Source organism: Rufibacter aurantiacus, assembly GCF_017916345.1.
GTDB classification, from domain to species: Bacteria; Bacteroidota; Bacteroidia; order Cytophagales; family Hymenobacteraceae; genus Nibribacter; species Nibribacter roseolus.
This window is the reverse complement of sequence record NZ_JAFMSV010000002.1, coordinates 173,015-403,700: the sequence shown is the minus strand read 5'-3', so window position 1 is coordinate 403,700 and position 230,686 is coordinate 173,015. Positions and strand designations below refer to the sequence as shown.

The 230,686-nt window shown below is 50.0% G+C and carries 185 protein-coding genes, 1 tRNA gene, 1 pseudogene and 2 riboswitches (2 of these 189 cut by a window edge); of the genes and pseudogenes, 102 read left to right on the top strand and 85 right to left on the bottom strand.

Translation table 11 applies throughout. The features are described 5' to 3' along the window. On the top strand, positions 1-179 hold the 3' end of the coding sequence (locus tag J3P34_RS07120; protein ID WP_246853585.1) for a ZIP family metal transporter. The gene continues 577 nt to the left of window position 1, outside the view; only the last 179 of its 756 coding nucleotides appear in the window; its start codon lies beyond the left edge, outside the window; the stop codon is at positions 177-179. A gap of 115 nt (positions 180-294) precedes the next feature. On the opposite strand, the gene J3P34_RS07115 is transcribed toward J3P34_RS07120, so the two are convergent. Continuing rightward, complete coding sequence (locus J3P34_RS07115) at positions 295-753, bottom strand: peptidylprolyl isomerase (RefSeq protein WP_210487450.1); 459 nt, start codon at positions 751-753, stop codon at positions 295-297. 247 nt (positions 754-1,000) lie between these two features. On the opposite strand from J3P34_RS07115, the gene J3P34_RS07110 reads away from it, so the two are divergent. Continuing rightward, entirely contained in the window at positions 1,001-1,570 is a 570-nt protein-coding gene (locus J3P34_RS07110; protein WP_210487448.1) for an NUDIX hydrolase, read from the top strand. Between the two features lie 96 nt (positions 1,571-1,666). Here J3P34_RS07110 and rsgA read toward each other — a convergent pair whose 3' ends face one another. The 4 genes from rsgA to J3P34_RS07090 form a co-directional block, all read right to left on the bottom strand. Then, on the bottom strand, positions 1,667-2,590 hold the full coding sequence (rsgA, locus tag J3P34_RS07105; protein ID WP_210487446.1) for a ribosome small subunit-dependent GTPase A: 924 nt from the start codon (positions 2,588-2,590) through the stop codon (positions 1,667-1,669). Further along, a complete protein-coding gene (locus J3P34_RS07100) occupies positions 2,587-3,843 on the bottom strand; it encodes a 3-deoxy-D-manno-octulosonic acid transferase (protein ID WP_210487444.1) in 1,257 nt (418 codons plus the stop codon). The genes rsgA and J3P34_RS07100 overlap by 4 nt, the downstream gene beginning before the upstream one ends. 320 nt (positions 3,844-4,163) lie before the next feature. Beyond that, the gene (locus tag J3P34_RS07095; RefSeq protein ID WP_210487441.1) at positions 4,164-4,796 is read right to left on the bottom strand and encodes a peroxiredoxin; all 633 of its coding nucleotides are present in this window, start codon (positions 4,794-4,796) and stop codon (positions 4,164-4,166) included. A 288-nt stretch (positions 4,797-5,084) separates the two neighbouring features. Next, positions 5,085-6,362, bottom strand: a complete 1,278-nt coding sequence (locus J3P34_RS07090) for an aspartate kinase (protein WP_210487439.1) — start codon at positions 6,360-6,362, stop codon at positions 5,085-5,087. 123 nt (positions 6,363-6,485) lie between these two features. Between J3P34_RS07090 and fbp the strand changes: the two genes are divergently transcribed. Continuing rightward, entirely contained in the window at positions 6,486-7,523 is a 1,038-nt protein-coding gene (gene fbp / locus J3P34_RS07085) for a class 1 fructose-bisphosphatase (protein WP_210463755.1), read from the top strand. A 98-nt stretch (positions 7,524-7,621) separates the two neighbouring features. Here the strand turns inward: fbp and J3P34_RS07080 are convergent, their stop codons facing one another. Genes J3P34_RS07080 through yihA form a run of 3 tightly spaced genes read right to left on the bottom strand, consistent with a single transcriptional unit; the run spans position 7,622 to position 9,132 of the window. Next, positions 7,622-8,083: a DUF5606 family protein gene (locus J3P34_RS07080; RefSeq protein ID WP_210487437.1), complete on the bottom strand. Its 462-nt coding sequence runs from the start codon at positions 8,081-8,083 to the stop codon at positions 7,622-7,624. 26 nt (positions 8,084-8,109) lie between these two features. After that, entirely contained in the window at positions 8,110-8,487 is a 378-nt protein-coding gene (locus tag J3P34_RS07075) for an energy transducer TonB (protein ID WP_210487435.1), read from the bottom strand. Positions 8,488-8,517: 30 nt separating this feature from the next. Further along, positions 8,518-9,132 (bottom strand): ribosome biogenesis GTP-binding protein YihA/YsxC, encoded by a 615-nt coding sequence (gene yihA / locus J3P34_RS07070; protein WP_210463758.1) that lies wholly within the window; start codon positions 9,130-9,132, stop codon positions 8,518-8,520. A 385-nt stretch (positions 9,133-9,517) separates the two neighbouring features. Here yihA and J3P34_RS07065 point away from each other — a divergent pair, with 385 nt between their 5' ends. The 5 genes from J3P34_RS07065 to J3P34_RS07045 all read left to right on the top strand — a co-directional run bounded on the left by J3P34_RS07065 (position 9,518) and on the right by J3P34_RS07045 (position 14,338). Continuing rightward, entirely contained in the window at positions 9,518-11,458 is a 1,941-nt protein-coding gene (locus J3P34_RS07065; RefSeq protein ID WP_210487433.1) for an OmpA family protein, read from the top strand. Between the two features lie 160 nt (positions 11,459-11,618). Then, positions 11,619-12,341, top strand: a complete 723-nt coding sequence (gene ubiE, locus J3P34_RS07060) for a bifunctional demethylmenaquinone methyltransferase/2-methoxy-6-polyprenyl-1,4-benzoquinol methylase UbiE (protein WP_210487431.1) — start codon at positions 11,619-11,621, stop codon at positions 12,339-12,341. A 44-nt stretch (positions 12,342-12,385) separates the two neighbouring features. Beyond that, entirely contained in the window at positions 12,386-13,045 is a 660-nt protein-coding gene (gene porT, locus J3P34_RS07055; protein WP_210487429.1) for a type IX secretion/gliding motility protein PorT/SprT, read from the top strand. Positions 13,046-13,052: 7 nt separating this feature from the next. Continuing rightward, positions 13,053-13,805: an SDR family NAD(P)-dependent oxidoreductase gene (locus J3P34_RS07050; protein WP_210487427.1), complete on the top strand. Its 753-nt coding sequence runs from the start codon at positions 13,053-13,055 to the stop codon at positions 13,803-13,805. A gap of 140 nt (positions 13,806-13,945) precedes the next feature. After that, a complete protein-coding gene (locus tag J3P34_RS07045) occupies positions 13,946-14,338 on the top strand; it encodes a VOC family protein (protein WP_210487425.1) in 393 nt (130 codons plus the stop codon). Positions 14,339-14,399: 61 nt separating this feature from the next. Here the strand turns inward: J3P34_RS07045 and J3P34_RS07040 are convergent, their stop codons facing one another. After that, positions 14,400-15,056: an alpha/beta hydrolase gene (locus J3P34_RS07040; RefSeq protein WP_210487422.1), complete on the bottom strand. Its 657-nt coding sequence runs from the start codon at positions 15,054-15,056 to the stop codon at positions 14,400-14,402. Between the two features lies 1 nt (position 15,057). Beyond that, positions 15,058-15,543, bottom strand: coding sequence for a cytidine deaminase (locus J3P34_RS07035; RefSeq protein WP_210487420.1), 486 nt, complete (start codon positions 15,541-15,543; stop codon positions 15,058-15,060). Between the two features lie 124 nt (positions 15,544-15,667). Here J3P34_RS07035 and J3P34_RS07030 point away from each other — a divergent pair, with 124 nt between their 5' ends. Further along, positions 15,668-16,999 carry a saccharopine dehydrogenase family protein gene (locus tag J3P34_RS07030; protein ID WP_210487418.1) on the top strand — a complete coding sequence of 444 codons (1,332 nt, stop codon included), beginning with the start codon at positions 15,668-15,670 and terminating at the stop codon, positions 16,997-16,999. Between the two features lie 74 nt (positions 17,000-17,073). On the opposite strand, the gene J3P34_RS07025 is transcribed toward J3P34_RS07030, so the two are convergent. From J3P34_RS07025 to J3P34_RS07000, 6 genes are all read right to left on the bottom strand, one after another. Continuing rightward, entirely contained in the window at positions 17,074-17,787 is a 714-nt protein-coding gene (locus J3P34_RS07025) for a tRNA1(Val) (adenine(37)-N6)-methyltransferase (RefSeq protein ID WP_345890339.1), read from the bottom strand. Positions 17,788-17,901: 114 nt separating this feature from the next. Next, on the bottom strand, positions 17,902-18,363 hold the full coding sequence (rnhA, locus tag J3P34_RS07020; protein WP_210487416.1) for a ribonuclease HI: 462 nt from the start codon (positions 18,361-18,363) through the stop codon (positions 17,902-17,904). 240 nt (positions 18,364-18,603) lie between these two features. Continuing rightward, positions 18,604-19,428, bottom strand: coding sequence for a carboxypeptidase-like regulatory domain-containing protein (locus J3P34_RS07015; RefSeq protein ID WP_210487414.1), 825 nt, complete (start codon positions 19,426-19,428; stop codon positions 18,604-18,606). Between the two features lie 146 nt (positions 19,429-19,574). Then, entirely contained in the window at positions 19,575-20,147 is a 573-nt protein-coding gene (locus tag J3P34_RS07010) for a MarC family protein (RefSeq protein ID WP_210463768.1), read from the bottom strand. Between the two features lie 41 nt (positions 20,148-20,188). Next, positions 20,189-21,298, bottom strand: a complete 1,110-nt coding sequence (locus tag J3P34_RS07005; protein WP_246853584.1) for an aminotransferase class V-fold PLP-dependent enzyme — start codon at positions 21,296-21,298, stop codon at positions 20,189-20,191. A 122-nt stretch (positions 21,299-21,420) separates the two neighbouring features. Next, entirely contained in the window at positions 21,421-21,879 is a 459-nt protein-coding gene (locus J3P34_RS07000; RefSeq protein ID WP_210487412.1) for a type II 3-dehydroquinate dehydratase, read from the bottom strand. A gap of 143 nt (positions 21,880-22,022) precedes the next feature. On the opposite strand from J3P34_RS07000, the gene xerD reads away from it, so the two are divergent. Together xerD and J3P34_RS06990 are read left to right on the top strand one after the other, a co-directional pair. Further along, entirely contained in the window at positions 22,023-22,922 is a 900-nt protein-coding gene (gene xerD / locus J3P34_RS06995; protein WP_210487410.1) for a site-specific tyrosine recombinase XerD, read from the top strand. Between the two features lie 708 nt (positions 22,923-23,630). Continuing rightward, the gene (locus J3P34_RS06990) at positions 23,631-26,279 is read left to right on the top strand and encodes a DUF3857 domain-containing protein (RefSeq protein ID WP_210487408.1); all 2,649 of its coding nucleotides are present in this window, start codon (positions 23,631-23,633) and stop codon (positions 26,277-26,279) included. Positions 26,280-26,423: 144 nt separating this feature from the next. On the opposite strand, the gene J3P34_RS06985 is transcribed toward J3P34_RS06990, so the two are convergent. Genes J3P34_RS06985 through meaB form a run of 3 tightly spaced genes read right to left on the bottom strand, consistent with a single transcriptional unit; the run spans position 26,424 to position 30,292 of the window. After that, positions 26,424-28,670, bottom strand: a complete 2,247-nt coding sequence (locus tag J3P34_RS06985) for a transglutaminase domain-containing protein (protein ID WP_210487406.1) — start codon at positions 28,668-28,670, stop codon at positions 26,424-26,426. A 27-nt stretch (positions 28,671-28,697) separates the two neighbouring features. Then, positions 28,698-29,294 (bottom strand): tetratricopeptide repeat protein, encoded by a 597-nt coding sequence (locus tag J3P34_RS06980; RefSeq protein WP_210487404.1) that lies wholly within the window; start codon positions 29,292-29,294, stop codon positions 28,698-28,700. 14 nt (positions 29,295-29,308) lie between these two features. Next, a complete protein-coding gene (gene meaB / locus J3P34_RS06975) occupies positions 29,309-30,292 on the bottom strand; it encodes a methylmalonyl Co-A mutase-associated GTPase MeaB (RefSeq protein WP_210487402.1) in 984 nt (327 codons plus the stop codon). Between the two features lie 209 nt (positions 30,293-30,501). Between meaB and J3P34_RS06970 the strand changes: the two genes are divergently transcribed. Beyond that, positions 30,502-31,191 (top strand): NADPH-dependent F420 reductase, encoded by a 690-nt coding sequence (locus J3P34_RS06970; protein ID WP_210487399.1) that lies wholly within the window; start codon positions 30,502-30,504, stop codon positions 31,189-31,191. A gap of 40 nt (positions 31,192-31,231) precedes the next feature. Here J3P34_RS06970 and J3P34_RS06965 read toward each other — a convergent pair whose 3' ends face one another. After that, positions 31,232-32,398, bottom strand: coding sequence for a YncE family protein (locus J3P34_RS06965; RefSeq protein WP_210487397.1), 1,167 nt, complete (start codon positions 32,396-32,398; stop codon positions 31,232-31,234). A 280-nt stretch (positions 32,399-32,678) separates the two neighbouring features. Between J3P34_RS06965 and J3P34_RS06960 the strand changes: the two genes are divergently transcribed. Next, positions 32,679-33,110 carry an STAS/SEC14 domain-containing protein gene (locus tag J3P34_RS06960; RefSeq protein ID WP_210487395.1) on the top strand — a complete coding sequence of 144 codons (432 nt, stop codon included), beginning with the start codon at positions 32,679-32,681 and terminating at the stop codon, positions 33,108-33,110. Positions 33,111-33,218: 108 nt separating this feature from the next. Here J3P34_RS06960 and J3P34_RS06955 read toward each other — a convergent pair whose 3' ends face one another. The 4 genes from J3P34_RS06955 to J3P34_RS06940 form a co-directional block, all read right to left on the bottom strand. Continuing rightward, positions 33,219-35,789 (bottom strand): zinc-dependent metalloprotease, encoded by a 2,571-nt coding sequence (locus tag J3P34_RS06955; RefSeq protein ID WP_210487393.1) that lies wholly within the window; start codon positions 35,787-35,789, stop codon positions 33,219-33,221. A gap of 220 nt (positions 35,790-36,009) precedes the next feature. Beyond that, complete coding sequence (locus tag J3P34_RS06950; protein ID WP_210487391.1) at positions 36,010-36,687, bottom strand: hypothetical protein; 678 nt, start codon at positions 36,685-36,687, stop codon at positions 36,010-36,012. A gap of 217 nt (positions 36,688-36,904) precedes the next feature. Further along, positions 36,905-39,037 (bottom strand): methylmalonyl-CoA mutase, encoded by a 2,133-nt coding sequence (gene scpA, locus J3P34_RS06945; RefSeq protein ID WP_210487389.1) that lies wholly within the window; start codon positions 39,035-39,037, stop codon positions 36,905-36,907. A 350-nt stretch (positions 39,038-39,387) separates the two neighbouring features. Beyond that, positions 39,388-41,223 carry a methylmalonyl-CoA mutase subunit beta gene (locus tag J3P34_RS06940; RefSeq protein WP_210487387.1) on the bottom strand — a complete coding sequence of 612 codons (1,836 nt, stop codon included), beginning with the start codon at positions 41,221-41,223 and terminating at the stop codon, positions 39,388-39,390. Positions 41,224-41,564: 341 nt separating this feature from the next. Between J3P34_RS06940 and J3P34_RS06935 the strand changes: the two genes are divergently transcribed. Beyond that, entirely contained in the window at positions 41,565-42,314 is a 750-nt protein-coding gene (locus J3P34_RS06935) for a DUF72 domain-containing protein (RefSeq protein WP_210487385.1), read from the top strand. On the opposite strand, the gene J3P34_RS06930 is transcribed toward J3P34_RS06935, so the two are convergent. The 3 genes from J3P34_RS06930 to J3P34_RS06920 all read right to left on the bottom strand — a co-directional run bounded on the left by J3P34_RS06930 (position 42,311) and on the right by J3P34_RS06920 (position 44,277). Then, the gene (locus tag J3P34_RS06930; protein ID WP_345890338.1) at positions 42,311-42,700 is read right to left on the bottom strand and encodes a YkvA family protein; all 390 of its coding nucleotides are present in this window, start codon (positions 42,698-42,700) and stop codon (positions 42,311-42,313) included. The two genes, J3P34_RS06935 and J3P34_RS06930, sit on opposite strands and share 4 nt — an antisense overlap. Positions 42,701-42,834: 134 nt before the next feature. Continuing rightward, positions 42,835-43,791 carry a citrulline utilization hydrolase CtlX gene (gene ctlX / locus J3P34_RS06925; protein WP_210487381.1) on the bottom strand — a complete coding sequence of 319 codons (957 nt, stop codon included), beginning with the start codon at positions 43,789-43,791 and terminating at the stop codon, positions 42,835-42,837. 255 nt (positions 43,792-44,046) lie between these two features. Next, positions 44,047-44,277, bottom strand: coding sequence for a hypothetical protein (locus J3P34_RS06920; RefSeq protein ID WP_210463786.1), 231 nt, complete (start codon positions 44,275-44,277; stop codon positions 44,047-44,049). 618 nt (positions 44,278-44,895) lie between these two features. Between J3P34_RS06920 and J3P34_RS06915 the strand changes: the two genes are divergently transcribed. The 5 genes from J3P34_RS06915 to J3P34_RS06895 all read left to right on the top strand — a co-directional run bounded on the left by J3P34_RS06915 (position 44,896) and on the right by J3P34_RS06895 (position 50,494). Then, positions 44,896-45,666 carry a 5'-nucleotidase C-terminal domain-containing protein gene (locus J3P34_RS06915; protein ID WP_210487379.1) on the top strand — a complete coding sequence of 257 codons (771 nt, stop codon included), beginning with the start codon at positions 44,896-44,898 and terminating at the stop codon, positions 45,664-45,666. Positions 45,667-45,783: 117 nt separating this feature from the next. Beyond that, the gene (locus J3P34_RS06910; protein ID WP_210487378.1) at positions 45,784-46,719 is read left to right on the top strand and encodes a bifunctional metallophosphatase/5'-nucleotidase; all 936 of its coding nucleotides are present in this window, start codon (positions 45,784-45,786) and stop codon (positions 46,717-46,719) included. A 96-nt stretch (positions 46,720-46,815) separates the two neighbouring features. Next, the gene (gene dnaA / locus J3P34_RS06905) at positions 46,816-48,240 is read left to right on the top strand and encodes a chromosomal replication initiator protein DnaA (RefSeq protein WP_210463789.1); all 1,425 of its coding nucleotides are present in this window, start codon (positions 46,816-46,818) and stop codon (positions 48,238-48,240) included. 24 nt (positions 48,241-48,264) lie between these two features. Continuing rightward, positions 48,265-48,714, top strand: coding sequence for an RrF2 family transcriptional regulator (locus J3P34_RS06900; protein ID WP_210487376.1), 450 nt, complete (start codon positions 48,265-48,267; stop codon positions 48,712-48,714). 1,141 nt (positions 48,715-49,855) lie between these two features. Next, positions 49,856-50,494: a peroxiredoxin gene (locus J3P34_RS06895; protein ID WP_210463791.1), complete on the top strand. Its 639-nt coding sequence runs from the start codon at positions 49,856-49,858 to the stop codon at positions 50,492-50,494. Between the two features lie 129 nt (positions 50,495-50,623). On the opposite strand, the gene J3P34_RS06890 is transcribed toward J3P34_RS06895, so the two are convergent. From J3P34_RS06890 to J3P34_RS06880, 3 genes are all read right to left on the bottom strand, one after another. After that, complete coding sequence (locus J3P34_RS06890; protein WP_210487375.1) at positions 50,624-51,124, bottom strand: hypothetical protein; 501 nt, start codon at positions 51,122-51,124, stop codon at positions 50,624-50,626. A 64-nt stretch (positions 51,125-51,188) separates the two neighbouring features. After that, complete coding sequence (locus J3P34_RS06885; RefSeq protein WP_210487374.1) at positions 51,189-51,623, bottom strand: OsmC family peroxiredoxin; 435 nt, start codon at positions 51,621-51,623, stop codon at positions 51,189-51,191. Between the two features lie 329 nt (positions 51,624-51,952). Beyond that, on the bottom strand, positions 51,953-52,465 hold the full coding sequence (locus tag J3P34_RS06880) for a CHRD domain-containing protein (protein WP_210487373.1): 513 nt from the start codon (positions 52,463-52,465) through the stop codon (positions 51,953-51,955). A gap of 541 nt (positions 52,466-53,006) precedes the next feature. On the opposite strand from J3P34_RS06880, the gene J3P34_RS06875 reads away from it, so the two are divergent. From J3P34_RS06875 to J3P34_RS06840, 8 genes are all read left to right on the top strand, one after another. Beyond that, positions 53,007-54,512: a GH3 auxin-responsive promoter family protein gene (locus J3P34_RS06875; RefSeq protein ID WP_210487372.1), complete on the top strand. Its 1,506-nt coding sequence runs from the start codon at positions 53,007-53,009 to the stop codon at positions 54,510-54,512. Between the two features lie 174 nt (positions 54,513-54,686). Next, complete coding sequence (locus J3P34_RS06870; RefSeq protein ID WP_210487370.1) at positions 54,687-55,043, top strand: hypothetical protein; 357 nt, start codon at positions 54,687-54,689, stop codon at positions 55,041-55,043. 29 nt (positions 55,044-55,072) lie between these two features. Continuing rightward, the gene (locus tag J3P34_RS06865) at positions 55,073-56,317 is read left to right on the top strand and encodes a S41 family peptidase (protein WP_210487368.1); all 1,245 of its coding nucleotides are present in this window, start codon (positions 55,073-55,075) and stop codon (positions 56,315-56,317) included. Between the two features lie 70 nt (positions 56,318-56,387). Then, complete coding sequence (locus J3P34_RS06860) at positions 56,388-56,705, top strand: carboxypeptidase regulatory-like domain-containing protein (RefSeq protein ID WP_210487366.1); 318 nt, start codon at positions 56,388-56,390, stop codon at positions 56,703-56,705. A 59-nt stretch (positions 56,706-56,764) separates the two neighbouring features. Beyond that, positions 56,765-57,919, top strand: coding sequence for a 1-deoxy-D-xylulose-5-phosphate reductoisomerase (locus tag J3P34_RS06855; protein WP_210463799.1), 1,155 nt, complete (start codon positions 56,765-56,767; stop codon positions 57,917-57,919). A gap of 81 nt (positions 57,920-58,000) precedes the next feature. Continuing rightward, on the top strand, positions 58,001-59,314 hold the full coding sequence (gene rseP / locus J3P34_RS06850) for an RIP metalloprotease RseP (protein WP_210487364.1): 1,314 nt from the start codon (positions 58,001-58,003) through the stop codon (positions 59,312-59,314). 97 nt (positions 59,315-59,411) lie between these two features. Then, complete coding sequence (locus tag J3P34_RS06845) at positions 59,412-59,921, top strand: DUF6702 family protein (protein ID WP_210487363.1); 510 nt, start codon at positions 59,412-59,414, stop codon at positions 59,919-59,921. 293 nt (positions 59,922-60,214) lie between these two features. Continuing rightward, the gene (locus J3P34_RS06840; RefSeq protein ID WP_210487361.1) at positions 60,215-61,045 is read left to right on the top strand and encodes a hypothetical protein; all 831 of its coding nucleotides are present in this window, start codon (positions 60,215-60,217) and stop codon (positions 61,043-61,045) included. Between the two features lie 914 nt (positions 61,046-61,959). Here J3P34_RS06840 and J3P34_RS06835 read toward each other — a convergent pair. After that, positions 61,960-63,948 (bottom strand): OmpA family protein, encoded by a 1,989-nt coding sequence (locus J3P34_RS06835; protein ID WP_210487359.1) that lies wholly within the window; start codon positions 63,946-63,948, stop codon positions 61,960-61,962. Positions 63,949-64,143: 195 nt separating this feature from the next. Between J3P34_RS06835 and lon the strand changes: the two genes are divergently transcribed. The 6 genes from lon (at position 64,144) to J3P34_RS06805 (ending at position 72,266) form a co-directional block, all read left to right on the top strand. After that, on the top strand, positions 64,144-66,642 hold the full coding sequence (gene lon / locus J3P34_RS06830) for an endopeptidase La (protein WP_210487358.1): 2,499 nt from the start codon (positions 64,144-64,146) through the stop codon (positions 66,640-66,642). Between the two features lie 24 nt (positions 66,643-66,666). Beyond that, complete coding sequence (gene porQ / locus J3P34_RS06825) at positions 66,667-67,713, top strand: type IX secretion system protein PorQ (RefSeq protein WP_210487356.1); 1,047 nt, start codon at positions 66,667-66,669, stop codon at positions 67,711-67,713. Positions 67,714-68,096: 383 nt separating this feature from the next. Beyond that, positions 68,097-69,500: an ATP-dependent protease ATPase subunit HslU gene (gene hslU, locus J3P34_RS06820; protein WP_210487354.1), complete on the top strand. Its 1,404-nt coding sequence runs from the start codon at positions 68,097-68,099 to the stop codon at positions 69,498-69,500. Between the two features lie 247 nt (positions 69,501-69,747). Then, on the top strand, positions 69,748-70,476 hold the full coding sequence (locus tag J3P34_RS06815; protein ID WP_210487352.1) for a hypothetical protein: 729 nt from the start codon (positions 69,748-69,750) through the stop codon (positions 70,474-70,476). A gap of 157 nt (positions 70,477-70,633) precedes the next feature. Further along, complete coding sequence (locus J3P34_RS06810; protein WP_210487350.1) at positions 70,634-71,362, top strand: SDR family NAD(P)-dependent oxidoreductase; 729 nt, start codon at positions 70,634-70,636, stop codon at positions 71,360-71,362. Between the two features lie 112 nt (positions 71,363-71,474). Further along, entirely contained in the window at positions 71,475-72,266 is a 792-nt protein-coding gene (locus J3P34_RS06805) for a S1/P1 nuclease (RefSeq protein WP_210487348.1), read from the top strand. Positions 72,267-72,363: 97 nt separating this feature from the next. On the opposite strand, the gene J3P34_RS06800 is transcribed toward J3P34_RS06805, so the two are convergent. Next, positions 72,364-73,470: a hypothetical protein gene (locus J3P34_RS06800; protein WP_210487346.1), complete on the bottom strand. Its 1,107-nt coding sequence runs from the start codon at positions 73,468-73,470 to the stop codon at positions 72,364-72,366. Between the two features lie 270 nt (positions 73,471-73,740). On the opposite strand from J3P34_RS06800, the gene J3P34_RS06795 reads away from it, so the two are divergent. After that, positions 73,741-74,220 carry a hypothetical protein gene (locus J3P34_RS06795; RefSeq protein WP_210487344.1) on the top strand — a complete coding sequence of 160 codons (480 nt, stop codon included), beginning with the start codon at positions 73,741-73,743 and terminating at the stop codon, positions 74,218-74,220. 144 nt (positions 74,221-74,364) lie between these two features. Next, positions 74,365-74,706 (top strand): hypothetical protein, encoded by a 342-nt coding sequence (locus tag J3P34_RS06790; RefSeq protein WP_210487343.1) that lies wholly within the window; start codon positions 74,365-74,367, stop codon positions 74,704-74,706. Between the two features lie 197 nt (positions 74,707-74,903). Here the strand turns inward: J3P34_RS06790 and prfB are convergent. After that, positions 74,904-75,981 (bottom strand): peptide chain release factor 2 gene (gene prfB / locus J3P34_RS06785; RefSeq protein WP_210487342.1). Its coding sequence is split into 2 segments (ribosomal slippage): positions 74,904-75,920 and positions 75,922-75,981, totalling 1,077 coding nucleotides; the frame shifts between segments, so codons are not numbered across the junction. A gap of 331 nt (positions 75,982-76,312) precedes the next feature. Between prfB and J3P34_RS06780 the strand changes: the two genes are divergently transcribed. Beyond that, positions 76,313-77,068 carry a hypothetical protein gene (locus tag J3P34_RS06780; protein WP_210487341.1) on the top strand — a complete coding sequence of 252 codons (756 nt, stop codon included), beginning with the start codon at positions 76,313-76,315 and terminating at the stop codon, positions 77,066-77,068. Positions 77,069-77,187: 119 nt separating this feature from the next. Here J3P34_RS06780 and J3P34_RS06775 read toward each other — a convergent pair whose 3' ends face one another. The 9 genes from J3P34_RS06775 to J3P34_RS06735 all read right to left on the bottom strand — a co-directional run bounded on the left by J3P34_RS06775 (position 77,188) and on the right by J3P34_RS06735 (position 88,633). Continuing rightward, positions 77,188-78,258, bottom strand: coding sequence for a branched-chain amino acid aminotransferase (locus J3P34_RS06775; protein ID WP_210487340.1), 1,071 nt, complete (start codon positions 78,256-78,258; stop codon positions 77,188-77,190). Positions 78,259-78,317: 59 nt separating this feature from the next. Beyond that, positions 78,318-78,869: a cob(I)yrinic acid a,c-diamide adenosyltransferase gene (locus J3P34_RS06770; RefSeq protein ID WP_210487339.1), complete on the bottom strand. Its 552-nt coding sequence runs from the start codon at positions 78,867-78,869 to the stop codon at positions 78,318-78,320. Then, the gene (locus tag J3P34_RS06765) at positions 78,866-79,600 is read right to left on the bottom strand and encodes an ABC transporter ATP-binding protein (RefSeq protein ID WP_246853583.1); all 735 of its coding nucleotides are present in this window, start codon (positions 79,598-79,600) and stop codon (positions 78,866-78,868) included. The genes J3P34_RS06770 and J3P34_RS06765 overlap by 4 nt, the downstream gene beginning before the upstream one ends. A gap of 10 nt (positions 79,601-79,610) precedes the next feature. Then, complete coding sequence (locus J3P34_RS06760) at positions 79,611-82,661, bottom strand: tetratricopeptide repeat protein (protein WP_210487338.1); 3,051 nt, start codon at positions 82,659-82,661, stop codon at positions 79,611-79,613. A 6-nt stretch (positions 82,662-82,667) separates the two neighbouring features. After that, entirely contained in the window at positions 82,668-82,955 is a 288-nt protein-coding gene (gatC, locus tag J3P34_RS06755; RefSeq protein ID WP_210463816.1) for an Asp-tRNA(Asn)/Glu-tRNA(Gln) amidotransferase subunit GatC, read from the bottom strand. Continuing rightward, positions 82,903-83,697, bottom strand: a complete 795-nt coding sequence (locus J3P34_RS06750) for a lysophospholipid acyltransferase family protein (protein WP_210487336.1) — start codon at positions 83,695-83,697, stop codon at positions 82,903-82,905. The genes gatC and J3P34_RS06750 overlap by 53 nt, the downstream gene beginning before the upstream one ends. Before the next feature lie 135 nt (positions 83,698-83,832). Then, complete coding sequence (locus J3P34_RS06745; RefSeq protein WP_210487334.1) at positions 83,833-84,411, bottom strand: NUDIX domain-containing protein; 579 nt, start codon at positions 84,409-84,411, stop codon at positions 83,833-83,835. 107 nt (positions 84,412-84,518) lie between these two features. Continuing rightward, complete coding sequence (bshA, locus tag J3P34_RS06740; protein WP_210487332.1) at positions 84,519-85,655, bottom strand: N-acetyl-alpha-D-glucosaminyl L-malate synthase BshA; 1,137 nt, start codon at positions 85,653-85,655, stop codon at positions 84,519-84,521. Between the two features lie 23 nt (positions 85,656-85,678). Further along, positions 85,679-88,633, bottom strand: coding sequence for a serine hydrolase domain-containing protein (locus J3P34_RS06735; RefSeq protein ID WP_246853582.1), 2,955 nt, complete (start codon positions 88,631-88,633; stop codon positions 85,679-85,681). An 812-nt stretch (positions 88,634-89,445) separates the two neighbouring features. Between J3P34_RS06735 and J3P34_RS06730 the strand changes: the two genes are divergently transcribed. Then, positions 89,446-90,393: an FtsZ/tubulin family protein gene (locus J3P34_RS06730; protein ID WP_210487330.1), complete on the top strand. Its 948-nt coding sequence runs from the start codon at positions 89,446-89,448 to the stop codon at positions 90,391-90,393. 148 nt (positions 90,394-90,541) lie between these two features. After that, the gene (locus tag J3P34_RS06725; RefSeq protein WP_210487327.1) at positions 90,542-91,165 is read left to right on the top strand and encodes an archaemetzincin; all 624 of its coding nucleotides are present in this window, start codon (positions 90,542-90,544) and stop codon (positions 91,163-91,165) included. Between the two features lie 199 nt (positions 91,166-91,364). Here the strand turns inward: J3P34_RS06725 and J3P34_RS06720 are convergent, their stop codons facing one another. After that, positions 91,365-92,876 carry an alpha/beta hydrolase family protein gene (locus J3P34_RS06720; RefSeq protein WP_210487325.1) on the bottom strand — a complete coding sequence of 504 codons (1,512 nt, stop codon included), beginning with the start codon at positions 92,874-92,876 and terminating at the stop codon, positions 91,365-91,367. A gap of 506 nt (positions 92,877-93,382) precedes the next feature. Beyond that, positions 93,383-93,478: riboswitch (SAM-I-IV-variant riboswitch) on the top strand. 566 nt (positions 93,479-94,044) lie between these two features. Here J3P34_RS06720 and J3P34_RS06715 point away from each other — a divergent pair. The 5 genes from J3P34_RS06715 to J3P34_RS06695 all read left to right on the top strand — a co-directional run bounded on the left by J3P34_RS06715 (position 94,045) and on the right by J3P34_RS06695 (position 99,189). Continuing rightward, positions 94,045-95,214 (top strand): hypothetical protein, encoded by a 1,170-nt coding sequence (locus J3P34_RS06715; RefSeq protein ID WP_210487323.1) that lies wholly within the window; start codon positions 94,045-94,047, stop codon positions 95,212-95,214. Positions 95,215-95,267: 53 nt separating this feature from the next. Beyond that, positions 95,268-95,783, top strand: coding sequence for a L,D-transpeptidase family protein (locus J3P34_RS06710; RefSeq protein WP_210487320.1), 516 nt, complete (start codon positions 95,268-95,270; stop codon positions 95,781-95,783). 3 nt (positions 95,784-95,786) lie between these two features. Beyond that, positions 95,787-96,797 (top strand): transglutaminase domain-containing protein, encoded by a 1,011-nt coding sequence (locus tag J3P34_RS06705; RefSeq protein ID WP_210487318.1) that lies wholly within the window; start codon positions 95,787-95,789, stop codon positions 96,795-96,797. Between the two features lie 630 nt (positions 96,798-97,427). Beyond that, positions 97,428-98,354 (top strand): DNA-processing protein DprA, encoded by a 927-nt coding sequence (locus J3P34_RS06700; protein ID WP_210487316.1) that lies wholly within the window; start codon positions 97,428-97,430, stop codon positions 98,352-98,354. A 313-nt stretch (positions 98,355-98,667) separates the two neighbouring features. Further along, complete coding sequence (locus J3P34_RS06695) at positions 98,668-99,189, top strand: hypothetical protein (protein ID WP_210487314.1); 522 nt, start codon at positions 98,668-98,670, stop codon at positions 99,187-99,189. 118 nt (positions 99,190-99,307) lie between these two features. On the opposite strand, the gene J3P34_RS06690 is transcribed toward J3P34_RS06695, so the two are convergent. After that, positions 99,308-99,799, bottom strand: coding sequence for a hypothetical protein (locus J3P34_RS06690; RefSeq protein WP_210487312.1), 492 nt, complete (start codon positions 99,797-99,799; stop codon positions 99,308-99,310). Between the two features lie 381 nt (positions 99,800-100,180). Next, a riboswitch (SAM-I-IV-variant riboswitch) is annotated at positions 100,181-100,276 on the top strand. 112 nt (positions 100,277-100,388) lie between these two features. Here J3P34_RS06690 and J3P34_RS06685 point away from each other — a divergent pair. The 8 genes from J3P34_RS06685 to J3P34_RS06650 all read left to right on the top strand — a co-directional run bounded on the left by J3P34_RS06685 (position 100,389) and on the right by J3P34_RS06650 (position 107,930). Beyond that, complete coding sequence (locus J3P34_RS06685) at positions 100,389-101,252, top strand: hypothetical protein (protein ID WP_210487310.1); 864 nt, start codon at positions 100,389-100,391, stop codon at positions 101,250-101,252. Between the two features lie 333 nt (positions 101,253-101,585). After that, positions 101,586-102,344, top strand: coding sequence for a hypothetical protein (locus J3P34_RS06680; RefSeq protein WP_210487308.1), 759 nt, complete (start codon positions 101,586-101,588; stop codon positions 102,342-102,344). Between the two features lie 51 nt (positions 102,345-102,395). Then, complete coding sequence (locus tag J3P34_RS06675; RefSeq protein ID WP_210487306.1) at positions 102,396-102,818, top strand: hypothetical protein; 423 nt, start codon at positions 102,396-102,398, stop codon at positions 102,816-102,818. A 436-nt stretch (positions 102,819-103,254) separates the two neighbouring features. After that, positions 103,255-104,229, top strand: a complete 975-nt coding sequence (locus J3P34_RS06670) for a hypothetical protein (protein ID WP_210487304.1) — start codon at positions 103,255-103,257, stop codon at positions 104,227-104,229. 46 nt (positions 104,230-104,275) lie between these two features. Then, positions 104,276-105,517, top strand: coding sequence for a hypothetical protein (locus J3P34_RS06665; RefSeq protein WP_210487302.1), 1,242 nt, complete (start codon positions 104,276-104,278; stop codon positions 105,515-105,517). A gap of 30 nt (positions 105,518-105,547) precedes the next feature. Further along, positions 105,548-106,510 (top strand): hypothetical protein, encoded by a 963-nt coding sequence (locus tag J3P34_RS06660; protein ID WP_210487300.1) that lies wholly within the window; start codon positions 105,548-105,550, stop codon positions 106,508-106,510. Then, positions 106,500-107,144 carry a hypothetical protein gene (locus J3P34_RS06655; RefSeq protein WP_210487298.1) on the top strand — a complete coding sequence of 215 codons (645 nt, stop codon included), beginning with the start codon at positions 106,500-106,502 and terminating at the stop codon, positions 107,142-107,144. The genes J3P34_RS06660 and J3P34_RS06655 overlap by 11 nt, the downstream gene beginning before the upstream one ends. Positions 107,145-107,306: 162 nt before the next feature. After that, entirely contained in the window at positions 107,307-107,930 is a 624-nt protein-coding gene (locus J3P34_RS06650) for a vWA domain-containing protein (protein ID WP_210487295.1), read from the top strand. Positions 107,931-108,169: 239 nt separating this feature from the next. On the opposite strand, the gene J3P34_RS06645 is transcribed toward J3P34_RS06650, so the two are convergent. The 5 genes from J3P34_RS06645 to J3P34_RS06625 all read right to left on the bottom strand — a co-directional run bounded on the left by J3P34_RS06645 (position 108,170) and on the right by J3P34_RS06625 (position 113,506). Beyond that, positions 108,170-108,814, bottom strand: coding sequence for an SUKH-4 family immunity protein (locus J3P34_RS06645; protein ID WP_210487293.1), 645 nt, complete (start codon positions 108,812-108,814; stop codon positions 108,170-108,172). A 697-nt stretch (positions 108,815-109,511) separates the two neighbouring features. Continuing rightward, entirely contained in the window at positions 109,512-110,150 is a 639-nt protein-coding gene (locus tag J3P34_RS06640) for a vWA domain-containing protein (RefSeq protein WP_210487291.1), read from the bottom strand. A 90-nt stretch (positions 110,151-110,240) separates the two neighbouring features. Further along, a complete protein-coding gene (locus tag J3P34_RS06635) occupies positions 110,241-111,509 on the bottom strand; it encodes a DUF2130 domain-containing protein (RefSeq protein ID WP_210487289.1) in 1,269 nt (422 codons plus the stop codon). Positions 111,510-111,902: 393 nt separating this feature from the next. After that, on the bottom strand, positions 111,903-112,787 hold the full coding sequence (locus tag J3P34_RS06630; RefSeq protein ID WP_210487287.1) for a hypothetical protein: 885 nt from the start codon (positions 112,785-112,787) through the stop codon (positions 111,903-111,905). Between the two features lie 113 nt (positions 112,788-112,900). Next, positions 112,901-113,506, bottom strand: a complete 606-nt coding sequence (locus tag J3P34_RS06625; RefSeq protein WP_210487285.1) for a 3'-5' exonuclease — start codon at positions 113,504-113,506, stop codon at positions 112,901-112,903. Between the two features lie 272 nt (positions 113,507-113,778). On the opposite strand from J3P34_RS06625, the gene J3P34_RS06620 reads away from it, so the two are divergent. From J3P34_RS06620 to J3P34_RS06580, 9 genes are all read left to right on the top strand, one after another. Next, positions 113,779-115,269 carry a sigma 54-interacting transcriptional regulator gene (locus J3P34_RS06620; protein ID WP_210487283.1) on the top strand — a complete coding sequence of 497 codons (1,491 nt, stop codon included), beginning with the start codon at positions 113,779-113,781 and terminating at the stop codon, positions 115,267-115,269. A gap of 134 nt (positions 115,270-115,403) precedes the next feature. Then, on the top strand, positions 115,404-116,090 hold the full coding sequence (locus J3P34_RS06615) for a hypothetical protein (protein ID WP_210487281.1): 687 nt from the start codon (positions 115,404-115,406) through the stop codon (positions 116,088-116,090). Positions 116,091-116,360: 270 nt separating this feature from the next. After that, complete coding sequence (locus tag J3P34_RS06610; RefSeq protein WP_210487278.1) at positions 116,361-119,717, top strand: ATP-dependent helicase; 3,357 nt, start codon at positions 116,361-116,363, stop codon at positions 119,715-119,717. Between the two features lie 284 nt (positions 119,718-120,001). Further along, positions 120,002-120,952: an ADP-ribosylglycohydrolase family protein gene (locus tag J3P34_RS06605; RefSeq protein ID WP_210487276.1), complete on the top strand. Its 951-nt coding sequence runs from the start codon at positions 120,002-120,004 to the stop codon at positions 120,950-120,952. Positions 120,953-121,034: 82 nt separating this feature from the next. Further along, entirely contained in the window at positions 121,035-122,873 is a 1,839-nt protein-coding gene (locus J3P34_RS06600) for a DUF2779 domain-containing protein (RefSeq protein WP_210487274.1), read from the top strand. A gap of 70 nt (positions 122,874-122,943) precedes the next feature. Beyond that, positions 122,944-124,458: an ATP-binding protein gene (locus J3P34_RS06595; protein WP_210487272.1), complete on the top strand. Its 1,515-nt coding sequence runs from the start codon at positions 122,944-122,946 to the stop codon at positions 124,456-124,458. 4 nt (positions 124,459-124,462) lie between these two features. After that, on the top strand, positions 124,463-127,510 hold the full coding sequence (locus J3P34_RS06590; protein ID WP_210487269.1) for a Z1 domain-containing protein: 3,048 nt from the start codon (positions 124,463-124,465) through the stop codon (positions 127,508-127,510). 4 nt (positions 127,511-127,514) lie between these two features. Continuing rightward, positions 127,515-128,498, top strand: a complete 984-nt coding sequence (locus tag J3P34_RS06585; protein ID WP_210487267.1) for a PD-(D/E)XK motif protein — start codon at positions 127,515-127,517, stop codon at positions 128,496-128,498. Then, the gene (locus J3P34_RS06580; protein ID WP_210487265.1) at positions 128,495-130,639 is read left to right on the top strand and encodes an AIPR family protein; all 2,145 of its coding nucleotides are present in this window, start codon (positions 128,495-128,497) and stop codon (positions 130,637-130,639) included. The genes J3P34_RS06585 and J3P34_RS06580 overlap by 4 nt, the downstream gene beginning before the upstream one ends. A 104-nt stretch (positions 130,640-130,743) precedes the next feature. Here the strand turns inward: J3P34_RS06580 and J3P34_RS06575 are convergent, their stop codons facing one another. The 8 genes from J3P34_RS06575 to J3P34_RS06540 form a co-directional block, all read right to left on the bottom strand. After that, positions 130,744-131,721, bottom strand: coding sequence for an HNH endonuclease (locus J3P34_RS06575; RefSeq protein WP_210487263.1), 978 nt, complete (start codon positions 131,719-131,721; stop codon positions 130,744-130,746). Positions 131,722-131,746: 25 nt separating this feature from the next. Beyond that, entirely contained in the window at positions 131,747-133,111 is a 1,365-nt protein-coding gene (locus J3P34_RS06570; RefSeq protein ID WP_210487261.1) for an LlaJI family restriction endonuclease, read from the bottom strand. A gap of 114 nt (positions 133,112-133,225) precedes the next feature. Then, positions 133,226-135,127, bottom strand: coding sequence for an AAA family ATPase (locus J3P34_RS06565; RefSeq protein ID WP_210487259.1), 1,902 nt, complete (start codon positions 135,125-135,127; stop codon positions 133,226-133,228). Between the two features lies 1 nt (position 135,128). After that, positions 135,129-136,364, bottom strand: a complete 1,236-nt coding sequence (locus J3P34_RS06560) for a DNA cytosine methyltransferase (RefSeq protein WP_210487257.1) — start codon at positions 136,362-136,364, stop codon at positions 135,129-135,131. A gap of 2 nt (positions 136,365-136,366) precedes the next feature. Beyond that, positions 136,367-136,690: a helix-turn-helix domain-containing protein gene (locus tag J3P34_RS06555; protein WP_210487255.1), complete on the bottom strand. Its 324-nt coding sequence runs from the start codon at positions 136,688-136,690 to the stop codon at positions 136,367-136,369. Between the two features lie 116 nt (positions 136,691-136,806). After that, on the bottom strand, positions 136,807-137,229 hold the full coding sequence (locus J3P34_RS06550; protein WP_210487253.1) for a very short patch repair endonuclease: 423 nt from the start codon (positions 137,227-137,229) through the stop codon (positions 136,807-136,809). Between the two features lie 165 nt (positions 137,230-137,394). Continuing rightward, positions 137,395-138,135: an N-formylglutamate amidohydrolase gene (locus J3P34_RS06545; protein ID WP_210487250.1), complete on the bottom strand. Its 741-nt coding sequence runs from the start codon at positions 138,133-138,135 to the stop codon at positions 137,395-137,397. A 77-nt stretch (positions 138,136-138,212) separates the two neighbouring features. Beyond that, the gene (locus J3P34_RS06540) at positions 138,213-138,728 is read right to left on the bottom strand and encodes a hypothetical protein (RefSeq protein ID WP_210487248.1); all 516 of its coding nucleotides are present in this window, start codon (positions 138,726-138,728) and stop codon (positions 138,213-138,215) included. Between the two features lie 749 nt (positions 138,729-139,477). Here J3P34_RS06540 and J3P34_RS06535 point away from each other — a divergent pair. From J3P34_RS06535 to J3P34_RS06515, 5 genes are all read left to right on the top strand, one after another. Beyond that, positions 139,478-140,092: a hypothetical protein gene (locus tag J3P34_RS06535; protein WP_210487246.1), complete on the top strand. Its 615-nt coding sequence runs from the start codon at positions 139,478-139,480 to the stop codon at positions 140,090-140,092. 53 nt (positions 140,093-140,145) lie between these two features. Further along, a complete protein-coding gene (locus tag J3P34_RS06530; protein ID WP_210487244.1) occupies positions 140,146-140,487 on the top strand; it encodes a hypothetical protein in 342 nt (113 codons plus the stop codon). 577 nt (positions 140,488-141,064) lie between these two features. Continuing rightward, positions 141,065-142,912 (top strand): DNA mismatch repair endonuclease MutL, encoded by a 1,848-nt coding sequence (gene mutL / locus J3P34_RS06525; RefSeq protein ID WP_210487242.1) that lies wholly within the window; start codon positions 141,065-141,067, stop codon positions 142,910-142,912. A gap of 208 nt (positions 142,913-143,120) precedes the next feature. Beyond that, entirely contained in the window at positions 143,121-143,900 is a 780-nt protein-coding gene (locus tag J3P34_RS06520; protein ID WP_210487240.1) for a rhomboid family intramembrane serine protease, read from the top strand. A 3-nt stretch (positions 143,901-143,903) separates the two neighbouring features. Beyond that, on the top strand, positions 143,904-144,821 hold the full coding sequence (locus J3P34_RS06515) for a rhomboid family intramembrane serine protease (protein WP_210487238.1): 918 nt from the start codon (positions 143,904-143,906) through the stop codon (positions 144,819-144,821). A 396-nt stretch (positions 144,822-145,217) separates the two neighbouring features. On the opposite strand, the gene J3P34_RS06510 is transcribed toward J3P34_RS06515, so the two are convergent. After that, a complete protein-coding gene (locus J3P34_RS06510) occupies positions 145,218-146,165 on the bottom strand; it encodes an SPFH domain-containing protein (protein WP_210463823.1) in 948 nt (315 codons plus the stop codon). A 50-nt stretch (positions 146,166-146,215) separates the two neighbouring features. After that, entirely contained in the window at positions 146,216-146,647 is a 432-nt protein-coding gene (locus tag J3P34_RS06505; protein ID WP_210487236.1) for an NfeD family protein, read from the bottom strand. A gap of 218 nt (positions 146,648-146,865) precedes the next feature. Between J3P34_RS06505 and J3P34_RS06500 the strand changes: the two genes are divergently transcribed. After that, positions 146,866-148,155, top strand: a complete 1,290-nt coding sequence (locus tag J3P34_RS06500) for a metal-dependent hydrolase family protein (RefSeq protein ID WP_210487234.1) — start codon at positions 146,866-146,868, stop codon at positions 148,153-148,155. A gap of 75 nt (positions 148,156-148,230) precedes the next feature. Further along, a complete protein-coding gene (locus J3P34_RS06495; RefSeq protein WP_210487232.1) occupies positions 148,231-148,527 on the top strand; it encodes a GIY-YIG nuclease family protein in 297 nt (98 codons plus the stop codon). A gap of 160 nt (positions 148,528-148,687) precedes the next feature. On the opposite strand, the gene mdh is transcribed toward J3P34_RS06495, so the two are convergent. Both mdh and tilS read right to left on the bottom strand, forming a co-directional pair. Further along, a complete protein-coding gene (gene mdh / locus J3P34_RS06490; RefSeq protein WP_210463826.1) occupies positions 148,688-149,626 on the bottom strand; it encodes a malate dehydrogenase in 939 nt (312 codons plus the stop codon). 248 nt (positions 149,627-149,874) lie between these two features. Continuing rightward, positions 149,875-151,203, bottom strand: a complete 1,329-nt coding sequence (gene tilS, locus J3P34_RS06485) for a tRNA lysidine(34) synthetase TilS (protein ID WP_210487230.1) — start codon at positions 151,201-151,203, stop codon at positions 149,875-149,877. Positions 151,204-151,252: 49 nt separating this feature from the next. Here tilS and J3P34_RS06480 point away from each other — a divergent pair, with 49 nt between their 5' ends. The 7 genes from J3P34_RS06480 (at position 151,253) to recN (ending at position 158,564) form a co-directional block, all read left to right on the top strand. Then, the gene (locus J3P34_RS06480) at positions 151,253-152,938 is read left to right on the top strand and encodes an OstA-like protein (RefSeq protein ID WP_210487228.1); all 1,686 of its coding nucleotides are present in this window, start codon (positions 151,253-151,255) and stop codon (positions 152,936-152,938) included. A 73-nt stretch (positions 152,939-153,011) separates the two neighbouring features. Further along, a complete protein-coding gene (locus tag J3P34_RS06475; protein WP_210487226.1) occupies positions 153,012-153,869 on the top strand; it encodes an outer membrane protein assembly factor BamD in 858 nt (285 codons plus the stop codon). Positions 153,870-153,902: 33 nt separating this feature from the next. Beyond that, positions 153,903-154,232, top strand: a complete 330-nt coding sequence (locus J3P34_RS06470; protein ID WP_210463830.1) for a DNA-directed RNA polymerase subunit omega — start codon at positions 153,903-153,905, stop codon at positions 154,230-154,232. Between the two features lie 14 nt (positions 154,233-154,246). Further along, positions 154,247-154,807, top strand: coding sequence for a flavoprotein (locus J3P34_RS22350; protein WP_210487223.1), 561 nt, complete (start codon positions 154,247-154,249; stop codon positions 154,805-154,807). Beyond that, positions 154,800-155,462 (top strand): bifunctional phosphopantothenoylcysteine decarboxylase/phosphopantothenate--cysteine ligase CoaBC, encoded by a 663-nt coding sequence (gene coaBC, locus J3P34_RS22345; protein ID WP_210463832.1) that lies wholly within the window; start codon positions 154,800-154,802, stop codon positions 155,460-155,462. The genes J3P34_RS22350 and coaBC overlap by 8 nt, the downstream gene beginning before the upstream one ends. Next, on the top strand, positions 155,444-156,352 hold the full coding sequence (gene porD, locus J3P34_RS06455; protein ID WP_210487221.1) for a type IX secretion system protein PorD: 909 nt from the start codon (positions 155,444-155,446) through the stop codon (positions 156,350-156,352). Before coaBC ends, porD begins: the two co-directional genes overlap by 19 nt. A gap of 553 nt (positions 156,353-156,905) precedes the next feature. After that, positions 156,906-158,564, top strand: coding sequence for a DNA repair protein RecN (gene recN / locus J3P34_RS06450; RefSeq protein ID WP_210487220.1), 1,659 nt, complete (start codon positions 156,906-156,908; stop codon positions 158,562-158,564). A 375-nt stretch (positions 158,565-158,939) separates the two neighbouring features. On the opposite strand, the gene J3P34_RS06445 is transcribed toward recN, so the two are convergent. The 3 genes from J3P34_RS06445 to J3P34_RS06435 all read right to left on the bottom strand — a co-directional run bounded on the left by J3P34_RS06445 (position 158,940) and on the right by J3P34_RS06435 (position 161,262). Further along, entirely contained in the window at positions 158,940-160,502 is a 1,563-nt protein-coding gene (locus J3P34_RS06445) for a M28 family peptidase (RefSeq protein ID WP_210487218.1), read from the bottom strand. Positions 160,503-160,636: 134 nt separating this feature from the next. Continuing rightward, complete coding sequence (locus J3P34_RS06440) at positions 160,637-161,008, bottom strand: cupin domain-containing protein (protein WP_210487215.1); 372 nt, start codon at positions 161,006-161,008, stop codon at positions 160,637-160,639. 5 nt (positions 161,009-161,013) lie between these two features. Then, the gene (locus tag J3P34_RS06435) at positions 161,014-161,262 is read right to left on the bottom strand and encodes a Kazal-type serine protease inhibitor domain-containing protein (RefSeq protein ID WP_210487213.1); all 249 of its coding nucleotides are present in this window, start codon (positions 161,260-161,262) and stop codon (positions 161,014-161,016) included. Between the two features lie 255 nt (positions 161,263-161,517). Between J3P34_RS06435 and J3P34_RS06430 the strand changes: the two genes are divergently transcribed. Both J3P34_RS06430 and J3P34_RS06425 read left to right on the top strand, forming a co-directional pair. Further along, positions 161,518-161,805, top strand: coding sequence for a YtxH domain-containing protein (locus J3P34_RS06430; protein ID WP_210463838.1), 288 nt, complete (start codon positions 161,518-161,520; stop codon positions 161,803-161,805). A 115-nt stretch (positions 161,806-161,920) separates the two neighbouring features. Continuing rightward, the gene (locus J3P34_RS06425; protein WP_210487211.1) at positions 161,921-162,457 is read left to right on the top strand and encodes a YtxH domain-containing protein; all 537 of its coding nucleotides are present in this window, start codon (positions 161,921-161,923) and stop codon (positions 162,455-162,457) included. Between the two features lie 778 nt (positions 162,458-163,235). Here the strand turns inward: J3P34_RS06425 and lysS are convergent. Further along, positions 163,236-164,756, bottom strand: a complete 1,521-nt coding sequence (gene lysS / locus J3P34_RS06420; RefSeq protein WP_210487209.1) for a lysine--tRNA ligase — start codon at positions 164,754-164,756, stop codon at positions 163,236-163,238. A gap of 628 nt (positions 164,757-165,384) precedes the next feature. Continuing rightward, a complete protein-coding gene (locus J3P34_RS06415; RefSeq protein WP_210487207.1) occupies positions 165,385-166,380 on the bottom strand; it encodes an aldo/keto reductase in 996 nt (331 codons plus the stop codon). Positions 166,381-166,839: 459 nt separating this feature from the next. On the opposite strand from J3P34_RS06415, the gene J3P34_RS06410 reads away from it, so the two are divergent. Then, complete coding sequence (locus J3P34_RS06410; RefSeq protein ID WP_210463842.1) at positions 166,840-167,307, top strand: hypothetical protein; 468 nt, start codon at positions 166,840-166,842, stop codon at positions 167,305-167,307. 151 nt (positions 167,308-167,458) lie between these two features. Here J3P34_RS06410 and J3P34_RS06405 read toward each other — a convergent pair whose 3' ends face one another. Beyond that, positions 167,459-168,493, bottom strand: a complete 1,035-nt coding sequence (locus tag J3P34_RS06405; protein WP_246853581.1) for a hypothetical protein — start codon at positions 168,491-168,493, stop codon at positions 167,459-167,461. Positions 168,494-169,551: 1,058 nt separating this feature from the next. Between J3P34_RS06405 and J3P34_RS06400 the strand changes: the two genes are divergently transcribed. From J3P34_RS06400 to J3P34_RS22425, 5 genes and pseudogenes are all read left to right on the top strand, one after another. Continuing rightward, the gene (locus J3P34_RS06400) at positions 169,552-172,284 is read left to right on the top strand and encodes an Ig-like domain-containing protein (protein ID WP_210487205.1); all 2,733 of its coding nucleotides are present in this window, start codon (positions 169,552-169,554) and stop codon (positions 172,282-172,284) included. A 132-nt stretch (positions 172,285-172,416) separates the two neighbouring features. Further along, the gene (gene ggt / locus J3P34_RS06395; RefSeq protein ID WP_210487203.1) at positions 172,417-174,132 is read left to right on the top strand and encodes a gamma-glutamyltransferase; all 1,716 of its coding nucleotides are present in this window, start codon (positions 172,417-172,419) and stop codon (positions 174,130-174,132) included. A gap of 479 nt (positions 174,133-174,611) precedes the next feature. Beyond that, positions 174,612-175,517, top strand: coding sequence for a PorP/SprF family type IX secretion system membrane protein (locus J3P34_RS06390; RefSeq protein WP_210487201.1), 906 nt, complete (start codon positions 174,612-174,614; stop codon positions 175,515-175,517). A gap of 133 nt (positions 175,518-175,650) precedes the next feature. Continuing rightward, complete coding sequence (locus J3P34_RS06385) at positions 175,651-176,814, top strand: trans-sulfuration enzyme family protein (RefSeq protein ID WP_210487199.1); 1,164 nt, start codon at positions 175,651-175,653, stop codon at positions 176,812-176,814. A 15-nt stretch (positions 176,815-176,829) separates the two neighbouring features. Next, positions 176,830-176,919: pseudogene (locus J3P34_RS22425) on the top strand (hypothetical protein); the annotation flags it as partial. Here the strand turns inward: J3P34_RS22425 and J3P34_RS06375 are convergent. Continuing rightward, positions 176,897-179,005, bottom strand: coding sequence for a carboxy terminal-processing peptidase (locus J3P34_RS06375; RefSeq protein ID WP_210487196.1), 2,109 nt, complete (start codon positions 179,003-179,005; stop codon positions 176,897-176,899). The pseudogene J3P34_RS22425 and the gene J3P34_RS06375 overlap by 23 nt on opposite strands. A 341-nt stretch (positions 179,006-179,346) precedes the next feature. On the opposite strand from J3P34_RS06375, the gene J3P34_RS06370 reads away from it, so the two are divergent. Beyond that, positions 179,347-180,189 carry an energy transducer TonB gene (locus J3P34_RS06370; protein ID WP_210487194.1) on the top strand — a complete coding sequence of 281 codons (843 nt, stop codon included), beginning with the start codon at positions 179,347-179,349 and terminating at the stop codon, positions 180,187-180,189. A 167-nt stretch (positions 180,190-180,356) separates the two neighbouring features. Here the strand turns inward: J3P34_RS06370 and J3P34_RS06365 are convergent, their stop codons facing one another. The 3 genes from J3P34_RS06365 to J3P34_RS06355 all read right to left on the bottom strand — a co-directional run bounded on the left by J3P34_RS06365 (position 180,357) and on the right by J3P34_RS06355 (position 182,852). Further along, positions 180,357-180,899 (bottom strand): hypothetical protein, encoded by a 543-nt coding sequence (locus J3P34_RS06365; RefSeq protein ID WP_210463849.1) that lies wholly within the window; start codon positions 180,897-180,899, stop codon positions 180,357-180,359. A gap of 210 nt (positions 180,900-181,109) precedes the next feature. Beyond that, positions 181,110-182,222, bottom strand: a complete 1,113-nt coding sequence (locus J3P34_RS06360) for a S1 family peptidase (protein WP_210463850.1) — start codon at positions 182,220-182,222, stop codon at positions 181,110-181,112. A 48-nt stretch (positions 182,223-182,270) separates the two neighbouring features. Next, positions 182,271-182,852, bottom strand: coding sequence for an RNA polymerase sigma factor (locus tag J3P34_RS06355; protein ID WP_210487192.1), 582 nt, complete (start codon positions 182,850-182,852; stop codon positions 182,271-182,273). A 139-nt stretch (positions 182,853-182,991) separates the two neighbouring features. On the opposite strand from J3P34_RS06355, the gene J3P34_RS06350 reads away from it, so the two are divergent. Next, complete coding sequence (locus J3P34_RS06350) at positions 182,992-183,228, top strand: hypothetical protein (RefSeq protein ID WP_210487190.1); 237 nt, start codon at positions 182,992-182,994, stop codon at positions 183,226-183,228. Positions 183,229-183,382: 154 nt separating this feature from the next. Here J3P34_RS06350 and J3P34_RS06345 read toward each other — a convergent pair whose 3' ends face one another. Then, positions 183,383-184,567 (bottom strand): proline dehydrogenase family protein, encoded by a 1,185-nt coding sequence (locus J3P34_RS06345; protein WP_210487188.1) that lies wholly within the window; start codon positions 184,565-184,567, stop codon positions 183,383-183,385. 118 nt (positions 184,568-184,685) lie between these two features. Between J3P34_RS06345 and J3P34_RS06340 the strand changes: the two genes are divergently transcribed. From J3P34_RS06340 to J3P34_RS06325, 4 genes are all read left to right on the top strand, one after another. Next, positions 184,686-185,780 carry a bifunctional 3-deoxy-7-phosphoheptulonate synthase/chorismate mutase type II gene (locus J3P34_RS06340; protein ID WP_210487186.1) on the top strand — a complete coding sequence of 365 codons (1,095 nt, stop codon included), beginning with the start codon at positions 184,686-184,688 and terminating at the stop codon, positions 185,778-185,780. Positions 185,781-185,941: 161 nt separating this feature from the next. Further along, a complete protein-coding gene (aroB, locus tag J3P34_RS06335; RefSeq protein WP_210487184.1) occupies positions 185,942-186,982 on the top strand; it encodes a 3-dehydroquinate synthase in 1,041 nt (346 codons plus the stop codon). Next, on the top strand, positions 186,979-188,220 hold the full coding sequence (locus J3P34_RS06330; protein ID WP_210487182.1) for a 3-phosphoshikimate 1-carboxyvinyltransferase: 1,242 nt from the start codon (positions 186,979-186,981) through the stop codon (positions 188,218-188,220). Before aroB ends, J3P34_RS06330 begins: the two co-directional genes overlap by 4 nt. A gap of 348 nt (positions 188,221-188,568) precedes the next feature. Next, entirely contained in the window at positions 188,569-189,126 is a 558-nt protein-coding gene (locus J3P34_RS06325) for a DUF4142 domain-containing protein (protein ID WP_210487180.1), read from the top strand. A 90-nt stretch (positions 189,127-189,216) separates the two neighbouring features. Here the strand turns inward: J3P34_RS06325 and J3P34_RS06320 are convergent, their stop codons facing one another. The 6 genes from J3P34_RS06320 to J3P34_RS06295 all read right to left on the bottom strand — a co-directional run bounded on the left by J3P34_RS06320 (position 189,217) and on the right by J3P34_RS06295 (position 197,268). Further along, positions 189,217-189,987 carry an ABC transporter substrate-binding protein gene (locus J3P34_RS06320; RefSeq protein ID WP_210487178.1) on the bottom strand — a complete coding sequence of 257 codons (771 nt, stop codon included), beginning with the start codon at positions 189,985-189,987 and terminating at the stop codon, positions 189,217-189,219. Positions 189,988-190,177: 190 nt separating this feature from the next. Continuing rightward, positions 190,178-190,750, bottom strand: coding sequence for a GNAT family N-acetyltransferase (locus tag J3P34_RS06315; RefSeq protein WP_210487176.1), 573 nt, complete (start codon positions 190,748-190,750; stop codon positions 190,178-190,180). Between the two features lie 219 nt (positions 190,751-190,969). Continuing rightward, the gene (locus tag J3P34_RS06310) at positions 190,970-192,040 is read right to left on the bottom strand and encodes a M42 family metallopeptidase (protein ID WP_210487174.1); all 1,071 of its coding nucleotides are present in this window, start codon (positions 192,038-192,040) and stop codon (positions 190,970-190,972) included. Between the two features lie 206 nt (positions 192,041-192,246). After that, positions 192,247-193,809, bottom strand: coding sequence for an acyl-CoA carboxylase subunit beta (locus J3P34_RS06305; RefSeq protein ID WP_210463861.1), 1,563 nt, complete (start codon positions 193,807-193,809; stop codon positions 192,247-192,249). A gap of 146 nt (positions 193,810-193,955) precedes the next feature. Next, on the bottom strand, positions 193,956-196,553 hold the full coding sequence (locus J3P34_RS06300) for an ATP-dependent Clp protease ATP-binding subunit (protein ID WP_246853579.1): 2,598 nt from the start codon (positions 196,551-196,553) through the stop codon (positions 193,956-193,958). Positions 196,554-196,650: 97 nt separating this feature from the next. Further along, complete coding sequence (locus tag J3P34_RS06295; protein ID WP_210487172.1) at positions 196,651-197,268, bottom strand: WbqC family protein; 618 nt, start codon at positions 197,266-197,268, stop codon at positions 196,651-196,653. 509 nt (positions 197,269-197,777) lie between these two features. Here J3P34_RS06295 and J3P34_RS06290 point away from each other — a divergent pair. Continuing rightward, positions 197,778-198,791 (top strand): LLM class flavin-dependent oxidoreductase, encoded by a 1,014-nt coding sequence (locus tag J3P34_RS06290; protein WP_210487169.1) that lies wholly within the window; start codon positions 197,778-197,780, stop codon positions 198,789-198,791. A gap of 195 nt (positions 198,792-198,986) precedes the next feature. After that, positions 198,987-199,922, top strand: a complete 936-nt coding sequence (locus tag J3P34_RS06285) for a lysophospholipid acyltransferase family protein (protein ID WP_246853578.1) — start codon at positions 198,987-198,989, stop codon at positions 199,920-199,922. A 161-nt stretch (positions 199,923-200,083) separates the two neighbouring features. Here J3P34_RS06285 and J3P34_RS06280 read toward each other — a convergent pair whose 3' ends face one another. Together J3P34_RS06280 and J3P34_RS06275 are read right to left on the bottom strand one after the other, a co-directional pair. Beyond that, positions 200,084-201,523: a SusD/RagB family nutrient-binding outer membrane lipoprotein gene (locus J3P34_RS06280; protein WP_210487167.1), complete on the bottom strand. Its 1,440-nt coding sequence runs from the start codon at positions 201,521-201,523 to the stop codon at positions 200,084-200,086. A gap of 11 nt (positions 201,524-201,534) precedes the next feature. Next, positions 201,535-204,750 (bottom strand): SusC/RagA family TonB-linked outer membrane protein, encoded by a 3,216-nt coding sequence (locus J3P34_RS06275; protein ID WP_210487165.1) that lies wholly within the window; start codon positions 204,748-204,750, stop codon positions 201,535-201,537. 1,015 nt (positions 204,751-205,765) lie between these two features. On the opposite strand from J3P34_RS06275, the gene J3P34_RS06270 reads away from it, so the two are divergent. The 4 genes from J3P34_RS06270 to J3P34_RS06255 all read left to right on the top strand — a co-directional run bounded on the left by J3P34_RS06270 (position 205,766) and on the right by J3P34_RS06255 (position 212,155). Continuing rightward, complete coding sequence (locus J3P34_RS06270; RefSeq protein WP_210487163.1) at positions 205,766-208,945, top strand: SusC/RagA family TonB-linked outer membrane protein; 3,180 nt, start codon at positions 205,766-205,768, stop codon at positions 208,943-208,945. Positions 208,946-208,963: 18 nt separating this feature from the next. Further along, positions 208,964-210,490: a SusD/RagB family nutrient-binding outer membrane lipoprotein gene (locus J3P34_RS06265; protein ID WP_210487161.1), complete on the top strand. Its 1,527-nt coding sequence runs from the start codon at positions 208,964-208,966 to the stop codon at positions 210,488-210,490. Positions 210,491-210,517: 27 nt separating this feature from the next. Continuing rightward, positions 210,518-211,111, top strand: coding sequence for a hypothetical protein (locus J3P34_RS06260; RefSeq protein ID WP_210487159.1), 594 nt, complete (start codon positions 210,518-210,520; stop codon positions 211,109-211,111). Positions 211,112-211,225: 114 nt separating this feature from the next. Then, entirely contained in the window at positions 211,226-212,155 is a 930-nt protein-coding gene (locus J3P34_RS06255) for a M28 family peptidase (protein WP_210487158.1), read from the top strand. A gap of 241 nt (positions 212,156-212,396) precedes the next feature. On the opposite strand, the gene J3P34_RS06250 is transcribed toward J3P34_RS06255, so the two are convergent. After that, positions 212,397-213,026 (bottom strand): L-threonylcarbamoyladenylate synthase, encoded by a 630-nt coding sequence (locus J3P34_RS06250; protein WP_210487156.1) that lies wholly within the window; start codon positions 213,024-213,026, stop codon positions 212,397-212,399. A 311-nt stretch (positions 213,027-213,337) separates the two neighbouring features. On the opposite strand from J3P34_RS06250, the gene mltG reads away from it, so the two are divergent. From mltG to J3P34_RS06225, 5 genes are all read left to right on the top strand, one after another. Continuing rightward, positions 213,338-214,426 carry an endolytic transglycosylase MltG gene (gene mltG, locus J3P34_RS06245; protein ID WP_210463872.1) on the top strand — a complete coding sequence of 363 codons (1,089 nt, stop codon included), beginning with the start codon at positions 213,338-213,340 and terminating at the stop codon, positions 214,424-214,426. A 73-nt stretch (positions 214,427-214,499) separates the two neighbouring features. Beyond that, the gene (locus J3P34_RS06240) at positions 214,500-215,147 is read left to right on the top strand and encodes a DUF6624 domain-containing protein (RefSeq protein WP_210487153.1); all 648 of its coding nucleotides are present in this window, start codon (positions 214,500-214,502) and stop codon (positions 215,145-215,147) included. 120 nt (positions 215,148-215,267) lie between these two features. Then, positions 215,268-215,681: an acyl-CoA thioesterase gene (locus J3P34_RS06235; protein WP_210463874.1), complete on the top strand. Its 414-nt coding sequence runs from the start codon at positions 215,268-215,270 to the stop codon at positions 215,679-215,681. Further along, positions 215,678-216,607 carry a YihY/virulence factor BrkB family protein gene (locus J3P34_RS06230; RefSeq protein WP_210487151.1) on the top strand — a complete coding sequence of 310 codons (930 nt, stop codon included), beginning with the start codon at positions 215,678-215,680 and terminating at the stop codon, positions 216,605-216,607. Before J3P34_RS06235 ends, J3P34_RS06230 begins: the two co-directional genes overlap by 4 nt. 219 nt (positions 216,608-216,826) lie before the next feature. Then, positions 216,827-216,911, top strand: a tRNA-Ser gene (locus J3P34_RS06225). 1,017 nt (positions 216,912-217,928) lie between these two features. On the opposite strand, the gene J3P34_RS06220 is transcribed toward J3P34_RS06225, so the two are convergent. Continuing rightward, positions 217,929-218,363, bottom strand: coding sequence for a response regulator (locus J3P34_RS06220; protein WP_210487149.1), 435 nt, complete (start codon positions 218,361-218,363; stop codon positions 217,929-217,931). Between the two features lie 483 nt (positions 218,364-218,846). On the opposite strand from J3P34_RS06220, the gene J3P34_RS06215 reads away from it, so the two are divergent. From J3P34_RS06215 to J3P34_RS06205, 3 genes are all read left to right on the top strand, one after another. Further along, on the top strand, positions 218,847-220,916 hold the full coding sequence (locus J3P34_RS06215; protein ID WP_210487147.1) for a CehA/McbA family metallohydrolase domain-containing protein: 2,070 nt from the start codon (positions 218,847-218,849) through the stop codon (positions 220,914-220,916). A 420-nt stretch (positions 220,917-221,336) separates the two neighbouring features. Beyond that, entirely contained in the window at positions 221,337-222,341 is a 1,005-nt protein-coding gene (locus J3P34_RS06210; protein WP_210487146.1) for a right-handed parallel beta-helix repeat-containing protein, read from the top strand. Between the two features lie 9 nt (positions 222,342-222,350). Further along, entirely contained in the window at positions 222,351-225,563 is a 3,213-nt protein-coding gene (locus J3P34_RS06205) for a T9SS type A sorting domain-containing protein (protein ID WP_210487144.1), read from the top strand. Between the two features lie 1,883 nt (positions 225,564-227,446). Here J3P34_RS06205 and J3P34_RS06200 read toward each other — a convergent pair. The 3 genes from J3P34_RS06200 to J3P34_RS06190 all read right to left on the bottom strand — a co-directional run. Then, positions 227,447-228,103, bottom strand: a complete 657-nt coding sequence (locus tag J3P34_RS06200; protein ID WP_210487142.1) for a hypothetical protein — start codon at positions 228,101-228,103, stop codon at positions 227,447-227,449. A 635-nt stretch (positions 228,104-228,738) separates the two neighbouring features. After that, the gene (locus J3P34_RS06195) at positions 228,739-229,677 is read right to left on the bottom strand and encodes a bifunctional helix-turn-helix transcriptional regulator/GNAT family N-acetyltransferase (protein WP_210487140.1); all 939 of its coding nucleotides are present in this window, start codon (positions 229,675-229,677) and stop codon (positions 228,739-228,741) included. Positions 229,678-230,397: 720 nt separating this feature from the next. Further along, positions 230,398-230,686: the 3' portion of a hypothetical protein gene (locus J3P34_RS06190; RefSeq protein ID WP_210487138.1), read on the bottom strand. It continues 227 nt past the right edge of the window; 289 of the gene's 516 nt are visible here — the last part of the coding sequence; its start codon lies beyond the right edge, outside the window; it ends in the stop codon at positions 230,398-230,400.

Below are 230,686 nucleotides of genomic sequence, written 5' to 3'. Positions count from 1 at the left end.
TCAGCGACCTTTCGCCTAATGTCATTGCGGCTACTACGGCGCTAGCCGCTGGTGCCATCCTGGCCATGATCACTGATACCATGATTCCCGAGGCCTTTGAGGTCACTCATGATTTCACCGGCATCATCACTGTGCTGGGTTTCCTCACCGCCTTCGTGCTCAGCCATTTGGGCGGGTAAAAAAAAGAACTCCGTTTTGCAGCTGTTTTCAAAAAAGCAGCCGCAAAACGGAGTTGAAAGGATTCATTGTTTATTGCTCATCGTTTTAACAGTTAACAATCAGCAATTAACAATATTAAGCCTCGCTTACTACGATTTTCTCGATTCTGTCGCCTTGGCGAATGTCATCAATCACGTCCAATCCTTCCACCACTTTCCCGAAGCAGGTGTGGTTGCGGTCCAGGTGGGCGGTGTTGTTGCGGCTGTGGCAGATGAAGAACTGAGATCCGCCGGTGTTGCGGCCTGCGTGTGCCATAGACAACACACCACGGTCGTGGTACTGGTTGCCGCCGGATAATTCGCAGTCAATCTTGTAACCTGGTCCGCCGGTGCCGGGCATGCCTTTGGCGCCCTCGCGGGAGTTAGGGCAGCCGCCCTGGATCACGAAATCAGGCAGTACACGGTGAAAGGTAAGACCATTATAGAAACCTTCTTTGGCCAGTTTGGTGAAGTTCTCAACGGTTTTAGGGGCATCCTGCTCGTAGAACTCTACTTTCATGACACCTTTAGCGGTATGGATTTCTGCGGTTTTCATAGAAATAAATGTGCTTTTAAAATGAACCACGGGCCGCCTGACAGAAAACGCCTGCCGCCCGTCCTGCAAAGATACGTAAATTTCGTGGCCTTTGGCCGATGAGCAAGACCGCTCCTGCTGTTTACGTTTTTTGGCCTTTCCTGCAAAACCAAGCCTATAACTACGGGACCGCCAAGGTAAATGGAAGCAATAAAGGGTCTTTGGTAAAAATAGCTTGCTACCTGAAAACTCTCAAGATTACAACCCCATGGAATACCTCGCCATCTACGACCAGTTGAACCAGCCTTTGCACCAGAACCTGCCTCGGTGGGAGGTTCACGTTTTGGGGCACTGGCATCGCACGTCCCAGATCTATGTGCTGCACCCACAGAAAGGCTACCTCTGTCATCGGCGTAGCGCTGGCAAGGACTTGTTTCCCTCGCTGTGGGACGTGAGCATTGGCGGGCACCTGAGCCCCGGGGAAACCTATGAAAGCTGTGCTTTGCGGGAGCTGTCTGAGGAACTTGGTATTTCTGTGCATCCCGATGAACTGGAACTGGTCACCGTAACCTCGGTAGACGGGCAAGACGAGAAGGCAAAACTGCTGGACCGCGAGCATGTGGGTATTTTCCTCTACAAAACCAATCTGCCAGAGGCCAGTTTTAAGGTACAGCAGGAAGAGATCCCGGAAATTGAATACCTGGCCTTGCCGCAACTACGGGCAGACCTACAGAGCGCTGCACCCACCCGTGCCTACATTCCCATGCAAGAACATTTCCTGGAGATCCTGGATTTACTGGAGCAGCACCAGAAACGCAATTCAGATGGGTTGAATTAGCCGTCCTTTTTAGGGCTACTTTTCAAAAATCAGCACCTAAATGCTAATTTGGTAAACCAGACTCAGAACTCAAGACTCAGGACTCAGAACTCCCTTTTACCGGTGTGAGTCCTCGTCCTGCAGCAGGCTCAGGTAGCTTTCGTAGCGAGGAATCGCGATTTTGCCTTTTTTTACGGCTTCCTGTACGGCGCAGCCCGGCTCGTTCACGTGGACGCAGTTATTGTATTTGCATTTGTTCAGGCGCTCGCGCATCTCGGGGAAGTAGTGGGCAATCTCCTCGCGCTTCATCTCCACCACGCCCAGTTCCTTTATGCCAGGAGTGTCAATAAGGTAAGTGCCAGGCTCCACCTCAAACATCTCCGCAAAGGTGGTGGTGTGCACACCTTTGTCTGAGAACGCCGAGATTTCCGAGGTCTTGATGTCCAGATCGGGGACCAGGGCGTTCACCAAGGTGCTTTTGCCCACGCCCGAGTGGCCGGTGAAAAGAGAGACCTTATCTGCCAACAACTCCTGCACCTGGGCCAAGCCCTGGCCGGTATGCGCTGAGAGCGGATAGCATGGATAGCCAATCTGGCTGTAGAGCTGCATCACCTGGTTCATGTACTCCAGGGCCTCAGGGTCATACAGATCCAGCTTGTTGAAGAGCAGGGTGGCGGGGATGTCGTAGGCCTCAGCGGTCACCAAAAAGCGGTCAATAAACCCGAAGGAGGTACGCGGCGAGACCAGCGTGACCACCAGAAATGCCTGGTCCAGGTTAGAGGCCACAATGTGCGCGTGGTGCGCCTTGTGCGTTGATTTCCGGATGATGTAGTTGCGACGGGGCGCAATCTCGGTGATCACGCCCTGCTGGTCGCCGCCCTCGGGTTCCATCGTCACCTCATCGCCCACGGCAATGGGGTTGCTTACCTTCAATCCTTTGTTCTTGAACTTTCCGCGCAGGCGGCATTTGAACAGCTGCCCACTTGCGTGGTCCCGAACCAAATACCACGACCCCGTTGATTTTACTACTGTGCCTATCATACCTGGCGCGAAGGTAACCAATATTCCAACGATGTTAAGATACGGTCTGTGGCGCCAGCCTGTTTTTGCAGATAAGCCTGGGTAGATGCGCTGATCTTTTGGAGGGCCAACGGATTGTCGTGCACCGCCAGAAACTTCTTGCTCAGGTCCTGGGTAGATTTCACGCAGAAAGCCACGCCGGCATCTACCAGATCCTTCGCCTCCTGGAACTTGGCGTATTTGGGCCCGAAGAAGATAGGTGGCCCGAAAGCGGCCGGCTCTAACGTATTATGCAAGCCTTTCCCGAACGCGCCGCCCACGTAGGCGTAATCGGCGTACTGGTAGAGGCTGGAGAGCATCCCAATGTTGTCAATGAGCAGAATGCGGTACGTGTCCACCGTGGAGACATCGGCCTGGGAATACCTGATGGCCTTGCCCGGGAACTGCGCCTCAATCTCTCCTAATTCTTTGTCTTTGATTTCGTGGGGCGCCAGAATGAACTTCACGGCAGGCAACTGTTCCTGCATGAAGGGGAGGAGCACCTCCAGATCCTGGGGCCAACTGCTGCCAATCACCATCACAGGAGCGGTGTCTTTGAAGGCCTCGGCTATTGGGATAGGGGCAGCGTTCTTGGCCGTTTGCAGCACCCGGTCTACGCGCGTGTCGCCGGCGGTGCTTACCCGGGTGAAATCTATGCTGGCCAGCAGTTGCGCCGATTCCTGGTTCTGGGTGTAGATGTGCGTGAATCGCTCAAGGATGCGCCGGTAGAAGCTGCCTTTCTTCTGGAAGTAAATCTGGTTAGGCCGGAAAATAGCCGATACCGAGAACAGCGGGATGTGGCGTTTCCGGAGCGCCTTGGTGTAATGGTGCCAAAACTCATATTTGACAAATACCGCCAGGGTGGGCTTCACCAGAGAAACAAACTGGTGCGCGTTGTCCGGCGTGTCCAGGGGGAGATAGAAGATGAAATCGGCACCGGCATAATTTTTTCTTACTTCATAGCCCGAAGGGGAGAAGAAAGTAAGCACGATCTTATAATCTGGGAAGCGCTGTTTAAACGCTTCTATGAGTGGCCGGCCTTGCTCAAACTCGCCCAGGCTGGCGCAGTGGAACCAGGCAACGGGCGCGGTATTGTGGTGCAGTTTGCGCTCTATCTCGGAAAAGATATCCTTCCGGCCGTTTACCCACAGGGCCGCTTTGGGCAGAAAAGGCGCCGCCAACCGTACTCCTAACCCATAGGCCCGCACACCAACATCATAAAGAATCTTAGACATTACTTAACGGGTTTTTATTAAGTATGAAAAGGGGAAACCACAGCCAATTGCTTTTGAAGAAATAGCCTGTAAAGTAAAGATACACTGTAATTTCCAGCCAGCGGTAATATAAACAGGAAAATAAGCAATTGCATTTAGGATAGTTTCTGAAAATCTGTCTATAAAGCTGGCTGGTTTTTAGGCCGTTTTTCCGAAATCAGCCCCTAAATGGAAGCCGCTTTTCAAAGCGCAATTCATGGTGATTGTTAGCCAGTTAGCGCAATAAAAAAGCTCCCGTTTGTCGCGGGAGCTTTTTTTGTGATGGGTTGCTAATCAGTGGATTATGCGTTGGTGGTAAGGTAGTTGGCAACTCCCTCGCGGGTGGCTCGCATGCCTTCTTGGCCTTCTTCCCAGTTTGCAGGGCAAACTTCGCCTTTTTCCTCAAAGTACTGCAGAGCGTCTACCATTCTAAGTGCCTCGTCAATGCTACGGCCCAGCGGCATGTCATTCACCACTTGGTGACGCACGACACCTTGCTTGTCGATCAGGAACAGACCGCGGTAAGCTACTGGCTCGCCTACGAAGATCAGTTCGCCTTCCTCGTTGTAGTCATAGTGACCGGCCAAAACATCAAAGTTAGAGGAGATGGTTTTGGTGGCATCGGCTACCAGCGGGTAAGTAACGCCTTCAATACCGCCTCTTTCGCGTGGGGTGTTCAACCAAGCCCAGTGCGACTGGTGCGTGTCTGTAGAGCAACCTACAACGGCCACGCCTTTACGGGTGAATTCCTCTAAACGGTCCTGAAACGCGATGATTTCTGTAGGGCATACAAAGGTAAAGTCCATTGGATAGAAGTAGAACACAACGTGCTGCTTTCCAATGTATTGGTCAAGTGAGAAATCCTCTTCAAACTCTAAATCTACTACCGCTGTAGCTTTAAAAGACGGTGCTTTTTTACCTACTAATACTGCCATTGTTAAATAAATTAATTTAAAAGATGCTGATTGAAAATTGCCCCGAGTTTCTGTTTGAAGCCCTTGTGCAATTGTGGCGCAAAGGTAAGGTTCAGCCTTTTACCCTGCAAAAAAGATGGGAAATGAGTCTGTAAACTATTCTGTGTGCGTGGTTACCTTTTGTAAACCTGTATGGTAATGCTTCGTCTAAATACAAAGTTGATTTAGAGCTAATTACAGGAAAATAGCCTTTAAATAGCCCGGAGAAAAAGTTGAATGTTAGATAGGATCAAGGGTTAAAAGATCATCTTAATGCGGGAAATTATCTGTGGGGCGGCAGATGAACTGAAAGGTAAGGCGGCTGCGCTGCTCCAGCAGGATCTCTTTGCCTTGGGTTAGTTTCTCCAGGCTGGCCTGGTCATAGTTCTTGATGGTGTACAGGTGCAGCGGTTGGTTGTAGTGGATGAGGAATTCCTGGGCCAGTTCTTCTTTGAGGGCCTCTACGCGGGCATCATCGGCGTCTACGCAGGTAGAAAAAGAAATGGCCGAGTTCTGCATGAGGTTGATCTTGACCCGGTGTTTGCTCAAACCCTGGAAAATAGAGCTGAGGTGAGACTCAGAGATGAACCCGAAATCCTTCGTGTGGAAAGAAAGGAGGCACTGGTTCTGCTTCAGGATAAAAGAAGGCGCGATGCGGGCGTGCTGGCAGTTCCAGATAACGGTGCCGGGCGCCTCTGGGTGCAGAAAGGATTTCACGTGCAGCGGAATGCAGCGCTGGGCCAGCGGCTGTACCGTTTTGGGGTGGATGACCGAGGCTCCGTAATAAGCCATTTCAATGGCCTCCTGGTAGGCAATCTCTTCGTACCGCACCGTGTCCCTGAACAACTTGGGATCAGCGTTGAGCAAGCCGGGCACGTCTTTCCAGATGGTGAGTGCCGCCGCCTGCAGGCAGTACGCAAAAATGGCCGCGCTGAAATCCGAGCCCTCGCGGCCCAGGGTGGTGGTGGCGCCATCGGGGGTGCGGCCGATGAATCCTTGGGTGATGATGGGCTGCTTCTCTAATACCGCCGGAAGGTCTTGCTGGATCTGCCGCTCGGTCCATTCCCAGTCCAGCCGTCCCTCGCGCCAGGTGTCATCAGTACGCAGGTAATCACGGCAGTCCACCCATTGGTTCTGGAAACCTTGGCTGCAGAGAAAATGGTGCAGAATCAGGCTGGAGAGCAGTTCTCCCACGCTGATGATCTGGTCATACTGGCGGTCAAAGTCATGGGGCTGAACCGCTTTAAGTGTTTCCTCTAAATAAGTGAATTGTTGTTGCAGGGCATTGTAGACCGGGTGTTTCGCATCCTGGAAGAGTTCCTGCACAATCTCCTGGTGGTATTGCCGGGTTTCCTGCAGCGCCTCTGCGTAATCATGCCCCTGGTAAGTCAAATTAAAGACTTTCTCCAGGGCGTTAGTGGTCTTTCCCATGGCAGAAACCACTACCACTACTTTCTGCGGGGTAGGTAGCAGGGATAGGATATGAAGTACGTTTCTGAAAGCGGCCGCATTCTTTACGGAGGCTCCACCAAATTTATAAACTATCATTTAATTCTGCTTATTTTAAGAAAGTGTTAAATGTCGAGTTTTGTTTATTGGTTTAATTGTTATTTTTGTAAAAGAATAGCAAAGCTATTCTCTGTCTAATCCTCCACTTATCTACCTTATCCTATGACACTGAAAGAAAACCTGGCCCTGCCGGTTGGCACCACCCTTGATAGGTTCATCATGCGGAAACAAGAAGATTTTCCGTATGCCACCGGTGAATTATCTCAGCTGCTCCGTGACATTGCCCTGGCGGCAAAAATAGTAAACCGCGCCATTAACCATGCGGGCCTGACTGATATAGGAGGTGCCTACGGTAAACAGAACGTGCAGGGCGAGGACCAGCAGAAGCTGGATGTAGTGGCCAACATCCGCTTCATACGCGCTTTACGCAACGGGGGCGAGGTGTGTGCCATCATTTCTGAGGAAGAGGAAGATGTGATCCATACTGGCAATAACAAGGGTAAATACATTGTGGCCATTGACCCGCTGGATGGTTCTTCCAACATAGACGTGAACGTGTCCATAGGCACTATCTTCTCTATTTACCGCCGTATTTCTGAAATAGGCACGGAAGCCACCATGGAAGATTTCTTCCAGAAAGGTACTGAGCAGGTAGCTGCTGGTTACGTGATCTATGGTTCTAGCACCATGCTGGTGTATACTACTGGCTGTGGTGTGAACGGTTTTACCTATGAGACTTCCCTGGGCGAGTTCTTCCTCTCGCATCCCAACATCACCACGCCACAGAACGGCAACATTTACTCGGTAAACGAAGGCGGGTTCAACCACTTCCCTGAGAGCATCAAGCATTACGTGGAGCTTTGCCGTGTGCGTAACTACGCCGCCCGCTACATTGGCTCCCTGGTGGCAGATTTCCACCGCAACCTGCTAAAGGGCGGCATCTACATGTACCCAAATACCCTGAAATCGCCGGGCGGAAAATTAAGGCTGTTGTATGAGTGCAACGCACTGGCGTTTCTGGTAGAGCAGGCCGGCGGCAAAGCCTCAGACGGACGGCACCGCATCTTGGAACTGCAGCCTTCTGAACTGCACCAGCGCTGCACCTTCTACATCGGGTCCAAAGAAATGGTAGACGAGGTGGAGAACCTGCTGGTGGCCCGGGAAAGACCGGTAAGGGCTTCCATGCTCATGGATAACTAATTCCTGCTCTAAACAAACACCAACATCCTTATAAACACCGCGGCCCCTGCCAATTGGCAGGGGCCGCGGTGTTTATTGCTCATTCCGTTCAGGACAGATTATTCAGCAGAAGCAGAGGCATCTCCCTCAGCTTCCTGAGCCGGGGCGGCGGTTTCTTCAGCAGTTTCTGTGTAAGGAACAAACTGATTCACGATCTGGTACCATTGGGCTAGTTTCTTCATGTCTGAGGCATACACGCGGTCCTGGTCATAGTCCGGTAGCACTGATTCCAGGAAGGAAGACAGTTCCTGGGTGCTGGACTTGGAGGTTACCGGGATGTCAGATCCGTACTGTTTTCTGATTCTGTCAAAGATCTCGGCCAGAGGAACAGTATGCTCCTCGTCATTGGTGTACATGGAGATTTCCTGCAGAATAGATACGCGGTTACGGGCCTGCGCTACGCTACGGGCAGGTTTTTCGGAGAGGCTTTCTACAATAATTCCGTTGCGAGTAGGCGCTACAATCTTGTAAAGGCCTGGCATGCCGGAAATAGAAGCGATCTCTTTCAGGTCAAATGGCATAGGATAGTTTGGTTATGTTGAATTAATTATAATTTGAAGCTTACGGGCACGCTGTATTGCTGGCTGTAACCCGGCGCTTTGAATTTGAGGAGCTTTACCACCCGCAGGGCTTCCTGGCCGGTGCCGCCGCCAATCTCCTTAAGAATTTTGGCATTGGTGATGGCCCCATCCTCAGTGAGGGTGAAACCAATGATGCACTGACCCTGCATGCGGTTACGCTTGGCCAGGGCAGGGTACTGGATGCTGCGCTGCAACTGCGCCACTAAAGAGTCTTGTCCGCCGGCATAATGCTCGGCCACGGGCAGTTTACCAACCTGGGCAGCGGCGGGTTTGGTTGTCTGGGCAAAAGCACCCGTGGAGAAAAAAGCCAGAAGGGCTCCTGCTAAAATGTGTTTTAATTTCATGATGAGTAGGTTTTATGCTTTTACAGACCCCTATGCCTTACGCTCTTCCTGGTAACGCTGGTTCACGTCACTGATGAACTGAAGAATCTCTTCCCGACCCTCTTTGGTGGTGGAGGAACTCTTCATGTACATAGGCAGCTCTTCCCAGGTTTCCTTCAGCGTCTTCATATAGAGCGCTATGTTCATATCAGTTTTCGTGCCAGACTGTTTGTCTGTTTTCGTGAAGATAAGCACAAAAGGCACGCCCATAGTTCCCAGCAACTCCATGAATTCAAGGTCTGGTTTCTGAGGGGGCAGGCGGGAATCTATGAGCACGAACACGCAGGCCAAATTGGGCCGGTTCTTCATGTAATACAGGATCATCTTGCGCCAGGCCTCCCTGGAATCTTTGCTCACTTTGGCCCAGCCGTACCCCGGTAAGTCCACCAGATACCAGTTGTCATTGATGAGGAAGTGGTTGATCAACTGGGTCTTGCCCGGGAAAGAGGAAGTCTTGGCTAATTTGAGCCGATTGGTAAGCATGTTGATGAGCGATGACTTGCCCACATTTGACCGCCCAATAAACGCATATTCCGGCAGGTCTGTCTGCGGACACAAATCAGCACGGGTGTTGCTGGTAATGAACTTTGCATCTTTAATGACCATAATTATTCCCTACGTTTATTGATAAAACGCAAAGGTACCAAATAAACCGCTAACCCCTTCATATTCTATTGGCAGACGGTTTTTGCTTACAGAATCTTGCAGAAATAGTAACCATTTAACCCAAATCTAAGTATCGTAGGGCGAATAAGCGTAATAGATATGATTATGAGATAAGATAGTTTTTCTATATTGCGGCACTTTACTAATAAAAGCCTTAAAATAATTTAGAAAAGCAGATTAATTATCTTAAAATTTTTAAATATTATTGTGGTTCTCTTTATTGCTGACAATAACGTTTAAGAAGCCAGAATAACCCTCTGATTTTCTTATCCTATTTTACTTTCTGCGCCTTATTTAGAAGATACTATACCTTAACCTTTACACTATGAATCACTTAGACAAGCGGTTGTTTAGAACATCTTTATTTTTTCTGACACTGTTTCTCATGGCTTCCACGGCCATGGCCCAGAGTACCCGTAAGCTGATCAGGAGCGGAGATAAATTTTTTAACCAGGCAAATTTCCGGGCAGCATTACCTTTCTATGAGCGGGCGTTGGAGCGTGATCCAAATAATGCAAAGGCCCTTTACCGGGCAGGTATCAGCTACATCGCTTTTGATAAAGAGAAAGCCAGTGAGTATGTCTACAAGGCTTACAAGATGAAACCCAAAGTGGGCGAAGATGTACTTTATTGGTTAGGCCGCGTAGACCTGGTGAACTATGAGTTTGACAACGCCATCAAAAATGCCCAGGCCTACCAGGCTACCTTGGGCAAGCGCGATGACGAAGGCAGAGAGCAGGCGGCTTTGCTTTTGCAACATGCCCGTAACGCCAAGAAAGAGGTGGCCAACCCTAAGGACATCTTCGTGAAGAACTTGGGGCCAACCGTGAACACCCCCTACTCTGAGCACAGCCCCGTTATCTCTTCTGATGACAACTACCTACTGTTCACTTCCCGCAGCGCGGGGGTAACCGGCGGTAAGGAAGCCGAGGACGGTGAGTACTTTGAGGACATCTTTGAAACCCGTCGTTTAGGTGTTGATCAGTGGGAGACCCCTAAATCTTTGAGCGGACGTTTGAACGGTACCGGGCACGATGCCTCTATCCAGTTATTCGACAACGACTCTAAATTGCTGATGTACCGTCAGGACGAAGGTGGTGATATTTTCATGAGCAGCCGTGACGGTGGTGACTGGGGACAGCCGCAGAAACTGAACAAGAACATCAACTCCAAAGGCTTTGAGTCTGATGCCTTCATCTCCAGAGATGGCTCTACCCTTTATTTCTCTACAAGCCAGTTCTCTCAGAACGGTGACCTGGACATCTACTACGCCAAGCGCCAGCCTAACGGCGAGTGGGGTACCCCTAAGAACTTCGGTAACGGTGTGAACACACCTTATGATGAGGATAGCCCTTACTTCACACCAGATGGTCTGACCATGTATTTCAGCTCACGCGGACACTCTACCATGGGTGGATACGATATCTTCACCATGTCCTTTGACACCGTAGCCCGCCGTTGGAACAGACCAGTGAACATGGGTTATCCTGTGAACACACCAGATGATGATACTTACTACCGCCTGAGCCCAGATGGTTCTTACGCCTACCTTTCTTCTTACCGCATGGGTGGTTACGGCGAGAAAGACATCTACACCATCAACTACATCCGCAACGCCAATGTACGTGGCCATGTGTACAGCCTGCGTGACTCAACTATCATCCCAGGGGTAGAACTGGTGTTCTCTGGTAAAGCCGCTAACAACACGCCAGTTGAGGCCCGCGATGTGACCAAGCCAGACTCAGGAACTTACCAGGTGTCTGTGCTTTCTGCCCGCCCTTACCAGGTGACTTTGTCAAAAGACGGCAAAACCATCGCTACTGAGCAATATGAAGTACCAATGTCTCTGAGCGATACCACCACGTTTGAGAAAGATTTCTACATCGCGTTTGAAGACACCAGCGGTGTTGGTGCCGGTGCTTACGCCTTCAAGCGTATCTACTATGACACTGACAAATACAACCTGCGTCCTGAGTCTATCTCTGAGCTGGACAACATTGTGCGGGTAATGAAAGCCAACCCAACCCTGCGTCTGTCTATTGACGGCCACACTGACTCCCGTGCCTCAGACGACTACAACGTGACTTTGGGTGAGAACCGCGCCATGGCTGCTTACAACTACCTGTTACAACAAGGTATTCCTAGCAACCGCATGATCACTGTTTCTTACGGTGAGCGTCGTCCGGCTGCGCCGAACACCTCTCCTGAGAACATGCAGTTGAACCGTCGCACAGAATTCAACGTGATCAAAAACCTGGAACAATAAGAGATCCCGCATTAGCGTTCCTTTTGAGAAAATAGCTTAGAAACAGAGCCCCGGTCAAATGGCCGGGGCTCTTGTTATTTATGGGAGGCCACTTTACAACATAATGCAGGAAATGTAGTTAATGGGTAGTAGCTTTGCCGCTCCTAAACTAAATTAGTACATGTCAGTAGTTCCGTACAAAGACCAGGAAGATGGTAAGAAAAAGCAGGTGGCCCAGATGTTCAACAGCATTGCCAAACGCTATGATTTCCTTAACCATTTCCTTAGCGCAGGAGTAGACATTTACTGGCGCAAACGGGCGGTAAAACTGCTGGAGCCGCTAAAGCCTCAGAATGTATTGGACATTGCCACCGGCACCGGGGATTTCGCGCTGGAGACCCTGCGGCTTAAACCCAAGCAGATCGTGGGGATTGATATCTCTGAGGGCATGCTGCAGGTAGGCCGGGAGAAGATAAGCAAGCGTGGCCTGAGCCACCTGGTGCAACTGCAGTTAGGCGACTCTGAGAACATCCAGTTCCCGGATAACCACTTTGACGCCATCACGGTGGCCTTTGGGGTGCGCAACTTTGAGAACCTGGAGAAAGGCTTGGCTGAGATGTTTCGCGTACTGAAACCCGGCGGCATGGCGGTGATCCTAGAGTTCTCCAAGCCGCAGGCGTTCCCCATGAAACAAGGATATAATTTTTACTTCAAACATATTTTACCCGTTTTCGGAAAACTGATCTCGAAAGACAATGCCGCTTACACCTACCTGCCAAAATCTGTGCAGGCGTTCCCAGACGGCAATGATTTCCTGTCTATTTTCCAGAGAATCGGCTTTAAAAACACAAAATGGCATTCACTTACCTTCGGCATCAGCTCCATTTACACCGGCACAAAATAGTCTTATTCTTACTGCTCGCTCTGCTTGGCTTCGGCCAGAAAGCCATGGCGCAGGGAAAACTCCAGGGCGAGAACCTGCCTGGTTATGAGTTCAAAAGACTGCGCTGGGGTTTCTCTTTGGGCGTGAACGGATCCTGGTACCAACTGGAGCATTCGCAGTACTACGTAGACCAGATCAAGGCCGGAAACGACTACTCGGTGAATGACAAGACTGGGATCGGGTTCAACGTGAACTTCATCACTTCTTACCGCCTGAACCAGGATTTCGTGCTGCGCGCGCAACCGGGCGTGGGCTATCACAGCCGGGCCATTGAATACAAGAACGTGCCCGCCGATGAAAACACCCAGGGCGGAAACATCACGCAGCAGATCAACACGTTTGCCGGCGAGCTTCCGCTGCTGGTGAAGTATGAGGCCAAGCGACGCAGAAACACCCAGATGTATTTCATTGGGGGGGTGAAACCGTCTTTGGTGGTGGGCGGCCAGAAGAAGGGCAACCCCGAGGTGCTGCAGGTGAAGAGCTTTGACGTAGCCATTGAGTATGGCGTGGGGCTGGATATGTTCTATCCGTTCTTCAAGTTCGCGCCGGAGATCAGATATTCGCGGGGCATTTCCAACATCCACCAGCCTTTCCCCACGGTGTTCAACAACAGCATCCAGCAGCTGAACACCAATACCATTACGCTTTACCTCAATTTTGAATAAGTCTCTTATGACGCAGAAGATTGCATTGGTGACCGGAGCCTCTTCGGGTATTGGCCGCGCCACCGCTATTTCCCTGGCGCAGCATGGTTTTAAAATAATCGCCACGGGTCGCCGCACCGAAAGGCTGCAGGAACTGGTGCAGCAGTTTGGCCCTGAGAATATCTACCCGCTGGCGTTTGATGTGCGCGACAGGGAAGCCGTAAGCGCCGCCATTTCAAGTCTGCCTGCCGAGTGGCGCACCATTGACGTGCTCATCAACAACGCAGGCAACGCGCACGGACTGGCCTCGTTCCAGAACGGCGACCTGGACGATTGGGATGCCATGCTGGACATCAACGTGAAAGGTTTGCTGTACGTAACCAAAGAGGTGCTGCCAGTCATGGTGGAGCGGAAATCAGGGCATATCATCAACATCGGGTCTATTGCCGGAAAAGAAGTATACGCCAACGGAAACGTGTACTGCGCGAGTAAATTCGCGGTAGATGCTCTATCCAAAGCCATGCGCATTGACCTGGTGCACGAAGGTGTGAAGGTGTCTGAGGTGAATCCCGGTGCCGTGGAAACCGAGTTCTCTGAGGTGCGCTTCAAAGGCGACAAAGAACGGGCAGCCAGCGTCTACAAAGGATATGAAGCCCTTACTGCCGAAGATCTGGCCGACCTGATTCTGTTCATGGTAACGCGTCCCAGACATGTGAACTTAGCCGAGGTAATGATTCTACCCGCCGCCCAGGCTTCGGCTACCATCATCAATAAGCAATAGATTTCCTACAAAGATAAGACGAGGCCCACCGGTTCTGTAACCAGTGGGCCTTATTGTTTTAGGGCTGTTTTCTGCAAAGCAGGCCCTAAACGGGTATCTATCTTCGGGGTAAATCCGTTGCAGGAGAAACGCCGCTGCCCATGAAATTCACCCAGATAAAAGAGACCTGCCTCTACGTCCAGGATCTGGATCGCACCACCGCTTTTTACACCGAGGTTTTGGACTTACCCGTCATCGGGCAAGTGCCCGGGCGGCATGTGTTTTTCAGGGTGGGGAGTTCGGTGCTGCTATGTTTCAATGCCCAGAAGACGCGGGGCAGCAAAGACCTGCCGCCGCATTTTGGCGAGGGACAACTGCACCTGGCCTTTGAGTGCGAGGCTGCGGAATATGTTGCCTGGAAAGAGAAGCTGCAGGGAGCAAACATCACCATTGAGCACGAGCAGACCTGGCCCCACGACCGCAAGTCCTGCTACTTCCGGGACCCCGACCAGCACCTGCTGGAGATTGTGGTGCCAGGCATCTGGGAGAGGTAAAGTAGAATGGTATTAAGGCTGTTTTTTAAAAAACGGCTTCTAAACAGAGCAGCGGAAATGCTTACTCTTTCCTCCGGTTTTTCAAGGCCAGGAGCACCTCCTGGTTAAGTTCATGCTTGCCTTCAAAGGTGATGATGTCTGGGTGCAGCCCTGCCTCCCGAACCCGTTTGAGTTGGTTCTGAACCTTGTCTTCAGCTACGAAATGATCCTGCAGGCCGTACACATAGGTGAGGTCCGTTTCTTTTAGGGGATGGCTACCGGAAGCCAGTTCCATGTCCTCGGGAAAAACGCCGGCCCAGAGCACCAGTTGACTGATGGGCCATTGCGCCTGGCTCAGCCAGCGGCAGACCGTGGCGGCGCCCTGCGAGAAACCCAGCACGTGCAGTTCGGCCTCCGGAGCTTCGCGCAGCGCCATTTCGCGCACCAAGTTCAGGTAGGTTACATAATCCGTGATCTCGTGCAGGCGTTCCTCTTTCGTCATCCAGGTGGCACCCACACGGCCCGAGAAGCCCTCCAGGTAAAACCGGGAAAGTCCTTCCGGGGCAATCACTACGGTCTGCTCGTCAATTAGGGCCTCAAAATGCCTGATGAAGTAGCGCGCCAGTTGTCCGTAGCCGTGCAGCACGATCCAGAGATGTTTGGTCTCAGGAGACAGGGTGCCCAGTTGTTGCAGGTGCGCCGTGCGGGGAACTTCAATGGTCCGGTGAAGGGCCGCCAACTTACAGTTGATCTTTCGTGAACATGAAGGGCAAGAGATCCTCCACCGATTTCAGGCGGATGACTTTGCCGTCCTCACCTTGCATGATGAGGCGGATGGGCGCATTCTGGCGGTTCTGGTACTCGGCCATGACCTGGCGGCAGGCGCCGCAGGAGCAGGCTTTCAGGAAATGGGACTCATTCCGCCGCCGAACCGTCACAGCCATCATCTCAATGGTTTTATCCGGGTAATTGGAGCCAACGCCAAACAACAGGGTGCGCTCGGCGCAGAGACCCGAGGGGTAGGCGGCGTTTTCCTGGTTCGTGCCCTGGTGCAGACTTCCGTCTGAAAGAAGCAAAGCGGCTCCTACCAAATAGTTGGAATAGGGGGCGTAAGCGTTGTCGGTGGCTTTTTGGGCGAGGAGAAGGACCTTCCGTTCCTGAGGGGTTAATTCTTCAAGTGAAGACACTACCTCATAGGTAATGTTGAGTTGTACTTGTTCTATCATAGGGTGCGGTTTCCGCACGAGCACGTACGGGAGTCAAAGTTAATAAGTTGGCCCGAAAAACCAAGAAGTGGTTGCCTGTGACGGAGAAAATGCCCATTTTAAGGCCTGCATCCTGCACCGCACTATGAATAAGATCCTGCTCCTGGGCGCTGGCCGCTCCGCTACCGTACTCATCCAGTACCTGTTGTCCAACGCCCAAGCCTTCGGCTGGCAGGTCTCTATTGGCGATGTTTCCATAAGCCATTTAGGGCCTATTTTGCAGGAATACCCCCAAACAAGAGCGTTTCCCTTTAACGTGCAGGACGAGGCGCAGCGGGAGGCAGAGATCGGCGCCGCCGATGTGGTCATCTCCATGCTGCCGGCCCTGTTTCATCCTTTAGTTGCGGAAACGTGTTTAACCTTGGGCAAGCACCTGGTCACCGCCTCGTACGTACCGCCGCAGATCAAAGCGCTACACGAGGAGGCCCAAGCTAAAGGACTGACCTTTCTCATGGAATGCGGTCTGGACCCGGGCATAGATCATATGTCGGCGATGCGTATCATTCACCAGATCCAGGCGGAAGGAGGGAACATCACCTCGTTCAAATCCTTTACGGGCGGTCTTATGGCCCCGGAATCAGACAATAATCCCTGGCACTACAAATTCACCTGGAACCCGCGCAACGTGATCCTGGCGGGGCAGGGAACGGCCAAATACATAGAGAACGGCACCTACAAATACATCCCGTACCCGCAGCTTTTCCGGCGCACCCAGACCTTCACGGTAGACGGCTACGGCTCCTTTGACGGCTATGCCAACCGCGACTCTTTGAGTTACCGTGAGCCCTATGGTTTGCAGCAAATCCCTACTATGCTACGGGGCACGCTTCGGCGGCCGGGTTATTGCCAGGCCTGGCAGGTGCTGGTACAACTGGGCCTCACCGATGATTCCTATTCCCTGGAAGATTCCGCTCATATGACGTATCGCCAGTTAGTGGAAAGTTGCCTGCCCGAAGCCGCCCAGGAAAAATCCCTGAAGGAGCGCGTAGCGGCCTATGTAGGCCTTTCCCCGGAGGCGGAGGAACTGCGCCTGGTGGAGTGGACCGGTTTGTTTGACGAGGTTCCTATTGGGTTGGAGCATGCCACCCCAGCCCAGGCCCTGGAGAAACTGCTGACAGAGAAATGGAAGCTGAGCCCCGGCGACAAAGACATGATTGTGATGCTACACCAGTTTGAGTACGAACTAAGCGGCCAGCGCAAGAAACTGACTTCCTCCCTGGTAGTGCTTGGGGATGATGAGGTACACACCGCTATGGCCAAAACGGTGGGGCTGCCAGTGGGCATCGCGGTAAAGCTTTTGCTGCAAGGCAAACTTCAGACCAAAGGAGTGGTGGTGCCCCTGCAAGCTGATCTTTACGAACCCATTCTGGAGGAACTGGAGCAGTACGGCATCCGCTTCCAGGAGCAGGAAGGATAACCGTTTCAAGGCCGGTTTCCGGAAAACAGGCTACAAACGGGAAACTGCCTGCAGCCAAGGCTAACAGAGAAAAATCAGAAAATCAAGTAATAATCCTTTAACAGCTCCCGGAAAGGAGCGGTGTAGGAATGGTCTTTCTCCCGTACCGCCAGCACCTGTTCTGCCGGTGCACTTGGTTGGCGGGAATACGTGTGGATAGCGCGCAGCAGTTTCCCGTGGGGTGTGGCCTCTAACCATAAAATGCTGTTGGTGAAGAAACCGCTTTGGTGCGCCTCGCGCTCAAATACCCTGGCCTCATGCGGCGGTAACAGAATGTGCAGTTTTCCCTCTGGAGTCAAAAAATGCTGGGCGAAGGAAACAATCTCTGCGAAGGAAAGCGTCTCGGTGTGTTTGGCCTGGTTCTTTACGGCATCCGATGACTTGAGCGAAGCCTTGAAAAAAGGCGGATTGCTGATGATGGCATCAAAAGGCACAGGTTGGGTAGCTTCAAATTCCTGCAAACCCATGGGAAACAACCGCACCCGGTCGGCCCAAGGACTGCCCGAGATGTTTTCCTGCGCCTGTCTGGCCGCCGCCGCCTCAAGCTCCACCGCTTCAATCTGCGCCTCAGGAGCTCGCTGCGCCACCATCAGACTCAGCAAACCCGTTCCGGCCCCAATATCAAGAATCCGTTTCGCACCCGTCACATCCGCCCAAGCACCCAACACGCAGGAATCGGTGCACACTTTCATCGCGCACTGGTCCTGCCTGATTAAAAACTGCTTAAACCGGAAATAGTCGTTGGCCACTTTGCAGATGTGAAGATTTGTAGATTTGGAAATTTGGAGATGAGGAGATTTGAAGATGAAGTTGGTTTGCTAGTGCATTTCAACTGCACATTTTCACATCTCCACATCTTCAAATCATCCAGCTGTTGGATTGGCCTCGAAGCCTTTGTCCGGGGGGAGGTTGGGTTGGAGGGCGGCGGCTACGGCTAGTTCGTCGCAGCGCTCGTTCTCAGCGTGGCCGGCGTGGCCGCGGACCCAGACAAAACGCACCTGGTGCTTGCGGTAAATTTTGAGGAAACGCTGCCACAGATCGGGGTTGGCTTTGCCGGTGAAGCCTTTCTTCTCCCAGCCGAAGACCCATTTCTTCTCCACCGCATCCACCACGTATTTTGAGTCTGAGTAAATGGTGACCGGGATGCCGGGTTTGGTGATGGACTCCAGGGCCACAATAACGGCCAGTAGCTCCATGCGGTTGTTGGTGGTCTTCCGGAAGCCTTCGCTGAGTTCCTTCACGTGGGGGCCGTACCTGAGAATAACGCCATAGCCGCCAGGGCCAGGATTGCCCCGCGAGGCGCCATCGGTAAATACTTCTATCAAAACGTATGCGGTTAGTCTGCCGCAAAAATACCCATCCCGGCGCAAGCGTCGGCCACATAAGGCCAGAATATTTTCCAATGGTACATCAGGAGCCCCAGGCCAATCACCCGTTCTACGCCTGTTTTTCTAAAACCGGCCATAAAACAGCAGGGCAGGAGTAGCGCCAGATGAGTTGAATGGATTAAGCTTCCTTACTCTCCTTAAAGCACTCATTCATTTTCTCAATCATTCAATCAATCATTACTTTGCGTAGCTGATGGTGGCGTTGAAGCCTACGCCGCCCAAGACCATTTTCTCCCAGGCGCCTTGGCTTGTTTCGCGGGTGTAGCTGGGTTTGTTGAAGAGGCCGGCACTAAACCACAGACCGCCGCCACCCAGATGACGCACCAGTTCCAATGAGAGCAGCACATCTGAGTCAAGGTAGATGTTGCGGTCGCGGAGGTCCAGCGTGATGCCGTCTCCCAGATCCTTCTGGGCTACGTTGAGGTAGATTTGTTCTCTGAGCAGGTTTTCCTCCGGTCCGTTTTTGCCCATCCGGTAGACATTGATTCTCAGGAAAAGGGTATCATATTCGTTGCTGGCGATGTTGAAAGTCACCTTCTCAAGGAACGATGGCTTTTTGATGTCCAGCACAGTGCCTATCTCGGTGCCCAAGCGGTTGCTCTTGAACCCGGCGGTGGTGCTTTTGGAGTTGGTGGTGTTGCCCACCACTTTGGTCACGTACTTGCGCGGCTTTACCACCACTTCCTTAAGGGCCACGGCCTTTTCCCGTAAACTGATGGTCGCGCTTTGCTGCCCGTATTTCTGCTTGAAGTCACTTACTTTCCAGCTTTGGGTCGCGTACCCGATGGCGGATATCTGCAGGGTCTCATTGTCCAGAGCATCAGGAAGAGAAAGCGCGAAAATGCCTTCGGCAGTGGAAACCGTGCCCACGTTCTGGCCCACCACGCCAATATTGACGTACTCCAGCGGCCGCGATTGGGCGTCTACGATCTTGCCCTGGATGCGCTGTGCCTGGGCCAGGATAGAAATCAGGAAGAAGAGGAGAGTGAAGGAAGTTTTCATACGGTGGCTGTTTTCTCTGTAGATGCAGACGCGCCACGGCAGGTTGCTTGGGTTTTTAGAAAATGCTTTCCTTCAACTGAATAGACAATAAAAAAAGCAGCCTTCTGTTTTAGGGCTGCTTTTGTAAAATCGGGCTTAAAACAAAATCAGATGCTCACGTGCGTCTTGAACAGCTTGATGGCGATGGCCAGCAGAATCACGCCGAATACTTTGCGGAGAACCTCGGTGCCGTTCTGGCCCAGTTTGCGCTCCAGCCAGTTAGAGCTCTTGAGCACGATGTACACAAACAACAGGTTGAGCAGGATACCCACCAGCACGTTAGGCAATGCATAGGCCGCGCGCAAAGAAAGCAGCGTAGTCATGGTGCCCGCGCCTACAATGAGTGGGAAAGCCAGCGGCACAATGGAACCGGTCTTTACCTCGGGGTTGGAGTGAAACAGGTGAATGCCCAGCACCATTTCCATCCCCATTAAAAAGATGATGATGGCTCCGGCCAGCGCAAAGGAAGCGAAATCAATCCCAAAGAGCCTTAAAATCCCATCGCCCAGGAACAGGAACACAATCATGAGGGCACCCGCCACCAGCGTGGCTTTCTCAGATTGGATAATGCCCTCGCGCTGCCGCAACTGGATGATGATGGGAATAGAACCCAAAATGTCAATGATGGCGAACAGGATCAGGCTAACGGAAACAATCTCTTTGAAACTGAAATGGGGCATGGCAATGGTCTGCGGCGGTTTAGGGGTTTGCCGCCGCAATATTAGTGATAATGGTTGGAAATGAAATTGCGCAGCACGTCATAGTCTGAGTCTGCGATGGCGGGGAAGTTGGCGATCCTGAACGTGTTCTTGGCCCAGGGGCCGTAGCCGTTGCCCAGCGTGATGCCCTGCGTGGCGGCAATCCGTTTGGCTTCGGCAATCCAGCGGTCAGGGCCTTTCACGGCTACTACTGTGAGCGAGCGCACCTCGGGGTTTTCCACCAACAGCTGCATCTCAGTGAGTTCCTCAAAGAACGTGTACAGGTCCTGCGCCCGCTGCGCCAGGTGCTGGTCAATGTTTTTGATGAGCGGGCGGTGCTCCATCACCCTTTTGAGCAGGTACAGGTTGAGCACGTTGGGCGTGTAGGCGGTCTGGTAATTGAGCATTTTCTCGTGCAGGAACACCAAACTGTTGTAGTGCCGGCGGTCGTTGAGGCCTTTGGCCCGCTGAATGGTGCGCGGCGAGCACACCAGCACGCCCATGCCGGCCGGCAATCCAAAACATTTCTGCACCGAGGCAAACCAGATATCGGCGCGAATGAACTTGAGGTTGGCGCCGGCCATGCTGGAGGTGGCGTCCACGGCCAGCAGCGGGTCTTTGAACTGGTTCTGCAGTTTCAGGAGCGTGTTCATGCTCACGTGCGTACCGTTGGAGGTCTCGGTCTGGGTCACGCAGATCAGATCAGTGTCATCCTCCACCGGGATATTGGGCACGTCCAGCACCTCCTCCAGCCCGAAGGCCTGTCCGTAGCAATCGGGGCGCAGGCGCTTGGCGTACTGGTACCACTTCTCCCCGAAGGCCCCGTTGTAGAGGTGGAGGCTTTTGTGCGGCGTCAGGCTCTGGGCCAGGATCTCCCAGCACTCGGTGGCCGACGAGGTGAAGAAAATGTAGTAGTCCTGGGGTATGTTCAGGCGGTTGCGCACCAAGCCCACTAGGTCACGCATCATCTGCACAAAACGCTCTCCGCGGTGCGGAATACTCAGGATCCCTTCATCATACGCCATGGTCAGGTAATCCCGAACCTCGGGATAGACTTGGGAGGGACCCGGATAGAAGTTAAGCATGGGCAGCGGCAGTGGTTGGTGGTGGAACGATGCGTGAAAATTGGGCAAAAGGTACTGGACAGCGGATTGCGGAAAAGCTGTTTCGGGGCTGTTTTTAAGAAAATGGGCTTAAAACGAAACCTTGGCAGACCTGCCGCTGAAATGACCTACACGTGAAAAACGTACGCTGGTTACGCTTTGGTGTATGTAAATCCTACCTTGTTGGGCTTCTGTCGCTCAAAGTACTGCAAGGCAAGTCGATAGCTCTCCAATCCGAAGCCGGAGATGCTGCCCACGCACCGGCCACCGATATAGGTCACGTGGCGGGTGGCCTCGCGGGCATATACGTTGGAGATGTGTACCTCAATCACGGGCGTCTCAATGGCCGCGATGGCGTCTGCCAAAGCCAGGCTGGAATGCGTGTAGGCCCCGGCGTTGAACACGATGCCCTGGTACTCGAACCCCACTTCGTGCAGTTTGTCAATGAGGGTGCCTTCTGTGTTGGACTGGAAGTACACCAGTTCCAAATCTGGGAAACCAGGAATAAGGTCTTTCTCCAGGTAATCATCAAAAGAGCGGGAACCATAGATAGACTTTTCGCGGCGGCCTAATAGGTTCAGGTTAGGTCCATTCAAAATAAGTATTTTCATAGTAGTAAGGTTTGCGTGGGGCCAAAAAAGCGGGCCCAGGGTCATGTCCAAATGTACGGAATAACTACCTTTGGGCGGCTATTTCCTATAAACCATTTGGTTATAATTTGGATTTAGCTATATTTAGCTTTTACCTCCCCCAAATGAATTGGTCAGTTAGTCTTACCCAATTTCAAGGATATCTCCAGCTAGAGAAATCCTTGTCAGGCCACTCTGTAGAAGCTTACCTACGTGATGTGCGCAAACTGGTGCAGTTTTTAGAAACAACCCAGCAAAATATAGGGCCTCTGGATGTACAGGCCACGCACCTGCAGGCTTTCCTGGAATGGATCAATACCCTGGGTATGACATCGCATTCGCAGGCGCGCACCATCTCCGGCATCAGGTCTTTCTATAAGTTCCTGATCATGGAAGACCTGCTGGATGCAGACCCCACCGAGACCATTGAAGCCCCTAAACTGCAACGCAAACTCCCCGACGTCTTGAGTTACGACGAGATCGTTTCCCTTTTCGAGGCCATTGACGTGAGTACCCCCGAGGGCACCCGCAACAAAGCCATGCTGGAGACCCTCTACAGTTCCGGACTGCGCGTGACCGAGTTAATTGAACTCAAAATCAGTAACCTCTATGAGGATTTGGGTTTTCTGCGCATTACCGGTAAAGGCAACAAAGAGCGGTTGGTGCCCATCGGGCGGGATGCCCTCAAATATATCAGGCTCTACCTGGACGGCGTGCGCCGGCACCTGCCCATCAAGAAAGGCCAGGAGGATTTTGTGTTCCTTAACCGCCGGGGCGCCAGTCTGAGCCGGGTCATGGTGTTCACCATCATCAAAGACCTGGCCGCCAAGGTAGGGCTGGAGAAGAACATCTCGCCGCACACCTTCCGCCACTCATTCGCCACGCACCTCATTGAAGGCGGCGCTGATCTTCGGGCCGTGCAGGAGATGCTGGGCCACGAGTCTATCACCACCACCGAGATCTACACCCACCTGGACCGTGACTACCTCAAGCAGATCATCCAGGAGTTTCACCCCAGAAGTTGATTGTTGATTGTTCATTGTCTGGGTTTAAGGTGTCTGAATTCTGCAGTGGTTATTTTCGGTAAAGGCAAACCAATACCAGGAGATTTTCTTTGCAGGATTTTTAATTTGATTTCCCAAAAACAGGTCTAAAACAGAAAAGCCAAGTTATTTACCTTCTTTTCTGGTCTGATGCAGTTTTACTTCCGTGATTATAATGTTATCCCAGTGGAAAACGCAGATTATCCCCACAAGGGGAGAGTTGCATTAGGCAGGCGTAGTTGGAGGTACTGAAAACATCTTTTTTGCAGCGGCCGGCACAAGGGCAACCACAAGGGATTGCCCCTACCTAATCACAGTAGAATCCCCCATTTATTTGATGGGCGTTTCTCAAGGGAGGTCTCGCAAACAGGAACGGTGTAGATTTTCATCATCGCCATTTATAGCCTGATTCCCCAAAACACTCTCAATACAGAAAGCTCGAAGCTGCTCAGTTTCGAGCTCTCTGTTTTGAGGGGCAACCATTATCTTATCCGAAGGTGATTTCTAAACAAGAATTGAAAATTGAAGAATGTTCTGGTTTAAACTTGAGTATTCTATACCAATAAAAATTATTCAATAAGCATCCACCTTCTTTAAATACTCCTGAAGAAATTGTATTTTTAATCTTTATTATATTCTCAGGTCTCCAATTCAAATATTCTCTATTACATATTTTTACTAAATCTTAACATGAAGCGCTGGTTGTGTGGGGTATTCTTATGCCTTTATTTCTCGTTTAATCTCTATGCGGCGGGTAAGCCCGTAGCCACCGGGGCAGAACCTGGCTGGACAGTAAAAACCCAATATCGTGATAAAGCTGTTCCAGCCCAGAACGAAGGCTCTGACGGATACCTTTTCATTTTGAAGGATGAGCAGGTGCACGTGGGGGATCAGACCAGTTTTTACCATTATGCCCGCAAAATAACCACCAAGGCAGGGGTGCAGTACGGGTCAGAGATTTCCGTGTCCTATGATCCTGATTACCAGAAACTGGTTTTTCATAAAGTAAACATTCACCGCAACGGCCAAACCCTCAACCGCCTCAAACCCGCTGACTTTAAGGTAGTGCAGCAGGAAAGTGAACGGGAACGGTTCATTTACAATAATAACAGAACGGCCATTATCACCTTGGCAGATGTGCGGGTAGGAGATGTGATTGACTATTCTTTCTCAGTGATCGGGTTCAACCCCATCCAACCCAAGTACGCCGAGTTCTTCAGGTTAAGTACACCAGAGGCATTAGACCAATTATTGGTGCGGGTGCTGGTACCTGCCAACAGGCCGCTGCAGCACAAAGTGTACAATAACAAACAGCAGATGCAAGTGAAACAGCTGGGCAACCTGCTGGAATACACCTGGAAAGCAGACCAGATACCGGCCCATGCCGCAGAAGACAACACCCCTGGTTGGTACGCGGCCTATGCGTACGCCTGGCTTTCTGAATTCACCTCCTGGGCGCAGGTAAACGATTGGGCTCTCACGTTGTACATCAAACCGGTAGGCAAAAGCCAGAAACTAGCCCAGAAAATTGAGGAGATAAAGCAAGCCGATGGCTCTGAGGAAGGACGTCTTTTGGCCGCTCTCAGATTTGTACAGAACGAGGTACGCTACCTGGGGAACGAAGGTGGCATCTACGGCTATCAACCCAATGATCCGGCCAAAGTGTTTGAGCAGCGCTACGGTGATTGTAAAGACAAGGCCTGGCTTCTCTGTTATATGCTGAACCAAATGGATATCAAAGCTTACCCGGTTTTGGTCAACACCAGTATGCAGAAGCATGTGATGCAGGAACTGCCCAGCCCATACTCTTTTGACCACTGCGTGGTGAAGGTGGATCTGCTGGCGAAAACCCTTTGGTACGATGCCACCATTTCTCATCAGGAAGGGGCTTATGACAAAATCTACTTCCCTAGGTATGAGGCAGGGCTGGTGATTAAACCGGGCACCAAAGGCTTCACTACCATTCCTGTCTCCTCCGCTGGCACTATCAAAGTAATGGAAGATTTTACTTTAGGAGGCGCCAAAGCGAAGGTGTTTTTCAACGTTGAAACCAATTACACCGGGTATGAAGCTGATTATATACGGGCCCACTATGCCTCAAACAGCCATCAGGAGATAGAGAAAGGATACCTAAACTTCTATGCCAGCATTTTCCCCGGTATAGCTACGGAACGGGAGTTGTTATCCAATGACCAGACCACAGCCAACCGGTTTACCACCTATGAGTCTTACGCCATCTCAGATTTCTGGGAGGAGTCATCAGAAAAAGACGATAAAGTCTTAACCGCCAGCTTCTACCCGGTATCGTTGTATTCAAAATTGGAGCTACCCTCTACCAGGTTAAGGACCAGCCCGCTGGCTTTGGAGTATCCCTATGACTATGAGCACACCATTAAGATAAACGTGCCCACCCCCTGGAGTGTAAGGGAAGATGAGGCGGAGGTAAAGGACAAATCGTTCTACTACAAGCGGACCACCAGTTATGATGCGGCCAAGCAAGTCATCACGTTGCACTATACCTTCAGGAACCTGCGCGACCATGTGCCGGCCAATGAGGTGAAAGCCTATTTTACGGCTATCAAGAAGATAAAGAACGAGATGGGGTTTGAACTCACCAACTCCGTGACCCAAGATGGGAGAGAAACCAACGAAGGCACCAATTGGCTGTCTATTGGCTTGGTGATAGTTTGCCTGATTCTGGGCGGATACGGCGGCTACCGTTTATATCAGTATGATCCCGCTCCTGCCAACCCGCTTCCTGGAAAGCCGCTGGAGATTGGCGGATGGGTTGGTTTTGTAGCCTTTGGGGTAGCCACAACGCCCATCAGGTTAATCGTTACCATTGCAAGAGGGGAGTGGATTTCCTTCGAACTATGGACCAAACTAAGTGATGCCTCCTCAAGCTTCTATAATCCAGTAGGCAAATGGGCCTTGGTCTTAACCATTGTGTATAACGTGACCCTGTTCTGTTTCTCCATCTTGATTGCCACGCTCTATTTCAAAAAACGAAGCAGCCTGCCCCGTCTCATCACCATCTTCTATGCCATATCCGTGGCCGGGGTAGTTGTTGATACCTTGGGCGCCGCTGCCATGGGGATAGATGCGACTAGCGGCTACTCTGCCATCTTCAGTTCCTTTATTGTCGCCGCCATTTGGATCCCTTATTTCAACCTTTCCAAAAGGGTGCGCAAAACATTTGTGAACAGATTGAACCCGGTAGCTGTAGAAACGGCGGAGACTGAAGAGGAGAACCTGATGTCTTGGTTTGACGAGGACCCCGATAAAAAAGAGAAGGTAGTGCAGGATCCGGTAGGGCAGGAAGAAGCGGTCAAATTGTAGGCTATTGTGACTTGGTTTTTACCAGGCCAATGGACAACGAACAGGCGCAAATCATTTTCGACCTGATTTTCCAAAAACACCCCTTAAACAGAAAAGCCCGGAGCTTCGCAGCTTCGGGCTTTTCTGTTTAAGTTAAGCAACCGTTTACTTCAGCGCCAGTTGGCGGGCATCGGCGGCGATGACTTTCTTGTAGAAGGCCTGGAACTCGGCCATTTGCTGAGGCTGGATGATGTCTTTGGTGAATCTGAGCTCGCGGGTAAACACCAGCTGGTTATTCACCTTTTTGTAGGTGAGTGAGTACTCTGCCACCGGGCAGGTCAGTTTCACAGATTGTGGTACCTCCGCGAGGACTTTCTTGGCGGGCAGTGACATGGTGATGGTTTCCCGGTCATGGTCGGCGTAGAGGAGTTGAGTCAGGTCCAGCGGGGTGGTGCGGGTCTCGTTGAAGGTGAAATCGCGGGCGGTGGCTTTGCTCGTCCAAGGCAGGGAGAACAGCGACATGCCGCCAATCTGGGTCACCACATCGTTGGCCTGGTAGGCCAGACGGCAGCGCACCGTGTCCTGCGGACCTTCCAATCCCTTGAAAGAAAGCTCGGTGAGTTTCACGCTGGCCATGGAGGCGTTGATGGCCTGCTGCACAATGCGCTCGCGCTCCTGCTGGCCGGCATCGCGGTAGCGTTGCTTGGCCTCGGCGGCCATGGCTCCGGTTTTGTAGTTTTCCTCCACCACAGACAGGTCATTGTCTACTAACTGCACTTTCACCTTGCGGTCAATGATGTTCTGGGTGCGGACTTTGGGGTTCAGGTGTGAGAGGCTGCGGTTGGCCTGGCTCTGCTCATCATCGATCTCCAGAATGCCGGACTGCAGCATGCCTTGGTACAGACTCCCGAAGGGCAGGTAGTTAGACGTCAGCTCCACGTACATTTCTTTCTCCGGCAGGTTGATCTTGGCGATGCAGTGGTTGAAATCGATGGAAGGCAGCACCAGGTCATCGTAGCCGTTGTCGCGGGTGTTCACCAGCACCAGTTGGGCCGGCACGCCTACCTCGCGGCACATGGCCACAAACAGCGTGGACACGTCTTTACAGTCGCCTATTTTGGTGCTGAGCACATCAGACGGTTTTTGCGGCACCAGGCCGCTCTGGCGGAACGGGATAGAGCTGTAGGTGATGTTGCTGGTGATGTACTCGTAAATGGCCTGGGCTTTCTGCACCGGCGTGAGGTTCTGCTTACCCGCGAAAACCTCTTCCACGGCCTGTTTCACCTCGTAATCGGGGCGGGCTTTGGCGGCGGCCAGATCGGCGTACCAGTTGGAGATGAACTTCCAGTCGGGGAACGAGGAGATGTACAGGGTCTGGCTCACGTCTGCGAGCACCGGCATCTTGTCCTCGGGCTGCATGCCCGGCTGGTCTTTCTGTTCCCACACGTAGAGCTTGAACTCATCGGCGGACTGTACTTTGGGCTCCAGGGCTTTTTGCGTCACCTTGTACTGGAACTTGGTCTCGGGGTCTACCAGCAGGCTGTAGCGGGTGGTCTGGTAAGGCAGGTAGTGGGTGAAGAAATGGCGGTCCCAGAAGTGCGAGGCCAGTTTGCCCAGCAGGTGGTTTTCCAGTTTGTAGGTGATGTGGATGGCGTCGCCGGGCTCCAGGTTGGTGAACACCAGCTGACCATTGTTGCTCTCGGCGGGCACCTTGTTGCCGTTCTGTTTCACCACTTCGGCCTTCTCCAGGAGCTGGCGCTGCATGTTGTGGTAGTCAATGCCGTATTCTTTCCAGAACTCCACACCCTGCTGATTGAAAGTCTTTACCACAATGGTGCGTTTTTCCTCAGAGGCGCCGCCTTTGTAGACCACTTTCTGCACCTCGTCCAGCAACACCAGGCTGCTGTGCTCAGGGTAAGCGGCGGCGGCCGGGGCTTTCTTGATCAGGGCGTACACATCGGTCTGCGGGAAGTAGCTGAACACTTCTTTCTTGTTCTCCAGCTGGCGCAGTTCTTTGAGGCTGGTGTAGTCCGTGGGGTCCAGTTGGATGGCTTTGCGATAGGCGGCCAGTGCTTCTTCTTTTTTATCCTGAGCCTTGAGCGTTTTGGCCAGGTCGGCCCAGTACTGCCCAATGTACGGCGAGAGCTGCAGCGTTTTGCGGTAGGCTTCCTCGGCCAGTTTGTGGTTCTGGGCCTGGGCGTAGATGTTGCCCAGCGTGTGCTGGATGCCCACGGCCACCGGCTCCTCCTGCAGGTACTGCTGGTAGAGCTTGATGCCGTTATTCATGTCGCCTTTGTCAAAGTACACCGAGGCTAGTCGCTGCGAGACGGCGTAGGAACGGTTCTCCTTCAGGAATTTCTTCAGGACATTGGCTGCACCCGCCTGATTTTTGTTCACGTTCTTCTCAATCATGTACTTGAGCTCAATGAACGCCGGGTTCTATGGGTAATTGGTGTAGCCGCGCTCGGCCAGTTTGATTACCTCGTTGAACTGCTCTTTCTTAGACAGGACCTTGATGCGCTTGGTCAGGATAGACTCATCGAAGCCTTGCTGCTGCTCCATCTGGTCCAGCAGGGCCAGGGCTTGGGTGTAGTTCTCCTTCTCCAGTTCATCATCGAAGCGCAGGTCCAGGGAGAACGGCAGGTTGGGGTCGTGCTCTTTGAGCCATTCCAAAGCCGTGGTGAGGGAGGTTCTGTTTTCCTCGCGCTGGTAAGCCTCCAGTTGGCGCATCACGATGAAGCTGCTGTTGGGCACCAGTTTCTGGGCCTGGCGGTAAACCCGGCGGGCATCGGAGGTTTTGTCATTGCGCAGATAGGTATGGGCCAGCATAAGCTTGGGCAGTACCTGGTTGGGGTTGTCCTGGGTTTGTTTCTGGAAGAATTCCTCCACGGCCAGCGTGATAGGAGTAGGTGTGGCGCTGGTGTCTTTGGTATAAGCCTGGAAAGCGGCGGTGGAGGTGAGGCCCTGCACTGGGTTTCCTTTCTCATCGGTGAGGCGCACCATGAAGTTGGAGCGGCCGGCGTAGCTTTCGCCCACCTGCACCAGAAGGGTTACGGCAACAGCCGGAACAACTCTGCAGCCGCGGCAAAGGGCGATTTCTGTCCCTGCGTCACCCGCCCCGAGACTGCTTCCCACTGCGCCTTCACCGCCGGATGCTGGTAGAACCGTTCCTCCAACTGCTGCCGGATGCTGTGCCGCAACCAGTGCAAATTCTGCTCTTGTCGCCGATGCTGGAAATAGCCGTTTCCCTGCGTGAGCTGCACGTACTCCGTCACCGATTCCCAGATAGGCGCCAGGCCGCTTTTCTCAAACGCCGAGCAGACCGTTACCCGGGGGCTCCACTTGGACGCACCCAACGGAAACAGATGCAACGCGCCCTGGTACTCGGCCTGGGCACTGGTGGCAGCGGAGAGGTTGGCACCATCGGCTTTGGTGATAGCGATGGCATCGGCCATTTCCATGATGCCTTTCTTGATGCCCTGCAGTTCATCCCCGGCGCCGGCCAGCATCAAAAGCAGGAAGAAATCCACCATCTCGTGCACCGCCGTCTCCGACTGGCCTACGCCCACCGTTTCCACGAAGATTACGTCGAAGCCCGCCGCCTCGCACAGCAAAATGCTCTCGCGGGTGCTGCGCGCCACTCCGCCCAATGTTTTGCCGGCCGGTGAAGGCCGGATGTACGCCTTGGGATTAGCCGAGAGCGTTTCCATGCGGGTTTTATCGCCCAGGATGCTGCCGCCCGTGCGTTGACTCGTTGGGTCAATGGCCAGCACCGCCAGCTTTTTGCCGTGCTGCTCCAGCAGGTAATTCCCGAAAGCCTCAATAAAGGTGCTCTTGCCCACGCCCGGCACGCCCGTAATGCCCACCCGCACTGATTTCCCTGCGTGCGGCAACACTTTCTCCATGACCTCATGGGCCAGGGCTTGGTCAGAAGGCAGGGTACTTTCCACTAAGGTTATGGCGCGGCTCAGGAGCACCCGGTTCCCGGACAGAACTCCGGCGGCATACTCGTCTGGGGAAAATCTTTTAGGCACTCGTTTAGGGGCTGTTTTCAGAAAAGTACGCGAAAAATACGAAAAGGGCAGCTAAGAATATTTGGACGCCCTGGTAAGGAGGGTTTACGGGAGCTGGAGTGGAAAAGGCTTTGGCCTGGGAACAGGTGGGTATACTTTAAGGAACCCATCCCCGGATAGGGGTAAGGCAATAGTAGGCTGTATTAATTACAAATAAACTATTCATAGAAATGAAAGTAGCTATTATTGGAACCGGGCGCATGGGCAAGGGCCTGCTCAAGACTTTTTACCAGGCCTACGGCCAAAATGTATTGTTTACGGGCCGAGACGTAGCGCACGCCCAAAGGACCATAGAAGACCTTGGCCTTTCTATACAGGCCGTGACCCTGGAAGAGGCACTACAAGCTGATGTCATCATTCCCACCTTATGGTTCAGCGACCTTTTGCCTTGGGCGCAGGAACATAAAGAGGCCTTGAAAGGGAAAATAGTCATTGACATCTCCAACCCCTTCAATGAGAATTTCGATGATTTCACCACAGCCTATGACACTTCCGCGGCCGAGGAACTGCAGAAAGTCATTCCCGCCAGCCAGGTGGTTACTGCCTTTAAGAATACGTACTGGGTGGTATTTGATGCCCCGGTGCTGCAAGGTCTGAAAAGCGATGTGTACGTAGCCTCTAACAGTGACCAGACCAGAGAAACCGTGATGCGGTTACTGAAGCCGATGCCCTTCAGGATTCTGGATGCTGGTTTATTGAAAAACAGCCGCACCATTGAACGCATGACACTACTTTCCTCAGAACTGGCCAGGAAAGCGGGTAGTCACCCCAGAATCTCCTTTAACCTGTGGGGACTGGAGCATGAAGGCTTGCCCAAAGAAAAGCAAGACAAAGCCGCTGCCCTGAACCCGGTCTCATAACTTAGGAACCTAACCCGCAAAGGAAAAGCGAAGGCTAACCTTACTTGGTTGGCAGCACGGCACTGGTGGAGGGGGCCAGGTTCTGGAAATAGAAGGCTGGGAAATTAGGTAGGCCCAGCGCGCTTTTCTGATCACCAAGTTTGATGCCGGCGTCTTTGTAGTCGCAGGCCTCGCCCAGGGCGTTGGGGTTCCGGATCACGCCCAGCCAGGTGCTGTTGTTGCGGGCCACGTAGATGCGGCCATCCGGACCGAGTTGCAGGGCGCCGATTTTACGGCTCATGCTTTTGGCCACTTGTTTGCCCGAGTGGATGATGGCGTCATTGGTGCCGGCTGCCAGATCGAACTGGAAGATGCGGGCCTCGCCGCCGGCAATGCCGTTTTTACCGCCGTAGAGTTTGGTGCCATCGGGGGAGAATTCCACGCCGTAGGCTTCGTCAAATTTGCCTAAATCCACGGCCAGGGCCAGTTTGCCGTTCTCGTTGTTGAAATCAAAGACCTCAATTTTGTTCACCGCGGCCCAGGTAGCCACCGCCAGTTTATTGCCGGCCGGCGAGGCTTTCATGTACCCGATGGTGGCGCCGTTGTCACCGGAGTGGATGCTGCCCAGGTGGCTCTCCACGGGTTTGAAGGTGATGCCATCGGCGGTGACCAGGTAGGCGTAGAAGGCCGAGCTGTTCCAGCGGTGCGTGATGATCCAGAAGTCGCGGCCGTTGCGGTGTTTCACAGCGGTAAGTTTCTCGGTGACGGGGGCGAAGACCAGGTTGTTTTTGGAGACTACTTCACCCAGGCCGCCGTTGCGGCTCAGGTCAATGAGGTGGTACTGCAGGCCGTGGCTCTGGCCCTGGAAATCGGTGGTGAAAAGGTAGTAGAGGTGGGAGGTGCCGGGTTTGGGCACAATCACCGAGGACTGCGTGGAAGACTCGTGGCCTTTGAGCGAATCGCCGTTGGCCATGATCTGCTTGTTGCGGTTCCAGACCTGCATGCCGTTGGTGTAGAACAAAAGGTTGCCCAACGCATCGGAGAGTACGGCGCAGCCTTCCTCACTGAACATCTTGCCGTCTTTGAGCGGCTGCGGATTGGCGGGGTCTGCGAAAGACAGGCCGGCATTGTGCCCGAAATACCAGGTGGTTACTTCTTTCTGGGCCTGCGCTGCCAGGGAAAGAAACCAGAAAGGAACCAGGAGCAAAAGTCTATTGATATTCTTCATCTTCACGTAAGCAACGCTGTTTCAACAGCAGAATTCAAAGATTAGGCCAGAGTCTAAATAACGCCCCCGCCGGAATTCTATTGGGGATAAACGAAGCTTTTTAAGGGAAATCCCTCTTAGGGGACGTAACAAACTGGCGCCTAGGTTTCTTCTTGGTGGTTTTTCCCTCAAAATCAGACGCACCGGAGAACCTAATCAGGCAAAATGTTGTAGCTTGCCTAAGAATAGGAACAAAGAACCAAGGAAAAATTATTCTGCTATTCATCCCATGCCGTCCTCTATGAAGCAAGAAGTAAGAAATTCATTGGGTAAGCTCTTTCTTACCACCCAATATGAGCTGGCGCACCACTGGGTCTATAACAACTGGATCGGGTACCAATCCTTTGACAGCATTGTGCAGGGCGCCAATGTCTGCCTGGGGCTTATTGCTGCTTCGGGGAGTGCCTGTCTTCTCAACGATAACCGGGAGGTGCTGGGTCCCTGGAACCATGCGGTGGAGTGGATTGCGTCTGACTGGACACCTCGTGCCGTGGCCAATGGGCTGCAGTACTTTGCCCACGTGGTCAGCGACGACTCCCTGGCCAAAGTCTCCAGCGAGGAAATGCACCAGAAAGTGGAAGGGTTTGAGATGCGGATGTTCTCAGACATAGAAGAGGCCAAAAGCTGGCTCAATGCTAAGAAAAAGCTGGTGCCCAGCCAGGCCGGAAAGTAAAGCGATTTGGGGCTGTTTTCTGAAAAGAAGCCCTGAAATGAAAATACAAGGCATAAAAAAAGCGGCTCCGTTTAGGAGCCGCTTTTTCTGTTTAAGGCCAAAAGAAGCTTAGCTTCTTGGGTTCAGGGCTTCGTTGATGCGGTCAGAAAGATCCAGCAAGTGGTAGTTGCTCAATGAATCTGCCTGGTTAGCCGCCGATGCTTTGATCAGGTTGTTAATGTTGCGCAATTCGGCTTTGGCCACGGAAACCACATCGCTGGTGCGGGCATCCATGGTTGGGGCAGCGTTACCGCCTCTGCCGCCTTGGGCTGCCTGAGCACCCGCTGCAGCCGGAGCCGGTTTCACCAGGTCAATCAGTTCCTGCACGTACATCTTCTGCAGGTTACGGCGGTACACGTCAATGGCCTGCTTGTTTTTCACTTCTCTGAAGATAGAGCCGTTCATGTCATTGAAGAAGTCGGTTACCTTGTAGGCCTTGTCACCGTCCATGGCTTCTGCCGCGATGAGCTTGGTTAGCGTGTTGTTGCTGATGAGGCGGTTCAACACGGCCTGCTGGCTGCGCGAAACCACTACCATTGGGTTAGTGCCGGTGTTGTTGAGCACGTTTGGCGCCAGTAACCAGGTAGGGGTAGAGAACAATTGCTTGTCCAGGAACGTCATGGCTTCTTTCTGGGTGGCAGCCGGAGTGCGCTCATAGATCACGCCTTCCTGCTCTACCGTTTTGGGGTTCTCATAGATACCACCTACGTTCTTGGCTACGTGGCCCATGTACCGGTTGAACTGGGTCGTCAACTGACCGTACATTATTTCCAGGTTCTCATAACCTTCGTTTTCTTCTTTGGTCCACTCCGGGAGTTTGGCCAGGATACGCTGCAGGTTTTTGATGCCGTACTCAGAAGCTTTCATGGCGTTATCACCCAAGTCTTCGTTCTGAGAGTGTGGGTCATCTGGGTTGATCTCCGTCCCGAACCAGTTGCGGCGGTTCTTCAGTTTCTCCATGGTCATTTTGTTGAGCATAGGAATCTCGGCCGTTGCGTTTTTGGCGTTAGGCAGAACCCGGTAACCCCACTCAATCGCCCACAGGTCATAGTCGCCAATTCTTGGGTAAATGCCTTTGGAGGTGATGTTGTCTTCTGGCTGGGCCACGTAGTTGAAACGGGCATAGTCCATGATAGACGGGGTGTGGCCGTTCTGCTCCACCCATTTCTTGTTGCGCAGGTTCTCTACCGGCACCGTTGAGCTGGAGCCGTAGTTGTGGCGCAGACCAAGCGTGTGGCCTACTTCGTGCGATGACACAAAGCGGATTAGATCACCCATGAGCTCGTCTGAGAACTCCATTTTGCGGGCGCGTGGGTCAATGGCGGCCGTCTGGATGAAATACCAGTCGTGCACCAGTTTCATCACGTTGTGGTACCAGTTGATGTGGCTTTCCATGATCTCGCCACTGCGTGGGTCAGAGATGCTTGGACCACTGGCGTTGGAAATCTCAGAAGGCTTGTACACGATAGCCGAGTGACGGGCATCGTCCAGGCTCCAGTTCGGGTTTTCTTTCGCAGAAGGCGCTTCTTTGCCTATGATGGCGTTTTTGAAACCGGCTTTCTCAAACGCTTTCTGCCAGTCGTTCACGCCGGCGATCAGGTAAGGCACCCATTTCTTCGGCGTAGCCGGGTCAATGTAGAACACGATGGGCTCTTTAGGCTCCACCAGCTCGCCGCGCTTGTATTTGGCCATGTCTTTTTCCTTCGGCTCCAGTCTCCAGCGTTTCACCATCTGGATTTCTTTCACGCCCTGCGGATTGGCATCGAAGTCTGTGTAGCCTACGGTAAAGAAACCAACGCGCGGGTCAAAGTAACGCGGCTGCATGGGTTTCTTAGGCAATACCACCATTGAGGTATTCACCTCAATGGTAGAAGAACCGTTCAAGTTGGAGTTAGCGGCACCTGCGCCGGCCGGAGCCGCCCCGAAACCGGTGGTAGGAGGGGTGAGCACGTACGTTTTCACGGAAGTTACTTCCACGTTCTGCGGGAAGCTGCGCACGTTCTGGATATAGCTGCGGTCTGGGATGAAGTTACCCAACCGGATGCGGGTTTTAGCCGCCGCGTTGCTGAACGAGAAAATCTCGTTCTCGCCTTTGATATAGTCAGTGACATCTATCACGCTGCCTTTGTTGCCGGGGCTGTACGCAGCCACGTTGAAAGCAGCCACAATGGCCTGCACGTTGGAGCGCTGCACGCTCTGGTACATAGACTTGGTGCTGTCTGGGCTGTAGGTGGCGTAAGAGATTTTGCGCATGAAGATGCGGTCATCTGGACCTTTCTCAAACATGATCACCGAGGACCCAATCTGGTCACCGGCGTACCCTGAGGCGGCGCGTACTTCGGCACCGGCTTTGGAGATACGGTTCACCACCAGAATCTCACGGCCCAGCACGGAGTCTGCCAGCTCAAAGAAGTACTTGTCTTCTACTTTGTGGGTCTTGAAAAAACCAGACTTGGATTGGGCTTTGTCGGTGATGACATCGGCGTAAGCCTTGGGTTTGGCTTTCTGGTTTGCAGTGCCTGCCATACCGGCGGCCCCGGCTACCCGACGCGTAGAATCGGCGGGCTGGGTCCGACCCTGGGCCATGGCTACCCCGGCGAAGGAGGAAACCAGCCCCAGCGTCAATAAGAATTTCTTCATACTAGGTTTGCTTGTAAGTTGTGTAAAGGGTTGTGTTTGGTGTGGAACTCACGCAGCCTTAGACAAAGCTTACAATCAGAAGGTTTAATGCCGGAAAGAAGAAAAGTAGAAAAATCTGAAGAAGTGGGTTTAGGGGCCATTTTTAGAAAACAAGGCCTAAAACAGGACTATTTAAGCAGGTGAAATCTGCACCCTCAGGGCCTTGATGAAGGGGCAAGGCTTATACTGCTTGTATCTGATAGGTGATCTCTGCATACTTATTGCCCTGGGTAATGAGCCCTTCGGTCACGCCCAGTGCATCAAAGGTGTTGTCAAAGGAACCCTGTACCAGGAACAGCTGATCATCTTTGTTCGCTTTCAATAACTTGGCCGTCAACGCCAGGACGAAATCTGTGGCTCCGGAAATCAATGCAATCTGTGGCGCTCCCAGGGTGGTGATACCGGCAATGGCGTTTTTGAAGTTTTGGAACTGCTGGTTTTCCTGTACTTCCGCTATCACCGTTCCCATGTCTCTGGCGCCACCGTCAAACTCCATCACCATGAGGCGGTAGTCTAAAAAGCGGGGGATTTTGCCAGGAGTGTTTCGGTAGCAGGTCAGGCCCTTGGGCCCCAGATCCAGGTGCGATTTATTTTTTACATTTTCAAAGACCATGGTCTGCAACTGCAAAGGCTCTGCAGAGGCATCATCTGCGATGACCGTAACCACGTAAATCTCACCCCGGCCAATCTCCCTTTTCCGCTTGATGTACACATCCTTGAGCTGGAAACGGATATCAGTGGTGGCAGGAGGGAGGCCCGTTACGCCAATGAGGCTTTCTTCCGTGGCTTCCTGGCTGAATACCATGTCCCTAATGCGTTTAGAAGGACTGACAATTACATCTGGGGTAAAGGCTTCCATTAGAGTATAGATTTTGTTTATAGCTTATTTTATGAAAACTGCCCTGAAAACGCACCCTCTTTCAGGCAAGACGGCTCCTAAGGATATACTGTCATTGTTTGCGCTGGGAATAGCATCTGGTTTATGAAATGTAATGAAAAAGGGGATGGCAATAAATACCATCCCCTAGAATTTTTAACTGATTGGTTAGGCCTCATCAAGGCAATTGCTGCAACGCTTACCCCTTCATCAACTTCTCCAGAATCTCCTGCGCAGCCACGCTGATCACGGTGCCAGGCCCGAAAACCCCAGATACCCCGGTATCATACAGGAACTGGTAATCCTGCGCCGGAATCACGCCTCCGGCGATGACCATGATGTCCTCGCGTCCTAGTTTCTTCAGTTCTGATATCAAAGCCGGAATCAAGGTTTTGTGTCCGGCAGCGAGGCTGCTCACGCCCACCACGTGCACGTCGTTTTCGGCGGCTTGGAGGGCTACCTCTTCTGGGGTTTGGAACAGCGGACCCAAGTCCACGTCAAAGCCTAAATCTGCGAAGGAGGTGGCGATGACTTTGGAGCCGCGGTCATGGCCGTCCTGGCCCATTTTGGCCACCATGATTCTAGGTCGACGCCCTTCCTGTTCCGCAAATTGGTCGGCGAGGGCCTGGGCCTTGCCGAAGTTCTCGTCGTCTGAAATCTCTGAACTGTACACGCCGGATATGGATCTGATGGTGGCCCGGTGACGGCCGAATACTTTTTCTAAGGCATACGAAATCTCGCCCAGGCTGCAACGCACGCGAGCGGCGTCTATGGCTAACTCCAGCAGGTTGCCATCGCCGGTCTCGGCGGCTTGGGTAAGCGCATCCATGGCGGAGAACACGGCGGCCTCATCACGGTTCTCGCGGAGCTGGGCAAGACGGGCCAACTGGGCTTCGCGCACGGCGGTGTTGTCAATATCCAGAATCTCCAGGTGCTCCTCGGTCTCGGGACGGAACTTGTTCACGCCCACAATCACGTCTTTACCAGCATCAATGCGCGCCTGCCTCCTGGCCGCGGCTTCCTCGATGCGCATTTTGGGCAGACCGGTTTCAATGGCCTTCGCCATGCCGCCCAGGCGCTCTACCTCCTGAATCAAATCCCAGGCGCGGTGCGCGAGTTGGTGCGTGAGGGCCTCCACGTAATAAGAGCCGCCCCAGGGGTCCACGGTTTTGGTGATGTGCGTTTCCTGCTGCAGGTAAATCTGGGTGTTCCGGGCAATGCGCGCCGAGAAATCGGTGGGCAAGGCGATGGCTTCGTCCAGGGCGTTGGTGTGCAAACTTTGGGTACCGCCCAGGGCGGCTGCCAAAGCCTCCACGGTAGTGCGGGCTACGTTGTTGAACGGGTCCTGCTCGGTCAGGCTCCAGCCACTAGTCTGGCAGTGCGTGCGTAGGGCCAGGGATTTGTCGCTTTTGGGGTTGAACTGCTTGATGAGTTTGGCCCACAGCATACGGGCGGCGCGCATCTTGGCAATCTCCATGAAGTGGTTCATGCCAATGGCCCAGAAAAACGACAACCGTGGCGCGAAGGTGTCAATGTCCATGCCTGCGGCCAAACCGGTGCGAACGTATTCCAGGCCATCCGCCAGGGTGTAGGCCAGCTCCAGATCGGCGGTAGCCCCTGCTTCCTGCATGTGGTAACCCGAGATAGAGATGGAGTTGAACTTGGGCATGTGGCGGGAGGTGTAGGCGAAGATATCGGCAATGATCTTCATGCTGGGCTCCGGCGGATAGATGTAGGTGTTGCGCACCATGAACTCCTTGAGGATGTCGTTCTGGATGGTGCCGCTCAGCTGCTCCGGCTTCACGCCCTGTTCCTCGGCAGCCACAATGTAGAAGGCAAGGATGGGTAGCACGGCCCCATTCATGGTCATAGAAACGCTCATCTGGTCCAGCGGAATCTGATCGAACAGAATCTTCATGTCCAGAATGGAGTCGATGGCCACTCCGGCCTTGCCCACGTCGCCCACCACCCGCGGGTGGTCAGAGTCATAACCCCGGTGCGTAGCCAAGTCAAAGGCCACCGAGAGCCCTTTCTGCCCGGCAGCCAGGTTGCGGCGGTAGAAGGCATTGGATTCCTCGGCGGTGCTGAAGCCCGCGTACTGCCGGATGGTCCACGGGTTTTTGACGTACATGGTGCTGTACGGCCCGCGCAGAAACGGTGGCAGACCCGCGGCGAAATCCAGGTGCTCAAAGGCGGCCGTGTCTTCTTTGGTATAGAAGTTCTGCAGCGGCAGGCGCTCAGCGGTTTTCCAGGTCTTGGGCTGCGCTTTGGGCTCGTTTCCTAAAGTAGAGCCCTGAAACGTAAATGGTATCTTGGTGAAATCTGGTTTCATGTGTTTGTATCATGTAGCAGGTATCTAGATGCCTGCATGAATTATCATTGGTACAGTTCCGGCTGTTTCCCGCTTTGGCCGCCCTTATTTGTCCTCTTGAAAGGATCTTGTGGGCGAACTGAAATTCAGGCAACTAAGTGCAAGAGTCTCCGTTTCGGGTAAATTGGCTTTGTCAATCTTACTTGCAGTTATCCAAAGCAGGGGATACTATTTCATTGCTCTTGTCTTTCCAGTTCGCCCACAAGATCCTTCCAGGAGGACAAGTAGGAGGGAGGTCTCCTCATGGAGAGGATTGTATCAAAACATTAACTCAGAACTCAAGACTCAGGACTGATGACGCGCCCCGCGCGTCAAACACCCAAGCGCTCCTGAATGCGGGTAATAATTTCCTTCGTATCACAGCCCCTGAAGAGGAAATCATCAAAGCCATTGGCCTGGAGCTCTTCTTTCAACTGCATGGGGTCATCAGCTAGGATCAAGGCCGGGCCCTGACGGTGTTGCGCGCGCATGCCTTTGGCGAAGGCCTCCGCGAACTCATTGAACTGGCGTTCCGGTGCGGCCATGACAATGACCTGTACATCCAGATCCTTTACTTTGGCCAAAGCAGTGGGAACATCCTCAAACTTGAGTACCTGGGTGGTGAAACCCGAGCAGGTAAAGAACTCCCGGGCGAAGGTGGCATGGATGTGTTCCTGTATGGCCGTGCCCATGTGCACCACCAGGGCGTGCGGACGCCGGTTTTTCTTCCGGAAGTGCAGCTCGGTGGCCAAACGCATGACTTCATAGGAGTACGCCCCACGGGTATTGTCAAAGTGCTTGCTCTGGATCAGCTTCTCGGGGTCATACTCATGCTGCTCCTTGGGGTTGGGGAACTTGTTCGTGCCCACAATCACCTCTTTGGCGCTGGCAATGTCTTTGAACTTCTGGCTGCTGGTTTCCTTGATCAGCTCCTGGATGAAACCGGCGTTGGAGGCCGGGATAAAACCTCCCTGGGCCTCAATCTCCTGGAACAGGGCCCAGGCTTTCAACGCTATCTGCCGGGTAAGGTACTCTATGTAATAAGAACCCGCCGCCGGGTCAATGGCCTGGTCCAGGTAAGCTTCTTCCTTGAGGATGATGGGGATGTTACGGGCGATGCGCTCACTGAACTCATTGTCTTGCCGGAAGGTGGAGTCAAAAGGCTCTACCTCTAAGGAATTTACGCCGCCAAGGATGGCGCTCATCATCTCGGTGGTGTGGCGCAGCAGGTTGGTGTGCGGGTCCAGGGTGGTTTGGTGCCAGCGCGAGGTGGAGGCATGGACGCGTAAGGCCGAGGCCGCTTCGGTGGGTACCTCGTAGGCTTCCACTACCTTGGCCCACAGCAACCGGATGGCCCTGAACTTAGCAATCTCAAAAAAGTAATTGGTGCCTGCGGTCAGGTGAAACTGCATGTTCCGGAAAACACTCTCCGCCGGCAGGCCTTGCTGGGTGAGGCCGTTGGTGTAACACACAGCAATGGCCAGAGTAATAGCCAGCTCCTGCACCAGCGTGGCCCCTTTGTTACTGAAGTGCGATCCGTTGATGGTGAGGGCGTAGAAGTTGGGCGCATCCAGGGTTTGTTCCAGCAAGTGCATGGCATGCTCCATGTCCAGCTGCTTATAGCTCTCCGAGGACAGAATAGGGGAGCATTTCAGGAAACCGTTAAGCGTGGCCAACGAGATCCTTTTGCGGTGCAAACCGGTGGTAAGGTGGTGGAGAAAATTAGCCGCCTCGGTGGAAACGGTATAGGAGACCGGCACTTTGGTCAGGTCAATCTCCTTGATGAGGTAGTCCACGTCAAAATCATAGCCGTTCTCCATGATGAAATGGATGCCATCTGCCCCGCGGGTGAGCGCCGCCGCAGCTTTGTCTATGGCTTCGCGGCCCTTGCCCGAGGAGAAGATGGGCTGCAGGTTCACCCAACTGTTCTTGTCGGTTTTGGCGGTGCGCAGGTACGGGAACTGCCCCGGAGTGGTGTTGAGGGTCCCACTCTGCGGCACGTTTGATTGGGTATAAAAAGGCGCGACGGTGATACCTTCGTAACTCTGCCAGTGCAGGTCGGCGAGGTCGGCTCCTTTCAGGTCTTGTTTTATTTTGGCAACCCATTGCTCGGCCGTAACCAGGCCAAACTCGGGGAATAATGCCTCAGATGAGGTAGGGTTTGTCATAAAGAAGGCAGGCGTATGATGTGGTAAAGATAGCTTTTTGCCTGAACTGTTCTACGGCTGCCGCCTGGTTTGCGATGAGCGTTTTACCCCTGTTTTAAGCAAAACAGGCCCTAAATGAGCCGGGTGTCTGTCAATTACCTGCATTTTCTTTTTGCTGAAGGTGAAAACAGCTTTACCTCCCTCATTTTTTAGCAGCTGGGTTTGAAATACGGGTAAACTGGCTTGGGCCTGGTTCTGTTCTTCTGCTTTAAAATTAAGAGGTTCCTGTTTGTAGGCTGATTTTCTCGAAAGAGGCTCAAAGTGGTCAGAACCTCCCGCCAGATTCTGCGTCTGTATGCAGCATGGATATTGCACAAGATCAATTATACATCGGTACCTCAGGCTGGAGTTATGCATGGCGGGGGATTTTCTACCCGGAAGACATCAAATCGGCGGAGATGCTGCCTTTTTACGCCCAGCACTTCAACTGCACCGAGGTGAACAGTAGCTTCTACCATTTCACCATGGAGAAAACCATCCTGAAGTGGCTGGAAAGCACCCCTGCCCACTTCAAGTTCGCGCCTAAACTGCACCGCTCCATCACCCATGAGAGCCGCCTGCAAAACATTGAGGACCCCTTGCGCAAGTGGATGGACCGTTTCCTGCTCATGGGCGAACGCTTAGGCCCTGTGCTGGTGCAACTACCGGGTTCTTTTCACTTTAATGAACTCATCGCGAAGCACTTTTTCACCCTGCTCCGCAACCTGTACCCCACCACTGTTTTCGCGCTTGAAGTACGGCATGCGTCCTGGCACACCGAGGAAGTCCTGGAACTGCTGGAGGAATTCAATATTTCATTAGTGGTGATCAGTGCCGGGAAGAAATGGCCAGCCTTGGCAACGGCTACCACAGATACGGTCTACATGCGTTTGCACGGCCACGAGCAACTATACCGGGGCGCCTACCCCGAGGAGGAACTGGAGCGGTTTGGCTACATGGCGCAGGATTGGCTACTAGATGAGAAAACTGTCTGGTGCTTCTTCAACAACACCATTGGGGGCAACGCCACGTCAGACGCGAAGAAACTGCAGCAGGTGATCCTGAATCTTTAGCGGTTCTGGTACCAGCGCCAGGCCCAACTTCCGGCCCACCAAAGCGCCAGCGCCCACAAAAGTATAATAACAGCGGCGGCCCATTTGCTGTGTTTGAACCGAGGTCTTCCTTCCAAGGCTATTTTCTGGCGGTATTCTTCCATTATATCGGCTGGCAGCAATTTAATGGTAAGCCAGACGCCCAACGGAAGCAGCAGCAGGTCATCCACATAACCCAGAACCGGAATGAAATCAGGGATCAGGTCAACGGGGCTGAGGGCATAGGCCACGGTAAGGGCGCCCATGGCTTTAGCGGGCCAGGGCGTTCTGGCATCCTGAATGGCTAGCGCCACCGCCCAGACATCGGCCTTCAGGCGTTTCGCCCACGTTTTCAGTTTCTGCCACACTAATATTAGACGGTATTGCCCTGTAGGGATGGAAAGTGTTTTAGGCCCCATTTTCAGAAGATGGGCTGTAAACAGGATTGCTGATTGTTCATTGCTGATTGTTGTTTTTTCGATCAGCAATGAACAATCAGCAATTAAACGAAGATTTCAGCCAGCATGCAGCGGGCGCTTCCGCCGCCGTGGGCTTCAATGGTGCGCAGATCAGAGCGCACAATCTTGGTGCGCGCGTTCAGGTCTTCAAACTGGTCTTTGCGCAGGGCCTTGTAGCCTTTGTCTGACATCACCAGCACCGGTTCGCCGGCCTTGTTGCGGACCTGCAGCATGTTGCCCGCCATTTTCTTCACCTGGGCCAAAGACAGGTCGATGATCTCCTTGCCCGTGTCCACCAGAGCCTCAAGTAAAATCCCCTGTTCTTCCTCATCTTCAATGGCTTCCAGGCACACGAGCGCAAAATCGGCGCCTATGCTCATGATCACGTTGGTATGGTAGATGGGTAGGCCGTTGGCGTCCACCGCATGAAACACGATGGGGCGGAAGTCCAGCGCTTCGCAGAAAGCCTGCAGGGGCTCCATGTGGGTGCGCTCTGAGAGGCATGCGTAGGCAATTTTGTGCTGGCGGTCCAGCACCAGGCTACCGGTGCCCTCCAGGAACTTGCCTTCGTTCTCAAAATGGGTGAGGTCTATGACCTGAGTGAAGGGCAGGCCGTGCTCTTCCTTAAGTTGGGTTAGCAGATCAGGGTGGCGCTCCAGGCGCCGGGTGGGGGAGAGCATGGGATACAAAACCACTTTGCCGCCTTTGTGGAAGGAAATCCAGTTGTTGGGGAAAATGGCATCAGGGGTGGCCGGGTCTTCCACATCGTCCAGAACTACCGCGTCTATACGGGCGGCCCACAGTTTTAACAGGAACTGGTTGAACTCATCCAGGGCTTTCTGCTGCACCTGGGCGGTGGCACCCGCCGGCACCTCCTGCTGGAAAGCGTTGGTGGCTGCGGTCTCGGGGTTGGCCCCGAAATGGGCGGGGCGCACCAGCAATACCTGAGAGGCAAGCGGCACGTTGGCGTGGGACGGTAGTTTGTTTTCTGGTTGTTGCATGGCAAGGCCTGGTCTTTGGGTTCTGCAAGATACGGCAAAACGATGAACCACGCACTTTGCCCGGCAGAAGGCGGCACCTTAGGGATTGGAGTGATTGTAATTTGAAACCAACGGGTGTTTAAGGCCTGTTTTCCGGAAATCGGCCTTAAAAGAGAATCCCCGTTCCCGGGCTTTTCAGGCCTTGGAAACGGGGAAGATGGTGGGGATATGGACGCTTTGCGGTTAAACTAAGGTTACTTAAGTGCAGGGGCCTGGTTACTGCTGCCCGGCTGCCGCGGATCTGTTACGCCAGAAATACCGGAAGCAACGGCCCATGATACCTCTGAAACGCTTGGGGAAAGTGGCCCGGCACCAGCGCTTCAACTCCCGAATCTCGTGGGTGAGCAACAACCGAAGGCATTTCCTGAACTCTTTTTCAAATAACACTACATCAAAACTAACTTTCAGTAAAATGAATTTACTGTACTGCAAATAGGATGTGGTCATAGTAGTGATGGTTTTTTGATTGGGTGATGGATGGTGAAAAGTCTGAAAGCCCCAACTTTCCCTTCTACGAAAATCAAAGAAAAAGAGTAGTCCGGGGAATCAGGTAGAACCTTGTGTTTTCCTGTATTTACGTTGAAATGGGCAGGAAACGGGGGTTCCGTGCGGGTAGTGTAGTACGGGCGAGTGGAAGATCAGTTTCGCCGGGTGCCCGTGCCGTGACCAGCGGCGAAACGTATTGGGATAACGCGCCCCAAAGCGGGGAAATTGCCATGGGCGAAGGCCATTGGGGCGTATGTGCTTTGTCATCAGGCCGGTGCACAGGACATGGGTTCTGAAACAGTTGGGGCTGCCGGTTTCCGCATTCTGGAAGAAGAGTCCTGATGTTTTGGGCCATAATTGGTCTCTGCGCTTGTAAACCTATTGCATACAATTCTTAACCGAAGTGCAACAAGTATAGAAATAAACTAATTAAAAGTCAAGGGGTTAAAGGGGCAATGGCTTTGATAGGATAATGGCCTTTAAACCTGGTTTTGCCGTAAGATAGCCTTGTGAAGACCTAAACGCGGTTGGGTTTTTCAGGCCATGGCCCGTACCTTTGTTAAAATTCAGTATTAATACATGTCTTTATTTTCGGATTTCCGTACTCGTCACATTTCTCTGAGTGTGGGAGTAGCCCTGGCACTGACGGGCTGCCAGAAAGAGTTGGTTCCATCCGCCAGTCTTTCCCCCACCACCGATATCCCGGTCAATACCCAAATCACCCCAGATTCCACTGCTGAGCGCACTATCACGCCCTACCGCACACGGGTAGACCAGACCATGAACGAGGTGATTGGCCAGGCCCCCGAAGCCATTAACCGCGGTGAGATTGAGTCGCCGCTGGGCAACCTGGTCGCTGACCTGAGCCGCACCCAGGTAATGGCCGTCTACGGCAAACCCATTGACATGGGAGGCATGACCAACGGTGGCCTGCGCAACCCCATAGACCAGGGCCCCATCACCGTAGGCGACGTGTTTGAGCTTATGCCCTTTGAAAACGAAATGCTGGTTCTGACGCTCTCCGGCGCCACCGTGAAGGAGATGTTTGACTTTGCCGCGCGCACTAAGATCCTGTTCGTGGCCAATGCCACCTATACCCTGCGCAACGCCAGGGCCGAGGAAATCACCATCGGGGGCAAGCCTTTTGACATCAATAAGACCTACACCCTGGCTATCTCAGATTACCTGGCCAACGGTGGAGATAACATGGGTTTTCTAAAAAATGCCCTCAAAGTAGAAAAAACCGGTCTGCTGGCCCGTGATGCCATCATGAAAGAAATCAAGCAACGTACCGCCCAGAACAAACCGGTAACCGGCGGCAAAGACGGCCGGGTGAAAGTGGTGAACTAGATTTGAAGATTTGAAAATTTGGAGATTTGAAAATGATTCTTTCATCCCTACATCTTCAAATTCCCACTACTTCCAATCTTCAAATTTCCAAATCCCCAAATCTCCAAATTTGAAAAGATGAATCGTCGCGATTTTATAAAGAATACGGTGGCTGGAACGGCGGGTCTGGCTTTGTTGGGCTTGCCGAGCCTGGGCAATGCGGCTGCTGCCCCTATCAAACTGACCATTCTGCACACCAATGACATGCACTCCCGCATTGATCCGTTCCCCAATGACGGGCGCAAGAACGGAGGCATGGGCGGCATGGCTCGCCGGGCAACGCTGGTGAAGCAGATCAGGGCGCAGGAACCCAACGTGCTGCTGCTGGACGCCGGTGATATCTGGCAGGGAACACCTTATTTCAACTTCTTCGGGGGAGAGCTGGAGTACAAACTCATGACCCAGATGGGCTATGACGCGGCCACCCTGGGCAACCATGACTTTGACAATGGCCTGGAAGGGCTGGAGAAGCAGTTGCCGCACGCCGGTTTCCCGTTCATTATCTCTAACTATGATTTCACAGACACCATTCTTAAAGGCCGTTTCCAACCTTATAAAGTGTTTGAGAAGGAAGGCGTGCGCGTGGGCGTGTTCGGGCTGGGTATCCAGTTGGCTGGTCTGGTAGCGGATAATAACTTTGCCGGCACCAAATACCTTGACCCTGTGGCGACGGCCCAGAAAATGGTGAAAACGCTGCGCGAGCAGGAGAACGTGGATTTGGTGATCTGCCTCTCGCACCTGGGCTACACCTATGAGTACGACAAGATCAGCGACCGCAAACTGGCCCAGCAGGTGAACGGCATTGACCTCATCATTGGGGGCCACACCCACACGTTCCTGGATGAGCCCGAGAAATTCACCCACGCAGACGGGCACGTGACCCTGGTGAACCAGGTGGGTTGGTCGGGTATCAACCTGGGCCGGATAGATTTTTCTTTTGATAGAAAAAGCAGGTCAAAAACGGCTAGCACGGCTTCTGTGCTGCCTTTGAATGAGAGTGTCATAAATTCGTAATCTTCAAGTTTTTTTCTCTCAACTTTTTTTCCATTTTTGTAACCCCCTCAGAAATTCGTCACTCAATAAAACGCGGGATTGGAAGAAGCGATGTTAATGGTAAAAGACTGTACAACCGTCTGGCATAACTGTTTACAGGTTATCAAAGACAACATAGGCGAGCAGAGCTACAAGACGTGGTTCGAGCCCATCGTGCCTTTGTCTTTGGCCGGAAACGTACTCACAATACAGGTTCCCAGCCAATTCTTCTACGAGTGGCTGGAAGAGCACTATGTGGGACTGCTCAAGAAAGTGGTGTTCCAGGAACTGGGCAGCGAAGGCCGCCTGGAGTATTCTATTATAGTAGACCAGGGCAACGACCACAGCAAGCCCCAGACGGTAAATATCCCTACCAAGAAGGTGCCAGCCGCGGTTGCTAATTCCTACAGCCCTGAACGCAGCTTCCTGAAGAACCCGTTTGAGTCAAAGGCCATTGACCGGCACTTCTTCAACTCGCAGCTGAACCAGAGCTACACGTTTGAGAACTATATTGAGGGAGACTGCAACCGTCTGGCACGCTCAGCGGGCTACGCCGTGGCCAATAAGCCGGGTACCACCTCTTTCAATCCTTTGATGGTGTACGGCGGCGTAGGATTGGGTAAGACCCACCTGGTGCAGGCAATAGGTAACCACATCAAAGGCAACAACCCAGACAAATTCGTGCTGTACGTTTCGTCAGAGAAGTTCGTGAACCAGTTCATTGAGTCTTTGAAGACCAACAGCGTGCAGGACTTCGCCAATTTTTACCTATTGGTAGATATCCTCATCATTGACGATGTGCAGTTCCTGAGTGGGAAGGAGAAAACCCAGGAGATGTTCTTCCACATCTTCAACCACCTGCACCAGTCTGGCAAGCAGATTGTGATGACCTCAGACTGCCCGCCGCGGGACCTCAAAGGCTTGGAAGAGCGTCTGTTGTCCCGTTTCAAGTGGGGTTTGACCGCCGATTTGCAGAGCCCGGATTTTGAGACCCGGATGGCCATCATCCAGAAGAAGATGCAGTCTGACGGGATCCACATCCCCGATAACGTGATTGAGTACCTGGCCTACAGCGTGGATACCAACGTGCGGGAACTGGAAGGCGTGCTTATTTCGTTAATAGCACAGTCCTCCTTGAACCGCAAAGAGATTGACCTGGAATTGGCCAAAGCGGCCCTGAAACACATCATTGAAGATGTGGAGACCGAGGTGAACCTGGACTTCATCCAGAAAACCGTGGCCGAGTACTTTCAGGTAAGCCTAGACTCACTCAAAGCCAAAACCCGCAAGAAAGAGATTGTGACTGCCCGCCAAGTGGCCATGTATTTCGCGAAGGAATACACCAGCCACTCGCTCAAGTCCATCGGGTACCATTTCGGCGGCAGAGACCATTCCACGGTTATCCACTCGGTGCAGACGGTCTCTGACCTTATTGACACCGACAAAAAATTCAAGGCTTCTATCCAGGAGCTACAGAAGAAGTTCAAGGTGAAGGCGGTTTAATAACGCGTTTTCTCTTACCTACCTATGATATCAAAAAAAGCCAAGTACGCCCTCAAAGCGCTTCTTTATTTGGCCAAGCAGCATGACCGCGGTCTGGTGCTTATCTCTGAGATTGCCGCCGCCGAGCGGATCCCGCGCAAGTTCCTGGAAGCCATTCTGGTGGACCTGAAAGTGCAGCAAATCGTGCAAAGCACCCGCGGCAAAAACGGTGGTTACACGCTGGTGAAAGACCCGGCTCAACTCTCCGTAGGTAACGTCATTAGAATGGTAGATGGCCCACTGGCCCCCGTGCACTGCGTAAGCCACCTGTATTACCGCAAGTGCGAGGAGTGCGTGGATGAGGCCACCTGCGAGATTCGCCTGCTCATGAAACGCGTCCGTGATGCTACCTGCGATATTCTGGACACCACCTACCTCGCTGATTTCTCTAAAGTCACCGCATTAGTAGTGGAGGAAGAGGCCAACCAGATTTAACCAGATTTAAAGACTTTTTTATAGCTGTTTCAAGCCTGTTTTCGAAAAGCAGCCTTGAAACAGCTTTTTTGTTTTAAGTGGTTTGCTTTCCTCTCTGGTTCAAGTCTGTGACTTGGACCTACCATGGTCTGCAGTTTGCAACTGCCGTGAGGCGCTAGCCTCAAACTCGGATTTCGCTAGCGTTGTGCGGAGAGTTAGCGGCAGCGCTCTCCGCACTTCCCGGACAGCCAATCTCCTGATTGGCGAATTGGCAGAGGTTCCTGTTGGAAATATATCCCCTTGGTTGGTGTACTCACCAAAAACGGCGATATACTACCCTTCAATTCACTAAATGCAGCTACCTCCCACTTCCTTCTTGCTTGTTTCCCGCGCTTGCTCCTCCGTTTGGAGGTTTGTCACTTTTCTCCTTGATGAGAAAAGTAACCAAAAGAATCAAGAAGCCTCAAACTCGCTGATGCTCGGACAGTGAGGCTTCACTTAAGGTACCACCTGGCTAAAGCTATCTTTTGCATAGCTGACGTAGGCCATTGCCACCTGAACAGTTTATCCGTGCCGCAGGCCGGTCCTCGGCCTCACTGTAGGCCTTCGCCCCAGCCCGCCGCAGGAACTAGGTGGTTTTGATGCCTGCTCGGATTACCTGATCATGTAGAGACAAGGCATGCCTTGTCTCCGGCGGGCTCTCCGCAATAGCCAACAGCTACCGGAAATAACCGGAAGCTTAGCGAAGACCACCCACAAGAGGTGCCCCTACATTCCTTATACTTCCTCTCACAACCTCGCGTGTCGTGCCTGACGTTCGCCGTTGTTGGTGTTATCACCAACAATCACATCTGCTTCTGCCGTCTGAAAAGACCAATTTTCAGCCATCTAACAGCCACTTCCATGGCTCTAAATCACTGTTGCCACTTTTTCCGGGAATAGGGATTTACCGCTGAAAAATCGCTTTGCTTACATCCTGATTCCTTATCAACTTAATAATTTTCTTCTTCCTTAGTTGGATTTACAGTAATTGGTGTCTTAATTTGTCTACTTCTTCTATAGAGATTCTCAAGCGTAATGGCTGTTTTGCAGCGATTATGTTGAGTTCAAAATAGGAGAAGAGAGAACAGAACACCTTTTGCAAAACATAAAAGACAAGACCATGGCATTAAGATTAGGCGACATCGCTCCTGACTTTACCGCAGAAACCTCAGAAGGCACTATCAATTTCCATGAGTGGATTGGCGATGGCTGGGCTGTATTGTTTTCCCATCCGCGTGACTATACCCCTGTGTGTACCACCGAGTTGGGTGCAGTGGCCCGCATCAAAGATGAGTTTGACCGTCGCGGCGTGAAGGTTGCGGCCCTCAGCGTAGACCCCATTGACTCGCACCACGGCTGGATTCAGGATATCAACGAGACGCAGAATACCACGGTCAATTTCCCTATCATCGCAGATGCAGACCGGAAAGTGTCTGACCTGTATGACATGATTCACCCTAACGCCAGCGATACTTTCACCGTGCGTTCTGTGTTCATTATCGGGCCAGACAAGAAAGTGAAGCTGATCTTTACTTATCCGGCCTCTACGGGTCGTAACTTCGCTGAGATCCTGCGTGTGATTGACTCTCTGCAGTTGACCGCCAACCACAGCGTGGCCACCCCGGCTAACTGGGAAAACGGCCAGGACTGCGTGATTCTGCCATCAGTGAAGCAGGAGGAAGTGGAAGCCAAATTCCCGAAAGGCCACGTGGTAGTGAAGCCTTACCTGCGCCTTACTCCGCAACCTAACCTGAACTAAGCATTTCCTGCCCCTTTTCTGACCTTCAGGTTAAAAAAAGGAACCGGCATAAAACAGAAGCGGCCACTCTTTGCAGGGTGGCCGCTTCTGTTTTATGCCGGTTTCAGAAAAAAGAGCTCCTAAACGGAATTATCTTCTGGTAGGCGTGGTAGACGTATCCGTTACCGGAATGGCATGGCGGTCTGCTACTTCCAGGAGCTTGGTTTTGGCCAGCTGCTGGCCCTTGCGGGTGCTTACCAGCCTCAGGTTCACCAGGCACCGGCTGCCGTCGCGCATGGCAAAACGGGCTTGGGTGTTGTTGAGCGAGATGCCCGTCACATCCTGCAGGTGAATGGCTATCTTCTTCTTGAAGTGGCCTCGTTTCTCCACTACGTACGCTGGCGTGATCTCCAAATAAGACTGCTGGCCAAACAAAGACGTGTTCTGTGCCAGGATGAACAACAGGTAACCCAAAGCCAGAATCAGGAAGACATAGTGGATGAAATGCCGGTCGTTGGTGGAGGAATCAGGTTCCGTGAAAATCATGAACAACCCGTATGCCATCCACAGCAAAACCAAACCCAACTGCACCCCGAAGGAAATTTTGTGGTCACGTGACGGCCGCAACCCAACCCTAGCCAATGATTTCATGAATTAAAATTATTGGACAAAGATAGTGAATTTTTAATACCAGCTTTGGGGTCTGCCATCTGTACTAGGCGCCTTTCAAAGTGGCGGTGAGGTTCATTTCTGGTACCGAGGCCAAGGCTCTGGAGATGGGGCAGCCTTCTTTGGCTTTCTGCGCCAGTTCCTGCAACTCATCATTTGACAGGCCAGAGGCTTCCACCTCGGTGGTAAGGTCTATCCTGCGGATGAAAGGGCCGTTTTCCTGACCCAGAAATACCTTGGCCTGGGTTCTTACCGAGGTGGCTTTCTTGCCGGCATTTTCCAGCAGGCTGCTCAGGAACATTGAGAAACAGCCCGCGTGCGCCGCGCCCACCAGTTCCTCGGGGTTAGTGCCGGTCATATCTTCCTCAAAACGCGAACCGAAGGAATAACGCGCATCCAGGGTGCCGCTTTGGGTGGAAACAGTTCCTTTACCGTCTTTCAGGCCACCTTCCCAGACGCCTGTACCTGTATTATTTGCCATAGTTTTAAGTTTATTGTTGGTTAGATATGAGATAAGGTACTAAAAAATATCCGAATTGGTTTTCCAGGGCTTGTTCTGCTTTATCCGCAACTCGTCTTCCGGTCAGGACTAAAAGTACACGGGTGGCCTATCAAACCAAAGCCAACGGTAAAAACAGAAAGCTTTGTGCTGCTTCCGGTTTTCTTCCGCTGGCTTTGGTTTACGCTAAGTGCCTGGCTGGTTTATGATAGATTCTGTGGAAACGCGTCATAAACTAACAGCAATGTGGCTAAGGAAATAGACCATGGGCTGGGATTTCATCGGCTTTGCTGGTTTGTTTTAGCACCGTTTTACTTCACCTGCCCTCTTATTTCCCCGGCCGGGTAGGTAGGCGAATGGACGTTGGTGTAGATATTGCCCGCTTCTATGGCCGCAATCAGATCAGATAGGGTTTTCCCGGCCAAAGGTCCTTTCAGGGAAGCGCTGGTGATGATGCCCTCGGCAATGACGCCCGAAGGATTGGAGACACTGCCCACCAGATCCACCACTACCGGACCGTTTTCACCGGCTGGGGCCAGGTGCAGGTGCCCAAAAAGCACTGATTCCATGTTGGCCACAATCAACTTGTAATAGAGCTGGGTTCCGTCTTTGCTTAATCTAAGGATAATCTGTCCGGTGGCATTACTGATCACCTCCCGGGTTTCTTCTTCCGGCCGAAGATGCGCCGTGTACGTGTAAGGCGATTGCGCATCAGCGGTTTTCGCCACCGCGGCTACGTTTTGGGGTTCAACTAATTCTGTGTCGCAACTACTCAGGCAGAGCGACATCACCATGACGGGTAATGCATAGATAAAATTTTTCATATGGTTGATTTTTAAATAGTTGAATAACAGTATATATAACCTGATCTACAAAGCAAGGTTTTGTTATAAGCTATGTTATTTCTTTATATGTAGCCAAGGTGTCTAATGGCCCGTTCAGGCCAGGTTTTTACCAGGAATGGAAATAGGACAGGAGTATAAACGTTTGAGAGGCAGGTGTATGTAGCTGTATTTTTGCTCTCATGTTGAGAGTTGAATACCTGGCTTACTGAGGAGAATGCAAGGCTGGGTACCGCACTAGATGTAAAGCTGTTTTAGGGCCGGTTTTCTCAAAGCAACCCTGGAACAGAACGGTAGTCTTTCTAATAGAAAGGGTGAAGAACCGTAAGAACCTTTGTGAGAGAAGCTTCCGTTTTGAAGCCAGTTTTGGGAATAGGGGCCTTAAATGGTGGCGTACCCAGGAGGCTGAAAAGAACTTCCGGAAGATTACTATCTTTACCACCTTTCAAAGAGTAAATCCCGAAGGGTTTTCTCTCAAATGAAAGGTTTTCCCCGCTTGTTCAATCACTAGCAAAATGTCTACATGGGAGTAAAAGCGTTCTTGAGTAAACCTTTGGCGGCCTGGACCGTGGCCCGGCAGCAGAGCTGGATGGAGCATCCGGCGCAGGCGCAGCAGCAGGTTTTTACGTCTATCATCGGCAAAGCCGCTAACACCGCTTTCGGGAAAGACCATTATTTCAAGGACATCCAGACCCCGCAGGATTTTGCCCAGGCCGTACCCGCACGTGATTACGAAGGCCTGCGCCCGTACTTTGACCGCTTAAAACAGGGTGAACAGAATGTGCTCTGGCCGGGTCTGCCGCTTTATTTCGCCAAGACCTCGGGTACCACTTCGGGCACAAAATACATTCCCATTACCCAGGATTCCATCCCCAACCATATCAACGGCGCCAAGAACGCCCTGCTGAATTACATCCACGAGACCGGCCGCGCCCAGTTTCTGGACGGTAAACTCATTTTCCTGAGCGGCAGCCCGGTGCTGGAGCAGGTGGCGGGCATCAATACCGGTCGGCTTTCTGGCATTGTGAACCACCACGTGCCGGGCTACCTGCGCACAAACCAACTGCCCAGCTACGATACCAACTGCATTGAAGACTGGGAAACGAAGTTGGAGGCCATTGTGAACGAGACCATAAACCAGCGCATGACGCTCATCTCAGGCATTCCGCCGTGGGTGCAGATGTACTTTGACAAAATCATGGCCCGCACCGGCAAGCAAATCAAAGACGTATTCCCGGACTTCAACCTGTTTGTCTACGGTGGCGTCAATTTCGCGCCGTACCGGGCCAAACTGATAGAGAGCATCGGGCGCAAGGTGGATTCCATAGAGACGTTCCCGGCCTCCGAGGGCTTTATCGCTTACCAGAACATGCAGGATGATCCTGGCCTACTGCTCCTTGCTGACAGCGGCATTTTCTTTGAGTTCATCCCCTCCGAGGAGTACCACCAGCCCAACCCGCGCCGCCTCACTTTAGGCGAGGTGAAAACCGGGGTGAACTATGCGCTCATTATCAACAGCAACGCCGGGCTCTGGGGCTATTCCATAGGGGACACCGTTAAGTTCACCTCGCTGTTCCCCCACAAACTGGTGGTAAGCGGCCGATTGAAGCATTTCATCTCGGCGTTTGGCGAGCACGTGATAGGCGAAGAAGTGGAAGGCGCTTTGAATGATGCCATGCAGGAGTTCCCCGAGGTAGCCGTGACCGAGTTTACCGTGGCGCCGTACGTGAGCCAGGGCGAGGGCGCTTCTTACCATGAGTGGTTCATTGCTTATGACACGCCGCCCCATGATCCCGAGCGGTTCGCCAAAGCCCTGAACTGGCACCTGCGCCGCCGCAACAGCTACTATGACGACCTGATCTCGGGCAACATCCTGGCCAACCTCAAAGTGACGGCCCTGCCACCAGATGCTTTCCAGCAGTACATGAAACGCCAGGGCAAACTGGGTGGCCAGAACAAAGTGCCCCGCCTGAGCAATGACCGCACCTTAGCCGAGGGGCTGTTAGAAACGCTTAACCTCTCACTGTAGCCTCACATGATGAAAACGTGTTGCGGGTTGCTCTTGCTATACTGGCTGTTTGTTTCTTGTACTCAGAAACCTGCCCCAGCGGAAGAAAATAAACCCGCGCAGGCCTCCGCTCCGCTTGAACAACCTCCAGTAGAACAGCCACAGGAGCCTGCCACTTCCAGGCCAAAGGCCATTGTGCTGGATTCCTATTCTGAATTCCCGGAGGAGGTAGAGGGCTGCTCCTGTTATTTCTCCCGGAACAAGCAGGAGTTTGCCGCAGGCAAATACATTTACATGAATAATTATGCCAATCTGGCGTTTGTCTCCATTGGAGGCCAGCTGGTGAGACTTGAGTGCATAGATAAAAGTGACAGTGTCAAAACCGATGCCCCGTACCGGGACGCCAGCGTCAAATATGAACTCAGGGCCATCGTGAAGAAGTCTTCTCCCAGTGGAGAAGAAGTTTTCAAGACCGAAGGTGTGTTGTTGGTGAAAGACCTGAAAACGGGTGCTTCTTCAGAAATTCCTTTTGTGGGAGAGTGCGGATGTTAGGTAAAACTGGAGCCATTAAAGTAGGTGTCATGCTGGCTATAATCATGGTTCAGTCTGCCTTTCTGTTTGGCCAAGCCAAAAAACTCACCAAAGAGCAGTACAAGGCAGATTTCACATACTTCTGGAAAACCATTGGGGAAGACTACTGTTATTTTGATAAGAAACAGACCCATTGGCCAAAGGTGCCCGCCCTTTACCAGTCCCAGTTGGATTCCGTTACGGACAACCGGCAGTTTGTTTCCCTGCTTGAGCGGGTCTTCAATGAACTGTATGACCACCACGCTGGGCTGAACACCAACACCCCGCAATCTTCTCGCTTGGTGCCCTCCGGCACCGATGTCTGGGCCGAGTTTGTGAACGGCAAGCCGATGGTGCTGGAGGTAAGAAACGGGCTGGGTGCCGAGAAAGTAGGCCTGCGCGCCGGAATGGAGATTGTGTCTGTGAACGATGTGCCGGTACAAGCCGCTTTGAGGCCGTTTTTGGGAAAGTCGCTCAAAACCGTAGACCCGGAAGCGCAGAACTTTGCCCTCCGCCTGCTGCTGGCTGGAAACCACGTGCAGCCCCGAAAAATCACCGTGCAGGACAAAGGCAAACGCCGCACTTTCTACCCTGATGTCCCTAAAATGCTGTTGGAGGACATCCGGTACCCGGCTAATGTGGAGAGTCGGATTATCAACGGCATCGGGTATATCAAGATCAACAACTGCCTGTTTGACAATACGCTCATCCCGGCTTTCGATAGCGTGCTCAACTCTTTGGAAAGCACCAGGGCGTTGGTGTTGGACCTTCGGGAAACGCCCAGCGGCGGCAACACCACGGTGGCCCGGGCCATTCTGGGAAGGTTCATCACCAAAGACCAGTTCTATCAGAAACACGAGCTCACCGCCGAGGAGCGGCAGTACGGCGTGAAGCGCAGTTGGGTGGAAGTGGTGTCGCCCAGGGGAAAAGCCTATGAAAAACCCATGGCGGTTTTGGTGGGCCACTGGACGGGCAGCGTGGGCGAGGGCATCACCATTGCGTTTGACGGCCTGCAGCGGGCCACCACCGTGGGCACCAGAATGGCCGGACTCAACGGCGCCATCTATTCTTACCAGATGCCCAACACCAACATCGGGTTCTCTTTCCCGGTGGAGAAACTTTTCCACGTGAACGGCTCACCAAGAGAAACCTACACGCCGGCTATCCTGGTTGATTTCATCAGCGAACCGGCTGCTTCTAAAACAGATGTTGTCCTGGAGAAGGCTTTGGCTTTCTTGAATGGCAAAGGGAAATAACCCTTAATTACCTTGTAACTCTTACTACATTAGAGAGCTTGTTCGGTAAAACTACACTCCCCTATAATTCATGAAACCCCGCTATCAATTCATATTCATTACTTCTCTTCTGTTTCTTACATCTTGTGACTGTTACCAAAGGGTGCAAGGGAAAGTAGTGGACTTGAAAAGTGGCTTGCCTTTAGAGAATGTTTCTGTTTCCAATCCTGTCAAGGAGAATTCTAAAACCGAAACCGATTCACTGGGGCAATTTGAACTTGCTGGGATATCAGGTGGATTCTCTTGCCCGCCCATGAGCGTAGTGGTGGAGAAGGCGGGATTTAAAAGATTGGAGACTTCCATTCCAGCGGGAGGCTTCCAGGTGATTAAACTAGAGAAATCGGAATAGACTCCTGTTTTTAACCTAATTTTGTATAAATAGCCCTAAAACGGCGTTACAGAGATTACATGAAGAAAAGAGTAGCCATTCTTGGCTCAACGGGGTCCATCGGGACGCAGGCGCTGGAGGTAATTCAGGCCCAGGCGCAGGCGTTTGAGGTGGAAGTGCTCACAGCCCATTCCAACGTGGACCTGCTGGTGGCCCAGGCCATTGCTTTTCAGCCCAATGCGGTGGTGATTACGCAGGAGGACCTGTATGAGCAGGTGCGCGATGCGCTTGAGGCCTACCCCATAAAAGTATATGCGGGCATGAACGCGGTGAACGGCGTGGTGCAGATGGACACGGTAGACATCGTGCTCACCGCCATGGTAGGGTACGCGGGCCTGCAGCCCACCATCAAAGCCATCGAGGCAGGTAAAACCATCGCCTTAGCCAACAAAGAAACGTTGGTGGTGGCCGGGCAACTGATTACGCAGCTCGCCAGAGAGAAAGGCGTGAACATCTATCCGGTAGACTCAGAGCACAGCGCTATTTTCCAGTGCCTGGCCGGCGAGTTCCATAATCCCATTGAGAAAATCGTCTTGACTGCTTCAGGTGGACCATTCCGGGGAAGGGATCGCCAGTATCTCCAGACGGTAACCAGGGCGCAGGCTTTGAAACACCCCAACTGGGAGATGGGCGCCAAGATCACCATTGACTCGGCCTCGCTCATGAACAAAGGGTTGGAGGTGATTGAAGCCAAATGGCTGTTTGGGTTGCAGAATGATCAGATAGAAGTGGTGGTGCATCCGCAATCTATTGTGCATTCGCTCGTTCAGTTCCAGGACGGTTCGCTTAAGGCCCAGATGGGGCTGCCCGATATGAAGCTGCCCATCCAATACGCTTTGAACTATCCGCACCGCCTAAAATCCACCTTCCCGAGGTTCAATTTCCTGGATTATCCGCAACTCACCTTTGAGAAGCCCGATCTGGAGACCTTCCGCAATCTGGGGCTGGCCTTTGCCGCCATGGAACGGGGCGGTAATGCGCCTTGTATCCTCAACGCAGCCAACGAGGTAGCCGTGGCGGCCTTTTTACGCGAGGAAGTGGGCTTTTTGGAGATGTCTGACCTCATCTCTGACTGTCTCGCTAAAGTTGCTTATATTGCGGAGCCTTCTTTGGATGACTTTGTGCAAACCGACCGCGAGGCGCGCCGATTGGCTTTAAGCCTCATGCAGGCGTAATCTTTTTCCAAAACAACCGACTTACAAACTACCGGGGCAGAACTCGCTTTTGCCTCAGTATAGACCTTATAAACAGCGTAGATGGAAGCATTAGTAATGGCCGGCCAGTTAATTCTGGGCCTGACCATCTTGGTAGGAATACATGAATTGGGCCACATGCTTACGGCCAAATGGTTTGGGATGCGCGTGGAGAAATACGCCATCGGGTTCCCGCCCAAACTGGTAAGCAAACAGGTTGGCGAGACCGAGTACATGATTGGCATGATCCCGCTGGGTGGTTTCGTGAAGATCTCCGGCATGATAGATGAGTCGCTGGACACGGCTACCCTCAACCAGGAGCCGGAGCCTTGGGAATTCCGGGCCAAACCGGCCTGGCAGCGCCTCATTGTAATGATGGGTGGCATTATCTTCAACGTGATCACGGGCATTATCATCTTCGCGGCCTTGACGTACCTGTACGGTGAGAGCTACCTGCTGGCCAAGGATGCGAAATACGGCATCGTGACAAACGAAATCGGCAAGCAGATGGGCCTGCGCGACGGTGACAAGATTGTAGCCGTGAACGGCAAGCCCCTTGTGGAGTTTCAGGACGTGTATAACCCCGATGTGTTGCTTGGCCAAAACGGTTCCTATACCGTTGAGCGCAACGGTCAGCAAGTGGTGGTGCCGGTACCTTCCAACCTCATTGACAAACTAGCCGATGGTGATAAAGTAGGCTTTATTATGGCCCGCGAGCCGTTTGCAGTAGAGGCGGTGAAAGCGAAAAGCCCGGCCTCGGCGGCTGGCCTGCAACCCGGCGACCGCATCACCCAGATCCAGAACCAACCGGTGCAGTTCTTCCATGAGTTCCAGCAGAAACTGCAGACCTACAAAGGCAAACAGGTAGCCCTGCAAGTAGAGCGCGCCGGCAAGCCGATGACCCTGAAAACCACCGTAGACGAGGACGGCACCATCGGGTTCTACCCTAAATTGATGCTGCCACGCGCCACGCGCGAGTACAGCCTGATAGGTGCTATTCCGGTAGGGGCAGAGAAGGCTTTCTCGGTGATCACCACCAACATCAAAGGCTTTGCGAAGATTTTCCGGGCCGAGGTGTCGGCTTCCAAAGCTTTGAGCGGCCCTATCGGCATCGCGCAGATCTTCGGGGGCAAGTTCTCCTGGATCAATTTCTGGGCCATCACGGCCATGCTTTCCATGGTGCTGGCGTTCATGAACTTCCTGCCCATCCCGGCGCTGGACGGCGGCCACGTGATGTTTTTGACCTATGAAATCATATCGGGCCGCAAACCATCAGACAAGTTTCTGGAGAATGCCCAGAAAGTAGGCATGGTGCTGTTGCTGGGCTTGATGGGGTTTGCTATCTTTAACGACTTCTTTAAGTTGCTGTTCAAATAGTTAGCGCCCGTAACGGGGCACTGTTGATAAAAAATTGCCGGAGAAGACGCAAGATAACTGCGTCTTTCTCTGTTTACAGGGAGAGTAGAATATTCAAATGATGAAAAGAGCAGTTGGGGCCTTTTGGCTAGTAATGGTGCTGGGCTTCTGGCTTCCGCTGGCGGCCTGGGCGCATGAGTTCCACACCAGCATCACCGATGCCAAGTACAACCCCAAGAACCAGACCTACGAGCTAGCCGTGCGGCTGTACGCCGATGACGTGGAGGAGGCACTGACCCGTCGCCACAAGGCCACCGTACGGCTTGACCGCTCTGAGCGGGTAAATAAACTTCTGGCCGAGTACCTGCAAACGCACCTGGCCATCTCCACGGTGAAAGGCACCCGCGCCGCCCAGAAGTTTATTGGCGCTCAGGAAGAAGCCGATGCCATCTGGGTGTACCTGGAGATTCCGGCCGGAAAAGCGCCCACCGGACAGCTTTGGGTGCAGAACGCGCTCTTGATGGAGGTGTTCGATGACCAGACCAATATCCTGAACTTGGAAGTGGCCGGCAAGAAACGCTCAGTGCTCTGCCGGGCCGGTGAAACGCAGCAAACGGTTTCGCTTTAGTTTTCCTTTAGATTTAACTTTACCCGCAGTAGGGGTGAGGCTGAATTTTCCTATCTTTTTAAGGAGACCTGAAAAGGGGGCTTTTTGTAAAAACGCCCTTGAAATAGAAATATAAGGGGGAGCCCCAATAAATTGGAACTTGTGTAGACTGCCCGCAAGGAGACAGAAAAGAAGGTACTGGCTATGCTTCTTGCAGGGAAGATTTGGATGATGATGTTTATTTTGTCTCGCAGAGGCGGGTGGTTTAGAGGAAGAGCGAAGAGGCAGGTTAAGGAAAATTTTTAAAACACTTTATGAGAAAAAGCTTTCTACGTGTAATGGGTTTAATGGTGGGATTGGGGGCTACAAGTTGCTCTTCGGTGTACATGCCCAATGTGCCTAACACACCCATGTTAACGTCTAAAGGAGAATTAAGCACCAGCGGACACATCACCTTGAAAGGCAACGCCAGCTTTAACTCGGCCTACGCCGTCACCGACCACGTGGGCGTGCTGCTGAGCGGCGCCATGATGAACAATGACAACAAAAAGAAAGACTTCCGCCATAACCTGTTAGAGGCCGGCGGCGGTTACTTCACCACCTTCGGACCCAACCAGAACCGGGTGCTGGAGGTGTACGCTGGTGTAGGCCGCGGCAGCAGCGACCGCACCTTTAAAGACAAAACCTCCGAAGGCCTTACCACCTATGACCGCCAGGAAACTTCCTTCAACAAGGTCTTTCTGCAGGTAAACTACTCCTCCAAGAAAAAGCGCATGCTGAAACTGTTCGGGAACGAGCATTTCCTCAACTACGGCACCGCCTTGCGCCTGAGCTACCTCAACATGAGCGAGTTCATCCGCAACGACATCAAGCAGCCCACCGAAGACAACATCTTCTTTGAGCCTATCTTCTACACCCGCATGTCCCTGACGCCTTCTATCCAATTGCAGTACACCAGCGGCAGCAACTTCGGGCTCAAGAACCGTGAGTTTATGACGGCCGGTAACTCGGTCTTCAGCATTGGGTTTATTGTGAACGTAGGTGGCAAGAAACTGAAGCAGGATGCTCCAAAGCCAGAAGACAGAACTCCGGCCATTCCGCCGCTGCCTAAATGGAATAAGAAAGGCAATACAATTAAATTGTAAAGGTTAAGCTGTAAAGGTGGTATTTGCCATAAAGTGTTTCAGGGCTGTTTTCTTCAAAAGGGCCTTGAAACACTTTTTTTATGGTCGCTTTCTCAATACCTCTTTTCTGGTTCAAGTCTGTGACTTGGACCTACCATGGTCTGAAGTTTGCAACTTCAGTGAGGCGTCAGCCTCAAAGGCACTTTTGGCGGGGTTACTTCCAACTGCCTTCCTTCTAACCTTCTGGCTGCAGTCGCGGCCTGCCCACGTTTGTCACTTTTCTCCTTGATGAGAAAAGTAACCAAAAGAATCAAGAAGAAAAGAAACTCGCTGACGCTCAGACAGTCTTTTCTTCATTCTCTGTGACACCCCGCTACCGCCCATTGTTGCATGGTGAACTTGCGTCACTGCCAATTGTGTAGCCACTGCTTGCGCTCGGCGGAGGTTGGGTTACGCACGCGCCCAACCTCCGCCTCCCTGCATGTTAGCTGCCTTGCCTGAAGAGCCGCTGCAATGCCTGCATCGTCCTGGCGGACGGGGTGGAGTAATCTAACTGTTCTTACTTTACTCCAGCACTTACACTGTTCCACGCCCTTGTTGGTGTTGTCACTAACAATCAAAATTGCAGCACAACTACTGTCTAACGCACTGGGGAGTTTTCCTATTGGGAGGGTAGGGATGGGTTCACGGGCAAGCGATTAATGCCGATCCTGTCACGCATCTCACGGAAACACCTCATGCCATGCACTTTGCAGAAGGAACAAAATCAGGGCTATCTCAGATAATCCTATTTTGAGTCTGTTTTCGGTAAATCACAGCAAAACTGGACTATTCGTAGTGATGGAACTGCAAATACTGCTCTCTTAGAAGTCAAAAGCGCTAGGGGTCTGTTTTCAACAAAACAGCCCCCTAGCGCTTGATCCAATCCGGCAAGATTACCAATCTCCGTTGCCGACACCTTCTTTGGGCTTGATCAGCTTGAATTCTACCCGGCGGTTCACGGCCCGGTCTTCAATGGTGAGTTCGGGTTTGATGGGTTCCGAGCTGCCTTTGCCAACGGCGTCAATCCGGCCATTGGCCAGATTGCCTTTATTCTCCAGGTACTTCTGGATGGAGACGGCCCGCCATTGGGAGAGCTCCAGGTTGGCGTCGGGGTCGCCGCTGCTGTCGGTGTGGCCCTCTATGCTGAGGCGTACCTGCGGATGGTCTACCAGGAACAGAACGATGCGGTCCAGGGTGGGTTTCATGGCGTCCTTAATCTCGGCTTTGCCCTCGTCAAACTCCAGGTTCTTGAAGATTAATGGGATGCTGTAGTCAATGAGGCTGGTCATGATCTTCATCACGGTGTCTTCCTTCAGGTTGATTTCCTTTTCAATAGAGAAGAAATCTGAGCTTTGGATGAGCATCATGTAGCGGCTGTTGTCAATAAGGTCAAAGTCAAAGGAACCGTCCTCGCGCAGGTATTTAGAGGCTACCTCAATGCCGTTGTCCAGGTCAATGATGGAGATAATGCCGTTTAGGGGCTTGTTGGTGGTAGAATCCATCAAAACACCGGTAAGTTTGGTCACCGCCAACGGGTGCGCCTCCATGGGCAGCGGGAACGAGAACAGGTCCAGGTTCTTCAGATCGGTGGGCTCTGAGCGGGCGTAGTACAGGTTGGTGGAGTTGGCGTTGATGGTGAAGTAATACTCGCTGCCTTTGCCGTTCACAAGCGGCCCTATGTTGCGCGGCTCCTGCCAGTTGCCTTTGATCCGGTAGGCCTTGTAGATGTCAAAGTCCCCGAAATTGAGCAGTTGCCCGCGTGAGCTGAAGTATAGAACCTGGTACAGCGGGTGGAAATACGGGCTCACCTCGCTCTCGCGGGTGTTGATGATGGGGCCCAGGTTCTGCGCCGGCGCCCACTGGCCGTTCTTTTGCTTGTGGGTGAAATAGATGTCGCTCATACCAAACCCGCCCAGGCGGTCTGAAGCGAAGTATAGGGTGTCTTCCTGCGGCGAGAGAGTGGGTTGTGAGTCCCAGGCCTTGCTGTTCACGTTGCCACCCAGGTTTTTGAGTTGGCCCCAGGAACCATCGGCTAGGCGGGTTGCCGTGTACAGGTCGCAATTTCCTAACCCATCGGGGCTTTCGCAGCGAGCGAAGAAAAGGGTCTTTCCGTCGCGGCTGAGGCAGGCGGAGCCCTCGTTGTAGATGCTGTTGATGGGTTTGCCAAAAGACTCGCCCTCGTGCCAGAACCCGTTCTCGAAACGGGAGAAGTACAGGTCCTCGTCGGTCCCGGTGGCTTTTACGCCCTTGCGACGAGAGGTGTAGATGAAGAGTTCCTCGTCTGAGCGCACGGCCGGGCCGTAATCCTCGGCTTTGGAATTGATGGCATCGCCCATGTTGGTGTACACCCCGCGCGGCGGCTTGAACGTGGCCACCGATTTGCGGTACTCCACCAGTTCATAGTAATACTGCAGGGGCACGTACAGGTCCTTTTTCTTCTCCTCCAGCGAGTCATAGTACTGCTGTACTTGCCGGATGTCGGTGCGGTGGTGTTTCAGGACCAGGCGGTAATAGGCCACGGCTTTTTCGCGCTGCCCTAAACGTTCATAAAGCTGCCCCAAACGCCAGAGAAGTTTCGTATCTTTATAGAAATTGTCAATCCCGAAGTTGCCCACGTATTCTTCCAGCAAAGGCAGTACCTTGGCCCAGGCTTTTTTCTTCTCCAGTTTCTGGATGGTGGCGTACTTGGCTTTGTGGTGGTAGTAAGGAACCCGGTTGAGGTTGGGGAACTGCAGCACGATCTCCGCTTCCGGGGCTTTCTTCCGGAGAGAGTCGGTCACGGGTTTTTGCTTCAGACGGAGGGCAGGTTTGGTCTGTCCCAGAGCCGAATACCCGAGGAAAAAGGAGAGCAGGAAAATAAGTAAAGAGCCAGTACGCAACATAACAGAAGGGGCACCTGAAAAGCATTATTTCAATATGCGGTACCAAATGTAGTTCTTTCTGTGGTGAAATTATCCCTATTCTATAGAATTTCGGTGATATATTGGCACAGGACTTGACAAGTATATATCTTATAGACAAACAACAGAACCGACGGGAGGATTGCTGCCAAAATGGCATCCTCAGAGACACGACGTATGAATTATACCCAAGAGAACCTGATACAGCAACTCATGTTGTCTGATTTATCTGACGATGGAAACGGAGACATCATCTCCATCATCACCTCAGAGCTGGACGACGCCGAGGGCGCTGAAAAAAATACCCCCGAATCTTTACCGCTTCTGCCCGTTAGAAACACCGTCCTCTTCCCGGGGGTGGTGATCCCAATCACGGTGAGCCGGAAGAAATCGGTGCGCCTGGTGCGCAAAGCCTACCGCGGTGACAAAACCGTTGGTGTGGTGGCCCAGAAGAACATGTCCGCCGAGGAACCTACCCCGGATGATCTTTTCCAGGTGGGTACCATGGCCAAAATCCTGAAGATGCTGGTGCTGCCAGACGGTAATACTACCATCATCATCCAGGGCCAGAGCCGCTTCAAGATTGAGGAAGTGACCCAGGAAGAACCGTACATGGTGGCCAAGGTGTCCCATTGCCCCGAGACCTTCCCGAACCAGAAAAGCAAAGAGGTGAAAGCCTTGGTGGAGTCGTTGCAAGAAGCGGCGGGCAAGATCCTGAAACTGAATCCCGAGATTCCGCAGGAGGCCCAGGTGGCGCTGGACAACATTGACAGTCCTTCGTTTCTGACCCATTTTCTGTCTTCCAACATCAATGTGGAAGTGGCCCAGAAGCAGAAACTGCTGGAGATCAACGACGGTGTGGAACGCGGTACCACCTTGCTGCAACTCATGATGCGCGAGATCCAGATGCTGGAGATCAAGCAGGAAATCCACTCCAAAGTGCACACCGACATTGACGAGCAGCAGCGCGACTATTTCCTGCGCCAGCAGATCAAGGTGTTGCAGGATGAACTGGGCATGGACGGCCCGGAGCAGGAAGTGGAGAAAATGCGTGCCACCGCCGCTAAAAAGAAATGGCCAGAAGCCGTTGCCAAGCACTTCAGCAAGGAACTGGACAAACTGAGTCGCCTAAACCCGCAGGCCGCTGAGTACCCCATCTCTCTGAACTACTGCGAATTCCTCCTGGATTTGCCCTGGAGCGAATATACCAAAGACAACTTCAACCTGAAGCGCACTAAAAAGATTCTGGACGCCGACCATTACGGTCTGGAGAAGGTGAAGGAGCGCATTCTGGAGTATCTGGCCGTGCTCAAGCTGAAGAATGACATGAAAGCGCCTATCCTTTGCCTCTACGGACCTCCGGGTGTAGGGAAAACCTCGCTGGGCCGCTCCGTAGCAAAGGCCTTGGGCCGCAAATACGTGCGCATTGCCTTGGGCGGGGTCAGGGATGAGGCTGAGATAAGAGGGCACCGCAAAACCTACGTGGGCGCCATGCCGGGCCGTATCATTAGCCAGATCAAGAAAGTGGGTTCTTCCAACCCTGTCATGATTCTGGACGAGGTAGACAAACTGACCTCTGATTTTAGAGGCGATCCGTCCTCAGCCTTGCTGGAGGTACTGGACCCCGAGCAGAACCACACTTTCGTGGACAATTACCTGGAAGTGGAGTATGATCTTTCTAAAGTCCTGTTCATTGCCACGGCCAACTCCCTGGATACCATTCACCCGGCCCTGAGAGACCGGATGGAGATCATTGAAGTAACCGGCTACACGGTGGAGGAGAAAACGGAGATCGCAAAGCGCCACCTGATTCCCAAACAGAAGGAAGACCATGGCCTGCTACCCAAAGATGTGGCGTTCTCCACGGCAGCTATCCAGAAAGTGATAGAAGACTATTCCCGCGAGTCGGGCGTCCGGAATCTGGAGCGAAAATTGGGGGCGGTGATCCGGAACATTGCCAAGTCCAAAGCGATGGAAGAGGAATGGCCGGCGAAACTGGAGCCCAAAGACGTAGTACGCATTCTGGGTCCGGAAATCTTCGACAAGGAGCTTTACCAGGACAACGAGACCGCAGGCGTGGTAACAGGCCTGGCCTGGACCTCAGTGGGCGGAGATATCCTGTTCATTGAATCCTTGCTGAGCCGCGGTAAGGGCAAGTTGACGTTATCCGGTCAGTTGGGCGATGTGATGAAGGAATCAGCGATCACGGCGGTTTCTTACCTGCGTGCCCACGCCGACGAGCTGAACATTGACTACCGCCTCTTTGACCAGTACGACCTGCACATCCACTTCCCCGAAGGGGCCGTGCCGAAGGATGGACCTAGCGCCGGTATCGCTATATTTACGTCCATTGCCTCGGTGTTCACCCAGCGCAAGGTACGCTCGCATCTGGCCATGACCGGCGAGATCACGCTGCGCGGAAAGGTATTGCCGGTGGGCGGTATCAAGGAGAAGATTCTGGCGGCCAAGCGTGCGGGCATCAAAGACGTGATTCTGTGCTACAAGAACCGCAAGGACGTGAACGAGATTTCGGCGCACTACATTGAGGGCCTCAACATCCACTATGTAGATTATGTGGACGAGGTGCTGGAATTTGCCCTCCTGCCGGAGAAAGTGAAGAAACCGCTGGACCTGCGGGTACGCGAGGAGGCAGTGCCGGCTCCAGCCGAAAGCTGATTTTAGCCTGTTTATAGAAAAACGATGCAGAAACGCCTTTTCCTTTTGGGTCTTTTGTCTTTTGCCCTGGTGCAACTGGCCTTTGCCCAAATGGGAGGGCGTTCTGTTTTCCGTTTCCTGAATGTGCCCACGCATGCTAGGCAGGCAGCGCTAGGCGGCGTAAACGTGTCCTCTGGCCTGGAAGACGTGAATGCGGTCTCCGCGAACCCGGCACTCATGCACGGCAAAACCGACAACCACCTTGGGCTCACGTACCTGAATTACCTTTCAGATGTAAGCCAGAACAACCTCAGCTACACCTTTGAAAGCAGCCGCTGGGGCCGAAACGCCATCGGAATTCAATACCTGGACTATGGCACCTTCACCCAGACCAGCGATGCCGGGATGGAGGAGGGTACGTTCAAGGTGCGGGACTACGCGGTTTCTTTGTCGCACGCGGCCACCATTGAGCATTTCACCCTGGGTGCCACGGCCAAAGTAGCCATCTCCAGCATCGCCGGAAACCAGGCGGTAGCCACCTTGGTAGACCTGGGTGGTACGTTCAAGCACCCTGAGCGCGATTTTGTGGTAGGCCTGGCCATCCGGAACCTGGGCGTGATGCTGAAACCCTATGACAACGGCGAGCGCGAAGACATGCCGCTAGACATCCAGGTGGGTGCGAGCTATAAACCAGAGCACGCGCCTTTCCGGCTATCTATCACGGCGCACCAGTTGCAGCGCTTTGACATCGTCTACCTGGACCCCGACAAACCCGGCACCCTGGACGAAAACAACCAGGAGGTGAAGGAGAAAAAGACCTTCGGTGACAAGCTGGCCCGGCACTTTGTGGTGGGCGGCGAGTTCATCCTGGGACCCGGTTTTCAGCTGCGGGGCGGGTACAACCACCTGCGGCGGAAAGAACTGGTGGTGGAGAACGTAGGCGGCATGGCTGGATTTTCCTTCGGGGCCTCTGTCAAAGTGCATGCTTTCCGATTTGAGTACACCTACGCCAACTACCACGTGGCGGGCGCCAGCAATTACCTCACCCTCAACACAGATTTGAACCGGTTTTTGAAAAAGAAGCTGGATTAATGGGGATGTGAAGATGTGGGGATTGGGAAATTTGAAGATGCGCGGATAACACTCCCCAGCTGCCATCCTGAAAGGATCTTGTGGGCAACCTGAGAAAGCGCCTCCCAAGCGGTAGAGAACCGGAAGAGGTGTAATGCTTTTGTTTAGGGGCCGATTTCTGCAAAACAGGTCTAAAACAGGTTTGTTTTTAGTACGAGGAGGCCTTGATGCAAGATTCCAACCAACAACTTTTAACCTGAGCCGTTAAGGCAGAAAAGCGCCAGACAAGAGAAGATTTGATAAATAAACCGGTGTTTCACCGTTTTAAAGAAAAATAATTCAGTTTAAAGGAGGAGCAGCTTAGATTCAGTCAAGCACTCATTCACTCAATCACTCATTAGAAAATGTTAGACTCAACCAAGTATTTAACTCCCAGCCAGATTGTAGCCGAGTTGGATAAATATATCATTGGGCAGCATGATGCCAAACGCAATGTGGCCATTGCCCTGCGCAACCGGTGGCGCCGCATGCACGCAGATTCCGAGATGCAGAAAGAGATCGTGCCCAACAACATCCTCATGATCGGGGCCACGGGGGTGGGCAAGACTGAGATCGCGCGCCGTCTGGCCAGCATCGCGGATGCGCCTTTCACCAAAGTGGAGGCCTCTAAGTTCACTGAGGTGGGCTACGTGGGCCGTGATGTGGAAAGCATGGTACGCGACCTGGTAGAGCAGGCCGTGAACATGGTGAAGACCCGCAAAAAGGAAGACGTGAAACAGCAGGCTGCCCTGGTGGTGGAGGAAGTCATTCTGGATGCCTTGATTCCGCCCATCAACCAGCCGGGCGCGCGTGACATGGTGGGCTTTGGCGGCCACAACCATTCTTCTGATATGCCGGACAGTGATCAGGAACTGAACGAGCGCACCCGCGAGCGTTTCCGCGAGAAAATCCGGAACGGTGAACTGGAAGACCGCAAGATCGAGATTAAGATTTCGCAGCACCCATCCTCTGGGGTGGGCGTAGTGGGCCCGGGCATGGACGAGATGTCGATGATGAACATCCAAGAGATGATCGGCAACATGATGCCTAAGAAGACGAAGAAGCGGAAAGTGACCATCGCCGAGGCCCGCAAGCTGCTCTTGGAGGAAGAAGCGGCCAAGCTCATTGACATGGACGAGGTGAAGGAAGAAGCCATCTATAAAGCCGAGAACGCTGGTATCATCTTCATTGACGAGATTGACAAGGTGGCCAGCGCCAGCGGCAAAGGCGGCAGCGGTCCGGATGTGAGCCGCGAGGGTGTGCAGCGCGACCTGCTCCCCATTGTGGAAGGCAGCACCGTGAACACCAAGTACGGCGTCATCAAAACCGACCACATCCTATTCATCGCGGCCGGCGCGTTTCACGTGGCCAAACCCTCAGATCTGATTCCTGAGTTGCAGGGACGTTTCCCCATCAGGGTAGAGCTGCAGAGCCTGAGCAAAGACGATTTCTACCAGATTCTGAAGTACCCTAAAAACGCGCTCACCAAGCAGTATGAAGAACTTCTGCGCGCCGAAGGCGTGGAACTTTCCTTCACGGACGAATCCCTCCACAAGCTCGCGGAAATCTCCTTTGAGGTGAACGCCGAAGTAGAGAACATAGGAGCCCGCCGCCTGCAGACCGTCATGAGTCGCCTCTTGAACGATATCCTGTTTGACGTACCGGACACCATTCCGCCCAACGCGCACCTCATGATCACGCCGGACCTGGTAGAGGAACGCCTCCGCGACATGGTCAAAAACCGCGACCTGAGCCAGTATATTTTGTAATTAGGAATTAGGAATTAGTTTCTCCCTGAACCAACCTCCCTTTGTCATCCTGAAAGGATCTTGTGAGCGTACTAGAAAGGCATTACGTAAGAATTACTGCCCTTCTCACCATAGTCTTTCCTGGATGACTAAAACAAAAGAGCCGTTACTTTCTGTAGCGGCTCTTTTGTTTTAGATATGTTTTATGGAAAAGAGGGCAGAAACAGCATCATGGCTCTAGATAGGCAACACTATAAACATCGGCTGTATGGACCTTATTTTCAAACTGGAGATGCACTTAGTCCCAATGATGGCATTCTTACTCGTTCTTTCAGCTTGCCAGCATGAAGGCCCTCAAATGCTCCCAGTTGGGAATACGAGTGTGCTTTTTATCAACGCCAAGGATAGCCGTGATACGTCAAAATTTGTGGCTATACCTGCTGTCACCTTGCTAAAAGACACAGATACCTTGAAAACTGTTTCTCCAGAATTTCCTTCAACAGATCTTTGGCTTGGCAGATATGAGCGGGGAAGCTATAAATTGACTTACCGAAATATCTTTGGGCAGACTGTAAGCCAAAGCATTAAAGCCACGGGTGCGGCCATTGACACCATAGTTCTCTATGTAGATAAGGCAGATTTCCTTGGAGAAGCTTCCTGCCTTATAGTTGACCGACTTGGAGATGGGGAGTGCTTTACCATAAAATATTCCTCAATAGGATGCTTCCATTTAAGAGATGATTCGCTTACGTTTTCAAAAAAAGAGGGGAAACTGATTGCACGATATAAGACAAGGGAGTTATATCTGTCAAAGAAGCAGATTGAGGCAGTAAGAGAATTTGAGAAGCAAACCAAACTGATAGGAGGGGCGGGTTGTACAACCGTGGATTCTTATCAAATCTCCTATAAGAAGGAGATCAGTGAGTTTAGAGACGGGAGTTGTAAATGGCATGGGTTTAGGTTCCTGAAGAAAGAGCTGTTGGGAAATGACACCTGACCAGTATCCACTAGGCCTCTAACAACTTGGAAACTTTTTGTGAGTAGGGTGCACCTACCTTAAAGCTGGCTTTTTTTAATGGCTTTTGCGTATGCAGAAGAATTAGTGCCCTTACTGCCTATTCCTAATTCTTAATTCTAAATTCCAAATTAAAAATATGAACCACTACATCATCACCGGAGCCAGTCGCGGGTTGGGGAGAGCCCTCGCCGAGGCCTTGTTAGAAGACGAGAACAATTGCGTGGTGGGCGTTTCCCGCAACAGCACCATCAACCATCCCCGCTATCGGCACCAGCCGCTGGACTTTTCTGACATCGCCGGGGTGGAGCACAACCTGCACAAGATATTCTCGCCGTTTGACAATGCCCAGAAACTGGTGCTGGTGAATAATGCCGGGGTGATAGGGGAGATAGGCTATATAGGGCAGAGCCAGAACGAGCATTTTGAGTATGTCTTTGACGTGAACGTGATTGTGCCCGCCATGCTCATGAACATGTTCCTGCAAAGCTACCAGCACCGCCAGAACATAGATAAAATGGTGGTGAACATCAGCTCCGGGGCCGGGCAGCGGCCCATAGACGGTTGGGCTGCTTACTGTGCCTCTAAAGCTGCTTTGGACATGCTCTCCAAAACGGCGCAACTGGAGCAGGAGCAACTGGGCACAGGGGTGCGGGTCTTCTCCTTGTCCCCGGGGCTCATAGACACCGATATGCAGGAACAGATCAGGGACGCGGATACGGACCAGTTCAGCAGTGTACAGCAGTTCAGGGACTATAAGGAAACCGGAGCCCTGGTCTCGGCGGAGGTGGTGGCCCGCAAAATTATTCGGTTGATGGAAGAGCCAAGTCTGGCCCAAAACGTGGTGTGCTCAGTACGAGATTTCTAAGGGTGTTTTGGAGGGCCTTTTCCCAAATCGGCCGAGAAACGGAGAAGGGAGTGGGGCAGCCCGATTTTTTGCCCTACTTTTGCGATTCCGTTTTCAAACCATCAACCTTAGTATGAGCGTTTTCAAAAAACTGATTGTATTCTGCCTCTTTCTGTACCTGCCATTCCAGTCGATGGGATGGGGCATGATCGGGCACCGTATTGTGGGCGAGATCGCCGATCGCCACATCTCTTCCAAGGCCAAAAAGAACATCAGGAAAATACTGGGTAACGAGTCCCTGGCCATGGCCAGCAACTGGCCCGATTTCATCAAGTCAGACCCCAACTTCAACTACCTGGACACCTGGCACTACGTGAACCTGAAAGAAGGCCTGAGTTTCCAAGACGTAGAGAAGCATCTGCACGCAGATACCGCCACCGATGCCTACACCCGCCTGAATTACCTCATCTCTGAATTGAAGAAGAAAGACCTGGCCCAGGACAAAAAACAGATGAACCTGCGCCTGCTCATTCATATCATCGGCGATGTGCACCAACCCATGCACGTGGGCCGTCCGGAGGATCTGGGCGGTAACCGGGTACGCCTGGAGTGGTTTAACCAGCCCACCAACCTGCACCGCGTCTGGGATTCCCAGTTAATTGAATACCAGCAGCTGAGTTACACCGAGTACGCCACGGCCATCAACTTCGCCTCCACAAACCAGGTGAAGACCTGGCAGAAGCAGTTGGCCCCGGCCTGGTTTTTTGAGTCTTACCAGATTGCCCAGCAGCTGTACAAAGGCATCACCAAGCCCGAGGAGAAGCTGAGCTACCGCTACAATTTTGACCACGTAGACACCCTCAACCAGCAGCTCCTGAAAGGCGGCGTGCGCCTAGCCGGTGTCCTGAACGAGATCTTCGGGTAAGTAAGTCTGGGCTTTTAAAGCCTGGTTTTCTAAAAACAGCCATAAAAGAGGCGGATGCTCCAGGTAGAGTATCCGCCTTTTTCTTTTACCGGGCCGGTTACATCTTAATCTTTAGTTCGCGCAGTTCCTGGTCTATTTTCTGGTTCCATTTTTCCTGGACCGCCCGGTTAAGTCCGTGGTTTGTTTCGCCGTCGTACGCCTTCTGCAGGCGGTCCATTTCCCAGAGCGCCTCCAGGTACTGGTATCTGATAATGCTCTCATAGTCTTCCAGGTTGAGTTTCTCGGGCCGAAGCCGTTGTTTGTAGTGCTCCGTAACCAGTTTGAGGAGGTCAAAGTGGCGCTGCTCGTGGTTGAGGGTGTACTCGTTCCGGGCATCGGGCAAGACCTTGGAGAGGCTGCGCAGAATGTATGGTTTGGTGTTCACTTTGATGTGGATCACGCCATTCTCCACCGTAGACTGGATGTCGTTGGAAAGGCCGGGGAACACGGAGGCCGCGAAGTTCTGCGACAACCTGGACCCACCCTGGAAATCGCTCCACCGCAGTGGACGGTTGGGGTCATAGAACAAAGTGTCATCGTCCAGGTGCACCCGGTGGTCCTCAAAAGTGACCTTTATCTCCCGGGCCAGTTTCTCGTTGTGGGCGGCTTCCTTGTCAATCCAACCGGTAAGATAGCGCAGGGACTCAGACAGGGTTTTCCGGAGGGTAGGCTCCACCACGCTGAGGCTGTTCACCGGACGCGCGTAGCGGGCACCGCTCTTGTAGTTGAAGAGATGCAGGCGCTTGCCCTCGCGCTGTACCTCAAACGCCGCCGAAATCTGAATCTGACCTTCGGCCCTTCCGCCGGCCATAGGTTTCTCCACCACCTGGTATTCTTTCAGGCGCATAATGATAGGCCGGGCCTTGGGGTTGTGGCCGAAGCTCTCCTTTATGTATTTCTTGATGGCCATAACGCTGCCTCCCTGGAAATCCACGGGTTGCGGTACCCCGGTAGGCGTAACCGCAGAAACCAGCATGGCAACCGCCTTCGGGTTCGGGCGCTCATCCACCACCTCGGCCACGTAGAACTCCTTCGTCTGGAAAGGCAGTTGCTCAGATTTAAGCACCAGTGGTTCCTGCTTCTTTACCGGCTGACCGGCTCCACCCATCGCCAGCAGCAAGGGCAGCACCAGAACCATGGCCAGAATAGAAGCCCGATGCCGCATAGATAATATATGTATCCCTCGCTTACAAAGGGAAGCAAAATATGACAAGTTCATTACTAAAGCTTTGAAGGTCTGCTCCTTGAAAAGATAGGAGGCTCTGCTTGGTTAACATGGTGTTAAACCGATGGGTTCAATGCCATTACCGCTTCCTTTTTCGTTTATAAGAAGAGTAGAAGTGCAAACAAATGTCTTTCGTTTTAAGACCGAATTTTAAAAAAGAGGCTAGAAAGGACTTCCCAGATAAGTGCCAGACCAGGAGAGATTTTAAACTTGACAGCCTCGCCCCAAAACGATATCTTAACCAGTGAAAGTGTAGTTGGCTGGATTTTGATGAATGACGATTACTTGAAAGGAGTATCTGATATGGAAAAGAGAATCTTAGCGGTGTTAGTGTTGCTTTCAGCGGCTGGTACCACCTTTGCCCAGACACCTGCTGACAGCATTAAAACAGAAGAAAAGCTTGAGCTGAGGCCCGGCTTAAAGTTCAAGCACAAACCAGGAGACTCAACCTTCAGGTTTAAGCTTCCGGGGCAGAATGCACCAGAAATCCTGAGGGAATTTGGGGAGATAAGGGAAGAGGAGACGCCTTTCTACAGCAACATGCCCATGGCAAAATACCCCAATAAACGTAAAGACATTCCCAACCATAAGGTAGATGAATCCGCGACTAAGTACCACTTGCTTAAGAAGCGCTACAAGGTGCTACCCTTGCCCACAGAGCCAGAAGCTCCTGCCAGGGGAAGTGAGTAAGTCGCCTCTGTTGAGAAGTTGCTTGGTGAAAGGAGATTGAAAAAGGCAACACATTGGGCTCTTAGCTAAAGTTTGTCTGGTTCGCCCACAAGATCCTTCCAGGTTTACAAAAGAGGAAGTTTGGTGTAATCTGTAATTGGAAAAATGTTCAAGAAGCTATTTAGAAAGAAACAGAGAAGGCTTACCAAAACTGAATATTACAAAAAGTGGGACCTGTTTGGTCTACTAGAAGACCTCCATGCGGCTGAAGAATTGCTCGCGACAAAGATTAGTGGATGTTCGGGTAGTGTTGACTCTGTTGTGAAATTTAGAGAAGCTTTGATAGATGAAATAGATTGGTTAGAGTTCAATAATAAAACGGATTTAACCCAAATATTCGAATGGTTTTTACCAAACGGGGTATGGGATGATTTTGCAGGGCCAGAAGGACTGGAGCTCGGTAACAGAATATCGGAAAGATCAACAAGGTGGAAGCAGGGACAATAAAAAGCTTATTAACTTTTCCAGACAATATGAAAGTCCTAGAGTCAGTTGCCGGACTACCTTTGAATAGCATTGAGGGGTTGAAAAGGTCTGGGTAAAGTATAAATCTCATAATGTATAGTTCTCATAAATCAGCCCTAAAACGAGAGCGCCTTTCTGCTGTCATGCGGAAAGGCGCTCTCGTTTTATAAAGGCAGGTATTACGCCTGCATCAGGAAAGCTTTGATGTACTCGTCCAGGTCACCATCCAGCACGTTCTGCACATCGGTGCGTTCCACGCCGGTTCTGATGTCTTTGATGAGTTTGTACGGGTGCAGCACGTAGTTCCGGATCTGCGAACCGAAGTCAATGCGCTTTTTGGTGCTTTCCACCTTGTCGCGTTCCTCGTTGCGCTTGTTGATCTCAATCTGGTAGAGCTGCGATTTCAGCATCCGGATGGCGTGTTCCTTGTTCATGAGCTGCGAGCGCTCAATCTGCACCGCAATGGTGATGCCGGTAGGTTTGTGCCGAAGCCGCACCGCCGTCTCCACCTTGTTCACGTTCTGGCCACCAGCGCCACCGGCCCGGTAAGTATCCCACTCAATATCGCCGGGGTTCACGTTGATCTCAATGGTGTCATCCACCACCGGGTACACAAACACCGAGGCAAAGGACGTGTGCCGCCGTCCGCCGGAGTCAAACGGGGAAATGCGCACCAGGCGGTGCACGCCAATCTCGGCTTTCAGGTACCCGTAGGCAAAATCACCGTCAAACTGGAGTGTGGCCGATTTGATACCTGCACCCTCGCCCGGTTGGAAATCGACTTGCTTCACGGAGTAGCCTTTGCGCTCGCCCCACATGAGATACATGCGGTACAGCATCTCGGCCCAGTCTTGGCTTTCGGTACCGCCGGCACCTGAGTTCACTTCTAGCACCGCGCCCAACTGGTCTTCCTCGTTGCTGAGCATGCGCTTGAACTCCAGTCCTTCCACGGTTCCCTCCGCGGCCTTGAATTCGGCGTTAATGTCCTCTTCTGAGACATCACCTTCTTTATAGAAATCAAAGAGTACCTCTACGTCCTCCACCGCCTTGGACGTGTTCTCAAAGTCATCGGTCCAGGTCTTCAGGGTCTTGGCCTCTTTCAGAACGGTTTCGGCTTTTTTGGGATCGTCCCAGAAATCGGGGGCGGCAGATTGGGCCTCAATGGCAGTTACTTGTTCTTTCTTGGCATCGTAGTCAAAGATACCTCCTCAACGCCTCTACGCGGCCTTTCAATTCTTTTACTTGTTCTTGGGTCATAACAGAAGTGTGCTAATTGTAAACAGGGGAATTAGCCGTTTTTGCAAAGATAATAGTTATAAGCAAAGAAGCCGGAAAAGGTTATGAAACGCCATATTGGGGCCAGATAGTTTAACAGCTATTCCAGAAAAACAGCCTCAAAACAGCGGGTAATAGATTGTTCCAACCCATAGGAATGAAGTCACCTGAAAATCTGCTGCTTTGGAGCCCTTTTATAACTTATAAGGCGGCCTGTAATATTGAGGAGTCAGAGACTACTAATAGTCCAACCTATAAACGCAGAACCTGCTTAACTTTTGCCACACTTACATTCCAGAAAAATCTTAAAAACATGAGTAAACTCTACCAAGCTCTTTCCTTTTCAAGGTTTAACCAAAACGTTAGCAGATTCACTTTCCTGGCCTTGCTGTTGATTTTGCAGGCTTGCAACTATGCCAAGTCTAACCAGCAGGTGGTTACCTCAGATGATTGCGGCATGAACTGGAAGAAAATCCAGGCCGGAGACGCCGTTCCTAAAGGAATGGGCAATCCCTGCTTTATGAAGGTGGTGATCCCTAATTTCCCTATGCAAGGCGATAGCCGGTTTATCTCCAACCTGAAAGATAGGGTAAGGGCCTCCATCCATATTGACTACGACTATTCCATTACAGAGCCCCTGGCTTTCATCAAACAAGCCAAGTTTCTGGGGAAAGCCAATGCCCATGCCGATAGTGGGGAAGCGTTGGATCCGGCATCCTTTGAGGGTGCCGAGAATATGGTCATTGATAAAAGGATCAGAGATGTGAGCAAGGGTCTCTTCCTGAAGGAGGATATTGTGGAACTGGATCAGGCTGAGTTGGAAAGCCAGTTGCTGGTGGAGTCAAACAAAGTGCTGGAGCCATTGGGCGTGCACCTGAACTTCATTACCCTGACCTTTGATTTGGACGAACAGACCCGCCAAGCCATTGACATTTCCACTGCCATGAAAATCTATGAGAGCAAAGGACTGACGGATGTGGGCAAGGAGGTGATTGTGTCTCGGGCTGGGGCCACTAAAGTTACCGTTGAAAACAAACTGACCCCGCAACCTGCGGCCCAGGAAGAGTAAAAAAGGACTTTGCCTTCACCTGCAAGCTTCCTTGAAACCCTCTAAAACAGAGAAGCCGATTTTGTGCTTTTTTACCAAAAACAGCACAAAATCGGCTTTTTACTTTGAAACAATTTAGGTTACACCACGGGCACTACCCATCCATGCGGATCAGGCGCCAAGCCGTAGCGGATGTTGTCTAACTCGGTAGAAATCTTGTTGGACAGTGTACGATTGGCTACTGGTGGTAACACCATTTCCTCACCTCTGAAAGTGATGGACTTGATGTGCGCGATGGTGGCAGCCGTACCAGTCCCGAAGGCGTCTTCCAGTTTGCCGGCCTGGTAGGCGTCTACGATCTCCTGTACTTTGATGCGTCTTTCTTCTACTTCAACACCCCAGTCGCGGGCCAGTTGCAGCACGCTGTTGCGGGTGATACCGGCCAGGATAGAGGTGCTCAGGGCAGGGGTGACCAGTTTGCCGTCAATCACGAACATTACGTTCATGGTGCCGGATTCCTCAATGTAGTTGTGCTCGCGGCCATCGGTCCAGATGATCTGGTGGTAGCCTTCTTCGTGGGCCAGTTTGGCTGGCAGGAGAGAGCCGCCATAGTTACCGGCTGCCTTGGCAAACCCGAAACCGCCTTCCACGGCGCGGGTGTAATGCTCTTCAATTTTCACGCGCACTGGCTCAGCGTAGTAGCCGCTGGCAGGGCTGCAGAAAATCATGAACTTGTATTCTGTAGCGGGGCGCACACCCAACAGACCTTCTGACCCAAACATGAACGGACGGATGTACAGTGAGTAACCAGGGCGCTGCGGAACCCAATCCGCATCCAGGGCCACGAGTTGTTTCAGGCCATCCATGAAAATATCCTCCGGAATCTCCGGCATGCACAAGCGTATTGCCGATTTGTTCATCCGGGCCCAGTTATCTAACGGGCGAAACAGTACCACTTTGCCTTCCTGGGTTTTATAGGCCTTCATCCCTTCAAACATGGCCTGACCGTAGTGCAGGGCAGCCGTGGCCGGACTCAGTTCAATAGGGCCGTACGGCAGGATGCGCGGTTGTTGCCAGGCGCCGTCTTTGTAGTCTACCTCCAGCATATGGTCCGCGAAAACTTTCCCGAACTGCAGGTTTTCCAGGTCAAGATCGGCTAATTGGCTTGCCGAGGTAACCGTGGTATGGATAGAAATGGATTCTGTTTGCATAGGTTAGATGTATAGGTAATAAGTATACGCAATTCTGGTGATTCTGAATAAAAAAAGCCTCACATCCGAGGCTTCCAGGTGATTTCTTCTACGCCAAGCTCCAGGGCCATGGCACGGCTCAAAACAAAGAGAAAGTCAGAGAGCCGGTTAAGGTACTGCACTACCAGGTCATCTACGTGGGATTCTTCCTGTAGGGCAATGACCAGCCGCTCGGCGCGCCGGCAAACGGTGCGGGCTACGTGGCAGAAAGAGACCGCCTGGTGGCCTCCGGGCAGAATGAAGTTACGCAGGGGCGGCAACTGTTCGTCCAGCAAATCCATCTGTTCTTCCAGAAACTGGATATCCGTGAGGTGTAGGTCCGGGGTCTGCACCTTGCCTTCCTTCACGGGGTCGGTGGCCAAGGTAGACCCGATGGTAAACAGTCGGTCCTGGATCTCGGAGAAGATTTGCTGGCGCTTCTGGTTCACTTCCTGGTCCCGGACTACGCCCAGAAAAGAGTTCAGTTCGTCTACGGTGCCGTAGGCCTCAATGCGCAGGTGTGATTTCTTTACGCGGGTTCCGCCAATAAGGGAAGTTTCGCCTTTGTCACCGGTTTTGGTGTAGATTTTCATTCAGAGGTATTCAAAGCGGCCGCTTTAAGGGCAGGAACCGTGATGTTGAGGTTCATTTCATCAGACTCAATGAGTCCGTCGCGCAGGCGCACAATGCGGTGGGCGTAATGCGCGATGTCGTCTTCGTGGGTAACCATGATAATGGTGTTGCCCTTGGCATGCAGGGCCTCAAACAAGCCCATGATCTCGTAAGAGGTCTTGGTGTCAAGGTTACCGGTTGGCTCATCGGCCAGGATAATGCTGGGATCGTTCACTAGGGCACGGGCGATGGCCACACGCTGGCGCTGCCCCCCTGAGAGCTCGTTGGGTTTGTGTTTGGCCCGGGAGCCCAGCCCTACGCTGTCTAAGGCCGCCATGGCCCGCTCTTCACGCTCAGATTTCCCAAAACCCGCATAAACCAGCGGCAAAGCCACGTTCTCTAAAGAAGACGAGCGGGGCAGCAGGTTGAACGTCTGGAACACAAACCCGATCTCCTTGTTACGGACAGTAGCCAGTTCGTTATCTGCCATGTTGCTGACATCGTTGCCGTTGAGGATGTACGTGCCTGAAGTGGGAGTGTCCAGGCAGCCCACAATGTTCATGAGCGTGGATTTACCTGAACCCGAAGGCCCCATGAACGCCACATATTCGCCTCTTTTGATCTCGATGGAAATAGACCGCAGGGCATGAATGGTTTCATTCCCCATCTGGTACATCCTGGAGATATTCTCGGTTTTGATGATGGTGCTCATACGGCTTCGCTTATTGCCATTCTTGCTGGAGCGCGTCGCTGGCCTGCAATTGGGGCGCTATTTCTTGTCTAAAAGTAAGGTATTCCTGAGGACTTACCAAAGGTTCCAGTTGCTCCAGACCCTGCAGCGCGTAGTCGCGGAGGCCTTGGTTCAGGGCTACTTTCACGTAGGCTTTCCGCAGCGCCACCGAGGTAGGATTATACCCGATGCCCTCCAGCAGAAGGTCATAGGCCCGCATGGGTTGTTTCTGCTGCACAAAGAAATCGGCGGCAGCCAACTGCCCTGCCTCTGACCACGGGGCCCTTTGGAGTAACCCGTTGAACAGATTAGTCGCGGCCTTGGCGTTATTATTACGCTGGGCCAGCAAGGCCTGGTAATAAAGTCTGTTGCCCGCGTCCTGCGGGGTAAAAAAGAGGCTAGGCAGTTCGGTGCTAAGTTGTTCCCATTTCTGGTTTTTCCACCAAAGCTCGGCCTGCAGGGTGTTGGCTTCTGATTTCAGGCCGTTTTTGGGAAAACTGCCCGGAAAATGGATGCTCAGCAGGTTCTGGGCGGTGTTGAAATTGTTTTCCTGAAGGTATCGCGCCACCAGCGGCAATGCCGCGACGGGGGCCAAAGCCGGCGTAGTGATGCCGTTGGCCACGCTCTCTACCTGGGCCAGGGGTAAGGAAGCCGCTTTCAGTTGAAGGAACCGTACTTTCAAGGAATCCGGGGCGCTGACTGCCTGTTCTGGAGTCAACTGGGTGGCGATAGCGATCTGTGTGGCGGCGGTCCGTTGGGCTACATCCGGAAAAGGGGAGGCGCCTAAGGCTATCTCCGTGGCCTGACCGTAATTTCCTGCCAGCGCATAAGCCACCACGGCGTGCAGGTGGGCATCGCGGTAACCGGCCTGCCGGGCTTTCTGGAAATACTCGGCCGCCAAGGGGTACAGTTTGCCCTGCAGCATCCATTGGCCCAGAATGTCATAGTAGTAGCCCCCTGTGCTGCCGCTGTTCGCCGCCAGGTTCTCCAGGGTGACTTTGGCTAGGGTAGGCTGGGGTTTGGAAACGGTTCCTTGCTTAAGCAGCAACGATTTGATCAAAGTCAAGTCATCCAGGAAAGCCTGGTTTTCTTCCTGCCGCAACAGCGTGTTCAGCCGCGAGAACGTAGCCGTGCTGTCTTTGGCATTACCCGGGAGCAGCTGCCTGTTATAGAAATGGGCGAAGGTCTGGGTAGACAACGCACTATCCTGGGGCAAGGCCGGCAGGTTCTGCGGTTTGGAGCCACCCAAGGCCAGGGAAATAGCCAATCGGTTGGTGAGCAACGGGCCGTAAGTACCGCCAGCGTATTGGTTGGCGAACTCTTTGGCCTGTTGCGGAAACTTATGGCTGGCCAAAAACGCTAACTGGTTCGCCTGGATCACCTCGGGTTCCTGGCTTTGGGCCAGTGCCGCATCTAGATAAAAACCAGCTGAGTCAGCGAAGGCGGTGGTGCCGTAGAGAATTCCCAGGTTATTGAGCAGCGGCGCGTGGTCCGGGAAAGTTTTTACCGCTTCCTGCAGCACCTTGAGATGGTCAAAAAGGTCTGAGGAGGAGGTAAACAGGCTGGCCAGCCGCAGATAGCCTTCCGGGGTAGGTTTTCTTTCCAGGGCTTCCTGCAGGCGGTTCATCTCAAGGGAACGCATGCCGCCTTGGTGGTACATATCGGCTAGGGAAAAGCTGGAGCGTTGGTTGTTGCGGGATTGTACGCTGGCCTCGTTGTAGAATTGCTCCGCCAGCAACGGCGTTTCCTCAGTCTGGCGGTACACATCGCCCAGGTAATTGTAATAACCGGCCTGGTGCTGGAAATAGAGCGCGTAATTGCTGCGCAGCACCATTACCACCAACAGCACGGTTCCCATGAGGTACACGGTGAAGTAAGGCAATTGCCGCGGGTCATACACCACCTTGAAAACGCGAAGCTTCTGCTTGATCAACGGCCCGAAATTCACCAGCACGTAGATAAAGAAGGCAACGCCGTAGGCCAGGTGCGTCACAATGATGGCACTGCGATAGGCATTTACCAGCGGGTCATTGGCCAGCAGGAAAGCGTAGGCAAGATTCAAAAACGTGAGCAGCGCCAACACCAGGTACAGCGGAGCAGCCTCAGTCTCAAACCGGAAAAAGCGGGTGTAATGGAGTTGCCGTTGCTTAAGGCCCCATAATCCCACCAACGCCGAGCAAAGGAAAACCACCAAAGCATCCAATCCGGCGAAATCAAACTGGATCATTCCCGTCTGGCGCAGGTACAACAGCAGCAGGTTACCCAGGTATAGCAAGCTGATGAGCACGAATTGCACCAGCCCGAAGCGGCGCTGGGGTTGCTGCGCCTGCGTGTTGAACCACAGCAGACCGTGCAGGTTCTCATAGGCCACCAGCACCATGAACAGCACCGATGCCACAAAACTGGCCAGGGTACTGTAGTGGACCACGTGCAAAGCGGTCAGCGGAGCCGGCAAAGAAGAGAAACGGAACAGGGCCAGACTCAGCAGCAGGATGACCACGCTAAAGAACAGGAAACGGCCCAGAAAGGACACCCGTGTCCAGAACGCCTGAAACACAAAACTGCCCAGACTCAGAACGGCCAGGGCAATCAATAGCAGGATTCGGCTTGTTTCTGAGAAAACGCCCAGTAAATCAAGGTTGAACGTGGAAAGCCAGAGCATGCCCAGCGTTACGGCGGCGTAATAAGGAATGCGCTTTAGGGTGCTGGCCAGCGTCCAGAAGAAGGTAAGCGCTACAGCCAACCCAGCGAAATAAACCCAGGTGGCCCAGAGCGGAAGCTGCATATCGCCCATGGCGTAGCGCTCCGTCACCAGGTAGGCGTTCACTTCCACGCGCATGGGCGTGAGCAGGGGAGAGGAAGGGTCTAAGTGTGCCTCGGCGGGGAATAGCTCTGCTTGCTTCTCCAGCGGAAACACCAACTGCTGCCCGTTAAAGTAACCATAAATGCCTAAGCCTACCGTGCCCAGCACCAGTACGGCCAGAAGAAAATACAGAATGCGGCGGCCAGGCTCCACCTGGGGCCAGAACGAAAAAAGCTTCATTCAGGCCTACTCCAGTACTTTAGGAACCCTGAAATAATCTGAGTCCTTGCGCGGAGCCAGCTTGAGGGCATCCTCGTGGCGCACGGTGTTCTGAGCCACATCTTCCCGCATCACGTTCAGTTCCTCAGAGATATGGATCAGGGGTTCCACGTTTTTGGTGTCCAGCTGGCGCAGTTGGTCTACCCAGTCCAGGATGTTGTTCAGGTCTTTGAGCATTTCCTGCTCTTTGGTCTCGTCAAACTCAAGCCGGGCTAAGTGCGCCAGCTGGCGTAAGGTCTCTATGTTGGTGCTCATGGTTTTTCTGGTCTAAAGTCTCTTGAATGATGGAGTACGTTTGGTTTTTCAGGAACTCCAGGTTCTGCATGGTCAGCCCCTGGGTAGGGATTGGCCGGTGAATGATCATCTCCAGCGGATGGTACCGGATTATGAGTTTGCCTTTCACATCGGGCAGAAACAGGTGATTGTAAGGCATAGTGATGGGCACAATGGGCACCTGTTTCTCAATGGCCAGCTTGAACGGTCCGTCTTTGAAAGGCAACAGCTTGCGGCCCGATTCCGGCGAAATCTTTCCCTCGGGGAAAATCACGATGCTGCGGCCCGCCTCCAGACTCTGCTTGCTGGCAATGTAGGCCTTGGCGCTGCTGATGGGGCTGTCACGGTCCACCGAGATGTACAGCGCGTCATAGATCTTGCCCCACAACGGCACCTTGGTCAAAGATTTCTTCCCCACGAAGTTCAGGAAACCAGGAATGGCTGCCAAAATCATGGGGATGTCAATGTAGGAGCTGTGGTTGGGCGCGAACACATATTTCTGATTCGGGTCAAGCTGCTCCACGCCTTTCACCGTCACCGGCATCAGGTACATGCGCAGCTGGAACTTAGACCAGAGGCGATTGAGGTGGTGCGCGTGCTTGAGCCGGTTAGGCCTGGCAATCAACACTCGGAACAGGGGATACGAGGTGAGAAATGGTAATACAAACCAGGCGGTGCACCACACGGAGTAAACCTTCTTGCCGATTCCTTTTAACCTGTTCATCTTTCCCAAAATTAGTTAATTAATAAGAAAAGCACCACATGTGCCCGCGGCAAAGCCGATTTTGCCCTGTTTCCAGCAAATCGGCTTCAAAACGGCAAACGCGTTCCGCGATGACTTAGTGCCAATTGAATGAGGTTATTTGGGGCGGCGGGTCAAAAGGATTTTCTCGGCTTTGAGCAGACCGGCAATGCTGATGGCATCGGTGATCTCGCTGTCCATGGCCATGCGCACGGCCTCGTGCAACGGTAACTTCCAGATTTTCAAGTCCTCGGTTTCCTCAAACTCGGTCTCGCCGGCGGTCAGTTCCTCGGCCAGGAAAATGAAGCCTTCCTCATCGGTCACGGAGTTGGAGGTGTGGATTCGGCCGATGTTCGTCCACTCGGCGGCGGTGAAACCAGTCTCTTCCTTCAGCTCCCGCTTTGCGGATTCCAGCGGATCAATCCCAACCGGGCCGCCGCCCATGGGGATCTCCCAGGAGTACTCGTTCACCGTATAGCGGTACTGCCCCACGAGCCAGGTATTTCCCTCGTCATCAATGGGAATGATCCCAATGGCTTTGTTTTTCATGGAAACCACGCCGTAGATGCCCCGTCCCCCCCCCGGGTTGATCACCTGCTCCTCGCGCACGCTGATCCAGGGGTTCTCGTAGATAGGTTTAGAGTCTAAGGTTTTCCAGGGGTTCTCTTCTGAGTGGTGTGGTTTTTCAAAGTGCATGGTGTCTTGCGTTTAGGGCCGGGGTGTAACCGTCGTTTAGGGGCTGTTTTCGCAGAATCAGCCCCTAAACGACATTATGAATATCTTATTTAATTGGGAAAGCTGATTTAAACGTGCGTGCGCACCGCCCCGGCGGCTTGTTGGTAGACTTCCTCATACATAGGCACGATCTTGCTTATCTCAAATTCCTTAGCGCGCGCCAGGGCGTTGGCTTTGAACTTGGGCAGCTGGTCGTCTTGCAGGAGGAAGAGCGTGTTTTTGACCATGTCCTTCACGTCGCCCACGTTGCTCACGAAACCGGTCACGCCGTGCACGTTCAGCTCAGGCAGGCCTCCGGCGTTGGAAGAGATCACGGGCACCTCGCAAGCCATGGCTTCCAAAGCCGCCAACCCGAAACTCTCTTTCTCGGAGGGCATCAGGAAGACATCGGCAATGGAGAGCAATTCTTCCACGGCTTCCAGTTTGCCCAGGAAACGCACATCGGCGCAGATGCCCAGTTTGCGGCAGAGATTCTCCATTTTAGGACGCTCCGGACCATCGCCCACCAGAAGCAGCTTGGACGGAATCTGCTCGCGCACCTTAGAGAAAATCTTGATGATGTCGCCAATACGCTTCACGCCCCTAAAGTTGGAAGTATGCACCAGCAGTTTCTCGCCGAACGGTGCGATGGCTGATTTGAAGTGGTCTTTGCGCTGCTTCTGGAATCGCTCCAGGTTGATGAAGTTGGGGATGACCACGATCTCCTTGTCAATGGGGAAGTACTCGTAGGTCTCGCGCTTCAGGTCCTCGGAAACGGAGGTCACCGCGTCTGACTGGTTGATACTGAAGGTCACCACCGGCTCGTAGGAGGCGTCTTTGCCCACCAAGGTGATATCAGTGCCGTGCAGGGTGGTAATGACCGGAATGTCTATGTTCTTGGTCTTGAGGATCTGCTTGGCCATGTACGCCGCCGAGGCGTGCGGAATAGCGTAGTGCACGTGCAGCACATCCAGTTTCTCATATTGCACAATGTCTACCATCTTGCTGGCCAGGGCCAGTTCATACGGCGGATACTGGAACAGCGGGTAATTGGGGATATTTACTTCGTGGTAAAACAGGTTCTCGTTGAAGTGGTCCAGGCGGGCGGGCTGGCTGTAGGTGATAAAATGCACCTTATGCCCTTTCTGCGCCAAGGCTTTACCCAACTCTGTGGCCACCACTCCGCTACCGCCAAAAGTAGGGTAGCATACAATTCCAATCTTCATGCGCGTATGTGTTTGCCGCGAAGTTACGGTTTAGGCTCTAACGATTGATATACTACGTCATGAATCCGGGTGCGGATGTTGTATTTGAGTAGTTTATCGTTCTCAGAGTCTGGATAGACGCGGTTGGAGAGGAAAATATAGATGATGTTGTTCTCGGGGTCTACCCAGGCACCAGTGCCCGTGAAACCCGTATGCCCGAAGGTGCTCAGCGGCGCTAGGGTGGAGGTGGGGCCGTTCCCGTCTGGGTCGGCTTTGTCCCAGCCAATGCCCCGGCGGCTGTTTTTGCTGCCGTTTTCAGAAAACTCACTCACAACGGGCGTTTTGAAGTACTGCTGCCCGCCGTACTTCCCGTTCTGCAAATCCATCTGCATAAGAATGGCCAGGTCGTTGGCGTTGGAGAAAAGACCTGCGTGCCCTGCCTTACCTCCCAGCATGGCTGCATTGCCGTCATGCACCGTGCCTTGCAGCGGCACCCCCGGTTTGAACTGGGAACTGGGCGCGGTGGGCGCAATCTGCTCTTTCAGGAATTTGTTCAGTGGGTTGAAGGTAAGCGTGGCGGCGCCCAGCGGGGCATAGAAGTTCTGCTCCAGGAAATCAGGGAGGGGTTGATTCAGCAGGCGCTCGGCAATGCGTTTCATGATGTGCAGCCCCAGGTCTGAGTAGCGGTACTCAAATTTGCCGTTAGGCAGGCGCTTGCCCGCCAGTTCAGACTTTATCACCCACTTCCACACCGAGTCTTCCAGCCGTTTGTTGCTGTACATTCCGGGCACTACCAGGTTAGGGTACGCCTCAGAAGGCAGGCTGTCATAATAGATAGGGTTCAGTTTGCCGTCTTTAAGGGTTTTGGTCCAGAAGGGGATATAGGCCACCAAACCTGCCTGGTGCAGGAGCACGTCGCGCACGATGAGGTTGGCTTTGTTGGAGCCTTTCAACTCGGGGAGGTAAGTCACCAGCCTGGCATCCAGGTTCAGGCGACCCTGGTCTTTGAGGAACATTACGGCCTGCAAGGTGGCGGCCACCTTGGTGATAGAGGCCAAGTCATAAATGGTTTCCTCGGTTACCGGCTGGGTACGGTCATAGGTGTAATAGCCGTAGCCCTTGTCCATGACCACCGTCCCGTCTTTGACCACCAGCACCTGGCAACCCGGCGTAGCAGCGTACGCAATGGCCTCCAGCGCGATGTTGTCAATCTGCTTCAAGATGCTGGAATTCATGCCCACGCTTTCGGGTACCGAGTATTTCAGGCGGTTTAAAGAAGGGGTAGAGATCCCGAAGCTAGCCTTGAACTTGGGCGAAGCGGTCACTGGTAAGCGGCCGTTGGCCGGAAGCGCCCCAAAAAGCACCTGCGGGATGACTTTGCGAGTTACCTCGTTGTCTTCGTAGCCGCACACAAGCCAGTCACTGCTCTCAAAGTTCTTGAGGCTGTAAGCGTTGCCCATGACCACTACCACTACTTTCTTCGTGGGGTCGCGCTGCAGTTCTCTAATAAAGCCCAGGGCGTTGCCCGATAAATTGTAGTTGTTGCCGGGGTTGTTGTTGAGGTTGTGCAAGGAGACCACCACCACGTCGGTGCCGGCCAGATCGCGGCGGATACCCGCGTACACGCTGTCTGGCGCTGTGCGGCTGGTCACCGCGAACTTTTTGAACGAGGCGTATTTGTCCAGCGTCTGGGTGAGCACGTTGTTCATGCCCGCCCCCACCGATACCGAGGCGAACTCCGTGGTGTCCAGCACCCGGAAAGGCAGCAGGTCGTTCTTGTTGGCCACTACCGTCACTGCCTGCTCATACAACTGCTGTTGCAACACTTGGCTTACCGGGCGGCTCAAATCCTGTGAGAGGTTCTCCAGGTTCACTGGTGTGTACTGGTTCAGGCCGGCCCAGTACTTGGCGTGCAGCATCTTTCTTACCCTGATCTCAATGTCCCGCTCTGAGATGGTGCTGTCCGCGATGGCTTTTTTGATGCTGGCGAACGCTTTGGGCACGTTTTCTGAAAACAAGAGCACATCGTTGCCGGCTTTCAGAGCCAGGGCATCCACTTCGCCGGGTTCATGGTAGCGGGTCACACCTTTCATGTTCAGGGCATCGGTGAAAACCAGGCCCTCATACTGCATCTGGCCTTTCAGGAGGTCATTCACCAGGTAAGGCGACAAAGTGGCGGCCCGGTTGGCGATGGAATCCAGCTTAGGCACGTGCAAATGCGCCACCATCACGCCCATCACTCCGGCATCAAAAGAGCGCTTGAAGGGGTACAACTCCACCTCGGTGAGGCGGGCCATGTCGTGGGAGAGCACGGGCAAAGAGAAGTGCGAATCAGCATCGGTGTCGCCGTGGCCGGGGAAATGCTTGGCTACGGCAATAATGCCGTGGTCCTGCAGACCCTTGATGTAGGCGATGCTGCGGGCCGTTACCTGCTCTTTGCTCTCGCCAAAAGAACGGTTCCCAATGACCGGGTTGTTGGGGTTGCTGTTCACGTCCACTACCGGTGAGAAATTCACATGGATGCCCAAACGCTTGAGTTTCAAGGCAATCTCACGGCCCATAAGGTACACATAGCGGTCGTCCTGAAGAGCCCCCAAGGTCATCTGCTTGGCGAAATGCATGCTGCTGTCCAGGCGCATGTCCAGACCCCACTCGGCGTCGGTGGCTACCAGCAAGGGAACTTTGGCGAGGCTTTGGTAACGGTTGGTGAGTTTGGCCTGGCGTACGGGACCGCCCTGCATGAACATGACTCCGCCAATGCCATACTGGGTGATCAGGTTTTCGATTTCGCGGATGTGGCTCTGCGGTTTGTTGGAGTACGCTGCCACCATAAAGAGCTGACCAAGGCGCTGGTCAGGGGTAAGAGATTGATAGACACTGTCTACCCAATGTTGCTCTTGTTCAGAAATGTTGCCCCGGCCTTTAGGGCCGAACCCCGATAAAGCCATCCAGGCGCCCATTACTACGGTCAGTAGCCACAGGCTATATCGCTTTAGCATTTCGCAACGCGTAATTTAATTTGAATAACTGTTTCATAGGGCTAATTTCGCAGAGGAAAACTAGCCGCGGCTGAGTGGCTCTGAAGCGTTTTGGGCCGGAATTTGAAAAAACGGCATAAAACAGGATTTGTTCAGAACGACTCCTCCCCATTTAGGCTCTAACCCCGTTTCCAGTGAATCCCTGTCCTTTCAGGACTGGAAAAGAACCGGAAAAAGAGCGAAAAGCCAGAAGGTTAGGGAGGTAAGGCCGCCGTTTAAGCTGGTAATATTACTCAAAAATTTGCTTCGGTGTCTGAAAAGTTGGCGAAACCCCCTGGGTTCACCGCCGGAAAGGCAGCCCCCGAAGATGAAAATAAACACTACGCAGGGAAGTTTGTATGGCAGAAACCATTGATTTGGATGGTTGTGTTTTCCAAGTCCTGAATAAAGGTTCTCAACAATCCCAACTTCTTTTTTCCTGACAGTCTGTGGTCCTTTGCGGGTGAACTTGCGGGTGATAAAAGGCCACAAGTTGCGGGTGAAATACATGCATACCATCGCCATTTTGCTCACAATTACTTGAATCTAGCAAAGGATTACCTTTGAGTTTAGTACACACCCAGCTTTATCCAATTCCTGCAGCAGGAAGTTTGCAAGCTTGCATAAACGCAGTAGTGGTTGCCTTCATCTGTACCTTTGAGCCAAGCCTATTGTAGGATGCTTATGAGCCCTTTCTTATCTTCTCCCAAAATCAGAGACCAGAAAAGTCACTACGCCCATCACCCTTTACCGGAACGGCGGATCCGTTATGCAGAAAAAGGAGGTATAACCAAATGAGATTTTCAAAGAGGCCACTGATCAGGTTGATCGAAGTGGGAAACGCTTTTTCTAGAGGGGTTGAGAACTTTAAAGGAACGCCTTCTAAAGGCAATTGTCCTGAATCCTTCGGTTCACCTTTGGCAATTTTATCGGAAAACGGTCCATCAGGTATTCCAATGCTTCGGATTGTGCCTGATGGGGAAGGATGGGATGCTATTGACTGGAGCAGGGGATCTGTTATTAATCAGGTACTGCCGGGGGTACAGGCCTTTTTGGAACAAGGGACTGATATAGTATTCGTGGTCTTTGATCCTGAAGACAGCTATTCAGAATTGGCTGCTCCATTGATTGCCGGGAAAGCCAAAGAAATAAGGGTGCTCACCATCAGTGTCGTATTTCTGCCTTTTTCCCCGAAAGAGAATTTTGAAGGATTATCTGCGAAGGAGGTCCTGTCCGAAATTGAAAGGTGTTCTGATTCGATTTTCGTCATGTTACCTGATGCATCTTCAGGTGTTGGGGGAAATCCCCTTGCTGAAGAGGGTTTTCAGCAGGGTAGGGATGCTGTAATGTCCCTGGTGGAAGCATTCGTAAATCTCCTGGATGTGAGAACCGACCTGAATGTTGATCTGGAGGATGTGCGCTACGTGTTAGTTAATGCGGGTGTCGCCCTCTTAGGTACTTCCAAGGCTTCTGGCCCGGGACGTTCTGCCCGTGTAATAAAAGAAACCATGGAATTTGAGGGAAATCTCAGCAAAGAGTTGTTCGGCGCCCGAAGGATTTTGATATCCATAATGTCAGGTGCGGAGATAGAAGTGGAAATGGAGGAGTTGTTAGAGATAACAGATGCTATCCAGATAAAAGCAGGGGAGGAGGCGGAAGTTATCTTCGGTCACGGAACAGATCCATCCCTAGGGGATAATATCCAGGTAACATTGGTGGCCACGGGCTTTCCGGAAAGATAAGCAATAGTGTGTTTCTTTCCGGCTTATACGATTTTATCTAGATGACAAGGTTGTTTTTACTTCCTAAAGTTGGGTTACTTCTGACATCAAATGTAAGTCTAATTTCTGTGACAGCCCACCTTCGCAAAAAAAACTATAAGATTCTAAGGTGATAAAGCATTTATTACCATTGGTGTTGCTATTTGCCACCTGCCTGACCTCTTGTAAAGAGCTAGTCGTCAACGATTTACGTGATTTTTTTTATAAAAGGGAAAAGGTTCTATACCTGACCACCATGGGACCTGTCTCACAGGAAAAAGTGAAAGATGCGGCTAGGGTGATAGAGAAATTCTATGGGTTCAGGGTGAAGTTTATTGGGAGGAACAAACTGCCTGAAGAGGCATACTGTTCAGCCAGGAAAAGATACGTTGCCCTACGCGTCCTTAATCATCTTAAAGGCATGAATCCTGGTGAACTGTTTCACTGTAATTATAAGCTGTTGGCATTAACCGAGAGGGACATCGAAACAGAAGGTAGAAATGTACACTGGGGAGTGATGGGTCTGGCGTTTTTAGGGGGTGATGAAGGTATTGTATCCGGTTTTAGGATGAAAGGCAAGGAGGCCAGATTCAGAAAAGTGATCTTACATGAAGTGGGCCATATGCTGGGAATTAACCACTGTTCCTTTGGGGTGACCGCCTGTTTCATGAACGACGCGAAGGGCAAAGGGGCTATCGTTGACAGAACAAAATTTTACCTCTGCAATGGATGCAGGGATAACATGAGTTTTTAATTGTTTTAACTCCATTAAACCGATAAGGCTAGTCAATACCCGGCCGTATCCTTCCAAAGCCGAACCCCAGTTCATCAGCGTAGACAAAACTTTTGGCAGGCTACTTATCTAATAGTTCCGAAAAGACAAATGGTGGCTTTTAAACCGCTCAAGCCGTGACCACGGGTTCGGCATTGTGAAAAGTGTCTGGATAGTTTATCTAAGGTCCGGGCTTGACTTCCATAAACGTGGCCACCTGCTCAGCAAAGACATCCTCCGAGATACGGTGCCCCATTTCCTCAATACTAATCAATGACATCCCTTGTTGTTCTACCCTGCGGTTGATGTATTCCAGATTGTCTCGGTAAACAATCACGTCGTCCTTTTTGCCAAGCACGATGCAGGTTTTACTGTTTTTGAAAGAGGGAAAGATGATGCCGGACAGATCAGGCCTCGGTGTGCTGGTGACGAAAGCGGGATTAAACAGCAGAGCTGGTTTATCAAATAACCATGACAGCAAGTGACCAGTGTGCCCGCCGAAGCTTGAGCCTATGATTATGTCAGCAGATTTGGCCAGCTCTAAAAGCCGGCAAAAATATTTTTTTTCTAGGTAGGCAATGGGAGGCGAAATCACTTCTCCGTATTGCTCCAGTATTTCTCTTTTAGAAGGGATAAGTGAACCTCCATATCCATGCAGGTACAAGATCTTTGTTTTGGCGGAATCGGAGAAAACGTTCCCCTCTGCCTCCTGGTTTGTTTCGGGCAGAGACAACTCAACTAACTCTTCTTCCAGTTCTGTGTCAAGCTCTGTCCTCACCCCCGCAAATTCATATAGCTGTTTGAAATCGTTCTGGTGCAGGTGATAGAAGTATACTTCTTTAGGATAGGGAAACCTTGTTTCATTTGCCTTGAGGAAATTGATAAAGGAATTATACTGTCCACCACGCCAGGGAGTGAGGCCCAGCTTCTCTATCCTGTGAAGGGTACAATAACTTAGGATTTGCTCATTGCTGTCGGTTTTCATGAGGGGAGACGCTTTAGGGGCAACTTTCTGCAAATTCCGGGCTTCATGCGGGGAGCAGCGTACCAGAAGGGAATTCAATACATCATAGTCATCCCAAATATTCTTCCGCTGGACAGTGACCTTTCGGTTGCCGGCCAGAAAAGAAGCAGGAGAGCCCGGTTGTTTGGTTACTTGCCAGACGCAGAACCCGTTCCCGTTATGGTGGTAGTCCGAGAACACGGTTGGGTTTATATATCCCTCCGCTTTGTCGTCAAGCAATACTGCCTGATGCGGAAGATTGAACATTTTTTTCCATCGCCTGTGGCCGTAATACTTTGGACAGGAGATATGCAGGTATTTCTCCTTCAGGACAGGCAGAATGGTGCCCATGCTCCAATTTCCGTTGATGGGATAGGATCCCCCACCTTCCCACAATCCTTCGTTGATGCACACAAAAGCATCAAACCTGATGCCTGCCTCTTTAAAAACTGCTGTGGCCTGGAGTGCAGTAAGACCAATGGTGATGACGTTCTTCTTAATATTGAATGTTTTCTGGAAGCAGTAATCTACTAGAACCACATGATCGAATGGCAGTGCGAAATAGGCATCCCTGACTTCCCTTCCGGAGGCATAGTATACCAGGTTGCGGCCGCTCTGCAGGCGCTCTCTAAGCAGAAGTGTCAATGAATGTAATTCTTGCTGAGACTTTTCGATAGAGGTTCTTTGCATATAAAAGGGTTATGGGTGGAGGCAAATTAAACATTATTTATGTTAAGGTGATAAAAAGTTGCAGTAAAACCCTTTAATAATGATTTCTCCGCAAGCTTGTGGAATCAGCGTGTCTTCGCCATTAGCCTAGCTTTCCGGCGGAATTGTAGTTAAGAATAAATGAATGTTTTCTGCTTGCTTCTTTAATCTCCATTGTCGCACTATGACTTGTCTGTACTTTGTCACTTTATCAATAAGGTACTACGGGAGTTATTTGGTTAGCCTAAGCTGATGGAGGGATGTACAAAGGGGAGGCCATTCATCTTATACCACAAATCAATATAAGCAATGTATAGAACTTTCATGCCAGTACCTTATATATGATTGCCTGTTATAGATGACACAGGGAAAGACTTTTCCAAAGAATAAAAATAAAATTCCTGATATTGCTTTGATTATATATTCAAATCCTCTATATTTGCATCATAATTGAATAATATCCACTAGATGTGCGGAATTCAATTCATGCAAAGCATTAAGAGTGCCTGTAGGTACGGCAACCGGGTCTAAGCTCCATCGGTGCCAAAACAATGCGCGGCTTCTGCCGAAAAAAAAGCTTTAGTGTATCATCGCCCAAAGCTTTCCTTTTTTAGATTTCAATGACTTTTACAGTCAGGCTTGTTTGTCTTTCTGTTTAGTCTCAGGCAAACCATGTTTAATCCTAAAGCCTCCACTCCGGGCTTTAAAGGATTCAGCGGCCGTGCTCGGCACATCTATGTGCTTTTGGGGAGGTGTCTTAGAGCATCTTTGTTAAACACCTGATGTCCAACCTTGAGTGTATATTCCTAATCCTTATGCCTGTTGCACAGGAATCAGGAAGGCGCAAATGTCTTTTTTAACCTTTAAAACCATATAACTAAACTATGAAAAACGTGATTGTAGCTAATTGGATCGGAACAGGTGACATAGAGGTGTTCAGCTCTTTGAAAGGGTTTTTGGAGTATTACCCTCATTACAATGAATATACCATCACTAATTACCTCTCCAGGAAGAAGGTGCCTTATGTAACAGAAAAGTTGACCCTTACTAGGGTGTCCTTCAACAGGAGAAAAGCCCACTAGCTTTTCACCCGTTGACCTGGTACTAATGACTTCTTCTATTCTTTCAACCTGTAAAATATCCTGCTAATATGAAAATTCACCTTCTTCGTTCCAGTTCCTTTTCTAAAGAAAGCTATACAGAGGTGCTGATGCTTTTAAAGACCGTGTCCGGCGGGCCACTGAAATTCATAGCCTGCCCTGAGCTGGGCCACAGGTCATTATGGAGGAAAGAGGAGGAGTTAAGAAAGGAGTACCAGGGCAGGGTAAGTCAGTTGGCAGGTTCCTACAGCTCTGATGAAAGGGAAGAGAAGGAAAGTACGTTTATGGAATGGTCTGACCTTTTTAACCTGTGCTCTATCTATAGAGAAACTTATAAGATTCCAGAAGAGGAGTTTGTTATATTCCTTACCCCAATTCCCAATCCCAATTTTTGGTTTTGCTCCTTTGCTGATCAATCAAAAGACATTTTCATCCATACAGATGAATGGGGGGAATACCTGCCGTGTAGTTCTGTGTACCCTATAGCGTACCTGGTCATGTCCCAGGTGTTGCAGAAATTATTCTATGGGAGCGTGGGAAGGAAACTGGAACAATCCCATGAAGAGCCCAAGGGGTGTATGAATGACTTTTGCCGGGAGAAGGCACAAATTCTTTTCAAGCTGAGAACTGCCGATATCTGCCCTGATTGTATTGATGGAATGGTGGAGGTAGGTGTCCAGGGGGATATCATCAACCAGGCAATTGCTTTATTTGAGCTTGTCAGAAAGGAGATGTTATTCCGGCAGAGATTCAAACAGCTTCCCAGCCGGATGCATATATCTAAGGGGAATGTGATTCACCTGGTAGACTACCAGAATAAGGTGATAGACCTTTCCCCGCTGGAGAAAACAATTTACTTTCTGTTTCTCAGGCATCCTGAAGGAATTATTATATCCAAAAGAGGTGAGTTGAAGCCAGAGATAGAGTCTATTTATAAAAAACTGAATGTGTACAGCCCTAAAGAAAGTTCATCAGAAAACTATGAATCCCTGAAGGAGTTTACTGAAAAATTTACCGAAAGCGTGGACCTGTTGGTAATCACGAAGGAAAATTCTTTCAGTGAAAAAGTTTCCAGAATAAACAGGAAGCTTGTAGATGAACTAGGGGAAGAAACAGCCAAATATTATGCTATAGGAGGAAAGGGTACAAAGGTAAGGCATGTATTGCTTGACCGTAATCTCATCACCTGTGACAGTAATGTGTTTGATAAAGTAGGATAATCAGTTGATGTAGTGTAAAAGATAATGATGCCCTTTAATCGATCATATATTCAATGAAAAGAATTGTTCCGGTTGTTTTTGCCCTGTTTGTTTTCTTTTATGTTATAAGCAAAGGAATTGGTTCTTCAGGTTTAACAAATAGTGTTATAATACACAAATTGGTTGTCATTAAATCAGAACGGCAATTACTGGCTTATTCAGGCGGTAAGCTGGTGAAAACGTACAGAATTTCCTTAGGTAAAAAGCCTGTCGGGGATAAACAGTTTGAGGGAGATAACAAAACGCCGGAGGGTCTTTATACCATAAACGATAAGAACCCCCACAGTGGATACCACAGGAACCTGGGCGTCTCCTACCCTAATGCCTCTGACAGGCGTAAGGCCGCCCAGCTTGGCAAGCCGGTCGGAGGGAGTATCAAGATCCACGGCCTACCCAATAAAGTTCCTTTTTTGGGTAGGCTACACCTTCTCTATGACTGGACAGCCGGTTGTATGGCGGTGACGAATGAGGAAATCGAGGAATTGTATAACGCTGTTGCCATTGGCACCCCTATAGAAATAAAACCTTAACCTATGCTACCGAGAGTCATGGCTAAATCAATTCCAAAGTTGAAAGTGATCATGCTGGTGCTTGGTATGGCAGGGTATTGCCAATTTGCTACGGCGTCTGAAAGCTATTCCTTCAGAAAAGTGGAAAGGCTTTTTGTCAGGGGGCAATATGAAAAAGTACTGGAAGAGATCAGGTTGCTGGAGAAAGGAAGGTTCGGTAAAGAAGGCAGCCTGAAGTATTCCATGCGTAACGAGGTACGGTATTACCATTACAAATTATCAAGCCGGCTTCTTGCAAATAGAACAGGTTCGTTAAAGGAATCAATAGGATTGTATAGAAGATTGCTGGTGCTGGACAGCGCTAGGCAGTTTCTGGTGCAACCGCAATATCAGGAGTTCAGGGAACATATAATAGAGTCCCTGGAGAAAGCCATTGCAGGAAATCAACTAGCCTTTTCCAAGTTGCTTGTGGACGTCCTGGCACTCCAGGGTGACACGGTTCCGGCTTATTGGCGGGTATATCCAACAAAAGAGGCACTGCAGCTTGCAAATAAAGAAGCACTCAGGGAATTCATAAAGAAGTATGATTACGCAGAGGTAGACAGAGATGCGTTGCTGGTAGAAAAGCAATCCAGTATTGAAAATCAGGCTTGGGCTTTAACCAAAGAGTTAAAATATGATTTCGAGAAAGTGCGTGCCATTTATATATGGATCGTGCACAAAATCTACTATGATTATAACTACCGTATTTATGATGGCCTGACAACTTTCAAGGCGAACAAAGGGGTGTGCAGCGGTTTCAGTTACCTTTTTCAGGAAATGTGCTTAAAGGCTGGAATCAAAGCCTTTCGGGTAGTAGGGAAGGCGAATAATAGCCCCATAACAAACCATGCTTGGAATATGGTGGAGGTGGAGGGTTTCCGGTTTTTGATTGAGACTACCTGGGCATCATGTGTGAAGGAAAAAACAGATTACTACTATTTCATAAGTGAGAAAGAGCTCTCGAGAACACACAAACCAGAGAAAGTGTATTGACCTGTCCTTTTTATTGGGGGCAGATAAACGGTGGGTACAGGATTGTTTACGCCTAGTACCAGGTAAGTAAAGGTGATATGGTAAAAAGAATTCAACCCACCCGCCCACCGAACCATCTCCTGTTCATGGCATAGATAAAGCCCTGGTCAGTTACTGGAAAACCAGACGCATCTCCTAAAACTGCATCCAGGCAGCAGTAAGGGCACTGAACTGTTTTTTCACCCCTACTTCCTTCCTCTGGAAACCACCCTTCGGGGAATTCAGTGACGGAAAAGATTCTGGTGCAGCAGAAGCAGCCACAGAGACTGCTCTCCTTTACCTGCTTCAGGTTTCCGAGGCTTCTGCGATGGGCTTCCTTTAGAATTTGGTCTGTGTAGTCCGCCATATTGGTTTTTGTCCAAGGGATTGAAAATACCTATGCCTGTGGTAGGCCAACAGTTGATGTCACCAGGCAATGTCTGTGAACGCAAGATCTGGAATTATTCCGGGTTATAACGGGCTTGGCAAGCTTGCGGTAAACTGACGGCTAAGCCCGGTACTTTCGGGTAAAATGGCCTGTTTTCCTTATCATGGAAAGCCCCAAAGTGCAATATAGGAGGGAATGTCTTTTCAAACCTTAAATAAAAAAATATGATAGAACCTTCCAATTTACTGTTGCTGGAGAATATTTCCTGTATCACGTCCCGTTCTATTGAAACTGTCATCAGGTTCTTAACTGAGTATCGGAGAGGCTTTCCGAGTGCAAACAGGGGAGTGGTTAGCCTGTTTGCGGCGGCCTATAACCGGTACGGAACCTGTATGGTGCCTCCCCTGGAAGCTATATCGGTTGCGCGTAAAGTCAGTGAACGTATTATGGCCTTATCCGGGGAGAACGGAATCAGGATCATTTCCCGCTTTGACGCAGATTACCCAAAGGCGTTCCGTTTGATGGAAGACATGCCTTTGCTGGTTCATGTCAAAGGAAACCTGGAGGTGTTGAACAACCAGGCCGTCGCTATCCTGGGGAAAAAGGAACCCTCTGCTTTCACCCGGAAAGAAGGGCCGAAAGTGGCGCAGTTGGTTTCCAGGGAAGGCTTCACCATTGTCAGCGGTCTTGCGGCAGGCTGTGATTCTATTTCCCATAGGGCAGCAGTTGAAAGCCATGCTCCAACCATTGCAGTGATGGCTGGCGGCCTGCATGACATACTGCCTGGGGAAAATCAAAACCTTTCCCAAAGGATCCTGGAAGAGGGGGGATTGCTGCTGAGTGAGTATGCTTATGGAGAGAAGGCCAGAAGAGGCACCTACATTGCCAGAGGCCGCCTGCAGACAGCCTTAAGCAAAGGCGTGATTATTTTAGAGACCGACCTAAGCGGAGGCACTATGGAATCGGTACGGTATGCTGCAAAGCAGAAAAAGAAATTAGGTTGCCTTTACCCATCTTTAGTCGGAGGCGAATACAATGAACAGTTTGCAGGCAACCAATTTCTAATGAACAAAAATAAAGCAGTAAAACTAGACAGTCAGGCTGTTATGAGTTTATTTCTCAGCTCTCTGCAAAATAAAGTTAAATATTGATAGTTTGGTATAAGAAATATCTTTAGTCAATTATTGTCAATCATTTGATTTCTTCTTGAACTTGTTTAAAAGATGTTGTTCAGTTGATAGATTCCATCTTAAATTCACCCAAATGCACAACTTTGGGGATAAAAATCATGCGAAGGTGTTTGAAAGAATGGACGAATCAGTAACGTTATGGGAGCCAGTTGCGAGTTTTTTAGAAGAGGAATACTCTAAATTTAAACTTCGGAAATAATCAATCTTCAATTAAATTCAAATACATTGGGTAGATACCCTTGTAAAGCCCAGTGCCTTTTTGTTTTCATATCTTATGATGTTGAATAACCCTGAATCAGTCACCGGAAAAGAAAGGTCAAAAGTTATTGAAGAGACCTTTAAGAAACTAATCAGAGAGGATACTTACCTGCATTTGAATTTCGTGGAAGAATTCAAACAGTATAATGCTGTGGAGTTTTCACCAGAATTTAGTGATAAAAACTCCTCTCCAGCGGGGGATAAACATTCTGGTATTAAATATGCCGAAACGAGTTCTTTGGGTGGTGCCTTTGCGGAACAACAGGGAAAGGAAGGCTGGTTTTGTGGCGAAGACTTCATTGAGTTCCGTCAACCTAACTGGAAGAGTTATCTTGACTATTTGAATGAGAAGTATGGCAAAACTCAAACCTGGACTTTCTTCCCCTATCCTTGTGAAGACAGTAGAAATAGGAATTGCAGTGCACTTTATGGTCTTGTTGATATTTTTAATAAAATGAACATGGAACTTGCAATGGAAGGGTTTGAAGAAGATGATGCCGTGATTAGATGGAAGAAGAGAATTGCTCTCAGTGATTGATCAAATATTGCTGGGCTTCATCATCGACGAAGTTTTTGACTAAATGGAATAGTAAGATTTGCTACTATTAATTTATGCTAATCTTCCTATTCCATTTAAGGTGATCCAGTAATAGGCTTTAACTTATTGGATGAAGTTTGTAGTAAGCACCGTCTAAAAGTTCAAAGAACAACTCACCTTTGTGATCTTGCAGTGTGAAGTTAGTATCTGACCAGAAAGTAGAGTTTTCCTCTAAAGATTTTAGAATCTCGCCAGATCTAGTGTTATCTAATGTGCTTAAGAGTTCCTCTTTGGAAACAACTGGTAAGTAAAGCGAAGCAAACCTTGATTTCTCCTCCACTGGAAGTTCACTGAAGTTTTCGTGTAATAATTGCGGGACTAATCTAGATAGCTTCTTTATGTCCTGGTGGAATTTGGCATCTTCGATATTAAGATGAGCAAGTTTGATCTCACCAATTATTTCAACCTGACAAGTTAAGTAGTCATTTCGGTCATTGCTGCCCGAGCTGGCGCTATTTAAAGCAAGTTCAGGGGAAGGGCTGGCATAAACCGAATGCCGTCGGTTGGGAGCTTCGGTTGGGCGTAGTAGCTCCCAGATGTTGTCAATCAAATATGGCACGTTGCTCGGAACCCTACGGGTCTGCAATCCATGATATATCTTGTTTGGATCAAAATTGTGTTTTGGGATTGCTCTAAAAAGGATGTCCATGAATTCAGAAGGATAAACGAGATTGAAGAATTAGACAGGTATGGTATATTTATAATTTGTTTCAATCAGCAACATAGCTTCTTTACCTGTGAAAGCTGCGTTAACTAATGATTTAGACCGATTATTGCTGGACTTAAGAATATTTGAGATTGGTAAGTACAAATAAATACTACTTAGGGAGCTAATCTAGTAAATGTAAGTATTATTTTGATTATATATATTAATTCGCTATATTTGTATTATAATTTATGACTGTCCTGAATAAACCAGTGACAGCATTCTACAAAGCATTAAGAGTGCCTTTAGGTACGGCAACCGGGTTTAAGCTCCATCGGTGCCAAAGCAATGCGCGGCTTCTGCCGAAAAAAAGCTGTAAGCGCTACATCGCCCAAAGCTTTCCTTTTAAAAGTGCCATGGCTCATCCCGGCAGGCTTTTACAGCCTTTCAGTTTGGGTCTTAGGTCAACTATGTTTAATTTTTAAAGCAAATCATGGGCGAACTGTCTTTATTGAGTAACAACATTGAATTAATCTTACAGCATAGCGAGCAGATTAAAACCTATGCACCCTATACCTTCAGCAGACTAATCATAAAGAACCCCCGGAGGCTGGGAGGACAATGGTATGAGCAGAATATGTTCATGGGAGCCTACGTAGAGGTTTGGCATCAATATCTGCAAAAATCACCTGAGCCCGCTATCCTTCCCCTGTATATTGGATCTGGAATGTTTGGTACCATCTATAAGTTCCTGGGGCTTTCCCTGGCAGATAAAGTGCTGGTGAAAAAGGTCCCGGTTGGGAAAATGCACACCTCCTATATGCGGAATCCCATGTGGGCATTTATCCAGACTAACCCCATAAAAGGACTGGGGATCCCCTTGTCACAAGTAGTGGAAGAGATCAAGGCCGGTAAACCGGTGGAAGAAAGGGAGAGTTACCGACTACTGAATTTAAGGGAGGATTTCTACCGATCTGTAGGTGCCATCTCTGGTATCAGGAGCGAAGGGGAGCATGACCTTGCCTACAGTTTGGAGCAGGGGGTGAATTACCAGTTGATGATACAGGTACATGCTATTATACTCCTTGAACTGTCAGATAGGGAGAAAAAAGAGCTGGTGTTTGGGGGAAGTGCCGTCGAGTTGAATGATATGGTGACAGAAACCCGGAAGGACCTTGCCGCTCTTGCCATGGAAGCCGGCTTTACCCACCACAATGTGATGGACTCACGGACCAATTGGGCCAAAGTTAGGTTCACCAGACAGATTTCCTCCATTGATGAGGTTTTGGAAGGAAATACGATTTCATCAATGTGTGGCATGCTGTATGCCATGCGGAAAAGAATCCGACGATTGTAACCAAGGCAGTCAATCCTGCAAGCTTGCGGGAAATTCAAAATAAGAAGCGCACCTTATACCTTTGTATCATGCTTCAACAGCAGGTTTTGTTAACCGAGTTTATAGCTTCTAACAAGAGTTGCTTCTCAAAAGCTCTTAGTAGCTCTGCAACTTTAAGGACTATTCATAGCCAAGGCTTTTAACACTAGACTGTAAGTCTGAGGCCACCTTATTGGTGGTGATACATATATAAATATTCATATTCCTGACTTTGCATTTGCGAAATGTTTCAGTGGCTTTCAATTGGCTGCTCAGAGTCCCTATGCCTGTTTTTTTAATCTTAAAAGATATTCCATGACTAAAACCAATCTCTTCAATTTCAAAAGCACGTTTTTGAATCTTACACAGTACACAGTTCCTTATGGAGAGGAACATACCATCAAACAGTACTTACCAGAGGGCATAGAAGAAGACCTGAACGGTAATTTCTTTATCAGCATTGGAGAGTCAACAACGTTGTTTACTTCCCATTTAGATACTTGCTCTTACTATAGAGAGAAGGTAAATCATGTTATAAATGGAGACATCATTGCTACGGATGGAACAACTATCCTGGGAGGTGATAATAAGGCTGGTGTCACCATATTGCTGTACCTGATCAGTCAAAGGGTGCCAGGTACTTATTTCTTCTTTGTGGGAGAGGAGAGGGGTACAATTGGCAGCAGGGCAGCATTGCGTGGTAATGAGCTGTTCTTTTCTAAATTCCAAAGAGCAGTAGCTTTTGACAGGAAGAAGGAAGGTTCCATTATCACGCATCAAAGAGGAGAAAGATGCTGCAGTGATCAGTTCGCCAAGACATTGTCCAATCAGTTCGGACTCCAAGGAGTAGAATATACTGCAGATCCTACTGGTATATACACTGATACGGCTGTTTTTACAGATATCATTCCTGAATGCACTAATCTTTCAGCAGGAGTGTGGAATGAACACAGTACTCAGGAGTATGTAAATATCAGAGTTGTGGAACAAATAGCCAGAGCCGCCGCCCAGGTACAATGGGAAGTACTGCCTTCCGTTCGTGTCCCATTAAACGGTCAAAGGCAGGTAGCATAGGCTTTTAAGCGTCAAACAATCTAATACATTCACTTTAACTTGAATAAAACTATGAATAACCCTATTGTACCTCTTAATCTGCATGAGTCTGGCCTAATCAGAGAAATTCTGGAACAGCGTATGCCAGAATTGGATACCACGATCAATAATAGACTTTCCGCGCCAGAGGAAGCAAAGAAAGCGCTGATCTCCAAAGAAAGTATAGCTACATACCTGAACGCTCAACCAGATGAGACCGGCCGCGTGGCCCTACCCCCAGTGCTTTTCTCAGCGTTGCTTTATAATATCAGAATGGCCATATGCAAAAGAGCCGCAGCCATGGTTTCTCTTTTGAATGATGAAAGCCTTGCATCAGAATTGAAAATTCAGTTAGCACAGGACTCAGCCTTATTACTTGGCCTTATCAGAACTTTTCAGGATCCTTCCCTGCCAAGGCTAAATAGTTTAGGTACTTCTGGCATAGATAATAAATAGAAGCGAATGTTGATGATTCTCATTAATGAAGTATTGCATCGGACTGAACGCAGTACTTTTTACAAAACCTATGATACCGTTAAAGACCTGTATGGGGTACATAGCAATACTGCTGGTACGTTTCTGGAGCCCATGTTTTTACATTTATTCAAATTCGAGAAGGGGAATTTCGTGGTGGTGGACCAATTGGAGCAATACTTTGGCATAGACCTGAAAGGGAGAAGAATTGAGCTTACTAAACAGGAAGAAGATGAGTGGAGATCTTTCATCATCAAGAGCTCAGTTTGTAATTGCATAAAAACTAAAACAAAAGACACTTGCAGTTATTGTGGTGGCCATGGGAGTCTGAAAAACAGTTATGGGTTGAAATTGCTTTCCACCTTCTTTTAACATTTTACTCTTTTATATCGAGCTCATATTTAATTGTATATAGCCTATGCCTCATGCCTATCAGGTAACTTCTAACGGATACTATTTCGGGTTGCAGTACCAGGGGAAAGATGTGATTCCCTGTGTTTGCAACAAGCTTTGGCGGATCGCAAAGAATCTTGTCGCATTCCGGCAGGATAGCCTTTTTGGTATTTATTCTATGCTTGAGAACCGAATACTGTACGAACCAACCTTATGTGCAGAGGTACCCTATTTCCGGCTGATCAACAACAAGGAGGATACCTTGGTCACGAGGTCTCGTTTTATTACCTCCAATCCCGGGGTTTTCACCAAGACTAAGGAATATCTGGAAACATGCGACTTCCTGCTGTGGGAAGGGGATCGTCTATTAGTGCTTTCTCCAGAGGGGATTATTGTGATAACGCGGAACGGTGAAATAAGAAATTACAAAGGGAAGAAGAAGGAAGAGGCTGTAAACCGCCTTATGCAGCGCTGCCTTTATGAAGATGAATACTATTCTGTGCTAACAGGAAAGTTATCTGACTTTGATTATCTAACAGAGGCAGACAAGGAAATTGATGAGGAAAACTTTTTAGGTGTACTTGTCCCCCATAAGGTAGGGCCAGAAGAAGAAAATGTATCTGAAAAATCAGAATGCTCTTCAGACAATCTGGAATGGGATGAACCAAGCTATAAACACTACGACTATACAGGCATACCTCCTGTTATCAAAGGTAAGTTCATAAGACACCTTAACTGCTTTTTTGATACCGCCACTAATGAAAAATTAACCAGGTTCCTGATCTATCTAGCATGGTGCCATGCCAATGGATTTGTGAAGTATGATCAGAAAGGTAATTGTACTATTGATCCCTGGTATGCCTCGCTCCCTGACTATATCGAATCCGCCGGAACTATCGACCGCCTGTACGAAGCCCATCAGTTAAAGGGCTTGCAGAGCCTGCTTTACTTCTCACCGGTAACCGACAGCTATCTTGAGGTGCTGGCGCTTTTGAACTAGTAACCCTCTTTAATCAAGATTAATCAGAACGAACATGACTAATGGTTTGAAAACCACTACTGCCGGTGACCTGCTTATTTTACCTGGCAAAAGCAATGCAGTCATTTGCAGAGTGACGGGTGATGAGATAATAGTGCTGCAGGAGTTAGATTTTAATTTTACAAAGAATCAGCATGTATTTGGGGGAAATAGATGGATTTTGGCCTTTTGCGGGCATGAACTTGATGAGTTGGGAGAGCCAATAACAATTTTTAAGCAGATGAGGCCTCCGTTTCTGTACAGAGCCAGACTGGATGAGAAGGGCAATCTTGAGCGCTTCCCTAATATTTATTTACCCCGGCTAGAATTAAATAAGACTTTGGCTATTTCAGGAGATGTGGTGTATATGGGCGGCCATTTAAGCAGAAGTAGTCACAGCGAAAACTATGGAGGGGGAGAAATAGCTGGTTTCATGAATTTGCTGGAAGAACAGCCCAAGTGGCAGCGCTTGCCCATTCCTGTGGAAATGAATGCTGGAAAGAGCATAGATGACATACTAATCTATGATAAAAAGCTCGTGCTGGTGGACAACATACAATTCCCGAAGTACCTCTTTGAATACGATATCACGAATCCTCTGAAGCCCGGTTCTACAAAAACCATTAACCTGCCCAATAACGGGACCTATGAGCATATCTACAGGGGTTGTATCAACAAAGACTGGATGGCACTATACTCCAGTGGGGTAGGTCGAAGGGGGGTGTGTAATTATGTAACAGTACAGCGGCTACCATCCTACAAACAGGTGCTGACCGTGCATCTTTTGCATGATGTGGAGCATGACCTTGAAGGGTGGAACGAGGGAAAACCGTTTGACCTGAAGGAGGAACTGACGAAAGCTAGAAGTAAGGTAAGGATAAGTGACTTTGCTTTGGCAGGGAACGTGTTACTTGTGGCCTGCGGGCACCATGGTATCATTTCCTATTCCCTTCAGGAGTTATGGGAAGAGTACTCACCTGTTCAGCCGCAGAGATTTGATAATGCCATTAGTGAGAAGGAGGATTCACAGTCTGGGAAGCAGGACGTTTCCCCAGTATTAGAAGCTTCCGCTGAGGGGAACAGCTATTGGGAAGTTACCAGGGTTATTAAAAACCTTGCCAGGGAGGGACAAAGTGAAGGCAGATTCTTTAAGCCCGTTGGGTTTGAGACAGTTGATAGGTTGGTTCAACTTCCGGATGACCGAATCGTGGCTGTGAGCTTCGGTGAAACCGGATGCAGGCTGGATTACAAGGTGCTTTCCTTTTCCTGATTGTCCATCTTTTTCTTTCATCACCCTAAAATGAAAAACATCCAATTACTGTTTGAACACCTGTCATTCCTCCTCGATTCTTCAGAAGAAATCATTGGCCATCCACCTTACTACTACAGCAGGATACAGGGTGCTGGCATGGAAAGGGTAGTATCGAAATCCATACCGCTGGGAGCTTTGCTTGAGTTTTGGAATGAAGTGCCGGTAAATACTGCGGGTATGATTCTGCTGACAAGCGATACTTTGGGCTCTGATCCTTCTTTGGCGAAGGAAGCAAAACGCTTGGAGGAGGAAAGCGGTTTTGCGTGCAGGTACCCTGTGTCAGGGATCCCAAGACATGAGCTTGTCGGCATTCTAAATCGGTTCATGCGCCAATTTGAAGGAAAAGACCTGCCGATAGCGGTTCCATTGGAGCTGGTTCTAGAGGAACTCCAGGCTAGGAAGCCAATGGAACAACGCTATAGCTATCGCTACCTTACTATGGAATCAAAGCTGAACGACTCAATAATTTTCAGGACTGGTACGAGTGCCTTCTGTTCAAAATTGCTTCACCCTGCTGGCGGTAGAAAAAATCGCCGCCAAATACAATCAACGGTGTTCTTTTTCCTTCAGCAAGATGAGGAAATGAACCTCCAGCTTGTCATAGGGTTGCGGGTACCCACTGTGTATCCACATGGCAGGGGGCTCAGTTTCATCACGTCTGGTAGGGCAGCCAGGGTAGCCGAGAATCTGCAGAACTGCTACTCGGAGATGGAGATGCATTTACTTGAGTCAGGTTTTGAAAAACAAAAAGCCAGTGTAACCCTGGAGTCCATTGGGATTAACGGGGTATTCCGAAAAAATAGTACGGGGATATTACCAGAGGGGAAGGAAGTGGAGACTTTGGCAAGCCTGCTGGTGAAGTTGAGGCAGGTGCTGGAAAGGTGCGGTTTTTGGGAAGAGGGAAATACCTGGTTTGAGGTAGACAGGGAAACCGAAATACATGACTATTGATTTATACTGCCACTTAGTTTTGGAAAGCTCCACTATATTGACAGCCTATACTTTGAAAACCTTTTTCCTGAATTTTCTTAAAAAATTGCTGCTGGTTGTTTCTGTTTCCTTGTTTCTCCTGTTCCTGTTTGGCAAAGAGATGGGCAAAGCATTAAGCGTTCATTTCAGTGAGATGAATGATAGGCGGGAAAGAGGAAGCCTGACTTCTATGGACAAGCTCCAATGCAAAGCGTTGTACAACAGTATGATTTACCTTGGGTGGTTATTCTACCCGGAAGCAGCTGAGGTGCTTCATCATTACCTGTATGGGAAGGGGGCTGATCTGTACTTGGAGCCAAATTATATGAGAAGCTCCCCTGTTGTGCAACTCGCCTTGAGCGGCATGAAAACGGGAGATTTAAAAACAGTTGCCTTCCGGCAGAATAAAGACTGGCGCCTTTCCTATGCGGTAAATGGTTTCACTCTGAAAAAGAAGCAAAACAATGTTTTACTATCTCAAAAAATCATCTTCTCCAAAGACAGAAAGATAGTTACAGACTTGAACTTTTATTTATTCAAGGTGCGGGTTCCGGATGGTTTGATCCATGTGTTGGAACCATCTCCCTTTGTTGTGTACTGCCACTGGCAACTATAATCATATTAGGTTTGACCTTTGAAAAATCATGTTAACCCTTCGCCCCGTGTGCAGGGGCTGGGAGTCATGTATGTACTGTCCTGAGGTATGCCCCTTGTTACAGGTTTTTACTAACGTCTTCAATTTATTCAATTTTTATAAACCTCTCTAAACTAAATCTATATGCAAATACATAATTTAATTATTTTGGACGAAAGTGGTTCCATGAATTCAATCAAAAAAGAAACCATGAGCGGTTTCAATGAACTGGTGCAAACCCTGAAAGGAATGAAGGGAAGGTTTCCTGAGCAGGAGCATTTTATTTCCCTCTTTACCTTTAATGGAGAAGGTATAAAGCCCAGGTTGTATAAATTACCTGTGAAGGGACTTAAAGAAATCGATGAAAAGATTTACCGGCCCTATTCTCAAACTCCCCTGTTTGATGCGATTGGTACAAGTGTCTCAAAACTCAGGGATGACTTAGGAGATTTGGCCAATACAAATGTATTGGTCACGATTTTAACTGATGGAAGAGAGAATGCTTCACGGGAGTATACGGGAGCCCAGGTGAAGCGGCTTATAGAGGAGCAGAAGCAGAAGGGCTGGACCTTCACCTATATCGGGGCGAACCATGATGTAGAGCATGTTGCCACCTCCATTTCAATTCCCAACTCTATTGCATTCAAATCAACTCCTAAGGGTACGACTGGGGTATTTTCAAGGGAGAGAACCTCACGAATGGAGTATCTAAGGAAACTCAATAACAATGAGGACATAAGCAGCGGGTATTATGATGAGAGTGAATAAAACATCATACTAGCCTAAACTTACAAGGGCAGATTGTTCTGAAACAATCTGGCCTTGTAAGTTTAGGCTAGTAAATTTGAAATTTTAGTTACAGCGTGTCTTAAGGCGAGAGTCTTAAATTAGTAGTAGAAAGATCAAGGGACTCTTGGGCAACCTTTGTTTCTTTCCTGTTTAATTGACTTCTCTACGGATATCATTAATTGAGTTTATTACCGGGTGTCGCAAATTACGTCTCTTATCTACTCTACTGTAAATTCCCTCTCGTTATCTCGCTTCCAGATGAGAGCACTTAAAACATAGTGCCAATAATTGCACTCGGGTAACCAGGCATTGTACCCATTAGTAAACACTTTAGGATCTATTGCTTGCAGGTCTTCAATCAATGAATCAAACTGTTCATCGGAGAATTCAGTTTTTTCAAGAGAGTTTGCGTCAAAATTCTTAAGCCCTTTCTTAAACTCTTCAAATTTTATCACTGATTTGGCGAATCTCTCTAAGTTGGAATTGATGAATCCACTTGAATAACCATCATCTGCAACAAGGAAGAGTAGTTCCTGATTTTGTAGGTTCAGCACTACCGGATTAAACGATTGTGCAAAAAAGTCATTCCCTGAATCTGAATCGACTCCAATATTTGTTAAGAACCCGAATGCAAAGTATTTGTCAAATTCGGGATCATCCATTTCCTCTTCTTGGTTGAGGGTGCGCAACTCTCCTTCCTTGGGAAGGAATACCAGGTTTTCAATATCTGAAGGTAAACCAAGTTTGAAGAGGAAACCGACAGCAGCAGGGCCAAAGTTAAATTTGGAAGCCATGCCTATGTCTTTACAAATAATTTCTTTACTGATAGTTGCCCAAGCATCTAAAAATAGTTGATCTTTCATTTTTCTATATCATACCCATTCACCCATTATGAGTGGGGAAAGTTAAACTTATGGAAGGAAGCTTAAGCAGTTTGTGACTGTACTGAAGTCTACCCAGCTTTGTTTTGCTTCATTCGGGATTGAATAAGATTAAGTTAATGAATGCTAAAGTAGGAGTTTAAGCTTGAAAATGAAGAAGTGCCAAATCAATTAATTTACCATTCGAAAGGCAAACTATTTGATTTGACACATCTTTAATCTGAAAAAGTGATAAAAGAAGAGTGGCCCCTTTCTATTATAAAGGACCTAAACTGCTCATTCCGCATTTCTGGAAAAGAAACTTTGCTCTGGGAGCACTATCGCTGCAAGGCCTGCTTTGATTGAAATTAAAACCTGTTCCCAACAGTAATGATAAATCTTGCTTCTACCCGACTTCTTTAAAGAATTGGATCAAAGCTCCGGGATATTGCCCTTCCATCATCCTTTTGCTTCAAATGAATTAATTGCATTTACCTTAATGGTAAATGGTTGTCTTCCTTTGGGAGTAATTCTTGCTTCGTAAGTTTTCCTGGGTTTTCAGTTTTGTAGAAATAGGCTTTAAATTTGTTTTGGTTGAATCATTCAGAAAAGTACAGGGCAAATCGATGAAGAAGAGTTTTGAATTTATCTAACTTAATGCTGAAGTGAATTCTAGTTGGAATAAAGAGGAAATAGCCCCCTATTTACTACCCTCGTTATAGTAGTCTTGCTGCGCATCTTCATTATTATCCAATTTGTAAAGCCACGACAAGCGAGAGGATTTTTCTTTTTTGAACATTGCTTTTGTTCCCTGTTCTGAGGATTCAAAGACTAGGGTATTGGTGATAGAGATGGCGGAGGCCGTTTTCACCACATCATGGTTGGCCCCGATATAGGTGAAGGTCCAGCCCTTCTGCTTCTGCTCTTCAACAATCCTTCTTACCTGTTCGCCTGAGAATTCTTTTGATGCGTTTTCCTCCCCATCTGTGAGGATGGTAACCAGTACATGATGCTCCTTTGTTTGATCAAGTGCATACTTTAGTTTAATAACGCTTTGGCCAATGGCATCTAGCAAAGGGGTAAGAGAGTTGGGACGGTAGATTCGCTCGTCTATTTGCTCCAGATCGGCCACAGGTTGCCTGAACAGTTTTGTGTTTATGCCCAGGCCGTTAAAGGTGATAAGGGAGATAAAATGTTCCTGGTCCGGGTAGAGTTCTGTGGAACCCTTTATCGTCTGAACTAATTCATTGAAACCACTGATGGTTGCCTGTTTAATAGACTCCATTGAGCCGCTTTCATCTAATATGATCAGGTTGTGTATTTGTTTTTTATTCATCATGAGTGAGTTAAGTAGAGTATAAAGAGTTGTACTATATGTTGGAAGTTGTTACAATAAGCCAACAAAGGTTCAAGTTCAGGTGCAATCCTTTTATTCTTCTAGTGCGAAACCATGGGGAAGTGCAGCGGGTGCAGGTTTGCCCTCCAGCAGGTTAATATCGGCCACTGCTACTCCTGCGATGCCTTTCACCGAGCCATACATTCCGCAGATATTTAGCAGGGATTTGTCAAGCTGCTTTTCCCGTTCTTTCCAGAGTTTTTCCATTTGGGCCCTCTCTCTGGTGATTCCGCCTTTCAGGCTGGAGATTCCCTCGGCAACTGCCGCAAACTGGTTACTGAACTCATTGCTGGTCAGATAATCATACAGCAGCTGCATTTTAGTTCCTTTGTTTTCCTGGCTTGCCGTAGCTGCGGAGATCTTCATCAGGCAGTCCCTTAGTACATAAACCAAGGGCATCAGTTCATGATACGTGCAAACCCACACTCCTTCATATTGACCGAATCTTTGCATCCCCTTTGGGAAGACCTCTGTCACCAATACCATTATATCGGCTTTGACTGCCCGTGCATCTGCTTTCAACTTTTCAATCCAATCGGTGCCAAAGGTTTTGGTGCGTTTGCACTCGTATATGATGGTACCATAGGTTTCCCCGTATTGCCCCTTTACCGTCTGGATGGAATCGGCGCCTCTCACTCCCTTTCCAACTTCCTCTACCAGGTCAAAAGGAAACGCGGTTTGCAGACTTTCTTCCAACGCCAACTCCTGCACTTCCCCCTGGAGCTGCACGGATCCCTGCTCACTCTTGCGTTTCACCTCTTCCAGCATGCGCTTCATGTCCTCCAGTTGCTTGTCCTTCTCGCGTATTTTCATTTCGTTGCGCTCGCTCTCCGTTTTTCTTATTTTCTGTTCCAGTTCATTGCTCATAGAAGCGATGCGGCGCTCAGTTTCCAATTCCAGTTCGCGTTCCTTTTCTTCCAAGGTGCGTTGCTTCTTCAGTAACTGCAACTCATTCTGCTGCTGTTTTTTCAATTTCTGCTCCATTTCAGCTTTCTCCTCCATAAGCTGCTCTAGGGTGCCATTGAATTTGGTGCTGAGTTCTTTTTGTAGCTCATTTTCTACCTTCTTCCGTTCAAGTGCTACCTGCTGTTTAATAAGCTCGTCCTGCTGCAAGCGCATTCTGTCCAGTTGATCTTTTTCCTGCTGTAGGGCTAGGCGTTGCTGCTCTCCTTTTTGATGCAGTTGGTTTACCTGCTCAGCGAATTCAGCTTTCAGCCTTTGCTCTATTCTGAAAGCAATGGCCTCTTCGGGATGGAATTCATGCGTGCATTTTGGGCAGGAGATGGTAGTAGCGTTATTCATAGATAATAAGTGAGTTGGTGGATGACTGCAGGAAGGCAAAGGGTGTGCCATTGCCTGAGAAAGCTGGAATGATGAGTTATGCCAGGTTGCAGGTATCTTTTTTTGAAATGATCTGTCAATACTTGCTATACACGTGCAATAGGTGGTGCTGATTCTTGAAATTGATATTCAAAGGCAAGGGTAGACTCAGAAGAGAAGTCTATTACGTAAGGGATGACTGTTCACAGTAATATGTAGGTTGCGCCTAAATCAATTTCTTTGCGCAATCAGTGACAAAAGCTTAGATATTGAAGTTCTGTTCGGTAGTACAGGCGTATGTTTCTGGGCTCCTTTTTGGATAGCAGATATAATCTGAAACAATCACCGCTCCTTGCCTGAAGTATGGGTTTGTACTTACTTTAAGTCTGCAAAATATTGGGCCAGAACGGCATTAAGAAACTCTTCTTTATTTCTAAGATCTCCTTTAAAAAGACCATAGTTGTGGTGAACACCTCCGGCGCTCCACTCACCCAACATAGCCATTTCCGCCTCGTCTTTATCAAGGTTTGCCGTTTTTTCAAGTGTGAAATATCGGTAAGAATCATCCTGCTGGTGTAATGCTGCAGTCATCCAAGCTCCAGGCATCCGGATTGGATCTGGAAAACTGAAGAGCAAAATCTCAATACTTTCTCTTGTTACTCGTTCCAGTAGATAATTGCCACGTGGTGGCAAATCCTTAAGGTCTGAGGAAAGCCAGGCTTTGTTCCAACTTACTTCTAATATTTCATTGTCAGACCAATCTTCAAATGGAAGGAGATTGAGAAATTGATTTTCATACCCAATTTGAGGAACATTATTTAGTTCCTCATCTAGATCTGCTATCAAGAGAGCTAACTTTGGATCTATTTCTTCCTCATCTTCAGAAAAGATCCATTCCGAATTCTCGGATGTAGTGTGGTCATTCAAATCTGATTCTTCCCAAGGATCATTGCATTGAAGATTGTTATCTGCAAAAGGAGTCTCTGTTGATTCTAACTCGTTGCTTATTCCTCCTGGTGGGATATATTCTACTTTTGAAGAAGTAAAATATTTTTGCCCATCCTCCTTTGTAAATAAACTGTTCCAATCAATATCTTCCTCTTCAGAGGCCAAAGAGCCAGCAGTGGCAGGTGGAAGAGCTAAAGATCCAGTAGGCTTGTTTGATAATTGTAGTAGTTCTAGTAATACAACATGGGCCAAAGAATAGTAGAAGTGGTGGAGCTGTTCAGCAGCAGAGCTGGGTTCCTGGTATTGGTTCATAAAGATGGGTGAAAAGAGATGTAAAAGTGAGTAGGCTTCTTCAATGATTAAGACATACCTACTCTTCCACTAAGTATATAAAGAAAGTTAAGCTGGATACGAATTAAAGTAGTTTAGTTAACAGGCATCGCAGAAGAAGGTAGAAGGCTATTGAAAAAGCCTTTCCGCTGAAGTTCCCAAAAGCATTTGGCCGTAGCACTCACATCCACAAACCCATCATGTGCTTCCTCAAAGTATTCAGAAAAGAGCTTATAGTGAAGCTCTGAAAGCGTTGGCCATTTGTAGCCCCATTTATTTTTGATAGCGCAATAATCTGTAGTGGTTTGCATGGTGCAAATATGCTGTCGCTGAAAAAGCGGGTGATTAATGCCAGCTCTTACAAATTCAGCACCCACAATATTCTTGTCGAAGTTTATGTTGTGGGCCACTACATGGGTGCAAGTACTCAGCTCGACGGCGAACTGGGTTAAGACCTCCTGCAAGGCTGTGCCTTCTGTCAAGGCGCGCTCTGTTGTAATACGGTGGATTTTGCTGGCCTCAGCTGGGATGGTAAATCCATTAGGGCGAATTAAATAATTACCGCCTGATACTTGTTGCCCCTGTGGGGTGAAAACAAGCCAGGCCAGTTGTACCATGCGTGGCCAGTTGGCTGTGTCGGATACTGGTGCTTTCCAGTTTTTAGGTAAACCTGCAGTTTCTGTGTCGAAGAATAAAATCATGGATTAATTAGTATAAGGTTCGGCTTAATCATTAGGTAATATAATGCCAGTGATAATGTCAGTTGGAGGGTTTATTTTAATTGATTGATATTCTTTTGTTTGTATAAATAATGGTTGTGGGGTGATTCAATTGAGTGTATCAGTTATTGAAAAATGATTAAAATTTCTGATATAGTGGTTTCATAATATGCAAGGCTGTCATGCGCCTGTATTCTTTATGATTCTAATTACCTAGAAGTAAAAGGATTCTATATAAAAAATAAATATACTTTATGGCCAAACTGCTTATCTCCTGGATTGCCTATAATAATGACTTTTTGAAAACTCCGGAAGGAGCATATATAGATGTGAACAGTGATGGGCCCCATTACCAGTTTCACCAGCATTTCTTTAAAGAGGGTGGTTATGATAAACACATTTTATTGTATGCCTCACCAAAACAGGAAGGCTTTGCGGAAAGACTCGCTATTAAGCTAAGGGGAGTCTTTAAGGGCCATTCAGTAGAGCATGAACTGCTGCAAGTACAGGATATTATAAGCCTGGAAGAGGTGAAAACCAAGTCAGAAGGTTTTCTCTTAAAGCACGCACACGACCAGTTGGATATCTTCTTTTCACCGGGTACCTCTATCATGCAATTGAGCTGGTACATTTGCCATCAAACCTTAGGGTTGCAGACCAAGCTCATCCAGACCAAAGCGGCTAGATTTAGTTCTCATGGTAAGCCGGAGTTGATGGAAGTGAAGGTGCAGCATTCTGAAACGCCAGTGACCGCTATTCTGAAGGAGACCCGTCTATTTGGAGTAGGGGAAAAGGAAGCGGAGTATAAGGTGACTGATTCCATAGCCGGAGTATACAACCGCGCTTATTTAGTAGCCCAAACCGATAAAGTAACTGCTTTAATAAGAGGGGAGAGTGGTACGGGCAAAGAGCACCTTGCCCGGTACATTCATGACAACTCAGTAAGAAAAAACAACCCGTTCATTGCCGTTAACTGTGCTGCTTTAGCACAGGATTTACTGGAGTCAAGGTTATTTGGGTTCAAGAAAGGAGCCTTTACGGGAGCCAATCAGGATACGCCTGGCTTTTTCTCATTAGCCAATGGTGGTACCATCTTTCTTGATGAAATTGGAGACATTACACCGGGCATGCAACAAGCACTGCTGAGGGTGTTACAGGAGCGGGAAATACAACCAATTGGCGGCAAACCGGAAGTAGTAGACGTGCGGGTAATAGCAGCAACCAATGCTCCACTGGAAAAACTCTGCCGTGAAGCTAGCTTTCGCTGGGATTTATATTACAGATTATGTGTGGCAGAGTTAGAATTGCCCTGTTTGCTGGAAAGAGGACGCCATGAGCTCGCAATCTTGCTGGACCATTTTCTGCTAAAAAAGAAAGCCGACCTACATAAGAAAAGAATACTGCAACTGAATAAAGAAGCCCGCCAGTTTATACTGCAGTACCCTTTCCCCGGAAACATAAGAGAGCTTGAAAACCTGATAGAATCTCTATATGTTTTTTGCCCCGAGGAAGTATCTGTCCAGGACTTGCCTAGGCGTATGCGGCAGGTAGCTCCGGAACATTCTCTCCTGTTAAAAGATGTGGAGCGGGAACATATCTTGAAAGTACTGGAAATGCAACGCGGGAACCAAAGGCAAACGGCCCTTAGCCTTGGCGTAGCTCTTAATACCTTAAAAGCTAAGCTGAAAAGTTATGGGGTTCTCCAGAACCAGGAAATGGAGGAGGAAGAGGTGCAAGCCAGTTAAATGTCAGGTATTGATAGGGTGAAAAGTAGAATTGATATACGGGAACAGAGATAAGTGTTGATTAGAGCGTAGAATCCGTGTTTTTGATATTGGTATTCTTATTGGAATAGAGGAGGAGAACCAATTCTTCCTTTATGAACCTAGCAGAAGCTATTAAGATCGCATTGCATCACCGTCAGTGCCCAATGACTGCCACCCAGTTAGCGTATTTCCTGCGGGCCAACAAAGTTGTGACAAATGAAGACGGCGAAGATCTGGTAGCTCAAATTGAAGAAGAGACAATGGGGAGCCCGGCTTATTTCTCCGTCTTTAAGGGTTTTGTTTATTTGAGCTCATGGAGCAGAACAGAGAGAGCTGTCATTGACTATGTGTTTTCTGTGATGGGAAGAGTAAGTTCAGCTTTGCAGCAAATGAGCCTTCATCAGTCACTGGCCCTTTCGCTGCTGCTCTATAAAAGACTATCAGACATTGAAAGAAGTCAGCAGGTAGCCGGGCCAGTGGTACCTGACCTATTAAAATTCAACAACATTGTGCAGGCTACTGCCCCACAAGAATTACCAGGCAGGCTAGTGGAAGTAATGTCTTACATAGAAAGCACCGTGCCCCGTTTCACAGAGATGTTTTTGACCGCCAGAGAAGAATTGACCATGATCAGGCGCCCGGAAGTAGCTGAAACTTTTCAGGCGGCAATGCTCCTGTTAGCTGGTTTGAAGCTTGACGAGGAGCAAGTACCTACCCCTCTGTTTCAGGCCATCTTCAGCAGATTGTTCTGGAATAATGTGCAGTCTACTTGCAATGAGATCGGGGAGAATGGTGGTTAGGAATTAGTCTTTATTCAGCTAAGTGTTTCAGGCCTTGTTTTAAAAAACAAGGCCTGAAACAGAGTTCTTCCATGGTGATGCCACTCTCCAATGAATTAAATATGCAAAGTATTTAAGAGTAGAGTGCAAATTTGGGCCTTACTGTCAAGTGATTAACAATTAAATGGTAAAATGTAAATAAAGCAATTTGTAATAAGGATGGAAAAGAACAATATTTAGAAACTAAAATTTATATCTTTTATAAAATATCGTATTCTTGCTTACTAGCGTATGAGTGTACTTTCTACAGATTCAGCACAGTATTATTTTGAAAAATTAGCCTCTATCAATGGCATAGCTGAGCAACCGGCTAAAGGGAAATTGATAGAGTTACGAGGTGTTCTTGACTCCTTGTTCAAGGAGCTAACGAGCAAGGAGCAACAATTCTTCCAGAATACATTCAGCCGTTCAAACTTCATCTTTGACAAATACGATGTAACTCCTGATCTGCGCGAAGAAGTGCACGGATTGCGCATCAGGGCCAATGATATCGTCCATAATGCCGGTTCAAACGCGTCAGAAGATGATGTATTGGCGGGAGTGCGTGCCCTGGCATTAGCGGTGAGTCATTTTGGAAGCACGCCGGAACCGGCAGAATTAACTGCTTTCTACGAAAACAGGCCCGAAATCACTTTCAAACGAAAGAAGAAACGGAATCATACCCACGTACAGGAGCTTCAACTCACAATTCTCAGAGTGGAGCATGATCCAGCCACCCCATTCCGTACTACACTCTTTGGAAGTGCGGGTGAAGAGGATAATATTGTTGTCAACCTGTATAACCCCAAAGAGGAAAAGGACCTCATGCGCAACGGTTTTGCCGCCGTTGGGAAGCAGCTTTGGAAGTACGCACATGTTGCATTCTACAATATTCAGCTGAACGAAGGAACTGAAAATGTATACAGCACCACACCGCAGACCGTCATGGTGGTGGAGCCAGATTACCTGATCGAGGCTTCTAAGCTGGCCGAGTGCTTTGACCGGAATGGACTTAATCCTAACATATACTTATTAGGGAAATTCAAACAGTCAGAGACAAATGAGAAGATGATGCTGGGGAACGTGGTCAACAGCATACTTGACAGATTGGCTCTGTCTCCGGGGGAGCAGCAACTGGATGTGCGGCATGAACCCATGGGTGAACAAGCTTTTGGGTTATTATGTGTGACGCAGCAAATGGGTGCCCATAAACCCACATTGCTGGAGAAAATGCATCTGGATGCTGCTCCCCATGTAGCCGTAATCCAAGGGGTGTTGGAGCAATACAGAAAACATACCCTATTAATAGAACCCACTTACTTTTCTACCAAATATGGCCTGCACGGACGTTTGGATATGATGGCGCAGGACCCTGAAGATTCAAACCGTAAGAATATCGTCGAATTAAAAAGTGGCAGTGCTCCAGGCATCCATTACAATGGAGGGCTTTGGGGCAACAATAAAGCGCAGGTACAATGCTACAACATGCTGTTGGAATCTACCTTCCCGGGCCGTTCCGGCGATAGTGCCATTCTGTATTCTAACAGCAGCAATGAAGGCAAGCCCCTGCGTAACCATTCTGAGTCTGTGCAGTTGAAGCAGGAGCTCATGACGGTACGCAATTATGTGGTGCTGTATGATTTTATGCTGGCAGAGAAACCCGAGAAAGTATTGCCTAAGTTAAATCCCGCTTCATTTGGACCGTTACCTGACTTTGATAGAGAAGCATTGGCTAAACTTAGGCAAGGACTTGAAAGTGCCGCCTCAAATGAATCACTTTATGAATTGAAGTACTTTAGAGAATTCGTTGGTTTTATTGCCCGGGAGCAAAGAACTGCTAAAATTGGCAGTGACGAGGTAGAGGGCGTGGCAGGCTTTGCCGCACTTTGGCGTGCAGCCCGTAATGACAAGCGGAATAATTTCTCCATCCTGGATTATCTGGAGTTTTCTCGATTAACTGAGAACAGCGAAGTGCATCTGAGCAGGGGGATGCTCTCTGACAAGATGAGTAATTTGCGCGAAGGTGACATCACCATTCTCTACCCCTTGATTGAAGATGATGAGCAAGCAGCCATCAAAACCCAGATTCTTAAGTGTAACATCAAGAAAATAACGGATCGGGAAGTAGTAGTGGCGTTGCGATCTAAAACTATGGATACAGGGTATTTCAAAAAGTATCCTTACTGGGCTTTGGAGCGGGACCTCATGGAAAAAGGATTTGATGACATGACCAAATCCATGGCTTCTTTTCTGCAGGCGCCAAAAGCTAAAAAAGACCTATTGTTTGGGAAAGCGGCACCCGTTTTTTCTCCTGTGCCTTATGCTATCACCGGAGATCTTACTGAGGAGCAGCGTACGTTGGTGGCCCAGGCGTTAAGTGCCAAAAACTATTTCTTATTGCAAGGACCGCCTGGTACCGGTAAAACCTCCAGAATGCTGCGCAATATGGTGCACAATCTGTATAACAGCACTCAGGAAAATGTCATGATCATGGCTTTTACCAACAGTGCTGTGGAGGAGATTTGCCGGCACCTGACCGCCGCAGGTCTGCCCCATCTGCGTTTGTCCCGGAGTGGGTCAGCCTCTAATTGTTTCCACCAGTTAGCCAAGCAAAAAACAGTGGGTGAACTCCATGAATTGGTGCAGCAAACCCGGATTTTTGTCAGCACCCAAGCATCCTTTGGAGGTTTCAATCAGCTAACTAAGTTTAAGAAATTCCATACTGTGATAGTGGACGAGGCATCACAGTTACTGGAGCCTCACTTAGTAGGTATTCTGCCTTTGTTTGAACGTTTTATCTTAATTGGGGATGAAAAACAATTGCCAGCGGTAGTTACCCAGGCAGATAAATACACAAAAGTGCAATCTCCTGAACTGACAGGGATTCAGCTTACTTCCCTCAAGAATTCATTGTTCTCCCGTTTATTGGCCATTTGCCAGAAAAATGGCTGGAACGATGCCTATGGTATGCTCACCAGGCAAGGGCGCATGCATCATGACATCTGTGACTTCGTGAGTCATGAGTATTACGATGGAAAATTGCAGCCTGTCAGAGAAGATCAATTTGCTCCCCATATAACTTTTAATCCTCATTCAGAGAGCAAATATGAACGCGCTATGGCCAAGGCCAGGATTATCTTTGTGCCGGCTCCCCGCGAGTCAGTAGCCAAAGTAAGTTCTGTGGAAGCCAAATTGGTAGGCGGCTTCATTAAAGCGGTCCATAAAGTGTATGGCCCAGATTTTTGCCCGGATTGCGTTGGAGTGGTTACTCCTTATCGATCCCAGATTGCCACAATCAAAAGAAGCGGGCATGTGGAAGGTAAAATCATGGAGCAGGTAGAAATAGATACGGTAGAGCGGTTCCAAGGCAGTGAGCGGGATGTGATCATTATCTCTTTAGCGGTAAACCACGGCAAGCAGATGCAGTTCCTGGAGTCCCTTACAGATGATGGAGTGGTAGACCGGAAGTTGAATGTCGCGTTAACCCGTGCCAAAAAACAAGTGGTACTCGTAGGGTGTGAAAGTGTCATCAGAGCCAGCGCCAGCTACAGTAAACTGCTTGATTATATCATAGCCAATAACGGATATGTGAATATTGAGACAGTATAGGTAAGCTAATAGCTACTTCTCTCTTTTTTACAGAAAGGGCTTTACCTGAGATTTCCGTTTTCGACCTGTTTTGCCAAAAGTGGAGCGAAAATGGAAATCTGTCTCCCTTAGTTAAGTTAAAAAAACTCATTTTATGACAACACATAGTCTACCTCCCATTTGTTGTAAAGCGAAGACGAAGGAGTTAGAAAATTGCTATAAGAAAATCTAAAAGAGAAACAAATTGCCGGCTCCTGGCATCATCAGTAATTTTATTCAGAATTAAATCACACCATTATAACCGCATGATCTCAACCATAGAAAGATTCAAAGGAAGTTTGTTAGGACTTGCTGCCGGCGATGCTCTTGGAACCACCTTAGAATTTACACAGCCTGGTCATTTTGAACCTATCACAGAAATGGTTGGCGGTGGACCTTTCCACCTGAAGCCTGGCCAGTGGACGGATGACACTTCTATGGCCCTGTGTCTGGCAGACAGCCTCCTCCATTGCAATGGTTTTGATGCTAAGGACCAGATGCAGCGCTACGTGCGTTGGTACCGCGAAGGATACAGAAGCAGCAGTGGCGAATGTTTTGATATAGGAAATGCTACGTACCAGGCGCTGAGCCGCTTTGAGCAAACCCAAGACCCTTTTAGCGGATCAACGAATCCCTGCAGTGCTGGTAACGGTTCCATTATGCGCCTGGCACCCGTGCCTCTTTTCTACTACCAAACTCCTGAGCTGGCGCTGCAACATGCTGCAGACAGTTCCAGAACCACTCACGGGGCAAAGACAGCGGTTGATGCCTGTGTGTACTTGGCTGGTTTATTAATGGGGGCCCTACAGGGGAAAAGTAAAGAGGAACTGTTGCAGCCTTTGTATACTCCCGTTCCTGGGTTTTGGCAGCAGTATGAACTTTCCCCTGAAGTAGAGGAAGTGGCGAAAGGCTCCTTCAAACAACACAACCCACCTTTCATTAAAGGTAGTGGGTATGTAGTGAAGTCACTGGAAGCTGCTTTGTGGGCTTTTTACAATAGCAGCACCTTTGAGGAGGGCTGCCTGATGGCGGTAAACCTGGGTGATGACGCAGATACCACAGGAGCGGTGTACGGGCAACTGGCCGGTGCCTATTACGGGATGCAGGCCATTCCCAAGCAGTGGTTGAATTTGTTGACCGATAGAGAGGAGATTAGCCAACTGGCCTCAAAGCTTCTAGAAAAAGCATTTGGAATCACAGATGTTCTCAAACAGTAACACAAACCGCAATTTTCGTCCTGCGAAAAAGAAGCCTCTTTCATATAAATTTATATTGATCCCTAACTATAAATATTTTTTTATGCAAAGCACACTTACTAAATCTGACTTTTTGGTAGCTCAGGAATGCTCATCAAAGTTATATTACAAGAAGTTAGGGATGCCCACATCTGATGGACAAAACGATTACCTTCGATTGCTGGCTGATGGAGGATTTATGGTGGGTAAGATGGCACAGCTATTATATCCTGATGGAATACTTATTGACACTGATTGCGGTCATGCAGCTGCTATAGAAGCTACAAAGGCTTTACTGGAAAATGAGAACATCATTTTGTTTGAAGCAACGATTAAGGCAGGTGCCAAACTTGCAAGAGTAGATATTCTGGAGAAGAAAGGGAACAGATTTAGAATAGTTGAAGTAAAGTCTAAGTCCTATGACAGTAATCTGCATGCATCTAAAAAAGCAGAAGGAGACAACTATTTTAAAACAGGTTGGAAAGACAAGTGGGAACCTGTTTTTAATGATGTAGCTTTTCAAAAACTAGTGCTTGCTGAGCTTTACCCGGAAGCCGAAATCGAAGCCTGGTTGATGATGCCTGACAAAAGCAAAACCACAGACATAGAGGGATTGGCTTCATGGTTTGAGTTGCAGGAAACAGTAGAGCAGGATGGCTTCAGAAAACTTATAGTAAACTTTACAGGTGAGATTGACCGGTTACATACAGGGCATATCCTTACTGAGGTATGTATAGATAGTTGCTTAACGCCTGAAATGACAAAGGACGTTTTCAACAAGGCTGTTTTGTTTGAAAAAGCTTTGTTTGAGAGGAAAAGAATTATTGAACCGCTTACAATAGCCTGCAGTAAGTGTGACTATACGGTCAAAAATGCTAAGTTTCCACAGAGCGGATATGAGCAGTGCTGGAATGAATTTGCTAATAAGCAACCCCATATTCTGGAGTTGGCACAGTTAGGTAACTTTAATAGAGCCAAGTCTAAGCCCATGGATACTTTGATTCAAGAAGGACGGGTGTTACAAACGGATATACCTGTAGAGCTTATTGAGGGTAAGTATAATAACCGGCCATATTACCAGGTATATCAAAAAGAAGAGGTTTTTGAGAGAGATGGTTTTGTCAATGCTACATCTTGTATAGCTTACCCGCTGCATTTTATTGATTTCGAAACATCACAGATGGCCATACCCTACCATGCCGGAATGCATACTTATGAAAAGGTATGTTTTCAGTGGAGTTGCCATACTATAGAATATCCCGGAGCTAAGCTTACACATACAGAATGGATTAATACAGATACCATCTATCCTAATTTTGAATTTGTAGAAGCATTGCGTGCGTGCATAGGGGATGAAGGTACTGTATTGGTTTGGTCAGCTTTTGAGGAGTCAACGCTAAAAGCTATCAGGCGGTCCATGGATAAGAGGGTAGGTGCATCAGAAGATTTGAAGAGTTGGTTAGACGCTTTTCTTCAGAACAGAGGGCGCATTCTTGATTTACATGAACTGGCCAAGCTGCACTACTTTCACCCTGGGATGGGGGGAAGAACCTCTATAAAGGTTACCCTGCCAGCTGTATTAGAAGCCATGGGGACAGAGAAGGCCAAAGCGCTTCTTGAAGACCATTGCCTATTTGTGCAGAATTCTGATGGAGATGTAGTAAACCCCTATTCTCTTCTGCCAGCCATTGTAATCAATGGTGAAGCCATCACTGTGAAGGAGGGAACCGAAGCAATGCGCGCCTACCAACACATGCTGTATGGCACCTGTAAAAATAACCCAAATGAAAAAGAAGCTTTGAAAAATGCGCTTCTGCGCTATTGCCATCTGGACACATTGGCGATGGTGTTGATTTGGGAGTATTGGTGTAAATCAGCTGAATCAGACAAGCTCATAGTATAGTCAGAGTAGAAGTATCAGAATGCGATCACTACAATAACAAAAATTTACAGGAGCAAATCACAGATTATAAATGAAGAAACGATTTTCTGAAGAATTACCCCCTGAACCATTTTCATTTATAAAGTCGATATCTGAGCAAGGGTATTCCTTATCAACTGCCCTTGCAGACCTTATAGATAATTCCATAACAGCAGATGCTTCAAGAGTAGAAATTCTGAGTGATGTCAGTTCAGAACCGTTCAGAATTTTCATAGCAGATAATGGCAATGGTATGACTGAGCAGGAGCTTCATCTTAATATGAGGTTTCCAAGTAATAATCCAGACAATTTAAGGTCTTCACCAGACCTGGGGAGGTTTGGCCTGGGTATGAAAACTGCTTCTTTTTCACAGACCCGATGCTTTACTGTATTGTCCCGATCTCAGGGATCTGCTGTTTACGCAGCTAGAACCTGGGATGTAGATTATCTGAGACAAACCGGAAACTGGAGCATTATCATTAATACTTCTGAAGAGATTGAATGCCTGCTTCAGGAGTACAGAAACCTTAGTGAGGAATATATTGGTCATGATAAAGATTTCATGCCAGGTACAATTATTATCTGGTGCGGGTTGTATAAAATTGAACGACTCAGGAATGACATGAGCTTCAGAAAGGGCGCCCTTGCTGATGAGCTTCATGATGAAACGGCAGACCATTTGGGAATGGTTTTCCACAGGTTTCTTGATAGTAAGACCAGCAGGCTCACCATTAGAATTAATAATGTTTTGGTAAATTCCTTTGATCCATTTCCCGAAAAAGAACCTGATCTTCTGGCACTTGCCGGAAGCTTCAAGATACATGAAGGTGATCCGGTAAAAATAAAGGGCTATGTGCTTCCGGCAAGAAGCATTAAGGAAAGCAAAGAAGGTATTTCTGTATGGACTAGTGGTAAAAGAAGTCTGACAGATATGGAAGGTATTTATGTGTACAGAAACGGAAGGTTGATTATATCAGGTGGCTGGAACAGACTTCTGAAGAAGTCCCCACAGTTCCAATTAGGTAGGCTTAAAGTTGATATCGGCAATAAACTTGATGCCCTTTTTCATCTGAATGTTTCCAAGTCCAGTCTCAAAATACCTTTTGAGTTGAAGCAGGCGTTTCTGAGAGCTGTTGCTGAAATAAAGGAAGAATCCTATAAGGAGTACAGAAACAGAATAAATAATGAACTTATAGAAAAAGGTAAGAAAGCCGGCGCAGAGCCTTTGCTGATAAAAGTGATCACAGATAAAGGAGCCGAGTATCGGATAAACCCTGAATTTTCATTAATACAGGAGATTGAGCCGCATCTTGATCATAGCTCACATAGATTATTTAATACGCTGATCAGGGCAGTTAACAACCAATTAAAACTGATCTTAGGTTATGAAGATAATCAGGGTAGTCGGGAGCTTAATACTGTTGTTGATGAAGAGACTTCAAAAGATATAATCGCATATATGGAGATGTTTCAAAAGAAGAACTACAGTAAAGATCGGGTACTGAATACTCTATATTCAATATTCAGAAAAGAAGAGGTGGATATCATTTTAAATAAAAAAATATAGCTGTATGAAGCTTTTTTATGATGTGCTTACCCTGTACAGGATGGAACTGGATGATCTGCTGAGCAGATTTGACCGAAAACCTAATCAGGATGAACTGGAGCAAATAATTGGTGAGATCAGGGAAAGTATTTCAGCCTTCAGACATATCAGAAGACAACTTGAATTACTGGAAGCTTCTGATGTGGAATCACTGTTTGATAAAGTAGCGAAAGAAATCAGAAGCTCTGTTGTTACAATCAATAAACCAGGAACTTTGCTGAAAGGTAAAAACGCATCGTCCTGGATTACCGAAGAGAGAATCAGAAATGATCAGTGGCATTACTGGACAAGGTATAAGGAATATCTCGGAAGGCAGGGAAGAGCGTTTGATGTACTGGAGGAGCTTGACAAAAGCACCCAAACCATTGCAGAGCTTTTAGGTGACCCTTTATCTAAAAATGCATACTTCACCAAAGGAGTGGTGGTAGGTAATGTTCAGTCAGGCAAAACTGGTAATTTTAACGGAGTTATAAACCGGGCCATTGACCTGGGGTATAAATTAATTATTGTTTTCTCCGGTATTATGGATGACCTGAGAGCACAGACTCAGGACCGAATTGAAAAGGATGTTATCGGCTGGGGTACCCTCACAAATAAAACAAAAAGTGCTCAGGGAGTAAAGGGAGTTGGGCAAATCAGAGAGTTTGGAAATGACTCAGGGATTTTTCAGGTAGAATCTATTACCTCCTGCGATACCGATTTCAGCAGGAGATTGCTGGATGCGAATTTTGCCTTTGCTAATACTAAAATCCTGGTCTGCAAGAAGAACCACAGTGTCCTGGCCAATCTTATATACTGGATTCATACCTCCATTCCTGAAGGGCATGAGCGCATGGATGTACCTTTACTTGTTCTGGATGACGAGGCTGATAATGCTTCTCTTAATAATCTTGGATATAAAGGCATAGAATATGCGGGTAAAGTAAACGGGCATATAAGAGCTTTAATGGGTCTTTTCAATAAAAAGTCCTACCTGGGCTACACCGCTACACCTTTTGCCAATATCCTGCAGGATCAGAATGAAGGAATAAGTGATTTTTGGGAAATCAGGTACAGAAGAGGAAAGGAAGAAATTGTGCATAAACATGCCCTTACCGAAAGCTTATTCCCCGATGATTTTATATTCAAACTGAATGCACCCAGTAATTACGTTGGTCCTAAGCTGATGTTTGAACATGGACAGGAGGAAGAAGGAGAAAGAAAACTTCCTATCATCAGTATTATAGGTGATTACCGTATCCACTTTCCTCCAAAAGCTAAGAAAGGACAGGACAAGCCTGCAGGTATGCCTGAGTCTCTTAAGGATGCCATTGACTGCTTTGTTCTTTCAATTGCTCTGAGACTAAGCCGGGAGAAGGTGCTGGTCAATACACCAGGGTACAATCCGCACCATACCATGCTGGTTCATGTTTCCCTGTTAACAGACTGGCAGAACAGTGCTGCAGACAAAATTGCAGAGTATTTAGAAGGCCTGCAAAAGGATATTGCTTCCCATTCACTGAATGACGAAAATGGAATATATGCTCGTCTTGAAAAGCAGTGGAACAGGTATTTTGCCTATGAAGTAGAAAATATTCACCTGCATTTACCAGAAGACTATCATGACCAGACTCTGACTGCCAAGGAGTACAGGAAGGATATAATTGCTCTCCTGCCTGCTTCCGTGAAGGATCTTGAAATAAAAGCTGTTAATTCAGAAAGAGGTCATAAACTGGAATATAGAGTTGATAGTAATGGAAAAGGGAAAAAATACATTGCTGTTGGTGGTAACCGGTTATCAAGAGGTTTTACCCTGGAAGGTTTATCTGTCAACTATTTTATCAGGTGTACGAGCCATGCTGATACATTGCTACAGATGGGCCGGTGGTTTGGATACAGACCAGGGTATGTAGATGCCTGTAAGGTATTCATGGATTCTGACTCCCTGGATAAATTTAACTTCATTACACGTACGCTCACAGAGCTGGAAGACCGGATAGAAACCATGAACCGCGAAGGGTTGTCACCAGCCAGATACGCACTGAGAATCCGGAATGATCATGATACATTAAGAATAACCAGACCAGCAATCCTTAAGAATGCTAATACTGTAAGGTTTACTTTCAGGGAGAAACTAGTGGAAACCTACAGGTTTAAGCTGGAGGCAGACAAACTAAAGAGAAGCTGGGAACAGTTTGAAGCTTTGCTGAAGGAGTATAGTGCAGCTGATAACCTGAAAGTTGAAGAGTCTAAAACCGATGGGAAGGCCACAAAGTTCTATAAAATCAGAACAGATAAGGATGGTTTGTTCCGGTTTCTTGATCAGGAGCACTCGTTTATTGCCACAGATAGTTTTACCCTGGGAGAGATAAAGGCTTACATCAATTTGGCAAATGACCATGGATTTCTAAAGAACTGGACTATTGCTATACAAATGAGCGGGAGCGGAGGTAAACTAACATCCGAGGTGCTTCAGGATGTAGATTTGTCATTAAGATCCGGGCCCGGGAAAAATAAGAAAGGAGTGCCAGGAAATTATTATAATGACCTCCTCCTGGACAATATTTTTCGTGTAGCTTCAGGACGTATTGTGACCACAGGTCTGGATGAAGCAGTTAATCTGCCAGAGGAGCTGAAGTCAGCAGCAGTTGATGAGTTCAAAAAGGCGCAGGCAGATGAAATAATCAAAACTGAGAAGATATCTTTCCAGGAAGCCCTGGCGAAGGCTAACAAAAAAACTCTCCCGGGAAGTATATTCAGGCGGAAAAGAAGCGCAAACGAAGGACTGTTATTGGTTTATCTGCTAAATGTGAAAGAAATCTTCCATGATGATAAGTTGCAGGAAAAAGCTGTAAAGGAAGGATTTGACTTCTCCGTGCCACTCATAGGGTTCGGGTTTAGTTTTCCGGCAAATGATAATGATCCGGGAGGAGAATTCCTTGTAAATGAAACGCAGCCTGATGATGGGGAAGAGGAGGAAACTGATGAGCTTGATTTCATTGATAATGTAGATGAACCAGTATCTGTTGATTAAATAAATGGATCTTAAAAATAGATGGGATAAGCTGGAACCTGCAGGTTCTGAAGTTTTCAGGCAAATAAGGTTTCCTGGTGAGTGCTATGCGGAACTGTATCTTGCACTGGATGCAGAAAATCAACGCTGCCTGGTTTTATACCTGCCCCAGAATCTGCACGAAAATTATGCGGGCTTCAGACCAAAGCCTCATGCCAATCTGTCAATTGCTTTTTCTTATTTTGAACATGGGGCAGGACTGATTATAAAACTAAAAAACGCTCAGATGGCTGAGCTGTTTGATGATCTTATTCTCTCTCTCTTTAAAAGAATTGCTGCTATTCAGGATGAAAAAGAATATACATCAAAGCTGATCAGTACCTATTGGGACTGGGGTTCATTTTTTGAAAAGAGCAGTACCACTGATCTGTCACAGGCAGAAATAAAAGGGCTTGCCGGCGAGCTGGTTTTTTTACAGTCATTGCTGCAGAACACTACAATAAACAAAGAGGAGGTGCTTCAGAGCTGGTGCGGGGTGTATGGAGATGATAAAGACTTTATATTAAAAGACCATGTTTTTGAAATAAAAGCCATTTCATCTTCAGGGCATGAAGTGAAAATTTCCAGTGAATATCAGCTGGAGCCGGTCAGTGAAAAAAAGCTGTATCTGGTAGTTATTGAACTGAATACTGCAGATCCTACAGATCAGAAAAGCTTCAGCCTAAGAGAAAAGTATCTTGAGATTAAGTTACACATCATAAAGAGTGGTGTAGAACTGCACTCACTGGTGAAAGCCCTGGCTGAGAAGGGTGTTAATGAGCAGATGCTTGAAAAATATGAACACTACAGATTTGCTTTCTGTGGGATGAGATGTTATGAAGCAGATCATGAGGAGTTCCCTGTTCTTATTAAATCTAGAATTAAAGAGGGTATAAAAAATTTATCCTACAACATTGAGCTGGGTAAAATTGCACGTTTTGTCCGGGAGCTGGAATACAGAAATATATGATATCAATAGACGAATTACAGAAATACAGAGAGCAGAAGCTTAATGAGCTTCAGGATGATGAAGGCTTTCTGGAAGACGAAAACTTTGTAAGTGAGTGCCTTTATTTTATGTATTCATCTAAAATAACGGAATCAGATGAATATAATGATGCCTACTATGAGAGCAGGCACCAGGGCCACCCTCTTAAAATAAACGGTTATCTGTTCAATGAGTCTGGGGAGCGTCTTCAGTTATTTGTATCAGACATTCCTCAGGCCATAGATGAAAGTTCAGTACTTATCTCCAGAAGGGAGTATTATGATAATCTTTTTCTGATGGGTACAAGATTTGTCAGATCGGCCTGTAAAGGAGAACTGAAAAGCATCCATGCGGTTTCACCTGTTAAACCCCTGATCAATAAATTATCTTCTTTTGAAGGAATTAATGAGATTGATGTAATTGAGGTTTTTTTACTTAGCGCAACTATCTCTGTAGATAACAGGGGAAAAGAACAGAAGGCCAGGACATTTGAATTTGAGGAAGAAATTATAAGCCTGGAGACATCAAATAGCGGAATTAAAGTTGAAAAAGATATTCTGATAAAAAAGAAGCTGATTGATATCAACTTTCTGCAGAGAATAGAATCTGCCAATGAGCCCAGAGAGCCGCTGGAGGTCAGATTCAGAGAAAGGTATGAGTTCCCGCTGGAGTGTATTGAAGCTGCCCGGGAGACAAATTATGCTTCTTATCTGGCAGTAATCCCTGGAAAAGTGCTCTGGCAGTTATACCGTGATTACAGCAGCCGTCTGCTGGAAAAAAACGTGCGGGCCTTCCTTAACTTCAGAGGAGCTAATAAAAACATGAGGGACACCATCAAAAAGAACCCTGAGCGGTTTCTGGCTTATAACAATGGTGTTACCATAACTGCTTCTGATGCTGAATTCAGTACTGATGGGGGCAGAATATACATAGACTCATTATCTGATTTTCAGATTGTAAACGGAGGGCAGACCACGGCTTCTATTTTCTTTACCGGTAAGGAAGGAGTAAATATAGATAAGGTGAAAGTAACGGCTAAAATCAATATTCTGAAAACAGATTCTGCTGAAGATCTTGAAGAACTGATTTCCAGTATTTCCTTATCATCCAACACTCAGACCAAAGTCACAAGTGTGGATCTCAGATCCAGAAACCCTCATCTGCTAAGAATAAAGGAGCTGTCTTTATCCTATATAGCCAGGGATGGTAAAAAATGGTTCTTTGAACGGGCAAAGGGAGAATACTTTACTCATCTTAATACTGTTTCTAACAGGAGAGCAGCAGAAAAGGAATTTCCTAAAGACAGAAAACTGTCTAAAGAGCAGATTGCCAAGTATTACGTGGCCTGGGGCCAAAAGCCTTTTCTGGTAAAAAAAGGAGGGGAGAAGGTATTTAAAGATTTTATGACCATGATACAGGAGGAATACCCTTCTCCTGAACATATGGATAAGATATTTTTTGAAGACCTGGTTGCAAGGGTAATCCTGTTCCGGGAGTTTGAGGAACTTTACGGCACAAGAAGTGCAGCCATTGGTCAGATACGTTCGGCTACTGTCCCTTATGCCATCTCTGCCTTTTATTCCAGGAACATTACCTCTGAAAAACCTTATAGGAGCACACTGGATCTTTCAAGAATCTGTGCAGACGGAAAGCTGGAAGCTGATTTCAGTACGGTTGCAAAATCATTACTGAAGCTGATAAATGAATGTATTCTGAAGTACAGAACCAGTGATGATACCAGCGAAGCTGCTAAAAAAGAGGAATTGTGGAAGATCATTAAAACCTGTAAGGAAGTAACAGATTTTTTCCGCTCTACACCCGCCAGAAAAGTTATGGAAAAGTATTCCCTGACGGAGGAGCAGATGAAGGAAAAGTATAAGGCCGTAGAAGACAGGAATGCTGAGCAGGCAGCAGGCCTGAGGCCCGAGGTTCTGTATGCATTAGCTGGTTGGGCAGCTAATAATGACATGTTTGATGGTAAAGCCAGAAAGTTTCTTTTCCAGATGGGTACCCACATTCAGAGAGGGCGTGAAATGACCCCTAAGCAGGCCTTATGGGCTATTAGTTTATTAAGGGAAGCGCAGGAGTTTGGATTTGAAATGGTGGAAGAAGCAGTTGCCTGAGCATCTTTACTAATTAACAAAGGTTGTTGGGTGTGTAAGGAGGCTAAAATGTATGTAGAATGCACATTTTAGTCTCCTTATATGACTTCCTGATTAAAATTCATCTATCCTTTGAATATATTCCTTCTGTGATACTCAAGGTACTGTTTCCGGCCTTCAATGGGAAATGATGGAAACTCTTTATAGTGCTCTATTCCTAATTGGGCACAGGTTGAATCTGCCACCCATGGAGAAACCAGTATTTTTTTATCATCAGTAAAGGATATAAATCCATTCTGAAACAGATGACTGAAGGTGGGAGTGAAAGCAATTCCGTTTTTAGGATCTGTTTTCTCTTTTGTGCCTGATTTTGCCCATGGCTTTATATGAGTTGCAATCAGTAGCCTTTCATCATTTATTAGTGTAATTGGGCAAAGAGCATCCTTGTCTAAAATAGATTTTCTGAACTTACCCTGTCCTGAATTAGCTTTTAAGATCTGATTTTTTTCTTCCTCATCCAATACCTCCTCATTCAGTTTTGTGTGCTCTCTGATCAGCTCAGATGCGTGCTGCTGTTCCCCAAAAAAATCTGTGAATAGTCTTAAGTAATAATTTGTCTGTCCCAAATTGTTCTGAAGTTTAAGAACGGACAGGTAGGTGATATTAGGAAGGGACAGTTCTCTGATCAGGCTGAAGTAAAGGCTATCTGATTTTACGTATATTCTAGGACCGGAAATCTGTGTCTGTTCTTCCAGGTTAAAGTACAGGATATTAGGAAAACAGGATACTTTGGTTACTCTTTCATCCCATAGATAAGGTAAATCAGTTTTACCTCTGTATTCCTGTACAGGGTTTTTATATTCTGATTCACAATCACTCAGATACCTGAGCAAATCTGACTTCAGAATAAAACAATTTATATTGAATCCTTTCGGGCCGAAGAAATTACGGAGTTCAGAATTATCATTGCCTACATAGAGTTTTGCTTCTCCATTCCCTCCGCCTATCTTATTTGGGTTTAGCACAAAAGAATCAGCAACCGTTATTTTGTCTCTTGTATCCAGGAGCACATAATTTTGGTTGGTAATATTAATTGTTCTCATTTTATGGAGCATTTTATTAACCTGTCTATTTTGTACTTGCTTTAAGGTAAGTCTGACAGGGTTCTATTAACTTGTTGTTTATTTCCTTTTCTGTAAATTGTCTGCCCTCAGTATAACTGTCAAAAATATAATCAGCATTTAAAGCGCAGTTAATAATAGGCTTGTCAATAAAGCCATTGGCAATGCTAACCTGTCCTGTAACGGAGACCAGTAAGGGACCCTTAAGGCTGCCTTTAGCAGGGTAACCTAAAATATTCAGGCATTCTGATTCATTCCCAAGCCAGTTCACGTTTTTGTCTATCCTGGATATTTCAGGACGATGTAAAACCATCTCATAAAAGTACTGCTTTACAATGTCGCCAACGCCAGGTGTAGTACCTTCTGGATTGCCCTTTTTGTACTTGAGCAGGTAATACTTGGCATCTAGTATAAGCAAGGCTTTTTTATCAGACTGTAAAAGCGAAAAAATTTTAAGTACATCTGGAATCAACGTTTCTTTAACATCAGGAGTGCTGCCATCAGCATTCTTCCATTCTGGTGAAGGAATAAGATGCTTCCATTTACTGTATTCATTTTTGAAAGTAAAAGAGATAGCATCTTCCCATACATGCTCAAACTTATTCTTGCCGTACAGGGTGTATTGATCGTTCCCAGTATAATTACTGATATTGATCAGTTCAAGCAGAGCTTTAAGCAGTTTTATTTCTCTTTCCTGATAAGTTACCCTGAGTTCTCTTTCCAGGATACTGGTCAGATAATCAGGTTCGCCTAATTCAAGAAGAATACTGATCAGATAATCACCTTCTACAAGGTCAGATAGATCAAAATCGTGTAGGAAATCGGCATCTGAATTGACATTCAGAATACTGGCATACCTGTAAGAGCAGTATTTTAAAGCCCTGGTGTGGATAGCGGTAATCAGGTTATTGTAGACCGTCTCTTCTGAAGTTGTATAAGCCTCAAAGTAGAATGGGACACCCCCTGAAATTACCGGATGCAGATTGTCAATTGTTCTCTCCCACATTATTTCACCTTCTGTGCTTATGACTGTTCTTTTCTTGGTATGGAACCACAAACCATTCTGTACATAATCGTTTAAAAGAAAGTCTGCTAACGTTATCTCGTTCGTGAAGGAGGAAGATGATAAATTGTAAAACTCAAAATCAGAGATGTTTTGAGCTGTATTTAATTCATATGCTTTAAGTACAGAAATCAGAGTTTGAGCATGTTTGTGATAAAAATCATTTAGCTCAGGTCTATTTTGTGAGTCAGGAGCTGAACTTTTGAGATACTTTGGTAAAATACACAGGGTTTTCTTTTTATCGGATGCCACACCAACATAGGTAAATACTACCCTGCTATCTTTAACTACGATAAATTTTTTCTCCAAAAATAAGGAATATAGATCTCCCAGCCATTCCTTTACATTAGATATGGAGTTTGATTCTACCTGCTCGAAGAAGAAATTTATATTATTATCTGATACAAACACTGAAATTTATTCTTAGTCCTGTTTAACTGCGTTCTCAGTGTCGTTTTCCTCTTCCCTAATTTCCACATCATTATTAATTTCACTGGCTGCTTCATTAGCACCTGATTTTGGTTGAGGTATATCTGTTGTTTCGCCAGTGGTTTTAATGTTGCCTGCCGGAGTAGAGCTTTCAGAAGCTGATATTGGTTCTAGAATAACAGCATCCTGGAGTAGCTCTTTGATACCATCTTTTAAAATATTTCCATTCCCATAACTATCCATTATCTGTTGAAAAGTTTCTCCATTTACGAAGAAGCGACTGTGATTATGCCTTAAGACATCGTCACGCAAATACAGGATAAGCTTATATTTTACAGATTTAGCATCTTTCATTTCTTCTTCTGAAAGGAAATAAGGACCGATCAATCTGTCTTCAGCTACCTTTAATGGTCCTGAAAGGAAGTCATTAACGATTTTTCTGAATTTATCCCACCAATAAGTTACTCCATCAAATTCAATCTGGGCATCTTTTAGCCTTTCATTACTTTCAAATGCTGGGTTAAGAGGCATGTATTTGGTGCTCCATCTTCTTTTAAAGGCTGCATCCAAAGGATAAACCCCCTGATCAGCACTGTTCATTGTGGCCCAAATGTATAGGTTTGCCGGAATAAATATATCCTCTTCAAATACTGTGAAATTCCCTCCTAACACTTCTTCTAAATAAGCTGTTGCTTCACTGGAAAGTTTTACCTTATACCTGCTTACTCCTTTATCTCTATCCAGTAGCTGGAATATTTCACCAAAAACTGCCGCGGCATTTGCACGGTTAAGCTCCTCTATAATCAGAAGGTATGGTTCTTCTGACTTTATGGATTCTACTAATGCCTCTAAAAATGGCCCTGGTGAAAAGGTATAATCAATTACAGGTTCATTAATTATTGAGCAAGGATCGTTTGATTTTTTAGTTTTATGAAATGTAGTTGCAGGAGCAGGGTTTTTATAATAAGATACTGGTTTATAGTTTCCTATAAATTTTGAATAAGAATAATCAGGGTAGAATGTTACTCTTGTAAATTTATTTTGAAAGGCTTTAGATTCTTTATCTAAAAAATGACTTTTCCCAGTTCCTGGAGCTCCATATATCAGCCAGTTATGAGGATTAACAATTTTAGTAGCTGATGTATAACTGTTGTTAGGAGAAGTATCAGAATCTACCCTAAAGTGTTGGAAAAACTTAGCTTTATCATTCCAAACATAATCCTTTAAGCTGAACTCCGTTATACTTTTTAAATCATTTGGTGAAATATTGTACTTTAGTTTTAAATTATTTTTTTCCACCTGAAGAATGTCAGACCAGGTATTTATTGCATTTTTTAATATATCATCTCGCCCAACCTTTCCCTCAAATACTCTTTCTGTGGCTTCCTTCCAATCTATCGGTTCTTTTCGAACACTACCATTGTTCTCTAAAAAGAGTGAGCAGTATCTGCTATGTACAAGTAGTGGTTGGTCTTCAAAATGTTTAAAGCCTTCCGTGTAAGGATTTGGTAAGAAATATTTATTCAGCCAATTTCTAATGTATTGTACTTTCTCTGTTATAGTTGGATCATCAGTAAATCTAGGATAATAGGTGTCTTTATCCACGTAATATAAACCAAGTTGTGTAGCTAACTGGTAGGCAGTATTCCACTCTTTATTTGGAGTGGTTGTAATAGGGTGCTTTTTATCCTTCCAGTGTGTTGTATTTTCCCAGTTCTTTAATATTGCCTCTTTAGCGTTCTTCCAACTCATTTTTTGTTTGGGAAGAACTTCTATAAAAAAGTTAAAGTTATCTATTGTTACGTTTCGCCATGTAGCTATTGGAGGGCCTATTGCTTCGAGTCCAATATTTTTTGGAGTTGGTTCGGATTCCTTAGTGTCTGAAAAATCTTCCATTTTATTTTACTAGACGTGTAATATCAATTTGTTTTAATAAGGCAATTAATACATCAACTACAATACTATTGCCTGCTTGCCGGTAAGCCTGAGTATCACTAACTGGAATCTTAAAATCGTCCCTGAATCCCATCAATCTCAGGCATTCTCTGGGAGTAAGTTTTCTGATCCTGCCCTTGTTGTGCGTTACATAATTATCAACACCAGCCCGGTGCATTTTATGCATTGATTGCAGAAGTGGTCTTGCTACTTCAAGATCCGTTTTAGTACTGGTTTTGAAGTTTTTAGTACCACCTGCTAACACATAGTCCCGCACCTTGTCTGACAGGTAATATTTCTCTTCCACAGTACTTACATCAAAGATAAATTCATCAAAATCCTGCCCTTCTAGAGCTGGTTCAAAAACAAAGTCGCCGTGCCAGTTGAACTGCTGATTTGCTTTCTGGCAGATGGCGATATCTCCGTTTATCTGGGTATATCTTTTATTTCTGTTTTTGGTGCTGGTAACGAACTTTATTCCTTTGTCTCTCAGGTAGTATTTGGAGTCTGTATAGTCCTCCAGGAAATCCTGCATGGTATGTTCCAGCTTTACTTTTTTGGGGAAGGTGAACTCAACACTATGGTCCTTAAAGCCTACCACAAAAATCCGCTCGCGGTGCTGAGGAATGCCATAGTCCTTGCTGTTAAGTACCTGTGAATAGGTTTTATAACCCAGTTCATGGAAAACGTCCTGAACAACTTTCCAGGTGTTCCCTTTGTCATGGTTTATCAGTCCTTTTACATTTTCATAGATAAATACGCTGGGTTTGGTTTCTGACACAACCCTGGCAAAGTCATAGAACAGAGTACCTCTTATATCTTCCAGGCCAAGTCTTTTGCCTACCATAGAGAAAGCCTGGCAGGGGCTGCCACCCACCAACAGGTCTACTTCTTTTTTGTATTTCTTTGCAGAAAACTGGGTGACGTCATTATGCCAGTCTTCAGCACCAATCTCATAGTTGGCGAAATAACTTTTTCTAGCATGAGCATCTATGTCTCCGGCAAAAGTAACGGAGTGGCTGAGATTTAATCTTTTTAATGCATGCTCTATTGCCCCAATACCGCTGAAGAGGGTTCCCAGCCGGATGTGGGCATTAGGGTTTGAGAACTCTTTCAGTCGCCAGTCTTCCTGCTGATTGAACAGTGAGAGCTGATCTTCAACCAGGATCTCACTGAGGATAGTGGTATTGTATTTCATAATTAAAATTCCAGGCTGGTTTGTTTGCTGTTACTTTCTGTCATGTACTTTGCTTTTTTCTCGGCTAATAGAAACACACCTGTGTCCAAATGGTCTTCATAGGCTTTCTTTGCAAATTTTTCACTGAGCAGTTCCTTTTTCATCTGTGCAAGGTCAAGATTGAAAATATTGCAGAGCAATGGAAGGCGTTTCTCGTCATACTCCCGCTTGCCATTCTCTATCTTACTCAGGTTTGCAGAATCTATTTCCAGCTGAGCTGCCAGTTGTGTTAAAGTCAGTCCTTTTTCTCTTCTGAGATCCCGGACAAATTCCCCGAAGCTTTGCATAAGTATGACTTGTTTATTTTTACTTGTCAATTTATGACAAATTAATATAAAGTATTTTACTTACCAAAGAATGCTAATAGTTTTAGTGTTGTGTTTGGGGGATTAATACTAAGTGTTTAATTATCAGAACGAATGTTTTTTTCAAGATCTGAGAGAGTGTCTTCTACTTTCCCCTTTTTTAATTCACACTCGTAAACAGTCAGTACTTTCCAGCCAAGTTCCTGCAGTTGTTGGTTGTTGCGCTGATCAACTTCCTTGTTTCTGTTTATCTTACTCATCCACCAATCGGTTCTTGTCTTGGGTACTACAAATAACCGGCACCCTTCATGACCGTGCCAAAAACAACCGTGCACCATGACTATGGTGCGGTGCTTAGGCAGTACAATGTCTGGTTTTCCAGGAAGCTGCTTTACATGTAACCTGTACCTGAACCCTTTACCATGCAGATATTCACGGACCATCATCTCAGGCTTAGTATTTTTGCCTTTGATCCTGGACATATTATAGCTTCGGGTCTCTTTTGAATGTACGTCAGCCATTTCAATTATTTTATTATGAGTAGCTAACGTATAAGCGCATCTTAAAGGGTGTTTTTATTTATTCTTTTTAAGGTAGGGTAGTTAAAGAATCAGTAAATGCTAATCCACTTTCAAAGTAACTTCAAGGGAATTTTTAAGCTGTAATCAGATTTGCTGTTCAATTGCCTAAAGTTTCTTTAAATTCTGTAGGTATGCCTTTATGATTTCCCTTATCCTTGTATATTGTTCAGACTTTTCCTTAGTAAGTTCATCTAAATAAAGCTTTCTGTTTACTTCTAACATAATCGTCTGAACTCTTTTGTCCATTCTGTAATATTCCATAGGCACAATCGAACCTTTGTAGGGCCAATCAACCCCAAGCGAATAGCCTTTGCTTTTGAAGTACTCTATTGAAATATCAATTAAGGATTGTGGAGTATGATATGGGTCTGTACCAATGTTGAAATCCGGCCGGCCTGCTTCCTGATGTAAATCTCTCAACAAAGGCTTGTTTGGGTAAGAATGGCAATCTAAGATCAAAGCTTGGCCATACATCTCAAGCTGGCTTTTAACTGCGGCGCCTAGCTGTTTGTGGTGTTTCCAGTAATACTGGTTCAATATCTTTTCTCTTAGTTCTAGGGTAACTTTTCTGATGATCTGCCCATTATCACTTTTCTCATAAAGCACTCCCATGCCCACCTTTGACATTACTTCCTGCTCATCATTAGAGAACCGCTCAGGGTCACAGAAAATCCTGGAGAAGTTAGCCATAATGGAAATGTCTGTTTCTGAGTGGAACAGATCATCGGTGTACCAATCGGTCAGTTTTAGCATTTCTGCATTCAAAACTTCATCATTGACAATATAGCCTTCTTTAAAGGGGATATTAGTAGAGGCATGGGGGATATGTAGAATTAGTTGTTTCATAAAAGTATATAATAATGCTTTAAGCAATTAGTAGAGAAAGCTCCGGCAGGGGAGCATGCCTGCCGGAAGCTAGGATGTTATCTGACACAGGGTAGCAGGTACCTGGGCCGGCGGGGAAGTACTGTGGTAATGCCGCTCCAGATGTAAGTAGATGCCACGCCATCGCTGTAGCGAATTCTTCTTTCAGCCCCTTCCAACCGGACCAGCCTGATGGCTTCGCGGGGAATGTCATCCAAAGCGTAGACGGAACTGTTGTTTGAACCGGTTCCTGGGTCTTCGTACCACTTGGTATTGGCTATTTTGGTGTCAATCTCCCAGACATCATACTCCCAGAGCAGTTGATCTGGATCTTTGCCTGAGAACAGGTAATCAATGTAATAGTCTACAATAGGCCACCAGATATAGTATTCATCAACAAAAGTGTTGTTGGCGAAAACGGCTGGAGGATAGCCAAATTTTGGACCATAGCCGATGTCATTTCGGGAAAGGATGCCCAAGCGGTCTATGGCATCTCTGGTGTCAAAAGGGGTGACATGGTACAGGAAGCGGTTTGTCCGGACGGGCTTTTTGTTGAGGTAGTTTTCTCTGCTCATTTAAATTTTAGTAAAGATTTAACATACCACTCCCGGTTACTGACCTCAGTAATGGTTATTGGGAATGGGTAATAGCTAAATCTTTGAGCAGGTTATCTTAAAGCATAGTGTAGTTAATAGGTGATAATAGTTGGGTTGATTGCATGAAAGATGCCAATTATATGGAATCTATTCTAAAAGGTGATATATGGTTAATCTGAATTTTTGTAACTGCCTGAATTGTAAATGATTTTTTTGAAATCATTTTAATAAGATTAATTGGAAAGAGGATATCATAGCGAGGAAAGCTGGCAATTTAAGATTTATTGTATCAAGAGCTGCTAGAAAATGAAGGGGAAAATTAAAGCTAATGCTTTGAAAAGTTCTCTTAGAAGGGAAGATTTATTGTGCTTCTATTTCGGTTTAAGGTTTAATCAAGCTAAGCGGTGTAGGATATTTGTGGAAGTGAAATAAGCAATCTTAGCCTCATCTTTCTTAATTGACTGGGGTTGTACTTCGCGAAGGAATTATCTTCTTAGCCAACCTATCTAGGATGAAGAGTTTGTGTCAATAATTGATATATGCTGTTTAAAATTGAAGAATGATGTGCTCTTTTTCGGTTGTTATAAGCTTTTTTGCTGCTGGCATAGCCTTTGTAAATCCCAGATGAAATTTACTGCATGTACCATGATTAAAATTAAGATTAAGGTTAAGAGGCCAAAGCGATAGCACTAGAAGGATTAGTTTCAACTTACAAACTGTTAATGGAAATGGAAAAAAGTATTACAACACAGGTAAACGCATTTAGATTCTTAGAGATGTGGAAGAGCTTCAGCGAGGTCGCTTTGGAGAGCGGCATTGTTCGTGCGGCGCTTCAGAAATATGAAAAAGGGAATAGTGATTGGCTAGATTACCTTTTGTACTTCAACAACTACCAGGTGATTGGGCAGACGCTGTTGGTGTATTGCCTTCGTGAAAAATTAGACATTGCTGCCACTGACTATTTCTCAAACTTTAATTTAACTGGTTATGCGTTGGAACCCGAGCAAGTGCACCACAATGACGAGGCAGGAGCAGTTCGGCAGGCCCTTGAAGACGTGGAGGTGCTGCAGGTTGCAAGCGCGCATGACAAAGCCGAATTGAAGCGGGTATTATCAAAACTGATTAAAGCAGAGGGGGAGCTAAAGGTGTTGGTGCTGCCTGTTTTGGAGAGAGCGGAGCAGGAGCAATACAAGGAAATTATAGAGCAAAGATTGAGCAAAGTCGCAGAAAGGGCACAAGACGAGTACCTGGTTTTGTTGCCACTAGTAAAGGGCAATGAGCAGGTAGAATGGCAGTACATGATCTATGATGGTGTTACTCAGTCTGAAATCAAAAGCTTTTAGGGCTTCGTCTTTGGTTCCTTTTTTATACGTAAATCAATCAATCTCTATAAACTATGTGGATAGCTTCAAAATTCGGGTTCTTCTCTATTGTCGCAAAAAAAGATGGGTTTCATGTAAGAGCCCGGGTAAGACAGGATCTTGAACAGCTAATGGCGGCTGTGAATCTTGCAGAACCAATACAGGTATGGCCCGAGGCAGACTATCGTTACAGAGTGATCCTGATAGCTCAGGAAATTCCTTTGGTGTTTCAGGCCCTAGCCGACTCTATTGATTATAATAATTTCAAAGATATGATTGCGGAAACACCTGCTCAAGGTGATAAGTATGGGGTTTATGGTCAGATATGGAACATCATGTACCATTTCCAGGAGTGGAACGAACAGGAAGAGGTCTGATTTTGCGGCATTAGGTGAAAAGGTCTGTTATAATAGTTAAAGGCACGAGCTAGCAAGGAATGTTTTGCGAAACCTATCAGGGGCTATAGTGTGGGTAAACCTGCCATTGTAGCCCCTTGAAAGGTAGCTATGTGTTTCTTTATTCGTTTTTCCTTGTGTTTGTATTTGCAATAAGTAGTTTTCTTAAGGTTTCTTGAAGAGTGTAAGCGTTGGATTTGCTATAGATACTAAATTGAAGAACCCTATTCTAAATCCAGAAGAATGTTCTTGTTGCATAGTTATTATTGTCTAAAGCGAATTTGTCTTTTGTACCATCATTGCCGAACTTCGCCTTCCCGCAGTCTGCCTGAGCCCATTGATGGTAAGGTGCTTGCTACATGCTTTGAGTTTCGCAGCCCATATAAGTGATTGTGCCTATTTGGGGAAACAACCCGCTGTCAGTTTTGCTTACATCCTATCAATGCTAATTCTTAGCGAAGTTGATAAAGGTATGCTGCGGTGAGAGGATGCACGTTTAAATGCGCGCACCGGAAAAGGCGTAAACTTTACGCTTGAAGGCTTTAAGGACAAATTCTATATGGGAGATATCATCCGGCTACTACCCGAGTACCTGGCCAACCAAATCGCCGCCGGCGAGGTGGTGCAGCGCCCGGCCTCGGTGGTAAAGGAGTTGTTGGAGAATAGCGTAGACGCGCGCAGCAGTAGCGTAACCCTGATCATCAAAGACGCGGGCAAGCAGCTCATTCAGGTGGTGGACGATGGTGTAGGCATGACCGAGACCGACGCCCGCATGTGCTTCGAACGCCACGCTACGTCTAAAATCAAAACCACCGAAGACCTGTTCCGCATCCGGACTATGGGCTTCCGTGGTGAGGCCATGGCCTCTATTGCCGCGGTGGCGCAGGTGGAGCTGAAAACCCGCGCCCGTGGCGCTGAACTGGGCACCTGCCTCACCATTGAGGGCAACGAGGTGATCAAGCAGGAGCCGGTGGCCATGGCCGAGGGAACGGTGGTAAGCGTGAAGAACCTGTTCTTCAACGTGCCCGCCCGCCGCAACTTCCTGAAGACTAACCCGGTTGAAATGCGCCACATCCTGGATGAGTTCCAGCGCGTCGCCCTAGCCAACCCCGAGATCGCCTTTGCCCTGTACCAGAACGAGGTGGAGGTCATGAACCTGCCCGCCGGCAAGCTGAGCCAGCGTATTGTGAGCATTTTCGGGAAGGAGTACAAAGAGCAGATGGCCGCCTGCGAGGAGACTACACCCTTCCTCACAGTGAAAGGCTACATCGGCAAACCCGAGTTTGCCAAGAAGAGCCGCGGCGAGCAGTTTTTCTTCGTGAACAACCGCTACATCAAGAGCCAGTACCTTAACCACGCGGTGCTCACCGCCTTTGAGGGCCTGCTGCCCAAGGACAGTTTCCCGTTTTACGTGCTTTTTTTGGAAATCGCGCCGGAAACGATAGACATCAACGTGCACCCCACCAAAACCGAGATCAAGTTTGAGGACGAGAAAACGGTGTACGCCATTGTGCGCGCGGCCGTGAAGCAGAGCCTGGGCCTGCACAACATCGCTCCGTCTTTGGATTTTGGCGCCGACGTGAACTACATGCCGCTGCAGCCCATGAAATTCCCGGCTTCCATGGACTTTGAGACCGCTCCCGCACTGGCGCCAAGGGCATCGGCCAGGACAAGCCAGCCTACCACGTTTCCTTCCCGGGCTTCGGGCGGCGGTGGGAGAGACGACAGCTATTCAGATTTTACCCCTACTCGCGAGGTCTCACGGGCCACTTCTGAGGACACGACCCTTTTCCCCGAGGAGGAGGATTCTTTCACGCCGGCCAAAAACAGCATGACGGGCGGCTCCAAGACCCTGCAGGTACACCAGAAATACCTTATGGTGCAGGTGAAATCGGGCTTGATGGTGGTGGACCAGCAGGCGGCCCAGGAACGGATTCTGTACGAGAAATACAGCCAGGCCCTGGGTAAACGCACCGGGGCCTCGCAGCAACTGCTCTTTCCGCAGACTCTGCAACTCTCGCCCGCCGATTTCTCTTTGGTGATGGAGTTGTCTGAGGAGTTCACGGCACTGGGCTTCGTGTTCAATGATTTCGGGAACAACACACTGGTGGTGAACGGTATTCCGGCGGAGATTCCGCTGCGCGACGAGAAAGAACTCATTGAAGGATTGCTGGAGCAGTATAAGAACAACCTATCGGCTTTGAAGGTAGACCGGCAGGAGAACCTGGCCCGCGCCATGGCCAAACGGGTGGCTTCGCGCCTCACCGGCCGTTTGAGCGACCAGGAGATGAACGCGCTGGTGGACCGGTTGTTCGGGTGCCAGATGCCCAACTACACGCCTGGTGGCCAGAAAACGCTGGTGATTCTGCAGACTGAGCAACTCCAGGACCTGTTTCTGCGGGGCTAATTATCGCCTGATAGATCAAACGGAAGGAAATGAGCGGGTTGCAGATTTTTTAGGAGGGTCTGGATACCATAAGGGGGCTTTCTGCCGTACTGTTGAAAGCAGAACCTTTACTTTCATGACCTGTTACCAAAGGAGAAAAGGTTAGGCCGTATGGTTTTGCCCGGCTTTTTCGTTTCCTTTAAACTGTATATTTACTTAACGTCCTTCTATGCCACCCATCACGCCCATGGTGCGTAACCTGCTTATTTTGAACGTGCTGATGTTCTTCTTAAGCGACAGGTTGTTCCCAAAGGAAATGTTTGCCTTGCACGATATCCGTTCAGACGCTTTCCGGCCGTACCAGTTTGTGACCCATATGTTCATGCACGGAAACCTGGGCCACCTGTTCAGCAACATGTTCAGCTTGTTTATCTTCGGGCCCATGCTGGAGCGGTACTGGGGGGAGATGCGGTTTCTCACCTTTTACCTCATCACAGGTTTGGGCGCGAGTCTGATGTATTCCCTGGTGCATCATTATGAGATCACCCAGGTGCTGGACGGTGCTGCGGCCTTTATGCAGAACCCAGACCCGATAGATTTCAGAAACCTCCTGGAGAAGGGTGGCGCTAATGTGAGGTCATTGGAAGGGTTTTTGATTGATTTTAACCGTAATCCAACAGATGCCCAGATGATCATGCAGGCCAAATCTCTGGCTTCCCGTATGTCTGAAGTGGTGGTAGACAGCTCCATGCTGGGCGCCTCGGGGGCGGTGTTCGGGATTCTGATGGCTTTTGGAATGCTGTTCCCCAACACTGAGCTCATGCTGCTGTTTTTCCCGGTGCCAATCAAAGCCAAATACTTCGTACTTATGTACGGCGCTTTTGAATTATATTCGGGATTAAACCGGGCTCCCGGCGACAATGTGGCGCATTATGCACATTTGGGAGGGATGCTTTTTGCGTATATCTTACTGAAACTTTGGGAACGACAACGCAACAACTTTTACTAAACTATGACCAGTATTTTTGACGATATAAGATCGGCGTTCACCAAGGGGAACAATGCCCTGCACCAGCTCATTTTCATCAATGTGGTGGTGTTTGCGGTGCTCATTATCCTGCGCACGGTTATGACGCTGAGCGGGTCTGGGGGCATGTTTGCCTACCTGATGACCTTCCTGAGCATGCCCTCCAACCTGCAGCTTTTCGCGTTCAGGTTCTGGACCATCATCACCTACTTCTTCACCCACCTGGAGTTCTTCCATATTCTGTTCAACATGCTCAACCTGTACTGGTTTGGTATGCTGATAAGAGAGTACCTGGGCGATAAACGGTTGGTGAACCTCTACGTGCTGGGCGGCTTGGCCGGCGGCCTGATTTACCTCATCAGCTACAACACCATTCCGTACCTGCAGCTGCGCGCCGAGGGGTCTTTCATGATGGGTGCCTCGGGTAGTGTGATCGCCATTATGGTGGCGGCCGCTACCTTGTTGCCCAACTACACCTTCAACCTCATCCTCATCGGGCCCATTCGGATCAAGTACATTGCCCTGGTCATGGTACTGCTCTCCATCTCTGGCGCCACCGGCGGAAACGCGGGCGGCAACATCGCTCACCTGGGCGGGGCTATCCTTGGCTTTTTTTACGTGCGCCAACTGCAAAGTGGCTCAGATTTGGGCCGGCCGTTGCAGGCGTTCCTGGGCTTTTTTAGAGGTATTTTCCAGCGCCGCTCCCCGTTGAAAGTAGCCTACAAGAATCCAAATCGCCCGTACACCACCTCGGCTTCTTCTTCCATGACCGGCACCTCCAACATCCCCGGTAATCCCTCACAACTGGAAATAGACCAGATCCTGGACAAGATCTCCGTCTCTGGGTATGAGAGTCTTACCAAGGAAGAAAAGCAGAAACTCTTCAAAGCCAGCCAGAAGTAAGGTGTAGTGGCTGGTGATGCGTTTTAAGGCTGTTTTTATTAAATCAGGCCTAAAACAGAAAACTATCTTTCTGTTTTAGGCCTGATGAATTCTAATTGGCTTTGACGCATATCGTCCCCCTTTGAAGGCCTGGGATGATAACTCCTGCTGGTCATGGCATTCCCGAAAATGTAGGGGCAATCCCTCGTGGTTGCCCTTGCTATTGCCACCAGCTATCGGTTCTTGACACGGCCTTGTCATCCCCCTACCCCCCTTCAAAGGGGGACGGAATGCATGAGTATGAATGTTAAACTTTCAGAATTATGAGCTTCGCCGATGACTGTTACTCGTGAATTCAAAAAAGAAGGCCTCGCAGATCTTAACTGCGAGGCCTTCTTTTTACATGCTCACTTTCTCTTAAGAAACCTTATTCCCGTTTTGGGCCGGTTTTGAGGAAACCAGCCCCGAATCTACCTTGTCTCGGCTGCTTTTGAGCATGTCTCCTATGGCGCCAATGTTGCCCAGGGTTTCTACGGCAGTAGTAGGTAAGAAAATCTTGTTGGCGGGGCCCATGGCTAGTTTTTCCAGCGCTTCGAAGGACCGGTAAGTAAGGACCCGCTCATCCAGGCCAGCCTCAATCAGCAACCGGATGCGGGATTTTTCGGCCTCCGCTATGTCAGAGATGGCTTTGGCCTGGCCCAGGGCATCCAGTTCGCGGGCGGCGCGCTCGCCCTCGGCCCGCAGGATCTTGCTGGCCCGGTCACCCTCTGCGCGGAGGATTGTGTCCTGTTTGGCAGCCTCGGCCTCCAGGATGATGGCGCGGCGGTTCCGCTCGGCTTTCATCTGCTTGTCCATGGCTTCCTGAATGTCTATGGGCGGTTTTATATCAATGACCTCCACGCGCTCAATCCGCACGCCCCATTTCTCGGTGGCTTCGTCCAGTGCCGTCCTGATCTCGGCGGAGATCCGCTCCCGGCCCGATAAGGTCTCGTCCAGTTCCAGGTTACCTATGATCTGCCGCATGGTAGCGGTGGTGATGTTGCGCACGCCCAGCACGTAATCAGAGATGCCGTAGGTGGCCTGCTCGGGGCCCACCACCTGATAAAACACGATGGTGTCAATCAGGACCTGCACGTTGTCGCGGGTGATCACGCTCTGCGGCGGCACGTTCGTCTGCTGGATGCGCAGGTCGTGGTACACGCGCACCCGGTCCACAATGGGGATGAACAGGTTCAGGCCGGGTTGCATGATGCGCTGGAACTTGCCCAGGCGTTCCACTACGGCCACCCGCTGTTGCTGGATAATCCGCACGGAGAGGGCAATGAGCACAATCACGGCGGCAAGGATAATGAGGGAAGTAGTCATCGCATTAGAAGTGAGTGAGTTTATCTGAAGAATGAATATCCATTGGAGATTTACTTGATAGGAACCACCTGGAGAACCGTGCTGCTCTGGTGCACCACCAGTATCCGCTGACCCGGGGCAAGTTCTTCGGGCGCCTTCGCCGACCAGGTTTCGTTCCCCACCCGCACAATACCCAGTTTTCCGGGAATCAGCGCCTCCACAACCTCACCTTGTCTGTTCACCAGATCGTGGGCTGGGTCCTGGAAACCGCGGGCCAGTCGGGCCCTTGCGGTGAGAGGCTTTGAGAGCAGGGTCAGGAGCAACCCCGAGACGCTGGCAGCCACGGGCGGAAGCCACAGGTTCTCGGGAAACAAATAAGAAAGTGCGGCGGCCACCAGGGCAGCGAGGCCCAGCCAGAGCAGGTAGAACGTACCTGTCAGCATCTCCGCTACCAGCAGCAGGATGCCCGCCATAAGCCACAACCACCACAATTCTAAGCCCATCTTTTTTCTCTGATTACTGCCTTAATTTACTCATTATTAAGAACAAATGCTGTTTAATCCATTAGTCGTTGGTTGCGGGAAAATATAACAGGAAAGCCATCCTGTTTTAAGGTCGTTTTCAGAAAAACGGCCTTAAAACAGGTTTTCGGCAGAACCAGCCGGATCAGCGGATTTTTACTATTTTGTGTGCCCAAACTAATTTGCTCAACCCATCCCTTATGAAGAAATACTTTTACTCTCTGGCTACCGCGGCGTTGGTGGCTTTCTCCGGATCGGCGGCCTTGGCCCAAAGAACCTACCTGCACTGTGGCCAACTCATTGACGGCCTCAAAGATCAACCCCAGACCGAGATGACCGTCATCATTGACGGAAACCAGATTGTAGGCGTGGAGAAAGGCTACACCTCTCCGAGCGCCGGGGCCAAAATTATCGACCTGAAAAACAGAACCGTGATGCCGGGCTTCATGGACATGCACGTGCATTTTGAAAGTGAAACCAGCCCTACTGCCTACGCCGAGGCGCTTTCCCTGAACCAGGGCACTATTGCGTTTCGGTCCATCAACTACGCCGAGAAAACCCTCATGGCCGGCTTTACCACCGTGCGGGACCTAGGCGGCAGTGGCGTGAACGTGCAACTGCGCAACGCCATCAACCAGGGGCTGGTAAGAGGTCCACGGATGTTTGTGGTAGGAAAAGCCATCTCGGCGACGGGCGGCCACATGGACCCCACCAATGGCTACCGCGCCGATCTGCAGGGGGATCCGGGCCCGGCCCAGGGCGTGGCCAACGGCCCGGATGAATGCCGGAAAGCCGTGCGCTACCAATACAAAAACGGCGCAGACTTGATCAAAATAGCGTCCACAGGCGGTGTGCTGAGCGTGGCCAAAGACGGTTCTGCGCCGCAATTCACCGAGGAAGAAATCAGGGCTATCGTAGAAACTGCCCGGGATCTAGGGCTGAAAGTGGCGGTGCATGCCCACGGCGCCGAAGGCATGAAACGTGCCGTACGGGCTGGGGTGACCTCAGTGGAGCACGGCACCCTGATGGACGAGGAAACCATGAACCTGATGAAGAAGAACGGTACCTGGTACGTACCCACCCTCACCGCCGGTAAATCCGTGGCCGATTCTGCGAAGATCAAAGGCTACTACCCGGCGCTGGTAACGCCCAAGGCCCTGGCCATCGGACCACAATTGCAGGGCACTTTCGCGAAAGCATACAAGAAAGGCGTAAAGATCGCCTTCGGGACCGATGCCGGGGTGTTCATGCACGGCAGGAACGCGAAGGAGTTTGAGTACATGGTAGAAGCCGGCATGCCCGCCATGGAAGCCATCAAAGCCGCCACCGTCCACGCCGCTGAGCTGCTGGGCATGTCTGCGAAGTTGGGCACCATTGAGAAAGGCAAGTTCGCCGATTTCGTGGCGGTGATCGGGAATCCGTTGCAGGATATCAATCTGCTGCAACAGGTGAGTTTTGTGATGAAGGATGGGGTGGTTTATAAGCAGTAGGGTTTAACCTATGCCCATTATCCCCTCCCTGTCATCCTGAAAGGATCTTGTGGGCGAACTAGACAAGCCGAAGCTATGAAAGACCACAATTACTTTGTCTACATCACCAGCAACCCTGGGAAGACTGTTCTTTATACAGGTGTCACAAATGATTTGGAAGTTCGGCTGCAACAACACAAAAAAAACAGAGGAAAGCCGGAGACCTTTGCCGGCAAGTACTACTGCTACCAACTGCTGTATTATGAACGCTACACTAACGTAGCGCAGGCCATTGCAAGGGAAAAGGAATTGAAGCTCATGAGCAGAGAAGCCAAAGAGGAACTGATAAAGCCAATAAACCCCAAAATGAGTTTCTTGTACATAGCCAGCTGAGTTGCAGATGGCCCACAAGATCCTTTTCAGGATGACAAAGAGAGGGAATTGAGTCATTTAGCTCTGTTTCTCTGTCATTTTCCAAAGGACAGCATTAAAAAATGGAAGCCCGACCAATTGGTCGGGCTTCCATTTTTTAATGCTGTCCTAAAGCAGTCGCTTAGGCATTGGCGGGCATGTTGTCCAGCACATCCATTACTTCGCGCACGGCTTTCTCAGAAGCTCTCAACAAGGCCATCTCGTCCTCGTTTAACTGTAGCTCGATCACTTTCTCGATGCCGTTTTTACCTAACACTACCGGTACACCCAGGTAGGTGCCAGTGATGCCGTATTCGCCTTCCAGTTTGATACAAACCGGGAATACGCGTTTCTGGTCGCGTACAATGGCTTCTACCATCTGCGCAGCGGCTGAACCCGGAGCATACCAGGCCGAGGTACCCATCAGTTTCACCAGTTCGCCACCGCCATTCTTGGTGCGGTCTACAATGGCGTCCAGTTTGGCGGGGTCAATCAGTTCAGTTACGGGAATACCGCCAACCGTAGTGTAGCGCGGAAGCGGCACCATGGTATCGCCATGGCCACCCATCAAGACCGCTTGGATGTCTTTAGGAGAGACGTTCAGTTCCTCGGCCAGGAAAGCGCGGTAGCGGGCCGTGTCCAGAATACCGGCCATGCCCATTACTTTGGTGCGGGGTAGTTTGGAGGTAATATGCGCGGCGTAGGTCATCACGTCCAGCGGGTTAGACACCACAATGATGATGGCCTCGGGCGAGTGCTTGATCACGTTCTCGGTCACAGAACGAACGATACCGGCGTTGGTGCTGATGAGGTCATCGCGGGTCATGCCGGGCTTGCGGGGCAAACCGGAAGTAATTACCACCACGTCTGAGTTGGCGGTGCGGGTATAATCATTCGTAACCCCCACAGTGCGGGTGTCATACAGGTTAATCGGCGATTTCTGCCAGATATCTAACGCCTTGCCTTCGGCGAAGCCTTCTTTGATATCCACTAACACTACTTCATTGGCGATTTCGCGGTACGCTAAAACGTCGGCACAGGTGGCCCCAACGTTACCAGCTCCAACTACGGTTACTTTCATTCTGTTTTATTTTGGTTAGGTTGATGTACTTACTAGACTACGCGGTGAATTTAGGAAAAAGGCCGGCACCTGAAAATTCTGCTCCCCTTTTTAATTGCCGATTGTTAATTGTTGATGTTTGTTTTGGGCCCGTTTTCTTAGAAACAGCGGTGAAACGGCTTGTCTGCAAAATTTTCAAAACCACTCAACTTAAGTTGATGACTTCCTAATAATCAATCAATCAATCAATCAATCAATCAATCAATCAATCAAGCGCGGCTGACGCTGATCTCCAGCACTTCCTGGGTATTCTCAGTGACCTTGAAGCGGTTGTCCAGTTGCTGGCCCAGGACCCACGTGAGCGACGCGTCCGAGACTAATACCCAGACATCGGGTTTAAGGTTGGCGGGAACTTTGCGATCGATGAGCAGGTCGCTCACTTTTTTCTTGCCGTTCATGCCCAGCGGGATAAACCAGTCGCCTTCTTTCCAGGGGCGCAGTTTCAGCGGAAACTTCACCAGGTCCGCATCTAAGGCGGCTACGTCTTTGGAGCGCGGCACCTTGTAGCCCTCGGCGGATTTCCGGGTGAATTTAGCCAGATAAGGCCCGAAACGCAGTTCGGTGGTTTCCTCGGGCACGGTCACGCTCCCGAATTTCTCTAGCGGCTTGGGGGTGATGACCAGGTCCTCGCGGTCTTTTACCAGCACGTGGGTAGGGGAGGAGAAGGTTTTCCCGGATTGGGCTTCCCAGGAGGCTGCTATCTCCTGCGTCTGGCTGTAGGAGAAATTTAGTGGTTTCAGAAACTCATGTAACAGAACTACTGGCGCAGGACTGACTTGCAGGGGGGCAATAGAAAGATAAGTAGTTCCGTTCTCCTCGCGTTGCGCTTTGGCCTTCATTTCCAGAAAAGAGGCTTGAAATACAGCCTCGGCGCCCTGCAGGCGTTCCAAGGTGGAGGTGAAGGTCTCTTCCAAGTTGGGGTTAAGTTTCTTGAGCACCGGAATGACCTCATGGCGCACCAGGTTGCGGTTGTACTTACGGCTCTCGTTGCTGGAATCTTCGCGCCAGGCCAGGCGTTTGGCTACTAGCCAGTCGTAGAGGTCGTCTTTGGTGAGGCCCAGGAGCGGGCGGATGAGGTTTCCGTTTTTGGGCAGAATTCCGTGAAGTCCGGCCAGACCAGTGCCGCGCACCAGGTTCAGAAGAACGGTTTCCAAGGCATCGGACTGGTGGTGGGCCGTGGCGATGACGTCATAGCCCAGTTGTTGGCGCATCTGCTCAAACCATTGGTACCGTAGCGTGCGGGCCGCCATCTGGATGGAGATGCCTTCCTGCTCGGCGAAGGCCTGGGTCTGGAGCTGCTCGCTGTAGAAAGGCGCGTCATACTGTTTGGCCAACTTGCGCACGAACAGCTCATCGGCCTCTGACTCCTCACCGCGCAGCCCAAAGTTGCAGTGCAGCACCGCAAACGGGAATTTGAGGCGGTGCAGGACATCGGCTAGGACCACCGAATCCAGACCTCCGCTCACGGCGGCCAGAATACGGGTTTCAGGGGAGGCAAGCTGGTGGGAGGTTATATAGTGTAAAACTTTCTCGAGCATCGGTAAAGGAAGGGTATTTTTAGTAATTTTGTTTCTCTTATTGGCATTGATGAAGTTCACAAAGATAGGTTTAGTATCTCTTTTCTCCCTGTTCTGGGTTAATTTGGCTTTTGGGCAGGGTACGCCGGCTCCGGCGCCGACAGGAAACGGGCAGCCGGTGGAGGTATCGGCGAGCACGCTGCAGTCTGGCCGCTACAAAGGCGAGGAGGTGCGCCGCCTGCTGGGCAACGTGGTCATGCGCCAGGGTCAGACCACCCTTACCTCAGACTCAGCCTATCAGTACGCCAGCGACCGCAACAAGCTGGAGGTTTTCGGGAACGTACACATCACCCAGCCCGGCATGGACGCCACCAGCGCCACGGCCAGCTATGACGGTACCCGCCGCATCGCCAACATGCGCGGCAATGTTACCCTGCGTGATGAGCAGATGACCCTCACCACACCCTCCCTGGACTACGACCTGAACGCCAAGCGCGCCTACTATACCGAGGTCGGAAACATTGTGGGCCCGGATTACACCATCAACAGCCAGCTGGGTACCTATACCTCCGAGGATAAGGTGCTCACGTTCAAGAAGAACATCAAATACATTGGCCAGAATGCCGAGGTGGTAAGCGATACCATGTCGTACAACACGGTGACCAAGGTGGTGGAGTTCTTCGGGCCTACCACCATCAAATCACCGGACGGCACGCTGTACGCCAACCGGGGCACGTACAATACCGTCACGCGGGAATCTAACTTCAGGGGTAATGCCAGCATCAAAACCCCGGATTACCTCATTAAAGGAGAGGTGTTAACCTACGATAAAACGAAGGAATACTACACGGCCTCCAGAAACGTCTCCATGACCTCCATCAAAGATACCACCATCATCACGGGGCAGACGGCGTTGTACTGGCGGGCGAGGGGCAGGGCCAAGGTCTACGGTTCGCCGGTCATGCGTACCATTGAGAAGCGCGATACCATGTACCTCTCCGCGGATACGCTGGTTTCGGTGGAGAACGTGAAAGACAAAACCAAGAAAGGCAAACTCTACGCTTACCACGATGTGCGCATCTTCAAGTCTGACCTGCAGGGTCTTTGCGATTCTTTGACCTATGACCAGCAGGACTCCACCATCTACATGAGCCGGAACCCAAGGCTCTGGGCCAATAAAAACCAGATGACCGCAGATAGCGTGATTCTGCGGTTGCGCAACAACACCATTGACCAGATGCACATGTACGGCAACTCCTTCGCCATCTCCATAGACACGCTGGACAACTACAACCAGGTCAAGGGGCGCAGGATGATCGCGCGGTTCGCCAACGGCAAGATCAGGCGCATTGACGTGAACGGCAACGCTGAGAGCCTTTACTTCGCCCTGCAGGGCGATTCCACTACTATGGGCATGAACCGGGCAGTGAGTAGTGACATGCGCATGATGTTTGACGAAGGCAAGGTGCAGTACATCACGTTCCTGGAGCAGCCAGACGCCAAACTCATTCCGCCGCATGAGCTCAAAGACCCAGATAAACGATTGAAGGGTTTTATTTGGCGGAGCGATGAAAAGCCTACCCGGGCCTTTGTGCTGGCCAAAAGAGGTCCTAAGAAAAAGGCCACATCGGCTAAACCCGTGGCTGGCCCGGCAAAGTCAAAGAAAGACCAGAAAGCCGATAAAAAAGCAAAACCGGCCCCTAAACAGAATAAAGAAGCTAAAAAGCCTCTGGCCAAAGTCGAGCTTGGTAAATAATTGAGGCCCTATACTGAATGGAAAGACCATCCGTTCTGTTACATATAAAAAAAAGTGTTATTTTTGCGCGCTTATGACCAAACGCATTCTTTCTTATTTGCCCATCGTGCTCGTAGTCTTTCTATTGGGCGCCTGTGGGCAATACAATAAAATCCTGAAAAGCGACGACGTAGACAAGAAATACGCCGCGGCGCTCTCTTACTACGAGAAAGAGGAGTACGAGAAAGCCGGCGCCTTGCTGGAAGACCTCATGCCTTTGCTCAAAGGCCGCAGCGAGTACGAGAAAGCCAACTTCCTCTACGCCTACACCAAATACCACCAGGGCCTGTACCTGGAAAGCTCTTTTCACTTCATCTCGTTCACGCAGACGTTCCCGCGCAGCCAGTATGCAGAGGAGGCAGCTTTCATGAACGCCCGCTCATTGACCAATGAGTCGCCGTCGGTGAACCTGGACCAGCAGAGCACCGTGCAAGCCATGGCGGCCCTGCAGGAGTTCATGCGCCGCTATCCGCAGAGCAAGTACATGGCCGATGCGAACAAGATCTACGACGAGCTTTCACGCAAGATTGAGGTAAAAGCCTTTGAGAACGCCAGGCAGTACTACAAACTCACCAACTACGATCCGCAGTATTACAAAGCGGCGGTAGTGTCCCTGGAGAACTTCCGGAAGAACTACCCGTCGTCGGTGTATAACGAGGAGGCGGCTTTCCTGCGCATTGATGCCCAGTACAACTACGCGAAGGAAAGTATTGAATCCAAGCAGCGCGACCGCTACGCCGAGGTGATCACCATGTACCAGACCTTTGTGGACGCTTATCCGCAGAGCAAGTTTTTACGTAACGCCGAGAACCTCTATGACGCCAGCCGCCAAGCGCTGGAGAAACTGAGCAAAACCCCGGCCGCTGCGGCAGCCGCTACGGCAAACAAGTAAGTTAATTTTTGTAAAACCCAATTCACTAGACATATGGCCCAAGTACCAGCATCCATCGTAACGCGTAACATATCTGACCTGGCAGTTGAGACCGGTAACGTATATCAGTCAATCTCCATCATCTCTAAGCGCGCGAACCAGATTGCCGTGAAGGTGAAAGAGGAATTGAACTCTAAACTGGCCGAGTTTGCCACCACCGTGGACAACCTGGAGGAAGTGTTTGAGAACCGCGAGCAGATTGAGATCTCTAAATACTATGAGCGTCTTCCTAAGCCTACCAACATGGCCATTGAAGAGTTTGTAGAAGGAAAAGTATATTTCCGGAACGCCGATGACGAGGAGCAAACCTCTTCCGCGCTTTAATTCAACGTTTCTGAATGCTTCGGCATAAGAAAATAATCCTGGGGGTCTGCGGAAGCATAGCGGCGTACAAAGCGGCTTTGCTGGTGCGGCTCCTCATCAAGGCAGAAGCAGAAGTGCAGGTAATCCTGACCACTTCTGCTTCTGCTTTTATAACCCCTGTCACTTTAGCCACGCTTTCCAAGAAGCCGGTTTTAACCCAGTTCGTGCGCGATGACCAATCCGGACTCTGGCACAACCACGTGGAACTGGGCCTTTGGGCCGATGCCCTGGTAGTGGCCCCCGCCAGCGCCAACACCGTAGGGAAATTCGCCCGCGGATTGTGTGACAACCTGCTGTCGGCGACGTATCTCTCGGCAAGGTGCCCGGTGTTTGTGGCCCCGGCCATGGACCTGGACATGTACCAGCACCCAGCCGTGCAGGAGAACTTCAGGCTGTTGCGCTCTTACGGGAACCACGTGATTGAAGCAGGGCACGGCGAGTTGGCCAGCGGATTGGTAGGGCAGGGGCGCCTGGCAGAGCCCGAAGAAATCATCCAGGTTTTAGAACAGTATTTCATTTCCCAGAACATTGTTTAGCGGCAAGAAAGTCCTGATTACGGCCGGGCCCACCTATGAGCCCCTGGACCCGGTACGGTTCATCGGTAACCACTCCACCGGCAAAATGGGCTTCGCCCTGGCCCGCAAATTAGCCGAGCAAGGCGCCGAGGTGAATTTGGTGGCCGGTCCTACGGCACTTACCTTGAAGCACCCGTTGGTACACATCACGCACGTGATGACCGCCGATGAGATGTACGCCGCCTGCGCCCGGAAAGCGCCGGAAACCGACCTCTGGATTTTCGCGGCGGCCGTGGCCGATTACAAACCCAAGGACACCGCTACCTCTAAAATAAAAAAAAGCGATGCTTCTTTTACTATTGAGTTGGTGAAGAACGTTGATATAGCAGCTACCTTGGGCAAGGAGAAACGCACTGATCAGTTTGCCGTAGGCTTCGCCCTGGAAACCGATCAGGAACTGGAGAACGCCCGCGGCAAACTCCTCAAGAAAAACCTGGACATGGTGGTGCTCAACTCGCTCCGTGACCCCGGTGCTGGCTTCAAGCACGACACCAATAAAATCACCATTGTGAAGGCCAACTCCGTAGAGGAGTATAACCTGAAAGCCAAAGACGAGGTAGCACAAGATATTCTGGAATCCATTAAAGCTGAATGGGCATGTTTGCAAAAAAAATAGGCTGGGTTTTACTCTGTCTCCTGTTCCCGCTGGGCGCCATGGCGCAGGAACTACGCTGCGAGGTCACCGTGAACAGCGACCAGGTACAGGCCACCGACCGGCAGGTGTTCCAGCAGATGCAGAACGCCATCTCTGAGATCATGAACAACACCCGCTGGACCAGTGATGTGTACCAGAACGAGGAGCGCATCCGGTGCAAGATGTTCATCACGTTGCGGGCCATGCCGCAGATTGGCGTCTACGAGGCTAACACGCAGATCATCTCCAGCCGCCCTACCTACGGCACTGGCTACGAGACCACCGTGCTTTCCTTCGTGGACACCAAGTTTGAGTTTGAGTACAACCCGGCTCAGCCGCTGCAATACGCGCCCAATACCTATACTTCCAACCTGACCGCCATCCTGTCTTTCTACGCCTATACTATCATTGGCATGGACAATGACAGCTTTTCGCGATTGGGTGGGGCCAATGCCTTAGCCGAGGCCAGCAACATCCTGAACCTGGTGACCTCTGCGGGGGCCGCCGGCGGCGGATGGAGCGCTACCGCCGATACCCGTAACCGATACTGGCTTATTAATAACCTGCAGGACCCGCAGTTTGAGCCCCTGCGTTCGGCCATCTACCTGTACCACCGTCAGGGACTGGACCTAATGTCTCAGGATCCCGAGAAAGCCCGGCAGAATATTCTGGAGGCCTTGAAGAACATCCAACAGGTGGCCCGCATACGCTCCGGCAGCGCCGCTCTGCGGTCTTTCTTTGAAGCCAAAGCCACCGAGCTGAGCAACGCCTTTGCCTCGGCCACGCCCGCCCAGAAGCAGCAGGCCTACGAATTGCTCACCCAGATAGACCCCACCAACCGGGCTAAATACGAGCCCCTGACCAGACGCTAGACTTCCGTTTAGGGCCTGTTTTCAGGAAAACACAGATAAAGCATATTCCCGTTTTAGGGCATATTCTACAATAACATTCTTAAAACGAGAGAAGCCTTTCCCGCAAAAACTGGGGAAGGCTTCTCTCGTTTCTGGCCTGATGCAAAGGAAGATTGTTCTTGCGGCTAAATATGTGTTGTCCTTTTATACCAAGTGACGAAGGCTTTACAATGAAGGAAAAATCACGTTTCTTTAGAGGCAGTTTTACAAGAGCAGTTAGGTAGTAAACCTGGTTGAGGTTTTAAGCCGAGGACTGGAACAGAGAGGCGGTTGGTGTTGTTGAAAATTTCGGGTCCGGACCTATTCCTTAACCGGGAGGGGAGAACCTGCACCGTTTACCTCTGCCGCACGTACTGGAATAGGAACCTGGCTTATATAGGATTTTCCCATCGCGGCAGCGATTTTCAGGAAATAATTTAGGCTATATTTATTAGTCTTGAAACTAAATAAATTAGCATCTTTGTCTATTGGAGTACACCAACACAACGCAAACTGAAAGAGGCATTCCTACTTTATGCTCGTAGATCTTAAGATAAAAAATTACGCCCTTATTGAGCAGCTGGAGCTGCAACCATCGCCGCTGCTGAACATTATTACCGGTGAAACGGGCGCTGGTAAATCTATCATGCTGGGAGCCATCGGGTTGCTGCTGGGTAACCGCGCAGATTCTAAGTTGCTGTTCAACCAGAACGAGAAATGCGTGATTGAAGGCTCCTTCAACATCTCTGAATACAACCTGGCCGCCTTTTTTGAGGAGGAAGACCTGGACTTTGAGCCCGTGAGCCTGCTGCGCCGCGAGATCAGCCCCAGCGGCAAATCTCGGGCCTTCGTGAACGACACACCTGTGACCCTGGACCAACTGCGCCGCATAGGCGATCAACTCATGGATATCCACTCGCAGCATGATACTTTGCTTTTAGGTGACCAGGGTTACCAGCTGAACATTGTGGACCTGTACGCCCAGAACGAGGAACTGCGCAACGGCTACGGCGTGGCGTACCGCACCTACAAAAAGCTGGAGCGCGAGTACAAAGACCTGGAAAGCCAACTGGCGCAGAGCCAGAAAGAACTTGACTACAATACCTTCCTGCTGAATGAACTGTCTGAGGCCAATCTGCAGGCCGAGGAACAGGAAAGCCATGAGGTGGAACTGAAGCAACTTGAGCACGCCGAGGAAATCAAGCTGAAACTTAGCCAAGCCCTGCAGTATATTTCGGAGAGCGAGTATAACGCCGCTGGTGCCCTCAAAGACGCCAGCCACCTGCTGGGTCAGGTAACCGAATACGGCGAAAGTTTCCAGATCCTGAAAGAGCGCCTGGACAGCTGCCTCATTGAGCTCAACGACATCGGGAGCGAACTGGAGGACGCCGAGCGCAAGACCGAGGCCGACCCGCAGCGCGCCGAGCAACTGCAGGAGCGCCTGGACCTCATTTATACCTTGCAACGCAAGCACCAGGTACGCACCGTGGAAGAACTACTGGCCCTGCAGGCCGAGCTGGAAATAAAGGTGAGCAGCGTCCACAACCTGGATGCAGCCATTGAGAAAACCAAGAAAGCCCTGACCGCTGCCTTGCAGGAAGTAGAAGCCCGCGCCGAGGAACTGTCCCAGAGCCGCACCGGTATCTTCTCCACTTTCCAGGACGAGCTTCACAGCCTACTCTTTGAATTGGGCATGCCAAATGCACGGGTAGTTTTCGAGCACAAGGTCTCAGCGCCGGCTCCTACTGGGATTGACGTGGTTAACATTCTGTTCAGCGCGAACAAAGGCGCCGCGCCGCAGACCTTGAGCAAAGCGGCCTCGGGTGGGGAGTTCTCCCGCCTCATGCTCTGCGTGAAGTACCTGCTCGCCGACAAAACTGCCTTGCCTACCATCATCTTTGACGAGATCGACACCGGTATCTCAGGCGAGATTGCCGTGAAAGTGGGCCGCATGATGCAGCAGATGTCACAGAAGCACCAGTTGATCTGTATCTCGCACCTTCCACAGATGGCCGCCCAAGGCGATACGCACTACTTCGTCTACAAAGAAGACCGCGCCGACCGCACGATCAGCCGCGTGCGTCAGCTGAGCCACGAAGAACGCGTAGTAGAGATCGCCCAGATGATCGCCGGCGCCAACCCATCGGAAAACGCCTTCCAAAGCGCGAAAGAATTGCTGGCGCTGAGTGCCTGATGTGTGGAGTTGTTTGAGGGTTGTTTTTAGTATAGGGTTCTAAAACGTTTGGCCACGAAAACTGTAAGTGACTCGCCCTTTTGCAAATTCTCCCCTTGAGGGAGATAAAGAGGGATGTTTCCATTTGCTAATCAAAGCATTCTCAAGTAGGGGTAATCCCTTGTGGTTGCCCATTCCGGTTACCACCGCCATTCCAGTTGTTGGTGATAACACCAACAACGGCATGCGACGATGACGTACGGAAAATCGGATTATGTAGCTTATACGCTCTTATAAAACAGAAAACCCTCTGCAGAACTGCAGGGGGTTTTCTGTTTAAGGCCTGTTTGGGTGAAATCAGCTGCAAAACAAACCTAGGTCGCCACTATTTAATGATTACCTCTCCAATTTGAAATCTGGGTCCACGGTGGGGCGCTGCAGGGTGTTGGAGATAGCCCAACCGGTAGCGTACATCCATCGGGTCATCTTAGCCAGTTTGGTGATGTCTATCCGCTGGGCCTCATCGCGAGGGGTGTGGTAGTCTGGGTGCAGGAGGGTGGTGAAGAAGATAGCCGGGATACCCACGCGCGCGTAGGGCAGGTGATCGCTCCGGAAATACCAGCCCTCGGGGTGACGCTGCTCGTCCCAGGAGGTGTCTAGCTTGAATTTGGTGAAGTTTTGGTTCGCCTGCAGGGCCATGTCTACCAAGGCGGTGGAGTTCTTGTGCGGTTTGATGGAGCCCAACAGCGCGGCGGAATCTGGGGCGTTACGGCCAATCATATCGCCGTTGAGTACCGCTACAATGGATTCTTTCTTTACCGTAGGGTTCTCGGCGTACCAGCGGGAGCCCAGCAGGCCGCGTTCCTCGGCGCCGTGCCAGACAAACAAAGCGGAGCGTTGACCGGGGTTCTGTTTCCAGGCGCGCGCAATGGCCAGCATGGCCACACTTACCGTTCCATTGTCATCGGCCCCGTTCCAGATGGAGTCACCATTGATGGGCGTGCCCACTCCGTCATGGTCATGGTGCCCGCTGAAAAGCACGTACTCGTTTCTGAGGTTAGGATCGGCGCCGGGCGCCCGGGCCACCACGTTGGCAGATGGATAGATATAGCTGTCTACCTTAATTTGGATTCTGGAAGTGCCGGAGGGCTTGCGGAGGTTGTCTTGCATGGATTGACCGCTTGCCGTAGGCAGCACAATAAGCGTAGGAACCGCTCTGGAGGAAGTTTGGGCCGTGGCTACCAGACCTTCCAGTTGGTAGCTGCCTTCCTCAAACCCGTGACCCGCGAAAGCCAGGCTGGCCTGGGTAGTGGAATCCGCGATGAGCACAATGGCGGCGGCTCCGGCCCGTGTAAGAATAGTTCCCTGTTGGCGTACCGCCGATAAAATGTAGCGATAACCCCAGAGGCTCATGCCGGGAGCCGGCAGGTTGGTAGGGGGCAGCATCCGCATGGCCACGATCTTACCCCGCAGGTTCTGCCGGGTGGTGTCTGCTAAAGAATTAAGGAAAACGGGTGTGCTTTCCGCTACACCTTCTACCGGCGAGGTCACCCACACTTCCTTGTTCAGGAGTAGCCTGCGGCCATTGATCGTGATGTGGCTTTGACGAGAGACCTGCGTGCGGCGCAGCGGGAAGAACTGGAAATACGTACCATCGTCGCCGGCAGGCAGCAGACCGGCCTCGCGGGCGCGTTCGGCCATCCAGGCAGCGGCTCGTAGTTCCTCAGTTTCCCCGGCCCGGCGGCCGCGCAGGCTATCGCTGGCTAAAGAAAATAAATCACGCCGCAGATCGTCCTCCCTGATCACGGAAAACGCCGGCGGGTTGGTGGCGGAGGCAGGTGTGCTTTGCTGCGATGTTGCAGCAGGTTTGCTGCAACTGCCAAATACCAGGATAGACAAAGCGCCCAATGCGGTAAATCTCCGGACCCTTTTAGAAATAGAAAAGTAAGTTTGTGTCATAGATTGTTCGTTTGGTGTACCCTTTTAAAGAAAGGTCACTAATAAGTGCGGTGATCCGTTTATGGCCTGGTTTTTAGAAAACAGGTCCTAAACGGACCACCTGAGTAGGGTATCATCGGCTTGGAAGCCATTGATTACTCGTCTTCGCGGTTCACGGTATTGATGTCAAAGGCGGGCACGCAGATAGACCAGTATTCGCATTCCTCATCAAATGGGTTGGCGTACCGGACGCGGGCGCCGGCCTTGATGTGCAGGGTCTGGCCCGCCGAGAGCACCACCGGCTCACCGTCGACCTCAATCTGTTTTCTGCCCCTTAGCACAATGGTCACTTCGTCAAACTCAGGGGTCTGATGCGGTTCGCTCCAATGGGGCGGCGCCACCATATGGGCCACGCTAAAGCCCTCGGTGCGGGTGCTGGCCAGTCCGAAGTGCTCCTCAATGAGTTTACCATCGGTGGTAGGCACTCTGAAGGGCGCCGTCTGCAAGTAGTATTTTTTCTCGCTCATAGGGTTTAGTTATTGGTGGTTTTAGTGGGGCATTCGCCTTTGTTGTAGGAGGTAACGCCAGAGATCTCAGCGGTGCAGGCGTTGCCGTAGGTCTTGCCGTCGCAGCCGCACACGGGGTCATATTGCATGGTGCAGGCGCGCTCTTTATCTATTTTGGCAGGGTCAATGCAGGCGGTGGCAGTTTGCTGGTTGCTCTTGCAGCTGAAAACGGCACCGCACAGCAAAAATGCGGGAAGCAGAAGGTGTTTTTTCATAGTGCTTATTGTCTGGTGAAATATACGTAAATAAGCTAGTTGCGTGCGCATTGGGTTTTCCACCAGCGGTTTTAGGATTTATTTCCCAAAATGGGTTAAAAACAACTAACCCTCCTCCGTATAAATGCGTAAACCGCTTGAATATATGTTACAATATATATTTATTGTTTAGCATATTGCCGATGCAAGTACCTGCGTTATACAGATGTGCCTGCATAAACATTTATAAAACATCAACCTTTATCTTTTCTTACTATGAAAAATGACAATTCAAAAGTCCTGATCGCCCTTGCCGCTGGTGCAACCGCTGGTTTAGCTGCTGGTATCCTGTTAGCCCCTAGCAACGGAAAAGAGTCCCGCGATGGTCTGTTGAAAGCCGCTGGTCAGTTAGCTGATAGCGTAAACGGACAAATTGCCCCTTACCTGGAGAAACTGAGCGGCTTAACCAGCCTGCTGGGCGGTTCTGAAGGCGCAAACGGTGCCAGCAAATCTTCTGATAACAACGCCTCTGCTGCCTCAGACAACGCTGGCGCGCAGTCCTAAGCTTTTTAGCACCCTTGGTTTGGCTGCAGGAGAGGCATAACTAAATGTTTTTTACTATCGTTAAGGAGAATTGGGTAATTTAATTTAAACCATAATTCCTATAAAAATAAAGCTCATGAAAGACGATAATGGAAAAATCATTCTGGCTATGCTCGCCGGCGCCGGTGCCGGTATCATAGCTGGTGTTTTGATGGCGCCGGAGGCGGGTGAGACCACCCGTGGCAACCTGAAAAAATCTGCCTCTAAACTGGGGTCTAACCTGGGTTCAAAAGTGCAGGCCCTAGGTACCAGTGCCAGCGCGCTCATCGGACGGAAATCTTCCGGCGACCCTGAGGTGGTGAATACCGGATCTAACTCTACGCCTACTTCGCACCTGGACAACAACCCAACGGGCGGCAACGTGGACTTGATGACTGGCGACAATCCTCGTGATAACGCCACCGGAACTGCTCCATCAGACATGGGGGCTGGGGTAACCGGCGGAGCCTATGGCGCTGATGCCGGAACGCTGGGTACAGATACCGATGCAAACGCCACTTCTACCAGCGCGGGTACAACCACCGGCGGCACTACCAAGCCCAAAAGAGCCAGCAGAGCCAAAGGCGCTTCTAAATCCGGGTCAACCGGCACCGGATCAGATGCCTCAGCGTAAAATTATTTTCTTCTCTTAATGTTTTTGTAACCTTCTGGTAGCAGGCTCGTTAAAGAATAGAAAGTATGATTGGTTAAATAAGAAATTGCGAAACAGATGAAGTAACGCAAAGTTGTTTGATGACGTTGAAACTTAAATAAAATTGACCAATAGGTTAAGCTTTTTAAGGGATACTAGGATAACTTAGTAACACAGACGAAAGTCACATCAGTTAGCGAGTAGAAGTTATTTAACCAATATAAGAAAGCCTTCCCAACCGGGGAAGGCTTTCTGCATTTACGGGTTTCTAGTTTTTGGGGAATTATCTTGGAATTGGCCCTAAACGGTTGCTATGCTAGTGCGAGCAAAGAATTATGGTTATTCCGCTGGCGCGAGCGTCCCGCTCGTGTCCGCACGCATTGCTGTGAAACTTTTGCTTTCTGCTTTTCAGGGTCCAGGTGTTCTGCTTGATCTTCAAAGTGCTTCTCCTCCTATTTGTCATCTTGGAAAAATCTTGTGGGCGAACTATAAAAGCGTTGAAGAAACGACTTTACCGCTTGTCCCAAGATCTTTTCAGGATGACAAAAGAGAATAGGGCTTTTTACCAGCAATACGTGCGGACACGAGCGGGACGCTCGCGCCAGCGTCCAAAAGCTATGGTTTCACTTCATATGCGTTTCGTACCCAGATTTCAGAATACTGTCCATAAACGGAAAGGCCGCTCTCAATGGGGCGGCCTTTCCGTTTTATATGAATGCTGACTGCCAATAGCACGTCAGCACATTATCAAATTAGCACATTAATTGTTCTCCGGCTTCATCTGCGGGAAGAACAGCACATCCTGAATAGACTGTGAGTTGGTCATGATCATGCTCAGGCGGTCAATTCCGATGCCCAGACCGGCGGTTGGTGGCATGCCGTACTCCAGGGCACGCAGGAAGTCCTCGTCCAGTACCATGGCCTCAGTGTCACCGCGTTTGCCCAGTTCAAGTTGCTCTTCAAAGCGGGCGCGTTGGTCAATGGGGTCGTTCAACTCAGAGAAGGAGTTACAAATCTCTTTTCCGTTGCAGATCGCCTCGAAACGCTCTACCAAGCCTTCTTTGCTGCGGTGCTTTTTGGCCAGCGGACTCATCTCCACCGGATAGTCGGTGATGAAGGTAGGCTGGATCAGTTGCCCTTCGCATTTCTCCCCGAAGATCTCGTCAATGATCTTGCCTTTCCCGATGTTCGGGTCCAGCCTAATGCCCAGGCTAGTAGCGGTTTCGCGAAGTTGGGCCTCGTCCATCTCAGAGATATCAATGCCGGTGAAGTGCTGGATAGCCTCAAACATGGTGAAGCGTTTCCAGGGGCGCGCGAAGTTGATCACGTTCTCGCCAACCTGTACCTCTGTGGTTCCGTGCAGCGCCAAAGCTACTTTCTCCACCATCTCTTCCACCAGGTCCATCATCCAGTAGTAGTCTTTGTAGGCCACGTACAACTCAACCTGGGTGAACTCAGGGTTGTGGAAACGGCTCATGCCTTCGTTCCGGAAGTCCTTGGAGAACTCGTACACGCCGTCAAAACCACCCACGATAAGACGCTTCAGGTACAGTTCATTGGCAATGCGCAGGTACAAGGTCATGTCCAGGGTATTGTGGTGCGTCTTGAACGGACGGGCGGCGGCGCCCCCGTACAAAGGCTGCAGGATAGGCGTCTCCACCTCCAGGTAACCGCGCTCGTTCAGGTACTCGCGCATGGTGTTCACCAGCTTGGTGCGTTTGATGAAGGTGTCACGCACCTCTGGGTTCACCACTAGGTCCACGTACCGCTGACGGTAACGCAGTTCAGGATCGGTGAAGGCATCGTACACGTGCTCTACGCCATTCTCGTCTACCTCACGCTTTACAATAGGCAGCGGCTTCAAAGACTTTGCCAGCAGGGTCAGCTCCGTAACGTGCACCGAGGTTTCGCCCACCTGGGTTTTGAACACGTAGCCTTTCACCCCAATGAAGTCTCCTATGTCCAGCATTTTCTTGAACACGGTGTTATAGAGGTCCTTGTTTTCGCCCGGGGCGATGTCATCGCGGGAAACGTAGATCTGGATGCGGCCCGAGCTGTCCATGAGTTCGGCAAAAGAGGCCTTGCCCATTACGCGGCGGCTCATGAGACGACCCGCCAGGCTAACTTCCTGGTAGTTGTTCTGTTCCGGATCGTAGTTGTCCTTTATATCCTTGGCCGTGGCAGTCACGTCAAAAAGTTCGGAAGGGTAGGGGTTGATGCCCATCTTCTGGAGCTCTTCGCGCTCATGGCGCCGGCGTAGTTCCTGTTCGCTTAAATGCATGGAAACGGTCTTTCAGTGTCTTCTAAAAATCAAACCGCGAATTTCGGAAATTATTCCCATACATAGAGAAGGATGGGAGTAAACCTTTTCATTCGTTTTTATCCTGAGGTAATGTATAGCATACTGCTTTTGTGGTTAATGGCTGCTCTGGCCCATGCAGTTTGTTTGTTGCTGGCGAAGGACCGCTGTTTGCGTGGGTGCATTAGCTTTATTGTTTCATTGCTATGCTCCGTGCGCTCACGGCCGCGAGGCCCCGTCTTCCGCGCTCGCGCTGTACCAGTTTCCTTTGCTCCCTATGGTCGCAATGCCTGCGGCACCGGAACCTGCTTAGGCGCTCGCCCGAAAGACTGGAAACATGGAAAGTAGCAGCATTTGTGACGTTTTCAGAACCCCCATAGAGACTAGGCACTGCCTTGTCTTCACCACGCATTCCCCTCCTCGGAAGGGTAGGGATTCCATTTTATTATGGTTCAAGTATGTGACTTGGACCTATAATGACCGGAAGTTTGCAACTTTCGTGAGGTAAGAATATCTAGAAATAAATCCATATACCGGAAAAAAAATCGAATCGGGGCTGCTTTCTAGAAAACAGCCCCGATTCGATTTCAACAGAAAATACTATCACCTCTTACTTGGGCAGTTCCAGTTTGTTCAGCTCATCGGTGATGAAGGTGATTTCCTCCTGGCTGAGCTGCACGTCCATGGCTTTGGCGTTCTGGATGGTCTGCTCGGCGTTGCGGGCGCCTACCAGCGCAATGGTGATGCCGGGCTGTGCAATGGTCCAGCGGAGCACCAGCTGGCCCAGCGTGGCGTTCTTGTCATCGGCCAGTGGCTTGATCTTGTCCAGGAAGGCATTCACCTTCACCAGGTTCTCGGGTTGGTAGATGGGCAGGCTAGCGCGGTGGTCGCCTTCGTTGAAGTGGTGGCCGGGTTTGATCTTGCCGGTGAGTAAACCACGTTCCAGCGGGCTGTAGGCTAGAATCCCGATCTGCTGCTCCAGGCTGTGCGGCACCACATCGGCTTCAATGTTGCGGTGCACCATGCTGTAGGGCACCTGATTAGAAGCCAGCGTGAGGTACTTCTCGGCTTCTTGCATCTGAGCCACGTTGTAGTTGCTTACCCCGGCCTGGCGCACTTTTCCTTCTTTGATGAGCTGCGCCACTGTCTCCATGGTTTCCTGGATGGGCGTAGTAGAATCTGGCCAGTGAATTTGGTACAGATCTATATAATCAGTGCCTAAACGGCGGAGGCTGTCTTCGCATTCTTTGATGATGCTCTCGCGGCCGGCGTATTTGTAGATGTCAATGTTCTTGCCCTGGTTGTCCTCGCTGTTCATGGCGAAATCACCTTTGGCCAGATCCCAGCGCATGCCGTATTTGGTGAGGATCTGCACTTTGTCGCGCGGAATGCCTTTAATGGCCTCGCCCACAATCTCCTCGCTCAAACCCTGGCCGTAGATGGGTGCGGTATCAATGGAGGTCATGCCGTGTTCATAGGCGGCTCTGATGGCGTCTACAGCTTCCTGTCGTTCCGTGCCGCCCCACATCCAGCCGCCGGCTGCCCAGGCGCCAAACGTCAGCACTGATACTTCCAGGTCTGTGGTTCCTAATTTTCTGTATTCCATTTTGCTTTAATTAAGTTCTGATTTCGGTTCAGTCTGCCATTGAAAGCGACCTACCTGTATGTACGAAACCCAAAGAAAAGAACTAGGTTCAGGAAATAGAATATTGCAATGGTGGTGCGGAGTATACTAAGCTGTTCCAATGCGGTTTAAAAGCGGGAGTGGGATGCCTATCACCGATGGAAGCCTGTTTCAACCCTCCCTTGTGAGGAGAGATGTTTCCGTGGGCTGACAAGAACCTTCTTTTGGTAAAGGCAAAGAAGCTGCCGGCGCCTTGCTGGTGACCGGAATAACCTCGGTTTTGTTTTACTTAACCAAGCGCGGAGAGACGCTAAGGTAAAGTAAGGTCTGGTCTTTCCTGGTTTTGGCCCTGAAACAGAAAAACAGGCTGAAATCGCCGGGGCGAAAATCCTAATCCTTCACAAGCTTTCGCCGTTTAAGACAGAAACAAATCCCCCAACTATGAAATGTGAATTGAGCCTGATCTTCGAGGAAAACGACGGAACGCTGCGCTGGATCTTCAATATATTGATTTACGCCCACCAGATCAGCGACCCGCCCGTGCGCAAGATGCTGCAGCCTACTTTAAAGGAGTTTTTGCACAAACGCAGCTACCAGGAGGTGGTGCGCCTGGCCGAGACCGACATTGACGAAGGGGATTTCGTGCGCGACTACCTGAAGCAGAACCTCATCAAGTTCAACGCCTCACAGGTGCGGGTGAAAGGGGAGAAGATCAAGTCCATGTGCTTTACCATTGAACAGGCGGGCCACATGCAGGCCGCCGCAGACCCAGAATCAGTAGACCCCGAGGTATTGGCCCTATTTGAAGGCCACGAACTGAAACTACACCAGATCAACCTTTGTGCCATAGAAGCCTTGAAAACCGCGGGTGCTAAGGGCGTGCACATTGAGAAGTTCAGCCACGAGTAGAACTTGGGGATGTGTAGATTTGGAAATTTGGAGATGTAAGGAGATGAACCGGTTTGCCCAAAAATGAAATCGGCCTGTTTTTGGGAAAACAGGCCGAAAAAGCTTTGTGTAAAATATCCAATCATCCATTCCTTTTCACATACTCCAAAGATTACGCTGCAGCCGCCATTTGGAGGGTGGAACCATCCAGGAACAGAGGCTCCACTTGGGCGCGCAGGCGATTCTCTACGAAACTGTTGCTCAGGTGCTCTGGCAGCTCCGCTACCACTTTGCGGTATTTCTCTATCCCTATGGCCTGGGCCACGTAACTCTCGTGCAAGCCATTCATGTAGCTCACAATAGATAGCAGGCACTCATGGAAGAGTTTGAAGTCAATCTCGGCCTCCACAAAACGCTCAATCTCCTTCTGCGTGGAAGAGATGCGCAGACGGCTCAGTAGATCAAAAAGTGTGGTGTAGCCCATGCGCCAGGTGATCTGCTGCCAATGCTGCGGCGACCATTTGTCCAGCACTTTGCCGGTTTTTGTGCTTTTAATGGCCGTGGCCGGGTTCCTCTGCACCTGTTGCCGGATAGCGTTAGCCGTGAGCTTTCTGGTAGTGCGCAGAAACTGCCCAATCTGGGCTTGCGCCTCAATCTCTTTGCCGGCAATCTGCAGCCCTGCCTTGTAGCCTGCTAAGGGCAACCTGTGAATGCTGTAGTCATTGTATGGACCAGCCGCATAGTAGCCAATGGCTCTGGGATAGGCATTCTTCACCACCAGTCTACCGGCTTCTCTTCTGATGGCCGCCTCATTGTTGGTTTTGGTGCCCAGCGTATACAGGAAAGCCTGCAGTCCCGCAAATATGGAATAATACGCCTGCGGGAAAGTCCAGTGCAGGGCATTGCGCAGGTATGTCTCATCACCCAACTCGGCGGTGGCTCTAAGTGCATATTCTGTGCTCCAACTGTTGTGCAGTATCCTGGCAATCGCTGCCAGATCCTGCTCCGTCAAGTCGGCGGAATGTTGTCTGAAAAAGGCATTGTTTCTCAGGCCAGATTCTTCCGAGCTATGGCTGATATGGTAGTTGATCGCAAAAAAGTAGTTTAGAAACACTTGGGCCGGAATGGATCTCCGCCAGGCAGAATCCTGCGGTTTTTGCTCCTCCTGAAAGAGCGGAATCACATTTTCATCTATTACCTTCTTCATGTTTTTTTAACAGAATTCAGGGCTATAGAGTTGCATATTTGCTAACTATTTTAGATATATAAGGTGTTGATAATTAATGATTTATAAAATAATTAGCAAGAATTTTTTAAGTGCTAAAACAGCTGGGTATGAGGCGGTTAGATACCATGGAAATGGATTAAATCAGAGAATTTATTTGGGGTATAAAAGGAGGTTGTAAATGCTTGTAAAAAATAATCCAAACGTAACCTTTCATCCAAAGCTTATGGTTACTTTTGTTTCCGGGTCCGGTCTTCAGTATCGGCTGTTTGTTAACCTCTTATGTCATCTCTTTCTTCCTCCATCTTTTCAAATAGTTCTATTTTATGATCAAACCTTTACAAAAATTTACTTTTCTTCTAATTGCACTCTGCTGCTTAGGAAGTAGTGGAAATGCTTTTGGGCAAGTGTTTACAGAGGATTTTGAATATCCTGCTGGAGCAGAACTAAAAGGAACAAACAGTTGGATGCAGACGGGTACTGCCGCTACTCCAACCATTTTGGTTTCTACAAGTGGCTTAAGTTATTCGGGCTCTCCTTCGTCACACAAGGGGAACGCCGCTGTGCTTAATGCAAATGGTGACGATATCAATAAGGTACTTCCAACTACTTATGGCGTTGGGAAAACCGTGTATGCTTCTTTTTTAGTGAATGTAGCAACAGCACGTACCGGGGATTACTTCTTTCACTTGGGCGCCCCTTCTATAGGCTCAACTTATGTTGGCCGGGTGTGGGTGAAAAGTGCAGAAGGTGGTTTTCAGTTGGGCGTAAGCAAAGCGACAAACTCAAGTCCATTGCCCGCTGCTACCTATGGAAGCCAAGTTCTTGCGTTAAATACTACCCATTTGGTTGTATTGAAATACACAATAGTTGAAGGTACAGGTAATGATGTAGCTGAAATCTTCGTGAACCCTGACCTAGGCGGAACCGAACCTGCTAGTTATTTGGCAAAGGCCGAAGTTACCACTGCCGGTGAAGTAACTTCTGTTGGTTCAGTGGCGCTCCGTCAGGGGGGAGCATCTTCTGGAGCTAATTTAACTGTGGATGGCATCAGAGTTAGTGACAACTGGGCTGATGTAACCCCTGCCGCTGTGGCAGACAATACCCCTCCAACCTTAACCTCCTTTACCCCGGCAAATAACACCACTAACGTACCTACCAACACTGACTTCGTTCTGACTTTCAGTGAGCCGGTAGTGGCCGGAACGGGTAAAGTGGGCCTTACCTCTAGTGGAGACCCCATTACAAAATTCACCACTGATGCAGATGTGGTTTACTCAGGTTCCACGGTGACCATTAAGAACACTGCCCTTCAGTCTAACACAACTTACACGGCTTTCATTGAGAACACCGCCTTCAAAGATGCAGCCGGTAATTTCTACGGCGGGCTGTCTGGGTCTTCCTGGACCTTCACCACGGCCGCAGCCGTTACACCGGTGCTATCCTCTTCCGTTACTTCCATTGTATTTCCGGGTACGGCCTTAAACAAAGGCATAACCAGATCATATGACCTGTCTGCCTCAAACCTAACCGGTGTTGTAACTGTGACGGTAACCGGTCCATTTACCATCTCTAAGACCGATGGTTCTTATGCTTCTACACCATTGGTGTTCACCAAAGAAGAACTGGCTACTACCCAGAAAGTATACGTGCGCTTTACGCCTACCGCTTTAGGAAACAACACTGGCTCTATTTCCCAAGCTTCTGCCGGTGCCCAGGCTGTTACCGTAAATCTTTCAGGTTTGGGAGTTGATCCTTACAACCAGAACTTCAACGACCCGGCTTTCCTAACCAACAGCGGCTGGATGCAGTACAGCGTGGCCGGTGCGCAGGTGTGGGCCAGCACCAACTTCGGGCGCGACTGCCTTACAGGTTGCAATGCTTCTACCGTGAACAAGGCTGTCCAGATCAACGGTTTTGTGAGTGGTGCCAGCGTACCAAACGAAGACTGGTTGATTTCTCCGCAACTGGATCTGGCCTCTTTCACCAATACCCCGGTGCTGGAATTCTGGACCATTTCGGCTTTTGCCGGAAACCAACTGAAACTGGTGTACTCTGCAGATTATACCGGTACCGGCAACCCGAAAGATGCCACCTGGACCGAGGTGCCGGGCGTGTTCCCTGCCTCTAACAGCAACCTCTGGACCCTGTCGCAGGGAATTGAATTGCCTAAGACAGCCAAATACGTGGCTTTTGTCTACACCTCCTCAGAAAGTGGCGCTTCCCGCTGGACCGTTGATGATTTCAAGATCCAGGATTTAAGCAGCTACAATACCATTCCTTCCAAAGTTCTGGTGTTTGGTGAAACTGCAGTAGGTGCCAAATCTGCCGCGCAGACTGTTAACTTCAGAGCGGTAGGGTACGGCAACATCACAGTAACCGCATCAGCTGGCTTTGAGGTGTCTATGGACAATGGCAATGCTTTTGCCGCTTCCGTGACCATCCCCGAGGCAGAAGTTGCGGCGGCTGCCGGCAAAACCGTGCAGGTACGTTTTGCGCCAACCGTCAAACAGCTGAAAGTAGAGGGAACCTTAACCTTTGCGGGTACCGGTTTAGACACCAAGACAATCAATCTGTCTGGCTCTTCTTACCTTAAATCTGAGACCTTTGACGTAGCCACCTACAACATGGAGTTCTTCGGGAACGGCACCAAGATCGCAGGCAATTACGGTCCTGCCGATGCTTACCTGCAGATTGCCAATGCCACTACCGTAGTACAAACCTTGAACGCAGACATCATCGGGATTGAGGAAATCAGTGATGAGGCTTCTCTGGAAGAACTGGTGACCAATTTGCCAGGCACTTATGGCAAGCAGCTTTCGCCGGTGTACTCATATTCCATCAAACCGAACTCTTCTACCACGCCTTTCCCGGCCCAGAAAATCGGCTTTATCTATAACACCGCTACTACTACCCCGGTTGGTTTCAGAGTGATGTTTGAAGGCCTGTACAGACAAGCCGTAGCTGGTACCACCAACCTTATTGATGACGATTTCTGGTCATCGGGTAGATTGCCGTACATGGGTACTTTTGATGTGACGGTAAACGGCATCACCAAACGCGTAAGAGTGATTGATATCCACGCCAAATCCGGTTCAGCCAACACAGACTACAACCGCCGCGTGGCCGACTTGAGAGTCCTGAAAGATTCTTTGGATGCGTACTACGCCAATGACAACGTGATCTTGCTAGGAGACTTCAACGACAACGTGGTAGGTTCTATCAATGATGGCGGCGTTTCTTCCTACAACGCTTTTGTGACCGATGTAGCCAGTTACAAGGCGCTTACCCAGACTCTGGCCCAGAACGGCGGCTTCTCTTTCCCGAGCTCTAACAGCTTCCTGGACCACATCATCATCTCCAATGAGCTCACCGATGAATACCTTGAGAACTCTATCACCATTGAAGACCCAAGAAGCTACGTGACCAATTACTCTAACACCACCTCAGACCACTTGCCGGTGTACGCCCGTTTCGCCTTCAACACCAGCGATCCACTGAGCGTGAAAGGTGACGTGAAAGGTAGATTCACCGTGTCACCGAACCCAACTACCGGGGCGGTAGCCTTGCGTCTGCCTGAGGGAGTAGCCAAAGAGAAACTATCTGTAACGGTGTACAGCCTGCGCGGCGAGGTTCTCTTGAAAGCGGCTGGTTCTGAGCAAACCCTCAACAACCTGCTTTCGCAGAAAATAAGCTCGGCCGCGGCCGGCATGTACCTGGTGAAAGTACAGGCGGGTAACCAGGCTTACCAAACCAGAATCATCAAGAAATAGGCTCCAGAGCCTTCCAGGAAAGCCTGCCGGATCTTCTCCGGCAGGCTTTTTTTATGCCGATATATTTCTTTACTTTTCAATTTGGATTCGTCCGCTTAGAGGCCCTTTTGGCCAAAACTCCGCTAAAACAACATGAAAAAAGGCATCTCCTATTCTTTCATCTTCTTATGGATTCTATGGCAGGTAGTGGGCTGCAAACCCGCTGATAAGCCTGCTTCTTCTTTGCCTCAGCAACAGGGAGCCACCGGCCGGAAAGGCATGGTGGTGAGTGCCCACCCAGAGGCCTCGCGCATTGGCCTGGAGATTCTGCAAAAGGGCGGCAATGCCTTTGATGCGGCAGTGGCCACCGGCTTTGCCCTGGCCGTGGCGTTCCCGGTGGCGGGCAACATTGGCGGCGGCGGATTTCTGGTGTACCGGAAACAAGACGGAGAAGTGGGCTCTTTGGACTACCGCGAGAAGGCGCCCCAGGCCGCGTCGCGCGACATGTACCTGGATGCCCAAGGCAATGTGGTCCCCGATGCAAGTATCCTGGGGCATTTGGCCGTAGGAGTGCCGGGCGCGGTAGACGGCATGGTGGCCATGCACCAGAAACTAGGCAGTCTGCCCTGGGTGCAGGTGGTACAGCCCGCCATTGACCTGGCCCACAAAGGCGTGGTCTTGACGGAGCGCGAAGCCCACATGCTCAACGGCGCGAAGGAAAGCTTTATCAAAGCGAATAAATTCACGCCCATGGTGGTTAGGAACACGCCCTGGCAGAAAGGCGATGTGCTATACCTGCCAGAACTGGCCAGCACGCTGGAACGCATCAGGGACAAAGGCCGGGCCGGATTCTATGAAGGCGAAACCGCCGATCTGCTGGTGAAGGAAATGCAAAGGGGAGGAGGCCTTATCTCGCACCAGGACCTGAAGGATTACCATTCTGTGTGGCGTGAGGCTATTACGGGTTCTTACCGCGGGTACAAGGTGATCTCTATGCCTCCGCCCTCCAGCGGAGGTATAGCCCTGCTGCAACTGCTGAAGATGGTGGAGCCCTACAACCTGCAGAAATGGGGTTGGCAGCAGCCGAATACCGTGCACGTCATGACCGAGGCCCAGCGCCGGGTGTACGCTGACCGCGCCACTTACCTGGGCGATCCTGATTTCGTGAAAGTGCCCGTGGCTGATCTGCTGAACTCCGCTTACCTCAAGAACCGTTTGACGGACCTGGACATGGAGCACGCTACGTCCTCTACCCAGATCATGGCGGGTAAACTGCAGCCCCATGAAAGCGACCAGACCACCCATTACTCCATCGTGGACCAGTGGGGGAATGCCGCTTCCATCACCACCACTCTCAACGGGGGCTACGGCTCCAAAGTAGTGGTGGAAGGCGCCGGCTTCATCCTCAACAACGAAATGGACGATTTCAGCGCCAAGCCTGGCGTGCCTAATATGTTCGGGCTCATTGGGGGAGAGGCCAACGCCATTGCCCCCGGTAAACGCATGTTAAGCTCCATGACACCTACCATCCTGGAGAAAGACGGCAAGCTGTTTATGGTAGTAGGCACTCCCGGCGGGTCCACCATCATCACCTCGGTTTTCCAGGCTATCCTGAACGTGGTAGACCACGGCATGGGTATGCAGCAGGCCGTAGCCGCCCCGCGCTTCCACCACCAGTGGCTCCCGGATAGAGTAGAACCCGAGGCTGCGGCTTTGTCTCCTGAGGTAAGGGAAGAGCTCCTGAAGCGGGGACATACGCTGCAGAACAGATCAAACTACGGCGCGGTGGATGGCATCCTTCGGCTAAGGAATGGACTTTGGGAAGGAGGAGCTGATCCCCGGGGAGATGACACCGCCATGGGGTATTAAAGCGCAAGAAATAATTTAGCAGGAAAGGGCCATTTACTATCAGGTAAATGGCCCTTTCCTGTTTTAGGCCCGGTTCTATCAAAACAGGCCAAAAGCAAGACCATGCATTATAGCCAGAAGTTAAACAAGGTATTGTTTCAGGCCTGTTTTCTTGAAAAAGTATCTAATTCTCCTTTGCTTTATGGGGGAGTGCCCTGTATTAATTGTCTCAGGAAAATATAAAGGCTGAACTGTTTTTAGAATGCGTGGGCCAGGAAATTTAAAATTTTTGTAGGCGAAAAATGTGTAATCTGGCTGTGAAGGGCAATTGAGGAATAAATATTAATATCCCTTAATATAGAAGGTTACCATTTTATGAACTTAAATTTGCAGGAAGAAGTTGTCTCTACATCAATTAGAAATACACAAAACCCGAATTTCTATTCTTTACTTCTACCTTTTGCACAATTAATTTAAGTTTTCTCTATTAACCTTAGACAATGAATCTGAAGCAAATTGTTGTATTCAGCTTGCTACTGCTGGCTGCTAGCGTTTCTAAGGCCCAGGTTACTCCGCAACGCATGGTGATCCCGCGCCTTTACCAACAGAATTATTTTTACCTGAACCCGGCCTTTGCGGGCTCTGAGGGAAGAAGAGAGCTTGGCGTGAACGGGCACCTCAACTCTATCAACAGATCGGCCTCTTCGGCTCCTTTGTCCGTGATTGCCCATTACCAGGGATACGTAAGCAAGGAGAACCCTAACGGGATTGGTGTTGTGGCGGTGTATGACCAGTTTGGGCCTTATTGGTTAGGTAAATTGGGCTTCAGCTACGCCAAGCGCTTCAGATTGGGAGAGCAAAGCAGCCTGGCTTTCGGGGCGCAGTTGGCCGCCGAGTACTTCAACGTAGACCTGGCGGAGAAAACCCGTAACGAGGAGAAGAAGATGGTAGGCCATGACAACGACCTTCGGCCCGATGTAGACGCCGGGGTTTGGTTGAACGTGCGCAATTTCTACGCCGGGGCAACTTTTGCCAGTCTATTAGCGCCTAACTATAACCTGGTAGGCGATGCCGAGCATGAAGGCATCAGAGAATTACTGGTGACCGCCGGTTATAAAATCGCTTTCGCCCCGGAATTCAGCCTGACGCCATCGTTCTTCATGAACCAACCGTTGAAAGACGGCAAGCAGGAGTACCAGTTCGGGACCATGGCCAACATAAAGTTCCTGACTGCCGGCGTTAACTACCGCGGCCAGTTTGATAAAACTGCCCCCTGGAACGTGAATGCCGGTATCAACCTCAAAGACAACGTGCAGTTCACCACTTCCTTTGATTTAACCAAGGAAACCACTACAACTGCTAAACCAGATCCTCAGGTAGAAGCTAACCTGCGCATCCGGTTCTAAAAGATAATAAAGCACCAAAGAAAAGGGCTTGCCTAAGGCAAGCCCTTTTCTTTGGTGCTCATTTCAAACGCGGTTAGAGCCAACAACCCTTTCCAGAGGCTGGGAGTAGAAGGAGAAACTATTTTCTTCTTGTATGGACCTCTCCTATATCCTGAACGAACTTGGCGAAGACCGGGCGGCGTATTTTAACGCTGTGGCCCCACCCATCATCCAGACAAGCAACTTTGCGTGCAGAACCGTGGATGAAATGCGTTACATGCTGCAGCATGAGTTTGAGGTGGATTTCTACACTCGGGGCAACAACCCTACGGTAGACATGCTGGAGAAGAAAATTGCCGCGCTGGAAGGAACTGAGCATGCCATTGCTTTTGGGAGCGGCATTGCGGCCGTGGTGGCGGCGGTGCTTTCGCAGGTGAAGGCCGGTGACCATGTGGTCTGCATCAGGAAACCCTACACCTGGACAAACAAACTCATGCGTAATTTCCTGCCCCGTTTTGGGGTGGAGGTGACCATGGTAGACGGCACCGATGCCCGCAACTTTGCCGAGGCCAGCAAGGAGAACACCGTACTGTATTATCTGGAAAGTCCCAATTCCTTCACCTTTGAACTGCAGGATATTGCCCAGATAGTGGCGTATGCCAAAGAGCGGAACATCTGCACGGTCATTGACAACAGTTTCGCCTCGCCGCTGTTTCAGAACCCTGCAGCCATGGGCGTAGACCTGGTGGTGCACTCCGCCACCAAATACATAGGCGGCCACAGCGATGTCATGGGCGGCATAGTCTGCGGAGACCGGGAGCGCATCAACCAGATCTTCAGTACCGAATACATGACCCTGGGAGCCGTTTTGTCGCCGCACGATGCCTGGTTGTTGCTGCGGGGGCTCCGTACGCTGCCGCTGCGCATGGACCGCATTGCCAAGACCACCCGACAGGTGGTGGCTTACCTACAGCAAAGGGAAGAAGTGTCTGAGATTCTGTGGCCTTTCCTGCCCGAGCATCCGCAGTACAAACTGGCCAAAAAGCAGATGCGCAACAACACCGGGCAATTCACCATCAAACTGAATACCGACCAGATCAAAGAAGTGGATCGGTTCTGCGATAGTCTGCAGCACTTTCTCATGGCGGCTTCCTGGGGCGGGCATGAGTCGTTGATCTACCCTGCGGCAGCGGCCCACAATAAGGGAAACTACCGGTCTTCGCTGCCCTTCACCTTGATCAGGTTTTACATTGGCCTGGAAGACCCCGAGTACCTGATCAAGGACCTGGATCAGGCGTTTTCTAAAATGAAGGGCTAAGCTGTTTATAGGCTTCTTTCTGAAAAGGACGTAAAAAAGGCCGTTACTTTAGCAACGGCCTTTCTTAGAAGTTTAGGATCTATTATAACCCGTCTTTCAGGATAGAGACTGCTTCCTGAATGTAGAGGTCTTTTTTGGCGTTACGGGTGAAAGCCTGGAAGCGAGCGGAGGCAGCGGTGTCACCAGATAACTTACTCAAGTCTGATTTCAGGCCGGCCACATCTAACTGCGGTATGGTCTTGCGCAGGTTCTCCAGTTTCTTAGACTCTTCCTGGGTGCGGCGCTCTTCGGCTAAGTACGTGCTCAGCTTGAGGGAGCGGGTAGACACCTCGGTACGGTCTTTCAGGCGCATGGCGCTCTGGTTGATTAAGGAGAAGGTCGGGCTGGCGGCCACTCTGGCTTTAGAGGAGGCTTTCAGCTTCTCAATAGAGAAGTTAGGGCTGCTCCATGTGTTGAACTTAGCCGACTGAATCTCATCAAATGGAAGCGCGTATTCCTGCTCTTTCTCGCCGTATTTCAGGTAAGTGTAAGTGTCAGGCAGCACGATGTCTGGGGTTACGCCGCGCAGCTGCACGGTTTTCCCGCTGATGCGGTAGTATTTTTGGGTAGTCAGTTTCAGGTGACCAAGGGGTTTCACCGCGTCAAAAGAGGCTGGCAATACCTGGTCCAGGTCAAAGAACTGCTGCACGGTGCCTTTGCCATAGGTAGAGCTACCCACAATCACCCCACGCTTGTAGTCCTGGATGGCGGCGGCCATGATCTCAGACGCCGAGGCGCTGTTCTCGTTCACCAGTACCACCAACGGGCCACCAAACTGTACCTGCGGATCTCTGTCTTCCAGCACCGCGGCCGGGCCATTGGCAGATTTCACCTGTACCACGGGACCAGACTTGATGAAAAGACCCACCATGTCTACCACGTCCTGCAACGAGCCACCACCGTTGTTTCTCAGGTCAAGGATAATACCTTGGGCGTTTTCTTGCTTCAGCTTCTGAATCTCCTCGGCTACGTCTTTACCGGAGTTACGGCCACCGGCGTTTTTGAAGTCAGCGTAGAAGGCAGGCAGATGGATGTACCCGATAGGCTTAGCTCCTTTGATCATAAGCGATTTGGCGTAACCTTCTTCGCGTACCACCACGTCTCTGATGATTGGAATCACCTTCATGGTGCCGTCTACTTTCTTCACGTGCAGGCGAACCTCAGTGCCTTTCTTACCTCTGATGAGGGTCACGGCCTTGTCAATCCGCATGCCGGAGATATCCACCGGCTGCTGGTTGCCCTGGGCCACCTTCAAGATCACGTCGCCGGGTTTCAGTTCACCTTGCAGGTAAGAAGGGCTACCTGGGGTGATCTCAGAAACCTTGATTAGACCGTCTTTTTCCTGCAATAAAGCACCAATGCCTTCAAGACGTCCGGAGAACTCATAGTCGAAGTCCTCTTTCTCTTTGGGGGCATAGTACTCGGTGTGCGGGTCATAGATGTTGGCGAAGGAGTTCAGGTAAGAAGAACGGTAATCTTCGTTCTCCAACTGGCCCATCCGCTTGAACAGATCATCGTAGTTGTCTTTGAGTTTTTTACGGGCATCGGCCTCAATCTCAGGCATGGTTTTCTTGGCCTCTTTGGAGCCCGCGGAGTCTGCCTTCTGCTGGCTGTCCAGCGCATCGGCCACTCTTATCAACGCCTGGTATTTGAGGTACTTGCGCCACTCTTCTTTGAGGGCAGCAGGGGAGGAGGCAAACTTCAGTTTCTCTGGTTTCACCTCAATGGTCTCCTCTTTCTCAAACTCAAAAGGTTTGTCCAGGATCTCTTTATAGTAGCCTTCGGCCTCTTTGAGCCTTTTCTGGAAAACGCTCATGGAAAGGTCAAAGAACTTGAAAGAACCGTTCTTGAACTCATCGTCCAACTGGGTCTGGTAAGCCCTGAGTTGGTCTACGTCTGACTGCAGCAAGAACTTTTTGTTGTAGTCCAGGCGCTCCAGGTAGAGGTTAAAGGCCTTTTTTGAAAATTCATCGTCTAAACGCTCCGGCTTGTAGTGCGCAGAGCTCAAGCCCTGCATGAGGACTTTGGTAAGCACTTCGTTTTTCTGATCCCGAACTGCGCCATCTGTCTCCAGAAGCCTGTAGGAGGCAATGCCAAACACCACTGAGGCGGCAGTACCGTATGCGACCAGCTTAGTCTTTAATGAAAACATATTTTGTCTCTAGTAATGTCTGTTAGTGTATAAACAAAAGTAGTGCCTGTTTTGCGGGTGCATTACTTTACGTTAAACGTAGGCAAGTGCCAGAAAGGTGTGAACGTTCTGAGATTATTTGCTAAAGAATTGCAAGTAAGCAGAACGTGGCAGTAGTTGTTCTTTTTGGCCCTCTTTTTTTTAACATCGGGAGCCCCGGATTTGTTTCTCCCTGATTCTCAATCGTGAACAAAATAGGCAATTTTATATATTATTTAAATCTGGCAGGCTGATATGGAAACTGGCAGGCGGCTACATCATGAGGAAAATGACACCCAAACCACAAACAAAACGCCAACCTCATGGAAACGAACCACGCTTACGCCGCCACCCTGGATGACATGATTTTTGAGGGCCGCAACAAAGCCTACGGCGCCTATGTCTTACGCAAACTCTACAATCAGCATATCAGCCAGGCCGTGCTCTACGCCATCGCGCTTTCCCTGGTATTTTTCTCTGCGCCCTTCCTGGTGAACAAGCTTTTTGGTAAGCAGGCCCCTGCAAGAAAAGTAACTGAGAATCCTACTGTGTGTATGACATATGTAGAACCTCCACAACTTGAAGAGGTGAAAGAAACCAAACCAACTGCACCTGCTGCTCCCTCCCCGCCCACCGGACCCACTGTCAAGAATGTTACGCCCAAAGTGGTGGAGGACACAAGGAAAGTGACCGATGAAATCCCCACCCAGGAACAGCTTCAGACCGCCAGCTCTGGGCTGGTGACCTCAGAAGGAAATGGTGACGGCAACCTGAACAACCCCGAAATAGGCTCGGGTACCGGAACCGGAGTTGGGGATGGTGCCGGTTTAGAGACTGCGCCCGCAGCGCCTGAGATTTTTGTGAGGGTAGAGCAAATGCCAGAGTTTGCCGGGGGACTGCCTAAGCTGATGGAGTTCATTGGCAAGAACCTGCGCTACCCCAGAGCGGCCCAGGCCAGTGGCATAGAAGGCACCGTGGTAGTTAGTTTTGTGGTGGCCGCCACTGGAGACATCACCGATGTGCAGGTGCTCAAGGGCTTGGGTTACGGCACCGAAGAAGAAGCCCTGCGGGTGGTGCATAAATTGCCCCGCTGGAAACCCGGTTACCAGAACGGCAGATCGGTACCCGTGCGCATGACTTTGCCCATCAGATTGGAGCTGAAATAAATAAAGGAATTATAATTTAAAAACAGGTTTCTATTTAAGGGCCATTTCAATAAAAATAGCCCTTAAATAGAAACTTAAATACTTAATTGAATTCAAGATGTTATTCAAACAAAAAAGCCCCGGCTCTATTTAAGAGCCGGGGCTTTTTATGTGATTATTTCTACTGATTAACGGTAGATATGCTCACCACGGTTGGTGCGCCAGTCATTCTCAAAATATTCGGCATCCTCAGCAGAGCGAGGAGTTACGCCCATTACAATATTTCCTTCCTTGATGCCTGACTCGTACACTTTGGCACGCTCCTCAGGAATACCAGAGCCTACCAGGGCACCTAGTAAACCACCTGTTAAGCCACCGGCACCGGCTCCGGCCAGACCAGCCGCTAACGGGCCAGCAATCACCAGGCCAAGTCCTGGAAGCGCAATAGAAGTACCAATTGCGGCAATAGCGCCCACAATTGCACCAAGGGTACCACCAATGGCAGAACCAGCACCGGCACCTTCTAAGGCTTTGCTGCCCAGTTCTGTGTTATTGTTATCGTTGTCAGAGAAGTGACGCTTGCGGGCATCATCGCTCATGATCACGTTAATATCATCTCTGCTGTAGCCACGGTTATGTAAAGAATTGTAAGCGCGCTCGGCACTTTCTCTGTCTCTGAACATACCTGTCAACATTCCAGAATTATGCGTGTTTCCAGTGCGATTTTCCATAGTCTTTTGCTTAATATTTAGTAGATGTAACATAGTGGTAATTACTAGGCCAGTGACGGAACCGGCAACTGGCAATTAGATTTAGCTTAACGCAAATCATACGTATTAGTTACATCTACCCACCGGATATAAAACAGAAACGCCCGTGCTGGGCACAGGCGTTTAAGGGGTGTTTTCAGAAAATCAGCCTTTAAATAAAAGCTATGGAGCTTAATTATAAACTTTCACCATGTAAACGAAATCCTGCAGTTTCTTCAGCTGCTGCGGACGTGGGTTGCCGGCCAGGTTATTCACCTTTGGCAGTGAAATAGGCTTGGGCAGGCGGTGCTCCGGCAGTTGGTCTAGCAGGGTGAGCAGGTAAGCAGACTTCACCGCGAAGGCCGCGCCGTCTACGCCCAGCATCTTGCCGCTGATCACGCCAATCATGTTGCCGCGGTCATCCAAGAGCGGGCCGCCGCTGTTACCAGGGTTCAACGGAATAGAGATCTGGTAAGAGGCGGTGTCGCCGTACACCCCAGATTTGGAGCTCAAGGTACCCTCGCCGAACACTACATCCTCTCTGGGGAAACCCAGGGTGAACACGCGCTCGCCCAGTTCGCTTTCCTTCTGCTTGAAAGAGTAAGGCAACTTCCCGAAACCGGTGAACGAGGTATCTGTGACGCGCAGCAGGGCAAGGTCACGCACCTGGTCTGAGTAGATCTCCTCCACCTTGAGCTTGGTGCCGTTCTTGTTCTCAATCATGAGCGAGTCGGCTCCTTCAATCACATGGTAGCTGGTCACGAAATACCCGTCTGAGGTGAGTACGAAACCGGTTCCCGAGAACTGACCCGGATTAAGGGTGCTGGCTTTAGGCGTAACGGCCGGGTTGGTATTCAATAAGGCATTCTGTTTCCGCTTGAGGTCATCTACCTCGCGGCGCAGCTCCACGTAGCGGGCCGTTTGCTGCTTCGTGGCTGAGCGCCACATCTCCATGCCCAACAAACTGCTGAATACCGTGACAATGGCCACGGTGGCGGCTACGCCCATGGTAGCGGCATAGCGGCGCATGAAAATCTGCACGGGCGTACGGCGCTTGAGCACCGGTGGGGTGGTCACTTTCTGGTTTTCCTGCTGCCAGGCCTGGTGGTGCTGGTTCAGGCGGTCGCGCAGTGATTTCTGCCGGCCATGGTTCTGCAAGGCTGCCGTAAACAGCTCCACCTCCCGTACCCGCTGCGCGAATACCGGATCGGCGGCCATGCGTTCCTCCAGTGCGCGGCGCTCAGCGGAGGTCACCTGGTGCTGGTGGTACCTTTCAATCAATTCCAATAATTCCCTGTCACTCATATATAGAAATGCATCCGGTGCCGGATGTCTGTTTTTACGCGTTTCCTTTTAAGAAGGAACCTGATAGTCCAGGAAGAACAGTTTCTTCAGGCGCATCAGGCACTTGTACTTCTGGTTCTTGGCCGAGTCTACGTTAGTATAACCAAACTTCTCGGTGATCTCGGCCATGCCCATGCTCCTGATGTAGAAATCCTCCAGCAGGGTTTTGCAGGGCTCGCCCAACTGACCCAGGGCATTGCCCATGGCCTCAAACTTGAGTTCGTTCTGCTCAGCCTGCTCGGCGTCGGCGTCTACGTGGGGGGCCAGCTCAGATTCGGTGTCTTCAATCATACCATGGCTGAACCGGCTGCTTCTTGACAGCCTTTTCAGCCAAAGACGGCGGCAGATAGAATACAGGTAGGTTTTTATCTGGCAATTCAGTTCCAGTTGGCCCGCCTTGATCTTTTCATAGAAGACAATCACCGCTTCCTGGAAAATGTCCTTGGCGTCATCCTCAGTCCCGCTGTTGCTCTGGACAAAGAACAAGACCATGGAAAAGTGGAGTTTGTATAACCTACTCAGTGCCGCATCATCGTCTTGAAGAATCCCTTCTATTATGGCCGCATCGGTCACTAGCGCCTTTTGAATCATGCTCGTCAATTAATACAGTTTCAGTCATTTAGTAACCCACAGAAAAAAATAAATTTTTTTTTGAAAAAGGTGGGTTACCTCTCGGGGGGTAGTGGTATTAAGGTTGAAATTAACGCTAAAACCCTTAAAACCTATTACAATGAAAAAGGTATTTTCTCTTGCCCTGGTAGCTGGTATGTTCGTTTTCGCTTCTTGCGAGTCTAAATCTGCTGAAGGTACTGAAGGTGCTTCTACTGAAGCTACTTCTACTGATGCTACTGCAACTGAAGGCGACACTACTTCAACTACTACTACCACTGACACTACTACTGCTGGTACAACTACTGGTACTACTGCCGGTACTGACACTGCTGCAACTGCAACTACTGCTCAGTAATTAAGCGGTGTGCGTAAGCACACCTCCTGATTAGGACAAGATAAAAGCGTCTCATACAGTTTGCGTAAGAGACGCTTTTACTTTTTAGGTGAGTTCGTGAAAAAAGCGTTTGGGGCCTGTTTGCCAGAAAACAGGCCCCAAACGCTTTTCTGTTTTAGGCCTTGCGCTTGCGGCGCTCTAGTTCCTTTTTAACCAAAGAGAACTCGCGGCTGCTCTGGCCGGCAATGGCGGTGTTCTCGTCGGCGCGGCGCAGCAGGTACGGCATCACGGCCTCTACAGGGCCGTAGGGAACGTATTTGGCCACGTTGTAGCCGGCATGCGCCAGGTTGTAGGAGAGGTTGTCGCTCATGCCCAGCAACTGCGCAAAATAGATGCGCTCATCATTGGGCTGGATGTTGAACTCGTCCATTAGTTCTATGAGGTGGTAGCAGCTCTGCTCGTTGTGTGTACCGGCGCAGATGGCAATGCGGTCAATGTGCTCAAGGCAGAACCGCAGCGATTCATCGTACAGGGCATCGGTGGCTTCTTTGGTAGGGTTGATGGGGTTGTTTATGCCCCGCTGCTGGGCCACGCGGCCTTCTTTTTCCATGTAGGCACCGCGCACCAGTTTGCCGCCCAGGTAATAACCCTCGCGCTGGGCCCGCTCAAAGTCGCGCTTGATCACGTCCAGGCGGTCGTGGCGGTAGAGTTGGTAGGTGTTGTAGACTATGGGGCGCTCCTGGTTATAGAGTTCCATCATCTCGTAGCAGAGCTGGTCAATGGTTTCCTGCATCCAGCTTTCCTCGGCGTCAATGAACACACGCACGCCCCGCTCAAACGCGCGCTGGCAAATGGCTTTCACCCGGGCCCGTACCCGCCCGAAGGCTGCTTTCTCCTGGTTCGTGAGTTCTTGGTCTGTCTGGGCTTTGGCCAGCAGGGCAGAATCGGCTACGCCGGTCACCTTGAATACGCTGAACGGGATGTGGTTAGAGGTGGCCGCCATCTCAATGGTAGCGATGATTTCCTGCACCGTGTGGTCAAAGCTGGCCTCGTTGCTCTCGCCTTCCACTGAGTAGTCCAAAATGGTGCCTATGCCTGACCGGCCTAGTTTCTCAATAGTGGGTTTGCATTCCTGGATGGTCTCACCACCGCAGAATTGCTCAAAAATGCTTTTCTTAATAAGGAACTTCACCGGCAGGTTCCAGCTCAGCGCCTTTTTCATGAGGCCTCCGCCCATCTTCACCATGGAGTTGTTGTTCATGGCCGCAAACAGGAGGTAGGTTTTATAGAGTTCTGCATCAGATTTATCAGCGAACGCAATGGCGGTATCTTCAAAAGAAACTTTTAGTGCAGGAGTCATAGATTAAGTGCTACATTTAAGCTGTACAAAGATAACGTAAAAACGGTTGTTAGTTGTTTTTTAGGCGATTTGCGAAAACCACCTATGAACCGCTACCCTGTAACGCGTGCAATTGGCCATGGAACGGAAAAAAGAAAACAATTATTTTCACCAGCTGAGCAAGCTGCGCCGCCGACCATTGGTAATCGCCGGTCCGTGCAGCGCCGAAACCCGGGAGCAGGTCATGGATACGGCCCGTCAATTGAAAGACCTGCAGGCAGATATCTTCAGGGCCGGTGTCTGGAAGCCCCGCTCCAAGCCGGGTACCTTTGAGGGCGTGGGTACCGAGGGCATGAAGTGGCTCCACGAGGTCCGGCAGGAGTACGGTATTCCGGTGGCCACGGAGGTGGCGCGGCCTCACCACGTGGAAACCGCCCTCAAACACAACATTGACGTGCTCTGGATTGGCGCCCGCACCACCGTAAACCCCTTTGCGGTGCAGGAACTCGCCGATGCCCTGCGCGGCACCCAGGTGCCGGTCATGGTCAAGAACCCCGTGAGCCCTGATCTCAGCCTTTGGGCAGGTGCGGTAGAACGGCTCTGGGCTGCGGGCATTGAGGACGTGGCGGCCATCCACCGCGGGTTTTCGTCCTATGAGGTCACCCAGTACCGCAACGAGCCGCTCTGGCAGATTCCTATCCAACTCAAAGGCATGTACCCGTTTCTGCCAGTGGTGGTGGACCCCAGCCACATTGGCGGTCAGCCCGATCTGATTCTGCCCATTTCCCAGACCGGGCTGGACCTGAACTTTGACGGGGTCATGATTGAAACACACCCCAACCCTGCAGAAGCCCTCTCGGATGCCGAGCAGCAGATCACGCCTGAGGCTTTGGGTGAGATACTTGATAAACTGCAGGTGCGCAGCCTCCCTGATGCCGCTTTCATCAGCCGTACCGAGGAACTGCGCCAGAAAATTGACCGCGCCGACCGCGAGATCATTGAGGCCTTGGCGCGCCGCATGCGCCTGGTGGAGAAGATTGGTGAGGACAAGAAAGAGAATAACATTGCCGTATTGCAGCCGGAGCGCTGGAATAGCATTTTCGAGACCCGGAAAGAGTGGGCCCGCCAGATGCAGATCAACCCAGAGTTCGCCGCTGAACTGTATGAACTCATCCATCTGGAGTCTATCAGGGTGCAGACCGAGATTGTGGAAAAGAATTCTCCGAATCAGTAGGGAGGTTTTACCTGGCAGGCAGTACCTTGCAACCCAGAGGGGCAAGCGCATTCAGCGGGTTTTATTTTGATTCTCCCCAGACATTCCCTTTTTTAGAGGATTATCCGGTTTAGAGGCCGTTTTAAATAAATGGGCCGCTAAACGCATTAAACAGAAATACATTGACCGAAGAGATTTTCATAGGCCTCGAGGCCGTGGGGCAACTCAAAGATTTGTTGCAGAACCGGGCTTTCAAAAAGACGGTGGTGTTGGTAGACGAGAACACCCATCGGCACTGCTATCCGTTGCTGAAGTCCTTTTTGCCGGAAAACCATTACGTGGTGCAGATCCAGAGCGGCGAGGAGCACAAGAACCTAACCACCTGCGAGCACGTGTGGCGAGAACTCACTGACCAGAACCTGGACCGCTGGAGTTTACTCGTGAACCTGGGTGGCGGCGTGCTCACAGATCTGGGCGGCTTCTGTGCCAGCCTGTACAAACGAGGTATCCGGTTCGTGAACGTGCCCACCACGCTTTTGTCACAGGTAGACGCCAGCGTGGGCGGCAAGACCGGTATTGATTTCATGGGTTTCAAAAACCATATAGGTGTGTTCCAGGAGCCGTTGGCAGTGCTGGTGAACCCGGTGTTTCTGCAGACCCTGGACCTGCGGCAGATGAAATCTGGCTTCGCCGAGATCATCAAGCACTGGCTCATCATGGACGCCTACAAGTTCTATGAGCAGCGCTACATTGGCATGTTCACGGAGGACTGGACCGATCTGATCCGCCATTCCATCGACATCAAGTCACGCGTGGTCACCGCTGATCCGCTGGAGAACGGCTTGCGCAAGATCCTCAACTTCGGGCACACCATCGGCCACGCCGTGGAAAGCTTTTACCTGGAGAAACCCGGCCAGACCCTGCTGCACGGCGAGGCTATTGCCGTGGGTATGCTCTGCGAAGCCTGGCTCTCTACCCAGAAAGGGCTTTTGCCGCAGGAGGAGCTGGAGCAGATAGAGACGTTTATCCTGTCTATCTATGAAAAGGTGACCATTCCGGAGGCCGATGTTCAGGCCATCAGCCACCTTTGCCTGCATGACAAAAAGAACGACGGCGCCACCATTAACTGTACTTTGCTGCAGAAGATAGGGGAGGCCCTCTATGACAAACCTATTACATTACCCGAGGTACAGAGTGCCTTGCGCTATTACCAATTACTATGATTTCAGCTGCTGCCGTGCGCGTATCGCACCCCACGGGCGTGTTGCGCGGACGCGTGACCTTGCCAGCCTCCAAAAGCGAGGCCAACCGCGCCCTCATCATCCGGGCTTTGTCCGGGAAAGATTTCCCCATCCATAACCTGTCAGACGCCAACGATACCCAGCTCCTGAACCGGTTGCTCTCCACGCCCGTGGGGCAGGAGGTGAGCGCCGAGGATGCCGGCACCGTGATGCGTTTCCTGACCGCCTATTACGCCGCCACCGGCCAGCGGCTGACGCTAACCGGAACCCCGCGCATGTGCCAGCGGCCTATTGGCGTGTTGGTAGACGCGCTTCGGCAATTGGGGGCGCAGATTGAGTATCTGGGCCAGGAAGGCTACCCGCCGCTGCAGATGAACGGGTTTGAGTTCTCGGGCACGAACCAGCTATCAATTCGGGCCGATATCAGCAGCCAATACATTTCAGCACTGCTCATGATTGCGCCGCTGTTGCCGCAGGGCTTGGAATTGACATTAGAGGGAAAGATCGGCTCGGAGCCTTACATTAGAATGACCCTGGCCCAGATGGCGCACTTTGGCGTGCAGGCTACCTTTGAAGGCCAGCAAATATCTGTAGCCAAACAAGAATACCAGGCCAAAGAATATACCGTGGAGTCAGATTGGTCAGCAGCCAGTTACTGGTACAGCATCGCGGCGCTAGCCGGGGAGGCAGATCTTTTCCTGCCCGCGCTCCGCGCCGATTCCCTTCAGGGCGACAGCATGCTGCCGTCCTTGATGGCGCCTTTCGGGGTGCGGACCGCTTTTTCGGCGGAGGGTGTGCAGTTAACCAAGCAGCCGGTGCAGGAGCCTTTGGCCCGCATAGATTTCTTTGCCTGCCCGGACCTGGCCCAAACCGTGGCCGCCCTGGCCGCTGGCTTGGGCGTGGAAGTGGAGATGACCGGCCTGGAGAGTCTCCGGATAAAGGAAACCGACCGCATTGCGGCCCTGCAGATGGAACTGGTGAAATTAGGCGCGGAACTGCGCGAGGTTGCCCCAGACGTTTTCAAGGTGTTTCTCTTGAATCGGCCGCAAAATGAAGTCACCATCCATACCTACGAAGACCACCGCATGGCCATGGCTTTCGCGCCGCTGGCCCTGAAGGGTTCGCTGGTCATAGAAGAACCACGCGTAGTGCGGAAATCCTACCCGAGGTATTGGGACGTACTGCAAAAAGCCGGCTTTTCCGTGGAAGAAGTACGGTAAATAAGGAAGGAATAAAAAAAGAAGCCTTTTGCACCTGCAGAAGGCTTCTTTTTTTGCCCGCCGAATTGAGAGGATGAGCATGTCAAAGAGTGGCTTGTGTGGGTGGTATAGCTGTTTTTGAGTTGTTTTCTGTGAATTACCTCAAAAGCTTTATACTGTAAATTATCTTTGTATTATTGATTAAATTATAAATATAATATCAATATTCTGGTTGATTGTACTTGTATTTTTTTAATTTATTAATTATGAATTAGTAGGAATTAGCTAGTTGTATATGAACTTTTACAACATATGGTGCCGATGGTCGTTTAAAGGGGATAACAGGTAGAAGTACTAAAATATACGACTATGAAAAATATCAATGTTTGGATGCTGGCTTCATTGTTCTCTATGAGCAGTATGACATTGGTTTCTTGCAATAAAGTAGATAAAGAAGCCAGCGCCGCAGACCACCAGAAAGTAGAACAGTTCCTCAAGCAGGCCGCCACCAATGATAACTTCCAGTTGATGGCCGGTATGATGGCCGAAGACCAAAGCAAAAAAGGAGAAGTAGGCGCCTTGGGACAGAAAATCTACCATGTGCACTCCCGTACAACTCCCGTGCTGGCAGAAATAGCTAAAAAGAAAGCAGTGGAATTGCCGGCCCAAATGGGAAGCGAGAAAAAAGCACTGGTAGATAGCTTGGAGACTAAAAAAGGAGAGGAGTTTGACCAGACCTTCGCGAACCTGGAGGTGGAAGCCCATGAGGAGGCCATCGCCTTCTATGAGAAAGCCGATAAAGAAGTGAATGACCCAGACGTGCAGCAATTTATTGACCAGATCTTACCGGTCTTGAAAGAGCACCTGGCTGAGGCGCAAGAGTTGAAAAACGCCGTGGCGCAAGCCGATAAAACCACTAAACCCTAAGTAAATACTTGTCTAGTGAGAAAAGGCCCTTTGCATCTTGCAAAGGGCTTTTTTTATAATCGATTTTTAAGCTTAGAAAATTCTGAGGGCCTAAGAGGAGGAAACTTCCTTGATCAAGCGCTGGAGGTAAGGTGCAGAATGTAAGAGCCTGCTCCCGTACCAACTGAATAACTCACCATCTACTACTTTTACCAGCGCCTCGGGGCAAATGGCCTGGAACTCCGCGATGTGCTTCTCTTTAAATGGATAAGGCTCAGAGGAAAGCAGGATTAACTTAGGGTTTGCTTTCTGTAGTTGTGCTGCCGTCACCTCCGGGTACCTGGCCAGGTGCCCCAGTACATTCTCAAAGCCGCAAAGTGCCAGTATATGGTCAATGAAATTCTGGTTCCCAATGCCCATGTAAGGATTTCGCCAGATGAAATACGCAGTAGGTATGGCGGGAGCAGCTGGTGTTAAACCGGCGAATTGTTGCCGTAGTTGCTGCACTAATTCCGTGGCCTGTGTCTCTGTGTCGGTCACCTGCCCAATTCCCCTCATCATCTCAAAAGCGTCTTCCAGCGTGTAGATATCGCTCATGTAAACCGGGTATTTACCCTGTAGCCGCTCAATCCCCTCTTGGTAGTTTTCCTCTTTGTTCCCGATGATCAGGTCTGGTTCCAGTCTGTCTATGGCCTCAAAGTTGAAGTTCTTGGTTCCGCCAATCTTTTGTTTCTGTTTTACCTGCTCCTGGGGGTGAATGCAGAATTTAGTGACTCCCACCACGCGGTCACCCAAGCCCAAATGAAACAGCAGCTCGGTTTGGGAAGGCACCAGCGACACAATCCGGCGGGGCGGCTGCGGTAACTGGAGGCGGTGGTTCATCTGGTCAAGGAAAAGCACTTTTGTAGAATTAGGAATTAGGAATTAGGAATTAGGAATTAGGAATTAGGAATTAGGGTCATCTTGAAAGTGATCAAACCAAGCCTTCCTGGTTGTTGAATTTGGCAGATTTTCTTTTTAAGGCTGTTTTTGAAAAATCAGGTAGAAAATCAACTGCGATACCCTGCAATTTCTAGTTCCTGGTTTTTGATTGCCAATTGACTTCTCCGTTTTGAGTTCTCCATTCGTGGTCAAGCAGGGCGTAGACGTACGAATCGCACCAGTGACCTTTGATGAAGATGTTCTCCCTGAAATGGGCTTCGCGGCGCATGCCCAGTTTCTCCATGATGCGGTAAGAGCCAACGTTGCGTGGGTCACAGTCTGCCCAGATGCGGTGGAGTTGCAGGTCCTCAAACCCGAAGTGCATCAGCGCGCCGGCGGCTTCAGTGGTGTAGCCCTTGTTCCAATAAGTCTGATTCAGGATGTACCACAGTACCGCCTCCTCAGCGTCGTAGTCTACCTTCATGCCCACGCGGCCTATGAGCATATCGGTGGTCCGGAGTACAATGGCCAGGTCAATAAGTGTGCGCGGTTCCTCCCGGGCCTCTTCCAAGCATTGCCGAATGTACTCCTGGCTTTCTTTGCTGGAGCGCACCTCGCTGGTCTGGTATCGCATGACCTCCTCATTGGATTCATACAGGTTGGTGAAATGCCAGTCATCCTCCTTGAATTCGCGCAGCAAAAGCCGGGGGGTATGTATTTCCATGGTGGGGCAAAACGGTATCGCCAGTGAAGATAGATAATAAACAGTATTCTGCCGTGCTAAAAGTTTCCGTGGCCTATATGATGGTCACAATAGAATTGTTTAAGACCTGTTTTCCTGAAAACGGCCTTAAAGCAAAAGACCTGTAGGATTTGGAATCCCGCAGGTCTTTTGCTGTCTATTTGCTTTTAGGCCTTTTATTTGAAAACAAGTCCAAAACGCCTATTTCAGGTACCGGAAATCGTGGCCGCTTTGCAGTTGGATCAGGAAATGGTAGAACAGTTTGATGATGCTATCCACGTCATCTTTGTGCACGGTTTCCACGGTGGTGTGCATGTATTTCAATGGCAAAGAGATTAGGGCCGACGCCACACCTTCAGATGAATAGGCGAAGGCATCGGTGTCCGTGCCAGTAGCACGGGTGGCGGCGGCGCGCTGGAACGGAATCTCGTTTTTCTGGGCCACCTCAATAAGCATGTCCAGTACGTTGTTCTGTACCGCTGGGCCGTAAGTCAATACAGGTCCTTTGCCGCAGTGCAGATCTCCGTTGGTTTTCTTCTCATAACCTTGTGACTGCGTATCATGGGTCACATCGGTGATGATGGCCAGGTTTGGCTTGATGCGGTGCGCAATCATCTCGGCACCTCTCAGGCCGATCTCTTCCTGCACCGCATTTACGATGTATAATCCAAAAGGAAGCTTGTTTCCGTTCTCCTTGAGCATGCGGGCAACTTCGGCAATCATGAATCCTCCGATTCTGTTATCCAGAGCGCGGCCCACGTAGAATTTTTCGTTCATGGTCCAGAACTCATCGTCAAAGGTGACCACGCAACCTACGTGAATGCCCATGTCTTCAACCTCCTGCTTGTTGGCGGCGCCGCAGTCAAGGAAGATGGTTTCTACGGTAGGGGCTTTGTCCTGGTCTGGCTTGCGCACATGGATGGCCGGATACCCGAACACTGCTTTCACCATCCCTTTTCTGGTGTGGATGTTCACCCGCTTAGAAGGCGCAATCACGGCATCAGAACCCCCGTTCCGGCGCACGTAGATGTAGCCCTCAGGCGTGATATAGTTCACAAACCAGGCAATCTCATCGGCGTGGGCCTCAATGACCACCTTGTATTCTGCCTCGGGATTGATCACGCCCACCACGGTGCCGTACGTATCTACGAAATACTCGTCAATGTAGGGCTTGATGTAGTCTAACCACAGCTTCTGGCCCGATGACTCAAAGCCGGTAGGGGCTGCGTTGTTAAGGTAGGTTTGCAGGAATTCAAAGCTTTCTTCTCTCATAGCTTTCTGATTAGGTGGAGCAAAGCACTCTCCGATAGTTGTTTGTCAGTTGAAGTAGTATCTGGCTGGGGTGCTTTGAGGTCACCAACCAAGGGCGCAATTAAATATTGAATGCTTATTGGTGTATATCAGTCATTGGAGGATGGACTTGATATCCATTTGCTGGAAAAAAAAGCCTGGTTCTTAACCCATCCTCCAGTGGCTGTTTACAGCGGAATATTTCCGTGTTTTTTCTTTGGTAACTGGTCTACTTTGTTCTCCAGCATCTTAAACGCTCTGATCAATTTGGCGCGCGTCTCTGAAGGATAGATTACTTCGTCTACAAAGCCGCGGTGGGCAGCCCGGTACGGCGTGGCAAATTTCGCCTGGTACTCGGCCACCTTCTCGGCCAGTTTGGCCTCAGGGTCCTCAGCGGCGGCAATCTCACGTTTGAAGATGATCTCGGCGGCGCCTTTGGCTCCCATCACCGCGATCTCGGCGGTAGGCCAAGCGTAGTTCAGGTCAGCGCCTATGTGTTTGGAGTTCATTACGTCATAAGCACCGCCATACGCTTTTCTGGTGATGACGGTTACACGGGGAACGGTGGCCTCGCAGAAAGCATACAGTAATTTAGCGCCGTTGGTAATGATGCCGCGCCACTCCTGATCGGTGCCGGGCAGGAAGCCGGGTACGTCTTCCAGTACCAGCAGCGGAATGTTGAAGGAGTCACAGAAGCGCACGAAACGGGCGGCTTTGGTGCTGGCGTTGATGTCCAGTACCCCGGCCAGTACTGCCGGTTGGTTTCCTACGATGCCTATGCTGCGGCCTGCCAATCTGGCAAACCCCACTACAATGTTCTCCCCGAAGTTCTTGTGTACCTCCAGGAAAGAATCGGTGTCTATGATGCCCTCTATCACCTCACGAATGTCATAAGGCTGGTTGGGGTTCTCCGGCACTATGTTGTTCAGTACCTCTCGGGTCTCATCGGCTTTGGGTTCATATGGCAGGGCAGGAGGGAGTTCCTCGCAGTTCTGCGGCATGTAACTCAACAGCTGTTTGATGTTCTGGATGCAGACAACCTCATTGGCGCAGGAGAAATGGGTCACGCCGCTCTTGGTGCTGTGGGTGCTGGCACCACCCAGTTCTTCTGAGGTCACGGTCTCATGGGTCACCGTTTTCACCACGTTGGGGCCCGTCACAAACATGTAAGACGTGTCCTCCACCATGAGAATAAAGTCAGTGATGGCAGGGGAGTAAACGGCTCCCCCGGCGCATGGCCCCATAATGCCTGAAAGCTGTGGTATTACGCCTGAGGCCAGGGTGTTTTTGTAGAAGATATCGGCGTAGCCGCCCAGGGAAACCACACCTTCCTGGATACGGGCTCCGCCGGAGTCGTTGAGGCCAATCACGGGAGCGCCGTTTTTCATGGCCAAGTCCATGATCTTCACAATCTTCTCCGCGTGGGTCTCAGAAAGGGAGCCCCCGAATACGGTGAAATCCTGGGAGAAAACGTACACCAAGCGGCCATTTACGGTGCCGTAACCCGTTACCACCCCATCGCCTAAATAGTATTCTTTATCCAGGCCAAAGTCTTTTGACCGGTGCATCACAAACTTACCTATCTCTTCAAAAGAGCCTTCATCTAACAGCAAGTCAATGCGCTCACGGGCGGTGAGTTTGCCTTTTTTATGTTGGGCATCAATGCGCGCCTGGCCACCTCCTAAGAGGGCTTCGGCATTTTTGCGGTCTAATGTCTCAAATTTGCTATTCAGGTTATTCTGGTCTGACATTGAAGCACTTTGGTGTTGGTACAAGAAATCAAATTTAGGAAAGAATAGGGCAGTGAAAAATAATTGTTAATATTTTCTCACATCTTGTTTAAAAGCAAAAAAGGCTGACAGTTTGTCTGTCAGCCTTTCCAATTATGAATAATCAATTAGTCTTTCTTCTTGCCATCAGTAGGCGTGGTTTCTTCCTCAGAAGAAGCCGGAAGATCGTCAGAGGTATCTGGAGTTGCATCCTCGTTCTTGCGGTTAGAGAATGTAAGCTCTTCTTTGCCTTCTTCGTAGTCAATCACGATGGTGTCTCCCTGGGCTAATTCAGCTTTCAGGATTTCCTCCGCAATTGGATCTTCCATATACTTGGTGATGGCACGGTTCAACGGACGGGCACCATACTTAGAGTCATATCCTTTCTCGGCCACAAAGTCTTTGGCCTTGTCAGTGATCTCAATGGTATAACCCAGCGTTTTGATGCGGGTCAACAGCTTGGCAAGGGAGATATCAATGATTTTATGGATATCTTCTTTCACCAGTGAGTTGAACACGATCACATCATCCAGACGGTTCAGGAACTCAGGAGAGAACGTTTTCTTCAAGGCAGAAGCAATGGTGCCTTTCATGATATCGTCCATGTTCTCCTGGCGGGTTTTGGTGGCGAAACCAACCCCAGCCCCGAAGTCCTGCAAGTCACGGGCCCCAATGTTGGAGGTCATGATGATGATGGTGTTTCTGAAGTCCACCTTACGGCCTAAACCATCGGTCAACACACCGTCATCCAGTACTTGCAAGAGCAGGTTGTATACGTCTGGGTGCGCTTTCTCAATCTCATCCAGCAATACCACAGAGTATGGCTTGCGGCGGATTTTCTCTGTCAGCTGACCACCTTCTTCGTAACCTACGTAGCCTGGAGGCGCTCCCACTAAGCGAGATACGCTGAATTTCTCCATGTACTCACTCATGTCAATACGCACCAGGGCGTCTTCTTTGTCAAACAGGTAGGTAGCCAGCACTTTGGCAAGCTCTGTTTTACCAACCCCTGTAGGGCCTAAGAACACGAATGAACCGATAGGGCGTTTTGGATCTTTCAAACCAACGCGGGTTCTCTGGATGGCTTTCACCAACTGCTGAATCGCTTTGTCCTGGCCAATCACTTTGCCTTTCAACTCTTCGCCCATGTTCAAAAGCTTGAGGCTTTCTTTCTGCGCGATACGTTTCACCGGAATACCCGTCATCATGGCGATTACCTCGGCCACGTTTTCTTCTTTCACGGCGTAACGTTTCTTTCTAGTCTCCTCTTCCCAGCTTTTCTTAGCGGCGTCAAGTTGATCTAAAAGTTTCTTCTCTTTGTCACGCAGTTGGGCAGCCTCTTCATATTTCTGGCTTTTCACCACGCGGTTCTTCTCGTCCTTGATATTCTCAATCTGCTGTTCCAGGTTAAGGATATCCTCAGGCACCACAATGTTGTTGATGTGCACGCGGGCACCGGCCTCATCCAGAATGTCAATGGCTTTGTCTGGTAAGAAACGGTCGCTCATGTAGCGGTCGCTCAACTTCACACAGGCCTCAATGGCTTTGTCTGAATAGGTCACGTGGTGGTGATCTTGGTACTTGTCTTTGATGTTGTGCAGGATCTCAATAGTTTCCTCTGGGGTAGTAGGATCTACCATCACAATCTGGAAACGACGAGCCAGGGCACCATCTTTCTCAATGTACTGACGGTACTCGTCAAGCGTAGTAGCGCCGATGCATTGGATTTCGCCACGGGCCAGCGCAGGTTTGAACATGTTTGAGGCATCCAGAGATCCAGAAGCTCCACCAGCACCCACAATGGTATGCAGCTCATCAATGAACAGGATCACGTCCGGAGATTTCTCTAGTTCGTTCATCACGGCTTTCATACGCTCTTCAAACTGACCGCGGTATTTAGTACCGGCCACCAAAGAGGCCAAATCTAAGGTTACCACCCGTTTTCCGAAAAGTACACGAGAAACCTTCTTCTGGATGATGCGCAGCGCAAGACCCTCGGCTATAGCGGTTTTACCCACGCCAGGCTCCCCAATCAGGATTGGGTTGTTTTTCTTACGACGGCTCAATACCTGAGCCACACGCTCAATTTCTTTTTCACGACCCACAATAGGGTCTAATTTGCCTTCCTCGGCCAATTTAGTCAGATCACGACCGAAGTTGTCCAGCACCGGAGTGCGGGATTTCTCGGCACCCTTCTTGGCGGCTGAGCCAGCACCTCCCTTAGAGGAAGAGCCAAAGAGTTTGTCGTTATCATCGTTGTCATCGGTATCTGAGGAGGCGAGAGGGTTGTTAGCATGATAGTCTAACGAATCCCGGATAGCTTCATAGTTCACGTTGAATTTGGCTAAGGTTTGCGATGAAATATTATCCTCATCCCGCAAAATAGACAGCAGCAGGTGTTCTGTACCTATGATGTCAGACTTGAAGATTTTAGCCTCCAAATACGTTATTTTCAGGACCTTCTCCGTCTGTTTAGTAAGCGGAATACTACCAGTTATATTGGTGTTAGGGCTGGCGGTGTTTTTGGTTGCCTGCTCAAGCGCATACTTAAGCTCTTCCATTGGTACCCCCAGTTTTTTAAGCAAAGCGATAGCCGTACCTTCTCCTTCGCGGATCATTCCCAGAAGCAAATGCTCAGTGCCAATATAATCATGCCCCAAGCGGATGGCTTCCTCGCGACTGAGAGAGATTACCTCTTTCACTCTATTTGAGAATTTGGCTTCCATGTAAGTTCTTGTCTAGTAAATAGTTGTTGTGCGATTACTGCAACTGTGTTGCCAAGGCTACGCATTAAAAAATTAACAAAATGAGTGGGGCAAATGTTCAACAGAAATCCACGGGATTCTGTAAATATATAGATGCCTCGGGGCCAAGGTTAAACAACAAATCCAGTATACTCAGGTTTATTGCAAATTGTTTGCCAAACACCTGCCGGTATGGCATAAGGCGCAAATTGTCAGGCTCCTTCTTGGGATGAAGTTCCCCGCGCCAATCCAACACCGGTGCCTCATAGGTTTTAACATACGTTTGAGTGAGGCCCAGGGGTTTCTTTAGCTTCAGGAATTTAACGAAAAGTTTCATCAAATCCATATTCAGCTGGAAAAGCAGAGCTGGCTTCTGGTCATAGATGTCCTTGAGGTAGTCTGCATAGAACTCAAAGAAGGGCGCATTACCGTAGGCGCTCTGGATGGTGCGCCAATGAATGTCCATCCAGCGCTGGCTATAGTCAATCTCCAGTTCCGTCATCAGCGTCTTGCTGTTGCCTTTCACCACGGGCACTGACAGTGGCACCACGCCCTGCGCCGTGAGGATGTGGCACCGGTTGCGGTAACTCTGTTTCTGGTAATGCTCATGGGCCTCAAACAATAATTCATCGGCTTCAAAAGCCTTCTGAAAATAGAGGATGCTGGGGTTGTAGTGTAGCTCGGTTAATAACTGCATGCAATGGATTATGGAACGGCTGCAAGTAAAGGAAAAATCCCAAACTTGTACGGCCACCTACGGTGACTTTGAAGAAACTTCCCTGCTTTTGCCCGGCCTGACTATCTAGGACCCGGTTCAATTTTTTCCCAGGCTGATGTTTGCCTAAGCCAGGAATAGAACTATTGTTGTACTCCCTGGTCTACGATTAACGGATGAACCCTTGTCCAAGGAAAGAAACTTGTTTGGTCTTTTTTGCAGGTTTCCAGTGTTTTGGGACGGTGATATGCGTTTTCTGCCCGACTAAATGTAACAATACGGCGGTGAAACTTGGTTCCCGGATATTTTCTATTTTCCAGATGTCTCGTCTTGTACCGGTATAAGGCTTGTTTTCTGAAAAACAGGGCTGAAACCGCAAGGTAGTTTCCTAAAGGTAACGGCCTTGGGCAGGCAGGGAAGAACTTTCTGCGGGTACATTTGCCTTTTAGTAGATCATCCGTACAAAAGGACTGACTAGATCAGATTACATTATGCCTACTAAAAAATTATCAGATATATCCGTTTCCGTGCTGGACTTAGTGCCCATTCAGGAAGGAAAAACAGCCGCAGACGCCATTAAGAACGCCGTTGACCTGGCGCAACACGTGGAGAAATGGGGATACAGACGCTTCTGGATGGCCGAGCACCATAACTTTCCGGGTATCGCGAGTTCCGCTACCGCCGTGTTGATTGGCCATATTGCCCGGGAGACCTCTAGTATTAGGGTGGGTTCTGGCGGTATTATGCTGCCCAACCATGCGCCGTTGGTGGTGGCAGAGCAGTTCGGGACCCTGGCTACGCTTTTCCCGGGTCGTATTGATCTGGGGCTTGGCCGGGCGCCTGGCACCGACGGCTTAACCGCCATGGCCCTTCGCCGTGACCAGCACCAGTCAGTAGATGAGTTTCCGCAGAACGTGGTGGAAGTGTATAACTACCTGGGAGACCCAGACCCTTCTTCTAAGGTGCGCGCCGTACCGGGCGAGGGAACCTATGTGCCCATCTGGATTTTAGGGTCTAGTACTTTCGGTGCGCAGCTGGCCGGTATGTTAGGGATGCCGTACGCGTTTGCCAGCCACTTTGCACCCACCATGCTGCACCATGCCATCCAGGTGTACCGAGACAGCTTCAAGCCGGTAGGTAGCCTGAAGGAGCCGTACGTGATGGCCGGTGTGAACGTAATCGCCGCCGACACAGACGAAAAAGCTGACTATCTGGCCACTTCCATGTACCAGTCTTTCCTGGGGGTGATCAGGGGAACCGCTGGTTTAATGCAACCTCCCGTGGAAAGCATGAATGGCCTCTGGGATGCTTCTGAGCAATATGCGGTGCAGAACATGCTGCGTTGCTCTTTTGTAGGCAGCCCCGAGAAAGTGAAAGACGGCTTGCAGAAGTTTGTGGATCAGACGCAGGTAGATGAGGTGATCGTGGCTAGCAGTATTTATGACCATGCCGCCCGCCTGCATTCTTATGAGCTCACCTCAGATTTTTTCAAGAAGTCTGTCTAACGTTGCAGATAAAAAAAGATGTATACGGCTCTCTGCACAGGTTGGCGATAACCAAAGACCTGCGCAGAGAGCCGCTTTGTTTTACAAACAGGTTAGGAAGAATCAATTAGGTTCTATCAAGGGAAATCTGCAAGAGGGTATTACCTTTGCAGGCGTTGAAAGCGGCTTGGCTGTTTTCGGCTTGTTTTTCAGAAAATGCAGTTAAAACCAGCCACATCCTCTTTTACCCGCCCCAACCTTAAACTCAGCCAGCTTCCGTTCTGGTGGCTGTTGAAGGGGATTTCCCTTGTGCCGTTTCCGGTGCTGTACGCCTTTTCCACGTTCCTGTACCTGGTGCTATACCGGCTTATTGGGTACCGGAAGAAAGTGGTGCGGCAGAACCTGGAAAGGTCTTTTCCGGGTAAAAGCCCCGCCGAACTCCAGAAAATAGAGAAGCAGTTTTTCCTGAACCTCACCGATCTCATCGTGGAGTCGCTGAAGCTGATTTCCCTTACTCCGGCTCAGTTGAAGGAGCGGCTTGTATACAAAGGCCATGAAAAGGTGGAGGCGCAGGTGGCCACTGGCAACACGGTGCTCATGCTGGGCGCTCATCTGGGCAACTGGGAATACATGTCGGCGGCGAGCCAAATCATTTTCAAGGCCCCGGTAGATGGCGTGTATAAACCTCTGGCCAGTTCTTTCTTTGATGAGTTCATGAAGTTCATGCGCGGGCGCTTCGGCATTAACCTGGTGCGCATGAAGGACACCCTGCGACATCTGATCCGGCACAAAGCGGAGCACCGCATCTTTACCTTGCTCTCTGACCAGGTACCGCCCTACGGCGAAATCCAGTATTGGACCACCTTTCTGCACCAGGATACGCCTTTCTACGTGGGGGCCGAGAAACTCCGTACTTCCTTTAAATTCCCCGCCTACTTTGTGGGGATGCGTCACCTCAAGCGCGGTTACTACGAGATAGAATTTCAGGAACTGTTGCCGGCCCCAACCCCCGAGGAACCACAGGAAGGATTTCTGCTTACCGATGCCTTTGCCCAAAAGCTACAAGCCTGGGTAGAACGGTATCCGGCAGATTACCTGTGGTCGCACAAACGCTGGAAGCACAAGAAACCCAACCCCGAATTGGAAGCGTAAACAGATGCCCTGTGCCAGAGCATTTCAATCTCTTTTGGGCTCGTTTTTCCAAAATCAGGCTTAAAATGCCATCAACATTAGGGTATCTCTCTTTGACAAAAAAGCCCCGGCTGCCAAAACAGCCGGGGCTTTTTACACTTGGGTTTAGTTTATCTCAAAGATCAGTCTACATCCCAGAAAACCCTGGTTGTGACCACATCACCGCCAATGGCCGCAGCGGCCGCCGTGTAGTTGGCATTGTTCAGGTTCTGCTCGGTGGCCGGATATGGGAAGCGGAGCGGAATCTCTGATTGGGCCAGCGGCGGAGCCACCAATTGAGGGTAGTCCAGGCGGCGCCATTCTTTCCAGCCTTCCACGGGTTGGTTATACAGCGCAATCCATTTCTGCATGCCTATGCTTTGTCTCCAGTTGGTGGTGTTGAGCATCACCTCGGGTTGTTGCAGATAGGCGGTGGCCTCGGCCTGGGTGCCGCCCCAGTCATTCACAATAGAGGAAGTGATGGCCGCAGTGTAATGCTCCTCAGGGTTACCGGGTACATTGAAGCCTCTCAAGGCAGCCTCTGCTAGTAGAAACTCCACCTCGGTGTAAGACAAGAGAATGCCAGGCGCATCTGGCTCCCGCACCAGGTCACTGGGCTGGGCCACATCTACGTAGTTGTTGAGGTCTCCGTAGACACCGCCCACAAATTCACCTTCGTTTTCCCCTTCAGGGGCAGGTCTGAAAAACTCGTCGAGCCGGGGATCTTCCCAATCTACCAGGATATCAATGAAGGTGTTGGCCGCCACGTTGTCGTCCCGTTGGCGCAACTCGTCATAGACGGGGTTGGCGGTTGGCACGTTGGGCGTGTAAGGCAACTCAGCATCATCGTCGCTGGAGGTAAACACGTTTGGCGCTGCCTCTTCCACTATGGTCCGCGCTTTGGTCGGGTTAGCATCTGCAATGGTAATGCCCATTCTCAGCTTGAGGGAGTTCGCGAATTTAAGCCATTTCTCCAGGTCTCCGCCGTAGAACAGGTCGGCGTTGCCCAACCCGGCATTGTCTGAGTTCTGGGAGAGGCTGTTAATGGCGGCATCTAACCGGGTGAATAAATCATTGTAGATGGCCACATCATCATCAAACACTGGCTGCACGTTGTTAATGTCCAGGGCCTGGGAATAAGGGATGTCACCGTAGGTGTTCACCAAGACGGTCCAGGCATAGACTTCCAGCACCTCGATACAGGCCAGTTGGCTGGCTTTCAGATCAGGGGCCAGTACATTATTGGCCGTGATAAGGGTTTTGGCTTCCCTTAGGTCAGAAAGCACATCGCGGTAGAGAATGGTCCAAAAGAACCGGTTGATCTCGCGGGTGTTGATGTTGTACTGGCTTTCATCTGGGTACTGGGCTGCGGCCCAATGCTGCACATAATACCTGAAGACATTGGTATTATAGTCTGGGGTAGTAATGACATTGGTTAAGTTGAACTGCGCATTGCTCACCAGGGTGCCGGGTGGCACGTCTGTGGCCCGTTTGGGGTCTAAGTTGTAATCGTCGTCCAGGTCGTTTACGCAGGAGGTGGCCAGGAACAGAGACGCTAAGCTGTATAGAAATATCTTTTTCATGGTCTTCTTCATTAGAATTGGAACCTTAAGTTGAAGCCTATGTTGCGGGGAGTTGGATAAGCACCGCTCAGGTAGCCCTGGCCTAAGTTACCAGCCCCAAAGCCTGCTTCCGGATCAGAATAAGGTACATCTTTGTCAATGATCCAGAGGTTACGGCCTACCACAGACACATCAATGCCCTTGAAGACTTTCAGGCGGGAGATGAGCCGCTGGGGTAGGGTGTAGGTCAGAGAGGCCTCGCGCAATTTCACAAACCCGGCACCGTACACGTGGAATTCGTTAGGAGTATAGTACCCCAGCACCCCTTCGGTGTTTTCTACCCTTATGTCATTGGGCGATCCATCTTCCTTCACACCCGGTAAGATGATACCCCCGCCCTCAGAGATGGGAAGCCGTGAAGGATTGCCCAGGTCATTCAGGCCTGCCGTTTCAGGGTAAAGCCCGGTTCCGAACCCATAGTAGGTATCCAGGTTGAACAGTTCGCCTCCCTTGCGGATGTCAATGAGGAAGTACAGGGAGAGCCCTTTGAAAGAGAAGGTGTTGGAGATACCGCCCAGCCAGTCTGGGTTAGGGTTGGCGATCTCTTTGGTAGGGTCTGATAGCATATAGGCACCATTTTCATCTACTATGCGGCCGCCGTTTTCATGCAGCACAAAGCCTTGGCCCCGGAGAATACCAAATGGCCGACCAACCGCGGCGTTGGAAGTAATACCGCTTTGGTAGTTAGCCAGAATCATATTTTCTCCTTCGGCCAGCGCCACCACTTCGTTCCGGTTGTGAGTCCAGTTAAGGTTCAGGTTCCAGGAGAAGACATCGTTCTTGATGGGTTGGAACCGGAGGGCTGCCTCCACACCGCGGTTTTCCACTTCGCCGGCATTCACGTATTTGAAGGTATACCCCGTAGACGCAGACACAGACACAGGCAGAATCTGGTTAATGGTATTGGACTTGTACACCGTTACCTCAAAACCTAAGCGGTTGTCCAGGAAAGCCGTTTCCAGACCTATTTCTGAACTTTTGGTTCTTTCTGGTTTCAGGTCTGGGTTATAGCGGGTATTGGGCACGGAGTACAGCGGAATGCCCCCGAAAGTGCCAATAGGTTCGTCTATTTCCTCGTCCTGCTTGTTGTAGTACTTATTAGTAGCGGCAAAAGGCGCGTCATTGCCTACTTCTGCATAGTTGGCCCGCAGTTTAGCATAAGATAGCCAGTCTTGTTTTAGCACTTCAGAGAAGACAAAGCTCAACGCCACAGAGGGGTAGAAGTAGGAGTTATTGCCTCTTGGCAGGGTAGAGGACTGGTCTCTTCTGGCAGATAGATCCAGGAACACCATCTCCCGGTAACCTAAAGTGGCGTTGGCGAAGATGCCATCCACGGCCCGTCTCAGTTCACTTTCCAGAGGTGGTTGGAGCAGGTTCAAAGAGTTGGACAAGGCGTACAGCCTAGGCACCACCAAGCCCCCACTGGTAGATGCCCGGATAGAGTTCAGTCTTGACCTTCTCAGGTTAAGACCTACCAGACCCCTGATGTTGAAAGCCTCCGTGAAGTTGCGGTCAAAGTTGGCGAACAAATCAAAGTTGAACTCCCTGAAGGTTCTGTTAAACCGGGTGTAGTTAGGGTCCTGGTCATTGGTGGTGCTTCCTATGGCAAAACGTTCTTCCTGCAGTTCATCATAGGTGTCCAGGGAAAAGCGGGCGGTGAGATCCAGCCATTCGGTGAACTTGTAATTGGAAGCTATGTTCCCAAAGGTGCGGTACCGCTCATCGTTCTGGAAGTTTTCATAGCGGGTCCAGTACACGTTGTCATGGTACGCAGCGGTGAGGTTAGAAGGGCTTCGCCAGTTCCAGGTAATATTCTGCCGGTTCCGGAAATAGGCTTCTTCTTGCTCTTTCAGGTCAACGTTGGTCTGGAACCATTGCCGGAAACCCAGCATAGGGTTGATGGAGTTGTACCCAGACCCATAGCGACCCAGGCCTTCCTGTTGGGTGAAGTTCACCCCGGCGCTGGCAGACAGTTTACTGGTCAGGTTCAGAGAGCCGGCAAAGTTGATCATGTTCTTGGATATCTCGCTGTTGGGCAGAATCCCTTTGTCTTCGTTGCGGGTATAACCTAGTTTGAAGTTGGCTTTTTCATTGCCCCCGTCAATAATGATACTGTTGTTGTAGGATACCGCAGTCTCAAAGAAATATTCGGGTCCGTTTTCGGCGGCTACCCAGGGGCGGGGCTTTTGGTAGTTTGGCGAGGCGGGGTCAAAGGCGTCCCACTGGTACACCAGCAGGTTGGGATCAAACGGGTAGCCGTAAGAGGCATCATCGCCCATGCGTACCACATTATCCAGGGTGCCGTCTCCGTTCACATCAAACCTGGACCATCTCATGACATAACCCGCCCCGTATTCCTTCTGGTATTCCGGAAAGGTCTTTTTGTCAATGGTGCCAACGGTGAGGCCGCTGTTGAGGGTAACCCCCAAACCCCGCTTGCCTTTTTTAGTGGTGATGAGGATCACCCCGTTGGCAGCCCTGGAACCATAGAGGGCGGTGGCCGCGGCGCCTTTCAGCACACTCATAGACTCAATGTCATCTGGGTTAATGTCTGAGGCAGGGTTACCGTAGTCAAAGCCGCCCCGTCCGGTGCTCTGGTCAAGCGTGTTGGAGACATCGTTGCTGATAGGAACCCCATCAACCACAAACAAGGCCTGGTTATTTCCGGTCAGGGATTTGGTGCCCCTGATCACCACGTTAGCAGAGCCGCCCATGGTATTGGTTTGGGTTACCGCTAGGCCTGCCACTTTCCCGGAGAGGGAGTTGACCATGTTGGGGTTGCGGGCCGCCGTAACCGTATTGCCTTCCAGCTGGGTTGCGGCATAGGGGAGGGAGTTGCGGCTTCTTTCTACACCTAAGGCGGTCACCACCACCTCGGTGAGCTGGGTGGCATCAGAAACCAAGGCTACGTTGATGGTGGTAGCACCGCTCACGGCCCGTTCTAAGGCCTTGTAGCCAATAAAGCTGAAGACAAGCGTAGCGTTCTGGTCTGGTACCGTGAGGGAGTAAGTGCCCGTAACGCCGGTGGAGGTTCCAACCTGGGTTCCTTTTACAACAACTGAAACTCCAGGAAGAGGGGTTCCGTCATCTGCGGAAGTCACCGTACCTGAAACAGTGACGGCTTGTGCCCACACCTGACTCATAAAGCAGGCAAGGACCAGCAGGGTAAGTAGTAAGCATTTTTTCATGGGGGTAAATAGATTTTGTAAACATTGTGTGTTTTGGTTTGGATGGAAGAGGATTGAACACGTCCCGGTTAGATAGTGCTAACCGGTGGGGAGGAGCCAATGAGAGGATATGGATTTTACATAAAATCTATATCGTTCTTTTTTAAGCCATATAAATCTATAGATTTTTTTAATGAGATAAAAGTTGCACGTGTGGATAAATAAAATAAAAAATATATAGTGATTGCTTTGTGTTTTCTAAGCTGGTGGTGGGCTATATGCTTCAAAAACAAACAGTTGTTGTGGCAGCGTGAAGCGTTTTGGTTTGCGGGCTGTTTTTGGAAAATGTCTCTTAAACGAAGTTTATCAGTATGCAGGACGGGAAGACAAGCTCCGTGGGTCTGTAGACGGTCAAATCTTAGGGCTTAAGAAATTTAACAATTTCTGTGCGTATTCCTTATAACTTTTTTCTGAAAATATGGTAATAGGAGTATAGCTCTAACTATATAAAGCTAAAAGTTTCCAGATCTGGGAAGCTTTAACGGGCAAACAATAACCAACATCAACACTCAGTACAGTAATAAAGTAAAGGCCGGTAAGAAAGCAACTGCGCCAGATAGCCACCAAAAAGCCCGTAAGTTCATATTGGACCTCCGTATTGGTGCCCTCTCTCAAAGGGGGACGGATGGATAGCTGCGGAAAATAAGTTTCACTACCCCAACTCAAAAATCATGGAACGCCTGGTTTGAAACAGGCCTGCCAATGCCTGGTATGGGCATTGTGGCTTCCGTTATCCGGGACCAACCGGGGCAGGTGCCTCTATGTCTTCTGGCTTGCCCATGATGTTCAGGACCGGTGCCCTTCTAACCCCGTCATCTGCTGACCCCGCGTCTATGGCTCGCTGAATCATCTCTGAAAGTAATTCAAAGCAAGGGTACTTGTGTGTGTCTGTAAGTTCTGTCTGTATTCATTGCGGACGCACGGAAGATGCCGGCACTTCTTACCCAAATCCAACCTATTGAGCAAAGCCTTTATTATGAAGAAAATTTTACTCATCCAGTTTGTCTTGATGTTCTGCCTGATTAGCCAGGTCTGGGCGCAGACACGAACCGTAACGGGCAAAGTCACCACTCCCTCTGGTGAGGCAATGGCAGGCGTTACGGTGCAACTAAAAGGAACCACCACCGCATCCCCCACAGACGCAAACGGCAATTACTCCATCATTGTCCCCGCGCAAGGGGGCACGCTGGTGTACACCTTTATTGGTTATGTAAACCGGGAGGTGGTCATAGGAACCCAGAACACCATTAACGTGACCTTGGCCGAAGACGCTGAGCAGTTGAGCGAGGTGGTGGTGACGGCGGTGGGGATTGAACGCCAGAGAAGGGAGGTAAACTACGCGGTGCAGGACGTGAAAGGCGACCAAATAGCCCAGAAATCTGAGCCCAACGTGGTGAACGCCCTGCAGGGGAAAGTAGCCGGGGTGGAGATCATTTCCTCCAGCGGTATGCCCGGGTCAGGTTCCCAGGTTTTTATCCGGGGGCTTTCCTCAGCTACGGGTAATAACCAGCCGCTTTTTGTGGTAGACGGGGTGCCTATCAGCAACAACACGGCGTATTCTTCTAACCCTACCGTAGGCGGGGCTTCCTACTCAAACCGGGCGCTGGATATCCACCCCAATGACATTGAGTCCATGACTGTTTTGAAAGGGCCAGCCGCCGCGGCCTTGTACGGGGCCAGGGCCGGGAACGGTGCCGTGATTATCACCACCAAACGGGGCCGGGCCGGGGATGTGGAGATAACCTTTACCTCTTCCTTTAACCTCCAGGAAGTATATGGGCTACCCAAATACCAGAACGAATACGGGCAGGGCATCAACGGTCGCTACAACCAGTCTTCCACAGACAGCTGGGGCCCTAGGTTCGGGACGCCGGGGCTGGACTCCGTGCCCAACGTGGCCGGGAACCCCATGACCAAGCTGGCCTACCGGGCTTACCCAGACAACGTGAAAGATTTCTTCCAGACCGGTAAAATCTGGGACAACGGCATCACGCTCTCCAGCGGGAACGAGAAAATGCGCTATATCTTCAGCGCCAATACCACAAACCAGGAGGGGATTATTCCGGAAAGCGGCCTTGACCGGTACACCCTGCGGGCGGCCGGTAATGCCACGCTGGGGCACGGCTTCTCCATAGACGCCTCGGTGCTCTATGCCAAGACAAATCAGGAGGGATCCTTGCAGGGTAACTCCGGGTCCAGCCCATGGTTCACGTTGCCCTTCATCCCCCGGAGCTTTGACATCCAGAACGTGCCCTATAAACTGCGGGCTGGGGTGCAGGCGCCTTCCTTGTTCACGCAGCTGAACCGTGACAACCCTATGTGGAGCGTGAAAGAGTCTTTCTATGACAGTGAGGTGAACCGGTCCATTGTGAGCGCCACGTTCAACTATAACCCCACTTTCTTCAAAGACCTCACCGCCACTTACCGCGTAGGTATTGACCAGTACTCAGATGACCGGCTGCAGGCCTACGGCTACGGCTCCTACAACTCAAACGGGAACACCGCTTTGAACCGCCGTGGATCTCAGCTCTATGAAGACAACCGGTTTCTGTCTGTGAACCATGATTTGTTTGGGGTGTACCAGAAGGACCTTTCCCCGGATTTCAACGTGAGGGCCCTGGTAGGAACCCAGGTCAATATGATAGACACCAAGCGCAATTCTATACGCGCAGAGGACCTGCTGGTGCCGGATTTCTACAACCTGGCCAACCACCTGCCTTCCACCACCTTTGCCACCAATTATCAGACGGAGCGGCGTTTAGTGGGCGTTTATGGGCAATTGGGCCTGAACTTCAAGAATTGGTTGTTTGCCGAGTTCACCGCCCGTAATGATTGGTCCTCTACGCTGCCCACTGCCAACAACAGCTATTTCTATCCGTCGGTTAGCTTAGGCTTTGTCTTCACAGATGCCCTGCAGCTTGGTAATGATGTGTTGAGCTACGGTAAACTGCGGGCCAGTTTCGCCCAGGTGGGGAACGACACCGATCCTTACCTGACCAACACCTTCTACATTACCCAAAGCTTCGGGAACAACGTGGCGGGCCTCAGTTTCCCCTTCAACGGTACCACGGTGGCCTTTACCCGCAACGACCGGCGGGGCAACATGAACCTGAAGCCTGAGTCTAAGAAATCTTACGAGATAGGGGCGGAGTTCACCTTCTACAACGGCAGGGGAAGCCTGGATGTCAATTACTTCAATAACCGCACCACAGACCAGATCCTGAGCTTGACCGTGCCCAGCTCCACCGGGTTCACAGATTTTACCACCAACGCCGGTAGAATAGACAACAAAGGATGGGAGATTTCTGCCAATGCCACGCCGCTGGCCATGGAAACCGGACTCCGGTGGGATATAGGCGCTAACTTCACGCAACTGGAAACCGAGGTGGTAGAACTGGCCCCCGGGCTGGACCAATTCAACCTTTCCACCGGGTACATTGACCCCAGCTCAGGAAGCAGCGGGGCAGGGTTCTCGGGCCTGAGTCCGTTGCTGCAGCCAGGTCAGCCTTTCGGGATATTGCAGGGCACCAAGTTCAGGAGAACCGATGACGGCCAACTCATCATTGACCCCACCAACGGGCTGCCCATCATTGACACCAACCCCCAGATCATAGGAGACCCTAACGCCGATTGGTGGGGCAGTCTGACCAACACGTTCTCCTTCAAAGGATTCAGCCTGAGTGCCCTGGTGCAATACGTACACGGCGGCGACTTCTATTCAAGGCAAACCCAGATTGCCCGTTTCAGGGGTGTTTTGGAGGAAACCGCCGAAAACCGGGATCAGCCGTTCATGTTCCAGGGCGTGCTGGCCAACGAGCTAGGGCAGCCCACTACCACGCCCAACAACATCCAGATCACGGCGCAGCAGTATTGGACCACCTTCAACAATGCCTCTGAGTTTGCCGTCTTTGACGCTTCTGTGTTGAGGCTACGGGAGGTGAGCGTGGGCTACACTTTCCCCGCCACACTGCTGGCCAAGACCCCGTTCAAAGCCGCCAGTGTCACTTTAACGGGTCGCAACCTGCTGTTCTACGCCCCCAACCTGCAGCACGCAGATCCGGAATCAAACCAACTGGGCGCCAACACCCGGGGGTTTGAGTTCAATTCTCCGCCATCGGTGCGCAACTACGGGGTTAACCTTCGCTTCACTTTCTAAACCTGGGAGGACAATGTTATGAGACAGTATCTAAAAATATGCAAGACCCTCTGGTTGGCCCTGGCCCTGGTGGTAGTCAGTTCCTGCGATGATTTCCTGGATGTGAACACCAGCCCCAACAACCTGCCGGCCTCAGATGTGCAGTACATCCTGCCCGGAGCAGAGCTGGGGATTGGTTTCGTGATGGGGAACACCATTCAGCTCGTGAATTCCCTTTGGGTGCAGCACATGGCCGGCACCGGTACCCAGTCAGACCCCTATGACCGCTACAACATAACCCCCGCCGATCTGGACAATGAGTGGGATGTGATGTACGCGACCTTGCTGGATGACCTGCAGCAGGTGAAAGTGCAGGGAAGGGAGGAAGGCAACTTCATTCATGCCGGCATGGCGGGCGTGCTGCAGGCCTACGTCTGGGCCGTCACCTCCGACATCTGGGGCGATGTGCCCTTCTCCCAGGCGCTCAACTTTGACCAGTCTGCTACACCCGCCTATGATCCGCAGCAGAATATCTACGCCGGCATCTTCACCATCCTGAATGACGCCATTGCAGATTTGGGCAAGACCAATGTAATAAGCGCCGGGGAAGGCGATTTGATCTACGGCGGAAACGCGGCCAAATGGACCCGGGCCGCCAATTCAATCAAGCTGAAACTGTACCTCCAGAGCCGGAAGAAAAACCCCGCTGAGGCCACCACCGGTATCAATGACCTGATTGCCTCAGGCCAGCTCATCACCTCCAACGCCGATAACCTCAACGTGCCTTTCTTCGCTTCCTCCGGGGCGCAGAATCCTTTGTACCAGTACAACCATCTCACCCGCCCCAATGACATGGTGGCCAGTACCCGGTTCCTGGATTCCTTGCAGGCTCTGAACGATCCCCGTCTGCCCGCCATCCTCACCCAAGTTGGCGGAACGTATGTAGGCTATGATAACGGCTTGCACACCCTGCAGAACTTCACCAACCCTAACCGGTCCCGCTGGGGGCTGTACATTGTGGGCAAGGGCCAGAACGCGGCCAACGGGACCATTAACGTGGCCGTGCCCGGTGACCAGGCACCTTTCCGGCTGATTACGGCTTACATGGTGCACTTCTGGCTTGCGGAGGCGGCGCTTACCCTGGGCACCACCGGTGATCCGGCGGCCCTGTACCGGCAAGCCCTACAGGCGAATTTTGATGATATCTCCTCTTTCCTGGGGGCCACGTATACCCCGGCCAATTTTGCGGCAGACGCCCAGACCTACATCGCTGCCCGGGAGGCCGCTTTCAATGCCCAACCCACCACCGAAGGAAAGCTGAACGTGCTCATCCGGGACAAGTGGGTGTCTTCTGCGGGCAATGCTTACGAGGCCTATAATGATTACCGCCGGACCGGCTACCCCAGATTGGAATTGCCGCAGAATGCCCTGGCGGGCGTGAACCGCATTCCCTCCAGATGGCCTTATGTACAGGGTGAAATACAGTCTAACAGAGACAACGTTCCCATCCCCAATGATGAGCCTTATCCTGCTGCTTTATTGATACCTGTCTGGTGGATGGAGTAAATAAAAGACCTAACCCAATAGAAAGATATGAAAACCAGAAAGCTATACCTCAGCCTGCTAAGCATTGTGCTTGTGGCTTTTAGTGCGTGTGAAAACGATGAATATGATGGGTTGCTGAACACAGATCCTCTGCCCTCGGCCTCCATCACTTTTCCGCAGGCAGTAGAGTCTAACGGCGAAGCCCGGATAGAGGACAATGCCTACATCATCAAGCAGAACTCCATTGCGCAGGGACAGATCTCGGTGCAGATAAAAGTGCCGGAGGGCCGCACCATCCAGGAACTGACGCGGGTCACCGGCCAGCGCTTCCGGAACGGTACGCCGGTGGCACCCAACTACAGCCCTGCGCTTCCCACTGGGTCCACAGCCGCCGCTAACATGGCGCCTAATTCAGCCATCAGCCGAAATACGGCCGGTAACCTGCCCAATACCATTACGGGCGGGCCAGGCAACACCGTGACCTACACCATCTCCACCACAGATTTACCGGCCGTCCTGGCCGACGCTGAAATGCCCACCATAGCAGTAGGTGACGTGATTCGATTGTTCTTCAGGGTAATGGTAGACAATTCGCCTCAGGAGCAGCGGGCCATTGAGGTACGGGTTTACATCACCGGTTAAAATTAGGAGAGGCGTAAAAACCGGCCTTAAACAAAAGCCCTGCATAAAACTGCAGGGCTTTTGTTTAAGGCCGGTTTTTTATAAATCGAATCAGAAACATAATCGCATCTCTCAATGAATAAAATTTCCGGCTGCGCTTTGCTGCTGTTGTTGCTTGCGCCACTTCAGTCTTTGCAAGCGCAGAGTGACACCACGCTTATCCGCACGCACTTCCGGCAGATTCTGCAGACGCCCGGTTTTCGGCACCACGCCAACCCTGCGGCCCTAAACCAGGTAGCCGATTACATGCATGCTACTTTCCGGAGACATACTGAGCGGGTAGAGCGGCAGGTGTACCAGGTAGACGGGCAGTCATACCAGAATGTCATCTGCTCCTTCGGGCCGCAGGAGGCGCCGCGGCTGATTATTGGCGCGCACTACGATGTCTGCGGGGAGCAGGCCGGGGCCGATGATAACGCCAGCGGCACCGTGGGTTTGCTGGAACTGGCCCGTTTGCTCCAGGGACAATCTTTGCCGTTCAGGATAGACCTGGTGGCGTACACTCTGGAAGAGCCGCCGCATTTCCGGACCGAGGACATGGGCAGCCACGTGCATGCCAAATCCCTGGTAGACCAGAAGGTGCCGGTGTTGGGCATGCTGAGCCTGGAGATGCTGGGGTATTTCAAAGACGAGAAGAAAACGCAGGATTACCCAATAGCCCCTTTGAAACTGTTCTACGGTAGCCGGGGGAACTACATCACGCTGGTGCGCAAACCCGGGAACGGCAGTTTCCCCCGGCGGTTCACGCGGCTCTACAAGAAAAATGCGCTCGTGAGAACCAAGTCTATCGCGGCGCCGGCTTTCATCCCGGGCATTGACTTCTCTGATCACCTCAACTACTGGAAATACAACATGCCGGCCCTCATGCTCACCGATACCGCTTTCCTGCGCAACAAAAATTACCACGAGAAAACCGATACCCTGGAAACCCTGGATCTGCACCGGATGGCCCTGGCGCTGGATGGGGTTCTAAAGACAGTTCTGGCACTTGCTGCGGAAAAGTAAAGTCAGCCCAAATACATCATTCCGGGCAAATCTGGGGTCAAGCACCTATCACAAGTGAGGATCCAGAACTGCCCTCATTATGGCTGAATGGAAGTTATAACTGCGCATTAGATGCAGGAAAGGCTTGCGGAAAATTATCTGCAAGCCTTTCCTGTTTATTTTCCCGAAAAGAGGCCCAAAACTGACTCAGAACTCAAGACTCAGAACTCAGGACTTATAACTCAGGACTTATAACCTCCGGCTACAAAAACTCCTCAATATCGCCGGCTCCGGTGCGGAGTACCTCAAATTCATCGTTCTCGCAGTTGACCACCGTAGAGGCCACGTTATTCCCGAAACCGCCATCAATGACCAGGTCTACCAGGTTGCGGTATTTCTCATAGATAAGCTCCGGATCAGTGGTGTATTCCACTACCTCGTCCTCGTCATGGATAGAGGTAGACACAATGGGGTTGCCCAGTTCCTGCACCAGTTGGAGCGAGATGTTGTTGGCCGGAATCCGGATGCCCACGGTTTCTTTCCGCTTGCCGCCAATCTTAGGCACCTTACTGCTGGCCTCCAGCACAAACGTGAACGGACCGGGCAGCGCCTTTTTCATGACTTTGTAGGTCTGGGTAGAGATGCGGGCGTAGTCAGAGATGTGGGTCAAATCATGGCAGATAAAAGAAAGGTGCGCTTTGGCCGGGTTAATGCCCCTGATCTGGCAAAGTCGCTCCACGGCGCGCGCGTTGTGCAGGTCACAGCCTAAGCCGTAAATAGTATCTGTGGGATAGATCACCAAACCACCCTTCTTGAGGATATCCACTGCCTGCGCAATGCTTTTGGGTTGGGGGTTGTCTGGGTGAATCCGGAGGAAAGATGCTTGTGCCATGGGTTAATGTGCTAATGAGTAAATGTGCTGATGTGCTAATTTAGGATGCGGCTTGCAATCCGCTAACAGGTTTTGTGAATCAGTTGACCTATAGATGAACCTCAACTTCAAAAAGTAGTTTCTTCTCACGTTTCAGTGCATACGCTTAAACCCAAAATTCCGTTTTTAAGTCGATTTGTAGAAAACTGCCTTAAAACATAAGGCCGGACCTCAGTTGTGTGGAACCTCAGCGGGAAGAGAGATTTGAAAGCACCAATTAGCACATCAGCACATTTCCCCATTAGCACATTAAATTTGTACCTTTGTCTCCTATGTCAGAACAAAATATACCTGTCACACGTGGTCCAAGGGGGCCGCGTAAGCCTCGCAAGACAAGCAAATGGACCTATGTCCTGGTGGTGCTCATGTTCCTGTTTGTGTGCTTCTCTTACTACGCCTACCAGATTGTCTATACTGCCAACGTAGAGAACAAGGGAGAGCCGGTGTATGTGCTTATTCCCAACGGCGCTACCTATGAGCAGGCCATGGATTCCATTGACTCCAAAAAGGTGATCATTGACCGGCTTTCTTTCCGGTTCATGGCCAAACTGATGGACTATGACAAGTTGGTGAAGCCCGGCCGATATGAACTCAAAAACGGCATGACCAACTATAGGCTCATCGCCAAACTGCGCTCCGGCGACCAGGACGCGGTGAAACTGACCTACACCAACGTGCGCCTGAAAAAGGATTTGGCCAATAAGCTGAGCACCTTCATCAACTCCACTCCCGCTGAGATTGACTCTCTGCTCAACAGCCCCTCGTTTACCAAGAAACTGGGCTTTGACACTACCACCATCCTCACCATGTTCATCCCCAACACCTACGAGATATACTGGACCACCTCGGCCCAGGACATGATGGAGCGCATGAAAAAAGAGTACGACAACTTCTGGACCGAGGAGCGCAAAGCCAAAGCCAAAGACGTGGGCCTCACCCAGCAAGAAGTGTCCATCCTGGCTTCTATTGTGCAGGCCGAACAGTCTGTGCACGCAGATGAGCGCCCGCGCATTGCCGGCGTGTACCTCAACCGTTTAAAGAGAAACATGGCCCTGCAGGCCGATCCGACGGTAGTGTATGCCACCGGCGATTTCACCATCCGGCGCGTGCTCAACGTGCACCTCAGAACACCTTCGCCCTACAACACATACCTGAACAAAGGCTTGCCACCGGGACCCATCAACTTGCCGGCCATCTCTTCTATCAACGCGGTCCTGAACCCCGAGCACCACGAATACCTGTACTTCTGCGCGAAGGAGGATTTCTCTGGTTACCACGCCTTCGCCGTGACCGAGGCTGAGCACAGACGTAACGCTGCCCGCTTCCACGCGGCCATGAACCAGCGCAACATCATGCAGTAACCTGTTTCCGGGCCTTTTTCTTGAAACCGGCCCGGAAACAGCCAACCGCTTACGCTTATAAAAACCTCTTTGTATGGGAAAAGCTTTCTCCTTAGTGCTTCTTTTCTTTTGTGTCTTGATGACAGCCTGCGGGCAGTCTGAACAGAGAGCGCCGGTGCCAGTTCCGTATGATGCTCTGCGGGCAGAATTAGAGAAGATCCATGACACAGACCAAGCCGTAAGGGAAGGGTTTAACCAGGTGAAGGAAGAGGACCGAAATGCTTTTTTCACGAAGATGCAGCGGGTAGACTCCGTGAATCAGATTGCGGTAATTAGGATGTTGGAGAAGTATGGCTGGTTGCCCCAAAGCAAGATAGGAGGGAAGGCCGCCGATGGTTTGTTTCTGGTGGTACAGCATGCTCCTGCCAAGGTCATCAGAAAGTACCTGCCTTCTTTGAAAAAAATGGCCCAGAACGGGGAAGCCAGTCCCACCGATGCCGCCATGATGGAAGACCGCTTACTGATGTTTGAGGGAGAGAAGCAGATCTACGGAACGCAGGCTACCTCTATGGGCCGCGAAGACGGAAAGATGTATATCTGGCCCATAAAAGATAGTAAGCACGTGAACGAGCGCCGCAAGGCCGCCGGGTTCAGAGTCACCGTAGAAGAATACGCCAAACTCATGAACGCCGCCTATAACCCAGAAGAGCCACTGCCAGCGAAAAAGCAGGTGATTCACTAACCCAATCCCTGGTCATGGAAAGACATTGCTTTTCATACCGGGCAAATCACTCCCTCATCCGTTTAAAGGCAGTTTCTTAAAAGGAGACCCTAAACGGAAAGTACCTAAAGAAGAAAGACTGTGTTTGAATCTAACGTGCAGATACGCGTACGCTACGCCGAGACCGACCAAATGGGATACGTCTACTACGGGAACTACGGGGCCTACTATGAGGTAGCCCGTACCGAGACCTTCCGGCAGTTGGGGATCAATTACAAAGAGATGGAAGCCGAGGGCGTGATGATGCCCGTGCTGGAACTGCGGTGCAAGTACATCAGGCCTGCCCGTTATGATGACCTGCTCACCGTCAAACTTCTGCTTAAAACCAAACCCCACGGCGCGCGCATCAAGTTTGAGTACGAGGTCTACAATGAGGCCCAGGAACTCCTGAACATAGGCGAGACCGTCATGGTGTTTGTGGACATGAAAAGCGGCCGACCTACGGCTATTCCTGCTTATATTCATGCCAAAATAGATCCGCATTTCACGGCATGAACATCTACCAGCGCCTGGCCCAGTACCGGTGGTACCGCAAACTCATTGTCCTCCTGAAGCGGATGCGTTTCGGGCAGGAGCAGGTGTCTGTGTACCATGTGCTCAAGGTGATGGTAGACGAACTGAAGATGGACTCGCTCACCAAGCGGTCTTCTTACATGGCGTTCAACTTTACGCTGGCCATTTTTCCCACCATCATCTTCCTGTTCACGCTCATTCCCTACATTCCGGTGGGCCACCTGGACCGCGACATCCTCACCCTGTTGGGCGATGTTATGCCCGCCGAGATCTACACTGTGGCCGCCGATACCATTGTGGACATCGTGAACAAGCCCCGCGGCGGGTTGCTGTCCTTCGGTTTTCTCTTCGCGCTGGTGCTGTCTACCAATGGGATCATGAGCCTCATGGACGCCTTCGACAAGAAGTACAAGACGTTCAGGAAGCGCACCTACCTGCGCAAGCGCCTCATTGCCACTTTGCTCACCATCGCGCTGGCCCTGATCCTGTTTCTGGCCATCGGGGCCATCTTCTTCGGGACGTATATTCTGGATGCGCTGGTGTTCTACGAGGTGGTGACCGAGGCCTTCACCTACGGCCTGATTGTCTCGGTGAAATACGTAGCAGTGGCCTTGCTTTTCTTCCTGGCTACTTCCATGATCTATTATTATGTGCCGGCGGTGCATGACAAGTGGCCCTTTGTGAGCGCGGGATCAGTGGTGGCTACGGTGCTCATCTTTTTGGTGTCCTGGCTTTTCTCGCTCTACATCGGCAAGTTTGACTCCTATAACAAGTTCTACGGCTCCATTGGCGCCCTTATAGGTTTAATGGTTTGGCTGGATTTTGTGTGCATGAGCCTGATTGTAGGCTTTGAGGTGAACATCAGCATTGACGCCCTCACCAAACGCCTGGTAAGAGGGAAGGTGTAGCCTGTTTAACGCCTGTTTTAGATAAAATACCCTCAAAACAGGATTGGACCAGCGCAGGAGCAGAAAAAAACGTACTTTCTTAGAATTTTTTTTGTCTTCTAGGGCTTTGACTTTCAAGGGTTAAAATCAGTAGACGTTAGAAATTGCCCGAAAATTTAGAAAAATACGAGGCGGGCACTTGACAGGTACCAATTAAGCCATTACTTTTGTATCACATTTAGAGAGATGGCAGAGTGGTCGATTGCGGCGGTCTTGAAAACCGTTGACCTTTGCGGGTCCGGGGGTTCGAATCCCTCTCTCTCTGCGAGTAAACAGAAAAGCCCTGTAGGTGAAAACTTACAGGGCTTTTTGTTTTAGTTCAGATATATATCGGACCCTTTTGGGTAGCAGATACCTTTGTTACCTGCTTCAATTTACAATTGAAAAGCTTTTAAGTAATTTAAGTGGAATAAAAGGGAAGGAACCTTCAAGTTAACAGATGCAGCCTTAGAGAATACATAAAGAGAGGGGCTAAGCGACTACATCGAAATTTGAAAACGCCTGTTTTGTAAAACATTAAAGGCGTTTTTCTTTCAATACGTACGCATATACGTACAACTTTTGCTTCCCTGCTGCATTTCATCCGTTAGAAAGCCATGGCTTAGGGTGCGTAATTTTCTTCGCATCTTCCCTTTGACTCAGCATAGGACTATGCCCAGGTAACTTGTATTTGATAGACGGAGCATAACTCCTTTCTTGAAACGCTTTGGGTTAGACCGGGTGGCCCAGTTTTCGGCAGGTCTGTTTATTTTCATGCTGAAGATATACCACTCATTGATGGACCTACGCTAGAAAGGAAAACCGGTGATGTAGCTCTTTCGAAGACACTCCGCTGAATACAAGGCTTGGTATCACCGATTATAAATTAGAGGCTTGCACTTGCTGCACTTTCATCGCGCTTATCCTTCATTACCCTACTGAGAGAGACGGCGCAGAGGGTGGCGATCCCTGCACTGACCAGCGGCCCTCCTTTAGGTAAAACAACTACCCTCTTGTTATCTTCTGGGAACTTATCCTTGCCCCCTTGATCACCGCAACAGACCAGTTTCTGTCCTCTCAGCAGGAGTACATAGCTCAGTGTATTAAAGCCAACCTCTAGCCAAAGGCCTTCGAAAGGGAGCAAAGGAAAAAGGAACCCGGAGTCAAGGAGACCAAGGCAAGAAGACGAGCAGGAGGCGAAGGAAGTCTTGGTAGTTGAGGGTTCAGACAAGCAATAACCTGGCAGCCAGACCATTGCTTTGTTTTCCTTCCCCAATGGGCCGGATTCAGCGGCGCTGCAGGGCTAAGCCGGCAGCCCCTCCAGCAGGCGCTCTATAGATTCCGGGCGGATGGGCTTCACCAGGTACCCGTCGGCCTGCAGCATCCGGGCCCGTTCCCGGTCGATGGGGTTCTCCGAGGAGGTGAGCACCACCACCAGGGGCTTCGAGGGAAGGGGTAGCCCGCCCATGGCCTCAATCATCTTGAAGCCGCTCATCACCGGCATCTTCAGGTCCACCAGGATGAGTCCGGGGAACTCCTCCGCCGGCCCTCCGCACGCGGCCTTCACGGCCAGGAACCCCTCCAGCCCATTCACGGCGGTGGCCACGTCCTCGGCGACCTCCATCCTTACCAAGATCTTCTTGGCCACGAACAGCGCCGAATCGTCATCATCTACCACCAGGACTCTTTTGAATTTTCTCACGTTATATACTTTGTTACTCCTTAGGCAGGTGTCCATACCTGATCAATACTCCCGACATACCGGTAAATCAAGAGGAAGGTTGCCTGCACCCTGCATAAGGGTATATGCATCCGTAGTTTGTATTTGATGGACGGGGTATTTCCGGGATGGAAACGCTTTGGGTTTGACCGGGTAGGTCTGTTTTGACGCTCCTACATACCTATGACACAAATATGTAAGCCACTCCTAAACTAGGATTCTTAAGGAAACAGGACTTTGGCTTCTTTAAAACTCATAGACCTCCCTGTTTTAAGCTTAGGGGCTGCCTTGTTTAAATTGTACGAGCTCGGTTGCACTCTCTCCGCATTAAGGGCAAGTGTTTTATGACTCATAACCAGTATTTTGCATTACAAACGATTTCAATTAACTTGAACGGCCAGGATAGTATCGTCTGTAATCCCTGCATTGACCATTAACCCAATCACCTGTATGATCCTGTTCCAACAATACCAGAAAATCTCTTTGCTAAAAGGTTTTAGTTTGTTTTATCTGATATTTGCCTTCGCCTTAAGCTTGCGGGCGCAGCAGCTGGTGGATGTTTCTCAGTTGGGTAAACGGAATGGGGCCAAGGTGCGGGTGGAGGGCGAGTTGGTGGACGTTACCTGGCCTACTGGTAGGAACGGGAACGGGAGGCTGGTCCTGGACCTTAATAAGGGCATGCCACTGTTTAAGAGCATAGGTTTAGGGTCGAAAGCCGGGTATAAGGAGATCGCAGCTGGGCTTGACCCTGCCTTCATTCTCACGGTGGGCAAAAGGACTCTGGACCCGAAAAGCGGGGGATGGGACGTGTTCTTTGACCGGGTTCCCCAAAAGCCCTATAAATCCCATTTGGTGGACTTCCAAAAACGTTCCGCAAGCGTGAGTAGCTCCGGCGCCCATACTGTCATCCGTATCCCCGGCATGCAGGCGGCCTCCTTCAGGGGAGAACTTGAAATAACACTATACAACGGAAGCCCTCTGTTCAACGTGGCGGCAGTGATGGTTACGGAGGCTGATTCCACCGCGATCCTCTATGATGCGGGTCTGGTGAGCAAAACCCAGGCTTGGCAGAACATATCCTGGTCAGATGTGAGGGATGTGCTTCAAACCACAAAGGTGGTACACGAAACTGACGCGGTGAACCAGGAGGTGAAGTACCGCACCATCATAGGACAGGGCAGAGGGGGGAGCCTCGCGCTGTTCCCGCCCCCACACCAGTATTTCTATCCCTTGGATGAAGCTTTCAACTTGAAGTTCACCTGGTGGGGGCAGGGCTATGGGGGGCTGATGGCCGGCTACGGGATCGGTATCCGCCAGGACCCCATAGGGGACCGCCGTTTTGTTCCGTGGTTCAACGCCCCACCGAACACCAGGCAGCGCCTGAATTTCTTCTGCCTGTTGGATCTCGGCAGCCCCGCAAGAGCCCTGGAGGAAGTGAAGAGATTTACCCACGGCGATTCCTATGTTCCGCTTCATGGTTACAAGACCATGGCCAGCCACTTCCACAACGAGTTCACCATGGATGTGGTACTGAAAGGATTGCCGGTGCCGGAGAAGCCTGAGTTCAAAACGGTCTTCGAGAAGGCCGGAGTGAATATCGTCCATCTTGGGGAGTTCCATGGGCCAGGTCATCCCAAGGGACCGGACGAGGACCGGTTGAAGGAACTGCATGCGCTCCATGAGCAGTGCGCCCGGCTTTCAGATGGCAATTTTCTTCTGCTTCCGGGCGAGGAGCCCAACAACTTCTACGGGGGGCATTGGCTCAGCTTTTTCCCAAGGCCCGTCAACTGGATCATGTCAAGGAAGTCAGATATGCCTTTTGTCTCAGACCATCCCAAATACGGGAAGGTGTACCGTATAGGGGACAAGGAAGAGATGCTGAAACTGCTTGAGCTGGAGAACGGACTGGCCTGGACAGCGCACGCCCGGACAAAAGCTTCCACTGGCTATCCTGACGCTTACAAAGGAGAACCGTTCTTCCAATCCGAAACCTTTATGGGCGCGGCCTGGAAAGCTATCCCGGCGGACCTTTCCCTGCCTACCCTCAGCAAGCGTGTACTAAACCTAATGGACGACATGACCAACTGGGGCCTGAGGAAGCATGTGATTGCCGAGAGTGATATCTTCACCATTACGGAGCAGAACGAGATGTACGCGCATTTGAACGTGAACTATCTGCAGCTGGATAAGCTGCCCGACTTCAAGGAAGGTTGGCAGCCGGTGCTGGATGCAATGCGGAAGGGGAAGTTCTTCGTCTCGACAGGGGAGGTGCTTCTCCCGGGGTTCACCGTGAACGGCAAGGGGGCCGGCGAGACGGTCAAGGTCTCCCGCTCCGGCAAAGCGAAGATCGCACTCTCGGCCGACTGGACTTTCCCCCTGAACTTCGCGGAGGTAGTGTCGGGCGACGGAAAAGAAGTGTTCCGTGAGCGGATAAACCTCAACAATACCCTGGCCTTCGGGAAAAAGCAGTTTAAATTTACTGTGGACCTACGCAAACGGAAATGGGTAAGGCTTGAGCTATGGGACATCGCGGCGAACGGTGCCTTCACGCAACAGGTTTGGTTGGAATAGTGTCATAAAGTGCCATAGCTTACAATAATACACCTGAATATTGCTTAAGGTTGCCCCTGTTGAGGCTGAGACGCGTCTGTATTTACTATACTTTTTTGATACGGCACACAGTACCCAAGTCACTATTCATTATAGCCTTGATCAGATAGCCAAAAAATGCTAACATACCAATTTGACAATCCTTAAAGGAGCTAAGGTGCAAGGCTGGCCCGTACAAGCCTTTGGAAAACGCAAGTAGCCAAGTTTATATAGACTTATTGCCATTCTCAAGCAGCATAATACTTACAAGTTGGTATTGGTTACAGGTTATTTAAATATAATATTTACAAAATTTATTTACAAATTTATATAATAAAGCTTTCTTTATCCTTTAATTTCCATAAATATAATTTACCCAAACAAGCATAATACTTATTTTATATGAAAAAAATCATACTCCTCATTACAGTTGCCCTGTTCTTGGGTGAGCTGCAGGCCAAGGTTCTGACCGTAAGTAACCGGGCAGGCAATTCCGCCCAGTACAAAACGGTGCCTGCCGCCATTACCGCAGCGGCGGCGGGAGATACCATCTACATCCATGGGTCTGAGACGTCTTACGGAGACGTTACCATTGACAAGAAGCTAACCCTTATGGGGACCGGCCATAACCCGAAGAAGGAACTGGCGCTCGTCTCGACATTGGGAACAGTTACGGTAGATGCTTTCAACGGGGGGGCGAGCGGGACTTCGCTCATTGGCCTGAGGATCGGGAGTGTAAGCAACGCCACATATGGGCAGAAAGATGTCACCATCAAAAGGTGCAGGATAGATTCTTACATATATGCCTTCGGTTCTACAGGCGGAATCTCCACCAACTGGATCATTGAAAACTGCATCTTTCCTTATGTGCAGATATCCAACGACAAAACCAACGTCTACAATTTCCTGATCAGGAACAACATCATCACGCAGGGTCTCTATGGAACCCATACATGCGTAATCGATAACAATGTATTCATCGGGTCCAGCGCTGCCTTTTCGGATGTCCACTACGCCATCATCCAGAACAACGTCTTCTACGGGGCAACCCCTAAAGGGGCAGCCAACTCGACCTTCAACAACAACATCACCTTCTCGCCCTCGGACTCTGCCCTTCCCTACGGAACCAACGGCGGGAGCCTGAACAAGGTGAACGTGGACCCGAAGTTCACCAAGTTCACGGCCAACGTGGGGTTCAGTTACGACCATGACTACCGCCTGCAGGCCTCCTCGCCGGGCAAGAACGCGGGGACTGACAAAACAGACATAGGCATATACGGGGGCATCGGCTTCTCGGAGACCGGGGAGCCACCGGTGCCGGTTGTCCGGGTATTCACCATCCTGAACGGTGTGGTCGCCCCCAATGGCAAACTCAACATAAAGATCAGCGCAGAAGCCAAAAACTAGGGCGTTGCCATGAAGCTACTGAAAACTATCGGGGCAATCGGCATCTTGCTGCTTTTCTCTGCTCTCCAAGCCTTAGGCCAGACGGTTGCAAAGGGCGAGTACTTCTTCGATACCGACCCGGGTCTGGGCAAGGCAAAGGCACTTGCCGTCTCCCCAGGCGGGCTGGTGGACGTCACGGCCGAGGTGGGCACCGAGGGGCTTACTCCCGGTTTCCATACCCTCTTCATGCGCTTCCAGGACCAGAATAGACGCTGGGGGCTGAGCGAGGGCCGTACCTTCCTGGTGGAACAGCGGCTGGCCGCGGCCAACAGCGCCATCGCTAGGGCCGAGTATTTCTTCGACTCCGATCCGGGCCTGGGCAAGGGCAAGGCGCTGCCAGGAGGCACCGGCGCCATGGTAGATGTCTCTGCTGAGGTAGGCACCGAAGGGTTGGCTGACGGCTTCCACACCCTTTTCGTCAGGTTCCAAGACCAGAAGGGGCACTGGGGATTAAGCGAGCGCCGCACGTTCCTGGTGGAGCGCAGGTTGGACCCCGCCAACACCGCTGTTGCGAAGGGAGAGTTTTTCTTCGACTCGGACCCGGGGCTGGGCAAAGGCAAGGCGCTGCCAGTTGGAACGGGCGGGCTGGTGGACATCACGGCGGAAGTGGGCACCGAGGGACTTGCCCCAGGTTTCCACACGCTCTTCGTGCGTTTCCAGGACAAGCAGGGCCGCTGGGGCCTGAGCGAGGGGCGGGCTGTTCTCATCCGGAAAGGTGAGGATGCTTCCGCCACCATCGTCGCCGCCGAGTATTTCTTCGACAATGCCAACCCGGAACCTGGCAAGGGAACGCCATTGCCCATAGAGCCGGGCATCGTGCTGGAGACCGAGAAACAGGTCAATACTACTGGCCTCGCCCTCGGCAAGCACCGCCTCCAAGTGCGCCTGCGTGACAGCAGGGGCACTTGGGGCCCACCAGAGATCAAAGAATTCACGGTGGCCAATCCGCGGCTTGATGCCGTCACGCCGGCTTCAGGCGGAAACGTCGGGATGGTTACGGTGAATATCGTGGGGGCCAGCTTCGACAAGGGTACCAGCGTTAGGCTCACAGGCAACGGGCGGCCGGACATAGTGGTGCCGGATTCCATGATGGGCATCCTCAACGGGGAGCAGATCCGAGCCACCCTTGATTTGAAAAGCAAGACAGAGGGAACCTACAACGTGGTTATCACTCTGTCTAACGGGACCGTGCTGACTTTGCCCAACGGTTTTAGGGTCGAGAAAGGGATCGAGGCGGCTCCATGGGCGGAGGTGCTCGGGTTCGACAGAATCCGGAGGGGGCAATGGCAGACCTATACCATCAACTATGGGAATAGAGGGAACGTGGATGCGATAGGCGTCCCCCTCAATATCATAGTGGGTTTGGATACCCTGGCCGAGGTAAAGCTGGATTTCAGGCTGGACCGACCCTCGTCTTATGGGGAGGATTTTCCGTATGACTCCCTCCCGGTATTCTACAATACCGACAGCCTGTTCAACGAGCAGTACCTGGCCAAGGTGTTCCCCCTGTTCATCTCCAATATCCCGGCCAACTCCATGGCCTCCCTAGTCATTCAGGTCAAGACAGAAAAGAACATAGAACTGCTGGCCTACACAGATGCCCCTTATTACAATCAGCAGACCTTGAAAGTAGTGTATCCTGATGCCCCCCTGTACCAGGAGGAAGCTAGGAACTGGGGGGTAGTGGCTGGCAGGCTCGGAAGCAGCGAATTCAACACAAATGTCAAGGAGTGCTTGGTAACGGTCATGGGCCAAATTGTAGACGATGCCGTGGAGGACCTGCTTCCCAAGCTCGCCCCCGGCGTAAGCTGCTTTATTTCGAGCTATGAGCTGACGAACGAAATCATAGATTGGAAACGGGGAGAAGGGGAGGCGACAAGGACCAGTGTCCTTTGGAAAACGGCAGACGCATTTCAGAACTGCGCGTTGGATATTGTCCCGGCGGGTAAGTTGTGGACGCTGGGCAAGGTGGTCCTGAAGGGGGTTCTGCAAGCCAAGCAGGCAGAACCCTGCACGAATGTGGCTTATAGTTCATTTGCGCCCTTGAGGAGGCTTGTTAAAAAGATCACCGCGGTTAATTCCTTCGACCCCAATGATAAAATCGGTACCGAGGGGGCCGGCCCCGGCAACTTCGTGTACGGCAATACCCCTTTCCGTTACCTGATAAGGTTCGAGAACAAGGCCTCGGCCACTGCGGCGGCCCAAACCGTCAAGATCATTGACACCCTTGACACGAAAACCTTGGACATCTCCACGCTTCAGCTCGGGTTCTTCAACTTCCATGACAAAGTCGTCAACATACCTCCGGGGAGGAAAAACTACACGGCGGATGTTGACCTGAGGCCCGAGAACGATTTGATCGTGAGGATCGAGGCAAAGCTGGACGAGAGAAAAGGGATACTGACCTGGCTCTACACTTCCTTGGACCCAGCCACGCTCCAGCCGACGAAGGACCCCGACGCAGGCTTTCTGCCGCCAAACAGAACTGCCCCCCAGGGGGAAGGGGGTGTTTTCTATACCATCAGCCCGAGGGCAGACCTTGGGACCAACGCCGTTATCAAAAACAAAGCCTACATATATTTCGACAACAACGACGTGATCCCCACCCCAGCCTGGGTCAATACAATCGACAAGACGCCCCCATCCAGCCAGGTGAACGGTTTGGCTGCCACCCAAGCCAGCCCAAAGTTTACCGTTGAATGGGCCGGGAAGGACGAGGCCTCAGGGGTAGCCGGCTACTCCGTTTTCGTCGCGGTGAACGGCGGCCCCTACAAGCTGTGGCTGAGGAACGTTCCCGAGACATCCGCCCAGTTCACCGGCAAGCGGGACTCCACCTACCAGTTCTACAGCATCGCAAGGGACAGCACCGGGTTCGTGGAGGAGGCGCCAACGGTAGCGGACGCTACCACTAAGGTCTCAAACGTCACCGGCATCGAGGACGAGGTGTCGGAGCAGATCCTTGTTTACCCTAACCCGGCGTCCCATACCCTAGTGGTCGAACTCCCTGAGGTGTTGCGCAGGAGCAGGCTCAGTTTGGTAGACATGGCTGGCAGAACCAAAATGGACATTGCGGCCGAAGGTACGGGCACCAGCATCCCGGTTTCCCACCTGGCGAAGGGCATCTATCTGCTCCGCATCTCCAGTGGGGGCTCGGTGGTTACCCGGAAAGTAGTGCTCAGGTAGATGCCATCATCCCGGTAAACTATACTGTTGATTTCGGATTAACCTAAAATGTCAACTTATGGTCAAGAGCTGTCCTGAACCCGGTGGCTCTTGACCATTCTCTTTTGCAGCTGTACCGCCATCTTGTCTGTCCCCTTTGGGCACAACCTAGGGGAGCTAATGGGGCCTTTCAGTATGGAACGATAAGGCCTTCAAGAATGGATACTCGGCACAGCAAGCGTATCTCTTTGATTGTAAGGTTAGATGGGGTGTTTGGCACCCGGAAGTGTCCTCTTTGTTTCGTAATTTCAAGAATGGACGCGACAGTAGTACCAGAAAATTATAATTCCTAAGTGCCACACACATGTCCGCTCCAGCCATCCTCCGATCCCATCCTTTTACAACCCCTATATCGCATGAACATCCTCACCTCGGACATCTCCGGTATCTTGGCCGAGCAGCACCTCTCTCTGTGAGTAAATTTAAAAAGCCCTATAAGTGAAGACTTACAGGGCTTTTTGTTTTAGTTCGGATATATATCGGACACTTTTGGTTAGGTGATGGTCTCAGATTTTTAAATTTTTGAGTTTGCAAGAATATCAGGCACTAACCAATAGGGCTATAAGGGGTATGGGTGTGCGTAAATTTTTACGCTATCCTTTTTGTGCAGCAAAGGACAGGGAGCTGGTGGCTTGTACCAAGCAGGCGGGGGGGGGCCTGATGGCAACGCATTGGGTCTGACCAAGTGGGTCGGATTTTGGGAGGCCTGTTTCTATAAGCCATCAATAGTGCAGAAAGTGCAAGAAGTGCAACCTCCTGGGAAATGTTGGTTGGAGGTGCATTCCCCGATAAAGGTGAGTAGCTACTCTCTTAGTTAAGCCTCAGCCTATTTACTCTTAAGAAGTTAACTGTGGCACTTTTATGATGCAATTCGCTACTAGATTAGGCTAGACTTGAAGCAAAATACTAGGGTAAGATTAACATTCACAATAGTGCGGTATAGTAAATTAATTAGTCTGGTTACGTTTATCCTCCAAACAGGTAGTTGGAAACCACTTCTACCCCAAACTGTAATCAATGATGAGATAACTGCCAATGATAATTAGCTAAATTAGGGGCAAATACCGCACCCGGAACATCCTTTTTCAGGTCGTGCCAAAAAGATCAATGATGTGAGTACTGCTGCCGATTTTATTCTGCTTTCTGTCGGTCCATTGTTCAGGACAGATAGTACCTGAGGTAATAACCTTTACTATGCACATGGAGGTGGCGATACCGGGGTACGCACGGTGGTTGCGATTGAAGTGACAAAGAAAAGGGGTATTGTGATCTTTGCTAATTCCGAGTACGACTTTGTCAACCTTCTCGAGAGTATCGAGGAAAGGATTGGGGGAAAATAACTGATTGGTAAAAAACGGCATCGAAGAAAAGGCACATTGGGCCGGTGGGAAGTAGGAGGCATATCGCACTTAATTTTCCATCTACCCTAGGACTTTGGCCCTTCTAGTCTAAAAAAATACAGTTTCTTGGTTCATGAAGTTTGCTAAGAGGTGTAACCATCCAAGTTGATAGCAACTGCTGTCTGGTTTACCCAATAGACTGGTAATATTTTAGACTGTTGCAACTATTGGCAGCTTGCCGTTTATGAGGAGACTTCCCCCATTTAAGTATTCTATGTCCTCTCCTTTTGAAGAAGGAGTAAGAGATGTTGATATGGAGGGCTCTGCCAGCACTGAGCGTTTCTGTTTTTCAGCTTGGGTGCAAGAAAATTAGCTGGTTAGAAGAAGGACCTGTAGGCCTAGAAGTAAAAGTTGGGTTTTCATATTCTTTATTTTGTCAATTGCCTGGTAAGCGACCGTTGTCTATTGCTGACCTTTACACGAGGCCGTTAGCACAAATGATTTTTATTCTTCTTCACTGATGCGGGTTTTTGAAATCTCCTTCTCTGTCACTTTACCGTCTTTCGCTATGGTGAAATGTGTGACGGTTGAATCACTTTCTGTAATATAATTGGTGCTCCCAGAATCTACGATATCGGTGTTCACATCAATACTTATCCGCTCGTAGGTGTTTTCTGTTATGAACTTGCCAGTGGTCTTGTTTCCCCAACCACCGTCACCGCAACTTGCTGCGACAATAAAACTGTTAATTGCTTTTCCATTCTTATCGTAAATACAGTAATGTAGCAGATCACAGGAGCTACTTTCGTCCTGTGTTAGAACTGTAAATTCAATCAATTCTGGGTTTCTTTTCTGCCAGGAGTAGAAGTAGTCTCTATCATAGCCTTGCCCAACAAAGTTTCGCTTTCCATCCTGCCAAACCAGTTTGAATGAACTGCTATCTAACTCCTGATAGAAACCCACCCTTGTTTCCCAATTGAAAGTATCAATCTTGAAGCTCTCTAACCTTGAGTATTTAAATTTGTCCCTTAAATCTTTCAGCGGTAAAGCCTTTCTATTAATAATCACGTTTTCTTCCGTTTGTGAAGAAAGTTTGCCCTTATTTTCAGTGCAGGAGGTAATAGAAAAGATAAGCCCTAGAAAAACTAAGCCCTTGTTCATTCTTTAGTTTTCATTTGTGCTAATGTCTCCGGCTATGTGGTCGGCTGGAAGACAGTCCGCAGTATATATCGATCTTTCGGATAGCAGCTTAGTAATAACAGCAATAACCCCTGTTGCCGTATAGTCATTGTTACCCACTGTTGTTTTTTCTGCTTCTGTTAAACTATTGCATTTGCTTTTATTAAACTCGATATTTTTATGCTTACCCAGTGGCGATTGACTCCGGAAGCGTGATTCTAATTCAAGGATATTTTCCATGGAGCGATAATTCCAGTTGCAATCCTTTTAAGGATCAGAATTGACTTATAATAAATTACCAATTTTGTTTTGCCCTTTATAATCAATCAATTTTTAACATATAATTTCTCCTTTCACCTTCTTGTAGTAACTTCCATAAGATATTGAGTTTAGCCAGCTAATCCTCAATAAGGTTATCTAGAAAGTTGAACTAGTTCAAGCATTTTTTAACCTACTTCATGGCAGCCTGGGGTGGAGCCCTAGTACCTTTGTCAGGTAATTATTAAGGAAAGAATTAACAACAAATCAAAATGGAAACCTTAGCAAAAACTAATTTAACGGTCCAGCCAGGCAGTCGGTTCCGCTAGCACAAATTAGTTAATAGTTTATATCCGGAATTAATTGTGGTCGATTAAATTTAAATCATAGCGTTCTTCATGAAGTGTCTTACCCCATTGCTCCATTTGTATGGAGGCGGTAGGCAGAAAGCCTGCTTTTTTGTACATAGCAATAGCCTTTTTTTGAACATCTGTTGTTAAGAGATAAACATTGCTGAATTGCTGCTCTCGGCAATGGGTTAATGCAGCAGATAGTAAATGTTTGCCTACCCCGGTGTCCCTGAAAACCGGATGGACCAGGAACCACCTTAGTTGTGCTTCATTTTGAGGTTTGGATAAAATCGCAATACAACCAATAATTTGTTGATTGTAGGTGGCTAGCCAAATCTTGTCTTTTTGAATATCATAGTGTTCCAAAAACTCATAAAAAGTTTTAACCACATAGCCTTCAAACTCCTGTGAGTAGCCAGACTCGCGTGCATAAAGTACCCCGTGTAAATAAATTAAATAGCCAACATCGCCTGGTTTTAGTCCTTCGCGATACGCTACCTGCCGGGAAAGTACCTGATTACTATAATCTGCGGATAACAAGTTTTCAACTGTTCTCATGGAGTTGACCAGCATGTCCGCTTCATCGGAAGAGAGCTTTTCTAAAATTTTTTCTATTTGACTGTCAGATTTACCCTGAAGCTCCCGCAGTAATTTTGAGCCATCTTCTGAAAGTGTTATATGAAACACACGTGAATCTTCCTTAGAAGGTGTCCGGGATATAACGCCATCATTGCTGAACATTTTAATAATCTTACTTAAATACCCTTTATCTAATCCCAGCAAAGTAGTTAGTTCCTGGGCAGTTACCGGCTGTCTTTGCCCAATTTCATATAATATACGGGCTTCGGCTAAAGAGTAAGGACCATTTAAGATGTGTTCATTCAACAAGCCTAAATGGGCGGTATAGAAGCGATTAAAACCTCTTATTTGTGCTATTTCTTCTTTCATAGCTGCAAAAATAGTATATAGTTGACAAGAATCAACTATTTAGGTTGATATTTGTCAACTATATACTGTATTCCTTTAAATATCCAATAAATATCTGCCTCCTGTACCTGGATAAGAAGAACAATCACCCTTGGGTAGCAACTTAAATATTAAAACAGCAAGGGGAAACCCCGCCGACCGGAGCGCCGGTTGCAGAAAACAATGGAACGTTGGCCGAGAGAAACCCAGCTGTCGGATACACATTGTTACCTTCTGTTGTTCTTTTAACTTTTGGTTGTAGTTCTAGATTTCTAGTTTTGGGGTCATTTGAGAAAAAGAGGCCAAAACCGTATTTTTTTCCGTTGGTGATTCTTTTCTTTTTCGGCCTTTCTTATTTTGTCGGTCAGAGTCAGTGGATTTCTTTCCGTTTCAGGCCTGATTTATGTAAATCAGCCTGAAAACGGCTGCCGAATCAATGGTGCGACTATTCGCATTATAAGCCAAGTTCCTTCGCTGCCACTTCTTCTCCGTCTGTCAGTGAAAGTCGGGCGGTGTTCGCTTTCTTTTAGCTGACTACTACTCCTGCTGCTCATTTACAAGCTCCTGCTCTACACCTGCTGATTGTCTTTCTGCTGTGAATCTGATGTTTATATTTTCGATTACTGGCAACGGTCTAGTGTAAACGGCAGCAAGGACGTCGTGCGAAGCTGGCGTTCACACGTTGTTGGTACATCGTGCTTTTTAATGTTTGATAATAGATTCTATTTTAAAAAGCTTCTGTCCTCTACTAAGCAACAAACGATGATGTTCTCCATTAAAGAAGTCTCTTATAAAATTCCAGTCGCTTGCGTTCATGCTCCCGTTTCCGTTTTTATCCAGATTGTTGACAATTTCTAGGTTTCCAATTTTTTCGAAGTTCTCTTGGAAACGCATAAAGTCTTTTCTCCAAATGGTCAGTCCGTAAGAACCAATGTAGTATGGTTTGACTTCAGGATGAACAGACCACATCCGTTCGAGTTCTTTATTAGAG

Coding starts and splice junctions, on each gene's coding strand:
- J3P34_RS07115 (WP_210487450.1), bottom strand. CDS start 753: ATGAAAACCGCAGAAATCCATACCGCTAAAGGTGTCATGAAAGTAGAG.
- J3P34_RS07110 (WP_210487448.1), top strand. CDS start 1,001: ATGGAATACCTCGCCATCTACGACCAGTTGAACCAGCCTTTGCACCAG.
- rsgA (WP_210487446.1), bottom strand. CDS start 2,590: ATGATAGGCACAGTAGTAAAATCAACGGGGTCGTGGTATTTGGTTCGG.
- J3P34_RS07100 (WP_210487444.1), bottom strand. CDS start 3,843: ATGTCTAAGATTCTTTATGATGTTGGTGTGCGGGCCTATGGGTTAGGA.
- J3P34_RS07095 (WP_210487441.1), bottom strand. CDS start 4,796: ATGGCAGTATTAGTAGGTAAAAAAGCACCGTCTTTTAAAGCTACAGCG.
- J3P34_RS07090 (WP_210487439.1), bottom strand. CDS start 6,362: ATGATAGTTTATAAATTTGGTGGAGCCTCCGTAAAGAATGCGGCCGCT.
- fbp (WP_210463755.1), top strand. CDS start 6,486: ATGACACTGAAAGAAAACCTGGCCCTGCCGGTTGGCACCACCCTTGAT.
- J3P34_RS07080 (WP_210487437.1), bottom strand. CDS start 8,083: ATGCCATTTGACCTGAAAGAGATCGCTTCTATTTCCGGCATGCCAGGC.
- J3P34_RS07075 (WP_210487435.1), bottom strand. CDS start 8,487: ATGAAATTAAAACACATTTTAGCAGGAGCCCTTCTGGCTTTTTTCTCC.
- yihA (WP_210463758.1), bottom strand. CDS start 9,132: ATGGTCATTAAAGATGCAAAGTTCATTACCAGCAACACCCGTGCTGAT.
- J3P34_RS07065 (WP_210487433.1), top strand. CDS start 9,518: ATGAATCACTTAGACAAGCGGTTGTTTAGAACATCTTTATTTTTTCTG.
- ubiE (WP_210487431.1), top strand. CDS start 11,619: ATGTCAGTAGTTCCGTACAAAGACCAGGAAGATGGTAAGAAAAAGCAG.
- porT (WP_210487429.1), top strand. CDS start 12,386: ATGGCGCAGGGAAAACTCCAGGGCGAGAACCTGCCTGGTTATGAGTTC.
- J3P34_RS07050 (WP_210487427.1), top strand. CDS start 13,053: ATGACGCAGAAGATTGCATTGGTGACCGGAGCCTCTTCGGGTATTGGC.
- J3P34_RS07045 (WP_210487425.1), top strand. CDS start 13,946: ATGAAATTCACCCAGATAAAAGAGACCTGCCTCTACGTCCAGGATCTG.
- J3P34_RS07035 (WP_210487420.1), bottom strand. CDS start 15,543: ATGATAGAACAAGTACAACTCAACATTACCTATGAGGTAGTGTCTTCA.
- J3P34_RS07030 (WP_210487418.1), top strand. CDS start 15,668: ATGAATAAGATCCTGCTCCTGGGCGCTGGCCGCTCCGCTACCGTACTC.
- J3P34_RS07015 (WP_210487414.1), bottom strand. CDS start 19,428: ATGAAAACTTCCTTCACTCTCCTCTTCTTCCTGATTTCTATCCTGGCC.
- J3P34_RS07010 (WP_210463768.1), bottom strand. CDS start 20,147: ATGCCCCATTTCAGTTTCAAAGAGATTGTTTCCGTTAGCCTGATCCTG.
- J3P34_RS07000 (WP_210487412.1), bottom strand. CDS start 21,879: ATGAAAATACTTATTTTGAATGGACCTAACCTGAACCTATTAGGCCGC.
- xerD (WP_210487410.1), top strand. CDS start 22,023: ATGAATTGGTCAGTTAGTCTTACCCAATTTCAAGGATATCTCCAGCTA.
- J3P34_RS06990 (WP_210487408.1), top strand. CDS start 23,631: ATGAAGCGCTGGTTGTGTGGGGTATTCTTATGCCTTTATTTCTCGTTT.
- J3P34_RS06985 (WP_210487406.1), bottom strand. CDS start 28,670: ATGATTGAGAAGAACGTGAACAAAAATCAGGCGGGTGCAGCCAATGTC.
- J3P34_RS06970 (WP_210487399.1), top strand. CDS start 30,502: ATGAAAGTAGCTATTATTGGAACCGGGCGCATGGGCAAGGGCCTGCTC.
- J3P34_RS06965 (WP_210487397.1), bottom strand. CDS start 32,398: ATGAAGAATATCAATAGACTTTTGCTCCTGGTTCCTTTCTGGTTTCTT.
- J3P34_RS06960 (WP_210487395.1), top strand. CDS start 32,679: ATGAAGCAAGAAGTAAGAAATTCATTGGGTAAGCTCTTTCTTACCACC.
- J3P34_RS06955 (WP_210487393.1), bottom strand. CDS start 35,789: ATGAAGAAATTCTTATTGACGCTGGGGCTGGTTTCCTCCTTCGCCGGG.
- J3P34_RS06950 (WP_210487391.1), bottom strand. CDS start 36,687: ATGGAAGCCTTTACCCCAGATGTAATTGTCAGTCCTTCTAAACGCATT.
- scpA (WP_210487389.1), bottom strand. CDS start 39,037: ATGAAACCAGATTTCACCAAGATACCATTTACGTTTCAGGGCTCTACT.
- J3P34_RS06940 (WP_210487387.1), bottom strand. CDS start 41,223: ATGACAAACCCTACCTCATCTGAGGCATTATTCCCCGAGTTTGGCCTG.
- J3P34_RS06935 (WP_210487385.1), top strand. CDS start 41,565: ATGGATATTGCACAAGATCAATTATACATCGGTACCTCAGGCTGGAGT.
- ctlX (WP_210487381.1), bottom strand. CDS start 43,791: ATGCAACAACCAGAAAACAAACTACCGTCCCACGCCAACGTGCCGCTT.
- J3P34_RS06920 (WP_210463786.1), bottom strand. CDS start 44,277: ATGACCACATCCTATTTGCAGTACAGTAAATTCATTTTACTGAAAGTT.
- J3P34_RS06915 (WP_210487379.1), top strand. CDS start 44,896: ATGTCTTTATTTTCGGATTTCCGTACTCGTCACATTTCTCTGAGTGTG.
- J3P34_RS06910 (WP_210487378.1), top strand. CDS start 45,784: ATGAATCGTCGCGATTTTATAAAGAATACGGTGGCTGGAACGGCGGGT.
- dnaA (WP_210463789.1), top strand. CDS start 46,816: ATGGTAAAAGACTGTACAACCGTCTGGCATAACTGTTTACAGGTTATC.
- J3P34_RS06900 (WP_210487376.1), top strand. CDS start 48,265: ATGATATCAAAAAAAGCCAAGTACGCCCTCAAAGCGCTTCTTTATTTG.
- J3P34_RS06895 (WP_210463791.1), top strand. CDS start 49,856: ATGGCATTAAGATTAGGCGACATCGCTCCTGACTTTACCGCAGAAACC.
- J3P34_RS06890 (WP_210487375.1), bottom strand. CDS start 51,124: ATGAAATCATTGGCTAGGGTTGGGTTGCGGCCGTCACGTGACCACAAA.
- J3P34_RS06885 (WP_210487374.1), bottom strand. CDS start 51,623: ATGGCAAATAATACAGGTACAGGCGTCTGGGAAGGTGGCCTGAAAGAC.
- J3P34_RS06880 (WP_210487373.1), bottom strand. CDS start 52,465: ATGAAAAATTTTATCTATGCATTACCCGTCATGGTGATGTCGCTCTGC.
- J3P34_RS06875 (WP_210487372.1), top strand. CDS start 53,007: ATGGGAGTAAAAGCGTTCTTGAGTAAACCTTTGGCGGCCTGGACCGTG.
- J3P34_RS06865 (WP_210487368.1), top strand. CDS start 55,073: ATGCTGGCTATAATCATGGTTCAGTCTGCCTTTCTGTTTGGCCAAGCC.
- J3P34_RS06860 (WP_210487366.1), top strand. CDS start 56,388: ATGAAACCCCGCTATCAATTCATATTCATTACTTCTCTTCTGTTTCTT.
- J3P34_RS06855 (WP_210463799.1), top strand. CDS start 56,765: ATGAAGAAAAGAGTAGCCATTCTTGGCTCAACGGGGTCCATCGGGACG.
- rseP (WP_210487364.1), top strand. CDS start 58,001: ATGGAAGCATTAGTAATGGCCGGCCAGTTAATTCTGGGCCTGACCATC.
- J3P34_RS06845 (WP_210487363.1), top strand. CDS start 59,412: ATGATGAAAAGAGCAGTTGGGGCCTTTTGGCTAGTAATGGTGCTGGGC.
- J3P34_RS06840 (WP_210487361.1), top strand. CDS start 60,215: ATGAGAAAAAGCTTTCTACGTGTAATGGGTTTAATGGTGGGATTGGGG.
- J3P34_RS06835 (WP_210487359.1), bottom strand. CDS start 63,948: ATGTTGCGTACTGGCTCTTTACTTATTTTCCTGCTCTCCTTTTTCCTC.
- lon (WP_210487358.1), top strand. CDS start 64,144: ATGAATTATACCCAAGAGAACCTGATACAGCAACTCATGTTGTCTGAT.
- porQ (WP_210487356.1), top strand. CDS start 66,667: ATGCAGAAACGCCTTTTCCTTTTGGGTCTTTTGTCTTTTGCCCTGGTG.
- hslU (WP_210487354.1), top strand. CDS start 68,097: ATGTTAGACTCAACCAAGTATTTAACTCCCAGCCAGATTGTAGCCGAG.
- J3P34_RS06815 (WP_210487352.1), top strand. CDS start 69,748: ATGGACCTTATTTTCAAACTGGAGATGCACTTAGTCCCAATGATGGCA.
- J3P34_RS06810 (WP_210487350.1), top strand. CDS start 70,634: ATGAACCACTACATCATCACCGGAGCCAGTCGCGGGTTGGGGAGAGCC.
- J3P34_RS06805 (WP_210487348.1), top strand. CDS start 71,475: ATGAGCGTTTTCAAAAAACTGATTGTATTCTGCCTCTTTCTGTACCTG.
- J3P34_RS06800 (WP_210487346.1), bottom strand. CDS start 73,470: ATGCGGCATCGGGCTTCTATTCTGGCCATGGTTCTGGTGCTGCCCTTG.
- J3P34_RS06790 (WP_210487343.1), top strand. CDS start 74,365: ATGTTCAAGAAGCTATTTAGAAAGAAACAGAGAAGGCTTACCAAAACT.
- J3P34_RS06780 (WP_210487341.1), top strand. CDS start 76,313: ATGAGTAAACTCTACCAAGCTCTTTCCTTTTCAAGGTTTAACCAAAAC.
- J3P34_RS06775 (WP_210487340.1), bottom strand. CDS start 78,258: ATGCAAACAGAATCCATTTCTATCCATACCACGGTTACCTCGGCAAGC.
- J3P34_RS06770 (WP_210487339.1), bottom strand. CDS start 78,869: ATGAAAATCTACACCAAAACCGGTGACAAAGGCGAAACTTCCCTTATT.
- J3P34_RS06765 (WP_246853583.1), bottom strand. CDS start 79,600: ATGAGCACCATCATCAAAACCGAGAATATCTCCAGGATGTACCAGATG.
- J3P34_RS06760 (WP_210487338.1), bottom strand. CDS start 82,661: ATGAAGCTTTTTTCGTTCTGGCCCCAGGTGGAGCCTGGCCGCCGCATT.
- gatC (WP_210463816.1), bottom strand. CDS start 82,955: ATGAGCACCAACATAGAGACCTTACGCCAGCTGGCGCACTTAGCCCGG.
- J3P34_RS06750 (WP_210487336.1), bottom strand. CDS start 83,697: ATGAACAGGTTAAAAGGAATCGGCAAGAAGGTTTACTCCGTGTGGTGC.
- J3P34_RS06745 (WP_210487334.1), bottom strand. CDS start 84,411: ATGCACTTTGAAAAACCACACCACTCAGAAGAGAACCCCTGGAAAACC.
- bshA (WP_210487332.1), bottom strand. CDS start 85,655: ATGAAGATTGGAATTGTATGCTACCCTACTTTTGGCGGTAGCGGAGTG.
- J3P34_RS06735 (WP_246853582.1), bottom strand. CDS start 88,633: ATGCTAAAGCGATATAGCCTGTGGCTACTGACCGTAGTAATGGGCGCC.
- J3P34_RS06730 (WP_210487330.1), top strand. CDS start 89,446: ATGAGATTTTCAAAGAGGCCACTGATCAGGTTGATCGAAGTGGGAAAC.
- J3P34_RS06720 (WP_210487325.1), bottom strand. CDS start 92,876: ATGCAAAGAACCTCTATCGAAAAGTCTCAGCAAGAATTACATTCATTG.
- J3P34_RS06715 (WP_210487323.1), top strand. CDS start 94,045: ATGAAAATTCACCTTCTTCGTTCCAGTTCCTTTTCTAAAGAAAGCTAT.
- J3P34_RS06710 (WP_210487320.1), top strand. CDS start 95,268: ATGAAAAGAATTGTTCCGGTTGTTTTTGCCCTGTTTGTTTTCTTTTAT.
- J3P34_RS06705 (WP_210487318.1), top strand. CDS start 95,787: ATGCTACCGAGAGTCATGGCTAAATCAATTCCAAAGTTGAAAGTGATC.
- J3P34_RS06700 (WP_210487316.1), top strand. CDS start 97,428: ATGATAGAACCTTCCAATTTACTGTTGCTGGAGAATATTTCCTGTATC.
- J3P34_RS06695 (WP_210487314.1), top strand. CDS start 98,668: ATGATGTTGAATAACCCTGAATCAGTCACCGGAAAAGAAAGGTCAAAA.
- J3P34_RS06685 (WP_210487310.1), top strand. CDS start 100,389: ATGGGCGAACTGTCTTTATTGAGTAACAACATTGAATTAATCTTACAG.
- J3P34_RS06680 (WP_210487308.1), top strand. CDS start 101,586: ATGACTAAAACCAATCTCTTCAATTTCAAAAGCACGTTTTTGAATCTT.
- J3P34_RS06675 (WP_210487306.1), top strand. CDS start 102,396: ATGAATAACCCTATTGTACCTCTTAATCTGCATGAGTCTGGCCTAATC.
- J3P34_RS06670 (WP_210487304.1), top strand. CDS start 103,255: ATGCCTCATGCCTATCAGGTAACTTCTAACGGATACTATTTCGGGTTG.
- J3P34_RS06660 (WP_210487300.1), top strand. CDS start 105,548: ATGAAAAACATCCAATTACTGTTTGAACACCTGTCATTCCTCCTCGAT.
- J3P34_RS06655 (WP_210487298.1), top strand. CDS start 106,500: ATGACTATTGATTTATACTGCCACTTAGTTTTGGAAAGCTCCACTATA.
- J3P34_RS06650 (WP_210487295.1), top strand. CDS start 107,307: ATGCAAATACATAATTTAATTATTTTGGACGAAAGTGGTTCCATGAAT.
- J3P34_RS06645 (WP_210487293.1), bottom strand. CDS start 108,814: ATGAAAGATCAACTATTTTTAGATGCTTGGGCAACTATCAGTAAAGAA.
- J3P34_RS06640 (WP_210487291.1), bottom strand. CDS start 110,150: ATGATGAATAAAAAACAAATACACAACCTGATCATATTAGATGAAAGC.
- J3P34_RS06635 (WP_210487289.1), bottom strand. CDS start 111,509: ATGAATAACGCTACTACCATCTCCTGCCCAAAATGCACGCATGAATTC.
- J3P34_RS06630 (WP_210487287.1), bottom strand. CDS start 112,787: ATGAACCAATACCAGGAACCCAGCTCTGCTGCTGAACAGCTCCACCAC.
- J3P34_RS06625 (WP_210487285.1), bottom strand. CDS start 113,506: ATGATTTTATTCTTCGACACAGAAACTGCAGGTTTACCTAAAAACTGG.
- J3P34_RS06620 (WP_210487283.1), top strand. CDS start 113,779: ATGGCCAAACTGCTTATCTCCTGGATTGCCTATAATAATGACTTTTTG.
- J3P34_RS06615 (WP_210487281.1), top strand. CDS start 115,404: ATGAACCTAGCAGAAGCTATTAAGATCGCATTGCATCACCGTCAGTGC.
- J3P34_RS06610 (WP_210487278.1), top strand. CDS start 116,361: ATGAGTGTACTTTCTACAGATTCAGCACAGTATTATTTTGAAAAATTA.
- J3P34_RS06605 (WP_210487276.1), top strand. CDS start 120,002: ATGATCTCAACCATAGAAAGATTCAAAGGAAGTTTGTTAGGACTTGCT.
- J3P34_RS06600 (WP_210487274.1), top strand. CDS start 121,035: ATGCAAAGCACACTTACTAAATCTGACTTTTTGGTAGCTCAGGAATGC.
- J3P34_RS06595 (WP_210487272.1), top strand. CDS start 122,944: ATGAAGAAACGATTTTCTGAAGAATTACCCCCTGAACCATTTTCATTT.
- J3P34_RS06590 (WP_210487269.1), top strand. CDS start 124,463: ATGAAGCTTTTTTATGATGTGCTTACCCTGTACAGGATGGAACTGGAT.
- J3P34_RS06585 (WP_210487267.1), top strand. CDS start 127,515: ATGGATCTTAAAAATAGATGGGATAAGCTGGAACCTGCAGGTTCTGAA.
- J3P34_RS06580 (WP_210487265.1), top strand. CDS start 128,495: ATGATATCAATAGACGAATTACAGAAATACAGAGAGCAGAAGCTTAAT.
- J3P34_RS06575 (WP_210487263.1), bottom strand. CDS start 131,721: ATGAGAACAATTAATATTACCAACCAAAATTATGTGCTCCTGGATACA.
- J3P34_RS06565 (WP_210487259.1), bottom strand. CDS start 135,127: ATGGAAGATTTTTCAGACACTAAGGAATCCGAACCAACTCCAAAAAAT.
- J3P34_RS06560 (WP_210487257.1), bottom strand. CDS start 136,364: ATGAAATACAATACCACTATCCTCAGTGAGATCCTGGTTGAAGATCAG.
- J3P34_RS06555 (WP_210487255.1), bottom strand. CDS start 136,690: ATGCAAAGCTTCGGGGAATTTGTCCGGGATCTCAGAAGAGAAAAAGGA.
- J3P34_RS06550 (WP_210487253.1), bottom strand. CDS start 137,229: ATGGCTGACGTACATTCAAAAGAGACCCGAAGCTATAATATGTCCAGG.
- J3P34_RS06545 (WP_210487250.1), bottom strand. CDS start 138,135: ATGAAACAACTAATTCTACATATCCCCCATGCCTCTACTAATATCCCC.
- J3P34_RS06540 (WP_210487248.1), bottom strand. CDS start 138,728: ATGAGCAGAGAAAACTACCTCAACAAAAAGCCCGTCCGGACAAACCGC.
- J3P34_RS06535 (WP_210487246.1), top strand. CDS start 139,478: ATGGAAAAAAGTATTACAACACAGGTAAACGCATTTAGATTCTTAGAG.
- J3P34_RS06530 (WP_210487244.1), top strand. CDS start 140,146: ATGTGGATAGCTTCAAAATTCGGGTTCTTCTCTATTGTCGCAAAAAAA.
- mutL (WP_210487242.1), top strand. CDS start 141,065: ATGGGAGATATCATCCGGCTACTACCCGAGTACCTGGCCAACCAAATC.
- J3P34_RS06520 (WP_210487240.1), top strand. CDS start 143,121: ATGCCACCCATCACGCCCATGGTGCGTAACCTGCTTATTTTGAACGTG.
- J3P34_RS06515 (WP_210487238.1), top strand. CDS start 143,904: ATGACCAGTATTTTTGACGATATAAGATCGGCGTTCACCAAGGGGAAC.
- J3P34_RS06510 (WP_210463823.1), bottom strand. CDS start 146,165: ATGACTACTTCCCTCATTATCCTTGCCGCCGTGATTGTGCTCATTGCC.
- J3P34_RS06505 (WP_210487236.1), bottom strand. CDS start 146,647: ATGGGCTTAGAATTGTGGTGGTTGTGGCTTATGGCGGGCATCCTGCTG.
- J3P34_RS06500 (WP_210487234.1), top strand. CDS start 146,866: ATGAAGAAATACTTTTACTCTCTGGCTACCGCGGCGTTGGTGGCTTTC.
- J3P34_RS06495 (WP_210487232.1), top strand. CDS start 148,231: ATGAAAGACCACAATTACTTTGTCTACATCACCAGCAACCCTGGGAAG.
- mdh (WP_210463826.1), bottom strand. CDS start 149,626: ATGAAAGTAACCGTAGTTGGAGCTGGTAACGTTGGGGCCACCTGTGCC.
- tilS (WP_210487230.1), bottom strand. CDS start 151,203: ATGCTCGAGAAAGTTTTACACTATATAACCTCCCACCAGCTTGCCTCC.
- J3P34_RS06480 (WP_210487228.1), top strand. CDS start 151,253: ATGAAGTTCACAAAGATAGGTTTAGTATCTCTTTTCTCCCTGTTCTGG.
- J3P34_RS06475 (WP_210487226.1), top strand. CDS start 153,012: ATGACCAAACGCATTCTTTCTTATTTGCCCATCGTGCTCGTAGTCTTT.
- J3P34_RS06470 (WP_210463830.1), top strand. CDS start 153,903: ATGGCCCAAGTACCAGCATCCATCGTAACGCGTAACATATCTGACCTG.
- J3P34_RS22350 (WP_210487223.1), top strand. CDS start 154,247: ATGCTTCGGCATAAGAAAATAATCCTGGGGGTCTGCGGAAGCATAGCG.
- porD (WP_210487221.1), top strand. CDS start 155,444: ATGTTTGCAAAAAAAATAGGCTGGGTTTTACTCTGTCTCCTGTTCCCG.
- recN (WP_210487220.1), top strand. CDS start 156,906: ATGCTCGTAGATCTTAAGATAAAAAATTACGCCCTTATTGAGCAGCTG.
- J3P34_RS06445 (WP_210487218.1), bottom strand. CDS start 160,502: ATGACACAAACTTACTTTTCTATTTCTAAAAGGGTCCGGAGATTTACC.
- J3P34_RS06440 (WP_210487215.1), bottom strand. CDS start 161,008: ATGAGCGAGAAAAAATACTACTTGCAGACGGCGCCCTTCAGAGTGCCT.
- J3P34_RS06435 (WP_210487213.1), bottom strand. CDS start 161,262: ATGAAAAAACACCTTCTGCTTCCCGCATTTTTGCTGTGCGGTGCCGTT.
- J3P34_RS06430 (WP_210463838.1), top strand. CDS start 161,518: ATGAAAAATGACAATTCAAAAGTCCTGATCGCCCTTGCCGCTGGTGCA.
- J3P34_RS06425 (WP_210487211.1), top strand. CDS start 161,921: ATGAAAGACGATAATGGAAAAATCATTCTGGCTATGCTCGCCGGCGCC.
- lysS (WP_210487209.1), bottom strand. CDS start 164,756: ATGCATTTAAGCGAACAGGAACTACGCCGGCGCCATGAGCGCGAAGAG.
- J3P34_RS06415 (WP_210487207.1), bottom strand. CDS start 166,380: ATGGAATACAGAAAATTAGGAACCACAGACCTGGAAGTATCAGTGCTG.
- J3P34_RS06410 (WP_210463842.1), top strand. CDS start 166,840: ATGAAATGTGAATTGAGCCTGATCTTCGAGGAAAACGACGGAACGCTG.
- J3P34_RS06405 (WP_246853581.1), bottom strand. CDS start 168,493: ATGAAGAAGGTAATAGATGAAAATGTGATTCCGCTCTTTCAGGAGGAG.
- ggt (WP_210487203.1), top strand. CDS start 172,417: ATGAAAAAAGGCATCTCCTATTCTTTCATCTTCTTATGGATTCTATGG.
- J3P34_RS06390 (WP_210487201.1), top strand. CDS start 174,612: ATGAATCTGAAGCAAATTGTTGTATTCAGCTTGCTACTGCTGGCTGCT.
- J3P34_RS06385 (WP_210487199.1), top strand. CDS start 175,651: ATGGACCTCTCCTATATCCTGAACGAACTTGGCGAAGACCGGGCGGCG.
- J3P34_RS06375 (WP_210487196.1), bottom strand. CDS start 179,005: ATGTTTTCATTAAAGACTAAGCTGGTCGCATACGGTACTGCCGCCTCA.
- J3P34_RS06370 (WP_210487194.1), top strand. CDS start 179,347: ATGGAAACGAACCACGCTTACGCCGCCACCCTGGATGACATGATTTTT.
- J3P34_RS06365 (WP_210463849.1), bottom strand. CDS start 180,899: ATGGAAAATCGCACTGGAAACACGCATAATTCTGGAATGTTGACAGGT.
- J3P34_RS06360 (WP_210463850.1), bottom strand. CDS start 182,222: ATGAGTGACAGGGAATTATTGGAATTGATTGAAAGGTACCACCAGCAC.
- J3P34_RS06355 (WP_210487192.1), bottom strand. CDS start 182,852: ATGATTCAAAAGGCGCTAGTGACCGATGCGGCCATAATAGAAGGGATT.
- J3P34_RS06350 (WP_210487190.1), top strand. CDS start 182,992: ATGAAAAAGGTATTTTCTCTTGCCCTGGTAGCTGGTATGTTCGTTTTC.
- J3P34_RS06345 (WP_210487188.1), bottom strand. CDS start 184,567: ATGACTCCTGCACTAAAAGTTTCTTTTGAAGATACCGCCATTGCGTTC.
- J3P34_RS06340 (WP_210487186.1), top strand. CDS start 184,686: ATGGAACGGAAAAAAGAAAACAATTATTTTCACCAGCTGAGCAAGCTG.
- J3P34_RS06330 (WP_210487182.1), top strand. CDS start 186,979: ATGATTTCAGCTGCTGCCGTGCGCGTATCGCACCCCACGGGCGTGTTG.
- J3P34_RS06325 (WP_210487180.1), top strand. CDS start 188,569: ATGAAAAATATCAATGTTTGGATGCTGGCTTCATTGTTCTCTATGAGC.
- J3P34_RS06320 (WP_210487178.1), bottom strand. CDS start 189,987: ATGAACCACCGCCTCCAGTTACCGCAGCCGCCCCGCCGGATTGTGTCG.
- J3P34_RS06315 (WP_210487176.1), bottom strand. CDS start 190,750: ATGGAAATACATACCCCCCGGCTTTTGCTGCGCGAATTCAAGGAGGAT.
- J3P34_RS06310 (WP_210487174.1), bottom strand. CDS start 192,040: ATGAGAGAAGAAAGCTTTGAATTCCTGCAAACCTACCTTAACAACGCA.
- J3P34_RS06305 (WP_210463861.1), bottom strand. CDS start 193,809: ATGTCAGACCAGAATAACCTGAATAGCAAATTTGAGACATTAGACCGC.
- J3P34_RS06300 (WP_246853579.1), bottom strand. CDS start 196,553: ATGGAAGCCAAATTCTCAAATAGAGTGAAAGAGGTAATCTCTCTCAGT.
- J3P34_RS06295 (WP_210487172.1), bottom strand. CDS start 197,268: ATGCAGTTATTAACCGAGCTACACTACAACCCCAGCATCCTCTATTTT.
- J3P34_RS06290 (WP_210487169.1), top strand. CDS start 197,778: ATGCCTACTAAAAAATTATCAGATATATCCGTTTCCGTGCTGGACTTA.
- J3P34_RS06285 (WP_246853578.1), top strand. CDS start 198,987: ATGCAGTTAAAACCAGCCACATCCTCTTTTACCCGCCCCAACCTTAAA.
- J3P34_RS06280 (WP_210487167.1), bottom strand. CDS start 201,523: ATGAAAAAGATATTTCTATACAGCTTAGCGTCTCTGTTCCTGGCCACC.
- J3P34_RS06275 (WP_210487165.1), bottom strand. CDS start 204,750: ATGAAAAAATGCTTACTACTTACCCTGCTGGTCCTTGCCTGCTTTATG.
- J3P34_RS06270 (WP_210487163.1), top strand. CDS start 205,766: ATGAAGAAAATTTTACTCATCCAGTTTGTCTTGATGTTCTGCCTGATT.
- J3P34_RS06265 (WP_210487161.1), top strand. CDS start 208,964: ATGAGACAGTATCTAAAAATATGCAAGACCCTCTGGTTGGCCCTGGCC.
- J3P34_RS06260 (WP_210487159.1), top strand. CDS start 210,518: ATGAAAACCAGAAAGCTATACCTCAGCCTGCTAAGCATTGTGCTTGTG.
- J3P34_RS06255 (WP_210487158.1), top strand. CDS start 211,226: ATGAATAAAATTTCCGGCTGCGCTTTGCTGCTGTTGTTGCTTGCGCCA.
- J3P34_RS06250 (WP_210487156.1), bottom strand. CDS start 213,026: ATGGCACAAGCATCTTTCCTCCGGATTCACCCAGACAACCCCCAACCC.
- mltG (WP_210463872.1), top strand. CDS start 213,338: ATGTCAGAACAAAATATACCTGTCACACGTGGTCCAAGGGGGCCGCGT.
- J3P34_RS06240 (WP_210487153.1), top strand. CDS start 214,500: ATGGGAAAAGCTTTCTCCTTAGTGCTTCTTTTCTTTTGTGTCTTGATG.
- J3P34_RS06230 (WP_210487151.1), top strand. CDS start 215,678: ATGAACATCTACCAGCGCCTGGCCCAGTACCGGTGGTACCGCAAACTC.
- J3P34_RS06220 (WP_210487149.1), bottom strand. CDS start 218,363: ATGGACACCTGCCTAAGGAGTAACAAAGTATATAACGTGAGAAAATTC.
- J3P34_RS06210 (WP_210487146.1), top strand. CDS start 221,337: ATGAAAAAAATCATACTCCTCATTACAGTTGCCCTGTTCTTGGGTGAG.
- J3P34_RS06205 (WP_210487144.1), top strand. CDS start 222,351: ATGAAGCTACTGAAAACTATCGGGGCAATCGGCATCTTGCTGCTTTTC.
- J3P34_RS06200 (WP_210487142.1), bottom strand. CDS start 228,103: ATGAACAAGGGCTTAGTTTTTCTAGGGCTTATCTTTTCTATTACCTCC.
- J3P34_RS06195 (WP_210487140.1), bottom strand. CDS start 229,677: ATGAAAGAAGAAATAGCACAAATAAGAGGTTTTAATCGCTTCTATACC.